This window comes from Demequina sp. NBRC 110053 (assembly GCF_002090095.1).
GTDB lineage: Bacteria > Actinomycetota > Actinomycetes > Actinomycetales > Demequinaceae > Demequina.
Genome location: NZ_BBRJ01000003.1, coordinates 113,029 through 339,823, shown reverse-complemented (window position 1 = coordinate 339,823; position 226,795 = coordinate 113,029). Strand labels below are relative to the sequence as shown.

Sequence of the window (226,795 nt, the reverse complement as noted above, 5' to 3'; positions counted from 1 at the left end):
CGGCTGCTCAAAGCCTTAAGTCTTCCGGGCTGCGTGTACTGCGAGAACACAGTGGAGGCTGTGCAAACGATGGTGGACGATGGGGTCACAGCGAGAGGAAGCAAACTGACGGCCGCGACCGGCGCGGCTCAAGGAGGCGAGCAGCCGGACGCGACTTGGCGAGTTGTGATGGACGTGGAGATCTCGGAGTCGGACATCTTCGACGACAACGAGCGACTCATCGACACTCGCGCTCCGCAGCAAGCGACACTGACAGTTGTCCTAGAGTTGCAGGGCTCCGGCTGGCGAGTAGTAGACGTCGCGTCACAGCAGGCATGACATTCAACCGGCTCGGGCGTATCGGACACCGGTCTAGCAGTCTGACCACGATCGGTTCCTGGCTTCTGGCGCTCGTGATTGCGGAGAGCCCGCCCGACGAAACCGACTACTTGCCCGACATTGTCGGGCGAACCGACGGGAGCTCCGTGACATCGGGCGCCAACGTCAGCTCGGACGAGTGGCCTGACAGGAGCGGTAACGCCACTGCGAGCGAAACCGGCGCACCGCGCGACCGGTATCAGCGCCACGCTGTGTGCGACGAGTGGTTCATCGCCGGGCCAGGCATAGACCAGCCTTCGACTTCGTGGGATGGCGATATTCCAGACTGCATCACTGCTTGGGCGGGCCCAGAAGATCTCTGTCCTGAGGGCGCGACGCCCGCCTTGCCGCTCTGGGTCTCGCGGTACGACGAAACGAGCGGACAGTATGGTCCTTGGACGCAGGTGTCCGGCTATTCGTGCCCGGCCGACCCATTGCCGGCCGCGATCTTGGCGGAGTGGCGCCGCATGTCCATCGAACCCACCGAGATCGCGTACCTCCCAGAACTCGGGTGGGCGATCGCAAGGTTGGGCGTCACGCCCTCCATCGATGACTCGGCGCAGATGCGAAACCTCACCGTGCTCGGCACTCCGGTGACGCTCCGCGCCACGCCGGTGGAGTTCGCATGGTCGACGTCGGATGGCGCGTCCGTCGAGACGGGCTCCGCGCGGCTTGGCGAACCGCTCACGTTCGAACCGCGCGAGCATCGGGTGACCGTGGCCCTCACCACGACCTGGGAGGGCCACTACAGCCTCGACGGCGGCTCGACGTGGCTGTCGGCGCCCGGCACCGCGACCACGACGAGCGCGCCCAGCAGCCTCCACGTCTTCAATCCGAGCGTGCGGCTGGTGAACTGCGACACCGCCGGCGACTGTCAGGATGGCAAGCCCGCGCCCGCGCATGCGGCGACCATCACGGATCCTGACTCGGACGGCATCGACAACCACACCATCCCGGATGAGGACATCGCCGACTACCTGGACGCCCGAGCGAGCGGCCGCACGTGGCACGGCACAGCTCGCATCTATCCGCTTAGCGACTGACTACGCGTCGGGCTCGGGGATGTGCGGGTCCGGCGGACGGTGCGCCGCAGGTCCCGCGCGGTAGGTGTCGAGCTTCCGCGCCTCCTCGACGCTCGGCTCGCGCCCCTCGACGAGTGCGACGAGGGCCGCGAGATCTGCCGGCAGTGCGCGCTCGAGTGTCGCGCGCATCGTCATCTCGATGTCTCGAGCCTGTGGACCCTCGAGCCATGCGCGAATCTCGACCCGGCTGCCGTTCTCGAGGGGCCTTGCCTCGTGATTGACGGTCAGGGTCGTGGCATTGCCGTCGACGTCCTCGGCGACGACGGTGGTGTCGGCGTAGACGTGCGGCTCGACGAGTGCCGTGACCTCGAACGGCGCTGGCTCGCTGCCGCGCGCCTTGGACGTGCCGCGGGAGCCCAGCTCCACAGGAGTCTCGATCTCGAACCACTCCATGCTCGACGCCCACTCGGGGTGAGTGGGCAGGTCCACCCAGCGCTCGAAGAACGCCTCGGGAGGTGCGGTGGACGTGTGGATGACGCTGCCGACTTCGATCATGCGTCCACGCTAACCGGTGGCAGCGCACGGTGGTAGGCCGAGTGCCTTCTGGAAGTTTCACCCTGGATTGAAACGGAACCAGAACGACGCCCACACGGCAGTGGCTTGAGCCGCGGCGCTACCGGGCCGATACCTGAGGAGTGGAACTCCCTGTCGCGCGGCGGTACCGAAAGGCGGGCATCGACCGTCTCTACGTGGGCTATCCCGACGGCGACGCCTTGGGATGGTGCGAGCTGGACTCCGGCCTTGTGCACGCCCAGGTGCCCGGCGCGGAGGCGCGTATCGAGGCCGCCGCCGATGCCTGGGCGAAGTCCGCGCCGGATGACGACCTCGCGAACCACGAGCCGGGCCGCAACCTCCGGGCGCTTACCGCGACGTGGGACGCGGAGATCGCGGCACTCCAGGAGGAGCGCACCCAGATCGACGCGATGATCGACGCGGCATACGAGCGCCGTGGGCGCTTCATGCGCGGACTGGCGGGCGAGCAACGCGTAGGAGCGCAGCTCAACCACCTCTACGAGGCTGGCTGGGGCATCCTGCACTCCCTGCCGCTTCCCATGGGAGGCGATCTCGACCACCTGCTGATAGGCCCGGGAGGGATCTGGACGGTCAACTCGAAGGCACACGAGTCGCAGAGCGTGTTTGTGAACGGCGATTACATGCGCATCGGACGCGTTCGGGTGGACCACGTCGCTCAGGCGCGGCGCGAGGCTGTCAGCGCACAGCGGGTGCTCTCCGCGCATGGGGTCACTGTGGATGTCCGCCCGATGGTGGTGCTGATTTTGCCGCCTTCGAGCACCATGACGGTGCGCAACTGGCCGGTTGACGTCCGCGTGGTGCCTCTGGAGAGGGCCGTGCCATACCTGCTCGGTCGAGAAGCTGTGTGGAGTCAAGCGGACATCAACCAGGCTTTCGCCGTGGCCCGCGTCGCCGGACACTGGCAGCAGTAGGTCGCCTCGCGACCCTCCGCGGCGGGCTAACGCGGAGGCGGAGGGCGTCCCGAACTGTCGGCACTCGCGCTGGCGCCCCCGACGGTTCGCAAAACGCCGGAAGTTTCCTATTGCGCTTGTTCGGTGCACGGCACTAGCATCCAGTTGGCCGCACAATGCAATGTGTGCCGCGGGCCTTGTGGCCCGATCAAACTAGGGGGAAAATTGAAGATCAGGACTCGTTTTGCTGCAGCCGCTATCGCGTTGCTGACCATTACATCTGTCGCCGCACCCGCTTCCGCAGCATGGGACTCGCGGCGTGGCGATCTCCACGGCGTGACGCTCAATGCGTACGTCTTCGTGGACTCGTTCCCCTCCAGCGGCGGATGCCGTGACATCCGGACTCACGCGAAGACAACCAAGAACGTGTCCAGGCTTCAGAACACGATCTCCTTCAGCCACCTGAACGTGGGTGTCAGCGCAGCGATGAAGGGCGCGGGCCTGTCGGTGTCGTATAGCGGGAGCATCCCCGAGTACTCCTGGCCCGTGAAGCGCAACGCAAATGCGGTCGCCGGCAGTCTGCGCCTGTGCAACAGCGACCGTTGGTACTACGTCCACTCCACGGGAATCGCGACCATCAACGGGTCGCCCTTGATCGTCCAGGCCAAGGCGCTGGCGCTGTAGCGAGCGTGATGGCGCGCGCCCGCTTAGGGGTGGTCATCGCCCTCGGTGCGGCCTTGGTCAGCGCTGGCTGCTCGCAGGTCGGGCAGGAAGAGACCGCAGTTGCGGCCGCGCAGGATGACCTCCTCGCCTATCTCGAGTCTGCGACCGGTGAAGACGGGCTAGTGCTGGACGCGGCTCCCGCGTCTACCAGGACTCCTGACATCTTCGCCACAGCGTGGGTGTCACAGATGGCACGTGATCTCGGCGAGGAGGTCGGCTCGCTGGATGCTACCGAACTGATGTCTGATGATGAGGCGATGCGTGCGATGGCCGCGGTGCCCGCGGACTGGCGCGCGTGGGCCTGGTTTGTGCTTGCGGATGCCGAACAAGGTGCATCGACCGCGGTGCTCGAGGAGGCGGCAACCGCAATGGCGGAGGCGCGGTCGCAAGAGGTTCACGACACTGAGGAAGCAAGCGTACGACTGTGGGTCGAGAATCTTGCGATGAGGTCCGGTGCGGCCAGCATGACTGAGCCGGAGCTACGCGACGCCGTGCTGCGCGAACTCTCGACCGAGGGCATCAGCATCACCGCGGCGCAACGCCTCGTCGCCGTCTGTGACCAGAATGGATGGTCGTGCCCCGAGGTAGCAGTCAGCTGGGAGCAAGGCGCCGTCGAGGACATCGCGGGAGCTCTCGACCTCGCTGCAGCGGCAGAGCTCGCGTCCTCCGGGTGGTCCATGGGCGGGTTCGACTGTCGCGAGGCCGGCGACAACGCTCAACAGGTATTGGAGCAATTGGACACTTCCGACTACCTGCTCGCATCTCGCATGACGAAGGTGCTTGTCGCGTGTGATGGAGATTTGGAGGAAGCCTACGAATATCTTCAGGCGCGAGCAGAAGAATGGTCGGGCGACGCGCCCACGTTGATTCAATATGTGCCCGAGGTCGGCTCGTTGACCGCGACCTACGCTGCCCGGTCGGTCTTGCGTGAGAGGTTCGCTCAGTTCAGTGCTGAGAGCGGAGCGGCCGAGGTGGCTGCGGCCGCTCTCGAGAGCACTGATCTCGACCCCTACGCTCAATTGCTCGCCGTAGCGATCTTGACGCCCTATGAGGCGCAGCCGCGGGCTGACCACAGGGCACGTCTCGAGGCTGTCGCCGCGTCGATGGCGAACACCCGGGTCGCCGCTGAGGAGGTGGCACGAGTGGCCAATCAGCTCTTGGTGCTGAATGAGCTCGGTGTGGACGTACCCGGCGTCTCAATGGAGTTGCCGCCTGTCGAAGGGGACACGGAGCGCGATGCGCTGGAAGTGCTGCGTGTCGCCTCCCTAGGTCTCATCTCGAACGGTGACGAGGCACTCGCGGCGTATGCGGACTACCTCGGCAATCTGCCATCAGTGGTGCTCGAAGACGGCCCTGCATCACCCTTGTTCGCGCTGCGACTACGGGTCTTGGACAGCGCCGGTGAAGAGATGGACGACGAGTGGACGAGCCGTCTGCAAGACCGGATCGACGAGATGCCACGGTGCACAGACTCCGAGTACCTGGTGGGGGTCAGTGAGTCTGACTTCGAGGGTTGTGACATCGCCGGCACGGCCCTGATCCTCGAGTCAGAGCTCGGGCTCCGTGCGTTCGAGCATGAAGCGGGTCAGGGCGACGTCGGGTAGACGAACTCGTATGTCCGGCCGCTGGCGCACGAGAGTGGTGGCGTGCGGGAAGCCGTCTCGCGCTACGCTGGCCCCATGAGCACGAGCGAGCAGTCCGCAGGCATCACGCCGCGCGCCGCCGTGCGCCGGGAGTCGGTCGCGCCGGTGCGCACCGCACCTTCGCTGTTTATCTAGGCCCAGGGAGAACCCCTGGGCCGCCCCGCGCTGGGCACGCACCCCAGTGGTCGATTCTCGCTCACCTAGGCCCTTAGGCGAGCGAGTTGGGCCCAACTCGCGCACTAAGCGAGGGAGGGGAGCGGCCCCGCGACCGCGCCATCTGCGCCGGTAGACTTCCCTCCGACCCCGAACCCCCTGGATTGGCACTCATGACTGACCTGTCACCCCTCGACAGCGAGGCTGTCGAAGCGGCCGTGGCCGATGCCCTCGCAGACATCACCCTCGCCTCCACCCTGGATGAGCTCAAGGAGGCCCGCCTCGCCCACACCGGCGACAAGGCGCCGCTGACGCTCGCGAACAAGCGCATCGGCGGGCTGGACCCCGCGGACAAGGCTCAGGCCGGCAAGACCATGGGCAAGGCCCGCGGCCAGCTCAACCAGGCGATCGCCGCGCGCCAGGAGGTGCTGGAGCAGGAGCGCGACGCGCGCGTGCTCGTCGAGGAGACTGTCGACGTCACCCTCCCGGTGAACCGTCACCTCCAAGGCGCCCGCCACCCGCTGGAGACGATGCAGGAGCTCATGTGCGACAACTTCGTCGCCATGGGCTGGGAGGTGGCCGAGGGGCCGGAGATGGAGGCGGAGTGGTTCAACTTCGACGCCCTCAACTTCGACCCCGACCACCCGGCGCGCGAGATGCAGGACACGTTCTTTATCCAGCCGCCCAACGCGGGCATCGTGCTGCGCACCCACACGTCGCCCGTCCAGGTCCGCGCCGCCCTTGAGCGCCGCGAGGCCCTCGAGACTGAGGGTCGCGGCATCTACGTGGTGTGCCCCGGCAAGACCTTCCGCACCGACGAGCTCGACGCTACGCACACGCCTGTGTTCCACCAGATCGAGGGTCTCGCGGTCGACAAGGGCCTCACGATGGCCCACCTCAAGGGCACGCTCGATGCCTTCGCGCGCAGCCTGTTCGGCCCGGACGCCGTCACCCGCCTGCGTCCCAGCTTCTTCCCCTTCACCGAGCCGAGCGCGGAGATGGACCTGCGCTGCTTCGTGTGCAACGGCGAGGACAGCGGCTGCCGCACGTGCTCGGGCACCGGCTGGATCGAGTGGGGCGGGTGCGGCATGACGCATCCGAACGTCCTCAAGGCCGCCGGGATCGACCCGGAGAAGTACACGGCGTTCGCGTTCGGCATGGGCATCGAGCGGACCCTGATGTTCCGCCACGGTGTGAAGGACATGCGTGACATGGTCGAGGGAGACGTGCACTTCTCCCAGCAGTTCGGGATGGAGTTGTAATGCCCAAGATTCCGCTTCAGTGGCTCGCGGAGTCCGTGGACCTGGTCGACGGCCACACCGCCGTCGACGTCGCCGCCGCGCTCGCGAAGGTCGGCCTGGAAGAAGAAGGCATCGAGGGCGGCGGCGTCACCGGTCCGCTCGTCATCGGCCGGGTCATCAGCCTCGTCAAGGAGACCGCGTCCAACGGCAAGACGGTCAACTACTGCCGCGTCGACGTGGGCGAGCACAACGACGCTGCTGAGTCTGACGGCATGGTCCGCGGCCACAAGCCCGACAACAACGAGACCTTCCCACCCTCCAAGGGCATCGTCTGCGGCGCGCACAACTTCCACGAGGGCGACTGGGTGGTGTGCATCCTGCCCGGCGGCGTGCTGCCCGGGAACTTCGCCATCGGCGGCCGCAAGACGTACGGCCACTGGTCGGACGGCATGATCTGCTCGGCGAAGGAGCTCGCCCTGGGCGAGGACCACGACGGCATCATCGTGCTCGCCTCCCCGTCAGGCGCGTCTGACGTGACCTTCCCCGGCCTGGTGAGCGAGAGCGACCTGGTGCCCGGCGCATCGGCGATCCCCCTGCTGGGACTCGACGAGGAGACGCTGGAGATCAACGTCACCCCCGACCGGGGCTACAGCTTCTCGGTGCGCGGCGTCGCGCGCGAGTACAGCCACAGCACGGGGCAGCCGTTCCGCGACCCCGCCGCCATCCGGGTGACGGGCGCACGGACGGCCGATGCGCTGGCTGAGGGCGTCTTCGAGGTCGCCATCGAGGACGACGCACCCATTCGCGGGAACGGCGGCTGCGACCGGTTCGCGGCCAGGGTTCTTCGCGGCTTCAACCCGGCCGCCGAGTCGCCGGCCTGGATGAAGCGTCGGCTTGACCAGGCGGGCATGCGCCCCATCTCGCTCGCGGTGGACGTCACCAACTACGTGATGCTCGAACTGGGCCACCCGCTGCACGCGTACGACCTGGACAAGGTCGTCGAGCCCATCGTCGTGCGCCGCGCCGTCAAGGGCGAGGTGCTCAAGACCCTCGACGACGTCGACCGGATCCTGAGCACCGAGGACCTGATGGTGACGGACTCGGCTGGAGGGCGCGGTGCGCGGCCCATCGGCATGGGCGGCGTCATGGGCGGCGCCGAGACCGAGGTCTCCGCGTCGACCGTCGACGTGCTGCTCGAGGCGGCACACTGGGACCCGATCACGATCGCGCGCACGTCGCGCCGTCACCGTCTGGGCTCGGAGGCCTCGCGGCGGTATGAGCGCGGCGTGGACACGCAGCTCGCGCCCGTGGCGATCGAGCGCGCGCTGACGCTGATGCAGGAGTTCGGCGGGGGAGAGATCGACGATCTCTGGCTCGACATCGACAACACCGTCGCGCCCACGGCCATCGCGATGGACGTGGCGTACCCGAGCCAGATCGTGGGCGTCGAGTACACCCCCGACGAGGTCGTGGCGGCGCTCGAGCTGGTCGGCTGCACTGTTAATAGGGATGCCGAGTCGCTGCTCGTCACCCCGCCCACGTGGCGCCCCGACCTGGTCGACGCCATCAACCTGGTCGAGGAGGTTGCGCGCCTCGAGGGCTACGACGACCTCCCTTCGGTGCTGCCGGTGGCGCCTCCCGGGCGCGGCCTGACGCACTCGCAGAAGGTGCGCCGGTCCATCGCGCGCACGCTCGCCGAGTCCGGACTCACTGAGGTGCTGACCTATCCGTTCATGTCGGAGACCAGGCTCGACGAGCTGGGCGTTCCGGAGGTGGACGCGCGCCGCGACGTGGTGCGCCTGGCGAACCCGCTCAGCGCGGAGCAGCCGTTCATGCGCACGACCATGCTGGCGACGCTCGTGGACGCGGTGAAGGTCAACCTGGGCCGCGGCGAGCAGGACGTTGCGGTGTACGAGCTGGGCCGGGCGTACCAGGCCAAGCACATCGGCGTGCTGCCGACGGTGGACAGCACCGACGGCGGCATCCGGCCCGACGAGGTCGAGGCGCTCAACGAGGCCCTGCCGGGTCAGCCGCGCCGCGTCGCCGGCATCATGGCGGGCAACCGGGTGAGAGCTGGCTGGAACGGCCACGCGACGGCCTGGGATTGGGCCGATGCGCTCGCGGCCGTGGACCGCGTCGTCGCCGCCGCGGGTGGTTCCGTGGTCATCACGCAGGGTTCGCGGATGCCGTGGCACCCCGGGCGTGCGGCGACGTGTTGGCTTGAGTCGGGCGAGTTCGTGGCCCACGCGGGCGAGCTGCACCCCAAGGTGTGCGAGCGGTTCGGTCTGCCGGCGCGCTCGGTGGCGTTCGAGATCGTGCTCGATGATTTGATCGCGTCGACCGAGGGTGCGATTCGGGCGGCCGAGCCGGTGTCGCAGCAGGTGCTCGCGAAGGAGGACTTCGCGTTCGTCGTGTCTGACGATGTCGCTGCCGGTGACCTGGTGCGCGTGATCCGCAACGCGGGTGGCGACGTGGTCCAGGACGCACGGGTGTTCGACGTCTACACGGGCGAGCAGGTGGGCGAGGGCAACAAGTCGCTGGCCGTGAACGTCGTGATGCGCGCCGCCGACCACACGCTGTCCGCGGACGAGGTGCTCAATGTGCGCGAGGCGATCATCGCGGCTGCGGAGACGGATTTCGGGGCAGTACTGAGGTAGGTGATCCCAATGTCAGCACCAGGCTTGATTGAGCGCTATTGGACCGGTGTCGCGACCCAGCTCCAACTTGAGGTAAACAGTTTCTCGCGGCTCATCGAGCACCAAGGCGAGAAGGGCCGTGCGAATGAACTGGCGATGGCCCAGATGGTTGGCAGACTCTTGCCGTCCTCGCTGGCCGTCGGGTCGGGTGTGATCTTTGACCAATACGGGAAACAATCTCGGCAGATCGACCTGATCGTCTTCGACATGGCGTCTCGCCCGCAACTTCTAGCGCAGTCTTCTCAGATTCTGTTCCCAGTGGAGACCGTCCTCGCTGCGGTCGAAGTCAAGACGACCCTCGACGCTCAAGAGGCTCGTGACATCGGAGAGAAAGTCGAGTCGGTGAGGACTCTCGAGAGTTCTAGCGCGCTCCCTCCCGCGATTGGCGCCTTCGCCTATAGCGCTGCGGTGTCGCCAGCGACGGCGGCCGAACACCTGGCATCTCTGGAGGACAGTCGGCGCCCGGAATTCGCGTGCGTGCTTGACCCAGGAGTTGTCGGGGGCGTTGCTGCGGGAGACGCGCTCGCCGGACTGGTCCCTCTGCATGAGCTTGACGCCGAGGGCGAGCGCGTTCCCTACGCTTGGCAGCTGCCCGAGGCGCCTGCATTGACCAGGTTCAGTCGGAGTGGTGTCGACTACCCGGTGTCGCGACTCGACAAAGCATCAGCGGCTTTCACAGTCTTTGAGCCAGGACGGGCGCTGTTGCTCTTCGCCGACGCGTTGCTCTCCGAACTTGCTTCGCGCTCGGACACGCGGGTCGAATGGTTATCGGGCTACATCCCCTCGCGCGCGAGAGAAGTAGTCGCCGTCGCGCCTCGGACAGCGGACTCAGATCGTGACTAGGGCGGTCGCGAACTCGTCGGGACTGATGTGGTGGACACCTGCGGCTACGCACGCCGTCTCGAGCGAGCATCTTCCCGGAGGGTCGGTGTTTTCGCCGGTCACGACGATCACCGCGTTGCCTTCGGCGATGCGTTGAAGCGCTAGCGCGAGGACATGGACCTGCGGGTTCGGATCGAGGTCATTGGGATCCAGAAGCGCGCTGCAGGACCGGAGCACCTCGTCGATGAAGGTGTACGGGCTCCCGCCGCGAACCACGGAACTCCTCGAAGCGCGGAGCCAGGCCGTGACGTGGTGCTGTGGCAGGTGTTCCTGGAGTTGGGTCAGAGTGTCGCCCGTGATCTCAAGGTTCCCCGCCTCGGCCAAATCTGTGAGCAGGTTTTGGGTTTCAGCGCTCGACAGACGGGCAAGGGGAGTTGTACTTGTGAGTTCTGCGAGTGCGTACGCGTCGAGGATGTACAAGGTCACGCGGAAGCGCCTCTCGCGTGGTTGACGAGTTCCTTGTACTGGCTGTCGGTGACTCGTAGGCGGCGAAGTGCTTCAAGCTTCGAGATGCGCTTCGACTCAGCGAGGCTCTCGACTGCTTGCGTGACTGTAGCCCCAAACTCGTCGTACCTGCGCTGCTTCATCGGATAGCCGTTCGGGGAGAAGCCCGACTGCTCAGCGAGTTCACCATTGAACACGGCGTCTACTGCGGACTGGTCGGCGAGGCCGAGCTCGCGCAGCCTCAGCACCGTAACGTGCCAGCTCACATTGAAGTGGTTCGCCGTAAGGCGGACGGGGTCGAGATCGTCGGAAGAAATCCCGGACCACGTCTTAGTCGCCAGGTACTGTCTAAGACTCGACACAGGCAGCAGGAACGAGGTCGCCACTGAGTCGCACCACCGCTCGAGCGCGTTCGAAGGGGCCTCGCATAGCTGCTCGTCGTCGCGCATGAGGTGAGCTAGTTCGTGGATGAGCGTGAAGGATCTACCTGAAGAATGCTCGTAGTCCTTGTTAATGAATACGAGGGGCGCCACCGGATCGGGGAGTGAGAAGCCGCGGCAGTTCTCGGTACCCACGCTTCGCAAGAGCACCGTGATGCCACTCGCTTCGACGCTCCCGCGTAGGGCGCGGAACATTGCGGACTTGCTGGTTGCGCCGGTCTGTTCGCGTACAGTCCACCCGAGGTAGGAACGCAGGGCCTGAGCGGCTGTGTCTGCCGAAGGGTCGGGAACGGGCAGGTCGACAGCGTTCCCTGAAGACTCGCTCCACATTCGGACCAGACCCTGTACCGATCGTGCGCCACGAACTGCCGTTAACTCAAGGGCGAGGTCCTCGTCGCTACCCGCAGTCGCTGGTCGTCGGAAGCTGGCTGGAACCGGGTCTTCAGGCGGCGGCTCGGGCAGGAAGAAGAACATCCACGAGCGACCGGCGGCCTTTGCGATCTGTTGCAGTTGCCCCTTCGATGGTGCGTCCGACCCTAGCGTCCAGTCCAAGACCTGACTGGACTCAAGGCCGGCCCGAGCAGCGAACGCTGAAACGTTGAGGCCAGTATCCCGGATCACCCAGGACAGTACGTCGGGATTGACAGCCATCTTCGCCATGGTTCGATGCTAGTCGTGCGTTCTGACTCGGTCACTGGGGGACCGCGGCGTGCCCGCGTACTACACCGACACCTGGGTAGTTCAGTTGTAGCCGGCGGGGTCTGGCTCATTGAGTTGTGATGTCTGATCGGGCTCGAGCGAACTCTTCGCCGGTCGCATCTGCTGCGCTGACTCTTGGAGCTGATCTTGGATTGCCCGCCGGTCGTGGCGACAAGGGAAACTCCTTGAATGGGGACCCCGCCAGAAATTCCCGCAGGTTTCGTTGGGCCGTAGCCGCGGTTAGGACAATTGCGAGCCACGCACTTCTCGGTAGTTGGCGGCGCAGTCGTCAATTACCGCGGCCGTTGACGAGTTGGTGGACTCTCGAGCCCGGTGAATGCGGCTACGTGGCGACCCGGCGCGAGAGCCCAGTGCTTGGCCCGTAGGGTACATTCACGGCATCAGTGGAACTCCGGCGAGGAGCGGACGTGACGGCCAAGCGGTACTTCATTTCACATGCGACGCCTGACAAAGGCCTGGCAGAGTCGCTTCGAACGGCTCTTCATGGCGATGCTTGGGTCGACCTTCACGAACTCGATGTGGGCGACATGTTGCTTGAAGAGATCGTCGATGGCATCCAGGCGGCCAGTGACTTCGTATTGCTTTGGAGCGCGGCAGCCTCAGATTCGCGGTGGGTGCAGTACGAGTTCAACACCGCCTTCGCCAAGTACATTAACGACAACTCAGTTGCAATACGTATCTACCGGCTCGATGACACGGAGGTCCCGCTCAAGTTCCAGGCGTTCTTGTACGGAGACGGTACGAGTGGCGCGGATGCGATCGCAGCTTCACTCGGTGGCCACGAGGCGCGTGCACGGTCAAGACGGGCTTTCTTTGACCGCGCGGAGTCTGTCGGCGAAATCGAAGCTGCGGTCTACTCGCCTAATGTCAAGGTCATTGTCCTGGCGGGCGTAGCCGGAGTTGGCAAGCGGAGCCTCGCACGAGAGGCACTCACAAGATTGACCGCGGGGTCCGGCGCGGCGCTGGCGATCTCGGCCGGTCCGGGTGTGCGTGAGGTCGAGCTGGACTTGCTTCTCTCTCGTTCGCTACGAGTGCCCGCAGTGGACGAGGGTGCGAGTCCGGAGGCAGTGAACGAGCATCTCTTGGGCCTCGTGCGTGCTCATACTGGTAGTGGTGGCTTCTTGGTGTTGGAGGAGATTCAACACTGGTTACTCGAGTCGGGAGAGCCCGGTCCGCTTCTGACTACGCTTCTCGATGCGATCGCGATATCGGCCATGCCAGAGAACGCCGTCCTGATGACCTCGCGGCGCAGACCCCGTCTCGGCTCCGGGTATCCGCACGTGCGCGTCTCCTTCATCGATGGCCTACCGGCTCTGTTTGGGGTCCCACTGCTTCGGCATGCAGGCGCGCGCGGCGGAGACGAAGAGCTCGCGGAGGTTGTCGAGGCTCTACAGGGCCACCCATTGGCGCTCGAAGTCGTCGCCCCGAAACTCCCACTCGAAGCTTCGGCCCTTGTCGAACAACGCATCAAGATCGCTACCGACCTTGTGGATCCGGCTGCCCTGACGGTGGGTACCTGGCGTGCACTCGAAGCACTTGCACCGATTGACGGTCCTGTTCGTGCCGAAGTCCTCGCGGAGTGTGTGGGTGTGGCTAGTCAGGAAATGCAGCGCATCGTCGACGAAGCGATAGGACATGCACTTCTGACTTGGGGATCCGGGGGAACTCTTGCGCTACATCCCCTCATGCGGGACTACTTCTTGCGATCGATGAGGAAGGACCCGGCGCATCGACGCCGTCTTGACCACATGGCAAGCGTGGTCTACACGGAGTTCGAGCGGCTGGGGCCGGACAACGCGCTATACGTAACAACGATGGTTTCTTGCGTAAAGCTCCTCGGATTGGCTGGGCGTTTCGAAGAAGCAGTCGCTATCCGACGCGATCTTCGTGGAGTCCTCCTCGAGACTGCGACCGAGCTCTATCACGAGAAGCGCTACGGCGAGCTCCTGCCATATTTGGAAGAAGCGGTCACGGATCGCGACGAACTCGATTTGGAGGTGCTGCGCCTAAAGGCAAAGACGCTCGCGCATCTCAATCGCATCGACGACGCTCGGGCCTTGATCGCCAGCCTCATTCGGCGTTGGCCAACCCACGCGGGCGTGCTTCGGGACGCGGGTCGAGTTGAGCTCATCGCGCGAAACTGGGACGCAGCGATCTCGTACTTTCAGCGTGCGATCCCGTTTCGCCGCGATCCGGCCCAGCTCTGGTCTGACATCGCGCAAGCCCGGTCGCGCAAACAGGATTGGGCCGGTGCGGCCGAAGCCGCGCGCACGTCAATCGACCTTGGTGGGGACACACCCTGGACCCTGGCGACTTACTCTCAGGCTCTCGAGAACCAGGGGGAGTTCATGGAAGCCGAGGCGATGATTCAGAAGGCCGTCACTCGGGAACCGCTCAACCCTGGCTACCGTCATCGACTAGGCCGTATTGCGTTGCAGCTAGGCAAGTTCGACCGAGCAATTGCTGAGTTCCGACGAAGCACCGAGATCGACCCTAGTTTCCACGAGTCGTGGCTCTCGCTAGCAAGCGCGCTCGCAGACACCAGCGACCTCGATGGCGCCGAGGCTGCGGTGGAGAGGGCGCGTAGTCTGCCCGGGACCCCTCGCGCGATCGTCGGCAACCTCCGCGCAAAGGTCGCCCTCCAACGTGATCGCTTCGATGACGCAACTCGGTACATCGACGAGGCACTAAGTGACAGGCGAGACGTTCACAACCTGACGCTGGCAATCCGGATCGCCGTTGCACGAGGGGACCAAGGTTTGATCTCTGCGGGTCAGGCGGCGGCTCGCGTGCGCACCTTGGCACAAGAACTCGACACGATGGGGGAACTCGCAGCAGTGCTCGATCTCGCGGAATCCCATCCGGAGTACTTCGAGCACTAGCTGCCACATCGATCGGAACTCACGCACCGAATGCTGCCCGGCGAATTGCCCCGGGAACGAGCAGCCTTTCACCGACCCAGACTCAAACTGCGCTTGCAGGGCTCGTCCACGAATGGGTGGCGCCCGCTCTCATGCGGGGCATTGAGCCGTCCGAGGGGCGCGGGCACGGGAGTGCTGCCGAAACGCCTGCTATCCTGGAACTTATGCCCAGCCAGAACATCGGCTGGCACGCGTCGCAGATTGCTTCTCCTTCTCGCCAGCGCAACAGTCCACACACAGGGACGCCACAGCGCCAGGCTCGTAGAAATCCTCTCTTCGGCGAACGGACGCGGACACCTTCGCGCTTCGCCACCATCGCCGGTGCCCTGGTTGCCAAGACACCCCAGGGAGACTCACGCGCACAGACAGAGAAAGCGCGCGCATCGGCCCGTAGCCCGAAAGGCTCACCCACAAGCATGACGAACACCTTCGCCGAACTCGGCGTGCCCGCCAAGCTCACCGATGTCCTCGAGCGCGACGGCAAGATCGCTCCGTTCCCCATCCAGGCCGACACCCTGCCCGACACGCTCGCCGGCCGCGATGTGCTGGGCCGCGGCAAGACCGGCTCCGGCAAGACGCTCGCGCTCTCCCTGCCCGTCGCCGCACGCCCGGCCAACCGCAAGGGCCGCGCCTAGCTCGGCCACCCGCGCGCCCTCATCCTGGCGCCTACGCGCGAACTCGCGACGCGGATCGACGCCGTCATCTCGCCCGGCGCGGATTCCTAGCGCGAAGGACTCCACCCCGTCGCAAGCAGCGCGGCGACTGGCCCGAACAGAGGCTCGGGGAGCGCGTCCCGGTCGAACCAGCCCCACTCCGCGATCTTGTGAGGCTCGCGCGCCTCAGGTTCACCCTCGGCCTCGACGGCGACGTGCAGCGTCACGAAGTGCAGACCCGCGTCGGCGAAGACGTCGTCCGTCCAGGTGGTCGGCTCGACGGAGGTGGCCACCAGCCCGGTCTCCTCCTCGAGCTCGCGCGCCGCCGCATCGGCCGCCGCCTCGCCCGCGCGTCGACCTTACCGCCGGGGAAGGACCACTCGCCGTCGCCGTGAGCGCCGCGCCGCCGGCCCAGCAGCACCTTGCCGTCGCGCACAACGATCGCGCTGACGCCCACTAGCGGGCCGCGCGGCGGCAGGTCCAGCTCGCGCGATGCGGCCTCCGGGCCGTCCCGGTCGATCCACTTGTCCATCGCTAATGGTTCCCACGCGGCGAGCCGCTCCAGCAACACGGTGGCGGAGGTCTCGTGCAGCATCAGCCCGCGGTGCTCGGGCCGGATGAACCGCTCGCGTGTCGCGTGATCCGCCAGGCGGTTCAGGTCGTCGTAGAGGCTGGCGGCGGACAGCAGGCCCGCGGGCTTCTTGTGGAAGTCCAGCTGCGTCCACGTGGTGACCTCCAGCACCTCCTCGAAGGTGCCCAGGCCGCCAGGCAGCGCGATGAACGCATCGGACAGCTCCGCCATCATCGCCTTGCGCTCGTGCATGGTGGTCACCACGTGCAGCTCGGTGACTCCGCGGTGGCTGACCTCGCGGCGGTCCAGCGCATCCGGGATCACGCCGATCACCTCACCGCCGGCCTCCAATGCCGCGTCCGCGACCGCTCCCATGAGACCCACGCTGGCGCCGCCGAACACCACTCCAACACCTCGCGACGCCAGCAACGTTCCCAAGTCGCGGGCGGCCTACACGTAACGCGGGTCGGTGCCAGGGCTCGAGCCCGCGAACACGCACACACGGTGGAGGTCCATGCGGGTCATCCTTGCAATTGTCGCGTTCAGGTCCACTACCGCCGCCGCCCTGCCGCGACGCCCGAGAACGCAGGCGCCACGGTCGCGCCGCGATGCGGCACACTGATCCTCGAACATGCGTGCGACCCACGCCAGGACTAGGGAATGACCATGGATGCTGAGGCGAGAGAACAGATCGTCATCAGAGCGTTCGTCGCGGCGGCGAACACGCTGACCACCGAGTACGACGAGGTCGAGCTGCTCGACACGCTCCTCCACGATTGCGTGGGCATTCTTGGCATGAAGGCGGGCGGCCTGCTGCTCGCCGACGCCGACGGCACGCTCCAGTACATCGCATCCACGGATCGTGCTGCGGCGTTTGTCGAGGTGATGCAGCTGGACGCAGGCTCCGGTCCGTGCATCGACTCCTACCGCAGCGGCGAAAGGGTCTCGGTGGCCGACATCGCCGAGGAGCGTGCGCGGTGGCCCGAATTCAGCAGCGCGGCAAAGGCTCTGGGTATCCGCTCCGCGCTGGCCATCCCCATGAAGCTGCGTGGAAAGGTCATCGGCTCGATGAACCTGTTCGGTGAGCACACCGGCCGTGTCAGCGAACGGGACGCGGAGCTGGCGCAGGCGCTCGCGGACGTCGCCACCATCGGTCTGCTGCAAGAGCGCCTGGTGCGGGAGGGCAAGGTGGTCGAGGAGCAGCTCCAGCGCGCGTTGGACAGCCGGGTGCTGATCGAGCAGGCCAAGGGAGTGATCTCCGGCTCGTTGTCGATCTCCATGGACGAGGCCTTCCGAGTGATGCGAGCCTACGCACGCCAGCGCAACCTCACGCTTCACGGAGTCGCTCAGACCCTGAGCTCCGGTGAACTCAGGGCTGACGACCTTGGTGTCACGGCGGAGCTGCACAGCATGTAGCGGTAGCGCTCGGCAACCGGCGGCTGTGCTTCCGGCGTGTTAGTGTCCGGAGGAGTTGCTCCAGACCTCGGCAACGCACCTGTCCGTGCCTTCCCGAGGAGCCCCTTGACTGACCTGTCTGCCGGCGACAGCGCCGCAACCAACTCCGAGGCCGAGCACCGCGTCACTCTCGAAGACGTGCTCGAACGCCTCGAACGCATCAAGCAGATTCAAGAGTTCGATCGCCGCGTCGCGGCCGCAGCCTGTGCGCAGGCAACGGCCCCACGGGACCGGAACGTCGCCGAGCCCCGCACGGCGGTGATCTTCTCTGACGAGCCGTGCGGCACGTGCGGCGAGGTGCACGTGCCCGCCTAGCCACCGATCTCGACCACACGCTGCGGGAATGTACGAGGAACGATGCGGGTTGATGACGGCGACCGAAGCACAACGGCCCCACAGAAGGGGCCGCACAAGAGAGGAACTGCTGTGATCATCCTTGGTCTGATTCTCTTCCTGATCGGCGTCCTGGCCTCGATCCCGATTCTGACGACCATCGGCATCGTGCTCCTCGTCGTCGGCCTGGTTCTCATGCTTCTGGGCCGTTCCGGCCGGAGCATCGGCGGGCGCAAGCATTGGTTCTGACCTGACAGCGGTTCTGAGCCGGACGCGAACGCCGTAGCGGGGCGATGACGTCCCGCTGACCGAGAGGCGAGTGCGTGGGGAACCACCCCGATGCGCTCGCCTCTCGTCGCGTTCGGAGGAGGGCGAGCCGCAGGGGAGCCCCTCAAGCAGAACGCCTGGTATCCTTGAACCTGTGCCCGGCCCCTGGTCAGGCATGCGTCGCAGATTGCTTCCACTTCTCGCCAGCGCCCGGTCCCAGACACGGACCACTCGCCAGGCTCGTAGAAATCCTCTCTTCGGCGAACGGACGCGCGGACCCGCGCGATTCGCCACCATCGCCGGTGCCCTGACACCAGGGATCTCACGCGCGCTGCGACTAGCCAGCCCGCGCATCGGCCGCAAGCCTGAAAGGCTCCGCAACCCGTATGACTACGACCTTCGCCGACCTCGGCGTGCCCACCCCGCTCACCGACGTCCTCGAGCGCGACGGCAAGACTGCCGCGTTCCCCATCCAGGCCGACACCCTTCCTGACACGCTCGCCGGGCGTGACGTGCTGGGCCGCGGCAAGACCGGCTCCGGCAAGACGCTGGCATTCTCGCTGCCCATCGCCGCACGCCTGGGCGCCAAGGGGGGCCGCGCCAAGCCCGGCCGCCCCCGCGCGCTCATCCTTGCCCCCACGCGCGAGCTCGCGACGCAGATCGACGCCGTTATCGCGCCGCTCGCCGCAGCCTACGGCCTCACGACCACCACGATCTTCGGCGGCGTGAGCCAGCACCGCCAGGAGGTCGCCATGCGCCGCGGCGTCGACATCGCCGTGGCGTGCCCGGGTCGCCTCGAGGACCTCATGGGTCAGCGGATCGTGAGCCTCGACGACGTCGAGATCACCGTCCTCGACGAGGCCGACCACATGGCCGACCTGGGCTTCCTGCCCGGTGTGACGCGCATCATGAACGCGACGCCCACGTCCGGCCAGCGCCTGCTGTTCTCCGCGACGCTCGACAACGGCGTGGACAAGCTCGTCAAGCGCTTCCTCGACAACCCCCGAACGCACTCGGTGGACTCCGCCGAGAGCCCCGTCGAGGCCATGACGCACCACGTCTTCCACCTCGGCAGCGCCGATGCGAAGAAGGACGTGGTGCGCGCCCTCGCCTCCGGCACGGGTCGCCGAGTCCTGTTCATGCGCACCAAGCACCACGCCAAGCGCCTCGCGCAGCAGCTCACCAAGGACGGCATCCCCGCCGTCGACCTGCACGGCAACCTGTCGCAGAACGCGCGCGACCGCAACCTCGCGGCCTTCGCGTCCGGCGAGGCCAAGGTGCTCGTGGCGACCGACGTCGCCGCGCGCGGCGTGCACGTCGACGGTGTCGAGCTCGTGGTCCACGTGGACCCGCCCGCCGAGCACAAGGCATACCTGCACCGCTCGGGCCGCACGGCTCGCGCTGGTTCGTCGGGCGATGTCGTCACGCTCGTGCTGCCCGAGCAGAAGCGCGATACCGCGCAGCTGCTGCGCCAGGCCAAGATCACTGTGACGCCCGTGCAGGTCAACGCGACCTCGCCCGCCGTCCTGTCGCTCGTGGGCGAGGTCGCGGCGTGGGTCGACCCGGCCATCGCCGCCAAGAAGGCAGCGGCGCAGCCGCAGCGACAGGGTGGCGGCCGAGGCCGTGGCCAGGGTGGTCGTGGCCAGGCTGGCCGCGGCGGAGCGGGTGCTGGCTCGACCGGCGGCGGTCGTCGCCGTCGCGGGCGCGGCAACGGCTCGGCCGGCGGCCAGGGCCAGGGTGCCGGTCGTGCTGCGGGTACGGGCGCATCGGCCGGTTCGAACGGCCACCGCAACGATGCCGGTCACCAGTCGGCGAAGCCGGCGCAGGCTGGCGGTCGCTCCGGTGGCGGGCGCAGCCGTGGCGGCTCATCGCAGGGCGGCGGCTACCGTTCGGCTGCTGACTTCTCCTCGGGTCGCGGCGGGCGTCGCTCGCGCTGATCCCCACGTGCCTTGACGCTGCCCGGGTGCCACATGGCACCCGGGCAGCGTCGTCTCGTGGCGGCGCACGGCTCGCCTGGCGCTGCGGTGCCGGCAGCGCGGGACCCGGCACCCGCATCGGCCTGCACCCACCAGCGCCAGCCGCACCCTGACGCGCCACGCGACCCGTCGCTAATGTGAGCCGCATGGCACCTGGACCCACGCGCTCGCTGCGACCGCATCGGCTCATCCCCATGTCGGGCAGGGACCCGGGGGATGCGCACCGTTCGGCGACGCCGCTTGAGCTGCTGTACGACCTGACGCTCGTGGTCGCGTTCTCGATCGCCGGGTCGCAGTTCGCCCACAGCCTCGCGGCGGACCACGTGTGGTCCGGGCTGCTCGCGTTCCTGTTCTGCATGTTCGCGATCATCTGGGCGTGGATGACGTACGCGTGGTTCGCGTCCGCCTACGACACCGACGACTGGGGCTTCCGCATCGCGACCCTGGTGCAGATGCTCGGCGTCACGATCCTCGCGCTCGGGATCGGCGACCTGTTCGCCGGCTTCGACGAGGGAGTGCTCGACAACGACGTGATCGTCGTGGGCTACGTCATCATGCGGCTGTCGATGATCAGCCTGTGGCTGCGCGCCGCGCGTGACGATCCCGAGCATCGCTCGGTTCTGCTCGGGTACGTCAAGGTCATCGGAGCGGCGCAGCTGGGCTGGATCGTCACCGCGTTCGTGCCGCTGCCCATGCCGGCGCTGATCGTCCTCATGGCGGCGCTGTACGCGACGGAGGTGGGCGGATCCGCGTTCCTCGAGTCCCGTGAGGGGCGGCTGCCGATCCACGCGCACCACATCGCCGAGCGGTTCGGGCTGCTCGCCATCATCACCTTCGGCGAGGTCGTGCTCGGCACCACCACCGCGGTCGAGGCCGTCACGACGGAGGCCGGGTGGACCGCCGAGGCCGGCGTCCTCGCCTTCTCCGGCATCACCATGGTCGTGGGCATGTGGTGGGTGTACTTCTCCATCCCTTACGGGGAGATCCTGAGCCGGCGCCGCGACCTCGGGGTGCGGTGGGCGTACGCGCACCTCGCGATCTACTCGGCCATCGCCGCCGTTGGCGCGGGTCTGCACGCCGTCGCGTACTACCTGGAGCATCACAGCGAGCTCGGCGCGATCGGATCCACGCTGACGGTCGCGATCCCGCTGTGCGCGTACGTGATCGCGGTGTACATGCTGTTCCACCTGCTGCTGCCTGGTCGCGATCCGCTCCATGTGTGGCTCATCGTGGGCACCGTCGCGTGCATTGCCCTGGCAGTGGTCCTCGCCCTCACGGGAGCGTCGATCGCGTGGCCCGTGCTGGTGCTGACCGTGGCGCCGTGGATCAGCGTGGTGGGGTACGAGGTCCACGGCGACGGCCACATCCGTCGGGCGCTCGAGCGGCTATGACAGTGCTGAGTGCCCTCGCCGCGGGATGAGCAGCGCGACGCCCAGCGCCACGGCGACCACCAGGACGGTGGTCTGAGCGATCGCATCGGACCGCGACATGTGGTCGAGGTGCGTGACGTGGTACGCAAAGTGCAGGACACCGAACACCGTCCACGCGATGCCGAGCAGGCGATAGCCGATGCGCGAGCGCCACACCAGTCCGGCGACGCTCGCCGCTCCTAGAGCGAGGTACATGGCTCCGTGGTCACGCACCAGGTGCTCGTTGTATGGGCCGTCCTGGGAGACCCACTCGCCCAACACGCTGGGGAAGTGGTCGAAGAACTCCTGGGGGAGCGCGTAGGACCACAACCCCACCACCGCGGCGATCACGACGCTCGCGGCCAGCGCGGCGGTCTGCCACCAGGCCACCCCGCTATCGGCGAGGCCCGTCTCCTGGCTCAGGCGTGCTGATGATGTGCTCATGTCTCCTCCTCAGGCCGCGATGGGCGCGGCATCCTGGGTCGTATCGCTGGAGTCCTCCGGCGACGGCGGTACGGGCTCGCCGCCGGTGACGAAGGCGCGCCGAGGATCGGTGCGCTGGGGCAGCGCCACGATGTCGCGACCGAACACGGCCGCGACGAGCCACACGGCGAGCACGTGCGCCTTGCGCTCCCACGACGGGATCGCGAGTACGTGATAACCGCGGTGGATGAACCACGCGGGCAGCCCCTTGATCACCAGGCGGCGGAACTGGAAGATGCCGTCGCCCAGCCCGAGGGTCGCGACCACGCCGATGCTGCGGTGACGGTAGGGCCGGGGCTCGCGCCCGCGCAGGACGGCGACGATGTTGCGAGCCAACAGCTCGGCCTGACGCACGGCGTGCTGCGCATTCGGCACCGTGGTGATCGCGGCGTCGCGGGACAGCGCCAGGTCGGGAACCGCGGCGTCGTCGCCGGCAGCCCACGCGTCGGGGACCACCTTGACGCCGTCGCGCACCCGCAGGTCCGCGCCCACGGTCACCCGGCCGCGCGCGTCGAGCGGCAGGTCGCTGTGGCGAGCGACCACTGGGTTCGTGGCGTTTCCCGCCGTCCACACCAGCAGGCCCGTGTCGTAGGTGACGCCGTCGGACAACTCGACGTGCCCGTTGACGGCCGAGACCAGGCTGGTGCTGAGGTGCACGCGCGCGCCCTTGTGCTCGAGCCGGGACACGACCCATCGGCCGGGCCGGTCGCTGACCTCGGGCAGGATCCTGGGCGCGGCCTCGACCAGGTGGAAGGCCACGTCCTCGCGGTTGAGGGTGGGGAAGCGCCTGACCAGCGAGCGCGCGAGGCCCATCATCTCGCCCAGCACCTCGACGCCCGAGAAGCCACCGCCCACCACCGTGACGGTCAGCAGTCGATCGCGCTCGGGACCGGCGGGCAGCTCCGCAGCTTGCTCGAACGCGAGCACCAGGCGATCGCGGATGGCCGCGGCCTCCTCGACGGTCTTCAGGCCGATGCCCGTGTCGAGCAGTCCTGGGATGGGCAGGGTGCGCGTCACTGCGCCGGCGGTGGTCACCACGGTGTCGTAGGGCAGGTCGTAGGGCTCGCCGTCGAGCGGCGCGATGGTCGCCGTGCGGGCCGCGTGCCGCAGCTCTACCACGGAGCCCGCGATCACACGCGTGCGCCGCAGGTGACGTCTCAGCGAGACGGCCGCATGGCGGGGCTCGATCGATCCCGCCACCACCTCGGGGAGGAACGGCTGGTAGGTCATGTGCTGACGCGGGTCGACGAGCACCACCTCCGCCTCGCCGCGGCGCAGGCGCCGCTCGAGGCCCCACGCCGTGTACAGCCCTGCGTAGCCGCCGCCGATGATCAGAATCCGGCGCATCGTCCTCACCTCTCCGGTTGTGCTCCTGTGTGCCGTCACTGACTCGACGACGCAGGGGACCGGAATGTGAGGGTCAGCGCCAGCTGGTGAGCTTGTCGGGGTTCCGCATCAGCCAGACGTCGGACACCCGCTCGCCTCGCACGCCCAGGACCATCACGGTATCGACCACGCCGTCCTCGCTCACCACGAATCCCAGTCCGTCCGCCGTGGTGATCGGGTCGACGGTGACCTGCGGACGCTGGGTGAGCACTCCCAGGATGAACCTCGCGACGTTCGCGGCTCCATGCACGGGGCGGCGCGCGGCGCTGACCTTGCCGCCGCCGTCCGAGGTGAGCGTCACCTCGGGGTCCAGCAGCGCGACGAGGGCCTCGAAGTCGCCCGTACCGGTGGAGGCCGCGAAGGCGGCCGCCACGGCGTCGTGGCGCTCGCGGGGAGCGGCGTCACGGGTGCGGGCACGCACCTTGCGCCGCGCCGAGGACGCGAGCTGCCGGCTCGCCGCGACCGAGCGCCCCACGGTGTCCGCGACCTGCGCGAACGGCAGCTCGAAGACGTCGTGCAGCACGAACGCCACACGCTCGGCCGGCGTCAGCGTGTCGAGCACCACCTGCAGCGCCATGCTCACCGAGTCGTCGAGCGTGACGCGCTCCTGCGGGTCGACGGTGCTCGTCGCACTCGCCACGGTCGGCAGCGGCTCGGGCAGCCACGGGCCCACGTAGGTCTCACGGCGAGCCCGAGCCGAGCCCAGCATGTCGAGGCAGATCCGTGACGTCACCCGCATCATCCACGCGCCGGGGTTATCGACCTCGCCGCGCTGCGCGTCGGTGAGCCGCACCCACCGCACGAAGGCCTCCTGCACGGCGTCCTCGGCGTCGCTGACGCTGCCGAGCATGCGGTAGGCGAGCCCGCGCAGCGCAGGCCGCTCGGCGTCGAGGGCGGCGGTCACCGCGTCATCGTGCATCTGGATCCCGCTTCCGTGAGACGCCTGTCTCGTTCATCGATCGGTGCCGGTGGGCGCGTCGATCCCGTCGCGAGAGCCCACGATCTCCGAGGCCGGCAGCGCGCTCCTCAGAGCCTCGCGCACGTCCTCGCTCAGCGCAACGTCCACCGCTGCGGCGTTCTCCCGGACCCGTGAGCGCCGCCGTGTGCCAGGGATCGGCACCACGCCCTCCGCCATGACCCACGCGAGCGCCACCTGAGCGACCGTGACCCCCAGGTCCGCGGCGATGGCCTCGACCCGAGCGACGAGCGCGCGGTTCGCGTCGAAGGCATCCGGCGCGAATCGCGGCAGTCCCCGTCGCGCATCGTCAGGGGCGAGGTCGTCGAGGCTGCGGACGCCATCGGTGAGCACGCCGCGCCCGAGCGGGGAGAACGCGACGAAGCCGATGCCGAGCTCGTCGGCCGTGTCCTTCTCGCCGTTGTGCAGGATGTCGCGCGCGAAGAGGGAGAGCTCGGACTGGATGGCCGCGATGGGATGCACCGCGTGTGCCCGGCGCATGGTCGTCGCCGAGACCTCGGACAGGCCGAGGTGGCGGACCTTGCCCTCGCTCACCAGCTCGGCCATCGCGCCCACGCTGTCCTCGATGGGCACGGCCGGATCCGCCCGGTGAAGGTAGTACAGGTCGATGACGTCGACGCCCAGGTGCCGGAGCGAGCGCTCGCAGGCTCGCCTGATGTACTCGGGCGTCCCGTTGCGGCCATGCACCGTGCCGTCGTCGTCGGTCTCCGCGGATGCCTTGGTCGCGAGCGTGATGTCCTCGCGGCGGTCCTTGAGCGCGCGACCGCTGAGCTGCTCGTTCGTGAACGGTCCATAGGCCTCGGCGGTGTCGATGAACGTCACGCCCAGGTCCACCGCATGGCGCAGGGTCGCGATCGACTCCTGCTCGTCGCTCGCGCCGTAGAAGGCGCTCATGCCCATCGCGCCCAGGCCCATGGCGGAGACGGTGAGTCCGTCGCCCAGCGTGTGCTGTCTCATGAATCCTCCTCGTCCTCTCGTGTCTCAGTGGTGGCCGAGCAGGGCCTGCGACAGCGTCCACAGGCGGTCGGCTCCGTCGGGGTCGAGCGCATAGCGCGCGACCGAGCGGCCGATCTCCTCCGGACCGTCCGGACGCGCCTCGACCACGTGTGCTGGAGCGTTGTCGCTCAGGTACTGGGCCTCTCCCGCGGCGAGCAGGGGAGAGACCGCGGCGAGGACGGTGGTCGACGCTCCCTGCTCGACGGTCTTCTGCAGGTGTGCGGGCGTCGCGAGCGTCCCGCCCACGTGGCGCTGGAGCCTGGTGGCGATCGCCCCGGGGTTGACGGCGTGAGCGACGATGCCGTCGTCGGCCCAGCGGTGCGCGATTCCCACGGCGAGGAGCACCTCGGCAGTCTTCGCCTGGCCATACGCCGTGAGCGGGTCGTACGGGCGGAACCGGATGTCGACGTCCTCGAAGACGACGGGGCTGAAGAGATGCCCGGAGGAGCTGACCATGATGACCCGCGCGCCGTCGCCTGCCGCAGCGAGCGCGCCGCGCAGGCGCAGAGTGAGGTCGGCGTGACCGAGGTAGTTGGTCGAGAGCTGCATCTCGTGACCCTGGCCGTCCCTCGTCAGCTCGGGGATGCGCATCACGCCGGCGTTGTTGATCAGCAGGTCGAGCGGACCCGTCCAATCCTCGGCGAACCGAACGACGGACGCACGGTCGGTGTGCTCGAGCTGCTTGACCTGAACGGCGCGGCCATCGGTCCGCGACGAGATCTCCTCCGCGACGCGTGCGGCGTCCTCCAGGTCGCGCGCCGCGATCGTCACCTCTGCCCCTCGAGCCGCGAGCACACGCACTGTCTCGACGCCGATGCCCGACGCACCACCGGTGACGACCGCGCGCTTGCCGCTGAGGTCGGCGCCCTGGCTGACGCCCTCTGCGGTGTGGTGGGCGGTAAACGGACTGTCGATGATCCGATGCATGCTGTGTCTCCTCTCGCCCCTCACGACGACGCAGGCCGCTCGAATGTGAGGCTCACACTCTGGACAGCTGCGTCGTCGTGAGTTCAAGCGCTCACCGCGAGCGCCGCACACAGTGAGGAGCAGACATGAGGATCGCAGTCGCAGGAGTCACGGGGCTGTTGGGCTCCATGGTCGCCGAGCAGGCCCGCAGCCGGGGCCACGAGGTCGTGCCGATGGCGCGTTCGCTGGGCGTCGACGTCGTGACGGGCGAGGGGCTCGAGGATGCCCTCGTCGGCGTCACCGCCGTGGTCGACGTCACCAACGTGGGCACCATGAAGGCCGATGCGTCGGTCGCCTTCTTCGAGCAGGCCACCCGGACGCTGCTGGCGGCCGAGCAGCGAGCAGGCGTCGAGCGGCACGTCGCCCTGTCGATCGTGGGCGTGGAGCGCGCGCCCTACGACTACTACGCCGGCAAGCGCGCTCAGGAGCAGGCGATCGAGGCAGGGGGCGTGCCGTGGACCATCCTGCGGGCCACGCAGTTCCACGAGTTCGCGGCGCAGGTGTACGCCATGGCCAAGGCCGGTCCGCTCCACCTCGCTCCCAAGATGCGCACCCAGCCCATTGCCGGGCGCGAGGTGGCGTCGCGGCTGGTCGACCTCGCCGAGTCCCCCGCGCTCGGCGGATATGTCGAGCTCGCCGGCCCCCGCGAGGAGTCCCTGAACGACATGGTGCGAGCATGGGCGCGGGCCTCGGGCCACCGCGGCTGGATGCCGAGCGTGGGCCTGCCGGGTCCGCTCGGCAAGGCGCAGCGTGACGGCGCACTGCTGCCCGACGCCGGCGCGGAGATCGGCTCGGAGACCTTCGCCGAGTGGCTCGACAGGACCACGGGAACGGCGTAGGTCGGCCCGCGCAAGCGACCCTCGCTGACGCGGCATCGGTGCGTGTCGCTTACCCTGGAGGCGTGAGCATTCAGGAGGTGGTCGGCGCCCGGTGCGCCGGCATCAGGTTCTAGCGCCCCGGCCGTGCCCCCCCCGGGCACGGCTGACGTCGCTGACCCCTGGCAACCTCCGCCCGCGCGCCGCGATCGCCGCGCGCGGGCGTCACCGAAAGTGACATCTCATGCTTCCCCTGACCGAGTCGACGCTGCGCGCGTCCTTCATCAACGCCTCGCGCCGCGAGGTGAACGACCTGACCCTGCCCGCCGGCCTCGACGCCATCGACTGGGCATCGCTCGAGTACCTCGGGTGGCGCGATCTCAGGTTCGAGCGCCGCGCCTACGTGGTGATCCCTCTGCTCGACGGCGGCCACTGCGGACTCGTGCTGCGCCACCCGGGATCCTCGCCGCGCACCCGCACGCAGTGCTCGTGGTGCCAGGACGTCACGCTGCCGAACGACGTGGTGCTCTACACCGCCAAGCGCTCCGGCAAAGCGGGTCGCAACGGCGACACCGTCGGCACGCTCGTGTGCGAGGACTTCCAGTGCTCGCGCAACGCGCGGCGGCCACCGCGCGCGTTCTACGAGGGCTTCGACGCGGAGGCCGCGCGACAGGAGCAGATCGAGAGCCTGCAACTGCGCGTGATGGCCTTCGCGGCCGAGGTCTAGTCCGCATGCCAGTGCCCGGGCGCCGAGAGGCGTCCGGGCACTGGCACGTGCGGGGTGTCGCTCAGGCCCCAACAGACTCGGTGGCGGGACCGCGAGAGGCCGCGAGCGCATCGGCCGTCGCTCCGTCCGGCTCCGCCGCGAGCGCGCGCCACCTCTCGGGCCGCACGCCTTTGACGATCAGCCACACCGCGAACGACAGCTCGGCGGGGATGGCGAGCACCATCACGAGCGCCTCGGCGACGCCGGCCGCGCCGGGCAGCACCATCGGGGCGAGCGAGTCAAGGAAGTAGCCGGCAGAGGCGGCGATCAGCAGCCAGCCGATCGCCGCGGGCACGAGTCGCGACCGCACGACGAGGAGCCCGAGGAACAGCACGTGCAGCGCGAAGGGGAGGCCCCACACGAGGATGCCGAACTCGTACGCCTCCATCGACGCGAGGACGACGGTCTCGCGGCTCGCGAGAGCCATCTCCGCGTACACGCCCGTGCCGGTCGCGGCGGACAGGGCGATGAAGCTCGGCACGAGGTTCACGGCCTGGATGACGGCCTCGGCGGCGCGGGTGAGCGCCGCGCCCAGCGCGAGCGAGCGGCTCACCGGGCGGAACAGCGCGAACAGCAGCGCAGCGAGAATCAGCTCGATGGCGACCACGCCCACCTCGGCGAGCATGCCGAGCCGGAACAGCTGCTCGTTCTGCGCGATGGCGAAGGTGGCGGACTCGCCCTCGCCCAGGCTCGTGACGGGCGACTTGCCGATCAGGAAGCCGAGGGGAGCGAGAAGGAAGATCGCGGCGTAGAGCTCGCCAGCGGCGCGGCTCGTGCGCTTGATGGAGCGGTTGGTGGCAGTGGCATGCATGGGTTCTCTCCTGCGGTGTTGTGCTCAGTCGTGGGGCGTCAGCCGTCGACGACGATGACGGACTTGCCTTGGGTGTGACGGCTGCCGATGTGCTCCATGGCGTCCGCGAACCGCGACAGCGGGAAGGTGCGGTCGATGACCGGGATGACAGCGCCGGAGGCGACCATGTCACGCACCGCGGCGAGGCCGGCCTGGGACGAGCCCGCCACCAGCATCGTCAGCCTCTGCTTCACGAACGGGTTGAGCAGCATCGCGCGAATGGTGCGCGAGAAGCCCATGGTGACGCGCCCGCCGTTGCCGCCGACGATCACGGCGGTGCCGCGAGCCGTGAGCAGGCGGCGCAGCGAGCGCACGGGCCGGTTGCCGGCGAGGTCGATGACGGCGTCCCAGCTCTGACCCATGTCCTCGATATCCTGGGCGGCGTAGTCGACCACCTGGTCGGCGCCGAGTCGGGCGACGAGGTCAGCGTTCCGCGCCGATGCCACGGCGGTCACGTGCATGCCGTGCGCCTTCGCGATCTGGACGGCGAAGGTGCCGACCGCACCTGAGGCGCCCAGCACGAGCACCCTCTCGCCGGCCTTGGCGCCGCTCTCCTCGACCACGGCCCGGTAGGCGGTGAGGCCCGAGACCGGGATCGCAGCGGCGTCGACGGTTCCTAGGGCGTCTGGGGTGCGGACCAGGTGAGCGGCCTCCGTGACCGCGTACTGCGCGAAGGCGCCCTGCGCGAAGCCGAGCACACGATCGCCAGGAACGAACGCATCGGCGCCGCTGGAGACCTGGTCGCCGACGGCGACCACTGTGCCAGCGACCTCGTTGCCGAGGACCGGCAGCTTGGGTCGAGCGAGACCATACGCCGGGCGGGCGATGTACGGCAGGCCCTGCATGGTCAGCCAGTCGCCGATGGCGATGCCCGCGGCCTCGACCTTCACCAGCACCTGCGTGGGGCCGGGGGAGGGGATGGGGGCCGATGCGATCTCGACTGACGAGCGCGCGTCACCGAAGGACCGGTGAAGCGCGGCGGTCATGGTGACGGGGTACGACGCGGTGATCTGCGGGGTGTTCTCGGTGGTGGCGGTGCGGGCGGTGGCGGTCATGGCCGTTCTCCTTGGTGTCGTGGTGGGTGGTGGCCCGGGGCGGATCACTCCGGGTCGATCTGCCGGAAGAGGGTGAGCTGAAGGCCAGCCGGTCCCTCGAGACGCGCGTTGAGCGAGCCCCAGGGGGTGCGGGTGGGAGGCGCGACCTGCTCGGCGCCGGCGGAGAGGGCGCGGTCGGTGGCGGCGTGCGCATCGGCGACCTCGAGTCCCACGCGGATGTCCCGGGAGACGTCGCGACCCACCTCGAGCGAGTCGATGAGGTGGCGCTGGCGACTGTCGATGAGCTCGAGGGTCGCTCGGCCGGCATCGAGGACGACCACGCGGGCGGGGCCGTCGTCGGTGTCGGTGGTGAGGTCGAGCTCGGGGGTCAGACCCAGTGCGTCTCGGTAGACGTCGAGGGCGGCGACGATGTCCTCGGCGTGGACCACCAGGCGGAGCTGCGTCGCGCCGGTGGGGTCCTGCTGTGACTTCGCGGTCATGGTGGTGATCCTCCATGTGCGTCGCAGTTTTGCGTACTTAGTACGCCTGATAGGCTCGAGAGTAGGCGTACTAAGTACTCACTGTCAACAGATCCGGGAGAAGTCGTGGCGAAGAGGGAACAGAGCGAGGCGCCAAAGCAGCGCCCTAGCAAGGCAAAGCTGTCCACGGTGGTCGTTCTCGCGACGGGCGTCGAGCTGGCTGACCGCGATGGGCTCGAGTCCTTGACCATCCGGTCGCTGGCTGCGGAGCTTGGGGCCAAGCCCATGTCGCTCTACCGCCACGTCGAGAGCAAGGACGCGCTGCTCGACGGAATGGTGGACAGGGTGATCGCTGAGATGGAGCCGGCGAGCGCGGAACTCGAGTGGCGCGAGGCGATCCGGCGGCGCTGCGAGTCGGCGAGGCAAGCGCTGGTCCGTCATCCGTGGGCGATCCCGCTGCTTGAGTCGCGCTCGAATCCGGGACCTGAGCTCCTGCGCCATCACGAAGCGACGCTCGCCGCGCTCACGCGCGGCGGGCTGCCGCTGTGGTGCATCGCTCATGCGTATGCGCTGCTGGACTCGTTCGTCTACGGCTTCGCGATGCAGGAGGCTTACCTGGGCGCGGCGCAGTCCATTGGCGACTCGGCCGAATCGTACGGCAACTCGCACGCCGAGGACGTTGCTGGCTCCCTCGAGGACGTGCTCGACGGGCAGGAGTTCCCGCACCTGCTGCGCTTCGCATCCGAACATGCGATGCAGCCGGGGTACAGCTTCGGCGCGTCGTTCGAGGTGGGGATCGACCTCATCCTCGACGGTGTGACGCGGCTCGCCGAGGGCTGATCGTTCGGCCAGCGGTCGCAGACCGAGCGCCCTGCCAGCGCCCTTGCATGGAAGCACCATCCGCGTTCGAATCGAAGGGCACGCACGCGCCGGCGCGTCTGCGCCGGCTCGCCACGCCAGTAGCGAGAGGAGCGATGCCATGCGACACACCCACCTGGCCGCCGTGACCGCGGCGGGAACCCTCTTGGTCACCGGGTGCGCTTCCGAGGACGCGGAGCCGCCGGTCTCGACCACCACCGACACCGCCACCGACACGGTCACGGAGGAGGCGACCGTCACGCCGTCGCCAGACGTCTCGGTCACGACGGCCACGCCTCGGCCCTCCGAGACCATCGTCACCACGCGCGAGCCCACGGACGAGGAGCCGCCCGAGGACGAGGCTCCCTTCCCGGCGGACCGCGCGGATGACACCGCTGACGCAAGCGCAGACGCGCGCCTGAGTCCCACCAACCTCAGGTTCGGCTACCACGAGGACTACGACCGGATCGTGCTCGATCTCGCCGGACCCGGTGAGCCCGGGTGGAGGGCCGGCTACGTCGACGAGCCCGCCCTTGCTGGCTCGGGTCAGCCGGTGGACCTGGACGGGGACGCCTTCCTGCGCATCGCGGTCGACGGCGTGGTCCACCCGACGGAGGACGGAGCGCAGGAGTACCAGGGCCCCGACCGGATCGATCCCGATCCCGCCGGGATCGTCGAGGAGGTCGTCTACGGCTCCGTGTTCGAAGGCGAGACGGAGGTCTTCGTGGGGCTGTCCTCCGACCAGCCCTTCCGAGTCTTCCGGCTCGAGGATCCCACCCGGGTCGTGATCGATGTTCAGCATCCCTGAGCTGCCCGCAGGAACGGTGCTTGGGTGACGCACGACCGCCCGTCCGGCGTTAGTGTCGAAGCATGAGCGATCTGGACAACGACCGATTCATCGCCGCCAAGCAGAAGCTGTCCGCGGAGCAGATCACCGCCATCGTCGCCGAGCGCAAGACCTTCCTCCCGCCGGAGGTGGGCAGCGAGCTCGCGGTGCACGGCGCGGCGACCGAGGAGGACATCACCGGCGAGCCCGGGCCCACGTGGGTGGTCGCGCCAGAGTTCCGCGACTTCCTCAAGCGCAGCCTCTAGTCAGGCGCCGCGATCGTCGAGCGCGGCACGCACGCGCGTAGAGAGTTCATCGAGCGCCGCCGACGTCCTCACGGGCGGCGGCACGGCACCGCCCTCGAGTGAGCGAAGCTGTTCGGGCAGCGAGGCGAGGCCACGCTCGCAGCGTTCTCGCGCATCGGCCATCGACGGCGCCTGACCCATGCGCCTCCCTCCCGACATCGCGTGCTCGAGCAGAGGGCGTCCGGGCAGCTCCTCGCCGTCCAGCCCGATCACGTCGTGATCGAGAAGTCCGTCGCGCTCGACGCGCCACACCTGCTTGCGCCCCGGCAGCGAGTCCTTGCCGGTCGAGAGCTTGAGCACGGGCCGCCCGTCCGCCTCGGCGAGCTTGTAGACGGCGCTCAGCGCGGGCGCATCGGCGCTGACGCCCATCTGCGTGCCCACGCCGAACGAGTCGATGGGCGCCCCCGCGGCGATCAGCTCGGCAATGCGATGCTCGTCCAGGTCGCCGCTGACGACGATGCGCACGTCGCCGCACCCGCCCTCGTCGAGCACGGTCCGCACCGCGCGCGACAGGTTCGCGAGATCGCCCGAGTCCAGGCGAACGCCGCGCAGGCGCACGCCCTCGTCAGCGAGCTCGCGCGCCACCTCGACGGCGTGGCGGGCGCCCTGGACGGTGTCGTAGGTGTCGATCAGCAGCACCGCGGAGGTGGGGAAGTCGCGCGCGAACGTGCGGAACGCCTCGCGCTCGTCCTCGAACGCCATCACGTACGAGTGCGCCATGGTGCCGCTGAGAGGGATCCCGTACAGCTTCCCGGCCAACACATTGCTGGTAGCCGATGCGCCCGCCAGGTATGCGGACCTCGCCCCCTTCACAGCGGCCTCGGGCCCGTGGGCGCGCCGGGAGGCGAAGTCCACGAAGCTGCGCTCGCCTGCGGCGATCGCGACGCGCGCCGCCTTCGACGCGATGGCGGTCTGGTGGGCGACGGTCGACAGCAGCGCCGTCTCGACTATCTGCGCCTCGATGAGCGGCGCCTCGACCCGCACGAGCGGCTCCTCGGGAAAGCACACCTCGCCCTCGGCCACCGCCCACACTTCTCCGGTGAAGCGGAATCCCGCGAGGTAGTTCAGAAAGGCCTCGTCGAACGTCCCGAGCGACCTCAGGTACTCGACGTCCGCCTTGCTGAAGCGCACCTGCTCGAGGTAGGCGACCGCATCGGCGATCCCTGCGGCTACCAGGTACCGCCGCGACTCGGGAAGCGACCGCACGAAGAGGTCGAAGACCGCCGGCCCGTTCATGCCCTGCGCGTGGTAGCTCGCTGCCATCGTGAGCTCGTATTGATCGGTGGCGAGCGCGCTCGCGGCCGCGCCGCTGTCCGGAGGCGTCATGCCTGCCATCGTGTCACGGCTCGACTCACGGGCGCGGGCTCGTGCCGGCTCGGCCGCCGCACATGCCCCGCCGCGGGTAGCCGGGTCTCTGCCGCGCTGTTGTTCTACGGGAGCCCGCTGAGGAGCGCCGCCGCCACCGCATCGGGCCGCTCGAGAGGGACCAGGTGCCCGGTGTTGGGAACGCTCGTCAGGGCGGGTTTTCCTGGCAGGGCCTCCCGCAGTCGGTGCGCCTGCTCGATCGGGATCCACGGGTCCTGCTCGCCCCAGCCCAGCGTGACACGACAGCGCACCTCGCCCAGGCTCGCCGCGAGAGGGCGGGTGTGCTCGGGCGCCAGCGCCGCCATCTGCCGATACAGCGCCGCCTGCCCCCGGTCCGTGGTCCACGGAGCCGCGAGCATGTCGAGCTCGAACTCCGGGAGGCGGCCATGAGCGGCACCGGCGATGTACTCGCGCACGAGCGCGCGGTGCAGGCGCGGCGGCAGGCGGCAGAAGACCTCGGCGTTCTCGGCGACGAGTGAGAAGAACGGAGAGCCCCACGGCTCGAGCGTGACGATGTCCCACAGGTGCAGGCTGGCGTAATCCGCGTGGTGAAGCAGGTGGGCGCCCAGCGCGACCGCGCCGCCGATGTCGTGAGCGACCACGTGCGGACGGTCCAGGTTCCAGTGATCGAGGAGTGCGCGGAAGCGGGACATCTGGGAGCAGAGGTCGACCGGGACCTCCGGGTCCATGGTCGAGTGGCCGTAGCCCGGCATGTCCCACAGCAGGACGCGGTAGCGCTGCGCGAGCGCGTGCGCGACCGGTGCCCACACCTGCGCCTGCCATGGGGTGCCGTGGCACATCACCACCGTCCCGGCGGCGCCGCGGTCCGCAGCCAGCTCGTAGGTCGCGACCTCGATGCCGTCGACCTGGACCATCGCACGTTCGCCCAGAGAGCTCGCGGGCGTCGAGGCAGGTACGGAAGGCGAGGCCGGCATGCCTCCACCGTAGGGTGCACAGGTGACAGCCGCATCGGCCCGTATTTGCGCTCTCGCCGCGATGAGCGTCATGCTCGTGATGACACAGGAGGTCTCATGAACTCGCCCGCATTGGACACCGAGGTCGCGCGCTACGTCGCCCGCGGCTACGGCATCGAGTCGCGCACGCCGTCGCAGGTGGTCCTTGCCAGGCAGCGGCGCATCGGCTGGTTCTGGAACACCATCTTCGTGATCCTCACCGGCGGGCTGTGGCTGATCTACGTGATCTACCGCCTCGCCAACCGCAAGTACGACCGCGTAGTGCTGACCGCATCGGGCGACGGGGTGCGGCGGTCGTAGCCCACGTCACGCCCCGAACGCGTGCCGGTTCGCGTCCACGACCCAGTCGTCGTGCGTGACCCGCGTGTCGAGGATGGCCGCGCCGTCCTCGACCAGTAGATAGTCGTGGCGCAGGATGGGCTCCGGAGCGATCGGATCGTTCCAGGTGGTGTCGACCAGCAGCCACTCGTCGCCGATCAGCACCTTGTTCCACGCGTGCGCGCCGCCGGTCTCGCCCGCGCCATCGGAGCCGGTCACGACCACCGCGTCCACGCCGGCCTGCTCCGCCATCGCAGCGAACGCCATCGCGTAGCCGTTGCACACCGCGGTGCCGAGCGCGAAGATCGCGTACGCCTCCTGGGACTGGGCCACGCGGTCGGAGAGCTCGCTGCCGGTGATCTCCTCGAAGGCGGTCATGTCGTAGGTGGCGTGGTCCACGATCCAGTCGTGGATGAGCGTCACCCGCTCCTCGGGGTCGGACGCCTGCAGCGCGCCGGAGGTGGCGAGCGCGTCCGTCACCGCCTGAAGGGTGGTGGCCCGGCGACGGTCGGCCTCCTCTTTCGCGTACACGTACTCGGGCTCAATGACGGTTCGGGCGCCCCACTGCGAGGCCGCCCAACCCTTCACGTAGAGGTAGGGGTTCTGCGCTGCGGCCTCGAGCAAGGCATCCGAGATGCCGTCGATGCCCACGTCGTTGGCCCAGTAGGTGACGTCGATCGCGCCCTCCTGCGCGACCATGCCCGCCTCGAGGTAGTTCACCAGCTCGGTCGAGCCGTAGGTGGGATAGCCGGTGTCCGGCACCGCCGGTACGCTGAGCACCGCGGCCACCGCGGACGACTCGGCCCATGTCGGGAGCTGCTCGCTCTCGTGCAGCCATTGGTAGCCGTAGTAGGCGCCGGCGCCGACCACGGCGATGAACGCGAGCGCCTTGAGTCCCGCGAGGCGCCGCCGCGGCGGCCGTGGCAGCTCTCGGTCCCACGTGCGCGGGCTGTATGTCAGGAGCTCGGGCGGCGGGAACTCCATGCGCGTGTGCCGGTCGCGCACGCGTCCCGTCCACCGGGTGCCATCCCAGAACCGCTCGAGCCCTGTCTCGGAGGGGTCGGGGAGCCAGCCGCGAGCGGGCAGCCCTGGCGTTCGGGGTTCGCCGGGACGCATCCCCTCGTGCGTGCCCTCGTGTGTCATGCGGCCCCTCGGTGTCGATCTCGTTCGCCTGCGCCGAATCTACTGTCTACCAGGCCTTCGGCGGCACCACGGTGTGGCACAGACAACACCCCTCGGGCAGCGTGGCGCTCCGAGAGCTGGTGACAGCGCCGCGGGGCCGGGCCCGCGCATCGGCGATGCGCGAGAGGCGACTGCACGTGCCCGCTACCGTGCTTCCATGACGACTCTCCACGTCCTCACCGGCCTGCCGGGTTCGGGCAAGACCGCGCTCGCGGCGCGGCTGCTCGAGGCCGAGCCTGGCGTGCACGTCGCGATGGACGATGCGGTTCTCGCGCGGGGCCTCAGCCTGGTCGACTACGAGGCGCGCTTCGCTCTGCAGCCCGAGGTCAAGGCGACCATCCCGCCGCTGCTCGCGTCCGGCACGACGGTGGTCGCGGAGTTCGGCTCCTGGGCGCGCGACGAGCGCGACAGGCTGCGGTCGCTCGCCGACGGCACTGGCGCGCGCACCGTGCTGCACTGGGTCGACGTGCCGGTGGACGTGTGCATCGCGCGCGTGCTCGAGCGCGGAGGTGAGGATGCTCGGGCCCTCGCCGACGGGGTCCTGCGCGACTCGGCGCATCTGTACGAGGCGCCCACGGCCGAGGAGGGCGCCGCGTACGACGGCTTCGAGATCGTGCGGTGAGCTGTGCTGCGCCGCCCAAGTCGCGTGCACGGTGTGGGTGAGAGATAGTCGGAGGTGACCGCCGCATCCGCCCCGTCGACCGTGGAGGAGCACATGACTGACCAGCACATCCCCGAGCCAGTGGCGTCCTTCATCGCCGCCGTCAACGCGCACGACGAGTCTGCCTTTCTCGAGGCCTTCGTCGAGTCCGGCTACGTCGACGACTGGGGCCGGATCTTCCGCGGCCGCGACGAGATCAAGGCGTGGAGCGACAAGGAGTTCCTGGGCGCTCGCGGGACCCTCACCGTGCGCGAGGTGGAGGTCGAGGGCCGCGTGGTCACCGTGGTGGGGGACTGGCGCTCGACGCATGCGAACGGCCTGTCGAGCTTCGAGATCGTGCCGGAGGAGGGGCAGATCGCGTCGATGACGATCCGCGAAGGGTGATGCGCTCGGTGGCTATCGTGCCTGGTATGTGAGCCTTCTCGGCGATGTCAGACCCCCGTGGTGTGATGTCTCCATGGACACGTCGCGCCGTGCTGGAGTCCTCTGGATAGGGCCGATGCGCTTGCAGGCTGTGGACTGCGCGGTTGCGGTGTCAGTGGCTGGTGGTGGGGTGGGGTCATGACGTTCTCGGACGCGGAGTGGGTGCAGCTGCACGAGCTGCTGGGTGCTGCCGCGGGTGAGGACATCTCTGGTCTGTCGAAGCCGGAGCTGCTTGAGGCGTTGGAGCATGTGGGCAGGGTGTCGCGCACGGTGGGGGCGCTGGAGGCGCGGTTCGCGGGCGAGGTGGCTCGGCGCACGGCTGATGATCTGCCCGGTGGGGGGCTCGCGCGCATCGAGGGCCATGGCGACGCGCCGGCGATGTTCGCGAAGGTTCAGGGTGGGTCGGTTCCGCGTGCGAAGCGGTCGGTGGAGGCCGGAGATGCGTTTACGCCCATCGAGGACGACAGCCCGGTTCCCGATGGGAGCGAGGAGCCTGCTCTGATCCCTGCCCCTGACGGTTCGTCTGCGCCGGGGCGCAAGCGTATGCGTGCGAAGTATCCGCTCGTGGCCGGGGCGCAGCTGGTCGGCGACATCTCGGTGGAGGCCGCCGCCGCGATCGTGAACGGTTTGAATGCTGTGGCTGGACGGGTGTCGGCACAGGTGCTGGCCGAGCTTGAGACGCGGCTGGTGAACAAGGCGCGCACGCTCGACGTGAACGGCGTCAAGCGGGCGGTGGCGCGGGCGGTCGCGAGGATCGACCTCGACGAGCACGAGCGTCGTGAGAAGGTCGCATACGACAAGCGGTATCTGTGGTGGAAGCAGGACCACTCAGGCAAAGTGGTGATTCACGGTGAGCTCGACGCCGTCACGGCCGCGCCGATCTTGACGGTGCTGGAGCAGATGACGACCCTGCAGGTCCGTCAGCAGGCGCGGCCCGCCAAGCCAGGCGCCATCGATCCCGTCACGGGTGCGATCACCGAGCCGTGTGGCTGCCAGGTGTCGCACATCTCGCACGACTGCGCCGGACCGGGTGCATGCCTGAGCGGTCACCGTGACGGCTGCACCGGTGAGGCTCTCGAGCGGCGCACGATCGGGCAGATCCGCGCCGACGTGCTGCACGACCTGGCCCGCCACATCCTGGGTTGCACCAAGCGTGGCGAGTCGGGGGTGCGGACCACCGTGATCGTGCGGATGACCCTGGAGAGCCTGCTGCGCGGCCAAGGACTAGCGTCCATCGACGGGATCACCACACCGGTGTCGGCGCGCGAGGCACGCCGCCTGGCAGGGGATGCCGGCTTCATCCCCGAGGTGCTTGCCGGTGACGGCACCGTGATGGACTTCGGGCGCACCAGACGCCTGTTCACTGCCAGCCAGCGGACCGCGATGATCGGCCGCGATGGTGGCTGCGCGAAATGCCACGCCCCTCCCGAGTACTGCGAAGCCCACCACATCGAGTTCTGGGAACGCGGCGGGATGACCGACCTCGCCAACGGCGTGATGCTGTGCACGAGATGTCATCACGATGTCCACAACCTCGGCTGGCAGATCGACGTGCACGGCAGCCGCGTGTCCTTCGTGCCACCACCGCACATTGATCCGAGCCGCACACCGCATCTTGGCGGCGACGCGGTGTTCGACATCGACATGTCCGGCATTCACACCCTCGAACAGGTTCCGCCCCTGCCCGCCATCACGCCAGAGGACGAGGCTTTCATCCGCGACCTTGAGCAACAGGTCTGGAACGAGGAGGACGCCTGGTTCCGGCTCGGCGTCCACGGCATGCACGGTGCCGACGAGGCCTTGTTTGAGCACGAGCCGCTCGAAGACGACGCTCTGGCCCACTGAGGGACAGCTCCGCTTTCTGCCAGCCCGCGCATCGGCGCTGGTACCGGGCTAGCGTAGGAAGCGAAGCAGCACGCGGTGCCGTCCGATCATGCCGAGCGCAGGCGGCACAGCGTCGACGGATGTGACTCGAACGCAGGGCTCCTCCTGCTGGGGCCGTGATGTTCCTCGCTCGGATCTGATGCCGTCGGGTCCGAGAGCCAGCGGATCACTAGTCGAGTGGAGTGAGCATGGCGGACAGCGACGCATCCCCGGCGGTGCCGGCGCCTCGGGGCGCACCTGCCGAGAAGCGCGAGCACTGGTCCGGCCAGACCGCCTTCATCCTGGCGGCGATCGGCTCCGCGGTGGGGCTCGGCAATATCTGGCGCTTTCCCGGCCAGGCGTATGAGAACGGCGGCGGCGCGTTCATGATCCCGTACCTGATCGCGCTCGTCGTGGCGGGTATCCCCATCCTGTTCCTCGAGAACGCGATCGGTCACCGCTTCCGAGGCTCGGCGCCACTCGCCATGAAGCGCGCCGGCCCGGGCGGCGAGTCCGTGGGGTGGTTCCACGTCGCGATCTGCTTCGTCATCGGCCTGTACTACACGGTGATCATCGCGTGGGCGTTGAGCTACTTCGTCTTCAGCTTCGACCTGCGCTACGCGGAGAACCCCGCGGACTTCTTCAACGAGGAGTACCTGCACGTCGGCGAGCCCGGCGCGTTCAGCCTCGACTTCGTCCCAGGAGTTCTGATCCCGTTGGTGGTGCTGTGGGCGATCGCGATCCTCGTGCTCGCCCTCGGCGTCGCGCACGGCGTTGAGAAGCTCAACGTCATCGGCATCCCGCTGCTCGTCGTGACCTTCGGCGCCCTCGTGGTCCGTGCGCTGTTCCTCGACGGCGCCGCCGAGGGCATCGACGCGCTGTTCACACCCGACTTCGAGGCGCTTGCGGACCCGGCTGTGTGGATCGCGGCCTTCGGTCAGGTGTTCTTCTCGCTGTCGCTCGCGTACGGCGTGATGATCACGTACTCGTCCTACCGGCGGCGGCGCTCCAACCTCACGACGCCAGCGCTCGTCGTCGCATTCGGCAACTCGTCCTTCTCCCTACTGGCCGGACTGGGCGTCTTCGCGACGCTCGGCTTCCTGGCCGCGCAGCAGGGCGTCGCGGTCGCCGACCTCGAAGGGCTCGCTGGCGTCCAGCTGTCGTTCGTGACGTTCCCCGCGGTGATCGCGCAGATGCCTGGCGGCGAGCTGTTCGGGGCGCTGTTCTTCGCGTCGCTCGTGATCGCCGGACTCACGTCGCTGATGTCGGTGCTGCAGGCCATCTCCGCGGCGCTTCAGGACAAGTTCTCGCTCACGCCGCGGACCGCCGCCCTCGCGGTCGGGGGAGTGTCGGCGATCCTGTCGATCCTGGGGTTCTCGACGGCGACGGGGATCTACCTGCTCGATGTCGTCGACGCGTTCTCCAACCAGCTCGGGATCGTCGCCGGTGCCGTGGGGATGATCGTCGTCGCGCTCTGGCTGGGCCGGCGCACGCTCGAGCTCGACCGGCACCTCAGTGTGCTGTCGACCTACCGGCCCGGCGTGGTCTGGCGCGTCCTCGTCAACCTGGTCGCGCTGGTGCTGATCTTCATGCTGATCCAGAAGGCCGTCGAGTTCCTCGGGGATGGCTACGGCGACTACCCCGGTGGATACCTGCTCCTCGCCGGGTGGGGAACGGTCGCGTTCCTGCTCCTGGCCGCCCTCCTGGTGCCGATGCTCGGGTGGCGGCGCGACGTGTCGCGATTCTCCGTGTGGCCCACGCGGGAGCAGCTCGGCCTGCCCGGAGTCGACGGTCGGGTATTGGGCGGACCGACGGCCACACCCGGGGCGGCATCAGCGCCCCTCGGGCCGCGCAACTCGACTTCCGCGCCGGGCGAGCCCGAGCCTCCTGGCTGGCCCCAAACGCCGGGCGAGTCCGAGGCACCCGGCCAGCCCGAACCGCGCCCCGACCAGAGGAGGACCTCGTGAGCCCGGAAGCCGTCGCCCTCATGGCAGTGTCGATGCTCATCATCTGGGGCGGCCTGGTGGGGTCGATCGTGCTGCTCGCGCGCCGCCCCGAGCCGACGGACCTCCCCGACGGCGGAGAGGACACGCCCGCCCAGCCCACCGAAGCGACTTAGTGGGTCCGCGCTCGACGGGGTACGACGCCGCACGCCATTGCACCACCAGGCGTCGGTGCTCCGCGCCGTCTGAGCGCGGCAATGGTGGCCCGACGTCGCTTCTCGCCGATCCGCGAGCGGCTATGGTGCACCAGCGTCGGCCCGAGCCAGCGCCCCTGCACATGCGAGCGCCGCTGCAACCCGGCGCACGACCTCAGACGTCCGCGTCGACCGCCTGGCCTGCGTCAACGACCTCGCCCACGAGCCGCTCGATGACGTCCTCGAGCATCGCCGCGCCGATGACCGTGCCGCCCTTGCGCACGAGCGCGATGTGGGTGCCCCGCGCCTGCATGGCGGTGAGGGCAGACTCGAGCGACGCATCGGCGCTGATGAACGTGAGCGGACGCACGCTCTCCTGAGGAACCGGCTTGGTCGCCGCTCCACGCTGCACCTCGACGAAGTCCTTGAGGTGCAGGTAACCGACGTACTCGCCGTCGTCGTCCACGATCGGGAACCTCGAGAACCCGGTCCGCAGGGACGCCTTCTGCGCCTGCTGCGGGGTGACGTCGACCGGCAGCGTCTCGAGCTCGCCGCACGGCGTCAGCACGGTCTCGACCGTCTCGAAGGCGAGCGTGATCGACCCCGACAGCACCTGGTGCTCCTCGTCGCCCAGCAGGCCCTCGTCTCGCGACTCGGCGACGAAGGCCGCCACCTGATCCGCGTCGAACGCGCTGGCGACCTCCTCCCGCGGCTCGACGCGCAGCGCCTTGAGCACGCAGTTCGCGATCCAGTTGAGCATCCAGATCACCGGCTTCAGGATCCACACGATGCCGTAAAGCACCGGACCCAGCAGGATCGCGGACCGCTCGGGCCCGGCGAGCGCGATGTTCTTGGGCACCATCTCGCCCAGCACCATGTGCAGGAACACGACGATGGCGAGCGCGACTCCGAACGCGATGCCGTGCAGCCACGCGCCCTCGACGCCGATCGCCGCGAGCGGCTTCTCGAGCTGATGCGCAACGGCCGGCTCGCCGATGGCGCCCAGGCCCAGCGAGCACATGGTGATGCCCAGTTGAGCGCCGGCCATCATCAGCGACACCCTCTCCATGGCTCGCACCGTGATGCGGGCGGAGAAGGAGCCCTCCGCGGCGCGAGGCTCGATCTGCGTGCGACGCGCGGAGACGAGCGCGAACTCGGCGCCCACGAAGAAGGCGTTGCCGAGCAGCAGCGCGATGGCGATGACAATGGCGACCCAGTCAGCCACGGCTCACCTCCCCGCGGTCGTCGCGTCGGTCGTTGCCTCGGTCGTCGCGCGCGTTCGCACGCGAGTCGCTGCGCGCGCCGGACCTAGCGCCTGCCTCGCCCTCGCGCCGATCGCCCGAGCCGGAGGAGGCGTTGTCACCGCCGCGCTCGTCAGCGTCGACCTCGCGCGGCATCAGCTCGACCATCACGCGGTCGACACGGTGGCCGTCGAGCCTGGTGACGGTGATGCGCACCTCGACGGGCGTGGGGATGTCGTCCTCGTCGCGGTGGCGCTCATCACGCGCCTCGACGGTGATCTGGTCGCCGAGCTTCGGGAAGCGCTCGAGGTGCTCGGTGAGCAGCCCGCCGATGGTGTCGGACTCGCGAGCCTCGGGCAGGTCGAGGCCCATGATCTCCCCGGCCTCGTCGGGCCGCAGCAGGCCGGACAGCGACCACTTGTCCTCGCCGATGCTGCGGTGGCGCGCGACGGGCCGGTCCTGCTCGTCCTCGATCTCGCCGACGATCTCCTCGACCAGGTCCTCGAGCGTGACCACCCCGTCGGTGCCGCCGTACTCGTCGACGACGATCGCGATCTGGGAGCCACGGCGCAGCGCGTCCAGGACGGAGCTCAGCGGCATGGTCGACGGCACGGACTCGACCGGCAGGCAGACCTCGCTGACGGGAGTGGTCTTGCGCTGGCGAGCGGGCACGGCGAGCGCGCGCTTGAAGTGCGCGACCCCGACGATGTCGTCGACGCTCTCGCCCATCACGGGGAAGCGCGCGTGACCCGTGCGCGAGGCGAGCGCGAGCACCTCGGCCACGGACGCATCGGCCTCGACGAAGGTGACGCGCGTGCGTGGCGTCATCGCGTCCGACGCGGTCCGCTCGCGCAGCTCTGCGGCCCGGGCGAGGCGCGTCGCGACGCGCGGCTCGAGGGTCCCCTGGGCGGCGGAGCGAACCGCGAGGGACTCGAGCTCCTGGGCGGACCGCGCGGACGCGAGCTCCTCGACGGGCTCGATGCCGAGGCGACGCACCAGCCAGTTCGCGGAGTTGTTGAGGAAGCGGATGAGCGGCCCCGCGAACCACGTGAAGCCGCGGTGGGGGACCGTGATGGCGCGGCCCACGCGGAGCGGCTCGGCGATCGCCCAGTTCTTGGGCACAAGCTCGCCGAAGATCATCTGGGTCGCCGTCGCGATGATGAACGCGGCCGTGAACGACACCGCGAGCGCCGTGCCCTCCGGCATGCCGGCCGCGTCGAGGGGGGCGCGCAGCAGGGTCGCGATCGACGGCTCGGCGATGAAGCCGACCAGCAGGCTCGTCACGGTGATGCCCAGCTGCGCGCTCGACAGCTCGGTCGACAGCTGCGCGAGCCCGGACTTGAGGCTCGCGGCGCGCTTGTCGCCGGACTTGGCGGCCTTGTCGACACTCGGGCGGTCGACGGTCACGAAGGCGAACTCGGCGGCGACGAACAGTGCGTTGGCCGCGATGAGCAGGACCGCAAGGCCCAGCAGAAGCCATGCCTGGGTCATGGCAGCGGGCCGATGCGGGTGCTGGCCGCGCCGGGCACGCTCGGGTGGCGGTACGGCTCGGCAGGGAGGGGGGTGAGGGCTGGCGCCGGGCCGTGCACGCTCGCTCGAGGCGAGGCGGCGGGCCGGCGCTTGGGACTATGGCCGTCGGGCATGGGGAAATGTTACGTGACGCGCGCGCGTGGCGGGAGTCGTCCGCTGGGAGGACAGGCGCCCGGCGGCGATAGCGGCCTACCCTGGTGTCATGGCCGACGACTCCATGCGTCCCACGGACGAGCCCGTCGACGAGCTGTTGCGCTCGGACGATTTCGACGGGACCCTCGCGGCCATCGACCGCACCATCACCGACGCGCTGCCGGGGATCTCCCGCACGCTGTGGCGGGGGGTGTTCTGGGGCGGCACCGAGCAGGCGATCATCGGCTACGGCCGCATCGAGCAGCCGCGGCCGCGGGGAGCGAGCGTCGAGTGGTTCCTGCTGGGCCTCGCGCGTCAGAAGCGGCACGTGAGCCTGTATGTCAACGCCGCCGACGGCCGCGAGTACCTGACGAAGTCCTATGCGCCGAGGCTCGGCACGGCGCCCGGCTCGGTGAAGGCGGGCGCGGCGGCGCTGACCTTCGGTTCCGCCGCCGATGTCGACTTCGCCGTGCTCGCCGAGCTCGCCGCCCACACTGGCAGGGTGCAGCCGTACGACTGAAGGACCGTCATCCCAGGCAGGACAGGATGCCGACCTTGACCTGAGTGTTCTTGACGGAGACGTTGCCCGCGTGGTCGGTCGCCGTCACCCGGACGGACACCGTCCGGTTGAGCAGGCCGAGGTCGAGCGATGTGATGGGGGAGAGCAGGCCAGACCACGACGATCCGCCGCCGCTGAGCCCCACGGTCTGCGTGTGCCCCGCGGCCGTGGTGACGCGATAGGTGACGGCCTTGACGCCCCCGGCATCGGTGACCGTCGCACCCACGGGCGCCGACTGGCCGCACAGGAGCGAGTCGACCACCCACGAGGCGAGCCCGTTCACGTTGATCGCCTCGATGACGGGAGCGATGGTGTCGGCGAGCGGTCCGTCCGGAACGACGGCGTCGACGGCGTCCTCGACGAGGTCGTCGACGCCACCGACGTCGACCTCGCCCTCAAGCGCGGGCCCGCCGTCGGCGCCGGGCCCCCGGCCCGCACCGTCCGAGCCTGATCCGCCCTGACCTGAGCCCTCGGCGCTGCCGGACCCACCGCTGCGCTCGCCCGATGCGCCGTCGCCCTCGGCACTCGAGCGCGCATCGGAGTCGCGACCGTCGCCGTCGTCGGTGCCGCCCTGTTCGTCCGCGTTGGGCAGCACCACCTCGATCGCGGGCGGGGCCACGGAGTCGGACGATGCGGCCTCTTCGAGCGCCACGGCGGTGATGTCAGGCAAGCGGTCAGCGGGCAGGCCGTCGTGGTCGGCGCGGACGTCCACGATGATGGGCCCCTCGACATCCGTGGGCACCGGGTCGGGCCTCGCCTCGTCGATCGCCCAGATGCCGGCAGCTGCGGCGGCCACGGAGCCCGCGGCGATGGCGAGCCAGCCTCCGACCCCGATGCCGGCAGCCCGCCCTGCGGCGCGGCGGCCGGGCTTGCGGGAGAAGATGTCGATGACGGGCGCGGTCGCCGCAGCGTCCGGCGCGGGCGGGCCATCGGCTCGGTCGGCAGCGGAGCCGACGGCCGATGCTCCCGCCTCGCTGGTCGCCACTCGCGCGTCGATGCGCGCGGTGAGGCTCTCCAGCAGCGCATCCCGGCCCTCGCTGGACAGCGTGGGCTCGGTCGAGCGCAGTGCCTGCGCGATCTCGCGATCGAGGGCATCCATCCTCACACCGCCTCCCTGTCGAGCATCGCGCCCAGCGCGGCACGGCCGCGGCTGAGCTGCGTCTTCACGGTGCCCTCGCTCACCTCGAGCAGCCGAGCCGTCTCCGCGACGCTGAGGCCTTCGAGATAGTGCAGCACCATCGCCGCGCGCTGACGCTCGGGCAGCTCGGCCAGCGCATCGTGCACAGCGATCGTGTCGACCGTGCGCTGCGACTCGTCGTCGCCGGGGTCGTCCCACGTGACGACCCTGAGGTACGCGCGGCGCTGGGCCTTGCCGCGGCGCCACTGCTGGCGGATCGAGTTGATCGCGACCACGGTGATCCAGCCCGCGAGATTCTCAGGCTCGGCGTCCCCGGACAGCGTCGTGACGATCGCATCCTGCACCGCGTCCTCGGCGCGCTGCCGGTCTCCCGTGGCAAGCGCGACCGCTCCGACCGCCCTCGCGTAGTCGGAGTCCAGGAAGGCGGCCACGCGTTCCCGCGTGGCCGCCGTCGCCGTCATCTGGAATCAGCCTCCCTCGCCTGACTCTTCCTTCGACTCTACGCCCTGGTCTGTCAGTCGTGGTGACCCAGCAGGCCGGTGACGTCGAGCTCGATCAGCGCGGGCGAGTCGTCGGGAGCGTGGCCCACGACGGCGCCGACGTCGCCCTTGAGCACGTGGTCGACGTCCGTGAGGATGTCCGCGTCCAGCAGGTTGCGGTGGTGGCCGGACTTCGAGTTGCCCACGCGGACATCGGCGTCGGCATCAACGAGGTGACCCTTGTCGCCGGCGACGTCGAGGTCGACGTCCGCGTCGATCAGGGGGCCAGACGAGCCGGAGTCGCCATGGCCGTTCCCGTCACCGTTGCCGTTGCCGTTGCCGTCGCCGGAACCGTTTCCGTTGCCGTTGCCGTCGCCGTTGCCGTCGCCGGAACCGTTTCCGTTGCCGTTGCCGTCGCCGGAACCGTTTCCGTTGCCGTTGCCGTTCCCGTTTCCGTTGCCGTTGCCGTCGCCGTTGCCGTTGCCGTCGCCGGAACCGTGCCCGTCGCCGTCACCGACATCGACCGTGATGCCTGCGCCGAGCACGCCGTCGAACGTGTCGTCGCCGTTGCCGTTGCCGTCGTCGCCGTCGTCAGGCGCGTCGACCGGCGGGTAGACGCACTGGGGGGTGTGCGCCTTCCCACCGGTCGTGGCTGCGCTGATAGCGGCCGAGGCGTCGGCGCCGACGGTGACGGCCCTCGCGCCGTCGATCGTCGCGTCCTGACCCTCGTCAGCGGCAGCCGTGCCGAGCCCCCAGGTCGCGCTGAGAGCGACCAGGGCTCCGGCGCCCGCGGCGAGCATTCCGACCGCGGTCATTCGAACCGTGCTGTCCTGCGGAGCATTGCGTGGAGTGGACATCGTCGTCACCTTCCTCTTTCCTTTGGGTTCCTCTGTTGTGGTGAGTTGCCATCGGTGGAGCGGCTCCACAGAGAAGATGCGCGAGAGGCGCAGAAGGTTGACAGCGATTTTCTCGAGCCCTCACTCGTGCTCCGACTACGCTCCGAGTCATGGCCGACCAGACCGAGCTCGCCGCCCTCGTCCGCGCGATGGAGCCCGATCTCGATCCCGCCACGTACGTGTGGGCGAGCGTCGATGGACTCGCCGCCGCAGGGGCGCTGGTGGACGCCGTCGCGACCGTGCGGGAGGCCGAGGGGCTCACGCTCGTGCTCCCGATCGATGCGGCCGCGCGTCACGGCCTCGACGCCGCGTTCCCGAGCCGGCGCATCACGCTCACCGTTCACTCGTCGTTGGAGGCGGTAGGCCTCACGGCCGCGTTCTCGCGAGCGCTCGCGGAGGCGGGGATCAGCGCCAACGTGGTCGCGGGCGCGCACCACGACCACATCTTCGTTCCGGCTGGACGCGCGTCTGACGCGATGACAGCCCTCCGTGCCCTGTCGGGACGGCACCGATGATGCTCCAGCACGTGGGGCGCTAGACCTCGAGGTCCAGCCACAGCACGAGCACGCGGTCGTCGGTGAGCGCGTCGCGCAGCTGCAGGCCGTACCGGGCGTAGAAGCGCATCGCGTCGGCGTCAGGCTCGTCCACCTGCACCTCGAGCGCCCCGGCATCCATCTGGTCGAGCCGGTCGAGCAGCGCCTCCATCATCGCTGCGCCCACCCTCCGATTGCGCATCTCGGGGCGCACGAAGAAGTCCTCGAGCAACGCGACGTCGCCCGCACTGTAGACCGAGGGACGCATGGCGACCGTCGCGAAGCCCACGGCGGGATCGCCCGCGATGACCGCCCAGAAGTCGGGGCCCGCCAGCAGGCGTTCGTATCTCGGTGCGAGGATGGCGACGTCGGGGCCGGGGGAGTCGAACTCGACATTGAAGTCCGCGAGCATCGACGCCAGCAGGGCAGCGTCGGCGGGATCCGCGGCACGCACGTCGACGGGGGAGCCGTCCACGCTCCCCAGGCTACGCCGCGCCTCGGCCGCGTCGCTTGACTGAGGTTCGAACGTATGTTCGACTGGCCGCATGCGGTGGGAAGGGCAGGCGATCGCCAAGGAGAACGATGAGGCTCTGCCGGGCCTTGCGCGTCTCAACAACCTGGTCCGATCGGTGCGCACGCCCGAGTTCGACGGGATGGTCTTCCACGAGGTGCTCGCCAAGAGCGCGCTGAACAAGGTGGGCCAGGGCAGCGCGGTGCCGTTCACGTGGACCATCAACCCGTACCGCGGCTGCTCCCACGCCTGCGTGTACTGCTTCGCGCGGCCCTCGCACCAGTACCTCGAGCTCGACGCGGGTCGCGACTTCGACAGTCAGCTCATCGTCAAGGTGAACGTCGTCGACGCCCTGCGCAAGGACCTCAGCAAGCGCTCGTGGCGGCGCGAGCACGTCGCGCTCGGCACGAACACCGACCCGTACCAGCGCGCCGAGGGTCGCTACCGGCTCATGCCCGGCATCATCGACGCGCTCGCGGAGTCGGGCACCCCCTTCTCGATCCTCACCAAGGGCTCGCTGCTGCGACGCGACCTGCCTCGCCTCGCCCAGGCCCGTGAGAGCGTCCCGGTGGACCTCGCGCTGTCCATCGCGATCCTCGACGACGATCTTCAGCAGTCCATGGAACCGGGCACTCCCACCGCTCAGGCGCGCCTCGCGACGGTCACGGCCGCCGCCGAGGCAGGCTTCGACGTCGCGGTCTTCATGATGCCGATCCTGCCGTTCCTCACCGACTCGGAGGAGCATCTGGACCGGGCGCTTGGCCGGATCAAGGCCGCGGGAGCGCACTCGGTCACGTACACCGCGCTCCACCTGCGTCCCGGCGTCAAGGAGTGGTACGCGCGCTGGCTCAACACCCATCGCCCCGATCTCACCCCGCGCTACCGCGAGCTCTACGGTGACGGCGCCTACGCCCCCAAGGACTATCGCAGGCGACTCGCGGCGCGCATCAAGCCACTCATCCGCGCCCACGGGCTCGAGCGCGCGCCGGAGGATCCGAACACGGGCTCGATGGGCAGCACGACGGGCACCTCGGCGGCCGCCGGAGCCGGCGAGGCAGGGGGACCCCACGGAGGCGGCGCGTCAGAAGCTCAAGGCGCTCGCGCCGGCGACGGTGCCGTCTCGCGCGCGGACGCGCGTGACAGCAACGGCGAGTGGCGTTCTACGGGCTCGCGCGCGAATCTCGTCGAGCTCGAGCACGGCCAGCCCCAGTCGACGCTCTTCTGACAGGTCGCCGGGAACTCCCAGCGGCTCTCGGCGGGCGCGTGGCCCGGTCGGCTCACCAGGGAGCGACGTTGAGCTCCGAGCCCGCGATCACGATGGTGCCGTCGACGTGCACGTCGAGCGCGCGGATGCCAAGGGAGAGCGCCTGCTCGACCGCGTGGCGCGAGCGCTCGTCGATGATCCACACCGCCGCGCCCTCGCCGTCGCTGACCATCACGCCCCGCTGCGTCAGTCCCGTGACCCACATGCGCAGTGGCGCCTGCTCCCTTCCCGTGGCGGACCGGAAGGTCGGCACGGGGGCGCTCACGAACGATCGCGGTCGCGCGGTGGCGCGCAGGTCGACGGTGTCGGACGCGGCGTTCACGGGCTCTCCTCTCCGGCTCAGCGAGTGATGTGGCACTGACGGTAACAGCCGATGCGCGCGCACGGCGACCGACCAAGGTCCCGCTGGATACGATGTCAGCGAGCGCCAATGGCAGGGGAGTGAGCGGTGGAGTACCTGGTCATCGGGGTGGTCGCCCTCATCGCGATCGCCTTCGCGACAGTGGTCAGCCCGCGCGTGGGCATCGCCTCGCCGCTGATCCTGGTCGCGATCGGCATCGGCGCGAGCGCCCTGCCAGGCGTGGGTCCCGTCGCGGTCGACCCGGAGGTGATCCTTGCGGGGGTTCTGCCGCCGCTCCTGTATGCGGCGGGGGTCTCGATCCCCGCGACCGACTTCCGGCGCGAGTTCAAGTCCATCGGGGCGCTGTCGGTGGTGCTGACCATCATCTCGACCCTCCTGCTGGGGGTGCTGTTCCACGCGGTGCTTCCTGATCTCGCCTGGCCGTGGGCCTTCGCCCTCGGCGCGATCGTGAGCCCCTCGGACCCGGTGGCGACGTCGATCATCAAGCGCCTGGGCGTCGCACCGCGCATGGTGTCGCTGCTCGAGGGAGAGTCGCTGCTCAACGACGCGACCGCGCTCGTCCTGCTGCGCGGCGCCGTCGCGGCCGCCGCATCGGCCGTCACGATCTGGGGCGTCGCGTGGGAGTTCATCCTGGCCATGACGGTCGCCGTGATCATCGGCTGGCTGGTCGGCCATCTCAACCTCATCATCAGCGCCCGCATCACGGACACCACGGCGAACACGGTGTTCACCTTCACGGTGCCGTTTCTCGCCTCGATCCCCGCAGAGCTCATGGGCGCCTCCGGCCTGGTCGCCGCGGTGGTCGCCGGCCTCGTGACGGGCAACGGCGCCGCCCGGGCGCTGCCGCCCCAGGTGCGAGCCTCCGACCACCAGACGTGGCGCGCGATCGAGCTCATGCTCGAGGGCGTGGTGTACCTGATCCTCGGCCTCGAGCTCTTCACCACGGTCGAGGCCGTCCATCGCGACCACCAGGGGGCCGGCTTCGCCGTCGGCGTCGCCGCCGTCGCGCTGCTCGCGGTGCTCGTCGTGCGCGCCGCCTTCATCGCGCCACTGCTGTGGTTCCAGGCGCGACGGGCCGCGCGGGCCGTCGCGGCCAGGCCGCGCATAGCCGATGCGCGGGCGGCCTTGAACGACGACGGCACCCATACCGGGGCGATCAGGCGGCTGGCCAAGAGGCGGCCCTGGCACCGCCGCCTGCGCCCCTCCCAGCACCCCACGGCGGAGGCAGTCGAGCGCTACCTCACCCGTGCCGAGGCGGACATCTCGTACCTCGAGCGGGCGCCGCTGGGGCCGCGCGAGGGCGGACTGATGGTGTGGGCGGGGATGCGGGGCGTGGTCACCGTGGCTGCGGCGCAGACCCTGCCCCTCGACGCCCCCGACCGCGACCTCCTCGTGCTCATCGCGTACATCGTGGCGATCGGCTCGCTGGTCGTCCAGGGCGGCACCATCGCCTGGGCCGTACGGGTGCTCAAGCCGTCGATGGGGGCGACCGAGGCGGAGCAGGCGGAGGAGCGCGCCCGACTGCGCGAGCTTCTCGACGACGTCGGCGCCGAGGCGCGCGAGGAGTTTCACGGCGCCGGCCGCGACGGCCACCATCACGCCCAGCATCTGCACGTGATCGAGGCGAAGAGAGACGCGCTGCTCGATGTGCGCTCGCTCGGCACGTTCAGCTCGCCCGCGCTGTCGGCCATGCTCGCCGAGCTCGACGCCGAGCAGATCCGGCTGGAGCTGTGACTCGGGCCAGCCGGCCGGTCCTGGTGCGCGGCACGAGCCGCAGTGCGCGGGCCGCCCGCGGCGTCGCGGGGGTTGCCGCTGTCCTGCTCGCGGCTGTCCTGCTCGCGGCGGTCGTGCTCGCCCTCGCCGCGTGCGCGGCACAGGCACCGAGCCCTCCGCGCGTGACCGTGACGGCCTCCCCGGGCGCGACCCCCGCGCAGCCGAGCGCACCGCAGACCCCTACGGGCGCATCGGCCCCCGGCGAGGTCATCGACGTCGATGCCGAGGTGATCGACCACGCCCAGGGCTCCTACGCCGTCGTGACGCTGCCGCTCGAGCGCTGGGACGTGCGCGTCGGGTGGGATCCTCAGGCAGGCGGGGTGATGCTCGCTGACGTCATCGCCGAGGATCCAACCGTCGCCGTGGCGACGAACGCCGGCATCTTCACGCCGGAGATGGTGCCTGGCGGGCTGCTGGTGAGCGACGGCGACGAGCTGGTGCCGCTCAACCTCGCCGACGGCGGCGGCAACTTTCACCTCAAGCCCAATGCGGTGTTCGCGGTGCACGACGACGGCACCGCGACCGTCGTCGACAGCGTCGACTACGAGCCCGAGGGCGTCGCCCAGGCCACGCAGTCGGGACCCGCGCTCGTGCTCGACGGGGAGGTCCATCCCGAGTTTCGCGAGGGGTCGACCAACCTCGCGCTCCGCAATGGAGTGGGGGTGAGTCCCGACGGCTCCACCGTCTACCTCGCCATGTCCGTCGGCCTCACCAACCTGTGGGACTTCGCGACGCTGTTCAGGGACGAGCTCGGCGTCGAGGACGCGCTGTATCTCGATGGTCAGGTCTCGGACCTGTGGGTCAGCGGCATGGGCGAGCCGGGCGCGCTGTCCGGGCCGTACGCGGGCGTCATCACCGCGCACGAGCGCTGACGCGAGCACTGAGGCGAGATGTCGGGGCCGCGGGACGATCCGGCCCGCGCCGGGCCCCTGACCGTGCGCGCAACTCGATCCTGAGTGAGACTGTGGCCATGACCCACCTGCGCGCGACCCGGGACGACATCACCAACCTGGACGTGGACGCCATCGTCAACGCGGCGAACGAGACCCTTCTGGGAGGCGCCGGCGTCGACGGGGCGATCCACGCGGCCGCCGGCCGGGGGCTCTACGAGGAGTGCCGAGAGCTGGGCGGATGCGAGCCAGGAGAGGCGAAGATGACGGGCGGCTACCGGCTTCCTGCGACGCACGTCATCCACACCGTGGGTCCCATCTGGCGCGGTGGAGGGCACGGCGAGCGCGAGGTGCTCGCCGACTGCTACCGCCACTCGATCGCGCTCGCGGCGGGGCACGGCCTCGCGACGGTGGCGTTCCCGTGCATCTCCACGGGAACGTACGGCTTTCCTCAGGACTGGGCGGCGGACGTCGCCATCGAGGCCACCCGCGCGGCCGTCGAGGAGCACCCGTCCATTCGCGAGGTCATCTTCTGCTGCTACTCGGACTACGACTTGGAACTGTACGAGGAGCGACTGGCGGCCGAGTGAACCCCGGCCGGCCGCGGTCGCGGCCTCGGTAGAGTGACCGGCGTGACGACCCTGCGCATCATCGCCCTGTTCGCGCTGGCCGCCCTCGCGGAGATCGGCGGCGCATGGCTCGTGTGGCAGGGCATCAGGGAGCAGCGCGGCGCGATCTTCGTCGGGCTCGGGGTGGTCGCCCTCGGGCTGTACGGCGTCATCGCGACCTTTCAGCCCGACCCGCACTTCGGGCGCATCCTCGCGGCATACGGCGGCATCTTCGTGGCAGGATCGCTCGCGTGGGGCATCCTCGTCGATCGGTTCCGGCCCGATGCGTGGGACTGGGCGGGAGCGTCGCTGTGCCTGATCGGCGCTGGAGTCATGATGCTCGCCCCCAGGTGAGAGCGAGAGCGCTTGGGGAACACCCCGACCGCGCGCCAGGTTGACCATCGCAGGAGGTGGCCGATGTCCGATTCCGACCGCGACACGAGGGGCGACGACGCCCGCATCGATCCTCAGACCGCGCTGTCCAACGAGCGCACCTTCCTGTCGTGGATCCGCACCTCGCTCGCGCTGGTCGCGACCGGCGTCGCCCTCGTCGCCTTCAACCTGCCGCTGCCGCTCGGCTGGCGGGTGGCGTCAGGAGCCGTGTTCGCCGCGCTGGGCGTCGTGTGCGCCGTGCAGGCATGGCTCGGGTGGCGTCACACCGATCGCGAGCTCTCTCGCGGCGCGCCGGTGCCCCAGTTGCGCATGGGCGTCTACATCTCCGCCGGCGTCGTGCTCGCGGTGGTGATCCTCGGCATCGGGGCGCTGCTGGCGTGAGCGGCGCCTACCGCGACCTCGAGGACGTGCCGAGCGAGAACTTCCTCGCCGCGACGCAGACCGTGCTCGCGTGGCGACGCACGGCACTCCAGGTGGCGGTGGGCGCGGTCCTCGCGGCGCGGCTGCTGTCCGAGGCGTTCGGGCCGTGGGTCTTCGTGGCCGCCCTCGGCGGCGTGGGACTCGCCGTCGCGGTGCATGCGAGCGCCTCGGCCGCCTACGCCGAGGGAACCAAGGCGCGCGGTGGGCACGTCAGCAGGAGCGGCAAGGCGCGGATCGCCGATGCGAAGGTCCGGCTGACGATGCTGGCGGCCTTCACGGCGGCGGTGGCGCTCGCAGGGTTGCTCTGGATCCTCATTCAGCTGTGAGCTGCCTGCGGTGCGTGAGGGTGCCCGGACCCGCCTGCGCCCCTCACGCGCCCGCGCGGCGCGCCGCCCGACCTGCCGGTGGGCGGCGCACCGCGCGCGCCGAGTGTCGACTCCGGGTCAGGGCACCGGCAGCCCGCCGTTGACGTTGATGGTCTCGCCCACGACGTAGCTCGACTCGGGCGAGGCGAGGAACACGTACGCGGGCGCCATCTCGACGGGCTGTCCCATCCGGCCCAGCGCGGTGTTCTCGCCGAAGGACTCGACCTTCTCGGGCGGCTGGCCCTCCGTCACCTGCAGCACGGTCCACACCGGCCCGGGAGCGACCGCGTTGACACGGATCCCCTGGGGTGCGAGCTGCATCGCCAGGCCCTTGGTGAAGCCGTTGATCCCGAACTTGGTGGTCGCGTAGTCGATGAGGATGGGCGAGGGCTTGTAGGCCTGCACCGACGACGTGTTGATGATGGTCGAGCCCGGACCCATGTGCGGGAGCGCGTCCTTGGTGATCCAGAACATCGCGTAGAGGTTGGTCTTCAGGGTGCGGTCGAGGTGCTCCTCGTCGAACTCCGCGAAGTCCTCCTGGTACACCTGGTGGCCGGCGTTGTTGACGAGGATGTCGAGGCCGCCGAGCGCGTCGACCGCCTTCGCCACCAGCTCGCGGCAGAACTCCCGCTGCCGGATGTCTCCTGCGATGAGGATGGCCTTGCCTCCCTCATGCTCGATGAGCCCACCCACGCGCTCCGCGTCCTCGCGCTCGGACTCCAGGTAGTTGAGGACTACGTCGGCTCCCTCGCGAGCGAACGCGATCGCGACCGCGGAGCCGATGCCGGAGTCGCCGCCGGTGATGAGCGCCTTGCGGCCCTGGAGCCGGCCCGTGCCTCGGTAGGTCTCCTCCCCGCGGTCCGGCTTCGGCTCGAGGTCTCTGTCGAGGCCCGGCGGCTCCTGATGCTGCGCCTGGGGCTTGATGTGCGCGTGGCGCTCGACGGGGTTGTCGAAGGTCAGCTGGTCGGGGGACATGGGATCTCCTCACATCACGCTGGTGTGGCGGCGTCGGTCTCACGCCACCCCTGTCCTGAGGGACAACCGATCCTGCGCCCGGAGATTCCCGTGTGGGCGCATGTGATCTCCCTGACGCCTGCGGCGCGCCGATGCGCATGTCAGGGTGGAGCCCATGGTCGCCTACCGCTCCCGCCAGTACGCCTTCGAGAACCGACTCGCCGCGACGGTCCTGCTGGGATCGATCGCGCTGCTGGCGGTGCTCTTCACGGTGGCCGGAGCGTGGTCGCAGGCGCCCTGGCTGTGCGGAGGCACCATCGTCCTGCTCGCCGGCCTGCTGTTCGTGACGCTGACCGTCACGGTCGACGAGGAGGCCGTGCGTGTCTCGCTCGCGCGCATCATGCGCCGCGACGTGGCGCTCACGGACATCAGGAGCGTCGAGCGTCGCGACTACCACCCCGTGCGCGAGTTCGGCGGGTGGGGCCTGCGGTGGGCGTTCGACAGGCGCGCGACGGCCTACACGACGAGCGGCACGAGCGCCGTGGTGCTCGCCCTCGCGGACGGCTCGGAGCTGTACCTGGGCGTCGACGACGAGCCGGGGCTCATCGACGCGGTGCGGTCGCGCATCGAGGCCTGACCGCCGACCCCTCGACCGCGGCGATCGCTACTCGCCCGTGGGCTTCTCCTGGTGGCCGCCGAACCCCTTGCGCATCGCGGACAGCACCTTCTCCGCGTAGATGTCGAGGTCGCGCGACGCGAAGCGTGAGTACAGCGCCGTGGTGAGCACGGGCGTCGGCACGCCCTCGTCGATCGCCGCGATCGATGTCCAGCGGCCCTCGCCCGAGTCGGACACGTGGCCCGAGAACTCGGAGAGGTCGGCGTCCTGGTGGAGCGCCTCCGCCGTCAGGTCGAGCAGCCACGACCCGATCACCGAGCCCCGCCGCCACACCTCGGCGACCGCCGCGGTGTCGATGTCGTAGCGGTAGAACTCCGGCGTCGCGAGGGGTGCGGTCTCGGCGTCGGCCTGACGCTCGGCGGCGCCCACGTTGGCGTTGCGCAGGATGTTCAGCCCTTCGGCGTACGCCGCCATGAGGCCGTACTCGATGCCGTTGTGCACCATCTTCACGAAGTGCCCGGCGCCGTTCGGGCCGCAGTGCAGCCAGCCGCGCTCGGCCTGTGCGGGCTCACCCTCGCGACCGGGGGTGCGCTCGACGGCGTCGACGCCGGGGGCGATCGTGTCCCAGATGGGCTCGAGCCGCTCCACCGCCTCCGTCTCGCCGCCGATCATCAGGCAGAAGCCTCGAGCGAGCCCGTGCACGCCGCCCGACGTCCCGCAGTCGACCAGGTGGATGCCCCGGTCGCGCAGCATCGCAGCGTGGGCGAGGTCGTCGCGGTAGTAGCTGTTGCCGCCGTCGATGATCGTGTCACCCGGCTCGAGCACCGCCGCGAGCGACTCGATCACGGACTGCGTGATCTGCCCGGCCGGCACCATCACCCACACGGCGCGCGGGGCCTCGAGGGCGTCGACGAACCCGGCGACGTCCTGCACCGGCACGGCGCCCTCGGCGGCGAGGGCGTCGATCGCGTCCGGTGACACGTCGTGGACCGCGACCGTGTGTCCGTCGCGCATGAGGCGGCGGGACAGCCCCGCCCCCATGCGTCCCAGCCCGATCATCCCCAACTGCAGGGGTGTGTCAGTAGCCATGTGTCCTCCTCGTCGAGTGCTGCCGTTGCGTCAGGGTCGGGGGTTGTGCCACGGCCCGTCCTCCCCGATGAGGCGACCGGCCGCCTCCTCGGGACCCCACGTGCCCGGCTGGTACGGGATGGCGGCGGGCCGGTCCTCGAGGATGCCGTCGACCACTCGCCAGGCGGCCTCGACGGAGTCCTCGTGGGTGAACAGCGCGCTGTCCCCGTTGAGTGCATCGGTCAGCAGGCGCTCGTACGGCGAGCGCTCGAGGGGGCTCTCCGTGGGCAGCAGCAGCTCCTGCTCGTGCCCCACGAACTCCTCGCCAGGGCGCTTCACGCGCACGCCGAGTCCGATCTCTCCCTCCGGCTGCAGGCGGAACCGCAGCCGGTTGGGATGCTGATCGGGATCGAGCGCGTCCCCGAACAGCGCCTGCGGGGGTCGCTTGAAGTCGACCACGACCTCGCCTGCGGAGACGGCGAGGCACTTGCCGGTGCGCAGGTAGAAGGGCACGCCTGCCCAGCGCCACGAGTCGATGTGCAGGCGCACCGCGGCGAAGGTCTCGACGTCCGAGTGCGGCGCCACGCCCTCCTCGTCCCGGTAGCCCACGAACTGGCCGCGCACGTAGTCCTGGCGGGTGAGCGGCCGCATAGCCTTGAACACGTTGGCCTTGGCCGACTGGACGGCGCCGTAGCCGCGATACGTGGGCGCCTCCATGGTCAGCAGCGCCACGATCTGGAACAGGTGGTTCTCGACCACGTCCCGGAGCGCGCCGGCGGACTCGTAGAAGGATCCGCGGCCGCGGACTCCGAAGTCCTCCGCGAAGGTGATCTGCACCGTCTCGATGTAGTTGCGGTTCCAGATGGGCTCGAACATCGCGTTCGCGAACCGGAAGTAGAGGAGATTCATGATCTCCTCCTTGCCCAGGAAGTGGTCGATGCGGAAGATCGCGGGCTCGTCGAACGCGCTCGCGATCACCGCGTTTAGCTCGCGGGCACTGGCGAGGTCGCGGCCGAACGGCTTCTCGACCACCACGCGGGCGTTCTCGTTCAGTCCCACGCCCCGCAGCCCGCTCACCACGGTGCCGAACAGCGCGGGAGGGATCGCGAGGTAGTGGGTGGGCGAGGAGCACTCGGCGAGCGCCTCGCGCAGGTGCGTGAAGGTCGCGGGGTCGTTGTAGTCGCCGTCGACGTAGCGCAGCAGGCTCAGGAGCCGGTCGAGCACCTGCTCGTCCACGTCGCCCGCGGCCTCGACAGCCTCGCGCGCACGCTGGCGCAGGTCGTCGAGCGTCCACTGCGAGAAGGCCACGCCCACGACCGGGACCCTCAGGCCGCCGGCGGCCACCATGCGGTACAGCGACGGGAAGATCGACTTCCGCGCGAGGTCGCCGCTCGCCCCGAAGAACACGAGGGCGTCGGACGGTGTTCCTGGCTGGGCTCCTGGCATCGGTTTCCTCCACTCATCAGGGATGTCGCGGCGGGTCTCCTGGTCTCTCCACAGAACACCCTAGGGGTGTGCACGGCCCAGCGCATCAGGTCGCGCCGGCAGGGCCGCCTCGATGTCCATGGGCACCCCCGTGAGGTCCTCCGACACCCGCCACAGGACGTCGATCGAGGTCGCGAGGCCGATGCGCCGGTACAGCGGTCGCCGCACGGCGTCGCCCGCGTTCACCCAGCGAGGCGCGTACAACTGTCCGCCCCGCGCGGCGGGATCGGTCGCGGCCCGCAGCTGGGGGAGCGCGCCGCGCCACGCTGGCATGCCGGTCGACGCTGACAGTCGCTCGAAGAGGGGGCCGTGGCGTCCGCCGCCGCCCTCGCGCACGGTGCGGCTCTGCAGGTCGGTGTCCGACAGGCCCGGGTGCGCCGCCAACGACTGTGCTCGCGCACCTGCCGCGCGCAGCTCTCGCTCGAGGCCGTAGGCGAAGTGCAGGTTCGCCAGCTTGGCCTGACCGTAGGCCTTCCATTCGGAGTATTCGCCGGCGAGATTCGGGTTGTCGGGATCGATGCGCCTGCCCATCAGGCGAGCCGTGCTGGTGACCGTCACGACGCGCGCCGCCTCGGCGGCGAGCAGCGGGCCCAGCAGCCCGGCCGTGAAGGTCCAATGACCCAGGTGGTCGATGCCGAGCTGAGTCTCGAACCCGTCCTCGGTGCGGCCCTCCGGCATCGCCATGACGCCGGCGTTGTTGATGAGGATGTCGATGCGCGAGTGCGTGGTCGCGATCTGCGCGGCGGCGGCCCTCGTCCCGGCCTGCGAGCCGAGGTCGAGCGCCACCGTCTCGATCGACGCGTCCTGGACGGCAGCGACGATCGCCGCCCGCGCATCGGCCGTCTTGTCGGGCGACCGTGCGGCCATGACGACGTGCGCGCCGGCACCGGCGAGCGCCTTCGCCGTCTCGAGCCCAAGCCCGCCATTGGCCCCCGTGACGACGGCGACGCGTCCGTTCAGATCCGGAATGTCGGCGGCGGTCCAGGCCATGGGTTCTCCTCCAGCGTCGCGGTGTGTTCACCCCCAACCCGGTCACGGACAGCGTTGTTCCCCGGGCGCCGCCACAGCCATGCGACACGAGGCTCGGTGCCTGCCGAGGGTGGCGCCTCCGCCGCCCTCGCGTACGGGCGGCAACGATGGAATGCTGGACGAAGTGCCGGGGTTGCCCCGGCGAGATCTCCACCTCGAACCGCGAAGGAGCACCCCATGTCAGCCCCCACGTCCGTCCGCCCTCTCGAGGCGCTGTCCGCGGCCGGCGTCGCCGTCTGGCTCGACGACCTGTCGCGCGAGCGGCTGCGCAACGGCTCGCTCGAGCAGGACATCCATGACAAGTCCATCGTCGGCGTGACGACCAACCCGTCGATCTTCGCCGCCGCCGTCGCCGGCTCGGATCAGTACGACGCGCAGATCGGCGATCTCGCGGCGCGTCGGGTCGAGGTCGACGAGGCCGTGCGCATGATCACGACTGCGGATGTGCGCGAGGCGTGCGACGTGCTCCGTCCCGTCTACGACGCGACGGACGGCGTCGACGGACGCGTGTCGATCGAGGTCGACCCGCGATTCGCCCGCGACACGGAGGCCACCCTCGCGGAGGCGCGCCAGCTGTGGTGGCTCGTGGACCGGCCCAACGCGATGATCAAGATCCCCGGCACCGTCGAAGGGCTGTCGGCGATCACCCAGGCGCTCGGCCAGGGCATCTCCGTGAACGTCACGCTGATCTTCTCCCTCGAGCGCTACGAGCAGGTCGTGGACGCGTTCCTCGCCGGCCTCGAGGCGGCCCACGCCGCCGGACTCGACCTCTCGCGCATCGGCTCGGTCGCCTCGTTCTTCGTGTCGCGCGTCGACTCCGAGGTCGACAAGCGCCTCGCGTCGGGCGGCGCGGGCGAGGACCTGCGCGGGACGGCCGCGATCGCGAACGCCCGCCTCGCCTTCGAGCACCACGAGAAGGTGCTGGCGTCCGAGCGCTGGAAGGCGCTGGCCGCCGCCGGTGCCCACCCGCAGCGGCCGCTGTGGGCCTCCACCTCGGTCAAGGACGACGCCTATCCCGACACGATGTACGTCGACGAGCTCGTGACGGCCGGGACCGTCAACACCATGCCGGAGAGCACGATCGACGCCTTCGCCGACCACGGCGAGGCTCCCTCCGACGCCGAGGGCTGGGACACCGTGCGGGGCACCTATGACGACGCGCGCCGCACCTTCGAGCGCCTCGAGGAGGCAGGCGTCGACCTTGCCGACGTCACCCGCCAGCTCGAGGATGAGGGCATCGCCAAGTTCGCCGATGCGTGGGAGGAGCTCCTCGCGCGCGTCGAGGAGCAGATGGGCGACTGAGGCACGCGGCTGCGCTGCCACGGCGGGCGCCTCAGCCGAGGGCGTCGATCTCCCCGCAGCGCAGCCCCGTGTAGCCCAGGAGCGTGCCGAGCGCCTCGCCTCCCGCTGCAGCCGCATCGATGACGTCGGGGGCGCCGAGCAGCGCCAGCGTCGCCTGGTCGTACTGGGCGATCGAGCTCGACTCGGCGGCGATGCGCGCCTCTGGGACGACCCACGCCTCCATGTACGACTCGTATTCGTCGAGGGCAGCCTCGACCTCGGCGGTGGTGAGCGGCGCCGAGGACTCGACCCAACCGGGTGCGTCCAGCAGACCGCGCGCCTCGGCCCACTCGGCCTGCGCATCGGCGGCATGCGCGAGCATATCCTCTCCCGCTGCGTTCATGAGGGCGACGTCGCCGCCGTCGTCCTCGATGCCCGTCTGCTCGCTCTTGCGGTCCGTCGCGTCGAGCAGCTCCTTGGTCGACGTGATGCCCGCCTGGGCGGGGGCGCAGAACAGGTCCGAGCCCGCTGCGACGTCGCTGCCGCCTCCCATGTCGGCGGCGTCGCCCGTGCTGGCGTGGGCGCCGGGGGAGGGGACGGCGATCTCTCCGGCCGCGGCCCCTTCGGTCGCGCCCCCCAGAGGGGTGGCAGGCATCGAGGAGCCGGGGCCGTCCGCGGGCGCGGCGGAGCACCCGGCGACCACGGCGAGGGCGACAAGAGCAGGCACGACGGGTCTGAGCATGGGCCCGAGTGTGCCAGACGCGCGCTCAGCGGTGCACGACCACCTTGCCGATGACGGACTGCGACTCGACGAGCCGGTGGGCCTCGCGCAGGCCCGCCGCGGAGAAGTCTGCAATGCGCTCGGTGGCCGTGGACACGATGTCGCCGCGGTCGACCAGCCCGGCGACCTCGTCGAGGATTCGTGCCTGCTCGCCGATGTCCCAGGTGTCGTAGCGCGACCGCGCGAACATGTACTCCCAATGCATGGAGGCTGACTTCGCGAACAGCGGCAGCAGCGACTCGTCGGTGCCGTCGATCGACACGACCGCGCCGAAGGGCCTGATCAGGCGCGCGAAGGTGCCCACATTGCCGGGCGTGTAGGCGCTGAAGATCGAGTCGACTCCGGCCGGCGCGAGCTTCTCGACCGAGGCGACCAGGTCGTGGCGGTCCGCCACCGCGTCGGCGCCCATGCGCAGGCACCACGCCTCGGACTCCTCGCGCCCGGCCGTGGCGATGATCCGCAGCGCCGTGAGTCGCTTCGCCAGCTGCGTGAGCAGCGAGCCCACGCCGCCCGCGCCACCCACGACCAGCATGGTGCCCGAGTCCTCGCGGTTGATGCGGAGATGATCGAACATGCCCTCCCACGCGGTGAGGGCGGCGAGGGGCATCGCCGCCGCGTCCGCGAAGGACACGGACTCCGGCTTGCGCGCGACGATCCGGTGGTCGACCGCCTGGAGGTCGGCGTTCGCGCCCTGGCGGCCGGCGTCTCCTGCCCACCACACCTCGTCGCCCTCGTCGAGCCCCTCGACCTCGTCTCCCACGGCCACGACGGTGCCGGCGCCGTCGTAGCCGAGCACACGCGGCTCGTCGCCCACGGCGCCCCGGCCATAGCCGCCTGCGCGCTTCTTGACGTCGACCGGATTCACGGAGACCGCCTCGACGCGGATGAGCACGTCGAGCGGTCCTGGCTCGGGCTCCGGGACCTCGACGTCGCGCAGGGATGCCGGGTCGTCGACGGGGAGGGGGTCGAAGGCCGCGATCGCGTGCATGGTGGTTCTCCTCGTCGTTCGGGTCAGGGGCCCTGGAAGTCTGCCTCAGTCAACAGACGCGGGCCTGCCCGCCATTCCGCGCGACCCGCGACCGCTGGACGCCCGCCTTGCATCACGCGATCCGCGCCTCGACGCCGTCGGTGACGGCGGCGGCCGAGTCCCACGGGAGGCCGGCGGCGGCGAGCGCGTGCGTCATCGCGAGCCGCCGTCCGGAGGCGTCGTCGACGGAACCATCGGCGACGCCCGCGAGGCACGCCAGCACGGCGTGCTCGACCAGCCAGGCCACCGTGGTCTCCGGCACGTCCGCGCGCAGCCCTCCCGGGCCTGCGCCCCTGGCCACCGCATCGGCGATCAGCACGCGCACGGGCTCGAGCGCCTTCTCGACCTCGCCGCGCAGCTCGGATCGCATCCACAGCGCCGTGAAGGCCGCGACCGGCGCCTGGTCGTCCCAGATTCGCGCGACCAGCAGCGCGATCTGCTCGGCCGGCGTGCCGTCCTCCACCACGGCGGCGCCGGCGATGCGGCGCGCGCCACGCATGATCGTCGCGGCGACGAGGGCATCGCGTGAGGGAAACAGCGCGCGCACCTGGCGTGGGTCGAGCCCCGCTCGCGCGGCAACGGCGTCGAGCGGCGCGTGCGGGTCGCGCGCGAGCACTGCGACGGCGGCATCGAGCACCGCCTGCTCGGCGGCCGGAGCGCCCGCATCGCCTGGCCGACCGCGTCGCCCGCGCCATCGGTGCCACGGCGCGCTCACCGCAGGAAGATCCCGTCCACCGCGCTCGTGTAGTCGCGGGCGATGCGGTCCCACAGCGCGTTGGCCTGCGCGTCGATGCCGCGCCGAGCCTCGTCCGCCTCGAACCACGCGACCGACTCATGGATGGAGTCGCGGAACCAGTGCCGGGTCGAGAAGTCCGGCACGACCGCGCGCAGCTTGGAGGTGTCGAAGATCGCGGCGTTCGTCTTGTCGCCCTTGAGGGGCCCCTCGAACGCCTCGCGGTCGAAGCGGATCAGCGTGTCCGTCGGGATCCGCACCGTCTGCTCCTCGAGCGCATCGCGCGACACCCCGAGAGCGTCAGCGACGTAGCCGTGGATCTGGTTCCACGACAGCACGTCGTCGCCAGTGATGTGGAAGTCCTCGCCCACCGCGGCCTCGTTGCCGAGCAGTCCCACGAGGCCCACCGCGAAGTCCCGGTGGTCGGTCACGGTCCACAGCGACGTGCCGTCTCCGTGCACCAGCACGGGCGCGCCGCGTCGCAGCCGGTCGGCGATGGTCCATGGCTGCCCCCACGAGGTGATGCCGAACAGGATGTCCGAGTACCCGTAGGTGTGGGACGGGCGCACGATCGTGAACGGGAAGTCGCGCTCGGCGCCGGCCTCCCGCAGCAGCGCCTCGCACGCCGCCTTGTCCCGGCTGTACTGCCAGAACGGGTTGTGAAGCGGCGTGTCCTCGGTCACCACGGCGCGCGTGGGCGGCGTCTCGTACGCGCTCGCGGAGGAGATGAACACGTACTGCCGGGTGAGGCCGGCGAACGTCTCGATGTCCTGGGCGACGTGCTCGGGTGCGAAGCCGATCCACTGCACCACGGCGTCATACTCGCCATGAGCGGCCACGTCCTCCCTCACGGCGGCGCGCAGGGCCGGGACGTCGTGGACGTCGGCATGGATCACCCGCGCGCCGTCCGGAGCGGCGCCGCGGACCGAGGCGCCGCGGTTGACGAGGGTCAGGTCCATCCCGCGCTCGACGGCGAGGGGAGAGCAGGCCGACGAGATCAGGCCGGTGCCACCGATGAACAGCACGCGCACGAGGGGCCTCCTTTGGCTCGGGGGAGATCAGCGGGTAGGTCGGTGTTCACCCTACGCCCGGTGCGAGGCCCACGTGCCGCCCCGTCACAGCGCGCAGAGCTCGCCCGCGATCCCGCTCGACAGGCCCGTGCCCCACGTGAGCTCCGCGACCACTCCGTCGACGATGTCGAACACGTAGTGGTGCGAGCCTGGCTGCTCGGCCACGACCTGTTGCCGGACTCCGCGGGCGGGGTCGTCCTGGGTGATCTCCTTCGCGGTGGGGTACGCATCCGCGACGTCGGCCCTGGGTGATCCGGGCGCGACGCCCTCGCGCGTCGAGGGCAGGTCGTGCGGCGAGGCGGTCGCGAGGTCGCCACGGTAGACGAGGCGGAAGAACCGGATGGGCCCGTCCGGCTCGACGGGAGACGTGACGGCGACGATCTCCAGTGGGCCGTCGCCGGTGACGGGCGCGACCCACGGGCACTCCGTCCGCCCCGCGATGGCGTGACCCGGCACGCGGTCGCCGGCCTCCTCGAAGGTCATCCCCACGCACACGGGGCCGAACCGGTGGCCCTCGATGGCGACAGAGCTCCAGTCGAGGCCGTCGTCATACGTGGGGCATGCGAGCGCGAAGGGGCTGGGTTCGGGCGCAGGCTCCCCGGTGCCATCAGCGCTGGGCTGAGCGTCCGGGCGAGCGTTCGACGTCGTGGGGGCCGATGCGCGGTCCGGCGCCGCGGCGCTCGCCCCGGGGGACAGCGGGCTCACCTCGCCCGCCGTGACGATCTCGGGCTCCTCGGACTCGTTCGGTCCGGACGGGACGCAGGCACCGAGGAGTGCGGCGACGCCGATGGCGATGCCGGCACCTCGCACGACCATCCTGGACACCGCCACCCCCGAGGCTTGACCATCCGTCCCTGCGTGGCGCAGGAGCGTCACCTCTCACGCTAGCGCCGGGTGTCCGTTTCGTCACCCTTTCCGCAGCCCCTCATAGCCCGGCGCCGCGCCAGCGACATCGCGCGGGTGGCGGTCCACCGATCGTCCGTCGGCGTCGTTCAGGCTCCGGCCGCGCGCAGCGCCTCGCGGTAGATTCTGGCCACCCGGTCGAGCATCCCGTCGGCATCCTCGTCGACCTGCTGCCGCGAGGGGTCGGCCTCGAACCATGCGACCGCCTCGCGCATGCCGTCGGCGAAGGCGATCCGTGCCTCCCACCCCGGCACGAGCTCCTTGATGAGCGACGTGTCGTAGACCGCGGGATGCATCTTGTCGCCGTAGATCGAGCCGGCCTGCGACGGTGCGGCCGCGACGAGGGCGTCCGACGGCACGCACACCCGCTGCCGCTCGAACGCTTCCGGGTCGAGGCCGGCGGCGTCCGCGATGGTCGCATAGATGGCGTTCCAGGTGAGCGCCTCGTCCGACGTGATGTGGACGGCGCGCCCCAGCGCCGCCTCGGCCCCGAGCAGGCCGTGGATGCCGGCGGCGACGTCGCGAGCGTGAGTCAGCGTCCACAGCGAGGTGCCGTCGCCGGGGACCACCAGGTCCGCGCCTCGCCGCATCCTGTCGACGAGCGTCCACGGCATCCGTGAGTTGGCGGTGAACGCGGGGATCTTCGAGGGGCCGTACGTGTGCGCCGGCCGGACGATGACGTACGGCAGCCCCACGCGCTCGGCTTCCTCGTGCAGCGCGGCCTCCGCGGCCTGCTTGAGCCGCGCGTACTCCCAGTGGAGGTTCTCCTGCGGGGTGTCCTCGGTGGTGGGGATCAGCCGATCCATGGTGCGGTACGACGCGCTCGTCGCGATGAGCACGTAGCGGTCCGTGAGCGGCGCGAAGGTCTCGACGTCCTGCGCGACATGCTCGGCGTCGAACGCGACGAACTGCACGACGGCGTCGAAGCGCTCGCCTCGCAGCCGCATCCCCTGCAGAGCCCCGCGCAGAGCCTGGGCGTCCTTGGCGTCAGCGTGGATCACCCGCGCGCCGGCAGGCGTCGCCGCCGCCGTGGTCCGCCCGCGATTGACGAGCGTCACGTCGTCGCCGGCCTGCGCCGCGATGATCGCGAGCTCCGAGGAGATCAGTCCGGTTCCGCCGACGATGAGGATGCGCATGGACCGAGCCTACGGTCACGGCGTGGCCCCGTCGTGAGCTGGCGCCGAGAACGCCCGAAGGTCAGCTCGCGGGATCCCACATGAACACACGCACCTCCTGCGCGCAGCGGCACGCCCTCGCGATGCGGGCGGCCCACTCGAGCGCCTCGTCGCGCGTGCGCGTGCGCAGCACCGTGAAGCCGCCGTTCAGCTGCGTGGTGCCGGCGTAGGAGTCCTCGACCGAGGCGCCGTCCCCGTCGACCAGCACCGTGGGCACGCTCTGGTCGATCCCGCCGCCGAACACCCACACCCCAGCGGCCTTGGCCTCGTCGACCACGGCGTGGGAGTCGACGGAGGCCTGGTGGAGCTCGTCCTCGTCGAGGTCCATCGCGGAGGCGGGGAACGACACGAGGTAGTGGTTCATGGCGCGATCCCGTCGACGGGTCGCGCAAGCAGCGCGACGCGCACCGCTCCGTCCTTCGTCTCCTGCTCGGCGAGCTGGCGGAAGCCCAGATGCTCGTGGAAGGCGATGGAGCGCGGGTTCGCCGGCCGCACGTTGACCTCCGCCGTCACCTCGGTCGCGCCGCGCTCGCGGGCCCGTTCGAAGACGGACTCGTACATGGCGCGGCCCACGCCGGTGCCGCGGGCGCCTTCGCCCACGACGATGCGGTCGATGTACTGGTGGCGCACGCCGCGCGTCTCGAACCACCGGTAGTTCTCGGACTCGTAGGGCTGGCCGGACCCCAGGCTCAGCAGGAAGGCGATGACGGCGCCGTCGCGTCCGAGGGCCACCAGCGCGACGTCGCACCAGCCGACGAGCGCGCGCATCTGGTCCTCGGTGAGGGTGGTGACCGCAGGGTGGGCGGCCGTGTTGAGCGCGAGCACCTGATCCAGGTCGCCCTCGCGCATCACACGCATCCGCAGGTTCTGCATGGCGCCATTGTGCCGCGCCCATGTCACGGATGCGTGTCGGGCGTGCGACGTCGACATGTCGGCGTGCGGCCGCGTTCGCGCGACCCCGCCCCCGCGCACACCGCTCCTGGCCTGTCGCGGCGCGTCGCGCGCCAGCGCGCTCGGTGCCCGGGAACGCGCCGTCAGGGGAGCAGCAGCACCTTGCCCGTCGTGCGTCGGGACTCGAGCGCCTCGTGCGCGGCGGCAGCGTCCGCGAGGGGGTGCGTCGCGCCCACGCGGATGTCCAGCGTGCCGGCGGCGACGGCTTCGAACAGCTCGCCCGCTCGCCAGGCGCGCTCCTCAGGGGTCCTGAGGAAGTGACCCATCGACGGCCGGCCGAGCGTGATGGAACCCGCGCGGTTGAGGCGCTGGAGGTCGAACGGCGGCACCTGCCCCGATGCGCCCCCGAACACGATCAGCGAGCCGCGCACCGCCACGGACGCCAGCGACGCCTCGAACGTCGACGCGCCCACGCCGTCGTACACCACGTCGACCCCCCGTCCCTCGGTGAGGCCCCTGACGGCGGCGGGAAGCTCGGCGCCCATGTCGCCGAACCGGTCGTAGCGGATCACCTCGGCGGCGCCGGCGCCGCGCGACAGCGCCTCCTTGGCGTCAGTCGACACGGTGGTGATGACCCGCGCACCGCGGGCGACGGCGAGCTGCGTCAGCAGCAGGCCGACGCCACCGGCGCCCGCGTGGATCAGCGCGGTGTGGCCCGGCTCCAGCGGGAAGGACGAGGCGCTGAGGTAGTGCGCCGTGAGGCCCTGCAGCATGAGCGCCGCCGCGACCTCGAGGTCGACCTCGTCTGGCACGCGGTAGCAGTCCTTGGCGCGTACCCGCACGCGTTCGGCGTAGGAGCCGGGAGAGGAGGCCCAGGCGACGCGCTCACCCACGCGTGTCCAGTCGACCTCGGCTCCCGCCTCGGCGACGACGCCGGCGCCCTCGAGGCCCGGCGTGAACGGCATGTCGACCGCGTAGACGCCGCTGCGCTGGTAGGTGTCGATGAAGTTGACGCCCGCGGCCGCGACGTCTACCAGCACCTCGTGGGGACCGATGCGCGGGTCGGGGACGTCCGCGACCTCCATCACCTGCGGCTCACCGGGAGACTCGATCACGATCGCTCTCATCTCGCCATGGTGTCATGGTTGCTTCGAGTCTCGGCGCCGATGCGCACGCACGACCCGCCGCATGGTCGCATGCAAATCTGTGTATAGTTATGCACATGACGATCTCTGTGGCTGTCTCTGGAGCGTCCGGCTACGTGGGCGGCGAGGTGCTGCGGGTGTTCAGCGAGCACCCCGACGTCGAGTTCGGCGCCCTCACCGCGCACTCATCGGCGGGTGACCTCGTGGGGGTGCACCAGCCGCACCTGCGATCGCTCGCCGACCGCACCATCGTGGAGACGAGCGCCGAGACGCTCGCCGGGCACGACGTCGTCGTGCTGGCCCTCCCGCACGGAGCGAGCGGCGAGATCGCCGCTCAGCTGCCTCCCGAGACGCTCGTGATCGACTGCGGCGCCGACCACCGCCTCGCGAGCGCGGAGGCATGGGCGGAGTACTACGGCGGCGAGCACGCCGGGACGTGGCCGTACGGCATGCCCGAGCTCATCACGCCAGGCGGCCACCAACGGGACAACCTGCCAGGATCGCGTCGCATCGCCGTTCCTGGCTGCAACGTCACGGCCGTCACCCTCGCCCTCCAGCCCGGCGTCGCGGCCGGCGTCGTCGACCCGACAGACATCGTCGCGGTGCTCGCCAACGGATACTCCGGAGCGGGCAAGAAGCTCGCCACCCATCTGCTCGCCTCCGAGGGTCTGGGCGCGGCGAGCCCGTACGGCGTCGGGGGAGTGCACCGCCACATCCCGGAGATCGTGCAGAACCTCACCAGCGCGGGCGGCGAGGACGTGACCATCAGCTTCACGCCCACCCTCGTGCCGATGGCACGCGGCATCCTCGCGACCGTGACGGCACCCCTCGCCTCGGGTGCCGATGCCGCGCAGGTGCGTGCCGCGTGGGAGGCCGCCTACGAGAACGAGCCCTTCGTCCACCTGCTGCCGGAGGGCCAGTGGCCGACGACCGCGGCGACGCTTGGCGCGAACACCTGCCTCGTGCAGGTCGCCGTCGACCAGAAGGCCGGCCGCGTGGTCGTCATCAGCGCCATCGACAACCTCGTCAAGGGCACCGCCGGGGCGGCCCTGCAGTCGATGAACCTCGCGCTCGGGGTCGAGGAGACCACGGGCCTGCAGACGCTGGGAGTCGCGCCGTGAGCGTCACCGCCGCACAGGGCTTCGTCGCCGCCGGGGTCGCCGCCGGCATCAAGAGCACCGGCGCCAAGGACGTCACCGTCGTCGTGAACGACGGCCCGTCCAAAGTCGCCGCCGGCGTCTTCACCACCAACCGCATCGAGGCGGCGCCCGTCACGTGGTCGCGCGAGGTCGCCTCTGACGGCCGGGTAGACGCCGTGATCCTCAACTCGGGCGGCGCGAACGCGTGCACGGGGCCAGAGGGCTTCACGGACACGCATCGCACCGCCGAGCACCTTGCGGGCGCGCTCCAGGCCACCGGCCGCGACGTCGGCGCGGGAGACGTCGCCGTGTGCTCGACGGGACTCATCGGCATTCGCCTGCCCATGGACACGCTGCTCGCCGGCGCGGAAGCTGCGGTGGGCACGCTGAGCGCGGACGGCGGCCAGGACGCCGCCGAGGGCATCATGACCACCGACTCCGTCGCGAAGACCGCCGTCGCGGGCCGCGACGGCTGGACCGTCGGCGGCATGGCGAAGGGTGCAGGCATGCTCGCCCCTGGCATGGCGACCATGCTGTGCGTCGTGACGACCGACGCCCAGATCGACGCCGCCACGGCCAAGGCGGCCCTCGCATCAGCCGTGTCCCGGACCCTCAACCGGGTCGACTCCGACGGCTGCATGTCGACCAACGACACGGTCCTGCTGATGGCCTCGGGCGCCAGCGGCGCCTCTCCCGAGGCGAGCGCCTTCGAGGCCGAGCTGACCGATGTCCTGGCGAGCCTGTCCCGCCAGCTGGTCGCGGACGCGGAGGGAGCGGCGCACGACATCGCCGTGACCGTCGAGCACGCGACCACCGAGGCCGCCGCGGAGGCGGTCGCGAGGGCCATCACCCGCTCCAACCTCTTCAAGACGGCGATCTTCGGCAACGACCCCAACTGGGGCCGCATCATCTCCGCCGCCGGCACCGTGCCGGAGTCGGTGGCGCCCTTCGACCCCCGCACCATCGACGTCTCCGTCAACGGCGTCCAGGTGTGCCGCGACGCCGGCGTGGGGGACGATCGCGACCTCGTCGACCTGAGCGGCCGCGAGGTGCACGTGGTGGTCGACCTCAAGGCGGGCGTCGCGTCCGCCACGGTCTGGACCAACGACCTCACCCACGACTACGTCCACGAGAACAGCGCGTACTCCTCATGACTCATGACTTCGACTATCCCGACCTGACGCCCTCCCAGAAGGTGGGCGTCCTCATCGACGCGATGCCGTGGATCGAGTCCTTCAAGGGCGCGACCGTCGTGATCAAGTACGGCGGCAACGCCATGATCGACGACACCCTGAAGGCGGCCTTCGCCCAGGACATCGTGCACCTGCGGCTGCTGGGCCTGTTCCCCGTCGTCGTGCACGGCGGCGGCCCCCAGATCTCCGAGATGCTGAACAAGCTGGGCATCGAGTCCGAGTTCAGGGGCGGCCTGCGCGTGACCACGCCCGAGGCGATGGACGTGGTGCGCATGGTCCTCACCGGCTCGGTGTCGCGCGAGCTCGTCGGCCTCATCAACGACCACGGCCCGCTCGCGGTGGGCCTGTCGGGCGAGGACGCGGGCCTGCTGCAGGCCAAGCGTCGCCACGCCGAGATCGACGGCAAGCTCGTCGACGTCGGCCAGGTCGGCGACGTCATCAAGGTCAACCCCGCGGCCGTCGAGGACATCATCGCCGCCGGTCGCATCCCCGTGGTCAGCACCGTCGCGCCCGACATGGACGACCCGACGACGGTGCTCAACGTCAACGCGGACACCGCCGCGGCGGCGATCGCCGTCGCCCTGCGCGCACGCAAGCTCATCATGCTCACCGACGTCGAGGGTCTATACGCGAACTGGCCCGACCGCGACTCGCTCGTGCGACGCATCCATGCGACCGACGTCGAGAAGCTGCTGCCGTCCCTCGCCTCCGGCATGGTGCCCAAGATGGAGGCCTGCCTGCGGGCCGTGCGCGGCGGCGTGCCCCAGGCGCACATCGTCGACGGGCGCGAGCAGCACTCGCTGCTGTCCGAGATCTTCACCACCTCCGGAATCGGCACCATGGTCCGGCCGGACGACGTGGACCTGTGGGGCTGACATGACCGATCTGTCGAATCACGGGGAGGCGGGCCTCGAGAAGGGTGCGGTCGACCTCCAGCGCTACAGTCACGCGATCATGGGCACCTTCGGGGTGCCGATGCGCGTGCTCACCAGGGGAGAGGGCTCGTACGTCTGGGACGCCGACGGCAATCGCTACCTCGACCTGCTGGGCGGCATCGCGGTCAACGCGCTCGGCCACGGCCACCCCGCCTGGGTCGAGGCGATCGCCTCGCAGGCGGCCACGCTGTCGCACACCTCGAACTTCTTCGCCACGGAGCCGCAGATCGCGCTCGCCGAGAGGCTGCTCGACCTCGCCCATGCGCCGTCCGGCTCGCGGGTGTTCTTCGCGAACTCCGGCACGGAGGCCAACGAGGCCGCCATCAAGATGGCCCGCAAGACCGGCAAGGGCACCATCATCGCGCTCGAGGGCGGCTTCCATGGCCGCTCGACGGGTGCGCTGGCGCTGACGCACAAGGAGGCGTACCGCGCTCCGTTCGCGCCCCTCATCGGCGACGTCGTGTTCGTGCCGCCGAACGACGAGGAGGCGCTGCGGGCCGCCGTCACGGAGCACGCGGCCGACCTGTCGGCGATCGTCGTCGAGCCCATCCAGGGCGAGGCCGGCGTGATCCCCCTCTCGCACGCCTACCTGGCGCTCGCGCGGACGCTCACCCGGCGCCATGATGCGCTGCTGATCCTCGACGAGGTCCAGACCGGCGTGGCCCGCACGGGCGCGTGGTTCGCCCACCAGCTGCACGGCATCCAGCCGGACGTCATGACGCTCGCGAAGGGCCTGGGCGGCGGGTTCCCCATCGGCGCGCTCGTCGCCTTCGGCGACGGGCCAGGCGCGATGCTCGGCAAGGGGGAGCACGGCACGACCTTCGGCGGCAATGCGCTCGCGGCAGCGGCGGCGCTCGCGACGCTGCGGGTCATCGAGGACGAGGACCTCATCGCCAACGTCAAGGCGGTGGGCGCTCACCTCCGCGAGCGCCTCGAGGCGATGGACGGCGTGGTCGAGGTGCGCGGCGAGGGGCTCATGCTCGGCGTGGGCCTGGCGGCGCCCCAGTCCGCTGAGATCGCCCAGGCGGCGGTCGCGGCGGGCTTCATCGTCAACCCGCCGTCGCCCGACACGCTGCGACTCATCCCGGCGCTCACGCTCACGACCGCCGAGGCCGACACCTTCCTGACGTGGCTCGAGGGCCATTTTGAGGCGCATCCCCTGGCCGCGGAGTCGGCGAGCGACGGAGGCACGCCATGACCCGGCATCTGCTGCGCGACGACGACCTCAGCCCCACCGAGCAGCGCGAGGTGCTCGAGCTCGCCCTCGAGCTGAGGGCCGATCGCTACAAGGTCCAGCCCTTCGTCGGCCCTAAGGCCGTCGCGATCATCTTCGACAAGCACTCGACCCGCACGAGGGTGTCGTTCTCGGCGGGAGTCGCGGAGCTCGGGGGCTACCCGCTCGTGCTCGACACCGGCACCTCGCAGATGGGCCGCGGCGAGTCCGTCGCTGACACCGCGCGTGTGCTCGAGCGGCAGGTCAGCGCGATCGTGTGGCGCACGTACGGCCAGCGCCTGATCGAGGAGATGGCGGCGCACTCGTCGGTGCCGGTCATCAACGCGCTCACCGACTCCTTCCACCCGTGCCAGATCCTCGCGGATCTCGCCGCGGTCGCCGATGCGCGGGGCGGCGTGGGCGCCCTTGCCGGGCTCGACCTCGCGTACGTGGGGGACGGGGCCAACAACATGGCGCAGAGCTATCTGCTGGGCGGGGCGACCGCCGGCCTGCACGTGCGCATCGGCACCCCGGACGGCTACCTGCCCGACGCCGAGGTGGTCGCCAAGGCCGAGCAGATCGCCGAGTCCACCGGCGGCTCGGTCACCGTGACCCACAGCGCCGATGACGCCGTCAGCGGCGCGGACATCATCGCCACGGACACGTGGGTGTCCATGGGAGACGAGGCCCAGAAGGCCGAGCGCGAGGCGGCGTTCTCGCCCTACCAGGTGAACGCGCGCTCGCTCGAGCTCGCCGCCCCTGGCGCCCACGTGCTGCACTGCCTGCCCGCCTACCGCGGCAAGGAGATCACCGCATCGGTCCTCGACGGCGAGCAGTCGCTCGTGTGGCTTGAGGCCGAGTACCGCCTGCACGCCCAGAAGGCGGTGCTGAGCTGGCTGGTGGAGCGGTGATGACCCAGACGATCCCCGCGACCAAGGCAGCGCGCCAGGCGCTCATCCGGCGCCTGATCGAGGCCGAGCCCATCCACTCGCAGGGCGAGCTCGCCGTGCGCCTGGAGGCGCAGGGGATTACCGTCACCCAGGCGACGCTGTCGCGCGACCTGGTCGATATCGGCGCGGTGAAGGTGCGCGGCGTGCACGGCGGTCACGTGTACGCGACCAGCGAGACGATGTCCGCCGGCGAGGACACCGAGCAGCGCCTCACCCGGCTGTGCGGCGAGCTGCTGTTCAGCGCCGACGGCTCCGCGAACCTGACGGTCATCCGCACTCCGTCTGGCGCCGCGCAGTACCTCGCGAGCGCGATCGACAGCCACGACGACGGGGACATCGTCGGCACCGTCGCCGGCGACGACACGCTCATGATCATCACCCGCGAGCCGGATGGGGGCCTGCGGCTCGCCCAGAAGTTCCTCGACCGAGCGGCGCGCGCTGCGCACCACTGACACCTCTTCGACACCAGAAGTGACCACAAGGCAGAAGGAAGCAACACACATGACAGACAGGGTTGTGCTCGCGTATTCGGGCGGGCTGGACACGTCCGTGGCGATCGGCTGGATCGCCGATGCGACGGGAGCCGAGGTCATCGCCGTGGCGGTGGACGTCGGCCAGGGCGGCGAGGATCTCGAGGTGATCCGCCAGCGCGCGCTCGACTGCGGCGCTGTCGAGGCCTACGTCGCGGACGCCCGCGACGAGTTCGCCGAGGAGTACTGCATGCCCGCGCTGCAGGCCAACGGCCTGTATCAGGACAAGTACCCGCTGGTGTCGGGCCTGTCGCGGCCCGTCATCGTCAAGCACCTGGTGGCCGCCGCGCGCGAGTTCGGCGCGACCACGGTCTCGCACGGTTGCACGGGCAAGGGCAACGACCAGGTGCGCTTCGAGGTGGGCATCACCTCGATCGCCCCGGACCTGAAGTGCATCGCGCCCGTGCGCGACCTGGCGCTGACGCGCGACAAGGCCATCGAGTATGCCGGCCGCCACGAGCTGCCCATCGAGACCACCAAGTCCAACCCGTTCTCGATCGACCAGAACGTGTGGGGCCGCGCGATCGAGACCGGCTTCCTCGAGGACATCTGGAACGCGCCCACCAAGGACGTCTACAACTACACGGACGACCCCGCCTTCCCGCCGGTGCCCGACGAGGTCATCATCACGTTCGAGCGCGGCATCCCGGTCGCGATCGACGGCTCGGCTGTCACTCCCTTGCAGGCCATCGAGCAGCTCAACAAGCGCGCGGGCACCCACGGCGTGGGCCGCATCGACATCGTCGAGGACCGCCTCGTCGGCATCAAGTCGCGCGAGGTGTACGAGGCGCCCGGCGCGATCGCGCTCATCGAGGCTCACCGCGAGCTCGAGAACGTCACCCTCGAGCGCGAGCAGGCCCGCTTCAAGCGCGGCGTCGAGCAGAAGTGGGGCGAACTGGTCTACGACGGCATGTGGTCCTCGCCGCTCAAGAAGTCGCTCGACACGTTCATCCTCGACACGCAGGAGTACGTCTCGGGTGACGTGCGGATGGTGCTGCACGGCGGGCGCGCGACGGTCACGGGCCGCCGTTCCGAGACCGGCCTCTACGACTTCAACCTCGCGACCTACGATGAGGGGGACGCGTTCGACCAGACGGCCGCGCGCGGGTTCATCGAGATCTACGGCCTCGCCGCGAAGCAGGCCGCCGCGCGCGAGGCGCGCCTGAAGGGATAGGCATGTCCGAGCAGTCCGGCACGGGTCAGGGTTCCACCGTCGAAGGGGCCCTGTGGGGCGGCCGGTTCGCCGGCGGCCCGGCCGATGCGCTCGCGGCGCTGTCCAAGTCGACCCAGTTCGACTGGCGGTACGCCGACGACGACCTGCGCGGTTCGATCGCGCATGCGCACGCGCTGCAGCGTGCCGGACTGCTGACCGACGATGAGGCGTCCACCATGGTGGACGCGCTTCAGCGGATGCGCGAGGACAACGCCGCTGGCCGCTTGGGCCCGTCGGAGTCCGACGAGGACGTCCACGGCGCGCTCGAGCGGATACTCATCGAGCGCATCGGCGCCGACGTGGGCGGCAAGCTGCGCGCCGGCCGCTCGCGCAACGACCAGATCGCGACCCTGTCGCGCATGTACCTGCGCCGGCACGCACGCCTGATCGCCTCCCAGCTGCTGGATGTCGTGGACGCGCTGCTCGCGCAGGCCGACCGCCACATCGGCGATCCCATGCCGGGGCGCACGCACTTCCAGCACGCGCAGCCGGTGACCATCGGCCACCACCTGCTCGCGCACGCGTGGCCGCTGCTGAGGGACGTCGAGCGGCTCACCGACTGGGACGCCCGCGCGGCCTTCAGCCCGTATGGGGCGGGTGCGCTCGCCGGCTCGACCCTGGGGCTGGACCCGCAGGGCGTCGCGGACGAGCTCGGCTTCGTCGGACCCATGGAGAACTCGATCGACGCGACCGCCTCGCGCGACGTTGTCGCCGAGTTCCTGTGGGTCGCCGCGATGATCGGCGTGGACCTGTCGCGGATCTCCGAGGAGGTCATCGCGTGGGCCACCGTGGAGTTCGGCTTCGCCGGGCTCGACGACGCCTACTCGACCGGGTCGAGCATCATGCCGCAGAAGAAGAACCCCGACATCGCGGAGCTCGCGCGCGGCAAGGCGGGCCGGCTCATCGGCGACCTCACCGGCCTGCTCGCGACTCTCAAGGGTCTGCCGCTCGCGTACAACCGTGACATCCAGGAGGTCCACGAGCCCGGCTTCGACGCCGTCGAGACCCTCGAGGTGCTGCTCCCGGCCTTCGCCGGCATGGTGCGCACGCTGGTCATCAGGGCCGACCGGATGGCCGAGCTCGCACCGGCGGGGTTCTCGCTCGCGACCGACATCGCCGAGTGGCTCGTCAAGAAGGGCGTGCCGTTCCGCGAGGCGCACGAGGTGGCTGGCGCCTGCGTGCGGCTGTGCGAGAAGCGCGACAAGGAGCTCCACGAGCTCACCGACGACGAGCTGGCGGAGATTCACCCGCGGCTCGACGGGTCGGTGCGCGACGTGCTCACAGTCGAGGGCTCGCTCGCCGCGCGCGACGGGCTCGGCGGCACGGCGCCCGCGCGGGTGATCGAGCAGGGCAAGGCGGCGCGGGCACGCGTCCGGCACTTCCGCCCCTGGTCCCTCGCCGCGTCCTAGCCCCCCACCACACCCTCCTGCCTGAGCGCCCTATGAGGCAGTGAGTGTCGTTCTCGGCCCACCGGCGCGCCGCATGAGGAGATTCTCGGCGCAGCAAGCCCGCTTGGCGCCCGGCCCCGTCGCCCCCCGGCGTCCAGATGGCTGGCCGTCGCCTTCAGGTGTGCTCCGTCACCTGATGGTGGCTGAGCGCCGCGGCCGTGAAACACGTCGGACACGGAGCATCTGACACGATGGCACGGTGACCCTGCTCGACGACTGCCAGGCTCGACTGCCAGCGATGCTCGAGGACGTGCGCCGCCTGATCGAGTGCGAGTCGCCGTCCGAGGACGCCGAGGCGAACGCCCGCAGCGCCGATGTCACGGCCGAGGTCCTCGGCGCTCGCCTCGCGGAGGCGGGCCTGCCAGCAGACCCGCAGCGCATCACCGTGGATGGCGCGACCACCCTGCGCTGGGGCGGCGGCCCCACGCGCGTGCTGCTGCTCGGCCACCACGACACGGTCTGGCCGCTCGGATCCCTGGAGCGCCTGCCGTTCTCGATGGAGGACGGAGTCCTGCGCGGCCCCGGGTGCTTCGACATGGCGATCGGCCTCGTGCAGGCGACCCACGCCCTCGCCGCGCTCGCCCACCGCCATGGCGCCGATGCGGTGGCCGGCGTGACGCTGCTCGTCACCGGCGACGAGGAGACGGGGTCCACGCGCTCGCGCGACCTGCTCGAGGACGAGGCGCGCCACGCGGATGCGGTGCTGGTGCTCGAGGCGTCCGGACCGGGCGGCGCGCTCAAGACCGAGCGCAAGGGCACCTCGATGTACACCGTCACCGCGGTGGGCCGTGCGGCCCATGCGGGCCTCGAGCCCGAGCGCGGCATCAACGCGGGCGTCGAGATCGCGCATCAGATCCACGCGATCGCGGCGCTGTCCAAGGCCGCCATCGGCACCACCGTGACGCCCACCTCGGGACGGATCGGCACCACGCTCAACACGGTGCCGGCCACGGCATCCGTCGATGTGGACGTGCGCGCACGCACGGCCGCCGAGCTCGAGCGCGTCGACACGGCGATGCGGGCGCTCGACCCCGGCGCCGATGGCGCTCGGATCGCGGTGGAGGGCGGGATCAACCGCCCGCCGCTCGAGCACGCGATGGCGGCCGCGCTGTACGAGCGCGCGCAGCGCGTGGCGCCCGCGGCGGACATCGAGGACCTCGCCGAGTGCGCCGTGGGCGGCGCATCCGACGGCAACTTCACCGCTGGGCTGGGAGTCGCGACGCTCGACGGTCTGGGCGGCGTGGGCGGCGGCGCCCACGCGGACGACGAGCACGTGATCATCGAGCATGTCGCGCAGCGGACGGCGCTGGTCGCGCTCCTGGTCGAGGACCTGCTGGGCCTGCCTGCATCGGGGGCGGGAGGATGATGGCCGTCGAGCACGCCGCACGAGCGCGCAGCGACGCCGATTCCGCAGCCCGCCGCGCCGCGGTCGAGGTGCGCGCCCTGCGTGCCGGCGAGGTCGCGCAGGCCGCGCGACTGCTCACGGCGATCTGGGGCAACCCGACGATCGAGCCGCCGCTGATGGTCGCTCTCGAGCACAGCGGCGCCTACGTCGCCGGTGCCTTCGCCGCCGGAGAGCCCGATCGGATGGTGGGCGCGTGCGTCGGCTACTTCGCCCAGCCGCTGGGCCAGGCGCTCCACTCCCATGTCGCCGGAGTCGCGCCGGGCACCGAGCGGCGCGGCGTCGGCATGGCGATGAAGCTTCACCAGCGTGCCTGGGCTCTCGAGCGCGGGCTCACCCGCATCACCTGGACCTTCGACCCGCTCGTGTCCCGCAACGCGGCGTTCAACATCGAGCGACTCGGCGTCGACATCGACGAGTACCTCGTCGACTTCTATGGCGAGATGAGCGACGGCGTGAATGCGGGGCAGGGGAGCGATCGGCTGCTCGCCGCGTGGCGGCTCGACAAGCCACTCCCGACCCGCCCACCAGCAGCGAGCACCGAAGCCGCCCGGCCCGACGCTGTCGCGCGCGATCAGACACCGCCCCACCGCGAGCGGCACTCGGCCAGCGCATCGGCCCTCGAGCCGGGCTCCAGCGGCGACCCCCGCGTCCGCGTGCCGGACCCGAGCGCACCGGAGATCGCCATCGCCGTCCCGCCCGACATCGAGGCGCTGCGGCGTGAGCGCCCTGAGAGCGCCGCCCGTTGGCGCGGCGCCGTGCGCGGCGCGATGGTGCCCCTGCTCGATCGCGGCTGGCGCGTGACCGGCTTCCACGACCACCACTACCTCTTGGGACGACCATGATCCAGATCGACCACGTCACGCTGCGCGAGCTGCGCATCCCGCTCGTCTCCCCCTTCACCACGTCCTTCTCGACTCAGACGGCGCGCACCCTCGTCGCGGTCGAGGTGGCGGCGCGCGTGAACGGCGCCGAGGTCACCGGGTGGGGCGAGTGCGGGGCGCTCGCTGAGCCGGTGTACTCCGAGGAGTATGCGGCCGGCGCGATGGACGTCACCGAGCGCTTCCTGCTGCCGCGCCTCGCGGCCGCCCAGCGGGACGGCGCCCTCACGGCGGAGACGGTGGGCGCCCACCTCGAGGCCGTCGTCGGCCACCGCATGGCCAAGGCTGCGCTCGAGGCCGCCGTGCTCGACGCGCAGCTGAAGGCGGCAGGGACGAGCTTCGCCACCTACCTGGGGGCGACGCGCGACCGCGTCCCCTCGGGCGTGTCCGTGGGCATCCAGGACTCGATCCCGGCGCTGCTCGACGTCGTGCGGCGCTACGTCGACGAGGGCTACCAGCGCGTCAAGCTCAAGATCCAGCCCGGCTGGGACATCGAGCCCGTGCGCGCCGTGCGCGAGGCCCACCCCGACGTCCCACTCCAGGTCGACGCGAACGCCGCCTACACGCTGGTGGACGCCGCACTGCTGCGCCGCCTCGACGCCTTCGACCTGCTGCTGATCGAGCAGCCCCTCGCGGAGGATGACATCCGCCAGCACGCCGAGCTCGCGCGCCTCATGTCCACGCCCATGTGCCTCGACGAGTCAGTGGTGTCTGCCGCCTCCGCCGCGGACGCCATAGCGCTGGGCGCCGCGGCCGTCATCAACATCAAGCCCTCGCGGGTGGGCGGCTACCTCGAGTCCGTGCGCATCCACGATCTCGCGCGCGCGCACGGCACTGCCGTGTGGTGCGGCGGCATGCTCGAGACGGGACTGGCGCGCGGCGCGAACGCGGCCCTGGCCGCGCTCCCAGGCTTCACGCTGCCAGGCGACATCTCGGGGTCTGCGCGGTTCTACGAGCGGGACCTCACCACGCCGTTCGCGATCGAGGACGGGCACATCGCCGTGCCGACCTTCCCTGGGCTGTGCGAACAGCCCAACGCCGATGCGCTCGTCGAGTTCGAGGTCGGGTCGCGCGTGGTGCGGCTCGCCTAGGCGGCACGGACGTCAGGCGACCGTCACCTCGGTCGCGCCCGTCAGGTCGCGCAGGTCCTCGTACGAGATCTCGAACACCGAGGCGGGGATCCCCGCCGCCGCCCACAGCTCGCCGTGCTCCGTGAGCTCGACGTCGATGTAGGTGGGCAGGGGAGAGGGGTGGCCCACGGGCGCGACGCCACCGATGGGCTGACCCGTGGCGGCCCTCACCTCCTCGGCCGTGGCTCGCGTGACGGCCTCGACGCCGATCGCGCGAGCCAGCAGGTCGGTGTCGACGCGGTGCGCGCCCGACGCGAGCACGAGGATGGGGCCCTTCTCCGTCATGAAGATGAGGGAGTTGGCGATCGCCCCGATCTCGCAGCCCAGGAAGGCGGCGGCCTCGGCTGCCGTGTGCGTGCCGGTGGACAGCTCGCGCACGCGGCCGTGAAGGCCCGCCGCGTCGAGGACCGCCGTGACCTTCTGGACGTTCGCATGCATCTGGCTACCGTAGCCTGACCTCGTGCCTGGTGTCCCTGCGTCGCGAGACCCTGCGGGCGCCCCTGCTGCGCCGAATGCGACGGTCACCGACATCGCGAACCGAGCACGCGCATCGGCCCCACGCCTGGGCGACACCCGTCTGATCCTCATCGACGGGCCCGCGGGAGCAGGCAAGACCACGCTGGCCCAGCGCGTGGTCGCCGCGCTGGGCGGCGAGCCCACCGGCGGCGCTGGCGCGTTCGACCCGTACCGGCCTCCCGCGCCGGGCGCGCCGGCCCAGCTCCTGCACGCCGACGACATGTACGAGGGATGGGACGGCCTCGAGACCCTGGACGCGGTCCTCGTGGACCAGGTCATCGAGCCGCTCGCGGCAGGTCGCGGCGCGGACTTCCGAATGTGGGACTGGCACCAGTCCCGACGGACCCACCGCATCCCGGTCGACCCGCGCGCGTTCCTGGTGGTGGAGGGCGTCGGCGTCGGCCAGCGCTCGGCGCGTCGGTGCGCAGCGCTGCTGCTGTGGGTCGACGCGCCGGAGGCGGAGCGCCTCGCACGGGGCGTGGCGCGCGACGGCGAGGGCATGCGGGCGGAGTGGCTGCGCTGGCAGCCGCGCGAGGCGGCCCACTTCGCGCGCGAGGGCACCCGGGCCGCCGCGGACCTGGTCATCGACGGAACTTCTCCCATCCCCGACTGAGCCGCCGTGAACCTTCTGAGAGGCCTCTCAGAGTGAGCCACCTAGCGTCGTAAGTGTCGCTGGGCATGCGACATCTCGAGTCGGTTGGACCCCTCGCAAGAAGTCCACCCCTCAGCGCCGATTCGTGCTTCCGCTCCGCGTGCCCAGCGACTCTCTCCCTCCCGAGGCGCCTGATCCTGTGGTTGTGCCTCGCTGCAACGGCGCAGCGGGGACGCTCGTCCCGTGCTGGCACAATGGCACGCATCATGACTGAGCACATCCTCGACGACCTCGCCTGGCGCGGCCTCATCTCCCAGACCACGGGGGACGACGAGCTGCGCGCTCACCTCGACGCCGGCCCCGTCACGCTGTACTGCGGGTTCGACCCGACGGCGCCAAGCCTGCACATCGGCAACCTCGTCCAGATCCTGACGGTGCGCCGCCTGCAGGAAGCGGGGCACGTGCCGCTCCTGCTCGTCGGCGGGGCGACGGGACTGATCGGCGATCCCAAGATGAGTGGCGAGCGCACGCTGAACCCCGTCGACACCGTGCACGAATGGGTCGAGCGCATCCGCGGGCAGATCGAACCGCTCATGAGCTTCGAGGGCGCCAACGCCGCGCGGATGGTCAACAACTACGACTGGACCAAGGACCTCAGCGCGATCGAGCTGCTCCGCGACGTGGGGCGCCACTTCCGGCTGGGCACGATGATCGCCAAGGACACCGTCGCGCGCCGACTGAACTCCGACGAGGGCATCTCCTACACCGAGTTCTCGTACCAGGTGCTCCAGGGCATGGACTTCCTCGAGCTGCACCGGCGCTACGGGTGCACGCTTCAGACGGGGGGCTCCGACCAGTGGGGAAACCTCACGGCCGGCACTGAGCTCACGCGCAAGGCGGCTGGCGCGAGCGTGCACGCGCTGGCGACGCCGCTGATCACCAAGGCTGACGGCACCAAGTTCGGCAAGACCGAGTCCGGCACGGTATGGCTCGACCCGACGATGACGAGCCCATACGCCTTCTACCAGTTCTGGGTGAATGCGGCTGATGCGGACGTGATCGGTTACCTCAAGGTCTTCACCTTCCTTGGTCGCGAGGACATCGCGCGCCTGGAGCTCTCCGTGGCCGAGGAGCCATTCAAGAGGGAGGCGCAGCGCACGCTGGCATGGGAGGTGACGGCGCTGGTGCACGGCCCTGCTGCTGCCGATGCGGTCGTCGCCGCCTCGCAATCCCTGTTCGGCCGGGGAGATCTCTCGGCGCTCGACCAGGCGACGCTCGCCGGCTGTGCCGTCGAGCTCGGCGGTGGTTCCGTGGCGCCGGGCACGTCGGTGGTCGATGCGCTGGTCGAGGCGGGCATCGTCTCCTCCAAGTCGGAGGCCAGGCGGGCCGTGCAGGATGGCGGTGCCTACGTCAACAACGTGAAGGCCGACTCCATCGATGCCGTGGTCGACGCCGTCCAGCCGCTCGCGGGGGGATGGTTCGTGCTCAGGCGAGGGAAGAAGTCCGTGGGTCTGGTGCAAGTCGAGCACTGAGGCCTGGGCCGGAGGCGCCCGCCAATGTGGCGGATAGCAGGAACGTCGCCGCACCAGCACGTCGCGACACGCCCGGGGGACGCCGATTTGACTTGCGGGTTCACGGAACCGTAATCTCTACCTCGCTGCCAACGACGGAAGCGCTTCGCGGAGGACTGAACAAGGCCACGCGAAGCCCCACTGGACAGCTCCCCAACGATGATCGAACTCGGGTCGCAAGCGTGCCCCGAGTGATGTACGATGGAGAGCCCCCCGCGGAGAAGGTGTTGCTCGACACGCCAAGCATGGCGAGTTGACAGGGCCTGACGAAGCGGGTAAGTTGGTGGAGTTGCCCGGATGACTCCGGCCGCACGTTCGAGTCGCACATGAGCGATTTGACAGGCCGAGAGCGACCGAGTAGCTTCAGCAAGTTGCCAGAACGGCTTCGACATTAAAAAAGCGCCAATACGGCGATTTGACAAGTCGAGAACGTAAAAGTAACTTAGTCGGGTTGCCACACGGGAACAGCTCAACAAATCAGCCACTAGCGCGATTTGACAGGCTGCGACCAGGTGAGTAACTTCGACGAGTTGCCCGAATGGGGCCGGTAAAGATCGCCATGAGCGCGATTTGACAAGCCGGAAACATGCGAGTAACTTAGAAGGGTTGCCCCGAATCCCAACTCAAACGAGTTGAGAGCGGTGCGCGTCCGAACCTTGAGAACTCAACAGTGTGCCACATAGTCGATGCCAAAACCTCCGGCATCACGGTGATCGAGCGTCAGCTCGAGCAGCGGGATGCAGGATTCCTTTGGTAGACAACGAAATGTCAGTGACATTTTGTTCGAAGCTAGAGATTGAACGGTTCCTCGGAACCACTTCGTATTGTATGTGAACCGACCTCGGTCGGATTGCTATCAAACATTCACGGAGAGTTTGATCCTGGCTCAGGACGAACGCTGGCGGCGTGCTTAACACATGCAAGTCGAACGGTGAAGCGAGAGCTTGCTCTCGTGGATCAGTGGCGAACGGGTGAGTAACACGTGAGTAACCTGCCCCAGACTCTGGGATAAGCCTTGGAAACGAGGTCTAATACCGGATACGAGACGAGACCGCATGGTCATCGTCTGGAAAGAACTTCGGTCTGGGATGGACTCGCGGCCTATCAGCTTGTTGGTGAGGTAATGGCTCACCAAGGCGACGACGGGTAGCCGGCCTGAGAGGGCGACCGGCCACACTGGAACTGAGACACGGTCCAGACTCCTACGGGAGGCAGCAGTGGGGAATATTGCACAATGGGCGCAAGCCTGATGCAGCGACGCCGCGTGGGGGATGAAGGCCTTCGGGTTGTAAACCCCTTTCAGCAGGGAAGAAGCGAAAGTGACGGTACCTGCAGAAGAAGCGCCGGCTAACTACGTGCCAGCAGCCGCGGTAATACGTAGGGCGCAAGCGTTGTCCGGAATTATTGGGCGTAAAGAGCTCGTAGGCGGTCTGTCGCGTCTGCTGTGAAAACCCGAGGCTCAACCTCGGGCCTGCAGTGGGTACGGGCAGACTAGAGTGTGGTAGGGGAGACTGGAATTCCTGGTGTAGCGGTGGAATGCGCAGATATCAGGAGGAACACCAATGGCGAAGGCAGGTCTCTGGGCCACTACTGACGCTGAGGAGCGAAAGCGTGGGGAGCGAACAGGATTAGATACCCTGGTAGTCCACGCCGTAAACGGTGGGCACTAGATGTGGGGCTCTTTCCATGAGTTCCGCGTCGCAGCTAACGCATTAAGTGCCCCGCCTGGGGAGTACGGCCGCAAGGCTAAAACTCAAAGGAATTGACGGGGGCCCGCACAAGCGGCGGAGCATGCGGATTAATTCGATGCAACGCGAAGAACCTTACCAAGGCTTGACATATACCCTTTATCCCTAGAGATAGGGAGTCCTTCGGGGGGGTATACAGGTGGTGCATGGTTGTCGTCAGCTCGTGTCGTGAGATGTTGGGTTAAGTCCCGCAACGAGCGCAACCCTCGTCCTATGTTGCCAGCACGTAATGGTGGGGACTCATAGGAGACTGCCGGGGTCAACTCGGAGGAAGGTGGGGATGACGTCAAATCATCATGCCCCTTATGTCTTGGGCTTCACGCATGCTACAATGGCCGGTACAAAGGGCTGCGATACCGTAAGGTGGAGCGAATCCCAAAAAGCCGGTCTCAGTTCGGATTGAGGTCTGCAACTCGACCTCATGAAGTTGGAGTCGCTAGTAATCGCAGATCAGCAACGCTGCGGTGAATACGTTCCCGGGCCTTGTACACACCGCCCGTCAAGTCACGAAAGTCGGTAACACCCGAAGCCGTCGGCCCAACCCTTTGGGAGGGAGACGTCTAAGGTGGGATTGGCGATTGGGACTAAGTCGTAACAAGGTAGCCGTACCGGAAGGTGCGGCTGGATCACCTCCTTTCTAAGGAGCACTTGGCAGCTCTTGAGCTGTCCAGGACTCGCTTCGGCCTCAAACGCAGGCCGGCGAGAGCTCACGGATGGAACATCGACATGGCATGGACGCAGCAAGCGTCTCGTCAGTACGCCCTTCGGGGTTGGAACCACGAGCACCACGCTGACCATGCAAGGCACACTGTTGGGTCCTGAGGGATCGGGCGTCAAGCTCAACCTCAGGTCGGTCGATACGACTGACTGGACGGATCACTGGACCTGGATGAACCACCTTGCGCAGCAAGGCAGGCGCCAGACGAAGGTGAGCCCGCCCGTACCTTGAGAACTGCATAGTGGACGCGAGCATCTTTGATATCTGTGGTCAAGTTTTTAAGAGCACATGGTGGATGCCTTGGCAGTAGGAGCCGATGAAGGACGTTGTAGCCTGCGATAAGCCTCGGGGAGCTGGCAAACAAGCTTTGATCCGAGGATGTCCGAATGGGGAAACCCCGCTGGAGTCATGTCCAGTGACCCTCGCCTGAACACATAGGGCGAGCGGAGGGAACGTCGGGAAGTGAAACATCTCAGTACCGACAGGAAGAGATATTCCGTGAGTAGTGGCGAGCGAAAGCGGATCAGGCCAAACCGTCAGCGTGTGATAGCCGGCAGGCGTTGCGTTGGCGGGGTTGTGGGACCTTTCTGGGAGAACTGCCGTTCTCCCAAGGAGTCAGAAATCCGCGTGATAGTCGAAGGGCATTGAAAGGCCCGGCACAGAGGGTGTAACCCCCGTAGACGAAATTGCGCGGACTCCTGAGAGTCATCCCAAGTAGCACGGGGCCCGAGAAATCCCGTGTGAATCTGTAGAGACCACTCTATAAGCCTAAATACTACCTACTGACCGATAGCGGAACAGTACCGTGAGGGAAAGGTGAAAAGTACCCCGAGAGGGGAGTGAAATAGTACCTGAAACCGTGTGCTTACAATCCGTCGGAGCCTCCCTAGCAGGGGTGACGGCGTGCCTTTTGAAGAATGAGCCTGCGAGTTAGTGCTCAGTGGCAAGGTTAACCCGTGAGGGGCAGCCGTAGCGAAAGCGAGTCCGAATAGGGCGATTGAGTCGCTGGGTCTAGACCCGAAGCGAAGTGATCTATCCATGGCCAGGTTGAAGCGCGGGTAAGACCGCGTGGAGGACCGAACCCACTTGGGTTGAAAACCGAGGGGATGAGCTGTGGATAGGGGTGAAAGGCCAATCAAACTTCGTGATAGCTGGTTCTCCCCGAAATGCATTTAGGTGCAGCGTTGCGTGTTTCTTACCGGAGGTAGAGCTACTGGATGGCCGATGGGCCCCACCAGGTTACTGACGTCAGCCAAACTCCGAATGCCGGTAAGTGAGAGCGCAGCAGTGAGACTGCGGGGGATAAGCTTCGTAGTCGAGAGGGAAACAGCCCAGAACACCAACTAAGGCCCCTAAGCGTGTGCTAAGTGGGAAAGGATGTGGAGTTGCATAGACAACCAGGAGGTTGGCTTAGAAGCAGCCACCCTTGAAAGAGTGCGTAATAGCTCACTGGTCAAGTGATTCCGCGCCGACAATGTAGCGGGGCTCAAGTACACCGCCGAAGTTGTGTCATTCACACACTGCCTGGTCTTCGGATCCAAGCGTGTGGATGGGTAGGGGAGCGTCGTGTGGCGAGTGAAGTCGCGGGGTAACCCAGCGGTGGACGCCACACGAGTGAGAATGCAGGCATGAGTAGCGAAAGACGGGTGAGAAACCCGTCCGCCGAATGACCAAGGGTTCCAGGGCCAGGTTAATCCGCCCTGGGTAAGTCGGGACCTAAGGCGAGGCCGACAGGCGTAGTCGATGGACAACGGGTTGATATTCCCGTACCGGCGAAGAACCGCCCATGCTGAACGGATAATGCTAAGCGCCCGATGCCACTCAACCCTTCGGGGAGCGGTGGAGTAGCGCGCGACCCAAGTCCTTAGTAGGCAAGCGTATTAACAGGGGTGACGCAGGAAGGTAGCCAGGCGTGGCGATGGTAGTCCACGTCCAAGGCCGTAGGGCGAGCTGTAGGCAAATCCGCAGCTCATATGCCTGAGAACTGATGGTGACCACTCAAGTGGGAAACTGGTGATCCTATGCTGCCAAGAAAAACCTCGGCGCGAGGTTCTAGCCGCCCGTACCCCAAACCGACTCAGGTGGTCAGGTAGAGAATACTAAGGCGATCGAGTGAATCGTGGTTAAGGAACTCGGCAAAATGCCCCCGTAACTTCGGGAGAAGGGGGGCCTGAGGCGTGATCGGCACTTGCTGCCGGGAGCGTTTGAGGGCCGCAGAGACCAGGGAGAAGCGACTGTTTACTAAAAACACAGGTCCGTGCGAAGTCGCAAGACGATGTATACGGACTGACGCCTGCCCGGTGCTGGAAGGTTAAGAGGAAGGGTTAGTCGTAAGGCGAAGCTCTGAATTTAAGCCCCAGTAAACGGCGGTGGTAACTATAACCATCCTAAGGTAGCGAAATTCCTTGTCGGGTAAGTTCCGACCTGCACGAATGGCGTAACGACTTCTCCGCTGTCTCAACCGCGAACTCGGCGAAATTGCACTACGAGTAAAGATGCTCGTTACGCGCAGCAGGACGGAAAGACCCCGGGACCTTTACTATAGCTTGGTATTGGTATTCGGTGTGGTTTGTGTAGGATAGGTGGGAGACTTTGAAGCCGATACGCCAGTATTGGTGGAGTCATTGTTGAAATACCACTCTGATCACTCTGGATATCTAACCTCGGTCCGTAATCCGGATCAGGGACAGTGCCTGGTGGGTAGTTTAACTGGGGCGGTTGCCTCCCAAAGAGTAACGGAGGCGCCCAAAGGTTCCCTCAGCCTGGTTGGCAATCAGGTGGCGAGTGCAAGTGTACAAGGGAGCTTGACTGTGAGACTGACAGGTCGAGCAGGGACGAAAGTCGGGACTAGTGACCCGCTGGTGGCATGTGGAAGCGCCAGCGCTCAACGGATAAAAGGTACCCCGGGGATAACAGGCTGATCCTGCCCAAGAGTCCATATCGACGGCATGGTTTGGCACCTCGATGTCGGCTCGTCGCATCCTGGGGCTGGAGTTGGTCCCAAGGGTTGGGCTGTTCGCCCATTAAAGCGGTACGCGAGCTGGGTTTAGAACGTCGTGAGACAGTTCGGTCCCTATCCGCTGCGCGCGCAGGAAATTTGAGAGAATCTGTCCCTAGTACGAGAGGACCGGGATGGACGAACCTCTGGTGTGCCAGTTGTTCCGCCAGGAGCACGGCTGGTTGGCTACGTTCGGAACGGATAACCGCTGAAAGCATCTAAGCGGGAAGCCGGTCTCAAGATGAGATTTCCATGGGATTCGTCCCGAGAGGCCCCCTACAGACCATGGGGTTGATAGGCCGGATGTGGAAGAGAGGACTAACGACTCTTGAAGCTGACCGGTACTAATAGGCCGATAACTTGACTTTTATCAATATTGCTACGCGTCCACTGTGCGGTTCCCGAGATACGGTCGGGTACTGATATCTCCATAGAGTTTCCGCTGCCATAGCGAGAGGGAAACGCCCGGCTCCATTCCGAACCCGGAAGCTAAGCCTCTCAGCGCCGATGGTACTGCACTCGCCAGGGTGTGGGAGAGTAGGTCGCAGCGGGACATTCTTTCAACGAAGGGCCGCCCAAAGCTGGGCGGCCCTTCGTCGTTTCCGTAAGAATTGTCCCTAGGCGCGCACCAGGCGCGCACCCGATCGGAGCATCATGGCTGGCACAGACGACCGCGAACACGGCGAGGAGCGCGGATCCCGCTCGGACTCCGACCGTTCCGGTGCAGGGAGCGGGCCGCGCGGATCGGGCGGTCCCGAGCGCTCGAACAGATCGGGGCGCGGCGACGAGAACCGCCGTGGTGGCTACCAGCCCCGGCAGGGCGGTGATCGACGAGCATCCGGCTCCTCCGGTTCCGGCTCGGGCGGCCGCCGGTATGAGGGCTCGGACGGCGGCTCGGGGCGCAGCTACCGCCGGCCCGATGGCGCCGACCGACGCTCGGGAGGCTCGCGTCCCCCGCGCGAGGGTGACGAGCGCGGCATCTACCGCGGCCCACGCCGCGACGGCGATGAGCGGCGCGGTCGTTCCGGTCCCGGCGATCGGGCGCCGTACCGCGGTGACCGCGGTGACTCTCGAGGCAGGGGCGACCGTTCGTCCTACCGGGGTGACCGTGGTGACTCTCGGGGCCGCGGCGACCGTCCGTCCTATGGAGCGGGCCGCAGCTCCGGCGCCTACCGCGGCGGGGACGACCGCCGTCGCGATGGCGGTCAGCAGGCTGGCCGCGACTCGGACCGGGTGCGACGGGACGACAGGCGAACGACCAGAGACGACGGTTCACGCCGCGGCGACCGTACCTCGGCCCGGCCGGCTCCTGACGCCCCTCAGATTCCCGACGAGGTGGAGTACGGCCAACTAGACCGCACCGTCCGTGCGCGCCTGCGCACACTGAGCAAGGACAACGCCGAGGACGTGGGCCGGCACCTGATCATGGTGGGCTCGCTGCTCGACCTCGACCCGGAGCTGGCCTACCAGCACGCGCAGGTGGCCGTCGCCCGTGGCGGTCGCGTCGACGTGGTCCGCGAGGCCAACGCCCTCGCCGCCTACGCGACCGGTCGCTACGCAGAGGCGCTGCGTGAGTTCCGCACCGTGCGCCGGCTCAACGGCTCGCACGAGCACCTGCCGCTGATGGCCGACTGCGAACGCGGCCTGGGCCGCCCCGAACGCGCGATCGACCTCGCGCGGTCCGAGGAGGCGCGTTCGCTTCCCCCGCGTGCGCGCATCGAGCTCGACATCGTCTTGGCCGGCGCGCGTCTCGACATGGGCGACGCCGGGGCCGCGCTCGTCATCCTGCGTCAGCTCGACGGCTCGGACGACGAGCTGCGCGAGCGCATCGGCGCCGCCACCGTCCCGGTGCTGCGCGCGATGGGCAAGGATGACGAGGCCGACGAGCTCGAGGCGACCCTGTCGGGCGGCGCCGTGGAGCCCGACCTCGACTTCGACATCACCGTCTATGACGTCGCAGAGCTGCCGGAGCCCGACGAGAGCACCCGCAGCGACGGTGACGCTCACGACGGTGAGCCCGTGGAAGACGAGTCCCGCGACGGCGCCGAGGAGGACCGCTGATGAGCGCATCGGCCCTGCTGGGCAGCGACCAGCCGCTCCAGACCGCGTTCGACGCGGCGCTCGTCGACCTCGACGGCGTCGCCTACCGCGGCCCCCACGCGATCCCCTCCGCACCGCCGGCCCTCGAGGCGGCGCGTGCTGCGGGCATGCGCGTGGTGTTCGTGACGAACAACGCGTCCCGCGAGCCGGTCACGGTCGCCGAGCACCTCACCGAGCTGGGGATGCCGACCACCGAGGACGAGGTCATGACGGCCGCGCAGGCGGTCGCGGCGCTGATGCTCGAGTCGCTCGAGGCGGGCTCGAGCGTGTACGTCGTGGGCGGTCAAGGCCTGCGCACCGCGGTGACGGGCGCCGGGTATCGGATCGTCGACAGCGCCGCCGACGGCCCGGATGCGGTCGTGCAGGGCTTCTCGCCTGACGTGTCCTGGAAGGAGCTGGCCGAGGCGTCCTACGCCATCAGCGCCGGCGCCCGCTTCTTCGCCTCGAACAAGGACCTCACCATCCCCAACGACCGCGGCACCGCGCCGGGCAACGGCTCGCTCGTGAACGTGGTCGTGACCGCCACCGGGGTGGAGCCGCCGGGGGCGGGCAAGCCCGAGCCCGCGATGTTCCGGCTCGCGGCGGACAAGGCACACGCGCAGCGTCCGCTGGTGATCGGGGACCGGCTCGACACTGACCTCAAGGGCGCCCGCGCCGCCGGCTTCCCCGGCCTGCAGGTGCTCACGGGCGTCGATGGCGTTCGAGAGGCGATCCTGGCCTCGCCGGTCGAGCGACCTTCCTTCCTGGGCCGGGACCTCACGGCGCTGGCCATGGCCCACCCCGCGCCCGAGCGTCACGGCGACCGCTGGACCGTGGGCGCCGCGACCGCGTGGGTCGCGGGCGGCCGCCTGCACCTTGAGGTCGACGGCCCCGGCACGGACGACGGGCTCGACCCGGCCCGCGCCGCCTGCGCTGCCGCGTGGGCCACCGCCGACTACGGACGCGAGGTCGATGTTGAGACCCTGCCCGACCTGGAGGTACCCTCGGCCCATGAGTGAGATCAAGGAGCAGCGCGAGCCGCTGGGCGAGGTCAAGTACCCCGCGGAGGTCCGCGAGGCGCTCAACGCGGTCACCGAGCTTCCGGACGACCTGGACAAGCAGGCCGAGTTCTTCGACAAGATCCAGGACTCCCTCTCGTCCCGCATGCGCGACGAGCAGTAGCCACCCGTGCGTCTTGACCGCGCGCTCCACGCGCGCGGCCTGGCACGGTCGCGCTCGCATGCCCAGGAGCTGATCGCCCGGGGCTACGTCACCGTCGACGGCGTCGTCGTCGAGCGCAGCTCCGCCCCCGTGTCCGAGGACGCGCGGATCGTGGTGGCGGCCGGATCGCACTATGTCTCGCGTGCCGCTCACAAGCTCGTCGGAGCGCTGGACGCGTGCGAGCCGCTCGGCCTGTCCGTGGCGGGCTCGCACGCGCTCGATGCCGGCGCCTCGACGGGAGGCTTCACGCAGGTGCTGCTCGAGCGCGGCGCGGCGCACGTGGACGCGGTCGACGTGGGCCACGGCCAGATCGCCGCGCCGCTGCGCACGGACTCGCGAGTGACCGTCAGCGAGGGTCTCAACGTCCGCGACCTCGTGCCAGGCGGGCCTGGCACGGGCGCGACCCTGGTGGTGGCGGACCTGTCCTTCATCTCGCTCACCCTGGTGGTCAATGCCTTGGCGACGGTCGCCGATGCGCTGGCCGACCACGTGCTCATGGTCAAGCCGCAGTTCGAGGTAGGCAAGCGCTGGCTGAGCGGGCGCGGCGTCGTCACCGACGCGCGGGCGCGCCGGCGCGCCGTGGCGACCGTCGCATCGTCGATGCAGGAGGCAGGACTCACCATCCATCACGTCGCGCGCAGCGCCCTGCCCGGTCCACAGGGCAACGTCGAGTTCTTCGTCTGGGCCTCGGGGGCATGGCAGGCTAGTGGCGAGCGCGCCGGTCGCCCCGTGCTGGCAGGCGACGCTCTTGACCAGGCCATCGACAGGGAGGTGGGGACACGCCCATGACGCGCAGAATCCTGATCGTCGCGAACCCCCACCGGCCCGGCACCCTCGAGGCCGGCGACGAAGCCGCGCGCGTGCTGGCCGCGGCCGGCATCGAGACCTGCACATCCTTCACTCCTGGGGTGTCCGATCCCATCGAGGCCGCGATCGTCCTGGGCGGCGACGGCACCATGCTGCATGCGGCGCAGCTCACGCACGGCACCGGCATCCCGCTGCTCGGCGTCAACCTGGGGCGCGTGGGGTTCCTCGCCGAGCTCGAGCGCGAGGACGTGGCCACGGCGGCAGGGCGGCTCGCGGAGGGCGACTACACGGTCGAGGAGCGCGGCACCCTGCAGGTTCACGTGAGCCGCGGAGACGGCACGGTGGAATCGGGCTGGGCCCTCAACGAGGCCACCGTGGAGCGCGCCAACCGGCTACGGACGCTCGAGGTGACGCTCGGGGTCGACGGGCTGCCGCTGTCGAGCTTTGGCTGCGACGGCCTGGTGGTGTCGACGGCGACCGGATCCACGGCGCACGCCTTCTCCGCCGGGGGACCGGTGATGTGGCCCAATGTCGACGCACTGCTATGCGTCCCGCTCGCCGCGCACGCGCTGTTCGCGCGGCCGCTCGTGGTGGGCCCGGACTCATCGTTCCAGATCGAGGTGGTGCGCACGTCGGAGTCGCACGCGCAGATCGTGCTCGACGGCGCCCGCAGCATCGATGCCGGCGGTGGCTGCGTGGTGGAGATCCGTCGCGGCGAGCACGGCGTGCGCCTCGCGCGCATGTCCGATGCGCCCTTCACCGAGCGACTGGTCAAGAAGTTCTCCCTGCCCACCGACGGCTGGCGGGGCGAGCGCGCCCATGACACTCCCATCGGCCGCGAGATCCACGCGCCCTCGCCCACTGGCGCCGCCGGGGCCGCGCCGGCCGGAGCCGCTCCCGACGAGGACGGGTGAGCGTGCTCCACGAACTGTCCATCACGGATCTCGGCGTCATCGAGTCCGCGCGCATCGAGCTCGGCCCGGGGCTCACGTGCGTCACCGGGGAGACGGGCGCCGGAAAGACGATGGTGCTGACCGGCATCGGGCTCATCCTGGGGGACAAGGCGGTGCCGGCGACGGTGCGCTCCGGTGCGGACGCTGCGCTGGCCGAGGCCGTGCTCGATGCGCCGGTCTCCGGCGACCTCGCGGAACGACTGGCCGATGCGGGGGTCGAGGCGGACGACGACGGCGCGGTCATCGTGTCGCGCACCGTGGGCGCGAGCAGGCGTTCTCGTACCGTCATCGGGGGGCGCACGGTGCCGCAGTCGCTGCTCGCTGATCTCGCCGCCGAGCTGGTCACCGTCCACGGCCAGCACGATCAGGCGCGCCTGCGCACGCCGGCGCGCCAGCGCGACACCCTCGACGCCTATGCCGGAGCCCGTCACGGCGAGGCGCTCGCTGCGTACCGGAACGCGTGGGCAGCGTGGACGGAGGCGGTCGCCGCGCTGGAGCGCATGGAGGACGGCGCTGGTGCGGCCCGTGCCGAGGTCGCGCGCCTGCGCGACGACCTCGCTGCCATCGACGAGATCGCGCCGCAGGAGGGCGAGGACGAGGAGCTGGCGGCGCAGGCCCGCGTGCTCGAGAACGCCGAGGACGTCCGGCTCGGAGCGGCGGCCGCGCACGCCGCGCTCGGCGGCGATCAGGCCGGGGATGGAGAGCTGTCCGCCGTCGCCGCGCTCGAGACCGCGCGGCGCGCGCTCGCGGATGCGGCCCGCCACGATCCGGCGCTCGCGGAGCTCGACGAACGGCTCGCTGGCCTGAGCTACGCGGCAGCGGACCTGGTCACCGAGCTCGCGTCCTATCTCGACGGACTCGACGCCGACCCGGCTCGGCTCGACGAGATCCATGCCAGGCGCAGCGACCTCGCGACCCTCGCCCGGCGCATCGGCGTTCCCGATGTCGCAGGCGTGCTCGCGTATGCCGAGAGCGCTCGCCCGCGCGTGGACGACGACGACGCGTGGGACGAGACGTTGGCCGCGCGCCGCGAGGCCGTGACCGCCGCGCGCACCGCCCTCGAGACGGCGGCGCTCGTCGTGCGCGAGGGACGCGCCGCGGCGGCACGAGACCTCGCCGAGGCCGTGCGCGAGGAGCTCGGCCTGCTCGCCATGCCCGACGCCGACTTCGCCGTGAGGCTCGAGCCCGCGGAGCCGGCGGCCCATGGCGCGGACCAGGTCGCCATGACCCTCGCCTCGCATCCAGGTGCCCCCCACCGACCCATCGCCGAGGCGGCGAGCGGGGGAGAGCTGTCGCGTATCATGCTCGCGCTCGAGGTCGCCCTCGCCGCACGGGCGCACGAAGGGCCGAGGACGTTCGTGTTCGACGAGGTCGACGCCGGGGTGGGCGGGCGCGCCGCCGTGGCGGTCGGTGAACGCCTCGCCGCCCTCGCCCGCACCCATCAGGTGATCGTCGTCACGCACCTCGCGCAGGTCGCCGCGTTCGCCGATGCGCACGTGGTGGTCGCCAAGGCGACCGACGGCGCCGTGACCCGTGCGCAGGTCGCGCCCGTGACGGATCAGGCCCGCGTCGAGGAGATCGCACGGCTGCTGTCGGGCCAGGAGGACTCGGACACGGCACGCGCCCATGCCCTTGAGCTGCTGGAGGCCTCCGGCGTGCGACGATGAGCGCATGACCCGCTCCGACCACCTCGTGAGCGCCGACGCGACCATCACCGGACCCCTGCGCATCGAGCCCAGCGTCCGCGTGCTCGCGCGCCGGCTGCGTCCAGGAGACATCGCCGTGATCGATGTGCTCGACCTCGACCAGAAGGCCGCGGAGGCGCTCGTCGCGTGCCGGCCAGCGGCCGTGGTCAACGTCCGCACCTCGATGTCCGGACGCTTCCCGACGGGAGGCCCGCGCGTGCTGCTCGATGCCGGGATCGCACTCATCGACAACGCCGGCACCGGCATCCTGGGCAGCCGTGATGGCGCGATGGCGACCGTGGTCGGCGGCACCGTGCGGGTCGATGAGGACGTGGTGGCCGACGGCACGCTCATCGACGCATCGGCGCTCGCCGACCTCACCCACGCCGCCGCCGACGGCATGCGCATCCAGCTCACGACGTTCACCGCGAACGCGCTCGACCACATCGAGCGAGAGGCGGACATGATCCTCGACGGCACCGGGGTGCCGGACGCGGGCCTGGACCTCACCGGCAGGCACGTGGTCGTCATCGCCTCGGGCTACCGTCACCGCGAGCAGCTCAAGGAGATCCGCCGCTACCTGAGGGATCGCCGTCCCGTGCTGATCGCGGTCGGCGACGCCGCCGACGCGACCTACGACCTCGCGTCCGCACCCGACCTCATCATCGGCGAGGTCGAGGCGCTGCGCGAGGAGACGCTGCGCTCCGCGAGCCACGTCCTGCTGCACGAGCCGCATGGGGGCGACGCCGGACGCGCGCGGGTCGACGCCCTGGGGCTGAGCCACGGCGAGGTGAGCTCCTCGATGCCGTCCGCCGCGCTCGCGATCCTCGTGGCCCACGCCGGCGGTGCGAAGGTGATCGTCACGGTGGGCGTCGAGGGCAGCCTGCAGGACTACCTCGAGTCCTCGCACACCGACGCGTCGGGCATGTTCCTCGCACGCCTCCAGGCGGGCCGCGCCATCGTGGATGCGCCCGCGCTCGCCCAGGTCTACCGGCACCGCTACTCGCCGTGGGCGCTCGCGGCGCTCGTCGCGAGCGGCTTCGTCGCTCTGGGCGTCGCCTTCTGGGCGACGCCTGGCGGGCGCGAGTGGCTCGAGTCCGTGTGGTCCGCGGCGACCGGCTGGTTCGGCGGGGCGTGATGAAGGACTTCCGCTACCACGTCGTCTCCCTCGTCGCCGTGTTCCTGGCCCTCGCCGTGGGCGTCGTGCTCGGGTCAGGTCCCATGCGCGACGCCTTCACGGGTTCCCTCACCGAGCAGGTGGATGCGCTCGAGGACGACCTCGCGCAGGCCCAGGCCGATGTCGCCGCCGCGGAGGCGCAGACCGGGACCGCGCGCCAATACGCGGACGAGTCAGCCCCCACCATGCTCGCTGGCGCGCTGCTGGGCACACCCGTCGCCACCATCGGCGTCGCCGGCCCGAGTGACAGCGCGCAGGCCGGCGTGCGCGATCGGCTCGTGCAGGCGGGAGCGACGGTGAACGCCGAGCTCACGATCGAGCCCGTGTGGACCGACCCCTCGCAATCGGCGTTCCGATCGTCGCTCGCGTCCACCATCGCGCCCAACGTGGTGGGGGTTGACGACGCGACCTCCACTCCCACGGTGCTCGCTCACGCTCTTGCGCAGGCGCTCATGCCGGGCGTCTACCCGACCGGCTTCGACGAGTCCGCCCTGTCCGACACGGACTTCCCCGACGCGGAGAACGCGCCTGACAGGTCGGCGCTGCTCATGGATCTGCTCACCGAGGCCGGGCTCGTCAGCGGCGTCGCGACGGGTCCGGTCCAGGCGTACGCGCTCGTGTCAGGCACGGGGTCCGAGGACGAGGCGACCCGCGCGGAGGACGCGGGCGTCTACGCCGCCCTCGCGACCACCTTCGCCGAGTACACCGGCGGCGTGGTCGTGGCCTCCGGCGTGGACGCGACCGGAGACCTGCCGAGTGCCGTGCTCAACTCTCCTGACGCATCGGCCGCCGTGGCTACCGTGGTCGAGGGCACCGAGTTCTACGGGCAGATCTCGGTTCCGCTGGCGCTCGCCGATGCGCTGGCCGGGTCGGTCGGGCACTACGGACCGGGGGAGGGGCGCACCCTCGTGCCGCCGCGCGCGGGCTGATTCTCGCCCCGTCCTCCGTCGTGTCCGTGTCCGCGCGGCCGATTCGCTGTTAGAGTTGAAGCCCGTGGAGCGAACGCGATTCTCGTCCGGCACGGACCATGTCACCCGTCACATCTTCGTCACGGGGGGCGTCGTCTCCTCCCTGGGCAAGGGGCTCACCGCATCCTCGCTGGGGCGCCTGCTGCGCTCGCGCGGACTGCGCGTGACCATGCAGAAGCTCGATCCCTACCTGAACGTGGATCCGGGCACGATGAATCCGTTCCAGCACGGCGAGGTGTTCGTCACGGACGACGGCGCGGAGACCGACCTGGACATCGGCCATTACGAGCGCTTCCTCGATGTCAAGCTGTCGGCCAGCTCGAACGTCACCACGGGCCAGGTGTACTCGCAGGTGATCGCCAAGGAACGTCGCGGCGAGTACCTGGGCGACACCGTGCAGGTGATCCCGCACATCACTGACGAGATCAAGCGGCGCATGCGCGATCAGGCCGGACCCGAGTGCGACGTCATCATCACCGAGGTCGGAGGCACGGTCGGCGACATCGAGTCGCAGCCGTTCCTCGAGGCCGCGCGCCAGGTCCGCCACGACGTGGGTCGCGACCACGTGTTCTTCCTGCACGTGTCGCTGGTGCCGTTCATCGGCCCCTCGGGCGAGCAGAAGACCAAGCCCACCCAGCACTCCGTGGCGGCGCTGCGGAGCATCGGCATCCAGCCCGATGCGCTCGTGCTGCGCTCGGACCGGCCCGTCCAGCCGTCGGTCAAGAACAAGGTCGCGCTGATGTGCGACGTCGAGCCCGACGCCGTCGTCAACGCGATCGACGCGCCCAGCATCTACGACATCCCGCGCGTGCTGCACTCGGAGGGCCTCGACGCCTACGTGGTGCGCCGCCTGAACCTCCCGTTCCACGATGTCGAGTGGGGCGCGTGGAACGACGTGCTGAACCGCGTCCACCGTCCCTCGCACGAGGTCGAGGTCGCGCTGGTCGGCAAGTACATCGACCTGCCCGACGCCTACCTGTCGGTGAGCGAGGCGCTGCGCGCCGGCGGCTTCCACCACAGTGCGAAGGTCAACCTGCGCTGGGTCGCGTCGGACACGTGCCAGACTCCCGAGGGCGCCGAGCGGGCGCTGGGCGGCGTGGACGCCGTGCTCGTGCCCGGCGGCTTCGGGGTGCGCGGCGTGGACGGCAAGATCGGCGCGCTGCGCTGGGCCCGCGAGAACAAGGTGCCCACGCTCGGCATCTGCCTGGGTCTCCAGACCATGGTCATGGAGTACGCCCGCAACGTCGTGGGCCTGGAGGGCGCGTCGAGCTCGGAGTTCGACCCCGACACGCCGCACCCCGTGGTCGCGACCATGGAGGAGCAGCTCGAGATCGTCGACGGCAAGGGCGACCTGGGCGGCACGATGCGCCTGGGCGAGTACCAGGCGGTCCTCAAGGCCGGCTCGGTCGCCGCGGACACCTACGGAGCGGCCTCGGTGGGGGAGCGCCACCGTCACCGCTACGAGGTGAACAACAAGTACCGCGCCCAGCTCGAGGAGGCAGGCCTGGTGGTCTCGGGCGAGTCGCCCGACCGCGAGCTCGTCGAGTTCGTCGAGCTGCCGCGCGACACGCACCCGTACTACATCTCCACGCAGGCGCACCCGGAGTTCCTGTCGCGGCCCACGAAGGCGCACCCGCTGTTCGCCGGTCTCATCGGTGCTGCCCTCGCCGTGCGCGAGGCGGCGAGCGCCGAGGCCAGCGCGGCGCCGGCGAGCGCCTGAGTCGTGACGGACTCGTCGGTGCCGACGTCGCTCGAGGACGTCCCCTCGTCGCGGCCGGTGCTCGAGACGCTCGAGCGCTTCCACGGCAAGGTGTGGGACGTCGCGAGCGACCGCGTGGACCTGGGCGACGCCGGCGTGGTCACTCGGGACTACGTGCGGCACACGGGCGCGGTCGTGATCGTCGCGCTCGACCCTGACGAGCGCGTCTACCTGGTGCGTCAGTACCGCCACCCCGTCCAAGCGGAGTGCTGGGAGCCCCCGGCCGGCCTGCTCGACCTCGCGGGCGAGGATCCGCTCGAGGCCGCACGGCGCGAGCTGCACGAGGAGGCCGACCTCGCCGCCTCGACGTGGCACACCTTGGTGGACTACTACCCGTCCGGCGGCGGCGTGTCGGAGGCCGTGCGGGTGTTCCTCGCGCGCGACCTCGCCCCCGTGCCCGAGTCCGAGCGCCACGAGCGCGAAGACGAGGAGGCGGACATGATCGGCGCCTGGGTCCCCCTCGACGACGCCGTCGTCGCGATCCTGGAGGGGCGCATTCACGCATCCTCCGCCGTCGCCGGCCTGCTCGCGGCCGACCGCGCGCGCCGCGACGGCTTCGCGGGACTGCGCGACCCCCGGGCGCCGTGGCTGCGCCCGGAGGCGACGCGCCTCACGCGCTGACGTCCGCGCACGCGCCCGTCGACGTCCGCGTGCCTCAACCTCCGTGCCCGTCAAGCTCCCTGCGCGTCAATCTCCCTGGGCGTCGGCGACCTGCGGCTCGAAGCCGGCGTCTCGCAGCGCGCTCACGACCTCGGCCTGATGGTTTTGCCCGCGGGTCTCGACGCTGATCTGGAGCACCACGTCGCCGACGGTGAGGCCCAGGTCGTGCCGGGTGTGCAGCACCTCGATGACGTTCGCGCCCACGCTGGCGAGGATCTCGGACACGCGCGCCAGTTGGCCCGGGCGGTCGGGCAGTGGGATGCGCATGGTCATGTAGCGGCCCGATGCCACGAGACCCAGCGCGATGATGCGCTGCATGAGAAGCGGGTCGATGTTGCCGCCGGACAGGAGCACGGTGGTGGGGCCGGTGGGCTCGATCAGACCGCCGAGGATCGCTGCGACGCCTGCCGCGCCGGCGGGCTCGACCACGAGCTTGGTGCGCTCGAGGACCTCGAGCACCGCGCGCGCAAGATCGTCCTCCTCGACCGTGACGACCTGGTCGACGAGGTCGCGCACGAGGGGGAAGGTGACGTCGCCCGGACGTGCGACGGCGATGCCATCGGCGATGCTCGTGCCGCGCTCGACGGTGGTGGGCTCGCCCTCGGCGAGCGAGGCGGGATAGGACGCAGCGGTCGCCGCCTGCACGCCCACCACTCGCACCGCACGCCCCTCCCGGGCCGCGAGCTCCTTGACGGCGACGGCGATGCCGGCGATGAGCCCGCCGCCGCCCACCGGCACCACGACCGTCTCGACGTCGGGCACGTCCTGCCAGATCTCCAGGCCGATGGTGCCCTGGCCGGCGATGACGTCCGGGTGGTCGAACGGGTGGACCATGACGGCTCCGGTGCGTGCGGCGTGCTCGTGCGCGAGCGCAAGGCACTCCTCGACGGTCGCGCCGTCCGTGAAGACGGTCGCGCCGTAGCCCTTGGTGGCGAGCAGCTTGGGGACGGGGGCGCCCAGCGGCATGAAGATGGTCGCGTCGATCGCGAGCTGCTGCGCCGCGAAGGCGACGCCCTGAGCGTGGTTGCCCGCGGAGGCCGCGACCACGCCGCGCGAGCGCTCGTCCGGCGACAGTCGCGACAGCCGATACGTCGCGCCGCGCAGCTTGAACGAGCCCGTCCGCTGCAGGTTCTCGAGCTTCATCGTGACGGGCACGCCGAGCACGTCGCTCAGGTGCGTCGCGTGGTCGACGGGGGTGCGCTGCGCGATGCCGGCGAGGGCGGCAGCCGCCTGCTCGACGTGGGCGAGCGTCACCTCGTGCGGGCTCATGCGCGCCAGCCTACGCGCGCGTGACGGCGAGGCCGCGGCCGGTGGCCGCGAGCAGATAGTTCAGGGCCGATGCGGCGGCGGTGAAGGCGCCGATCCCCACCAGGTGCAGCGCGACGACGGCCTCGGGCAGGCCGGTGAAGTACTGGACGTAGCCGATGAGCCCCTGCGCGAGCGTGACCGCCACGAGCGCGACCCACGCCTTGCGCACCTCGTCCCGTGCTCCCTCGGAGCGATCGCGGCGCACGCGCCAGACGAGCGCCGCAAGCACGACGATGAAGCCCCACACCGCTGCGGCGTGCGCGCGGGCGATGAGTGCAGGGTCGAGCGCGAGCCGCTCGGTCGCGTCGATGTCGCCTGAGTGGGGCCCCGCGCCGGTCGTGAGCGCGCCGAGCACGAGGATCGTGGCGACCAGCACGACGAGCAGCGCGCGGTGGGCGACCATGGGCGCGCCCTCGCGGCGCGGAGCGCGGCGGTGCGCGAGCGTCAGCCACACCGAGTACCAGACCAGCGCGGTCGACAGCAGCAGGTGCGGCGCAACCACGAGAGGGTGGAGCTCGACCAGCACGGTGATGCCGCCCACGATGGCCTGGAGGATCACGCCGACGCCAGGGACCAGGCCGTACCAGCGCAGGTCGCGGCGGGTGCGCCACACGGAGATCGCGACGCCCAGCGCGACGATCACGAGGACGAATGTCAGCAGCCGATTGCCGAACTCGACGGCGGGGTGGAGCCAGTTCTCCGCGTGGAATACCGGCGTGAAGCTGCCGGGCTCGCACTGCGGCCACGTCGAGCAGCCCAGTCCCGACCCCGTGAGTCGCACCACGCCGCCGGTGACGATGATGCCGGCCTGCGCGACCACGTTGGCCAGCAGGAAGAACCGGGCGCGGCGAGCGATCAGGTCGAGCAGGCGGGTGAGCACCCCACAATCCTAGGTGCCGCGTGTGCGCCACCCGACCCGCGCATCGGCCCGTCCTACGCGACGACGTCGCCCCAGCCGGACCGCCGACAGTCCCGAACAATTGCCGGCCGACGCGCGGCGTTGTCCGCGCAACGGGCGACCATCGCCCGCGTGTCGCGAACCGAGTGTTCGGAACTGTCGCTGGGAACTGTCGGGGAGGAGTCGGAGGGCCGATGCGCGGGTGCCTGTGCGGCGAATTACGCAACGCGCTAGTAAGGCTTCCCTTGCTTGCGAGGGAGTATTTTCGGCACGACAATCGTTCCTAGAAGGACACCCCTCCAGACCTATCTGCGCGACAGACGCTGGACAGCCGTGCGTGAGGAGCGAACCGTGGGAACCGACACCACCCGGGATCGCGTGCTGGGGCTCATCGCCTCTGCCGGTCCCATCACCGCCGCGACCCTCGCGGCGGAGCTCGGCGTGACGCCAGCGGGTGTGCGCCGCCACCTCTCCGCGCTGGCCGACGACTCGCTCATCACCGAGCACGAGCAGCCCGGCACCCACGTTCGCGGGCGCGGGCGTCCGGCGAAGTCGTATGTGGCCACCACGGAGGGCCAGCGCTCGCTGACCACCGCATACTCCTCGGTCGCCGTCGATGCCGTGAGCTTCATGCGCGAGCACGGCAACCTCACCGAGTTCGTGGACGCCAAGCTCGCCGAACTCGAGGCTCGGCTGCGCGCGGCCATGCCCGAGGATGCGACAATGGAGGAGCGCGTCGAGGCGCTGTCCCGCGCTCTGGCCGACCAGGGCTACGCCACCTCCGTGCGACCCGGACCCGGCGGCTACACCGTTCAGCTGTGTCAGGGGCACTGCCCCGTCCAGTCCATCGCCGAGGAGGCACCTGAGTGGTGCGAGGCGGAGACCCGCGCGTTCTCCCGCATCCTCGACGTCCATGTCCAGCGCCTGTCGACCCTGGCAGGCGGAGCCCACGTGTGCACCACCACCATCCCGGTCACTGCGGTGGCCGCCAAGGAAGGATGACCATGAGCACCCCCACCGACAACGCCCCGGTTCAGCAGACCGATGAGGAGATCATCGCGTCGATCGGCGGCTACGAGTACGGCTGGCACGACTCCGATGAGGCCGGCGCGATCGCCGCGCGTGGCCTCAGCGAGGACGTGGTCCGCAACATCTCGGCCCTGAAGAGCGAGCCCGAGTGGATGCTGAACCAGCGCCTCAAGGGCCTCAAGCTGTTCGGCAAGAAGCCCATGCCTCACTGGGGCTCGGACCTGTCGGGCATCGACTTCGACAACATCAAGTACTTCGTGCGCTCCACGGAGAAGCAGGCCACCAGCTGGGAGGACCTGCCCGAGGACATCAAGGCGACCTACGACAAGCTCGGCATCCCCGAGGCGGAGAAGCAGCGCCTGGTCGCCGGCGTCGCCGCGCAGTACGAGTCCGAGGTGGTCTACCACCAGATCCGCGAGGACCTCGAGGAGCAGGGCGTCATCTTCCTCGACACGGACACGGCGCTCAAGGAGCACCCCGAGCTGTTCGAGCAGTACTTCGGCACCGTCATCCCCGCCGGCGACAACAAGTTCGCGGCGCTCAACACTGCCGTGTGGTCGGGCGGATCGTTCGTCTATGTCCCGCCGGGCGTCCACGTCGAGATCCCGCTGCAGGCCTACTTCCGCATCAACACGGAGAACATGGGCCAGTTCGAGCGCACGCTGATCATCGCGGACGAGGGCTCGTACGTGCACTACGTCGAGGGCTGCACCGCGCCCATCTACTCGTCGGACTCGCTGCACTCCGCGGTGGTCGAGATCATCGTGAAGAAGAACGCCCGCGTGCGCTACACGACCATCCAGAACTGGTCGAACAACGTGTACAACCTCGTCACCAAGCGCGCCACGGCCGCCGAGGGCGCCACCATGGAGTGGGTCGACGGCAACATCGGCTCGAAGGTCACCATGAAGTACCCGGCGATCTTCATGCTCGGCGAGCACGCGCGCGGCGAGACGCTGTCCATCGCGTTCGCGGGCGAGGGCCAACACCAGGACGCGGGCGCCAAGATGGTGCACGCCGCCCCCAACACGTCGAGCTCGATCATCTCCAAGTCGGTCGCTCGCGGCGGCGGACGCACGTCCTACCGCGGCCTCGTGCAGGTCCTCGAGGGCGCCAAGAACTCGAAGTCGAACGTGCTGTGCGATGCGCTGCTCGTCGACCAGATCAGCCGGTCCGACACCTACCCGTACGTCGACGTCCGCGAGGACGACGTCCACATGGGCCACGAGGCGACCGTCTCGAAGGTGTCCGAGGACCAGCTGTTCTACCTCATGTCCCGAGGCATGGAGGAAACCGAGGCCATGGCCATGATCGTGCGCGGGTTCGTCGAGCCCATCGCGCGCGAGCTGCCCATGGAGTACGCCCTCGAGCTCAACCGCCTCATCGAGCTGCAGATGGAAGGAAGTGTCGGTTGACCACCACCGATCACTCGCAGGCCACCGCCGACGCCGCGCACAGCCACGGCGACGTCATCCCCGAGGGCTCGCGCGGCGAGCGCTTCACGTCCTTCGACGTGGACGCGTTCGAGATGCCGAGCCCGCGTGACGAGGAGTACCGCTTCTCCGCGCTGCGCGACCTCGCGCCGGTGCTCGACCAGGCGGCCGCTCCCGCTGACGGCGCCGACTACGACGTCACCGCCCCCGAGGGCGTGACGCTCGGCGAGCTCGCCCCCGGGGAGGGGCCTCGCGGCACCGTGCTGGTGCCGGAGGACCGCATCGCCGCCATCGCATCGGCCGGAACCGAGCGTGCGCTGCACGTCAAGGTTCCCGCCAACACGCAGGTCACCGAGCCCATCCGCATCGCGGTGACGGGCAAGGCCACGTCGCGCTCGCACATCGTCCTCGAGGCCGGCCAGTTCGCTGAGGCGACCGTCATCCTCGAGCACCGCGGCACCGGCGCGCACGCCGGCAACGTCGAGGTCGTGACGGGCGACGGGGCGCACCTCAAGGTCGTCTCCATCCAGCAGTGGGACGACGACGCGGTGCACGCCGGCACGCACCACGCCCGCGTGGGCCGCGACGCGACCTACAAGCACGTGGCCGTGTCGCTGGGCGGCAAGGTCGTGCGCCTGGGCGTCACCGCCGAGTACGAGGGCTCGGGCGGCTCCGCGGAGCTGCTGGGCCTGTACTACTCGGACTCGGGCCAGCACCTCGAGCACCGCACGTTCATCGACCACAACGCCCCCAAGTGCCACTCGAACGTGGCCTACAAGGGCGCGCTCGCCGGCAAGACGGCGCGTGCCGTGTGGATCGGCGATGTGCTGATCCGCGCCGCCGCCGAGGGCACGGACACCTACGAGCTCAACCGCAACCTGGTCCTCACGGACGGCGCGCGCGCGGACTCGGTGCCGAACCTCGAGATCGAGACCGGCGAGATCGAGGGTGCGGGACACGCCTCGGCCACGGGCCGCTTCGACGACGAGCAGATGTTCTACCTGCGCTCGCGCGGCATCCCCGAGGACAAGGCTCGCAAGCTCGTGGTCCGCGGCTTCTTCGCCGACCTCATCCACCAGATCGGCGTGCCGGAGGTCGAGGAGGGTCTCATGCGCGAGATCGATCTCGAGCTCGAGCACTACGAGGAGGACTACGCGGAGGAGCAGGCGTGAGCGAGCAGCTCGCCTGCGAGGTGGCCGACCTGGCGCCGGGCTCCGCGCTCCAGGCGGACCTCACGCTCGCCGACGGCTCCGACACCCCCGTCGCGATCGTGCGCTCCGACGACGGCGAGTTCTTCGCCATCGGCGGCATGTGCACGCACGGCGAGGTGCCGCTGGCCGAGGGCGACGTCGAGGGCTGCTACATCGAGTGCTGGGCCCACGGGTCGCGTTTCGACGTGCGCACCGGCCAGCCGGACGAGCTGCCTGCCATGACCCCCGTGGCGACCTACCCGGTCCGCATCGACGGCGAGCGCGTGCTCGTCGACATCGACAACCCCAAGACTTCCTGACAGAACCTGAGAGAGGTACCAACCATGAGCACCCTTGAGATCAAGAACCTCCACGCCTCCGTGGAGACCCCCGAGGGCACCAAGCAGATCCTGAAGGGCGTCGACCTCACCATCAAGTCCGGCGAGACGCACGCCATCATGGGCCCCAACGGCTCCGGCAAGTCCACGCTCGCCTACGCGATCGCGGGCCACCCCAAGTACGAGATCACCGACGGCGAGGTGCTGCTCGACGGCGAGAACGTGCTGGACATGTCCGTCGACGAGCGCGCCAAGGCGGGCCTGTTCCTCGCCATGCAGTACCCGGTCGAGGTTCCCGGCGTGTCCGTGTCGAACTTCCTGCGCACCGCGAAGACCTCGCTCGACGGGGAGGCACCCAAGCTGCGCCACTGGGTCAAAGACGTCAAGCAGTCCATGGAGAACCTGCGCATGGACCCGTCGTTCGCCGAGCGCAACGTCAACGAGGGCTTCTCCGGCGGTGAGAAGAAGCGCCACGAGATCCTCCAGATGGAGCTCCTCCAGCCCAAGATCGCGATCCTCGACGAGACCGACTCCGGCCTCGACGTCGACGCGCTGCGCATCGTCTCCGAGGGCGTCAACCGCGTCACCGAGAACACGGGCCTGGGCGTCATGCTCATCACCCACTACACGCGCATCCTGCGCTACATCAAGCCCGACTACGTCCACGTGTTCGTCAACGGCCGCGTCGCCGAGCAGGGCGGCCCCGAGCTCGCCGAGAGCCTCGAGGCCGAGGGCTACGACCGCTTCCTCGCAAGCGCGTAACCGGAGCAGCTCCATGACCCTCGCCGACGTTCGCGACGACTTCCCGCTCCTGGCCCGCACGGTCAGGGACGGGAAGCCGCTCGTGTACCTCGACTCGGGGGCCACGGCGCAGAAGCCGCGCGCGGTGCTTGACGCCGAGCGCGAGTTCAACGAGCGCCACAACGCGGCCGTGGCGCGGGGCGCGCACTTCCTCGCCGAGGAGGCCACCGGACTGTTCGAGGCAGCGCGCTCCGAGGTCGCGGCCTTCGTCGGCGCTGGCGCCGGCGAGATCGTGTGGGCCGAGAACGCGACGGCGGCGATCAACATCGTGGCCGCCGCGATCGGCAACGCGTCCGCGGGCGTGGGCGGCGAGGAGTCCGCGCGCTTCCGCATCGGTCCAGGCGACGAGATCTGCGTCACCGAGGCCGAGCACCACGCGAACCTGGTCCCGTGGCAGCAGCTCGCCGTCCGCACCGGCGCGACCCTGCGGTGGATCCCCGTGGACGACGACGGCCGCCTGGACCTCGACCACCTCGACTCCGTGGTGACTGAGCGGACCAAGGTGCTCGCGTTCACGCACGCGTCGAACATCACCGGCGTCATCAGCCCGGTCGCGACCCTCGTGGCGCGCGCCAAGGCCGTGGGCGCGCTGACCGTGCTCGACGCGTGCCAGTCCGTGCCGCACCTCGGAGTGGATCTCGCAGGGCTGGACGTGGACTTCGCGGCCTTCAGCGGCCACAAGATGCTCGGTCCCACGGGCATCGGCGCGCTGTACGGGCGCAAGGAACTGCTCGACGCGCTGCCGCCTGCCGTCTTTGGCGGGGGAGCGGTGAAGACTGTCACCATGGAGTCCACGACCTGGCAGGAGGCGCCGATGCGCCACGAGCCGGGCACGCAACCCGTCGCCCAGGCGGTGGGCATGGCGGCAGCGGCCAGGTACCTGACCGCGCTCGGCATGGACGACGTGGCTGCGCACGAGCGTGAGATCGCGGCCATCCTGCGCGAGGGCGTCGCCGAGATTCCCGGCGCTCGCCTGCTGGGCCCGGCGTGGGATGCGGAAGCGACCGACGTCATCGGCCTCGCGGCCGTCTCCATCGACGGCGTGCACCCCCACGATGTGGGCCAGGTGCTCGACGACCGCGGCATCGCGGTGCGCGTGGGCCACCACTGCGGCCAGCCGCTGCACAGGCGCCTGGGCGTCACGGGCTCGACCCGCGCATCGGCGCACGTGTATACGACCACTGACGACGCGCGCGCCTTCGTCGAGGCGCTCGCCACCGTCCCGAGCTTCTTCGGAGTGAGCGCATGAGCAGCCTCGAGCAGATGTACCAGCAGGTCATCATGGACCACGCCCGCGAGGCGCACGGCCGCGGGCTCGCCGATCCTGGATTGATCCAGGTGGGGGAGTCGCATCAGGTCAACACGACGTGCGGCGACGAGGTCACCCTGCGCGTGGGCCTCGACGGCGACCGCGTCGCCTCGCTCACGTGGGAGGGCCAGGGCTGCTCGATCTCGCAGGCCTCCGTCTCCGTGCTGCACGACCTGGTCGAGGACCACACCCTCGCCGAGGCCGAGCAGGCGATGGACGCGTTCCGCGACCTCATGCAGGCCAAGGGCGAGGGCCCGGACGACGACAAGGAGGACCTGCTGGGCGACGCGACGGCGTTCGTCGGAGTGGGCAAGTACCCGGCGCGCATCAAGTGCGCCATGCTGGGATGGATGGCATTCAAGGATGCGTTGATCCAGGCACGAAAGGATGAGTCATGACTGACACGAGTACCAAGACCCCGGCCAACGCCGCGGATGTCGAGGAGGCCATGCGCGACGTCATCGACCCCGAGCTCGGGATCAACGTCGTCGACCTGGGCCTCGTGTACGGCGTCGCGCTCGACGAGAACCAGCACGCCGTGATCGACATGACGCTGACCTCGGCGGCCTGCCCGCTGACCGACGTCATCGAGGACCAGACCGGCCAGGCGCTCGACGGGATCGTCGACGGGTTCCGCATCAACTGGGTGTGGATGCCGCCGTGGGGCCCGGACAAGATCACCGACGACGGCCGCGAGCAGCTGCGCGCGCTGGGCTTCAACGTCTGAGCCTGGTGTAGCCGCCGCGGCCGCGACGCACGTCGCGCTGATCCGCGGCATCAACGTGGGAGGGTGCAATGCCGTGCCCATGGCGGGGTTGCGCGCTTCTCTGGATGCTGTAGCCGGCGTGTCCGAGGTGCAGACGTACATCCAATCGGGGAACGTGGTGCTCTTCGCGCCCGGGCTCGACGAGGCTGGTGTGGTGTCGCTGGTGGAGCGGGTGCTGCTCGACGAGTTCGGCGTCGAGACCGTCGTCGTGGCGATTTCCGCGGCGACGATGCGCGCTGCCGTGGACGATGCGCCCGCTGGCTTCGGCACGGAGCCGGACGAGTATCACTACGACGTCGCCTTCCTGCGCCCTCACGTACGCGAGACCGATGCGGCAGCCGCCTTCGCGCTGCGCGAGGGCGTCGACACGCTGTGGGAGGGGAGTGGCGCGATCTACTTTTGCCGCCTCAGCGCGCAGCGTACGAAGAGCCGCATGAACCGTGTGATGTCCACGCCGTTCTACAAGGACATGACGATCCGCAACTGGCGGACTGCCACCACACTGGCCGAGATGGTCGGCGCGCGGGGTCACGCGGGAACGGCAGTTTCTCGCTGACGGGCTCTCTGCCTGCAAGTGGACGAGCACTCTACGCGTTCTGACGAAACTGCTCAGGAGGGTCACTCGTGGGTGTGCCCGGACGAGAAGTCGCGGTCTGGCGAGCGAAGTGAGAATGATCCACCGGGAAGGCCGGTAGCGAAAGCACAGTGGACGCTCGGTGGCTGTGCGGAGCATTGCAGGTTGACCGCCACAGGCTCTACAGTGCCGCACGGAGGCCAACCATGTACGAGATCAATCTCTATAGCAGCCCGTTTGATGCGGTTGCGGTCGACGCAGAGTCCGTCTCGGTGGCAGATGTGCCTCGCCTTGTCCGCTACGACGAGGACTTCGTCAAGCCGGCGCTGCTGCTAGCCGATCGCACGGTCCTGAAGACGACAAGAGTTGACGCCTATCTCGAAGAGTTTCGTGACTCTTCCGCGGCTACCATGTTGATTCCCGCGCGAGGGTTTGCTTTCTGGATTTCGGAGAGTCGCGATCGGGAGGTCATGGACCTCTTGGGAATACGGGACGAAGACCTGCTCAGTCCCGCGGAAATCGATCACTGGACCAAGTGGTTCAAGCGCGAGGAAGGCGCTCTCAGCGGCAGCGGCGACTCCGTTGACGAATCCGTCGAGTCGTTCAACTTCGCGGAGGCGTTCCGCGAAATGCGACGTCGTGGAGAATCCGACGGACGAGACTTCCTTGATCGCGTCGCGCCACTGTCCTACGCGCGTGCCGCGCACCACCGACAGCTGGCAGATCTGTTTCAGAGCCCGGTGCTGAACGCGCTACCGACGACGACCTTGCGCCAAGACCCGTGGGATCCGACGGTGCGCACACGCTTCCAGGAGCTGCTCGACGAGCGTTCGGGCGAGGACACGGCCCATGCTCGCATGGTTTCTAGCCTCGTTGACTCTGTGGCGTCGTCCCGCGCAGGTGTCATGCTCGATCCTGCAGTGTCTATTGGCCTAGCTACGCGTGGAGTCTCTGGCGAAGACGTGCAGTCCGCACGAAGGCTGGCCGGCGCAGTCGAATTGATGCGAATGGTCGACGGAATTTCGGATCTTCCGGTCGATGAGGTGGTTGACGTCCGTGAGGATCTGGCACCGTACCTGGCCCCATTTCGAGGATTCTTGCTTGATATGAGCGGGAATGTAGACCTCTCTCCCAGCGACGCAGCAGAGAACGCGCGGCGTCTCCAAATATTCTGGGAGGCCGAAGTCTCGACGGCGATCGACGACATGCGAGTGCACGTCGAGCATGCGTCTTTCCGCCGAAACTTACTGGATCTGTTTTCTACCTCCGGTGACACGACCAGGACGGTCGGTACGTCCCTGGGACTGCTAGTTGCATCTGGCTTCGCTGGACTGGAGGTGGTCGGGGCCGCTGCGGCACTCGCCCAGCCAGCGCTTACAGCGCTCATTGGCTCGGTACGTGCCAAGCAACGGGTCGCGAACGATCGCGCCTATTTTGTCCATGCGCTCGGCGTGCGGGACCGACGTCGGCGTTCCTCCTGACGAGCGCTGGGTGCATCTATCAGGCATTCTTCTGTCAGGATGTGACCACCGGTCGCGTACCGGCGTCGGTACTGCGTAGATCGTGTCCTTCGACTCGCGTGTTGCACCGGTGTTGGGCGCTCGGCGTCACGGTATCGGTGAATGGCGTAGCAAGTGCAGATGCATAGCTCCCGAACGGCTATTGCCTATCTCGCCGCGTCGAGTAGGCGTGCGCATCGGCCGTTGACTACAACGTGACCCACCCGCCTGCGAGCGCGATGACACCCACCACGGCGCCTGCAGTCGCCAGCGCGCACAGCACTGCTTCAGGCAAGGTGAAGGCGCGCTTGCCGCGCTCGCGGCGCGCGTAGGCATAGATCGCCGACGCCGGCGCGTAGATGATGAGCGCGAGCAGCACGTACGTGGCCCCCATCGCATACACCAGATAGAGCGCGTAGACAGTTGCGACCAGCGCGGCAGCGAGCGGCCCGGCGATCCGCCGGTCGCCGAGCGCGACTTTGAGCCCGAAGTCGGCGGTCAGCAGGTAGGGCAGGATTGCCAGCGCGCTGGTGAGCTCGAGTGAGAAGTCGAAGGCGCTCTCCGCGGTCATGGCGATCAACAGAAACAATTGCGTGACCAGCGACGTCGCGAGCAGCGCGCGCGTGGGTACGCCGCGGGTGCTCACGTGGTCGAGGAAGCGCGGCGCGTCGCCGCTGCGCGCCGTCATGTAGAGCGACTCGACCGCGAGCAGCGACCACGCGAGGTAGGCGCCGAGCACGGAAACAACGAGTCCGATGCTGATGGCCCACGCGCCCCACGTTCCCACAGCCGCCTCAAGGACCGCCGCGGCGGACGGCTGCCGGAGCTCGGCGAGCTCGGCGCGGGGGAGCACGCCGTAGGACAGCATGGTGACGGACACGAAGATCGCGAGCACCGACAGGAAGCCCAGCACCGTCGCGCGCCCCACGTCCTTGCGGCGCTTGGACCAGCGCGAGTAGACGCTCGCGCCCTCGATGCCGATGAACACGAACACCGTCACGAGCATGGTCGCCCGTACCTGGTCGCCCAGCGACCCGAGGCTCGGGTCGCCCGCGAGGTTGTCGGTGAAGGTGTTCCACGAGAAGCCGCTGAACGCGATGACGACGATGAACAGCGCGAGCGGGACCAGCTTGGCGACGGTCGCGAGGCCATTGATGAGCGTCGCCCGCCGGACCCCGCGCTGGATGATGAGGTGGAACACCCAGATACCCACCGTGCCGAGCGCGAACGCGGCCACGGTGTCGCCCTCGCCGAAGACCGGCGCGATGGTGCCGACCGTCGAGGCGATCAGCACCCAGTAGGTCACGTTGGCGACGCACGCGCTGGTCCAGTATCCGAAGCCCGACAGGAAGCCCACATAGTCGCCGAACCCGGCCTTGGCGTACGCGAAGATGCCCGAGTCGAGATCAGGCCTCACTGTGGCGAGGCGCTGGAACACGAGCGCGAGCGCGAGCATGCCGCCGCCCGCCACGGCCCATGCGACCAGCGCGCCGTAGACGCCGGTGGATCCCGCGAACGACGACGGCAGCGAGTACACGCCCGCGCCGATCATGGTGCCGACCACCATCGCCGTCAGCACGGGGGCGGTGAGCGTGCCGACGCGGGGGTCCGGGGGAGCTTGTTCCGTGCTCGGCTGCGTCATGTGCGCCCCTCGGAGGGATCGTGTGGCGGCCTGGTGCCGTGCGATTCAGCGTATCCCCGTCACCGGAGACTGTCCTGGTAGCAGCGCCCTGGCTCTAGTGCTCCAGCAGCTCAGGTGGCAGCGTGCGCGGCGCGGCCGCGTCAGGGCTCTGCGCGCCGCGGGACGAGCCGCGCATCAGAAGGTCGAAGGCCTCGTCGCGGGTCAGCGCATGGTCGTCGCCCCGTGCCCGAGTCGGTGCGCTCGTCGGCACGGTAGCGCCCTCTGTTGCGGCAGCCGCCTCGGCGGACCGCCGCGGGCGCCGGCCTCGCCTCCGCGCGCCGCGCGAGGTCTCGGCCTGGCCAGCTGCACCGGCCGTCGAGTCCGAACCGGCTCCACCGTGCGCCGCCGCGTCACCGCTCGAGCCAGCCGGCGCATCGGCCGCATCCACGCTGCCACCTCCGTCAAGTCCTCGTGCGGCGGCGGCCTCGCGCTGCGCCTCGGCGCGCTCGGCGCGGCGGTCGGACCGCGACATGCGCGCCTCCTCGGCGATGCCGCGCGCGTGCAGCGCCTGGCCCAGCTGCAGCGCGAAGCCCACGGTGCGCGTGGTGGTGGGAAACACCACGGCGCGCACGGAACGGTCCAGGCCCCGAGCGCGCGCCGCGATCCGCGACTCGAGATAGAGCCGCGCGACCTCGGGCAGGGCGCGCAGCATCAGTGCGAACATCAGGCCCAGCGTCTCGGGCGGCAGGATGAACCGGATGGGCCGCGCTGCGGCGGAGACGAAGTCGAGCATCGCGGCCATCGACGTCGAGCAGGTCACCGCCAGAGCAAGGGCGACCACGGCGATGAGGTCGGCCGCGATGTCGATCGCGCGCGCGTAGTCGCCGCGCCACATGTGCAGGGAGCCCGACAGCGCGGCCACCACGACGGTGCCCATCATCGCGTAGAGCGTGGCCTTGGGCGGCGGCTCGGTCGAGATCAGCAGCAGCAGGCACGCGCCCATGATGCCCAGGGACGTCACCGGATCCTCGATCATCACGGTGGTGACCGAGAGCGCGATCAGCCCGAGCACCTTGAGCCACGTCGGAGCCGCATGGAGCGGGGTCTGACGCGGGCGGTACAGCCCGAGCATCGAGATCACGGGCGATCCCGCCGCGACACCCGCCCGAACATCAGGTCGCGGTAGTACGCGACGGCCTCGGAGGGGGCACCGTCGAAGGCCACGGAGCCCTCGTCGATGACGATGGTCCGCTCGGCGCGCGACGCGGAGTCGAGGTCGTGGGTGACCTCGATGAGCTGCACCGGCAGCGACCGCAGCAAGGCGCCCACGTGCGCGCGCCAGCGCAGATCCAGCAGCGTGGTGGGCTCGTCGGCGATGAGGATGCTGGGAGTAACGGCGAGGACGCCGGCGAGGGCGAGCAGCTGGCGCTGTCCGCCGCTCAGGGCGTTGACGGACACCTCGGCGCGGTCGCCCAGTCCGATCTCGTCGAGGGCGGCGAGCGCCGCGGCCGCGCGCTCGTCCTTCTTGTCGATGGTGCGCCGCAGCGACAGCATCACGTCCTCGACGGCCGTGGGCATGATGAGCTGCGCCGACGGGTCGGTGAAGAGGAAGCCCACCATCCGGCGTACGCGCGGGCCGTGCTTGACCACGTCGAGCCCCTCGACCTCGACCGTGCCCTCCGTGGGCGGGATGAGGCCGTTGATCATCCTCACGAGCGTGGACTTGCCGCCGCCGTTGGCGCCGATGATGGAGACGTGGCGCTCGGTGATCGTCAGCGTGGTCGGCTCGAGGATCGTCACCCCGGAATCAGGCGCGACGACGCTGGCCCCCGTGAACTCGATCATGCGTCAAGGTTAGGCGGTCGAGGACTCCTTGGCGTCCACGGTCTCCGCGACCGGGACACGGCGTCCCGGCAGCAGCTGCGGGTAGGCGCGGTGGATGATGTTCGCCACCACGGCGGCGAGCACCACCTTGATGAGGTCGCCCGGCAGGAACGGGATCACGCCCACGCTGAGCGCGGTCACGCACGTGTCCGAGGTGTCGAGGATGCTCGAGCAGCCTTCGGCCGACTGCCACACCGGCAGGCCCGTGCGCATCGCAAGCCAGGGCACCCCCACCGCGTAGATCACGGGGATCGATGCGAGCCCTGACAGGATGAGCGTCCCCAGGTTGAGCGTCCCGCGACGACGGTTCCACACGGCGAGAGCGCCCACCACGATGGCCGCGAAGGCCATGCCGATGAGGTAGCCGCCGGTCGCGCCGGCGAGCACGCCGATCCCTCCCAGGTTGTTCGCGAAGATGGGCGCGCCCGCGAGCCCCACGACCAGGTAGAGCAGGAAGGCGGCGAAGCCGCGCCACGGCCCGAGCACCAGACCCGCCAGCACCACGGCGAACGTCTGCAGCGTCAGCGGCACGCCGAACGCGAGCGTGATCTCCGGCACCGCCGTCGACGCCGCGATGAACGCGGCGAAGACCGCGATCAGGGCGACGTTGGGTCCGTTGACGTGACGGCGCATCGGCCTCTCCTCCTGATGGGACAATGGGTGTGGCGCACACGCTACCCAGCCGCGCCCGCGCATCGGCCCTGATCCGGCGCCTGTGCGCCAAAGTTGTCGAGACTGCACAAGAACCACGTCGTCACCCGAGGGGGAATTCGTTGATCGCCGCCCAGGAACTGGAGATGCGCATCGGCGCTCGAGTGCTGCTCGAGGCCACGTCCTTCCATGTGAACGCCGGCGACCGCATCGGCCTGGTCGGGCGCAACGGAGCCGGCAAGACCACCCTCACCAAGATCCTGGCGGGTGAGGGACTGCCGTCCGCCGGCAAGGCGATCCAGAAGGGGCGCATCGGCTACCTGCCCCAGGACCCGCGCACCGGCGACCTCGAGCAGCTCGCGATCGACCGCGTGCTCGAGGTGCGCGACCTCGCTGGGCTCGCTGGCAAGATGCGCGAGGCCGAGGAGGCCATGGCGGGTTCGGATGAGGCCGCTCGCGACAGGGCCATGGAGCGCTACCCGCGCCTCGAGGAGCGCTTCCGGGCCGCTGGCGGCTACGCCGCGGAGTCCGAGGCGCAGCGCATCGCCTCCAACCTCGGACTCACCGAGCGCATCCTGAGCCAGCCCCTCGGCACCCTGTCGGGCGGCCAGCGCCGCCGCGTCGAGCTCGCGCGCATCCTCTTCTCCGACGCGGAGACGCTGCTGCTCGACGAGCCCACCAACCACCTCGACGCTGACTCCATCATCTGGCTGCGCACCTTCCTGTCGCAGTACAGCGGCGGACTCATCGTCATCTCGCACGACGTCGACCTGATTCGCACCGTGGTCAACAAGGTCTTCCACCTCGACGCCAACCGCGGCGCGATCGACCAGTACGCGATGGGCTGGAACCTCTATCTCAAGCAGCGCGAGGACGACGAGCGGCGCCGCCACCGCGAGCGCGCCAACGCGGAGAAGAAGGCGTCCGCGCTCATGACGCAGGCCAACAAGATGCGCGCCTCCGCGACCAAGGCCGTCGCCGCGCAGCAGATGATCAAGCGCGCCGAGCGCATGCTCGCCGAGACCGAGGGGGAGCGCCAGTCCGACCGCGTGGCCGCGCTGCGGTTCCCCACGCCGGCGCCGTGCGGCAAGACGCCGCTCACTGCGCAGGGCCTGTCCAAGAACTACGGCTCGCTCGAGGTGTTCACGGACGTGGACCTCGCGATCGACCGCGGCTCCAAGGTGGTGGTGCTGGGCCTCAACGGCGCCGGCAAGACCACCCTGCTGCGGCTGCTGGGCGGCGTCGAGGAGGCCGACACGGGCACCGTCGACGCCGGGCACGGGCTCAAGCTGGGCTATTACGCCCAGGAGCACGACACGCTCGACCTGGACGCCACGGTGCAGGAGAACATGCGCCACGCCGCTCCCGACCTCGACGACGCGGGGGTGCGCGGCGTGCTGGGCTCGTTCCTGTTCAGCGGCGACGACGCCGACAAGCCCGCGCGGGTGCTGTCCGGCGGCGAGAAGACCAGGCTCGCGCTCGCGACGCTGGTGGTGTCCCAGGCCAACGTGCTGCTGCTCGACGAGCCCACGAACAACCTGGACCCCGCTTCGCGCGCCGAGATCCTCAATGCTCTCAACTCTTACGAGGGTGCCGTCGTGCTCGTGACGCACGATGAGGGCGCCGTGGATGCGCTCGAGCCCGAGCGGGTGCTGCTGCTTCCGGACGCGGTCGAGGACCTCTGGAACAGCTCCTATCGCGACCTGATCTCGCTGGCGTGACCCCGCCTCTTGGCGCGCGAGTTGGGCCCAACTCGCTCATCTAAGCGCTTAGGCGCGCGAGTTGGGCCCAATTCGCGCACCTGACGGAGGGCTAGAGAGCGTCCTCGATCTCCTCGTCGCTGAGCCGCCTCCGGCGCGGCTTGGTCTGCTTCGACTTGACTGCGGCCGATGCGCGGGCCGGCTCGGCGCCGCCGTCACCTTCGGCGTGGAGCCGCGCGTCGCGCCGCAGCAGCAGCACGCCGCCGACGGGCGCCATGGCCGCGAACAGCCACCACTGCCACGCGTACGCGAGATGCGGGCCGAGCGTCAGCGCAGGCAGCGGCACCGGCTCGCCCACGGCGGCGGGGGAGCACGTGCCGGCCTCGCACAGCTCGCGCAGCATCACGTAGCCCGGCACGGGCTCGTGCGCAGGCTCCGGCAGCTGCTCGGGCGCGATGCGCGTCACCGACCGCGCCGTGGGCTCCTTGCCGTCGTCGGGCTCCCATGCGCGCAGGACCCCCGTCACGGTCACGGGTGTCGCGGAATCGAGCGTGGGCACCGCGGGATCCTCGTTCGGCCCCGGCCGAGGGATCCAGCCCAGGCTCACCTGCAGGGAGCGTCCATCGTCGGTGTCGAGCCACGCGAGATACTGCCACGCCGGCGTGCCGTCGACGGGCCGCGACCGCAGGACCACCAGGGAGTCGGGAGCGAACGTGCCCATGGCGGTGACGGTGCGCCACTCGGCGCCGTCCGGAAGCTCGTCGGCTCCCGCAGGCACCACCTGCGCCACGGACGCCGGCGCCTCCTGGACGGCCGCGTCGAAGGCGGCCCGCGCATCGGCGCGTTCGACATGCCTGCCGTGCTGCCAGAAGCCCAGCATCACCGCGACCGCGCTCACCGCGAGGCACACCGCCATGGTCGCGATGATCCGCAGGACGGAAGGGTGGTGGCTGGACACCCCCCGATGCTAGTCGCGACACGTGCGCCCTCCGCCCGTGGACTACCGTTGCCACCATGTCTCGACACGTCCTCGTCACCGGAGCCAACCGCGGCATCGGCCGCTCGATCGCCGAGCGGTTCGTCGCCGCCGGCTACACCGTCTCGTCCCTCCACCGCAGCGGCACGCTGCCTGACGGCGTCGATGGCGAGATCGCGGACATCACGGACTCGGAGGCCGTCAACGCCGCCTTCGATGCGCTCGAGGAGCGCCACGGCCGCGTCGAGGTCCTGGTCGCCAACGCCGGCATCACCCGTGACGGCCTCCTTATGCGCATGACGGACGAGGACTTCTCCGACGTGCTCGACACCAACCTCACCGGCACGTTCCGGTGCGTGCGCCGCGCCTCGCAGTCGATGATCCGGCAGCGGTTCGGGCGCATCGTGCTCGTGGGATCGGTCGTGGGTCTCATGGGCAACCCCGGCCAGGTCAACTACTCGTCGTCCAAGTCCGCGCTCGTGGGCTTGGCGCGGTCCATCACGCGCGAGCTGGGCGCCCGAGGCATCACCGCCAACGTCATCGCGCCGGGCTTCATCACCACCGACATGACGGCGGAGCTGGCCGAGGACACGGTCAAGCAGTACGAGGCGACCATCCCCGCGAAGCGGTTCGGCAGCGCCGACGAGGTCGCCGCCGCGGCGCTGTTCCTGGCGTCAGAGGACGCCGGCTACGTCTCCGGTGCCGTCATCCCGGTCGACGGCGGCCTTGGGATGGGGCATTAGCGCCGATGCGCGTGCCGGGTTCCCGGGGCACGCCCGGCATGCGGTGAGGGTCGCCGCCCGACCCCGCTAGGCTTCGAGCCATGGGAATCCTTGATGGCAAGAATGTCCTCGTCACCGGCGTCCTCACTGAAGGCTCGATCGCGTTCGAAGTCGCGCGCCTGAGCCAGGAGCAGGGCGCGACCGTGGTCCTCACCGGAGTGGGCCGCACCCTCAAGATCACGCAGGCCATGGGCCGCCGGCTCCCCGTCGCGGCACCCGTGGTCGAGCTCGACGTGACCAACCCCGAGCACCTCGGAGCCCTGGCGGACCAGGTCAAGGAGCACGTGCCGCACCTCGACGGCGTGGTCCACTCGATCGGCTTCGCCCCCCAGAGCGTGATGGGCGGCAACTTCATGTCCGGCGAGTGGGAGGACGTGGCCACGGCCATGCAGATCTCCGCGTACTCGCTCAAGGCCCTCGCTCAGGCCGCCGCGCCGCTGATGAGCAACGGCGGGTCGATCGTGGGGCTCACCTTCGACGGCCGCTATGCGTGGCCTGTCTATGACTGGATGGGCGTGGCCAAGGCCGCGTTCGAGGCCGTGAACCGCTACGTCGCGCGCGACCTCGGGCCGCAGGGCATCCGCTGCAACGTTGTGTCGGCCGGTCCCATCAAGACCACGGCAGCGCGCAACATCCCCGGCTTCGACCAGATGGAGGGCGTGTGGTCGCAGCGCGCGCCCCTGGGCTGGGACTCCGAGGCCACCGAGCCCACCGCGAAGGCCGTCACCGCGCTGCTGAGCGACTGGTTCCCCGCGACCACCGGCGAGATGATCCATGTGGACGGTGGCGTCCACGCGATGGGACAGTGAAGCCATGCCGACGTTGATCATCGCCCGTCACGCCAAGGCCGAGGCGCCCGCACCTGGCCTCCAGGACATGGAACGCACGCTCGCCCTCATCGGACGGAAGGCGTCCACCAAGCTTGGGCAGGAGCTCGCCGCCGCGAGCCTCGCGCCGCAGGTCGCGCTGGTGTCTCCGGCGACCCGCACGCAGCAGACCTGGAAGCTGATGTCCGCAGCCCTCGAGGGAGTCGACACCCGCACGGTGGACGGGCTCTACGAGACGGACGTCGAGGGCCTCCTGAGCGTGGCGCGCGAGCTCGAGGACGTCGAGGTGGCCGTGATGGTCGGGCACGAGCCCACGTCCTCGGCCGCTGCGGCCTACGTCGCGGGCCCGGGCTCGAGCACCGACGCGCTCAAGAGCATCGCCCAAGGACTGTCCACCGGCACGGCCGCCGTGCTCGAGTTCGACGGCCCGTGGGACTCGCTGGGCTCGCGCACCGCGCGCCTCACCGCCGTCATCTCCGGCCGCGACGTCGAGTAGCAGCCGCAGGCGCGGCGCGACCTTCGAGAGGGGCCCATGGCGACGGAGCACGACTCGCTCGACGGCTTCATCGGCGACTTCATCCGGCGCCAGCCGATGTTCTTCGTCGCGACCGCAGCGGCCGATGGCCTGGTCAACGTGTCTCCCAAGGGAGGCGCGGGCACCCTCGTGGTGCTGGACGACCGCCGCGTCGCCTACCTCGACCTCACCGGCTCGGGCTCCGAGACCATCGCCCACGTGCGGGCGTTGAACCGCATCACGCTCATGTGGTGCGCGTTCGACGGCCCGCCGATGATCGCCCGCATCCACGGCACGGCAGAGGTGATCACGCGCGACAGCGACGCGTGGGGCGAGATGGCGGCACTCTTCCCCGACCTGCCCGGCGCGCGCGCCATCGTGGTCGTCACCGCCGACCGCATCAGCGACTCCTGCGGGATGTCCGTGCCCGAGATGACCTACGAGCGCGACCGCGAGCAGCTCAACCGCTGGGCACGAGGGAAGGGCCCCGACGGCCTCCGCGACTACTGGCAGCGCAAGAACGCGACAAGCCTCGACGGGCTGCCTGCGCTCGCGCCGCACGAGCGCGTCTGAGGGACCTCAGCGCTCGATGACGTCGAGCACGTCCGCGAGGGACGGGGAGTTCACCGCCACGTCCGCCTGAGCCTGCACGATGGCCTTCGCATTGAACGCGACGCCCAGCCCCGCAGCCGCGAGCATGTCCAGGTCGTTGGCGCCGTCGCCCACGGCCACCGCATCGGCCGTGTGGATGCCCAGCTCGTCGCAGTACTCGCGCAGCGCCGTCGCCTTGGCGGCGCGATCGATGACGGGTCCCGTCGTGCGGCCCGTGAGCTGCCCGTCGGCCACTTCGAGCCGGTTCGCGCGGAAGCGGGTGATGCCCAGTCGCCCGGCGAGCGGCTCGACCACCTCGGCGAATCCGCCGGACACCAGCGCGGCGGTCCATCCCTCGGCCTGCAGGGTGCCGATCAGCTCTTCCGCCCCGGTCGTGAAGCGCACCTCGTCCAGGACGTCCGCGAACACGGTGTCGGGAACGCCCGCGAGCGTCGCGACCCGCTGACGCAGGGACTCGGCGAAGTCGATCGAGCCGCGCATCGCGGCCTCCGTGACGGCCGCGACCTGCTCCTCGGTGCCTGCGCGCGCGGCGATCATCTCGATGACCTCGGACGTGATGAGGGTGGAGTCCACGTCGAGGACGATGAGCCGTCCGCTCATGCGGTGACGATGGTGCCCTTGGGCACGACGGTGATGCCGGACTCCGTCACGGTGTAGCCGCGCTCGATGTCGGACTGACGATCGATGCCGATGCGCGCGCCCTCCTCGACCACGACGTTCTTGTCGAGGATCGCGCGGTGCACCTGGGCATGACGGTTGACGATCACGTGGTCCAGCAGCACGGAGTCGGACACGGTCGACCACGAGTGCAAGCGCACACCCGGGGACAGCACGGAGCCCGTGACGGTCGCGCCCGAGACGATCACGCCCGGCGACACGATCGAGTCCGCCGCGTGGCCGAGGCGGCCCTCCTCGGAGTGGATGAACTTCGCGGGAGGCTCAGTGATGAGGCCCTGGTGCAGCGGCCACTCGTGGTTGTAGACGTTGAACACCGGCTGCACGGCGATGAGGTCCAGGTGGGCCTCGTAGTAGGAGTCGATGGTCCCCACGTCGCGCCAGTAGTCGCGATCCCTGTCGGTCGAGCCGGGGACGTCGTTCTCCACGAAGTCGTAGAAGCCGCACGTGCCCTTGTCGACGAAGTACGGGACGATGTCGCCGCCCATGTCGTGCTTGGAGGACTCGTTCTCCGCGTCCGCCTTGAGCGCCTCGAGCAGCGGCTCGACGGACGCGACGTAGTTGCCCATCGACGCGAGCACCTCGCTGGGCGAGTCCGGCAGGCCCTCCGGGTCCTTGGGCTTCTCGAGGAAGGCCTTGATCATGCCGGGGTTGTCCTTGTCCACGTCGATCACGCCGAACTGGTCGGCGAGGCCGATGGGCTGGCGGATGCCGGCGACGGAGAACTCCGCGCCGGTCTCGATGTGCTTGTCGACCATCTGCGAGAAGTCCATGCGGTACACGTGGTCCGCGCCCACGATCACGACGATGTCGGGGCTCTCGTCCTCGATGATGTTGACGGTCTGGTAGATCGCATCCGCGCTGCCCAGGTACCAGTGCTTGCCCCGGCGCTGCTGCGCGGGGACGGGCGCGACGTAGTTGCCGAGCAGGGGCGACATGCGCCAGGTCCGCGCGATGTGGCGGTCCATCGAATGCGACTTGTACTGCGTGAGCACCACGATGTGCAGGTAGCGCGAGTTGACGAGGTTCGACAACGCGAAGTCCACGAGCCGGTAGGTGCCGCCGAACGGGACGGCGGGCTTGGCGCGGGCGGCGGTGAGGGGCATCAGGCGCTTGCCCTCACCTCCGGCGAGGACGATGGCGAGGACTTTGGGCGCTGGCATGCGACCAGCATAGGCCGCGTATCCCAGGTGTGTCAGGACGCATCGCCCGAGCGCGGCCACTACCGTGGAGTCATGCGTGCAGACATCCTCACCCGCGAGTTCCCTCCGAACGTGTACGGCGGCGCCGGCGTCCACGTCACCGAGCTGGCCGCCGTGCTGCGGCGCGAGATCGACGTGCAGGTGCGCGCCTTCGACGGGCCGCGCGACGAGCCCGGCGTGATCGGGTACGACCCGCTCGGCGGCGGCGTGGGTGAGTCCTCGCTCGACGTGCTGGCCCACAACCTGCCGATGGCCAAGGACTGCGAGGGCGCCGACCTGGTGCACTCCCACACCTGGTACGCGAACATGGCCGGCCACCTCGCCAGCCGGCTCCACGGCATCCCTCACGTGCTGAGCGCGCACTCGCTCGAGCCCCTGCGCCCCTGGAAGGCCGAGCAGCTGGGCGGCGGGTACAGGGTCTCGTCGTGGATCGAGCAGGCCGCCTACGAGGGGGCGGACGCGATCATCGCGGTGAGCGGCGGGATGCGCGCGGACATCCTGCGGTCATACCCGACCATCGACCCCGCCAAGGTGGGCGTCATCCACAACGGCATCGACGTCGACGCCTGGGCCGCGCCGTCGACGGATGAGGAGCGGGAGAGCGCCGATGCGGTGGTCGAGCGCTATGGCATCGACCGGTCGCGTCCGGCGCTGGTCTTCGTGGGGCGCATCACGCGCCAGAAGGGGCTGCCGCACTTCCTGCGCGCTGTCGAGGACCTCCCCGCGGACGTGCAGGTCGTGCTGTGCGCCGGGGCGCCCGACACCAAGGAGATCGCCGCCGAGGTCTCCGGGCTCGTCAAGAGCCTGCAGGAGCGTCGCGACGGCGTGATCTGGATCGAGGAGCACCTGCCGCGTCCGGAGCTGGTCGCGGTGCTCGATGCGTGCACGGCGTTCGTGTGCCCGAGCGTCTACGAGCCGCTCGGCATCGTGAACCTCGAGGCCATGGCCGTGGGACTGCCGGTGGTGGCGACGGCGACGGGAGGCATCCCCGAGGTGGTCGTCGACGGCGAGACGGGCCTGCTCGTGCCCATCGACCAGGTCCAGGACGGCACCGGAACGCCCACGGATCCCGACGCCTTCGTCGCGGATCTGGCGGCCGCGCTGACCGACATGGTGTCCGACCAGGAGCGCGCCGCACGGATGGGTGAGGCGGGCCGCGAGCGGGCAGCCGAGCACTTCTCCTGGGAGACGATTGGGGAGCGGACCCTGCAGTTGTACCGCGCGCTGGTCGGATAGGCTCGGAGCCATGACTGAGGTGCTGCGACTCGAAGGCGTGAGTCTGCGCCGGAACGGCAATGCGATCCTGTCGGAGATCGACTGGAACGTGCAGGACAGCGACCGCTGGGTGATCCTCGGACCCAACGGAGCGGGAAAGACCTCCCTCATCACGATCGCGTCCGCGCGCATGCACCCCTCGGAAGGGACCGCCGTCATCCTCGGCGAGACGCTCGGCCACACCGACACGCAGGAGCTGCGCACCAGGGTGGGCCTGTCGAGCGCCGCGCTCGCGGATCGCATCCCCGACGACGAGTCCGTCCTCGACGTCGTCATGACCGCCGCGCACGGCGTCACGGGCCGCTGGCGCGAGGAGTACGACGACGTCGATCAGGACCGCGCACGGGCGCTGCTCGAGGCATTCGGGATGGGTGAGTTCGCGGACCGGGAGTTCTGGACCCTGTCGGAGGGCGAGCGCAAGCGCGTCCAGATCGGCCGTGCGCTCATGACGGACCCGGAGCTCCTGATCCTCGACGAGCCCGCCGCAGGGCTCGACCTCGGAGGTCGCGAGGAGCTGCTCGCGGCGCTGACGGAGCTGGCAGGCGACCGCCGCTCGCCGGCGATCGTGATGGTCACCCACCACGTCGAGGAGATCCCGCAGGGGTTCACGCACGCGCTGCTGCTGCGCGAGGGCGAGGTCGTGGCGGCAGGCCCGGTCCGCGACACCATCACCTCCGCGCTGCTCACCGAGACGTACGGCATGCCGGTCGAGCTGCACGCCGTCGGCGGTCGCTGGACCGCGCGCAAGGGCTGAGTCCAGGGCCGTGAGGATCTCCGCGCGCGCCGACTACGCGGTGCGCGCCGCGACCGAGCTCGCCGCTGCCGGCGCGGACGGCCACGCGCGCACCACGGAGGCGATCTCCCAGGCGCAGGGCATCTCCCGCAAGTTCCTCGAGGGCATCCTCGTCGACCTTCGCGAGGCGGGACTGGTCGTCGGGCAGCGCGGCGCGGGCGGCGGCTACCGCCTCGCCCGCGACGCCCACGAGATCTCCGTCGCCGACGTGGTGCGCGCCGTCGACGGACCGCTGGTGTTCGTGCGCGGGGAGCGGCCCTCCGATCTGAACTACGACGGCACGGCTCAGCCGCTGCTGGCCGTCTGGGTCGCCCTGCGCGCACGGGTGAGGGAGGCCCTCGAGGGGGTGAGCATCGCCCAGGTCGCGACGGGGGCGCTGCCGGACTCCGTCACGGCGATCGTCGACGATCCCGAGGTGTGGGAGAACCCACCCGAATAACCTATCGAAAAGATAGGTATTGATTCCTACTGAGTAAGTAGGTAATGTGCGTCGTGCGGCGTCGACCTCGCCGCCGGCGCCGACGCGCCGACGCTCCTCGGAGGTGGCCGTGCGCTCTCTCATCGTCCTCGCCCTCATCGGCTTCGGCGCCCAGCTCGTCGATGGCTCACTCGGCATGGCGTACGGCGTCACGTCCACCACCCTCCTCCTGGCGGCGGGCATCGCCCCGGCAGCCGCATCGGCCACCGTGCACCTCGCCGAGGTCGGCACCACCCTCGCGAGCGGCGCAGCGCATTGGAAGCTCGGCAACGTCGACTGGCGCGTGGTGAGGCGCGTGGGCATCCCCGGAGCGGCAGGAGCCTTCCTGGGCGCCACGGTGCTGTCGAACCTGTCCACGGAGGTCGCCGCGCCCGTGATGGCCGCGATCCTGCTCGCGCTGGGCGTCTACGTCCTGCTGCGATTCACCATCTGGGGGGTGCGGCACGCGCCCGACCGCCGGCCGCTCGGCAAGCGGTTCCTGGCGCCGCTCGGGCTCGTCGCCGGCTTCGTGGACGCCACGGGCGGCGGCGGGTGGGGACCCGTCGGCACGCCCGCCCTCCTCGCCTCGGGACGCATGGAGCCGCGCAAGGTCATCGGCTCGATCGACACGTCCGAGTTCCTGGTGGCGCTGGCCGCCTCGCTGGGCTTCCTGATCGGGATCGGCACGGCCGGCATCGACGCCGGCTGGGTGCTCGCGCTCCTCGCTGGCGGCCTCGTCGCCGCACCCATCGCGGCGTGGCTCGTGCGCGTGATCCCGCCGCGGCTGCTGGGCGCCGCGGTCGGTGGGCTCATCATCCTGACGAACACGCGATCGCTCGTCCGAGCCGAGTACCTCCCGGTGAGCGGCGCGGCCGCCACCGCGGTGTACGTCGCGATCGTGGCGCTGTGGGTCGGCGCGATCGCGTGGTCGTGGCGCGCGCATCGGGCTGACGCGCGCGCGACCGCTGCCGCGGCGCCCGGAACCGCGCCCGTCGCCGCCGACTGAGGCGACAGCCGGCCGCCGCTCAGCACCCGCATCGGCGCTCAGCGACAGCGGCCAGGGACGCGGGCGGTCCGCGAGGACGATGGCCGCGCCCGTGGTCATCCGCGCGGACGATGCCGCGCGGTCGTCGTCCCTGTTAGGTTGCCTGACAGGAGGTGAATCATGGATTCCCTATGGTGGTTCGTCGGTGCGATGGCCCTCGGCATCGTCGAAGTGTTCACTCTCGATCTGACGTTCGCGATGCTCGCCGGCGGCGCCATCGCAGGCGGCGTCGCCGCACTGCTGGGACTGCCGTGGTGGGTGTGCGTGATCATCGCGTGTGCCGTCGCCGCACTGCTGCTGTTCACGCTGCGGCCGTGGCTGCTGAAGTCGATCCGCGCGAAGGGCGAGGTCATCGAGACCAACACCGCCGCGCTCGTGGGAGCCGTCGCCCGCACGCTCGACCCCGTGTCGGAGATCGCGGGCCGCGTGAAGCTCAACGGCGAGGTGTGGTCCGCGAGGACGCGTGACGACGCCCCCGCCATCGAAGAGGGCACCGAGGTCACGGTGCTCGAGATCCGAGGCGCGACGGCCATCGTCGAGCCCGAGAAGGAGGACTGATCATGGATCCCGTCCAGATCGCGATCGCCGTCGCAGCCATCATCCTGGCGATCTTCGTCATCACGGCGATCGCCCGAGCCATCCAGATCGTGCCGCAGGCGGAGACCCGCGTGGTCGAGCGCCTGGGCCGGTACTCGCGCACCATGCAGGCCGGCATGCACCTGCTGGTCCCGTTCATCGACAAGGTCCGCCAGAGGGTCGACATGCGCGAGCAGGTCGTGTCCTTCCCACCGCAGTCGGTGATCACGTCGGACAACCTCGTCGTCGAGATCGACACCGTCATCTACTTCCAGGTCACCGATGCTCGCGCCGCGGTCTACGAGATCGCCAACTACATCGTCGGCATGCAGCAGCTCACGGTCACCACCATCCGTAACGTCATCGGAACGATGGACCTCGAGCAGACGCTCACCAGCCGTGACCAGATCAACGGTCAGCTGCGCACCGTCCTCGACGAGGCGACCGGCAAGTGGGGCATCCGCGTGGGCCGCGTCGAGCTGAAGGCCATCGACCCGCCCGTGTCCGTGAAGGACTCCATGGAGAAGCAGATGCGCGCCGAGCGTGACCGTCGCGCCGCGATCCTCACGGCCGAGGGCGTGAAGCAGTCGCAGATCCTCGAGGCCGAGGGCCAGAAGCAGTCCGCAATCCTCAAGGCGGAGGGTGACGCGCAGGCCGCGATCCTCACCGCCGAGGGTGAGGCGCGCGCGATCCTCCAGGTGTTCGACGCCATCCACGAGGGCGACGCCGACTCGAAGCTGCTCGCGTACCAGTACCTGCAGATGCTGCCCGAGATCGCGAAGAACGAGTCCAACAAGGTGTGGTTCGTGCCCACCGAGTTCACGGGCGCGCTCAAGTCGATCTCGGCCGCATTCGGCATGGAGGAGGGCGGCGAGCCGCTCGAGCGCGACCCTGAGCGCGGCACCGGCCGCAAGTCGCGCATCACGTCCGCGCTGACCGACCCCGCCGAGGCGCTGCGCCTGGCCAAGCAGGAGGTCGAGGACGCGACGTCTGACGCCACCGACGCCGGCACGCGCTCGGGCGCTCCGTTCGACCCGAACAAGGAGAAGGGCCAGCAGTAGCCGGCACCACCGTACGGCCCCGTCGCGCAAGCGGCGGGGCCGTCGCGCTCCCCGCCCCACCGCTCCCGGACGTGGCGCCCCATGAGGAAGTCGCTGTCGGTTCTGGCAGGTTGGCGGATCCTGTGAGGAGAATCGCGCCCGTCACCCCCTGCGAAGATGTCCCCATGCCGCTGATCCCCGTCGCCGACGCCGCCGACCCTCGCCTCGAGGACTACCGCGGTCTCACCGACGTGGCCCTGCGCCGGCGCCTCGAGCCCGAGCGCGGGCTGTACATGGCGGAGGGCGCGAAGGTGATCGAGCGCGCGCTCGCGGCGGGGCACGAGCCGCGGTCCGTGCTGCTGAGCGAGCGATGGGTCGACTCGGTGACGGTCCCGGCTGCGGTGCCGGTCTACGTCGCACCGGAGGAGGTCCTCGAGGCCGTCACTGGCTACCAGGTGCACCGCGGCGCGCTCGCCGCGATGGAGCGACCGGTGCTCCCGGCCCTCGCGGATCTGGTCCGCGACGCTCGCCGGGTGGTCGTGCTCGAGTCCATCGTCGACCACACCAACGTGGGCGCGATCTTCCGCTCTGCTGCGGGGCTGGGCGCGGACGCGATCGTGGTGGCCCCCACCTGCGCCGACCCGCTGTACCGGCGCAGCGTCAAGGTGTCGATGGGCACCGTGTTCCAGGTGCCGTGGACGCGCGCGGAGTCCTGGCCAGGGGCGCTGGACGAGCTGCGCGATCTGGGCTTCTCCGTGGGCGGGCTCGCGCTGACGGCCGATGCGGTGGCGCTGGACGAGTTCGCCGCGACGGTTGGCGAGCGGGTCGCCATCGTCATGGGGGCGGAGGGCGATGGGCTCACCAGGCAGGCGCTCGCGCACGTGGACACGGCTGTCGTGATCCCGATGGCGCGGGGAGTCGACTCGCTGAACGTCGCCGCCGCATCGGCCGTCGCGATGTGGGAGCTGCGCGTGCGCGACTGACGCCCTCCGGTGTTGCCCGATGTCAGACCTCGGGGTCATAATCGAACATATGTTCGAACGCGAGACGTGTCTCGCACCGACCGCGATGACTGACGGAGAGATGTGACCACCGAGACGACCCCCGGCGCCTCCCAGGCGGAGCGGCTGAGCCGCGCCCGGGCGGCGCTCGCGGGGGTCCAGGCGCGCATCGGCGTCGATGCCCACGCGGGCGAGCGGCCGGTGCTGCCACTCGACCAGCACCTCGCGAGCCTGCTGCCGGAGGGGCTGCGGCGCGGCCAGGTGGTGGCGGTGACGGGGGCGACGTCCCTCATGCTCGCGCTCGCCGCGCAGGCGTCCAGGGAGGGGTCGTGGACGGCGGCGATCGGCATGCCCACGGTCGGGGTCGTGGCGGCGGCGAGGCGGGGCATCGACCTGTCCAGGCTCGCGCTCATCCCGCATCCAGGGGCGCAGGCCGCCGAGGCGGCGGGCGCGTGCGTCGACGGCATGGACGTGGTGCTGCTGGGCGAGCGTCTCGCGCTGTCCGAGGCTGACCGCCGCCGCCTGGCCTCCCGTGCGCGGGAGCGCGGCGGGGTGATCATCGCCGCCGGCGAGTGGACCGGCGCGCACGTGCGGCTCGACGTCGAGCGCTCGGTCTGGAGCGGCCTGGGGGCGGGCGACGGGCGGCTGCGCGAGCGGGAGCTGACGGTCGCCGTGTCCGGGCGACGCCAGGGCGGGTCCCGGCGAGTGCGCGTGCTGCTCGACGTCGATCCCGGGCTGCGGTGGAGCCGTCCCGGCGCCCGCGTGGACGTGGACGAGGAGGTCGCATGAGCGAGATCGCACCCGCTCGCAGCGCGCACGGGCAAGGGCCCGTCGCGACCACGCGTCGCGCCGTGCTGTGGGTGCCGGACTGGCCGGTGGTCGCGGCCATGACGGAGGCGCACGTGCGGGCCGATGCGCCCGCGGCCGTCCTGCACGGGCGTGGCCTGGTGGCGGTGTCGGCGGCGGCGCGGGCGGCCGGAGTCAGGCGCGGCATGCGTCGCCGGCTCGCCCAGCGCGCGTGCCCCGACATCGCGATCCTCGCGCACGACGAGGGGCGGGACGCGCGCACCTTCGAGGCCGTGGCCGCCGCAGCCGAGGACGTCGTCTCGGGCGTCGAGGTGTCCCGGCCGGGGCTGCTGATGATCCCCGCGGACGGCGCCGCGCGCTTCCATGGCTCGGAGGAGGCGCTCGCGGAGGCGCTGGTCACCGCCGTCGCGGAGCTGGCGGGCTGCGAGTCCTCGGTGGGCATGGCGGACGGGCTGCTCGCGGCGGTGCTCGCGGCGCGCAGCTCCGCGCTCGTGCCGCCGGGGGAGTCTGCCGCGTTCCTTGCGGATGCGCCCGTGGACGTGCTGCCGCTGGCCGCGATGGAGCGCCGCCAGCGCGAGCAGGTCGAGGACCTCGTGAGCGTGCTGACCCGGCTGGGCCTGCACACCCTCGCGGACTACACCGCGCTGCCAGCGGGGGACGTGCTCGCGAGGTTCGGCCCCGTGGGGCGGTGGGCGCACCGGGTGAGCCGCGGCGAGGACGTCCGCCCGCCCGTGCTGCGCCGCTCCGAGGAGGACGTCGCGGTGGGCTACGCCTTCGAGGAGCCTGCCGAGCGCGTCGAGCAGCTCGCGCTCGTGGCAGCCCACGTCGCCGGACTGCTGGACGCCGCGCTGCTCGAGGCAGGCGTGCGGTGCGGGCGAGTGCGGATCGCCGCGACCACCGAGCGGGGCGACACCCTCGAGCGAGTGTGGCGCACGGACGTGGGGTCCCGCGCGGGTGCCTTCGCCCGGCACATGACGGACCGGGTGCGCTGGCAGCTCGAGGGCTGGCTGTCGGGCACCGCCGCCGGCCCCGAGCGGGCGCCGCTGACCTCGCTTGAGCTGACCGCGGAGGACGTGGTGCCGCTGGGCTCGGAGCAGGCCTACCTGTGGGGAGGGGTCTCGGGCGCGGACTCGCGCGCCCAGCGCACCCTCGAGCGGGTGCAGTCCCTGCTGGGAGCCGATGCGGTGCTCGCCGTGCGCGAGCAGGGCGGCCGGTCGCCCCGAGACAGGGTGCTCACCCTGCCGTGGGGCCAGGAGAGCACGCCGTCCCGGCGCATCGAGCATCCCTGGCCGGGGCAGATCCCCGACCCCGCTCCCGCGACCGTGCTGCCCGTGCCGGAGCCCATGGAGGTGCTCGACGCGGGAGGGGCGCCCGTGGTCATCGACCGCCGCCTGCGCATGAGCGCGCCGCCCACCTGGGTCCGTCTGCAGGCCGACCCCCAGGACGAGCGCGCCGCCGCAGCGCGCCGCCACCCGTCATCGGGGGGTGTGGGCCGCCGCGACGACGGCCCCGCCTGGGGTCTGCCTCAGCCCGTCGAGGCATGGGCGGGACCGTGGCCCGCTGTCGAGCGCTGGTGGTCGGAGGACGCGTCGCGGCGAGCGAGCCTGCAGGTCGCGCTGCGTCGCCCCGATGGCTCTCCAGGGCACGCGCTGCTGGCCTCCTTCACCGGCGGGCGCTGGGTGCTCGAGGCCATCTATGACTGAGCGGCCCGTCTACGCGGAGCTGCACGCCCACAGCGCCTTCAGCTTCCTCGACGGCGCGAGCCACCCGGAGGAGATGGCGGCTGAGGCCGGGCGGCTGGGGCTGTCCGCGCTCGCCATCACCGACCACGACGGGCTCTACGGGGCGGTGCGCTTCGCGAACGCGGCGCGCGCGATCGACCTGCCCGCCGTGTTCGGCGCTGAGCTCCACCTGGGCGCCCCCGAGACGCCGGGAGGACCTCCGGTGCTCGACCCGCCCACGGGCGTCCCCGACCCGCGCGGCAGCCACCTGCTGGTGCTCGCGCGCGGCACCGAAGGGTACGCCCGACTGTCCCACGCCATCGGCATGGCGCACCTCGCCACGGGGGAGAAGGGCCTCGCGCGCTACACCCTCGAGGACCTCGCCGCCGCAGGCGACGGCCACTTCCAGGTGCTCACCGGCTGCCGCAAGGGGTCGGTGCGTCGGGCGCTCGCCGGGGTCGGCGTGCCGGGCGCCCGCGCGCTGTCAGGCGCGGTGACGGCGCTGGGCTACAGCGCCGCGCGCCGCGAGCTGGACCGGCTGGTGGGGATCTTCGGACGCGACAGCGTCGCGGTCGAGATCTCGGACAGCGGCGATCCGTTCGACTCCGAGCGCAACGACGCGTTGGCCGACCTCGCCTTCGACGCGTCCCTGCCGCTGGTCGCGACCACGGGGGCCCACTACGCGACCCCGCGCGACGCCGAGCTCGCTGGCGCGCTCGCCGCCGTGCGCGCCCGCTCGTCGCTGGACGACATGGACGGCTGGCTCCCCGGCGGCGCGGGCAACCACCTGCGCTCTCCCGCGGAGATGGCGCTCCGTCACCGACGCCACCCCCACGCTGTCGTCGAGACGGCGCGCATCGCCGCCGAGTGCGCCTTCGACCTGCAGCTCGTCGCCCCCAACCTGCCGCCGTACCCCGTGCCAGAGGGGCACACCGAGGCGTCCTGGCTGCGCGAGCTCGTGAAGCGTGGTGCCTACGCGCGCTACGGCCCCCCGCACGATGAGAGGGTGCCGGGCGCGTGGAAGCAGCTCGAGCATGAGCTGAACGTCATCGAGGCGCTGGACTTCCCCGGCTACTTCCTCATCGTCCACGACATCGTGAGCTTCTGTCGCGATCAGGACATCCTGTGCCAGGGACGCGGGTCCGCCGCGAACTCAGCCGTCTGCTTCGCGCTGGGCGTGACCGCCGTCGACGCCGTCACCCACGGGCTGCTGTTCGAGCGCTTCCTCGCGCCCGAGCGTGACGGTCCGCCGGACATCGACGTGGACATCGAGTCCGACCGCCGCGAGGAGGTCATCCAGTACGTGTTCCAGCGCTTCGGGCGCATCAACGCCGCGATGGTCGCCAACGTCATCCAGTACCGGCCGCGCTCCGCGGTGCGGGACGCCGCCAAGGCGCTGGGCTACGACGTGGGCCAGCAGGACGCGTGGTCCAAGAGCATCGACCGCTGGGGATCGCTGCGCGTGCCACAGGAGAAGCAGGAGGAGTGGGCCGCGCAGCAGCGCGACGCGATGTGGCCGGAGCCGCCGCCCACGCAGGACCTCGAGCACATCCCCGAGCCCGTGCTGGACCTCGCCGACCGCTTCATGCGCCTGCCGCGTCACCTGGGCATCCACCCCGGCGGCATGGTGCTGTGCGACCGGCCCGTCATCGACGTGTGCCCCGTGGAGTGGGCCCGCATGCCCGGCCGCACCGTGCTGCAGTGGGACAAGGATGACTGCGCCGATGCGGGACTCGTGAAGTTCGACCTGCTCGGGCTGGGGATGCTGTCCGCTCTCAAGTACGCGTTCGGCTACATTCACGACACCGAGGGGACGGAGCTGGGACTGCATGCCCTCCCACAGGAGGATCCCGCGGTCTATGACCTGCTGTGCGCCGCGGACACCGTGGGGCTGTTCCAGGTGGAGTCGCGCGCGCAGATGGCGACGCTGCCGCGCCTGAGGCCCCGCCGCTTCTACGACATCGTCATCGAGGTCGCGCTCATCCGGCCCGGCCCCATCCAGGGCGGCTCCGTGCATCCGTACATCAACCGCGCGCGCGGCAGGGAGGAGGTCACCTACCTGCATCCGCTGCTCGAGAGGTCGCTGGGCAAGACCCTGGGCGTGCCGCTGTTCCAGGAGCAGCTCATGCAGATGGCGATGGACTGCGCAGGCTTCGACGGCTCGCTCGCGGATCAGCTGCGCCGCGCGATGGGCTCGAAGCGATCACCGGAGCGCATGGAGGCGCTGCGGGCGCGCTTCATGGTGGGCGCCAACGAGCGCGGCATCACCGCCGAGGTCGCCGAGCAGATCTTCGACAAGCTCAAGGCCTTCAGCGACTTCGGGTTCCCCGAGTCCCACTCGTTCTCCTTCGCGTACCTCGTGTACGCCTCGGGCTGGCTCAAGGTCAACAGGCCGGCCGCCTTCTATGCGGGGCTGCTGGCCGCGCAGCCCATGGGCTTCTACAGCCCGCAGTCGCTCGCCGCCGATGCGCGCCGCCACGGGCAGGTGGTGCTGCGGCCGTGCGTGGCACGCTCGGAGGCGCTCGCCACGGTCGAGCGTCTCGACCAGCCGTTCGAGGTGCCAGAGGAGACGCGCCCGGACATGGCGGGGTTGGTCCAGGTGGATCGCACCCTCGCGGTGCGGATGGGGCTGGCCGCCGTGCGGGGGCTGGGGGTCGAGGCGGCGCAGGCCATCGTGGACGCACGCGCCGATGGGCCGTTCGCCTCGCTCACGGACATGGCTCGGCGCGTGCGGGTGCGCCCCGCAGGGGTGAAGGGGCAGTCAGGTCTCGCGCCGGAGAAGGGCCTCACCGTCGCGCAGTGGGAGGCGCTCGCCACCGCGGGCGCGCTCGAATCGCTGGGCGTGACCAGGCGCGAGGGACTGTGGGCGTCAGGAGCGCTCGCGCGCGAGGGTCCGGACACTCTTTCGGGCGTCGAGACGGGCGTCGAGGCGCCCATGCTTCCCGGCATGAGCGCCGTCGAGGAGGCGGTCGCGGACGTGTGGGCCTCCGGGGTCTCCGCGGACAGCTATCCGACGGTCTTCGTGCGCGAGGGCCTCGACGCGCAGGGTGTGCTGACCGTGGCGGGGGTGCTCGGGCACGAGGCGGAGCGGCGCGTCACCGTCGCGGGCGTCGTCACCCACCGGCAGCGCCCCGGCACCGCCAGGGGAGTGACGTTCATCTCGCTCGAGGACGAGACCGGCTTCCTCAACGTCGTCTGCTCGGTGGGCGTGTGGCGGCGCTTCCAGGCGGTCGCGAGGCGGTCCGCGGCGCTCGTGATCCGCGGCCGCATCGAGCGTGCCGACGGCGCCACCAACCTGGTCGCCGAGCACCTGTCGCCACTGAGCCTCAAGGTGCCCGCCAAGAGCCGCGACTTCCGCTGACATGACCGCTCTCGCGCGCATCGGCCGGTTGAAGAGTCGTTGTCGAATCGTGCTACGATTGCCGTCGCGCTGAGGCGCTCAGGACCTGGTCCAGAGCCTCTCAGATCACCCCGTCCGGGTGGCGGAAATGGCAGACGCGCTAGCTTGAGGTGCTAGTGCCCTTTATCGGGCGTGGGGGTTCAAGTCCCCCCTCGGACACCAGAGCAACCAGCAGAGCCGGGAGTCACAGACTCCCGGCTCTGCTGCATTCCACGGGCGTTCCGTGCGGCGCCGGCGTAGCCTGAAGGGCGAGCCGAAGGCGAGCGCGAGGGAGCCGAGATGAACTACGTGGCGGTGGTGTCCTCCGGCAGCATGCGCGACGACGATGCGACCGTGAAGCTCCCGCATCGCTGGACCTCCGCGGGGGTGACGGTCACGACCGAGTTCACCGGCGGCCACCTCCTGAGCCTCGCCGTCGCCGGGTGCGTGCTCAATGACGTCCACCGCGAGGCCCAGGCGCTCGGCATCGCGATCGCCGGTGTGCGCGTGAGCGCGGGAGGCGACTTCGACGGACCGCCCACGCGGTCGACGGGCATCACGTACGTGGTCGACATCGACGGACCGCAAGGACACGATCTCGCCGCGCTGCTGGACCGGGTCGACGCCGTCGCCGAGGTCCCCGAGGCGATCCGGGCAGGGGCCGCGGTCACCCGCGTGTCGCGTTGAGCACCGGCAGCCCTCAGTCCCGAGGGTCGTTCCGCTGCCGGCCACACGATTGCGGTCGGCGCTCCGAGCGCGCACGCTGAGGGGATGAGCGCCACCACCACCCGGACGGTCGAGGGGCACCGCATCCGTCTCACCAGCCTCGATCGCGAGGTCTACCCCGACACGGGCGTCACGAAGGCCGACGTGCTCGACTACGTCGAGGCCGTCGCGCCGTGCCTCACCTGGTACACGCGCGACCGGCCCGCCACGCGCAAGCGTTGGATGAAGGGGGTGGGCACCGCGGAGGATCCCGGCGACTCCTTCTTCCACAAGAACCTCGAGGACGACGCGCCGTCGTGGATCCGCAGCTATGCGATCCGGCACGAGGACCACACCAACCGCTATCCGGTCCTGGACGATGCGGCCACGCTGGTGTGGTTCGCTCAACGCGGCACCCTCGAGTTCCACGTGCCGCAATGGAGGTTCCGGACGGGTGGCCGTCATGAGCCGCCTGACCGGCTGGTGCTCGACCTTGACCCAGGGGAAGGCGCGGGCCTCGCCGAGTGCGTGCGCGTGGCCCGGCTCGCGCGCGACCTGCTCGACGCCGAGGGCCTGCCGAGCGCGCCCGTCACGAGCGGATCCAAGGGCATCCACCTCTATGCGCCGCTCAACGGCAGCATCGACGTCGACGGCGCCAACGATCTCGCGCATCGTCTCGCCTCCCGGCTCGAGGACGATCGCGCCGACCTGGTGACGGCGAACCTGCGCAGGGAGCGGCGGCGCGGCCACGTGCTGGTGGACTGGAGCCAGAACAACGGCGCCAAGACCACCGTCGCGCCGTTCTCGCCGCGAGGCCGGCCAGGCGCCACGGCGGCGGTGCCACGCCACTGGGACGAGCTGGATGACAGCCTCGAGCAGCTCACCCTCGCCGAGGCTCGCGAGCGCTGCGAGCGCGGCGACGATCCTCTCCGGGCCCTCCTCGATGGGTGACTCGGCGGTCCGACACGAGGGCCGCGAAGGTGACGGTTCCGTAACGATGGCGGAATACGCAGGGCCGATGCGCGGTTGTGGCGGATGACCGAAGCACCACTCACGTAGCAGCAAGGGAGCTAGTCATGCTCGGCACCATTCTGTGGATCATCGCCGTCGTCCTCGTGATTCTCGGCATCGTTCGCCTCATCCAGAAGGACATCCTGTGGGGCATCGTCCTCATCGTCGTAGGACTGCTGATCGGCCCCGGAGGCGTGAGCATCTTCACATGACCGAGCGCGCACGCGCCCTCGACGCCCGCCCGTCCGTCTCCCCTCGGACCGGTGGGCGTCGCCGTGTTCCAGGGCCGTTAGCCTGATCACATGAGCACTCCCGTCGACGTCGTCCAGATCTGCCAGGACCTCATCCGCATCGACACGTCGAACTACGGTGACGAGCCGGGCCCCGGCGAGCGCGAGGCCGCCGAGTACGTGGCGGCGTTCCTGTCAGACCTCGGCCTCGAGCCCGTGATCAGGGAGGCCGAGCCCGGACGCGCCTCCGTGACGTGCCGCTGGGAGGGCACCGATCCCGAACGCGAGGCGCTCGTGGTGCATGGCCACCTCGACGTGGTGCCGGCCTTCGCCGAGGACTGGTCCGTCGACCCCTTCGCAGCCGAGATCATCGACGGGATGATCTACGGCCGGGGCGCCGTCGACATGAAGAACATGGACGCGATGATCCTCGCGACCGTCGCGCAGATGATCGGCGCCGGCGTGAAGCCGCCGCGCGACATCGTCCTCGCCTTCTTCGCGGACGAGGAGCACGGGGGAGCGCGCGGTGCGAAGTGGATGGTCGAGAACCATCCCGACGACTTCCGCGGTGCGACGGAGGCCATCAGCGAGGTGGGCGGCTTCTCCGCGACCATCAACGGACGGCGCGCCTACCTCATCCAGACGGCCGAGAAGGGCATCCAGTGGCTGCGCCTGATCGCTCACGGCAAGCAGGGTCACGGCTCGCTGGTGCACCGCGACAACGCGGTCGCGCACCTCGCGGACGCCCTCAGCCGCATCGCCGCGCACCCGTGGCCCCTCGACATCACTCCGACGGCCGAGCACCTGCTGCGGGGCGTCGCCGAGCTGGAGGGCATCGACTACGAGCCCACCCCCGAGGTTGTCGACCGCCTGGTCTCCGGGCTGGGGGCGATGGCGCCCATGATCGAGGCCTCCGTGCGCAACACGTCGAACCCCACCATGCTGGACGCCGGCTACAAGACCAACGTCGTGCCGGACACCGCGACCGGGTTCGTCGACACGCGCTTCCTGCACGGTCAGCAGGCAGAGGTCCTGCGCACCATCGAGGAGCTGGCCGGCACGCACGTCAAGGTCGAGCCGTACATCACCGAGCGCAGCCTCGAGGTGCCGTTCGACACTCCGCTGGTCGACAGGATGATCGCGGCGCTCGGCGCGGAGGATCCCGGAGCGCCCGTGCTGCCGTACTCGCTCATGGGCGGCACCGACAACAAGCACCTCGCGACGCTCGGCATCACCGGCTACGGGTTCGCACCCCTGCAGCTGCCGCCCGACCTGGACTTCCCATCGCTCTTCCACGGCATCGACGAGCGCATCCCGGTCGACAGCCTGCACTTTGGCGTGCGCGTGCTGGAGCGATTCCTCACCGACTGCTGAGGGTGTCGCGGCGCAGTCGCGGAGCGATCAGGCGGCGTCCGTGCGCACCACGCGCATCACTCGCCGGCGCAGCCACACCCGGCGTGCGCCGCCCACGAGGATCTGCGATCGCTTGAGCTCCCAGCGGCCGTACTCGACCTGCTCGTTGACCATCGCATGGACCTCGGAGCGCGTCACGTCCCGAGGAATGTCGACCACCCGCCACTCGAAGCGGCTGGGCGCGCTCGACCGCCCGCGCGACGGCGAGATGACGTGCGAAGCGTGCGTGCCGATTTCTCTCATGACCCCTCCCATTCAACTGCATCCGCAGGTACCTTCATAACCATGAGCACTGACGCGCACGAGGCGCTCCGCCGACTGGTGGCGACGCTCGAGGAGCACCTCGATGCCGTCTCCACACGCCGCAGTCCGGCCGATGCGGCAGTCGACGATGCGTACGACGCCGTGGCCTCCGCGTTCGAGCAGTACGAGGACGCGCTCGACACCGAGTATGCGGAGACGCTGCCGCTCGTCGTCGACGACGACTTCGAGGACGACGAAGACGAAGACGAAGACGACGACGACGACGACGAGGACGACGAGGACGACGACGCCCCGCAGGACGATCCCCTCGACGCGCACGCCGCGGAGGACGAGGACGACATGGACGACGACCTGGAGGACTTCGACCTGCGATAGGCGATCTCCGGCATCGTCATGGTCGCTACCGCCGCTCCGGGTAGCCGATGGGCGGCGCTGAGACGTCGTCGAGCGCGTCCGCGATCGACGCGGGCAGCTCGAGGTCGAGAGAGGCGAGCGACGGCCGGAGCTGGGCCGCGGTCCTCGCGCCCACGATCGCCGACGCGATGCCGGGCCGGGCCATGGTCCATGCCAGCGCCACCTCGAGCGGCTCGCGATCGAGCCCCTGCGCGGCGGTCACGACGGCGTCCACGATCGCCGCCGCGCGGTCGTCCAGGTACGGCGCGATGAACCCGGCCAGGTGATCGGAGGCCGCCCGGGAGTCCGCCGGTATGGCCTCCCGGTACTTGCTGGTGAGGACGCCGCGGCCGAGTGGCGACCAGGCGAGCACGCCGAGCCCGAGCGCGGCGCTCGCCGGGACGACCTCGCGCTCGATGCCGCGCTGGACGAGGGAGTACTCCGCCTGGACCGCGCTGATCGCGGGCCGGCTGGCGAGCGTGGCGATCCTGGCGGTCGCCCAGCCGGGGTGGTTGGACACGCCCACGTAGCGCGCACGCCCGGAGTTGACGGCGATCTCGAGGGCGTGAAGCGTCTCCTCGATGGGGGCGACGGGGTCGTAGGCGTGCACGAGCCACAGGTCGACGTGGTCCGTCCCCAGCCGCTCGAGCGACGCATCGAGAGTGCCGAGCAGCGTGTCGCGCGAGGCGTCGATCACGCCGCCGCCGTCCGTGCGCCGAATCCCCGCCTTGGTGCAGATCTGAATGTCGTCTCGCGCGATCGTGCCGCCGAGCATGGTGCCGATGAGAGCCTCCGAGCCGCCGTCGGCATACGAGGCGGCGGTGTCGACGAGGGTGCCGCCTGCGTCGAGGAAGGCATCCAGCTGAGCGCCGGCCTCGTCGGCGCCGGTGTCGCGACTCCACGTCATCGTTCCCAGGGCGAGCGCGGAGACCGTCAATCCGCTCGTGCCGACCCGCCTGCGCTGCATGAACGCGACGCTACCGCCACGCGCGGCCCGTGCATCGGCGCGACTCGCGGGGGGTTAGCCTTGCCGTCATGAACTGGTGGGAAGCGGTCGTCCTCGGCATCGTGCAGGGGCTCACCGAGTTCCTTCCCATCTCCTCCAGCGCGCACATTCGCGTGATCGGCCCCCTGCTGCCCAGCGGCGGCGACCCCGGCGCCGCCTTCACGGCGATCATCCAGATCGGCACCGAGGCAGCGGTGCTGCTGTACTTCCGCAAGGACATCGCGCGCATCGTCTCCGCATGGCTGGCCGCGCTCGCCGGCCGCAACGGCACGGACAGGGCTGCCCGTCTGGGAAAGGGCAGCCCCGACGCGCGACTGGGCTGGTGGGTGATCCTCGGCTCGATCCCGATCGTGGCGCTCGGACTGCTGTTCCAGGACTTCATCGAGCATCACCTCCGCAACCTGTACCTGACGGCGGCGGTGCTGGCCATCTTCGCGCTGGTGCTGGGCCTTGCCGACAGGATCGGCCGCAAGGAGCGCGAGCTCACCGAGCTCACGGCCAAGGACGCGTGGCTGCTGGGCCTGGCGCAGGCGATGGCGCTCATTCCAGGCGTGTCGCGCTCCGGCGGCACCATCTCGATGGGCCTGTTCCTCGGGCTCACGCGTGAGGCGGCCGCGCGCTACTCGTTCCTGCTCGCCATCCCCGCCGTGCTGGGCTCAGGCCTGTTCGAGCTCGTCGCGAACTCGGGCGAGCTGACGGCGCCGGGAGGCCCGGGCATCGCGAACACCATCCTCGCGGCGACCGTCGCCTTCGGCGTGGGCTACGTCGTGATCGTGTGGTTCCTGAGGATCATCACGCGCCACTCGTTCTGGCCGTTCGTCTGGTACCGGATCGGCCTCGCCGCACTCATCTTCGTCCTGCTCGGCGCGGGCGTGCTCACGGCCATCGACTGATCGCCCCGGCTCGTCACTCCGGCGCGGTTGCGAATCGACGCGCTGGAGATCGGTCCGTCAGTCCGTGCGCTTGGGCCCGCCCTCGCCGCGCCTGCGCAGGAACTGCTCGAACTCGGCGGCGATCGCGTCGCCGGAGGCCTCGGGGAGGCTGGTCTCGTCCATCACGGACTCGAGCTGCTCGACGTGGGCGGCGATCTCCTCGTCCTCCTCGGTGAGCTCGTCCGCGCCGCGCTGCCACGCCTCGGCCTCGTCGGGCAGCTCGCCCAGGTCGATCGAGACGCCGAGCAGGCGTTCGAGCTGACCCAGCAGCGTCGCCGTCGCCTTGGGGCTGGGTGGGTGCGCGATGTAGTGCGGAACGCCCACCCAGACGCTGAGCACCGTGATGCCGCGCAGCTGCGCCTCGTGGCCGAGCACGCCGACGATCCCCGTCGCGCCTTCGTAGTCCGACGGCTCGAGCCCGTAGCGCTCGCGTGCGTCGACATCGTCGCTGGTCACGAAGGTCGGCAGGGGACGGGTGTGCGGCACGTCCAGCAGCAGGGCGCCGCAGGTCACCAGCGTGGTGACGCCCAGCTCCTCGGCCGCGTCCAGCACCTCGGCGCTGAACGAGCGCCAGCGCATCGACGGCTCGATGCCGCGCGTGAGCGCGAGCGTGCGCTCGCCGTGCCACGGCCCGGGGGTCGTGGACACCACGGTTCCTGGCCACGAGATCACCCGATCACCAGAGGGCAGGCGGGTGATCGAGGGCCGGCTCACCTGGAAGTCGTGATAGTCCTCGGGATCGATGGCCACGTGCTGCTGCGAACCCCAGACCTCCGCGATATGGTCCAGGGCCGCTGACGCGGCGCCGCCCGCATCGTTCCAGCCCTCGAACGCGGCGATCATCACGGTCTCCTCCGCGCCGATGGCGCTCTCGCGTTCGTCCGTGCTCATTCACCCAGCCTAGACTCATGACTCGTGACCGAACAGCACCCTCGTCCGGCCGCCGTGCTGTGGGACATGGACGGCACGTTGATCGACTCCGAGCCCTACTGGATCGCGGCGGAGATGGAGCTCGCGCGACAGTTCGACGCCCCGTGGACTCACGAGGACGGGCTGTCGCTGGTGGGCAACCCGCTCACCGTGTCGGGGCAGATCCTCAAGGACCGCGGCGTCGACCTCGAGGTCGAGCAGATCGTCGAGCACCTGCTCGCCCGTGTCACCGAGAGCGTGCGGAACCACGTGCCCTGGCAGCCGGACGCACGGGCGCTGCTGGAGCGCGTGGTCGCGGCCGGGATCCCGTGCGCTCTGGTGACGATGTCGTACACGCGGCTGGCGAACGCTCTCGTGGCGCAGGCGCCGGACGCGTTCGCCGTCGTGGTGACGGGCGACCGGGTCCAGCGCGGCAAGCCCGACCCCGAGGCGTTCCTCACGGCGGCGCGCGAGCTGGGCGTCGACATCGAGAGGTGCGTGGCGATCGAGGACTCGCCGGCGGGGGTCGCCTCGGCGCTCGCGTCCGGCGCGCGCACCATCGGCGTGCGACGCCTCACCCCCATTCCGGCGCGCCCCGAGCTGTCGCGCGTGGCGTCGCTCGCACGCCTGACGCCGGATGTCCTCGGTGAGGTCGCCGGTGGGCGCCGCATCGACGAGCTCGGCGACGAGGAGTGAGCGCATGACTCCGTCCGGACATGATTCGCGCGTGGGCGCGGTGATGAACCGCCTGACCTCCTCGTGGCGCGCGAAGGATCGGGACACTCGCGGGGCGAGCGTGCTGTTCGGCAGCGGCCGCAGCGGAACCACCTGGCTGCTCCAGGAGCTGGTTCGACTCACGGCCGCGCGGCCCATCTTCGAGCCCTTCCACCCCATCGAGGTGCAGCGCTCCGGCGAGGTCGTCCCGCGCGGCTACCTCCCACCTGGCACGCGCGACGAGACCCTCCGTCAGCACGTGGGCGACGTGCTCGCCGGGCGCTTCGACGCGCCCTGGCTCCACCAATGCGTGCCGCTCGATGGTCACAGCAGGACCGATGCGCGGGTGATCAAGGAGATCCACTCCCACCTGTGGGGCGGCTGGCTGCAGGCGGAGTTCCCTCAGGTGCCCATGGCCGTCGTGGTGCGCCACCCTCTGGCCCAGGTGGGAAGCCGGTCCGCGCTGGCGTGGACGGACGCGAAGCTCGATCGCATCCTGGCCGACGAACGCTTGATCGAGGAGCACGCCCCGAACCTCCCCGCACTCGCCGCGAGCGCCGCCTCGCCGCTGGAGCGAGGCGTGCTGCTGTGGGCGATCGACAACCGCGTCCTGCTGCGCACGCTGGCGCCGCGGTCCGTGTTCCTCTTCGGCTACGAGGAGGCGGTCGCGGAACCGCAGGTGGTCGGCGACCTCGTGGTGCACCTGGGTCACCAGCGGCCCGCTGACGACGCTCTCGCCAGCCATGACCGCGAGCGTGCCTCGGTGATGTCTCAGCCGGGCTCGCCGGCTCGCAGCGCGGGCGACGAGAACGCCAAGTGGCTCGCCGCCGCGCGCGCCGACGAGGTGGGACGTGCGCTCGGGCTGCTCGAGGAGCTCGGCCTCGGCGGCGTGTTCGGCGCGGGTGGAGACTCGGACATGGACGCGTTCCGTCAGCTGTACCGGGCGGGACTGCACTAGCGGCGTCCGTCGGGCACGGCGCCGTTCCGGCCGCGGTGCCGTCGCGCCCCTGTGATGCGTCGCGGGCCGGTGCCTACGCGGCGCCGACGCCGAGCGCCCGCTCGACAGCGACCGGATCGATGACCGGCGGCGTGCCCCCGAACTCCGGGCAGTGCGCCTGGAAGGTGCACCAGTCGCACAGCTTCGACCGCCGCGGGCGGAAGCTGAGGTTCCGCGCCGCGGCCGTGATGTCCGCCCACAGCTCGCGGATCTCGTGCTCGATGAGGTCCATGTCCTGATCCGTGGGATGGAGGACGACCGTGCCTCCGTCGCGGAGGTACAGCAGCTGCAGCAGCGCCGGCCGGCGCCCGCGCAGCCGCTCGACGAGCAGCGCGTAGAACCGCATCTGGAACTTCGCCTGCTGGCCGTAGCGCGGATGCGGGGTCTTCCCGGTCTTGTAGTCGGTGATGCGGATCGACCCATCCGGTGCGACCTCGACGCGGTCGATCACTCCGCGTAGGCGCGGCCCGTCGTCGAGCTGGTACTCGACGAACTCCTCCCGGCCCGTGGGCTCGAGACGCTGGGGGTTCTCGAGCGTGAAGTACGTGCTCAGGCGCTCGCGCGCATCGGTGAAGAAGCGATCCCGCTCCGCAGGATCCTGCACGAGCTCGGCCAGCTGGGGATCCTTCGCGATCATCGCGTGCCACTCGGGCTCGAGCATGGCGTGCGCGGTCTCCACCGTGCGCTCGCCCGGTGGTCGGTCGTAGAGGTGCTCGAGCACGCCGTGGACGAGGGTGCCGAGGTTCGGAACCAGCGACGGAGGCTCGGGAAGGCGGTCGATCGTGCGCAGGCGGAACAGCAGCGGGCACTGGCGGAAGTCGCCGGCTCGCGAGGGTGACAGGGCGGGGGCTCTGCTCATGCCTCCACCCTAGGGTCGGCGACTGACACGGCGAGCCCAGCCCGCGCATCGGCGCTCCCGGTCCCCACCCGAGGGCACGCGTCGAGGCGTGGCCGCGAGGAACTACCGTGGTGCCATGACCGACGCCCCTCAGCGCACGCGCGGATTCCAGCTGGGCCGCGCATTCGGCGGCCGCATCATCGTGCAGCCGTCGACCCTGCTCATGCTCGTGCTGCTCGCATTCCTGTTCAGCACCGGGGGAGGAGCAGAGCTCACGCGCCGAGGCTTCACCATCGGGCTGATCCTCGCCGTGCTGCTGTTCGTGTCCGTCTTCCTGCACGAGCTCAGCCACGCTGCCACCGCGAAGGCGCTCGGCCGCGAGGTGCACGAGGTGGTGATCACCCTGTGGGGCGGCCACACCAGCTTCGACGCGCGCGGGCTCACGCCGCGCGACAACGGACTCACCGCCGCCGCTGGTCCGGTGACCAACCTCGTGATCTCGGGCATCGCCTACGCCCTGCTCGCGACCGGACTGTTCGATGTGACGCTCATCGACCTCGTGGGCGGGGACATCACCGGCTACCTGATCATCCAGTACATCGCCATCGCGAACCTCATCCTCGCGGTCTTCAACGCGCTGCCCGGCATCCCGATGGACGGCGGGCGGGTGCTCGAGTCGATCGTGTGGGCCGTGACGAAGGACCGGTGGAAGGGCGTCATCATCGCGGCCTGGGGCGGCCGCTCGATCGCCGTGGGAGTGGTGCTCTTCGCGCTCGGAGCACCGCTCGCTCAAGGGCGCACCCCGCAGCTGTTCGACGTGATGTGGGCCGGCCTGATCGCGCTGATCCTGTGGCCGGCCGCATCTCAGGCGCTCCGCGCGGCGCAGCATCTCAGCAAGCGCGAGGTGGTGACGGCGGGATCGGTCATGGTGCCGGCGATCGCGGTGCCCTACACCTCCAGCGTCGACGATGCGCTCGCGGCTGCGACGCGCTCGGGAGCGCGCGAGGTGGTGGTCACGGGCGCCGACGGCGCCGTCGCCGGGCACTTTCCCGTGGCCGTGGGCCAGGCGGTGCCCGCCGAGTCGCGTGGCGCGACGACCCTGACGTCAGTGCTGATGCCCACGCCCCGCGGGTGCGAGGTCTCGCCTACGCTGGGCGGCGAGGAGCTGGTGGGCGCGTTGCGCGAATGGTGGGGCAGGACCGACGGCTGGGTCGTCGTCGAGCACGGGCGCCCCGTGGGCGTCGCGCGGCTGTCGGACGTCACGGAGGCGCTGCAGTAGGCAGCCTGGCAGGGGCCAGCGCCCGCTCGGGAGGCCCTCTCGCCCGCCCCTAGACTGGAGCGCATGACCGTCCCCACCCCTCCGACGGGCGCCGCCGCGCGCCGCGGGCCCCTGCGTGCCGGCGACCGCATCCAGCTCACCGACGCCAAGGGCCGCCACCACACCATCGTGCTCGAGGCGGGCAAGACGTTTCACACCCACCGCGGGCAGTTCACGCACGACGAGATCATCGGCCAGCCCGAGGGCACCGTCGTCACCAACACCGCAGGCTACGAGTACCTGGTGCTGCGGCCGCTGCTGAGCGACTTCGTGATGTCGATGCCGCGCGGCGCCGCGGTGATCTACCCGAAGGACTCCGGCCAGATCATCCAGATGGCGGACATCTACCCCGGCGCCCGCGTGGTCGAGGCGGGCGTGGGCTCCGGCGCTCTCACCATGTCGCTGCTGCGCGCCGTGGGCGACGGCGGCGAGCTCATCTCCATCGAGCGCCGCGAGGACTTCGCCGACATCGCGCGCGCCAACGTCGAGAGCCACTTCGACGGGCCACACCCGGCGTGGCGGCTCGAGATCGGCGACTTCGCGGACCGCGTGGGCGACGTCGCCGAGCCCGGCACCGTCGATCGCATCGTCCTGGACATGCTCGCGCCATGGGAGAACCTCGACGCGGCGGCCGATGCGCTGGGCCCCGGCGGCGTCCTGCTCGCCTACGTCGCGACCACCACTCAGCTGTCGCGGCTCGCCGAGGACCTGCGCGAGCACGGTGGCTTCACCGAGCCGCAGGCGTGGGAGTCGATGGTCCGCACCTGGCACCTCGAGGGCCTCGCGGTGCGACCCGATCACCGGATGATCGGCCACACCGGCTTCCTGCTCACCACGCGGCGCCTGGCGCCGGGCGTGGACGCGCCGCTGCGCAAGCGCCGCCCGGCCAAGGGCGCCTACCCCACGGACGCCGACTGGTCGCCGGAGGACCTGGGCGAGCGTGCCGTCAGCGACAAGAAGGTCCGTCGCGTGCGCCGCGATGCGCAGCACATCCGCGAGGTCGAGCAGCACGGGCACGACGAGGCCGCGCAGGGCGTGGCGACGAACGAGGAGGACAGCTGATGGTCGCCGACGGACAGGACCGCGTCGCCGCGCTGCAGGCGCGCAACGCGGAGCTGCAGCGCCTGCTCGAGTCCGCTCGCTCGTCGCTGGGCGAGATGCGCGACAAGCTCGCGCAGGCCCAGGAGCCGCCGCAAACCTTCGCGACCTTCGTCCAGCGGGTGGGCGCGCACGCCGACGTGGTGAGCAACGGCCGCCGCATGCGCGTCGCGATGCTGCCGAACGTCGAGGGCGACCTCGTGCCCGGCGCCGAGGTGCTGCTCAACCCCATGAGCGTCGTCGTGGGCGTCGCCCAGCCCGAGCGTGCAGGCCAGGGCGCGATCGTGCGCGAGGTCATCGACGACGAGCGCCTGCTGGTGGTCGCCCGCGGCGAGGACGAGCGCGTGGTGATCCTCACCGGCGGCGACGCCCGCGCGCGGCTGTCGGAGGGCGACACCGTCATCATCGACCCGCGCACCGGGTTCGCGACGGAGCGCATCGAGCGCACGGGCGTCGAGGCGCTGCTGCTCGAGGAGGTGCCGGACGTCGACTACGACCGGATCGGCGGCCTCGCCCCGCAGATCGAGCGCATCCGCGACGCGATCGAGCTGCCGCTGCGCCACCCCGACCTGTACCGCGAGCACGCGCTGACCCCGCCGCGCGGCCTCCTGCTCTACGGCCCTCCTGGCTGCGGCAAGACGCTCATCGCCAAGGCGGTCGCGCACAGCCTCGCCGATGCGGTGGGCGCCGACCGCTCGTACTTCCTGTCGGTCAAGGGGCCGGAGCTGCTCAACAAGTACGTGGGTGAGACGGAGCGCTACATCCGCACCATCTTCGAGCGCGCACGGGCCAAGGCCTCCGAGGGATCGCCCGTCGTGGTGTTCTTCGACGAGATGGAGGCGCTGTTCCGTTCGCGCGGCTCGGGCGTCAGCTCGGACATGGAGACGACGATCGTTCCGCAGCTGCTCACGGAGCTCGACGGCGTCGAGCAGCTGGGCAACGTCATCGTGATCGGCGCCTCGAACCGCGAGGACATGCTCGACCCGGCGATCCTGCGGCCGGGCCGCCTCGACGTCAAGATCGAGATCTCCCGCCCGGACGCGGCCTCCGCGCGCGACATCTTCTCGAAGTACCTCACGCCTGACCTGCCGCTCGCCGCGTCCGCGGTCGAGGCCGCCGGCGGCGACCGCGTGCGGGTGGCGAAGGACCTCGCCGAGCGCGGCGTCGACCGCCTCTACGCCGACCCGAACAACAAGTCCCTGATGTCCGGCGCGCTGATCCGCAACGCCGTCGACCGCGCCAAGACGCGGGCCATCAAGGCGGTCATCGCCGGAGGAGAGCGTGGCCTCACCGCCGCGCATGTCGATGCCGCCTGCGACCAGGAGCTCGCCGAGGCGAGGGCCGTGGCGTCGAGCTCGCTGCGCGAGGGCTGAGCATGCGCGTCGCCGGCATCGAGACCGAGTACGGGATCGTCGACCCCGACGCGCCTCAGGCCAACCCGATCCTGCTGTCGTCGCGCCTGGTGAGCGCGTGCCGCCTGTGGGCCGACGGGCAGACCGCGCCCTGGGACTACGGGGGCGAGGACCCGCTGCAGGACCAGCGGGGCATGCGCCGCGATCGGGCGACCGCGGGCGCCGACATGCTCACCGACGTCCACGAGTGGGATCCCGCGCACGGCCGCATCTCGCTGCGCCGCCGGCGCGGCTCCTGGGAGGACCCCGCCCACCTCAACGCGGTGCTCGCGAACGGCTCGCGCTTCTACGTGGACCACGCGCACCCCGAGTACTCGGGTCCGGAGGTGGCGAGCGCCCGCGAGGCCGTGATCTGGGACCGCGCAGGCGACGCCATCGCGCTCGCGGCCGCCGAGCGCTACGCCGCCGAGGAGGGGTCGCGGGTCGAGCTGTACAAGAACAACGTCGACGGCAAGGGCGCGAGCTATGGCACGCACGAGAACTTCCTCGTGCGCCGCGACGTGGACTTCGACGCGCTGGCGCGGCTGATCACCGCGCACCTGGTGACCCGCCAGGTGGTCGTGGGCGCGGGCCGCGTGGGGATCGGCCAGCGCGGCGAGCGCGCAGGCTTCCAGATCTCGCAGCGGGCCGACTACATGGAGACCGAGATCGGGCTCGAGACCACCCTGCGCCGCCCCATCGTCAACACCAGGGACGAGCCCCATGCGGATCGCACGCTGTGGCGGCGCCTGCACGTCATCATCGGCGACGCCAACGCGATGGACGTGCCGACCTACCTCAAGATCGGTGCGACGGCGCTGGTGCTGAGCGCGATCGAGGCCGAGGACGAGCGCCTCGAGACGCTCGTCCTCGCCGACCCCGTCGGAGCTGTGACTCGCGTGTCACGCGACCTCGACCTGCGCGCCGAGCTGCCGTTGGCGTCGGGGGAGAGGGCGACCGCGCTCGACGTGCAGCGCGCGCTGCTGGAGATCGCGCGGGACTACGCCGACAGCGCGGACGACCTGCAGGTGCTCGCGCGCTGGGAGGGCGTGCTCGACGCGCTCGGGCGGGACATCTTCGCCGCCGCGAAGGACGTGGAGTGGGTCGCGAAGCTGCAGCTGCTCGGGCGGCTGCGCGACAAGAACTCCGTGGCAGGGGACGACGGCGTCGCGATGCCGCTCGCATGGGACGACCCGCGCCTCGCGGCACTCGACCTGCAGTGGAGCCGGCTCGGCGACGGGTGGGCGACCCGCCTCGGCGCCGCAGGAGCGGTCACGCGCATCGCGAGCGATGACGAGGTCGCCACCGCCGTCCACACGGCACCGCAGTCGACCCGCGCGGCCGTGCGCGGCGCCTTCGTGAGTCGCCACCCCGAGCTGGTCGACGCAGCCGGCTGGTCCACCGTGGTCCTGGACCGCGAGACCCGCCACGGCCGGCTCGAGGTGCTGCACCTCGACGATCCCCTCCAGACCTCGCACCCGCTTCTCGACGAGCTGGGCTGACCCAGCCCGCGCATCGGCGCTGCTCCCGCAGTCTCTCGACGGGTGACCGACACTCGCCCCGACACTTCTGACCCCCGCGCCCCGCCACTTCCGAACATCCTCGTGCCGACACGCCCGCGCCTGGAGGCCGGACGGCCGCGCAGGCGGGGTGTCGCGTCCCGTGGTGTTCGTGACTGTCGGGAGTCGAGAGCGGGGCGCCAGCCCGCAGGGGTGTGGCCCAGGGCCGCGGGGCTAGACTCGAGACATGCCTCAGACTCACGCCTCCGGACAGCCGTACGAGGACGACGCGCCCGAGCCCGCTCCCACCCCCGGCGGCGCCAAGGCCGAGAGCACCGATGCGCTCGACAGCCTGCTCGACGAGATCGACGACTCGCTGCAGACCAACGCCGAGCAGTTCGTGCGCTCATTCGTCCAGAAGGGCGGGCAGTAGCCGCGTCCGTGCTCCCGGGCGGCATCTCCGCCGACGTCCCTCCGCCGCTCGACGTCCCGGCTGAGCGTCGCATCTTCGGGCTCGAGACCGAGTTCGGGCTGCACCTCGATGCGCCCAACGCGCGCGCCGTCACGCCCGAGGAGGTCGCCGGACACCTGTTCCACTCGGTGGTGCAGTGGGGGCGTTCATCGAACGTCTTCCTCCCCAACGCCTCCCGCCTCTACATCGACGTGGGTGCGCATCCCGAGTACGCGACCGCCGAGTGCGACACCCTCACGGACCTCATCGCCTCCGACAAGGCGGGGGAGCGGATCGTCCACGACCTGGTCGAGCAGGGCGAGCGACGCCTCGCCGACGCCGGGGTCGCCGGGCAGATCCACCTGTACAAGAACAACGTGGACTCGGCGGGCAACAGCTACGGCTGCCACGAGAACTACCTGGTGCGTCGCCGCGCCGACTTCCGGGCCTTCGCCTCGGCGCTCCTGCCGTTCCTCGTGACTCGTCAGATCGTCACGGGTGCGGGGACGGTGACGCGCACCCCGACGGGTTCCCACTTCAGCTTCTCGTCGCGGGCTGATCACATGTGGGAGGGGATGAGCTCAGCCACCACGCGATCGCGACCCATGATCAACACTCGGGACGAGCCCCACGCCAACGCCGAGCTGTACCGGCGCATGCATGTGATCGTGGGCGACTCGTCGATGTCCGAGACCACCACGCTGCTCAAGGTCGGGGCGACCGACCTCATCCTGCGCCTCATGGAGGCGAGGATCCCGTTGCCGGACCTCACGCTCGCCAAGGAGATGCAGGCGATCCGAGCCGTGGCGCACGACCTCACCGGCGCCGCGACCGTCGAGCTGGCGGACGGCCGTCGCCTGACCGCGGTCGAGGTCCAGCAGACCTACCTCGACGCCGTGCGCTCGCGCGTGGGCGACGCGATCGAGCGCACACCCGAGGTGGAGCGGATCGTCGACCTGTGGCAGCGAGGGATCGACGCGGTGCGCACGCAGGACTTCTCCGGCGTCGACACGGAGCTCGACTGGGCGATCAAGCTGCGGCTCCTCGAGCGGTACCAGTCGCGCCTCGACTGCACCCTCGACGATCCGCGCCTCGCACGACTCGAGCTCGCGTATCACGACATCTCGCCCACGCGTGGCCTGTTCCATCGCTTGGTGCGCGACGGTCTCGCCGCCACCGTGGTGACCGAGGCGCAGATCGATCACGCCCGCTCCCATGCCCCCGCCACCACCCGCGCCGCGCTGAGGGGCCGCTTCGTGGCGGCGGCGCTCGACGCCGGGCAGGACTTCACCGTCGACTGGGTCCACCTCAAGCTCGCGGGCGGATCCAAGCGGACGATCCTGCTGAAGGACCCGTTCCGGGCGACGGATGAGCGCGTCGACAGCCTGCTGGCCGCGCTCGACGAGCCTGGCCCGGCAGTAGACTGAGCACACCTCCTCCCGTCTCGAAAGGGGCAACCATGCGTGGTCTCGCCGTGCTCGCGTGCGCCTGCGCCGGCGCGCTGGCGCTCGCGGCGTGCTCGAGCGATGGCGACTCCCCGGGCACCAGCGTGACCCCGTCGGGCGGCGTCGAAGCCATCACGGTCACGCAGTCAGAGACCCTGGCACCCGACATCGAGTTCTTGCCGGGCGTCGACTACAGCAACGAGGAGACGCAAGTGCTGTGGGAGGGCGACGGCGAGCCGCTGGTCGACGGCCAGGCGCTGCTGCTCGACACCTACGGCGAGTCGCTGGTCGACGGCACGGTCATCATCAACACCTACGACGGGACCCCGGACTCCTTCGTGCTCGCGCCCGAGATCATCGGCGAGGCCATGTACGAGGCGCTGAGCGAGGTCAACGTGGGCGCTCGCGTGCTCGTCGTCACGCCCCCCGGTGAGGGCGTCGCCGAGAGCGAGCCCATCGCCATGGTGGTGGACGTGCTCCCGATCGAGCCCGCCGGCGAGGCGGTCGACCCCCCGGACGGCATGCCCACGGTGACCACGGGCGCCGATGGCGCTCCGGTGGTCACCATCCCCGAGGACGCCGCGCCGCCGGCCGATCTCCAGGTCGCGACGCTGGTCGCCGGCCAGGGCAGGCAGATCACCAGCAACTCCCAGGTGCTCGCCAACTATGCGATCTACTACTACGCGGACAGTCCTGCCGATGAGGAGGCGGGGACCGAGGCCGGCGAGCTCTGGCACGCCGGCGACGTGTTCGAGTCGTCCTGGCCCGTCGACACCGCGCCGCTGCTCGTGAACATGGACGAGGTCTCGGCCGTCCCTGGACTGCAGCAGGGCCTGCTCGACCAGACCGAGGGCTCGCGGGTGCTGCTGGTGGTGCCGCCGGTGCTCGGTTACCCGGTGCAGGGGACGACCGTGTTCGTCGTCGACGTCCTCGACGTGTGGAATCCGGAGGCGTGATGGGTGCCGCCGTGAGAGTGATCCCCTGCCTGGATGTGGACGCCGGCCGCGTGGTCAAGGGCGTCAACTTCAAGGATCTCCGCGACGCCGGCGACCCGGTCGAGCTCGCCCGCGCGTACGGCGACGCCGGCGCCGACGAGGTCACCTTCCTCGACGTCACCGCCTCGAGCGACGGCCGCGACACCACGTACGAGATGGTGGGACGGACGGCCGACACGGTGTTCGTGCCGCTGACCGTCGGCGGCGGCGTGCGCAGCCCCGAGGACGTCGACCGACTGCTGCGTGCGGGAGCGGACAAGGTGGGCGTGAACACCGCCGCCATCGAGCGGCCGGAGCTGATCGCCGAGATCGCACAGCGGTTCGGCTCGCAGGTGCTCGTGCTGTCCGTCGACGCTCGCCGCTGCGGTCCGGACACCGTGACGGAGTCCGGCTACGAGGTGACCACGCACGGTGGCAAGACGGGGACGGGCATCGACGCGGTCGAGTGGGCGCGTCGCGGGGCCGAGCTGGGCGCGGGGGAGATCCTGCTCAACTCGATGGACGCTGACGGCACCACCGGCGGCTTCGACCTCGCGATGATCCGGGACGTCCGAGCCGTGGTGTCCATCCCGCTCATCGCCTCCGGCGGTGCCGGCACCGCCCAGCACTTCGTCGAGGCGGCCCGTGCGGGCGCCGACGCGGTGCTCGCGGCGAGCGTCTTCCACTTCGGCACTCTCAGCATCAAGGAGGTCAAGGCAGCGATGCGCGACGCAGGGATCGAGGTCCGATGAGCGGCTCCCAGCGGGCCGACGACTACCGCCTCAGCGGATCCTTCAACCGCAAGTCGTTCCAGCTTGTCCGCCACGCGATGCGCACCGAGCGCTGGCGGTTCATGTTCGCCATCGCGGCCGCGGCCGTGTTCTCGATCCTCACCGTGATGTTCGGCACCCTGCTGGGCGAGATCACCGACGATGTCGTGATCCCCGGCGTCGAGGGAGAGCCGATCCAGGGCGTGTGGGGCGAGATCACCCAGGACCCGTTCGAGGCGATCCTCCTGGCCGGCGGCGCCTTCCTGGGCATCGGCATCCTCAATGCCGTGCTGGTGGGACTGCGCCGCGGGGTCCAGGGCATCGCGGTGGCGGGAGTGGGCTCGCGCCACCGACGCGTGGTGGCCGATGCGCTCGCGAGCCTTCCGCTCGGGTGGCACCGGGCGAACCCGTCGGGTCGCATCCTGTCGGCCATGTCGTCGGACTCGGAGAGCGCGACCAACACGCTGCACCCCTTCGCCTTCACCGTCGGGTCCTTCGTGATGATGTTCGCCGCTGGCTGGTCGATGTGGCGGATGGATCCGTGGCTCGCCGTGACCGGGCTGGCCGTCGTGCCGATCATCTTCGCGATCAACCTCTTGTACGAGAAGGTCATCACGCCGCGCTGGGACCTCGGCCAGGAGCTGCGCGCCGACGTCTCGACCATCGCGCACGAGAGCTTCGAGGGCGGGACCGTCGTCAAGGCTCTGGGTGCCGAGCGCCGCGAGACCGCCCGATTCTCGACGGCCGTGAACGGGCTGCGCGACGCGGACATCAAGGTGGGCCGCACCAGTGCCTGGTTCGAGCCCCTCATGGACCTCGTGGTGCCGCTCGGATCGGTCGCGCTGATGATCGTGGGCGCCTACCGCGCGCAGGCGGGAGCGGTCACCGTGGGCGACGTGGTCGCCGCGATCTACCTGGTCACCCTGCTCGCCGTGCCGATCCGCGGGCTGGGCTGGGTGCTCGGCCAGATGCCTCAGGCGCTCGTCGCGTTCCGGCGCGTGGGCGAGATCGCCCAGGCCGCGACCGAGGTGGACGAGCCAGGGCACCGCGAGGTCGCGCGCGACGGCGCGGGCGCGATCCGCTTCGACGGCGCCGACATCGGCGCCGACGACGGAGACGGCGGGCTCGCGGTCATCCTCCGCGACGTCTCGCTCGAGCTCGAGCCGGGCACCGTCACGGCGCTCGTCGGCGCGACCGGATCCGGCAAGACCACGGTGGCTCTCGCCGCCTCACGGCTCGCTCGCCCGGTGCAGGGCGCGATCTCTCTCGACGACATCGACATGGAGACCATCGCGAAGCTCGGCGACCATGTCGCGCTCGTGCCGCAGACGGCGTTCGTGTTCGCCGGAACGGTGAGGGACAACGTCACCTTGGGCGAGGACTACGACGACGACGCGGTGTGGCGAGCACTCGACCAGGCCAACATCACCGACGTCGTGCAGGGCTTGGGCCGCGACGGCGCCTCCGCGCTGGACGCGGTGCTCGCCGAGCGCGGCATGAACCTCTCCGGCGGCCAGCGCCAGCGGCTCGCGCTCGCGCGGGCGCTGGTCCGCCAGCCGCGCGTGCTCGTCCTGGACGACGCCACCAGTGCCGTCGACCCCAGGGTCGAGCAGGAGATCCTGAGGGGCCTCAGCGCCGACGGTCAAGGTCCGACGGTGCTGATCATCGCGTATCGACTCGCCTCCATCCTGCTCGCTGACCACGTCGTGCACGTCGACTCGGGCAGCGTCGTCGATGCGGGAAAGCACGCGCAGCTGCTCGAGCGCGACCGCGGTTACCGCGAGCTGGTGCTCGCCTACGAGGAGGACTCGCGCCGCCAGGCCGAGGAGGAAGCGGGGTACGTCGGATGACGGCCGCACAGCAGTCGAACGCAGACCAGAGGCGCTCGGCCGACCACGAGTCCATGACCGTTCGCCAGATGTTCCGTCGCGGCCTGCAGGTGAGCCCCGAGTTCCGGGCGGGCCTCGTGGTGACGCTGATCCTCGCGGCGCTCGCCGCGTGCGGTCGCGCGGCGGTGCCGTTCCTCACGCAGCGCGTCACTGACCTGGGGCTGCTCGCCCCCGGCGGGGTCGACGTCGAGGTCGTGCTGCGCTATGCCATGGCCGGCGCCGGCGTGCTGATCATCGCGGCCACCCTCGCGTGGCGCGTGCGCGTGCGCATGGTGTCCGCCGCGGAGGCGGGCCTCGCGACGCTGCGCATCCGTGCGTTCGGCAAGGTTCACGAGCTGTCCGTGCTCACGCAGAACGAGGAGCAGCGCGGCCGCTACGTGTCGCGTGTCACGGGCGACGTCGAGACCATCCGCGACCTCATGCAGTGGACCGGCGCGGCGATGATCATCTCCGCCCTCGAGTCCGCCGCGGTCTTCCTGGTCATGCTCGCCTACTCGTGGCAGCTGTCCCTGCTGGTCCTCGTGGCGTTCGCGCCCATGGTCGTCTCGCTGCTGTGGATCCAGCCGCGGGTGCGGCGCGCCTTCCAGGGCGTGCGCTCGAAGATGGCCGACCTGCTGGGGCGGACGTCGGAGCAGCTCGAGGGCGTCGCGACCATTCGCTCGTATGGCGTGCAGCAGCGCATGCGCGATCAGCTCAACGACGACATCGACGACATCCTCGCCGCCGAGCGCAAGGCGTCCATCCTCGCCTCGCTCAACTTCTCATCGACAGTGCTGGGCCAGTCGCTCGCGACGGGCCTGGCCCTCATCGGAGGCACGGCGCTCGCGCTGCGCGGCGACCTGACCGTGGGCACCGTCGTCGCATTCGCGTTCCTCGTGTACATGTTCGCCGGCCCGCTCATGTGGATCATCGAGATGCTCGCGGAGATGCAGCGCGCCGTGGTCGGCTGGCGGCGGGTGCTCGAGCTGGTCGACGAGGAGGTCACCATCGCGGACCCCGGACCCGACGGCACCCCCATCCCGCACGGCCACGGCGAGCTCGAGATGGAGGGCATCCGTCTCACCTATCCCGGTGGACCCGAGGTGCTCAAGGGCGTCGACCTGTCCGTGCCGGCAGGCAAGCGCATCGCGCTCGTGGGCCAGACAGGCTCGGGCAAGACGTCGCTCGCGCGCCTCATGTCGCGGTTCTTCGACCCGACCGAGGGCGCCGTGCGCGTGGGCGGGGTCGACCTGCGCGAGGTGCCCATGGACTCGCTGCGCCGGTCGATCGCCGTGGTGCCGCAGGAGGGCTTCCTTTTCGACGGCACGCTGCGGACCAACCTCGCGTACGCGATCCCGGATGCGAGCCCCGATGACCTCGAGCACCGCGCTCTCGCGGCCTTCGAGTCGCTGGGTCTGGACGCCTGGATCGAGGCCCTGCCCCATGGCCTCGACACCCATGTCGGCCCGCGCGGTGAGCTGCTGAGCGCCGGCGAGCGTCAGCTCGTGTCGATCGCCAGGGCGTATCTGCGCGATCCTGACCTGCTGGTGCTCGATGAGGCCACGAGCGCGGTGGACCCGGCGACCGAGGTGCGCATCTCGCGCGCGCTCGAGGGCCTCATGCAGGGCCGCACGTCCGTGGTGATCGCGCACCGGCTGTCGACGGCTGAGCGCGCGGACCTGGTCGCTGTCATGGAGCAGGGCGAGCTCATCGAGGTCGGTCCCCATCGCGAGCTCGTCGCGGCCGGCGGCACCTATGCCTCGCTGTATGCGGCGTGGGTCTCCCAGACGCGCGATTGACACGTCTCCCGGCCGGCGCATCGTCTCTCCCCCTGCCCGCGAAAGGGATCCCTTTCGCTGCTCCGGGGCCCGAGACCAGCGACGTGGATCCACTTCGCGCGGAGGGCGAGGGGGACTCACGCGGCGGCGGAGTGCGCGGTGGTCGTGATCTGGAAGGATGAGCCCATGCCGCTGGATGAGAACGTCGCCGAGCGCCTCAAGCGCACCGAGGACGGACTGGTGTGCGCCGTGGTGCAGGACCGCGACTCGCGCGACGTCCTCATGGTCGCCTGGATGAACCATGAGGCGCTCCACGAGACCCTCACCACGGGCCGCGCCGTCTACTGGAGCCGGTCGCGCGGCGAGCTGTGGCGCAAGGGCGACACCTCGGGACACGTCCAGCACGTCCACGCGGTCGAGATCGACTGCGACGGCGACGCCCTCCTCGTCACCGTGACGCAGGTGGGACCGGCCTGCCACACGGGAGCGCGCACCTGCTTCCATGCGGGGGGCGACCTGGGAGCCCGTGACGCCGATGCGGGGGGTGGCCCCGCGTGAGCGTCACCGTGGAGTGGGGTCAGACGTGGCCCAGCTACGAGCAGTTCGTGGAGTACGGACGGACGCGGCGCGTGGTGCCGGTGGTCAGAAGGGTCCTCGCCGATGCGCTCACGCCCGTCGCGGTCTACCGCGCCCTGGCGGGGGAGCGGCCGGGCACGTTCATCCTCGAGTCCGCCGAGCCGGACGGCTCGCGGGGTCGGTACTCGTTCGTGGGGGTGCGCTCGCGCGCGGCGCTGACGATCGACGGCGACGACGCGCGGTGGTCGGGCGACGTGCCGGTCGGACTCGCGGACGGCGCGCCGCTCGAGACGATTCGGCGCGCGCTGCGCGAACTGCAGTCCGAGCCCATTCCTGGACTGCCGCCGCTCACCGGCGGCCTCGTCGGAGTGATGGGCTGGGACATCGTCCGCCAGTGGGAGCCCACGCTGCCGCAGAAGGCGCCGCGCGAGATCGACGTGCCCGATGCGCACCTGCTGCTCGCGACGGACATCGCCGCGATCGACCACCAGGACGGCTCGGTGTGGCTCATCGCCAACGCGGTCAACGCGGACGCTCAGGCGACCGGCATCGAGGGCGCCTACGGGGATGCCGTGGCGCGCGTCGAGGCGATGGAGCGGGCGCTGCTCGCGGCCGAGCCGGGCGAGGTGTCGGCGCTCGACGCCGCCGCCGTCGCGCCTGAGGTGCGCCAGCGCTCGGCGCCGGGCGAGTACGAGGACATGGTGACGTTCGCGAAGGGCGCGATCCGCGATGGCGAGGTGTTCCAGATGGTGCCCGCGCAGCGGTTCGACCTCGATTGCGAGGCGTCGCCGCTCGACGTCTACCGGGTGCTCAGGACCCTCAACCCCAGTCCGTACATGTACTGCTTCCACCTCGAGGACGACCTGGGTCGCGCCTTCGCCGTCGTCGGTGCGAGCCCGGAGTCGCTCGCGGCCGTGCATCGTGGACGGGTGTCGACGTTCCCGATCGCCGGGTCGCGTCCCCGGGGCGCGACGCCCGAGGAGGACAAGGCGCTCGAGGAGGATCTGCTCGCTGATCCCAAGGAGCTCGCCGAGCACGTCATGCTCGTCGACCTCGCGCGCAACGACCTGGTGAAGGTGTGCGAGCCCACCTCCGTCGAGGTGCTCGAGTTCATGAGGGTGAACCGCTACTCGCACATCATGCACATCTGCTCGACGGTGGTGGGCGAGCTCGAGCCGGCCTACGGGCCGGTCGACGTCTTCGCTGCCACGTTCCCGGCCGGCACGCTGTCCGGCGCTCCCAAGCCGCGCGCGATCGCGCTCATCGACGAGATCGAGCCCACCCGCCGCGCGTTCTACGGCGGCGCGGTGGGGTACTTCGACTTCGCCGGCGACATGGACATGGCGATCGCGATCCGCACCTCCCTCATCGAGAACGGCGTCGCCCACGTCCAGGCGGGCGCCGGCATCGTCGCGGACTCGGTGCCCGCCAGCGAGGACCAGGAGACCAAGGACAAGGCCGCGGCGATGATCCGCGCGATCAGCCTCGCCTCCCGCCTGCGACCCATCGGTCCTGGCTAGACTGACCACCACGACACGCAAGGAGCAACAATGTCGAGCATCGAGATCGCTCCGGAGGACCTTCCGGACATGGCCCACACCAACCACGGCAAGACCACCGCTGCGTGGGTGGCCAACATCGGCCTCACCATCGCCGCGCTGATCGCGTCGGTGGGGCTCGCCATCCCCGTCTGGCCCGTCGTGTGGGTGGGCGTCGGTCTCGCGGTCGTTGCGCTCGCCGCTGGAGCGGCGCTCCGCGCGCTGGGCCACGGCCAGCCACTGCAGTAGCGCTCGGGACTTCCCGGTCGCTCGTCCACATCAAAGGAGACAAGCATGAGTGACATCACCCCGCCCCCACCGCCGCCGCCAGCCGCAGGCCCGCCGCCCGTCGGAGGCAATGGCCAGCCGCCGAACAACAACCTCGTCCTGGCGATCATCACCACGGTGCTGTGCTGCCTTCCGCTCGGCATCTGGGCGATCGTCAAGGCCGCCGAGGTGAACGGCAAGTGGGAGCGCGGCGACCACGCCGGGGCGCAGGAGTCCGCTGACACCGCGAAGAAGGTCTCGTTCTGGGGCATCGGGATCGGCCTGGTCGTGGGCATCGGCTACCTCGCGCTGCTGCTGGGTGGCGCGCTCTCGTTCTCGGCAGCCGGCAGCTGACGCGACGTGAGCCTCGATGAGCGGGTGGAGGCGGCGCGGCAGCAGCTGACGTCGCGCCTCCACCCGCTCGTCGCTCCCATCCTCGTGGCGACGGGCGCCATCGCGGCCGTCGCCTACGTCGGCAGCGTGGATCCCCATGAGGGCGGCCACTACCCGACCTGCCCCAGCCTCCTCGTCACGGGGCTCTACTGCCCCGGATGCGGGTCGCTCCGAGCCATTCACGACGCGGCCAACGGCGATCTGGCGGGCGCGTGGGACATGAACCCTTTCGCCGTGATCGTCGCGCCGTGGCTCGTGTGGCGCTGGGTGGCGTGGGTGCTCGCCGCGAGCGGGCGCCCCGTGCGCCGGCGCCCTGCGCCGGCGTGGGCGCTGTACGTGCTCGCCGGTGCCGTGGTCCTGTACTGGATCGCACGCAACATCCCCGCGCTCGAGCCCTACCTCGCCCCCTGACTCGACCCGCGCATCGGCCTGGTGGCGCGTTCTCGCTCATCAACCGCGTGAGGTGAGCGAGTGGGGCCCCACTCGCTCACGGAGGGCGGCAACGCGAGCGCGCATCCACCACCACGCCGGCGGTACTGCGGCCTCGGCTCCGGCGGTAGCATGGTCGCCATGGACGGGGGCAGGGAATGAGCGTTCTGGAGAGCATCGTCGCCGGCGTGCGCGAGGATTTGGCGACCCGTCAGGCGGATACCTCGATGGACGCCCTCAAGGAGCGCGCGGCACGTCTGCCGGGGGCGCTCGACGCGCGGGCCATGCTGGCCTCGGACGAGGTCTCCGTGATCGCCGAGGTCAAGCGCTCGAGCCCCTCGAAGGGCGACCTCGCACCGATCACCGATCCCGCCTCGCTCGCGACCGAGTACGAGGCCGGAGGCGCGACGGTGATCTCTGTGCTCACGGAGGAGCGCCGGTTCGGCGGCTCGCTCGCCGACCTCGACGCGGTGCGCGCGAAGGTCGACATCCCGATACTGCGCAAGGACTTCATCGTCACGCCGTACCAGGTGTGGGAGGCGCGTGCCCATGGCGCGGACGTGGTGCTGCTCATCGTCGCCGCGCTCGACCAGATGGCCCTCGAGAGCCTCACCGAGCGCGTGCACTCGCTGGGCATGACCGCCCTCGTCGAGGTGCACGACGAGGAGGAGGTCAAGCGCGCCGCTGACGCGGGCGCGCGCGTCATCGGCGTCAACGCCCGCAACCTCAAGACGCTCGAGGTCGACCGCCACACCTTCGCTCGCGTCGCCCCCACGATCCCTGCGGGGATCGTGCGCGTCGCCGAGTCGGGCATACGCGACGGCCACGACGTGGTCGAGTACGCGCGCATGGGCGCCGATGCGGTGCTCGTGGGCGAGGCGCTCGTCAAGGACAAGGACCCCCGCACGGCTGTGGCGGAGATGGTCGCCGCTGGCGCCCACCCCGCGCTCCGGGCGGTGCGTCCGTGACGGAGTCTCTCCAGCGCGCCCCCGGGCCGTTCTTCGGCGCGTTCGGAGGCCGGTTCGTTCCCGAGGCGCTCATGGCGGCGCTCGACGAGCTCACGGACGCCTATGACAAGGCTCGCGTCGATCCCACCTTCGGTGAGGAGCTCGACCGGCTCGCTCGCGACTACACCGGCCGGCCCAGCATCATCACGGAGGTGCCGCGCTTCGCGCGCCACGCCGGGGGAGCGACGGTCTACCTCAAGCGCGAGGACCTCAACCACACGGGTTCCCACAAGATCAACAACGTGCTGGGTCAGGCGCTGCTGACCAAGCGCATCGGCAAGACCAGGGTGATCGCGGAGACCGGCGCCGGCCAGCACGGCGTGGCCACGGCCACGGCGGCCGCGCTCATGGACCTCGAGTGCGTGATCTACATGGGCGAGGAGGACACCGAGCGTCAGGCCCTCAACGTGGCGCGCATGCGACTGCTGGGCGCCGAGGTCATCCCCGTGAGGACCGGCACCCGCACCCTGCGCGACGCGATCAACGAGGCCTTCCGCGACTGGGTCACCAACGTCGGCACCACCAACTACGTGTTCGGCACCGCGGCCGGGCCGCACCCCTTCCCGGCGATGGTGCGCGACCTGCAGCGGGTCATCTCGGTCGAGGCCCGCGAGCAGATGCTCGCGCTCGGCACGCTGCCAGACGCCGTGCTCGCCTGCGTGGGCGGCGGCTCCAACGCGATCGGCTCCTTCGACGCGTTCCTCGACGACGAGGGCGTGCGCCTGATCGGCTGCGAGGCGGCTGGCGACGGCGTCGACACGGGACGCCACGCCGCGACGCTCACCGGCGGCCACGCGGGGGTGCTGCACGGCTCCCGGTCGTACATCCTGCAGGACGACGAAGGCCAGACGCAGCCGTCCCACTCCATCTCCGCGGGCCTCGACTACCCGGGGGTCGGGCCCCAGCACGCGTATCTGTCCGAGATCGGGCGCGCCGAGTACTGGCCCGTCACCGACGCCGAGGCCATGGACGCCTTCCGGCTGCTCAGCCGCACCGAGGGGATCCTGCCGGCGATCGAGTCGAGCCACGCCCTCGCGGGTGCGCTGAAGCTGGGCCGGGAGTTCGGCCCGGGCGCGACGCTGCTCGTGACGCTCTCAGGCCGCGGCGACAAGGACGTCGAGCAGGCGGCGCGGTGGTTCGACATGCTGCCTGGTAGCCGCGATGTCGAGGGCGAGGGCGAGTGAGCGCGCTGTCCGATCGCCTCGACGCGATCAACGCTGAGGGGCGCGCAGCGCTGGTGTGCTACCTGCCCGTGGGTTTTCCTGACGTCGACACGTCCATCCGCGCGATGGTCGCGATGGTCGAGGCGGGCGCCGACGTCGTCGAGATCGGCCCGCCATACTCGGACCCTGTGCTGGATGGCCCCGTCATCCAGCTGGCCGTCGCCCAGGCGCTCGAGCGCGGCGTGCGTCTCAAGGACGCCTTCGCCGCCGTGCGCGCGGTCCGCGAGGCCGGCGGCGAGCCGGTAGTGATGTCCTACTTCAACCCGATGCTGCAGTACGGGCTGGACCGGTTCGCGGCGGACATGGTCGCGGCGGGCGGATCAGGAGTCATCACCCCGGATCTGACGCCGGACGCCGGCGAGGACTGGATCGCCGCCGCGCGCGCCGTCGACCTGGACACGATCTTCCTGGTGGCGCCCTCGACCACCACCGAGCGGATGCACCTCACCGCAGCGGCGTCCCGCGGATTCGTGTACGCCACGCCGCTCATGGGAGTGACCGGCGAGCGGGCGGCGGTGGGCGACGCGGCGGAGCGCGTGGTCAGCGAGGCCCGGGAGGCCGGCGCACCCAAGGTGTGCGTGGGCGTGGGTGTGTCGACGCGCGAGCACGCGGCGGAGATCGGCCGCTACGCGGACGGCGTCATCGTCGGCACGGCTCTGGTGCGCATCCTCGCGGAGGCGGACACGCCCGACGAGGGCATCGAGACGCTGCGCGAGCGCGTCGCGCAGCTCGCCGCCGGAGTGAGGGAGGCACGCCAGTGACGACGTCGATACCGAGCCCACCGGCCGCGTGGCAGTCGTTCGACATCGGCCCCCTGACGATCCACGCGTACGCACTGTTCATCCTCGCTGGCATCTTCTTCGCGCTGTGGCTGACCACGCGTCGCTGGGTCGAGCGCGGCGGCGAGGCCGAGACGGTGGGTGAGATCGCGCTGTGGGCGATCCCGTTCGGGATCATCGGCGGTCGGATCTATCACGTCATCTCGACCCCGGGACCATATTTTGGCGAGGGCGGCGACCCGTGGGCCGCGTTCGAGATCTGGAACGGCGGGCTGGGCATCTGGGGCGCGGTCGCGCTCGGTGCGCTCGGCGCGTACATCGGCGCTCGCCGCCACGGAGCGTCGTTCACCGCCTTCGCTGACGCTGCTGCGCCCGCGGTCCTGATCGCCCAGGCCATCGGGCGCCTGGGCAACTGGTTCAACCAGGAGCTGTTCGGCCGACCCACCGATGTGCCGTGGGCGCTCGAGATCGATCCAGCGTTCCGGCCGGAGGGCTACGAGCAGTACGCCACCTTCCAGCCGACGTTCCTGTACGAGCTGCTGTGGAACGTCGCCGGCGCCGTGCTCATCATCTGGCTCGACAAGCGCTACGACCTGCGCGGCGGACGGGTGTTCTGGCTCTACGTGATCGTCTACGTGTCCGGCCGGCTGTGGATCGAGACCGTGCGCATCGACACCGCGGTCACCGTGGGCGGCCTGCGCATCAACGTGTGGGTCTCGATCGCGGTGCTCGCGCTCGGCGTCGCGATGTTCGTGCTCCTCGGTGTCCGTCAACGGTCGATCGTCGACCCCGTTCCGCGCCATCTGCTCGCCGCCCGGGTCGGCGCGGACGGAGCGAGGGGCGCGAGTGACGTCCGCAGCGCCGATGCGCCGGCGGGCTCGAGCGGGGTTGCCGCCGAGTACGGCGACGGTGACGAGCAGCCCGGCGCCGCCACTATGCTGGACGACGGCGAAGGCGAGGGCACGGTGGTGCCCGAACCCGCATCGGCCCGACCGGCCCCAGAGACCGAGGACGACGACCAGGCCACAAGCCAGGGGAAGTCATAGGCGATTCTTTACCTCGTGCCTAGACGCGGTACTCTGAACTCCCGTGTGTACCCGGGTCGACGGCGCCCCGAAACCAACGAGTCCTCGGCATGCCCCGAGGACGGCTAAGGACGGTGTGATGGCCGCGCAGTTCCGCGTTCACCAGCCCCAGAAGGGGCTGTACGACCCCGCGTTCGAGCACGACGCGTGCGGTGTCGCCTTCGTGGCGACCCTGCGCGGCACGCCGGGCCGGGACATCGTCGACAACGGACTGACGGCCCTCAAGAACCTCGAGCACCGCGGCGCCGTGGGCGCCGAGACCGAGACCGGCGACGGCGCAGGAATCCTCACGCAGGTCCCGGACCGGTTCCTGCGCTCGGTGGTCGACTTCGAGCTGCCCGAGGTGGGCGCCTACGCCGTCGGCATCGCCTTCCTCACGCCAGGCGCGGAGGACGCGGAGGTGCGCGTCTTCGAGGACGCCGCCACGGCGGAGGGCGCACGCGTGCTCGGTTGGCGCGACGTGCCGGTCAACCCCGAGCCGCTGGGCCCGTCGGCGCGCGCGGCGATGCCGACGTTCCGCCAGGTGTTCCTCGTGGCCGACGACCTGCGCGGGATCGACCTCGACCGCCGCATCTACCGCGTGCGCAAGCGCGCGGAGAAGGCCGGCGGCCCGTTCTTCGCCTCGCTGTCGAGTCGCACCCTGACCTACAAGGGCATGCTCACGACCTACCAGCTCGAGCAGGTCTTCCCCGACGTGACGCACGAGCTCTTCGAGTCCGAGCTCGCGCTCGTGCACTCGCGCTTCTCGACCAACACCTTCCCCTCCTGGCCCCTCGCGCAGCCCCTGCGAGGCATCGCGCACAATGGCGAGATCAACACGGTGCAGGGCAACCGCAACTGGATCACCGCGCGCGAGGGCACCATGTCCTCCGAGCTGCTGGGGGACATGGCGGACCTGATGCCCATCTGCACGCCCTCGGCGTCGGACACCGCGTCCTTCGACGAGGTGCTCGAGCTGCTCCACCTGGGCGGTCGCTCGCTGCCGCACGCCGTGCTGATGATGATGCCCGAGGCATGGCAGAACAACGACGAGATGGATCCCGCCAGGCGCGCGTTCTACGAGTACCACTCGGCGCTCATGGAGGCCTGGGACGGTCCCGCCGCGCTGCACTTCACCGACGGCACGGTGATCGGCGCCACGCTCGACCGCAACGGGCTGCGTCCGGGCCGGTTCTGGCTCACCGACGACGGCCTGGTGATCGCGGGCTCCGAGGCCGGGCTGCTCGACATCGACCCCGCGAAGGTGGTGCGTAAGGGTCGCCTGCAGCCAGGTCGCATGCTGCTGGTCGACACCAAGGCAGGACGCATCGTCGAGGACGAGGAGATCAAGTCCAAGCTCGCCGCCGAGCACCCGTACGAGGACTGGGTGCGGGACAACGCCGTGCGCCTCGCGGACGTGCCCGACCGCGAGCACGTGGTCCACTCGCGCGCCTCCGTCAAGCGCCGTCAGCGCGCGTTCGGATACACGGAGGAGGAGCTCAAGAAGCTGCTCGGCCCCATGGCTCGCGAGGGCCTCGAGCCGCTGGGAGCCATGGGCTCCGACACCCCCATCGCGGTGCTGTCGAGCCGCCCCCGCCTGCTGTTCGACTACTTCACGCAGATGTTCGCGCAGGTCACCAACCCGCCCCTGGACTCGATCCGCGAGGAGATCGTCACGGCGATCGGCGGCGCGATCGGGCCCGAGCCCAACCTGCTCGAGGCCACGCCGGAGCACGCCCGCAAGATCCTGCTCGACTTCCCCGTGATCGACAACGACGAGCTCGCCAAGATCCTCCACATCGACGCCGATCCGAGCCTGCGTGGCGTGTTCTCGGCTCGCAAGATCCGCGGCCTGTATCGGGTGCGCGACGGTCACGAGGGGCTCGAGCGCCGGCTGTCGGACATCTTCGACGAGGTCGATCAGGCCATCAAGGAGGGCGTGTCCTTCATCGTCCTGTCCGACCGCGACTCGAACCAGGACTTCGCGCCCATCCCGTCGCTGCTCATGACATCGGCCGTGCATCACCACCTGGTCCGCAACCACTCGCGGACCCGTGCCTCGCTCATCGTCGAGGCGGGGGACGTGCGCGAGGTGCACCACGTCGCGCTGCTGATCGGCTACGGCTGCGCCGCAGTCAACCCCTACCTGGCCATGGAGACCGTCGAGGAGATGGCCCAGCGCGGCTACCTCGGAGACGTCACTGGTCACCAGGCGGTGCGCAACCTCATCAAGGCGCTCGGCAAGGGCGTGCTGAAGATCATGTCCAAGATGGGCATCTCGACCATCGCCTCCTACCGTGGGGCGCAGGTGTTCGAGGCCATCGGGCTGTCGCGCGAGTTCGTGGGCCGCCACTTCGTGGGGACCCCCAGCCAGATCGACGGCGTGGGTATCGACGTGATCGCGCAGGAGGTCGCGCTGCGCCACGCCGATGCGTACCCGCCCTCGGGCGAGCTGCCGCCTCACCAGCGCCTCAAGTCCGGCGGTGAGTACCAGTGGCGCCGCGACGGCGAGGAGCACCTGTTCGACCCGCACACGGTCTTCACCCTCCAGCACGCGACGCGTTCGCGCCGCTACGACGTGTTCCGCGAGTACACGGATCGCGTCGACGGCCAGGCCAAGCGCCTGATGACGCTGCGCGGGCTGCTCGAGTTCGCGTCCGACCGCGAGCCCATCTCGATCGACGAGGTCGAGCCCGTGAGCGAGATCGTCAAGCGCTTCAACACGGGCGCCATGTCGTATGGCTCGATCTCCGCCGAGGCTCACGAGACCCTCGCCATCGCGATGAATCGGTTGGGCGGACGGTCCAACACCGGCGAGGGCGGCGAGTCGCCCGAGCGCCTCTACGACCCGGAGCGCCGCAGCTCGATCAAGCAGGTCGCCTCGGGCCGCTTCGGCGTGACCAGCGAGTACCTGGTGAACGCGGACGACATCCAGATCAAGCTCGCGCAGGGCGCCAAGCCGGGCGAGGGCGGCCAGCTGCCCGGCAACAAGGTGTACCCCTGGGTCGCGGAGACACGGCACTCGACCCCTGGCGTGGGCCTCATCTCGCCCCCGCCGCACCACGACATCTACTCGATCGAGGACCTCAAGCAGCTCATCCACGACCTCAAGAACGCGAACCCGCAGGCTCGCATCCACACCAAGCTGGTGTCGGAGGTGGGCGTCGGCACCATCGCGGCGGGCGTGGCGAAGTGCAAGTCCGACGTGGTGCTGATCTCGGGACAGGACGGCGGCACCGGCGCAAGCCCTCTCAACTCGCTCAAGCATGCAGGCGCGCCCTGGGAGATCGGCCTCGCTGACACGCAGCAGACCCTGGTGCTCAACGACCTGCGCGACCGCATCGTGGTCCAGGTCGACGGCCAGATGAAGACCGGCCGCGACGTCGTCATCGCGGCGCTGCTGGGTGCCGAGGAGTTCGGCTTCGCGACCGCCCCGCTGGTGGTCGAGGGCTGCATCATGATGCGCGTGTGCCACCTCGACACCTGCCCGGTGGGGGTGGCGACGCAGAACCCCGAGCTGCGTTCGCGCTTCACCGGCCAGGTGGACTTCGTCGTGACGTTCTTCGAGTTCATCGCCGAGCAGGTGCGCGAGCACCTCGCCGCCCTGGGCTTCCGCACCATCGCCGAGGCCGTGGGCCATGTCGAGGCGCTGGATGCGCGCCAGGCCATCGAGCACTGGAAGGCGTCTGGCCTCGATCTCGCGCCCATCCTCGCGCGTCCCGAGCCCGGCCGGGCGCTCATCAGCGCCACCACTCAGGATCACGGCCTCGAGGTCGCGCTCGACCAGGAGCTGATCAAGCGCTGCGAGCCCGCCCTCGAGAGCAGGGAGCCCGTCGCGTTCGACGTGCCGATCCGCAACGTCAACCGCACCGTCGGCACCATGCTCGGGCACGAGGTGACCAAGCGCTACCGCGGCGAGGGACTGCCGGACGGCACCATCGACATCACCTTCACCGGCTCCGCCGGGCAGTCCTTCGGTGCCTTCGTGCCCAAGGGGATCACGCTGCGACTCGTGGGCGACGGCAACGACTACGTTGCCAAGGGGCTGTCGGGCGGCCGCGTGATCGTGCGCCCGCACCGCGAGTCGATGATGGATGACTCGAAGGACGTGATCGCGGGCAACGTCATCGGCTATGGCGCGACCGACGGGGAGATCTTCCTGCGCGGGCAGGTGGGCGAGCGATTCCTCGTCCGCAACTCCGGGGCGGTCGCGGTGGTCGCGGGCGTGGGCGATCACGCTCTCGAGTACATGACCGGCGGCACCGCGGTGATCCTGGGCCGCACGGGACGCAACCTGGGCGCCGGCATGTCGGGCGGCACGGCGTACGTGCTCGACCTGCGCACCGAGCGCGTGAACGCGATGGCGCTGGCGGCGGGCGAGCTGACGCTCGGCCCGCTCGACGCGGAGGACGAGACCATCGTGCGGACGCTGCTCGAGCGCCATCACGGCTACACCGAGTCCCCTCGCGCCAAGGAGCTGCTGACGCATTGGGACGAGGCTCGTACGCGCTTCACCCGCGTGCTGCCGGCCCAGTATGCCCGTGTCCGTGACGCCCTCGCCGAGCTCGAGGCGACCGGCGGAGACCTGCGCGCCCCCGGCGCGTGGGCCGAGTTCCTGGAGGTGACCCGTGGCTGATCCGCGCGGCTTCCTCAAGCATCGCGAGCGCGAGACGCCCGCGTACCGCCCTGTGCCCGTGCGCCTCCTCGACTGGAAGGAGGTGCGCGACGACCTCACCCGCGACGAGCCCACGCTGCGCCGCCAGGCGAGCCGCTGCATGGACTGCGGCATCCCGTTCTGCCATCAGGGCTGCCCGCTCGGCAACATCATCCCCGAGTGGAACGACCTGGTGCGGGAGGGGCAGTGGGACGACGCCATCGAGCGCCTCCACGCCACCAACAACTTCCCCGAGTTCACCGGCCGCATCTGCCCGGCTCCGTGCGAGACCTCGTGCGTCCTCGGCATCAATCAGCCGCCCGTGACGATCAAGAACATCGAGGTCGAGATCATCGATCACGCCTTCGAGCGCGGCACGGTGATCCCGCACATCCCGCAGCGCCAGACCGGCAAGACCATCGCGGTGGTGGGCTCGGGGCCGGCGGGCCTGGCGGCGGCGCAGCAGCTGACCCGCGCGGGCCACACGGTGCGCGTCTACGAGAAGGACGACCGCCTGGGCGGCCTGCTGCGCTACGGCGTGCCGGACTTCAAGCTCGACAAGCTGCACATCGAGCGCCGCATCGAGCAGATGGATGCCGAGGGCACCCGGTTCCGCACGGGCGTGGAGATCGGCAAGGACATCACGTGGGACGAGCTGAGGGCGCGCTACGACGCCGTCCTGGTCGCGACCGGCGCTCCGGCGCCGCGCGACCTCCCCGTCCCCGGCCGCGACCTCGACGGCATCCATTATGCGATGCCGTACCTGCACCAGGGCAACCAGGCCGTGGCAGGGGACGAGGTCCCCGACCAGGTCCACGCGCGCGGCAAGCATGTGATCGTGATCGGCGGCGGCGACACCGGCTCCGACTGCATCGGCACGGCGCTGCGCCAGGGCGCCGCGTCCGTCACGACGCTCGCGATCGGCAAGCAGCTGCCCATGGAGCGGCCCGACGGCCAGCCGTGGCCCACGGATCCGCGCGTCCACGACATCTCGTCGAGCCACGAGGAGGGCGGCACCCGGGAGTTCCTCGCGTCGACCGTCGAGTTCGTCGGCGACGAGCACGGCCACGTGCGCTCGCTCAAGGTCGCGACCACGCAGTACAACCCCGACGGCTCGCGCACGCCGACTCCCGGCACCGAGCGCGAGGTGCCGGCGGACCTGGTGCTCATCGCCATGGGATTCACCGGTCCCGAGACCGAGGAGATCCAGTCGCAGTCCGGCGTGGCGATCACCGACCGCGGCCAGTTCCAGCGCGGCGCCGACTACGCCACCAACGTCGACGGCGTGTTCGTCGCCGGGGACGCGGGGCGCGGCGCCTCGCTCGTGGTGTGGGCCATCGCGGAGGGCCGCGCGGCCGCCGCGGCGATCGACGAGTACCTGCTGGGCAGCACGGAGCTGCCCTCTCCGGTCACCGCTCACACGCAGGCGATCCGGGCCTAGATTCCGAGGCGCGTCTGCGCCACACCCACTAAGTTGGAGAACATGCGAAACGCAAAGATCGTCTGCACCATCGGCCCTGCCACGGCCTCCATCGAGAACATGCGCCTGCTCGTCGCGGCAGGCATGGATGTGGCCCGCATCAACCGCTCGCACGGCTCGACGGAGGAGCACGAGCGGGTCTACGCCAACGTTCGCCAGGCTGCCGACGAGGCCGGCCGCAACGTCGCCGTGCTGGTCGACCTGCAGGGGCCAAAGATCAGGCTCGAGAAGTTCGCCGACGGCCCCCACGAGCTCGCGGTCGGCGACGTGTTCACCATCACGACGCGTGACGTCGAAGGCACCAAGGACATCTGCGGCACCACGTTCAAGGGGCTGCCGGGCGACTGCTCGCCCGGCGACACGCTCCTCATCGACGATGGCAAGGTTCGCCTCGAGGTCACGGAGATCGTCGACGGCACCGACGTCGTCACCAAGGTCATCGTGCCGGGCCCGGTGTCCAACAACAAGGGCATCAACCTTCCCGGGGTCGCGGTCTCCGTGCCCGCGCTGTCGGAGAAGGACGAGGACGACCTGCGCTGGGGCCTGGGCATCGGCGCCGACTTCATCGCGCTGTCCTTCGTGCGCTCCGCGAAGGACTACGAGGACGTCGCACGCATCATGGCCGAGGAGGGCATCACGATCCCCGTGGTCGCCAAGGTCGAGAAGCCTCAGGCCGTCGACAACCTCGAGGAGATCGTGGACGCGTTCGACGGCATCATGGTCGCGCGCGGCGACCTCGGCGTCGAGCTGCCCCTCGAGGAGGTGCCGCTGGTCCAGAAGCGCGCCATCGAGCTGTGCCGCGCCAACGCCAAGCCCGTGATCGTCGCGACCCAGGTGCTGGAGTCGATGACGCACTCACCGGTGCCCACGCGCGCCGAGACGTCGGACTGCGCGAACGCGATCCTCGACGGCACGGACGCCGTGATGCTCTCCGGCGAGACCTCCGTGGGCGATTTCCCGATCGTGACCGTGGAGACCATGGCGCGCATCGTGCGCAACACGGAGGAGAAGGGCTTCACCCGCATCGCGCCGTTCCTCACGACGCCGAAGACGCGCGGCGGCGCCGTGACTCACGCGGCCGCGGAGATCGCGGAGGTCCTGGACATCAAGTACATCATCACGTTCACGCAGTCGGGTGACTCGGCGCTGCGCATGGCGCGCCTGCGCCCAAGCGTGCCCATGCTGGCCTTCACGCCGGACGCGAAGACCCAGAAGCGGCTGGCGCTCAGCTGGGGCGTGCGTGCGGCGCTCGTGGATCGCGTCGACTCGACGGACGACATGGTCAACCTGGTGGACTCGTACCTCAAGAAGAACGAGATGGCGTCCGACGGCGAGTACGTCGTGGTGGTCTCGGGCACCCCGGTGGGCGTGCCCGGCACCACGAACTCCATCTTCGTCCACAAGGTCGGACAGGTGCGCGGCTGACAGCAGCCTCGATCGGCTCACGCGACGGCGGCCCGTGACCTGCTCTTGCAGGTGGCGGGCCGCAGCCGTCTGTCAGGACGTGGCTCCCGGACGGCCGAACTGGTCGGGATCGCGCGGGGGCAGCTGCGGCGCCGCGCGCTCGTACTCCGCGCGGAACAGGGGAGAGGCGATGATGTAGTCCGCGGTCGCGAGGTTGGTGGCCATGGGGATGTTCCACACGGTTCCCAGTCTCAGCAGCGCCTTCACGTCCGGATCGTGCGGCTGGGCCTCGAGCGGGTCCCACAGGAAGATGAGCAGGTCGATGCCGCCCTCGGCGATACGAGCGCCGATCTGCTGATCGCCGCCGATGGGGCCGGACAGGAACCGGTGGATCGGCAGCTTGAGGGCGTTCGCGAGCATGGCGCCGGTGGTGCCCGTCGCATAGAGGGAGTGCTCCGACAGCGAGCCGCGGTTGAAGGTCGCCCACGCGAGCAGGTCGTCCTTCTTGTGATCGTGCGCGACGAGCGCGATGTGGCGCGTGACATGTGAAGCCATGGGTGCCCTCCGTTCTCGCGCCGTGGTGACGGTCGTGACCACGGTGATGAGCGCATCGGCGCTGATGCGCTCCGTGCCCCGAGTGGGATTCGAACCCACACTGGAACGGGTTTGAGCCGTTTGCCTCTGCCAGTTGGGCTATCGGGGCGGCGAACCAAGGCTAGCGGCTGCGCGCTCGCCGCGGTGACACCGCGGCGCCGATGCGCCGGTTGGGTCAAGTCGCCTGATGTTCAGTAGGCTGGGGGTGTGACTGACACGAACGACACCCCTCCCGTCGCCGAGCCCGCCGTAGCCAAGAAGCGCCGCGCGGTGGTGGCGGAGGACGAGGCCCTCATCCGCATGGACATCGTCGAGACCCTCACCGAGGCCGGCTACGACGTCGTGGGCGAGGGGGCCAATGGCGAGGAGGGCGTGGCGCTCGCCATCGAGCACGAGCCCGACGTCGTCGTCATGGATATCAAGATGCCCGTCATGGACGGCATCACCGCTGCCGAGAAGATCGCGGCGGAGCGTGTGGCGCCGGTGGTCCTGCTCACCGCCTTCAGCCAGACCGAGCTCGTCGAGCGCGCCCGCGACGCCGGCGCGATGGCCTACGTCGTCAAGCCCTTCACGCCGGCCGATCTGCTACCGGCCGTGGAGATCGCCGCGTCGCGGTTCGCGGAGATCCGCGCGCTCGAGTCGGAGATCGCCGACATCACCGAGCGCATGGAGACCCGCAAGAAGGTGGAGCGCGCCAAGGGCCTGCTGATGGAGAACATGCGGCTCAACGAGCCCGAGGCCTTCCGCTGGATCCAGAAGACGTCGATGGACCGCCGCCTCACCATGCGCGAGGTCGCCGAGGCCGTCATCGACCAGATGGGCAGCGCGAAGAAGTAGCCCTGCCGCGCACGTTTCGCGCGTTGCACGGGGGTGCGGAATGCTCAAACTGGCCGAAACGGCGGCGCCAGGTCACAAAATCGTGATGCTTGAGACGCACAGAAGAAATGTGCTTTCGCTACGGTGATCCCTAAGGCCACCGGGGACCGTCCCCGGGGCCTCTTGACTGGCGGAGAACCCGCCGGTGTGGAGGGAACAACCATGGCACGATGGAACACCATCGCGCGCGGCGCGGCTTTCGCGGCCGCCGCCTCGCTCGCCCTCGCTGCCTGCTCGTCTGACGACGGCAGCGAAGGCGATCCGACCGACGGGACGGGGAACGAGACAGGCGCGACGGGCGACCCGTTGAAGATCGGCAGCTTCCTGCCGATCACCGGAACCCTCGCGTTCCTGGGCCCGCCTGAGATCGCCGGTGTGGACGTGGCTATCGACGAGATCAACGAGGCCGGCGGCGTCTTCGGCTCCGACGTCGAGATCCTCCACACGGACTCGCACGACGCGAACAACCCCTCGATCGGTGACCAGTCGATCACGGAGCTCGTGAACGCGGAGGTCTCCGCGATCATCGGTGCCGCGTCGTCGGCATCGACGCTGCTCGTCATCGACGACGTCGACGCGGCCGGGATCGTGATGGTCTCGCCCGCCAACACGTCGACGTCGCTCAGCGGCTACTCCGACTACTACTTCAGGACCGCTCCGCCGGACACCGCCCAGGGCGCCGCCGTCGCCGACCTGATGATGCAGGATGGCGCGCAGAACATCGCGATCCTCGTCCAGGGCGACGACTACGGCGTGTCGTTCAGGGACGTGGTCCAGGAGCGTGTCGAGGGCGCCGGCGGAACGATCACCTACGGCACGTCCGGCGAGGAGATCGACCCTGCTGGCGGCAACTTCGCCGCGAACGTCGAGGGCGCTCTGGCGACCAACCCCGACGCGATCCTGATGATCGCGTTCGACGTGACCGCCCAGATCATCCCTCAGATCGACAGCGCCGGCTACGACATGTCCAAGGTCTACATGTCCGACGGCAACACGTCGGACTGGTCGGAGTCGTTCGAGCCCGGCACCCTCGAGGGCGGCAAGGGCACGATCCCCGGCTCCGCTCCCACCGACGAGTTCAAGGCTCGCCTCGACGAGGCCGCCGGCGAGACGCTGACGGACGTGTCGTACGCGAACGAGTCCTACGACGCGGTCATGCTGGTCGCCCTCGCGGCGCTGCAGGGTGGCTCGTCCGACCCGGACGTCATCAAGGACAACATGGCCTCGGTGTCGGGTGCTGACGGTGGCACGGAGTGCACCGGTTGGTCCGAGTGCGCCGACCTCATCGAGTCCGGCGAGACCATCGCCTACCAGGCGCTGTCGGCCTCGGGTCCGTTCGACGAGAACAACGACCCGACCTCGGCGCTCATCGGCGTGTGGCAGTACGACGAGAACAACGTGCCGTCACGCATCGACGAGGTCGCCTGGGAGGCGGACTCGGAGTAGAGCCTGAGCCGTCACCGACGGTCAGACTCGTCAGACAGCGGGCCCCCGGTTCATCGACCGGGGGCCCGCTGTCGCGTGCGCGCGCTGCTCACGCCCTGCGCGCGACTGCGAAACCGCCCTCCTGCACCCGCATCGGCCGCTGACCTTGAGCTGCGATCCAGAACTCTCAGCGACACCGCTCGGACAGCGCGCACGGGCGGGGACGCGCGATTGCCCCCGGACGCCGCACGTGACGGCCGGGGGCGTGGGAGGTGCGTCGACCGCTAGGCGCCCAGCGTTCCCAGGTAGAGTTCGATGACCTTGGGATCCTTGAGCAGCGCGCGGCCCTCGGCGGAGTAGGCGGCCGTGCCCTGGTCCAGCACATAGCCGCGGTCGCAGATCTGCAGGCAGCGTCGCGCGTTCTGCTCGACCATGATGACGGTGACGCCCGTCCTGTTGATCTCGCGGGTGCGCACGAAGGTCTCGTCCTGACGTGCGGGCGACAGGCCGGCGCTCGGCTCGTCGAGCAGCAGCACCTTGGGGTCCATCATCAGCGCACGCGCCATCGCGAGCATCTGCCGCTCGCCGCCGGACAGCGATCCTGCACGCTGGCTCTTGCGCTCGATGAGCACCGGGAACAGGTCGCCCACGACCTCCATGCGCTCCCTGAAGGCCTTGGGACGCTGGTACGCGCCCATCTCGAGGTTCTCCTCGATCGACAGGGTGGGAAACACGTTGTTGGTCTGCGGGACGAAGCCGATGCCCTGCTTCACGAGCTGGTCGGCTCGCATGTTCGTGATGTCCTCGCCGGCGAGGGTGAAGGTGCCCTCGGACACGGGCACCAGCCCGAACAGTGCTTTCAGCAGCGTCGACTTGCCGGCGCCATTGGGCCCGATGATGCCCACGAGCTCGCCCTGGTGGACCTCGAGCGAGCAGCCGTTGAGGATGGTGACGCCGGGGATGTAGCCCGCGTACACATCGTCCGCGACGATCAGCGGGTCGCCGTTGTCCGTCATGACTGATCCTCCGAGAGGTCGGTGTCGTGGTGCTCGCCCAGGTAGGCGTCCTGGACCGCGGGGTTCTGCATCACCGTCGAGGCGGGTCCCTCGGCGATGATCGACCCTTGAGCCATGACGGCCACCCAGTCCGAGATGCGGCGCACCATGTGCATGTCGTGTTCGACGAAGAGCACCGTCATGCCTTCGTCCTTGAGCTCGACGATGTGCTCGAGGAGCGACTCCGTCAGAGCGGGGTTCACGCCCGCCATGGGCTCGTCGAGCATCACCATCGTGGGGCTGGCCATCAGGGCACGGGCCATCTCCAGGAGCTTGCGCTGGCCACCCGAGAGCACGCCAGCCGACTCGTCGCGCTTCTCGTACAGCTTGAACCGCTGCAGCAGGTCCTCGGCTCGCTCGGTCACCTCCGCCTCGCGCTTCTTCCACATCGGGGGAGCGAAGGCGGTGAGCAGGCTCTCGCCTGGCTGGTGCTGGGCGCCGAGCCGCATGTTCTCCATGACGCTCATGCCCTCGAGGGCCTTGGTGAGCTGGAACGTGCGCACCATGCCGGCACGCGCCACCTTGTGCGGCGGCATGCGTCGCAGCGCGGTGCCGTCGAAGGTGCCGGCGCCCTCCTGGGCCTGATCGAAGCCGGTCAGGAGGTTGAAGAACGTGGACTTGCCAGCGCCGTTCGGTCCGATGAGCGCGGTGATGGTGTGACGCTGGACCTCGAAGTGGCTCACGTCGACGGCGGTGAGTCCGCCGAACCTCCGCACCACGCCGTCGGCCACGAGGATCGGGTCCGGCTTCGCCACACCGGGCTCGTGAGCGACATCGGCGAAGACTGTCGTGTCAGGCATGGAACGCCAACTCCCTCTTGTTGCCCAGGATTCCTTGCGGTCTGAACACCACGATCAGGATGAGCGCGGTGCCGACCAGCATGAGTCCGAAAGGCTCGATGGCCGTGGACGGCAGGATGGACTCGGGGATGAAGGCCTTCGACACGGCTCGCACGAGCGACAGCGCCGACCAGAAGAGCACCGAGCCGAGCACCGGGCCGAACACCGTCGCGGCCCCGCCCATCAGCAGGATCGTCCAGATCCAGAAGGTCGTGGGGCGGCCCATCGAGTCGGCGACGACAGCGCTGCCGTGCGCCCAGATGATGCCGCCCAGCGCGCCGATCACGCCGCCGATGATGAGCGCCTGCATCTTGTACCAGTAGACGCTCTTGCCGAGCGCGCGGACGGCGTCCTCGTCCTCGCGGATGCCCTTGAGCACTCGTCCCCAGGGGGAGTTCGACAGGCGCCAGAAGATCACCAGGAGAGCCGCGACGAGCGTCCACGCGACCACCCGGAGCCACCACGAGTCCGACGCCGAGCCGTGGTAGGTCAGCGGGCCGATCGTGATGCGTTCGTCGGGGAACGGCGACAGCGACTCGAGTGGATCCTTGTAGTCGTTGCCCTTGATGCCCAGCGAGCCGCCGGTGATGTCGATGAGCGAGTTGGAGCGGCCGACGTACCGCACGATCTCGGCCGCCGCGATCGTCACGATCGCCAGGTAGTCCCCGCGCAGCTTCAGCGTGGGCCAGCCCAGCAGCAGGCCGAACACCATGGCGACGCCGATGGCGACGAGGATGCCGGCCCACATTGGCAGGCCCTCGCGAATGGAGATCGCGTAGCCGTACATGCCCAGCAGCATGAAGCCTGCCTGACCCATGTTCAGCAGGCCCGTGAGCCCGAAGTGGAAGTTGAGGCCGATGGCGGCTATCGCGAACGCCGCCGTCGCAGGAGCGAGCATCTGGTCGAGCGCATTGATGAGGATGTCCATGTCAGCCCACCCGTTCCTTCCTGCCAAGGATGCCTTGTGGTCTGACCAGCAGCACGAGGATGAGGATGCCCAGTGCTGACGCGTACCGCATGTCGGGCGCGATGATGACCGTCGAGACCTCCGCGACGACGCCGACCACGAGCGCACCCACGAGCGCGCCGAAGGCCTGGCCGAGCCCGCCGAGCGTGACCGCCGCGAACATCAGCAGCAGGATGCGTGCGCCAGAGTCGAAGCCGACGCCCTGGTCGAAGAGCGCGAGCAGGATGCCTCCGAGCCCCGCGAGAGCGGCGGCCATCACCCACACCAGGCGGATGATGCCATCGACCCTGATCCCCGACGCGGCTGCCAGGGCGGGATTGTCGGAGATCGCGCGGGTCGCGCGGCCACGGCGGGTCTTCAGCAGGAACAGCGCGACCGCGAGCAGGGCGATCGCGGCGATGACGACCGACATCAGCGTCTGCGTGCCGATGTAGAAGTTGCCGAACGTGATGCGGTCACCCGACGACGCCGTCAGGCGCACGCGCCGAGCGCCCATCCACCACTGGAGCAAGTTGAGCAGCGCGAGCGACAGGCCGATGCTCACGATCATCTGCTGGAGCACCGCGACGCGCCGCCGTCGGAGAGGGTTCCAGAGGAACCGGTCCTGCAGCCACCCGGTGCCACCCGCGATGATGACGGCGAGGATCGCGCCGAGCCACAGCGGCAGGCCGATGGTGAACGTCCCGGGCACCAGCGGTATGGACACCGGCTGGTCCGTGGTCAGGAAGAACGCCAGCAGCGCGCCGAACGTGACCTGCTCGCCGTGGGCGAAGTTGCTCAGCCCTGTGGTGCCGTAGATCAGCGACAGCCCCACGGATGCGAGGGCGAGAAGCACGCCGAACGCGAGGCCGTTGATGACGTTCTGGACGAGCAGGGTGGACGTCGACGTGCCAGGCGGCACGGGCTCGACGGTCCCGGCCGCAGCGGACCCCGACCCGAAGATGAAGGTGGCCCCGATGAAGGCGGCCGCAGCGATGAGCAGCAGGGCGGCCGCCCTGAGGAATCGCTTGTCTAGCTCTATTCTCACGTGTTTCCCCTCCGTGTAGGCCACACGATAGCGCCGCTGTGTTACCGGCTTGTTTTGAGCAGGCACGTCAGTCGCGCCGTTGCGACCGCCTTGCCCGATTCGTCCGTGATGGTGATGGCGTAGGTCGCGACCCTGCGACCGAGGTGAAGCGCGGTCGCCTCGCCCCAGACCGTGCCCTCGCTCACGGCTCGATGGTGGGTGATGGACAGGTCCACGCCGACGGCCTGCCCATCGGGCCGCGCGTGAGCCATGGCCGCGAACGAGCCGAGCGTCTCCGCCAGGACGGCCGATGCGCCGCCGTGGAGCAGTCCATATGGCTGCGTGTTGCCCGCGACGGGCATCGAGCCCGTCGCTCGCTCGGCCCCGACGGAGTCGACCGTGATGCCCATGCGCTCCATGAGGGTGCCCGCCAGCGTCGAGGCGAGCGACACATCGTTGATGTCGGCCATAGAGGATAGGTTGGCACAGTGAGCGAGCAAGAAAGACCAACCCTGCTGCTGATCGACGGATTGTCGATGGCGTTCCGCGCGTTCTTCGGGCTTCCCGTCGAGAACTTCGCGACCTCGACAGGCGTGCCCACCAACGCTGTCTACGGGTTCACCACGATGCTCGCGACCCTCATGCGCGAGCATCAGCCCACGCATGTCGCGGTCGCGTTCGACCTGCCGGGCGGCACCTTCCGCACCGAGCGTCTTCCCTCCTACAAGGGCACGCGCGACGTCACGCCGCCCGAGTTCGAGCCCCAGGTGCCGCTCATCAGGGAGATGCTCGACGCGATGGGCATCGCCGCGGTCGACAAGGAGCGCTTCGAGGCGGACGATCTGCTCGCGACCTATGCGCGGCTCGGGCGCGAGGCCGGGATGGACGTGCTCGTCGTGTCGGGCGACCGCGACACCATCCAGCTGGTGACCGGCGAGGTGACCCTGCTCTACCCGCGCAAGGGCGTGTCCGACCTCGTGCGCTTCACTCCCGAGGCGGTGCACGAGAAGTATGGCGTCGAGCCGGGCCAGTACCCCGACCTGGCCGCACTGGTCGGCGAGACCAGCGACAATCTGCCTGGCGTGCCGGGCGTGGGGCCCAAGACGGCCGCGAAGTGGATCGGGGTCTACGGGGGACTGACGGGGGTCCTCGACGCCGCCGACGACGTGCCAGGCAAGGCGGGGGAGAGCCTGCGCGGCCACCTCGACCAGGTGCGCCTCAATCGCGAGCTCAACCATCTGCTGACGGACCTCGAGGTGCCGCTGGACCTGGACGCGCTGCGGTACGGGGGAGCGGACGCCGCCGCTATCCGCCAGGTCTGCGACGCGCTGCAGTTCCGCACCCTCCGCGATCGGCTGCTGCCGCTCGCCACGGGCGACTCGACCACTGGAGCGCCGGACGAGCCTGACGAGATCGACGTCGTCGTCGACGGAGCGGCCGATGCGGTGGTCGCCCTCGCAGGTCCGGTGACCGTGCACGTGGAGGGCAGGACGGGAGCGGACGCCGACGCGTGGGCGCTCGGGGTGGCACAGGGCGAGCGGGCGTGGGGAATCGACCTGGCCTCCCTGGATCCCGCGCGGGAGGCCGCGCTCAAGGCGTGGCTCGAGGATGCCGCGGTCGCGAAGACGCTGCACGCGGCCAAGGACGCGTGGCACGCGCTCGCGGCGCGCGGGATCGGACTGGCCGGCGTGGTCGGCGACACCCAGATCGCCGCATTCCTCGTGAACGCGGATCAACGCGGGTTCGATCTCGACTCCGTGCTCCAGCGGTACCTCGGCGTGAGCCTCGCGGCGGGAGCCGGCGGGAACGAGCTCGACCTGGGTCTCGACGCGAGCGCCGCGCAGTCCGCCGGTTCGACGGCCGCGCACGTCCTCCGCCTCGCCGCCGAGCTCGACGCCGAGGTGGAGCGGCGCGGCATGGGCGACCTGTACCGGGATGTCGAGATCCCGCTCGTGGCGGTCCTGTCCGCCATGGAGCATGCGGGGATCGCGATCGACCGCGACGCCCTCGACGAGCGAGCAGCGGCGGCCCGTTCGCGCGCGGACACGGCCGCGGAGGCCGCCTACGCCGCCATCGACGGCGAGCAGGTCAACCTGGGATCGCCCAAGCAGCTGCAGGAGGTGCTGTTCGAGCGCCTGGGCATGCCCAAGACCAAGAAGATCAAGACCGGGTACTCGACGGACGCATCGTCCCTGGCCGACCTCCAGGCCAAGAGCCCCCACCCCTTCCTGGAGGCTCTCCTCGCTCACAGGGACGCCAGCAAGCTCGCGCAGATCATCGAGACGCTCGCCAAGGAGGTGCGTGCCGACGGTCGCATCCACACCACCTTCTCCCAGGTGGTCGCGTCGACCGGGCGCCTGAGCTCGAAGGACCCGAACCTGCAGAACATCCCGATCCGCACGGAGGAGGGTCACCGCATCCGCGAGGCGTTCGTCGTGGGCGCCGGCTACGAGACGCTGCTGACCGCGGACTACAGCCAGATCGAGATGCGCATCATGGCGCACCTCAGTGGGGACGACGGGCTGATCGAGGCATTCAAGGCGGGGGAGGACCTGCACAGGTTCGTGGGGGCGAGGGTCTTCGGAGTGGAACCTGAGGACGTCTCCCCCGAGATGCGCTCCAAGGTCAAGGCCATGAGCTACGGGCTCGCGTACGGCCTGTCGTCCTTCGGGCTCGCGCGGCAGCTGTCGCTGCCCGTGGGCGAGGCGCAGGCGCTCATGGACGACTACTTCGCGCGCTTCGGGGGCGTGCGCGACTACCTGCGCACCGTCGTCGAGCGCGCGCGGGACGTGGGGTACACCGAGACCATCCTCGGGCGACGCCGGTACATCCCGGATCTCACGTCCACCAACCGCCAGCGCCGGGACATCGCGGAGAGGGTCGCGCTCAACGCGCCCATCCAGGGCAGCGCCGCCGACTTGATCAAGAAGGCGATGCTGGGCGTGGATCGCGCGCTGGCCGAGCAGGGTCTCGCATCGCGCCAGCTGCTGCAGGTGCACGACGAGCTCGTGGTCGAGGTCGCGCACGGGGAGCGCGATGCGGTCGAGGCGATCCTCGTGGAGCAGATGCACGGTGCCGGCGACCTGTCCGTGCCGCTCGACGTGCACGTCGGAGAGGGATCGAACTGGCGCACGGCCGGACACTAGGCTGGAGGCCATGCGCGTAGGAATCCTCACCGGCGGCGGGGACTGCCCCGGCCTGAATGCAGCCATCCGAGCCGTCGTGAAGCGCGGCACCGCCGAGCACGGCATGTCGATCGTGGGCTTCCGCAACGGCTGGGAGGGCGTCATCAACGGCGACGCCGTCCCGCTCACCAGGGACGATGTGAGCGGCATCCTCGTCCACGGCGGCACCATGCTCGGGACCGCTCGCTGCCACCCGCACAAGGAGGAGGGCGGCATCGAGGCCGTCCACCAGACCGTCGAGGACGAGAAGCTCGACGCCCTGATCTGCATCGGAGGGGATGGCACCCTGAAGGCCGCGTCGAAGGTGCACAAGTCAGGGGTGCCCGTGATCGGCATCCCCAAGACGATCGACAACGACGTGGTGGGCACGGACTCCTCGATCGGCTTCGACACCGCGGTGTCGATCGCGACCGAGGCGATCGACCGCCTCCACTCGACGGCCGAGTCGCACAATCGCGTGATGGTGGTCGAGCTCATGGGCCGCCACTGCGGCTGGATCGCGGTGACCGCCGGCATCGCGGGCGGCGCCGACATCATCCTCGCCCCGGAGTCCCCGTTCGACATTGACACCATCGGCAAGAAGATCCGCCACCGCCACCGCTACAAGGACTTCTCGATCGTGGCCGTCGCCGAGGGGGCGGTGCCCGCCGAGGGCAGCGCCTGGGACGCCTCGGACACCCTCGACGAGAAGGGCAACCCCATCGCGGGACAGGTCGGCGCCCAGGTCACGCGCGCCATCGAGCGCGTCACCGGCTTCCCGACGCGTCTCACGACCCTGGGCTACGTTCAGCGCGGCGGCGTTCCGACGGCGGCCGACCGTCTCCTGGCCACGCGCTTCGGCGTCGCAGCGATCGATGCCGCCGCCGCCGGCACCTTCGGCACGTTCACCGCACTGCGCGGCGAACAGGTGGAGATGCTCGACTTCTCGGTGATGGCAGGCAAGACCAAGTTCGTGCCGGAGGAGCTGCTGCAGACCGCCTGGGGGCTGTGAGCGCCCCGCGGGCCGGCACGCGCCGCGCGCGCGAGTTCCGCTCAGGCACGGTGTACCGCCGCGCGGCCAGGGACGGTCAGTGCTCGCGGGACTGGGTCGGCACGACCGGCATCTGCAGCTGATCGGTGTCCAACGGATCGTCACCGGCCTCGGCCTCGACCTCCGCTGGGCTCGCCTCGGTCACGAAGCGGGCCGACGACGGCCGTCCGAGCGGTTCGTGGTGCGGTTCGCGCGAGGGGTCCTCGGGCCACGTCACGCGGGGGTGCGTCGTCCAGCCTGCGGGGTGCTCAGCGGCGCAGACCTGGCGCGCGTACGGCTCCGCATCCTCGCCCAGCAGCGCCACGCGCACCACCGTCTCCGCTGCGCGTCCGTTCTCGAACGTCGCGAAGCGGTCGCGGAACGACGCCCGACGGCCCGCGAAGGACGGTGCCAGGAACTCGCCCGTGCGCATCGTCTCCGCGAGCGCCTCGGCATCGAACACCACCTGACCGGGAGCGTCGGCCGTGATGTCGAAGTACGCTCCCCGGCTCCAGCGGTAGTCGTCCCAGTCGTAGCAGAACAGGACGATGGGCCTGTCGAGCAGCGTGTAGTCGAACATCGCCGACGAGTAGTCCGTGATGAGCGCATCAGAGGCGAGGTACAGGTCCTCGACCTCCCAGCCCTTGGACACGTCGATGACCTGCGCAGGCACCACCTGGCGCCCACGCCTGTCGTGGTAGTAGTGATCGCGCACCAGCAGCCGCGTGCCCTCGGGCAGCGACTCGGCGAACGCCGTGAGATCGAACTCGTGCTCCTTGGGGCTTCGGCGGGTCCGCCATGTGGGCATGTAGAGCACCGCGCGCTCGTGTGGCGCGAGCCCCAGACGAGCGCGGACCGCCGCGCGGTCCTCGGCGGTCGACTCGAACAGCACGTCGTTGCGAGGGAAGCCCACCTCGAGCTGGACGCAGTCGTTGTTGTACGCGCGCTCCCACACCTCCGTGAGGTACGGGCTCGTGCTCAGGGAGTAGGTCCAGCGCTGCGAGCGCCGGTGCATCGTCACGATGGTGTCGTCGGACGGACGGACCCCGGAGTAATGACGATCGGCACCCATGTACTTGAGCGCGGTCCCGTGGTGGGTCTGCACGTAGATCTGGCCCTCGCGAGCGGCGAGGCTCCAGTGCGGGTTGGCGTCATCGACGAAGTAGGTCGCGGTCGCGATGAGCCTGAGATAGGCGAGCGTGCGGGGCGTCACGTACTCGATTCCCGCGGGCAGCTGGTCCAGGTCCTGCTTGCGCACGATCCACACGCCGCGCAGATGCGGGGCGAGCTCGAGCTGCTTGCGGTAGATGGCGAGGGGGTTTCCCCGTGGAGCCCGGTTCCACAGCGACGTGTACACCACGAGGTCGGGATCGATCGGCAGGCGTGCGTAGTACCAGTCGCCCAGCGTCCGATCCTGGAGCGCGCGGACGGCACGCGCGGCGAAGCCTCGCGCGCGGCGATACTGACGTCTCACGGTCCTCAGCACGCGGGAATCCTATCTCGCGGGGCGGGCACGAGCACGCACATCAGTACGCTGGGGCGATGACCCGCGTCCTGACCTTCGGCACGTTCGACCTGTTCCACATCGGCCACGTCAACGTGCTGCTGCGCGCGGCGGCGCTCGGTGACCACCTCACGGTCGGCGTCTCCTCCGACGCGCTGAACTTCTCGAAGAAGGGCCGCTATCCCGTGTACCGCGAGGAGCACCGGATGGCGATCGTCCACTCGCTCGCGTGCGTCGACGAGGTGTTCGTCGAGGAATCGCTCGAGCTCAAGGGCGACTACATCAAGGAGCATCGGGCGGACGTGCTCGTGATGGGAGACGACTGGGCCGGCAGGTTCGACCACTACAAGGAGCTCTGCGACGTGGTGTACCTGCCGCGGACCGCCGAGGTCTCCACCACCGACATCATCCAGGCGATCCGCGAGGACCTGGGCTGACGGCGTGCGCGGCCGCTTTGTGCTGAGCGCCCTGAGCAGGTAGGATGATCGTTGGTCTCGTGCGCCCGCGTGCGATTCCGATCCATCAGCACATCTTCATCCACCCATTCATCGGAGCCACTCCTTAATGTCCGTATCCACCCCCGAGTCCACCCCCATCGCAGTCAACGACATCGGCTCGAGTGAGGACTTCCTCGCCGCGATTGACGCGACCATCAAGAACTTCGACGACGGCGACCTCGTCGAGGGCACCATCGTCAAGGTCGACCGTGACGAGGTGCTCCTCGACATCGGCTACAAGACCGAGGGCGTCATCCCCGTCCGCGAGCTGTCGATCCGCCACGACGCCGACCCCGACGACGTCGTCACCGTCGGTGACACCGTCGAGGCCCTGGTCCTCCAGAAGGAGGACAAGGAGGGTCGTCTGATCCTGTCGAAGAAGCGCGCTCAGTACGAGCGTGCCTGGGGCTCGATCGAGAAGATCAAGGACGAGGACGGCGTCGTCACCGGCTCCGTGATCGAGGTCGTCAAGGGTGGCCTCATCGTGGACATCGGTCTGCGCGGCTTCCTTCCCGCCTCGCTCGTCGAGATGCGCCGCGTGCGCGACCTCGGCCCGTACATCGGCCAGCAGATCGAGGCGAAGATCATCGAGCTCGACAAGAACCGCAACAATGTGGTCCTGTCGCGCCGTGCCTTCCTCGAGCAGACCCAGTCCGAGGTGCGCTCGAGCTTCCTCACGGCGCTGCAGCCCGGCCAGGTCCGCAAGGGCACGGTCTCCTCGATCGTCAACTTCGGCGCGTTCGTCGACCTGGGCGGCGTGGACGGCCTCGTGCACGTCTCCGAGCTGTCGTGGAAGCACATCGACCACCCCAACGAGGTCGTGTCGGTGGGCCAGGAGGTCGAGGTCGAGGTGCTCGACATCGACATGGACCGCGAGCGCGTCTCGCTGTCGCTCAAGGCCACGCAGGAGGACCCCTGGGAGGTCTACGCCCGCACCCACGCGATCGGCCAGATCGTGCCGGGCAAGGTCACCAAGCTGGTTCCGTTCGGCGCGTTCGTGCGCGTGTTCGACGGCATCGAGGGCCTGGTGCACATCTCCGAGCTCGCCGTCCGCCACGTGGACCTGCCCGAGCAGGTCGTGCAGGCGGACGAGGAGGTCTTCGTCAAGATCATCGACATCGACCTCGAGCGTCGCCGCATCTCGCTGTCCATCAAGCAGGCGAACGAGGGCGTCGACCCGAACGGCGAGGACTTCGACCCCGCGCTGTACGGCATGACGGCGGAGTACGACGAGGCCGGCAACTACAAGTACCCCGAGGGCTTCGACCCGGAGACCCAGGAGTGGCGCGACGGCTTCGACGAGCAGCGCGAGGCCTGGGAGGCGGAGTACGCCAAGGCCCACGAGCGCTGGGAGGCTCACAAGAGCTTCGTCGCCAAGCAGGACGAGCAGGCCGCTGAGGCCGACGCCGCGGGTGCCGCCGCGCCGCGCAAGCGCGGCAAGGGCGATGCCGGCGCGTCGTACACGTCGCACGACGAGCCGACCGACGCGGGCACTCTCGCCTCGGACGAGCGCCTCGCCGCTCTGCGCGAGAAGCTCACGGGCAACTAAGCGCTCATCAGCTCACAGGGCCGCGATCCCCTCCGGGGGTCGCGGCCCTGTCGCATGCTCGGGCGGAGGCACGAGGCCGAGCCGTGTCCCGGCGACGCACGTCGACCAGCCCGCCAGCGCATCGGCCCGCCCCCGAACACTCCGATCCGCCACCCGGTGCCACACGCCGACACGCCCCACTGGGCGCCGCAGATGGGTCCGAACTGTCCGGAGGAGTCGGGGGGAGGCGCTGCGTCGTTGGGTGCCGCGTCGATGGGGACGGGGCCGATGCGCGGGCCGGGTCTCTGCCGGCGCTCGGGGGCGAAGGGGGAGAGGCGCGTGGCGGATTGGCGCGTCGTGCGGGCGCGGTGCGACACTTTGGCTCATGCTACGCATCGGCCTCACGGGCGGCATCGCCGCAGGCAAGTCCACGGCGTCCGCGCGCTTCGCGGAACTGGGCGCGGTGGTGGTCGACCACGACGTGCTTGCGCGGCGGGCAGTCGAACCGGGATCGGCGGCCCTGGTGGAGATCGCTCGCGCGTTCGGAGACCGCGCGGTGCCAGACGGCACGCTCGACCGTGCGGCCCTCGCCTCGATCGTGTTCCACGATCCGCTCGCTCGCGCCCAGCTCGACGGGATCGTGCACCCGTACGTGTTCGCCATGGCGCGCGCGGCCGACCGTCAGGCACGAGCGGACGGAGCGCGGGTGGTGCTGCACGACATCCCCTTGCTCGTGGAGGCCGGGGCCGACCACGACTACGACCTCGTGGTCGCTGTCGCGGCCGCCGCCGAGCTGCGCCTCGAGCGGATGATGGCGTCGCGGGGCATGTCGCGCGATGACGCTCAGGCGAGAATCGACGCCCAGGCCAGCGACGAGGAGAGGGCGGCGATCGCCGACGTCGTGCTCGACGGCTCGGGACCCGCGGAGGCGCTGCGCGCCCAGGTGGACGACTTCTGGGCGCTGCATGTCCCGGCATCGGCGTGAGAGTGTCGGTGGTGGCGCGTAGCGTGGAGCCATGACCGAGGACCTGCGTCGCAGTGACGCTCCCTTTCAGGTGGTATCCGAGTTCCAGCCGTCTGGAGACCAGCCCAAGGCGATCGACCAGCTCGCCGCGCGCGTCCAGGCGGGGGAGCAGGACGTGGTGCTGCTCGGGGCGACGGGAACCGGCAAGTCTGCGACCACCGCGTGGCTCGTGGAGCGCCTCCAGCGCCCCACGCTCGTGATGGCGCACAACAAGACGCTCGCCGCGCAACTCGCCACCGAGTTCAGGGAGCTGCTGCCGAACAACGCCGTCGAGTACTTCGTCAGCTACTACGACTACTACCAGCCAGAGGCCTACGTCCCGCAGACAGACACGTTCATCGAGAAGGACAGCTCGATCAACGAGGAGGTCGAGCGCCTGCGGTACTCCGCGACCAACTCCCTGCTGACGCGCCGCGACGTCGTCGTCGTGTCATCGGTGTCGTGCATCTACGGACTGGGCACTCCCGAGGAGTACATCCAGGGCATGGTGGTGCTGGGCGTCGGCGACGTCGTGGATCGGGATGGGCTGCTGCGCGAGTTCGTGCAGATGCAGTACTCCCGCAACGACCTGGCGTTCACGCGGGGAACCTTCCGGGTGCGCGGAGACACGGTGGAGATCATCCCGGTGTACGAGGAGCTCGCGATCCGCATCGAGATGTTCGGGGACGAGATCGAGGCGCTGTACACGCTCCACCCGCTCACGGGCGACGTCGTGGAGCGCCGCGAGCAGGTGCACATCTTCCCCGCGTCGCACTATGTCGCCTCCGAGGAGCGGATGAACCGTGCGATCAGCACCATCGAGCTCGAGCTCGAGGAGCGGCTGCAGGAGCTCAACAGGCAGAACAAGCTGCTCGAAGCGCAGCGGCTCAAGATGCGCACCACGTTCGACCTCGAGATGATGCGATCCGTCGGGACATGCAGCGGCATCGAGAACTACTCGCGACACATCGAGCAGCGCGCGGCGGGGACGCCCCCGCACACCCTGCTCGACTACTTCCCAGACGACTTCCTGCTGGTCATCGACGAGTCGCACGTGACCGTTCCCCAGATCGGCGCGATGTACGAGGGCGACACGTCGCGCAAGCGGACGCTGGTCGAGCACGGCTTCCGGCTGCCGTCCGCGCTGGACAACCGACCGCTCAAGTGGGGCGAGTTCCAGGAGCGCGTCGGCCAGACCGTCTACCTGTCGGCGACTCCGGGCAACTACGAGCTCGAGCGCTCGGACGGCGTGGTCGAGCAGATCATCCGCCCCACGGGCCTCGTGGACCCGAAGGTGGTCGTGAAGCCCACCGAGGGTCAGATCGACGACCTGCTCGAGCAGATCCGGCAGCGGGTCGAGCGGGATGAACGCGTGCTCGTGACGACGCTCACGAAGAAGATGGCCGAGGACCTGACCGAGTTTCTCGCCGAGCGCGACGTGCAGGTGGAGTACCTCCACTCGGACGTCGACACTCTGCGTCGCGTGGAGCTGCTGCGGGAGCTCCGGATGGGCCGCTACGACGTGCTGGTCGGGATCAACCTGCTGCGCGAGGGCCTGGACCTACCCGAGGTGTCACTGGTGTCCATCCTCGACGCCGACAAGGAGGGCTTCCTGCGCTCCGGGACGTCGCTCATCCAGACCATCGGTCGCGCGGCCCGCAACGTCTCGGGCGAGGTCCACATGTACGCGGACACGATCACGGACTCGATGGCCTCCGCGATCGACGAGACCAACCGCCGCCGCGAGAAGCAGGTGGCGTTCAACGAGGCGAACGGCATCGACCCCACGCCCCTGCGCAAGCGCATCGGCGACATCACGGAGATGCTCGCACGCGAGGAGGCTGACACCGCCTCCACCCTCGAACGGGCCGCACGCTCCGCCTCTGGCAAGAAGGATCGCGGTCCCTCGCCCATGGCGGGCAGGCCGGCCGAGGAGCTCAGCGAACTCATCGAGGACCTCTCAGCGCAGATGCGCGAGGCGGCGGCCGAGCTCAAGTTCGAGCTCGCGGCGCGGCTGCGCGACGAGGTCGGCGAGCTGAAGAAGGAGCTGCGGCAGATGCTGGACGCGGGCAGCGCCTAGGATTGCCGCGTGACTGATCCCCTCGTCTGGACCGCGACCATCGCGTTCATCGTCGCGCTGTTCGTCTTCGACTTCGCGGTGGTCATCCGCAAGCCCCACGAGCCGTCCTTCAAGGAGTCCGTGGCGTGGTCGGTGTTCTACATCGCGATCGCGCTGGCCTTCGGCGCAGTGCTGCACTTCTGGCACCAGGACTTCCCGACGACGGAGTATCTGGCGGGCTACATCACGGAGAAGTCGCTGTCGGTCGACAACCTGTTCGTGTTCCTGGTGATCATGACCCGCTTCGCCGTGCCACCCAAGTACCGGTCGCGTGTGCTGCTCGTGGGGATCGCGGTCGCGCTGATCCTCCGCGCCGTCTTCATCGCGGCGGGCGCAGCGGCGCTCGACGCGTTCGCCGCGCTGTTCTACGTGTTCGGCGCCTTCCTCATCTACACCGCATGGGGCCTGGCCAAGGAGTCCCAGGAGGACGCGTCGCAGGAGTACGAGGAGGGCCGCATGGTCCGCCTCGTGCGGCGCCTGTATCCCGTCACGGACGGGTACCGCGAGGGCAAGGTGATGGTGCGCGAGGCGGGCAGGCGCATGGTCACGCCCATGCTGCTGGTGATGGTGGCGATCGGCTCCACCGACGTGCTGTTCGCGCTCGACTCGATTCCCGCGATCTTCGGTCTCACGCAGGACCCGTTCATCGTGTTCACCGCGAACGCCTTTGCGCTCCTCGGCCTGCGCCAGCTGTACTTCCTCGTGCAGGGACTGCTCCAGCGACTCGTGTACCTCCACTACGGACTCGCCGCGATCCTCGCCTTCATCGGCGTCAAGCTCGTGCTCCACGCCCTCCACGAGAACAACGTGCCGTTCATCAACGGCGGTGAGCCGGTTCACGTCCCCGAGATCTCGACCGGCCTGTCGCTCACCGTGATCGTCGTGATCCTCGCCATCTCGACCGTCGCCAGCCTGATCGCGACGCGCCGCTCCTCCGATGACATCGAGGCGTCGCTCGACGACCAGCGTGGGGAGGCTCTCGAGGGCGATGGGAGCGATTCCCCCGCGGCCGAGGCCCAGCAGGGAAGAGCCGATGCGCGGGAGAGCACGGCGACCCCGACGGCCAGGACGGGCGACGACGAACAGAGCTGAGCGGGCGCGTGCGCGTCCGACCGCGCAGTGCACCGCTCATCGCACGGCGCTTCGGCGGCCATCAGCGGACGTCGCCTTGCGCACGCGGCGCGGCCGCCTCGGCGTCAGTCGGAGAGCCGGCCGGCGAGCGCAGGGCCCCACACGGCCGGCCACACGCGGATGCGGTGGTCGGGCACGAGTCCCGCCTGCACGAACGGGTCGCCGGCGATGAGCGACTCGACGTCGGCCACGGACTCGGCCTCGCACACGAGCAGCGCGCCGGGCGCGGCGTCGTCGTCGTAGCGGCCGTAGGCGAGCATGCAGCCCTCGGACGCCAGGCCGGCGAGGTAGGCGCGGTGAGCAGGGCGATGGGCGTCGCGCTCGGAGCCACGGTCGTCGTACGCGTATTCAATGGCGTAGGTCGTCATGGAGCCATCCTGCCAGGCGCTGCGGGCGGCGCCGGAGGCCGCGCCGCGACGACACGCCGGTTCGAACATGCGTTCGAATGGGATTCAACGTAGCATTGGCCTGTGAATGACAGACTGCTGATCCAGGGCGCCCGCGAGCACAATCTCAAGGGCGTCGATCTCGACCTCCCCCGCGAGGCGCTCATCGTGTTCTCGGGCCTGTCGGGATCGGGCAAGTCGTCGCTGGCCTTCGACACGATCTTCGCCGAGGGACAGCGCCGGTACGTCGAGTCCCTGTCGGCGTACGCGCGCCAGTTCCTCGGGCAGATGGACAAGCCCGACGTCGACTTCATCGAGGGGCTGTCGCCCGCAGTGTCGATCGACCAGAAGTCGACCAACCGCAACCCGCGCTCGACGGTCGGCACCATCACCGAGGTCTACGACTACCTCCGCCTGCTCTACGCGCGCGTCGGCACGCCTCACTGCCCGGTCTGCGGAGAGCGGATCCAGGCCCAGACCCCGCAGCAGATCGTCGACTCCGTTCTCGCGCTGCCGGAGGGCACCCGCTACCAGGTTCTCGCCCCCGTCGTGCGCGGTCGCAAGGGCGAGTACGCCGACGTCTTCGAGGAGCTGCAGCAGCAGGGCTTCGCGCGCGCCAGGGTCGACGGCGAGACCGTGCAGCTGACGGACCCGCCGCAGCTCGAGAAGAAGCTCAAGCACGACATCGAGGTGGTGGTCGACCGCCTGGTGGCACGCGACGGCGTGCGCCAGCGCCTCACCGACTCGGTCGAGACGGCCCTCCGCCTCGCCGACGGGCTGGTCCTCATCGACCCCGTTGACGGCGACATGCCGCCGCGCCGCTACAGCGAGAAGCGCGCATGCCCCAATGACCACGTGCTCGCCCTCGAGGAGATCGAGCCGCGCACCTTCTCGTTCAACGCACCGTACGGGGCATGCCCCGAGTGCACCGGCATCGGCGTGCGACTCGAGGTGGACCCGCAGCTCGTGATCCCCGACCCGAGCCTGAGCCTCGCGGAGGGCGCCGTGGCGCCCTGGTCGAACACCTCGACCTCGTCGGAGTACTTCTCGCGCATGCTCACGGGACTGTCCCAGGACCTCGGCTTCTCGATGGACACCGCGTGGGAGGACCTGCCCGACAGCGTCAAGGAGGCCGTGCTGGTCGGCCAGGACTATCAGGTGCACGTGAAGTTCAGGAACCGGTTCGGGCGCGAGCGCCAGTACACGACCGGCTTCGAGGGCGTGATCTCGTGGATCGAGCGCCTGCACTCGCAGACCGAGTCGGACTGGTCGCGCGAGAAGTACGAGTCGTACATGCGCGAGGTCCCGTGCCCGGTCTGCCACGGCGCTCGCCTCAAGCCCGAGGTCCTCGCGGTCACCATCGGAGGACGATCGATCGCGGAGGTCTGCGACCTGTCGATCGCCCACGCGCGCGACTTCCTGCTGACGGCCGAGCTCGACGAGCGCGGACGGCAGATCGCCGTGCAGGTCCTCAAGGAGATCGACGCGCGCCTGGGGTTCCTGCTGGACGTCGGCCTCGACTACCTGACGCTGTCGCGTGCGGCGGGGACCCTGTCGGGCGGCGAGGCCCAGCGCATCCGCCTCGCGACCCAGATCGGCTCCGGCCTGGTGGGCGTGCTGTACGTCCTCGACGAGCCCAGCATCGGACTGCATCAGCGGGACAACCGCCGCCTGATCGACACGCTGACCCGCCTGCGCGACCTCGGCAACACCCTGATCGTGGTCGAGCATGACGAGGACACCATCCGCACGGCCGACTGGGTGGTGGACATCGGCCCTGGCGCGGGCGAGCACGGGGGCGAGGTCGTGCATTCCGGCACCTACGAGGAGCTGCTCGTGAACGAGCGCTCGATCACCGGGGCCTACGTCGCCGGTCGCCGGTCGATCCCCATGCCGGACGAGCGTCGTCCCGTCGACCCCGACCGTCAGATCACGGTGGTCGGGGCTCGAGAGCACAATCTGCAAGACATCGACGTGAGCTTCCCGCTCGGGGTGCTGACGGCCGTGACGGGTGTGTCGGGCTCGGGCAAGTCGACCCTGGTCAACTCGATCCTCTACACGTCCCTCGCTAACACCCTCAACGGCGCGCGCCAGGTCGCCGGCAGGCACACGCGCATCACCGGCACCGATCAGCTCGACAAGATCGTCCACGTCGATCAGGGGCCTATCGGCCGCACGCCGCGCTCGAACCCCGCGACGTACACGGGCGTCTGGGACAAGGTGCGCAAGCTGTTCGCCGAGACCACCGAGGCGAAGGTGCGCGGCTACGGCCCTGGCCGCTTCTCGTTCAACGTCAAGGGCGGACGCTGCGAGTCGTGCTCGGGAGACGGCACCCTGAAGATCGAGATGAACTTCCTTCCCGACGTCTACGTCCCGTGCGAGGTATGCAAGGGCGACCGCTACAACCGCGAGACGCTCGAGGTGCACTTCAAGGGCAAGACCGTGGCTGACGTCCTCGATATGCCCATCGAGCAGGCCGCGGACTTCTTCGAGGCCATTCCCGGCATCTCACGCCACCTGCGCACCCTCGTCGACGTCGGGCTCGGGTACGTGCGCCTGGGCCAGCCGGCACCCACGCTGTCAGGGGGCGAGGCTCAGCGCGTGAAGCTCGCGTCCGAGCTCCAGCGCCGGTCGACGGGCCGCACCATCTACGTGCTCGACGAGCCCACCACCGGGCTGCACTTCGAGGATGTCCGCAAGCTCCTGGGCGTCCTGCAGGGTCTGGTCGACAAGGGCAACACCGTGATCGTCATCGAGCACAACCTCGACGTCATCAAGTCTGCGGACTGGGTGATCGACATGGGTCCCGAGGGCGGGTCCGGCGGTGGCGTGGTGGTCGCCGAGGGCAGCCCGGAGGCCGTGGCCGAGGTCGAGGCGAGCCACACGGGTGCGTTCCTCAAGGAGATCCTGGGCGCACCCGCGCGCGCGTAGGCTGGCGCAGTGAGCGATCCCGCGGACTACCGGCCCGCACCTGGCACGATTCCCACCGAGCCGGGCGTGTACCGCTTCCGCGACCCGCACGGGCGGGTGGTGTACGTCGGCAAGGCCAAGAACCTCCGGGCGCGCCTGTCGAACTACTTCCAGGACGTCGGCGGCCTGCACCCGCGCACGCGCATGATGGTGACCACCGCGGCCTCGGTCGAGTGGACGGTGGTGCGCAACGAGGTCGAGGCGCTCATCCTCGAGCACACCTGGATCAAGCAGTACGACCCGCGCTTCAACGTGGTGTTCAAGGACGACAAGTCCTACCCGTACCTCGCCGTCACCATGAACGAGAAGTTCCCGCGCATCCAGGTCATGCGGGGCGAGCGGCGCAAGGGAGTGCGGTACTTCGGGCCCTACGCGAGGGCGTGGCAGATACGCGACACGGTCGACACCCTCCTCACGGCTCTCCCCGTGCGAACCTGCGCGCCCGGCGTCTTCCGCAAGGCCGAGCGGCAGGGTCGGCCGTGCCTGCTGGGCTACATCGACAAGTGCTCCGCACCGTGCGTCGGCCGCATCTCGCCTGAGGACCACCGCGCGCTGGCCGAGCGCGTGTGCGCGGTCCTGGGGGGCGACGCGAAGGGGATGATCCGCGACCTGACCCAGGCTATGGCCGACGCCGCCGAGCGCGAGGACTTCGAAGCGGCCGCCCGTGCCCGCGATCGCCTGCACGCGCTGCGCGACGTCCTCGACCGCAACGCGATCGTGCTGGCGGCGGGCACCGATGCGGACATCTTCAGCCTCGTCGACGACGAGATGGAGGCTGCGGCTCACGTCTTCCATGTGCGCGACGGCCGCATCACCGGCGAGCGTGGCTGGGTGGTGGACAAGCCCGAGCCGCTGGACGAGCCCGGCATGGTGGCGCAGCTGATCCAGGAGGCGTACGGCGAGGCGGAGGCAGAGGCGATTCCGGCCGAGGTCCTCGTCCCCGTGGCGCCGGAGGGCGCCGATGCGGTCAGGACTTGGCTGCGCGGCATCAGGGGGGCCGGTGTCGCGATCAAGGTGCCGGCGCGAGGCAAGAAGGCCGAGCTGGCTGGGACGGGTCGCCAGAACGCCGTCCAGGTGCTCGAGCAGCATCGGCTCAAACGAGCATCCGACCTCACCACCAGGTCCGCGGCGCTCCAGGAGCTGCAGTCGGCGATCGGCATGACGGAGGCGCCGCTGCGCGTCGAGTGCTACGACATCTCGCACACCGGGGGCACCAACCAGGTGGGGTCGATGGTCGTCTTCGAGGACGCGTTGCCCCGCAAGGCCGAGTACCGACAGTTCTCGATCGCCGATGGCACGGATGACGTGGCCGCCATGCGGGAGGTCCTCACCCGACGGTTCCGGCGCTATCTCGCGGAGTCGCAGCTGCCGCCGGAGGAGCGGGAGACGGCTCGCTTCGCCTACCCGCCGCAGCTCGTGGTCGTGGACGGGGCGCTGCCGCAGGCCATGGTGGCACGGCAGGCGCTCGACGAGCTGGGCCTGGACGGCATCGCCGTGGTCGGTCTCGCGAAGCGACTGGAGGAGGTGTGGGTCCCTGGAGATCCCTTCCCCGTGATCCTGCCGCGCGGCTCGGAGGCGCTGTTCCTGCTCCAGCGCGTGCGAGACGAGGCGCACAGATTCGCGATCACGCGGCATCGCGGCAAGCGCGGCAAGGCCATGAAGGCGTCCGCCCTGGACGACGTGCCGGGGATCGGCTCCGAGCGTGCCAAGGCCCTCGTGAGGCACTTCGGCTCGCTCGCGAAGGTCAAGGACGCGTCCGTCGATCAGCTCATGCTCGTGCCGGGCATCGGCGCATCGACGGCACGGACGATCCTCCAGGCCTTGCGCGGCGACGATGGCATGCTGGATCCATGACCGACGAGCCTGCCGCTGTCACCTACCCCTCGGGCATTCCGAGACCCGCCTTCGCCGCGGCGCCCCAGACGCCTGAGCTGCTGGTCCTCACAGGCATGTCGGGAGCCGGCCGGACCAAGGCGGCCGCCGTGCTGTCGGATCTGGGCTGGTACGTGGTGGACAACCTGCCCCCGCACCTGCTCGGCGGCCTCGTCTCCGCGCACATCGGCGGGCAGGCGCAGCGCCACCTGGCCGCGGTGGTCGACGTGAGAGGCGGCCGGTTCTTCCAGGATCTCGATCCCGTCATCGACGACCTCGAGAACAAGGGCGTGCCCGTGCGCATGATCTTCCTCGACGCCTCCGACGCCGCCCTCGTCAAGCGCTTCGAGGAAGCTCGGCGGCCCCACCCGCTGCAGGAGGACGGCACGATCCTCGAAGGCATCGCCCGGGAGCGAGCGATCGTGGCGGATGCCCGCGACCGCGCCGACAGGCTGATCGACACGTCGAACCTCAACGTGCATCAGCTGCGCGAGGTGATGACGGGGGAGGCGGCCGAGGAGGACCCCGCCCTTCAGGTGAACGTGCAGTCGTTCGGGTACAAGAACGGAGTGCCGGCCGATGCCGACTTCGTGGCCGACGTGCGCTTCCTCGACAACCCGCACTGGGTGCCGGAGCTTCGCCCCCTGACGGGCCTCGATGAGCCCGTGCGCCAGCACGTGCTGGGCTCGGAGGGAGCGCAGCGCTTCCTCGCCGGGTACGCCGACGTCATCGACGGGGCCCTGCAACTCTACCGGGCGCACGACAAGCACGCCGTCACGATCGGCGTGGGATGCACGGGTGGCAGGCACCGGTCGGTGGCGATCGCGGAGGCGCTCGGGACCGCGCTGCGCGAGCGCGGGTACAACGTCCGTACCACCCACCGCGACCGCGGGTCGTCGTGAGCGCGCCGGCGCGCATCGTCGCGCTCGGCGGCGGGCACGGCCTCTACACCACCCTGATCGCGCTGCGGGGGCTCACGACCGACCTCACCGCCATCGTCACGGTCGCTGATGATGGGGGTTCCTCCGGACGCCTGCGACGGGAGATGGGCATCGTCCCTCCTGGGGACCTGCGCATGGCGCTCAGCGCTCTGTGCGCCGACAACGAATGGGGCAGGACCTGGCGGGACGTGCTGCAGTGGCGCTTCGCAACGGACGGCCCGCTCGATGGCCACGCCGTGGGCAACCTGCTCATCGCGGCGCTGTGGGACCGCGACGGCGACGTCGTGGACGGGCTCGACTGGGTGAGCCGGCTGCTGCAGGCCGAGGGCCGCGTGCTGCCGCTGTCGACGGTGCCGCTCGAGGTGTCCGCGCTGGTGCGCCACGAGTCGCAGGTGAAGGAGGTCGTGGGGCAGGTCGCCGTCGCGACCGCCGAGGGCACCATCGAGGAGCTTCGCCTGAGGCCGGCCGAGCCCCCCGTGCCGGCCGAGACGCTGCGCGCGCTCGACGAGGCCGACCTCGTGGTGCTCGGGCCGGGAAGCTGGTACACGTCCGTCCTGACGCACTTCAAGGTGGCGCCCGTCGCCGCGGCGCTGGCGGGCGCATCGGCGCGATCCGTGCTCGTGCTCAATGTGGGCGACGACGACGAGGAGACAGCAGGCACGTCGCGCGCTGACGACGTCAGGGCTCTGCGCATGGCAGCCCCGGCCTTCGCGCCCGCCGTCGTGCTGGTCGACGCGACGCACGCCGACGAACCGGCTCTCGAGAGCGAGGTCGCGGGCTGGGGGGCACGGCTGGAGGTCGCTGCGCTGCGAGCGCCCGGCGGCGCGGCGGCGCATGACCCTGCCGCGCTGCGCGCAGCGCTCGCGCGGATCGCATCGGAGCGGTCTCTCGCGGTCACCGCCGGGCCCGGGTCAGTGGCAGGATAAGGCGCATGGCTCTGACGGCGCAGGTGAAGGACGAACTGGCTCGCGTGGCCGTCGACAAGACGTCGGCGCGCAAGGCCGAGGTCGCGACCACTCTCAGGTTCGCCGGCGGGCTGCACATCGTGTCGGGCCGGATCGTCATCGAGGCGGAGCTCGACACGGCCGCCGGCGCCCGCAGGCTGCGTGCCTTCATCCACGAGGTCTTCGGCCTGATGAGCGAGATCATCGTGGTGTCGGGCGGCGCCCTCAAGAAGGGCAACCGCTACGTGGTCCGTGTCGTCAAGGAGGGCGAGTCCCTCGCGCGCCAGACTGGGCTGCTCGACCACAGGGGCCGGCCCGTGCGAGGGCTCCCGCCGCAGGTCGTCTCCGGGTCGATCGACGACACGGTCGCCGCCTGGCGTGGTGCGTTCCTCGCGCACGGTTCGCTCACGGAGCCCGGTCGGTCCTCCTCGCTCGAGGTCACCTCCCCCGGGCCGGAGGCGGCGTTGGCGCTCGTCGGCGCTGCGCGCCGGCTGGGCATCAGCGCGAAGTCGCGCGAGGTGCGCGGTGTCGACCGCGTCGTGATCCGCGATGGCGACGCGATCGCCGCGCTGCTGACTCGCCTGGGCGCGCACGACTCGGTGCTCGAGTGGGAGAACAAGCGCACGCGCCGCGAGGTGCGCGGGACCGCGAACCGTCTCGCCAACTTCGACGACGCCAACCTGCGCCGCAGCGCGCAGGCCGCCGTGGCTGCCGGAGCACGCGTCCAGCGCGCCTTCGAGATCCTCGGGGACGAGGTTCCCGAGCACCTCGTCGAGGCCGGCAGACTGCGACTGCAGAACAAGGACGCGTCGCTGGAGGAGCTGGGCAAGCTCGCCGATCCGCAGCTCACCAAGGATGCCGTGGCGGGCCGCATCCGCCGTCTGCTGGCGACCGCGGACAAGCGCGCCGAGGAGCTGGGCATCCCCGACACCGAGGCCGGGATCACCCCCGAGATGCTGGACCTGGACTGACGCGCATCAGGACTTTCGTTCTGCACGCACGGTCTGGCGATAGTAGTAGGCTGGCAGAAGTGGCCCGTCCTGAACGCGGCCCCACGGCGCACGTCGAGGTGCGCGCAAGCATCCAACAACAATCGCGCCGGTGACGTCCGGCGCAAGTCGAGGAGATCCACTGTGACCATCAAGGTCGGCATCAACGGCTTCGGCCGTATCGGACGCAACTTCTTCCGCGCGGCGCTCGCATCGGGCGCCGACATCGAGATCGTGGGCATCAACGACCTCACCGACAACGCGACGCTCGCGCACCTCCTGAAGTACGACTCCATCCTCGGCCGCCTGGGCGAGGAGGTCTCGCACACCGAGGACAGCATCACCGTGGGCGGCAAGACCTTCGCCGCGTCGGCCGAGCGCGACCCTGCCAACCTGAAGTGGGCGGACCTCGGCGCGGACATCGTCATCGAGTCGACCGGATTCTTCACCGACGCGACCAAGGCGCAGGCGCACATCGACGCCGGCGCCAAGAAGGTCATCATCTCCGCGCCCGCCAAGAACGAGGACGCGACCTTCGTCATGGGCGTGAACCACGAGTCCTACGACCCCGCTTCGCACCACATCATCTCGAACGCCTCGTGCACCACGAACTGCCTCGCGCCGCTCGCGAAGGCGCTGAACGACGGCATCGGCATCGAGAAGGGCCTGATGACGACGATCCACGCCTACACCGCGGACCAGAACCTGCAGGACGCGCCGCACAAGGACCTGCGCCGCGCCCGCGCCGCCGCGCTGAACATCGTCCCCACCTCGACCGGCGCGGCGAAGGCCGTCTCGCTCGTGCTGCCCGAGCTCAAGGGCAAGCTGGACGGCTACGCGCTGCGCGTCCCCACGCCCACCGGCTCGGCGACCGACCTGACCTTCACCGCCTCGCGCGAGACCTCCGTCGAGGAGATCAACGAGATCGTGAAGAAGGCCTCGGAGGGCGCGATGAAGGGCTTCCTCACCTACACCGAGGACCCGATCGTCTCGAAGGACATCGAGACCGACCCCGCCTCCTCGATCTTCGACGCTGGCCTCACCAAGGTGATCGGCGACCAGGTCAAGGTCGTGTCGTGGTACGACAACGAGTGGGGCTACTCGAACCGCCTCGTCGACCTCACGGTCTTCGTGGGCGACAAGCTCTGACCTGCACAGGTGTCATCGTGACGACGCCCGCGCACGCGCTGCGTGCGCGGGCGTCGTCATGTCACGGAAACGAGGACTGAAGACATGAAGACCATCGACGCCCTGGGCGACCTCACCGGCAAGAAGGTGCTGGTGCGCTCCGACCTCAACGTCCCACTCGACGGAACCACCATCACGGACGACGGGCGCGTGCGCGCCTCGGTGCCCACCATCCAGCGCCTGCTGGACGCCGGCGCAGCCGTCATCGTGACGGCGCACCTGGGCCGTCCCGGCGGCGAGCCCAAGCCCGAGTACTCGCTCGCGCCGGCCGCCGCGCGCCTGGCCGAGCTGCTGGGCCGCCCCGTGACGCTCGCCGAGGACCTGGTGGGCGAGTCCGCCCAGGAGACCGTCGCGGCTCTCGAGCCCGGCCAGGTCGCCATGCTCGAGAACGTGCGCTACGACGCCCGCGAGACGTCGAAGGCCGACGAGGAGCGCGAGGCGCTGGCCGCACAGCTGGCCTCGTTCGCCGACGCCTTCGTGTCGGACGGCTTCGGCGTCGTCCACCGCAAGCAGGCCTCCGTCTACGACGTCGCGAAGCTGCTGCCTGCGGCGGCGGGGCTGCTCGTCCAGAAGGAGGTCGAGTCGCTGTCGCGCGCCACGACGGACCCGGAGCGTCCGTATGCGGTGGTGCTGGGCGGCTCGAAGGTGTCCGACAAGCTGCTCGTCATCGAGAACCTGCTCGGCAAGGCCGATCGCCTGCTGATCGGCGGCGGCATGGTCTTCACCTTCCTCGCGGCGAAGGGCCACGACGTCGGCTCGTCGCTGCTCGAGGCGGACCAGATCGACAAGGTCAAGGGCTACTTGCAGACCGCCGAGGACAACGGCGTCGAGATCGTCCTTCCCGAGGACATCGAGGTGGCGTCGGCGTTCGCCGCCGACGCCGAGCACCGCACCGTCGCGGCGAGCGAGATCCCGGACGGCTGGATGGGACTCGACATCGGCCCCGAGGCCGGCAAGGCCTTCGCGGCGAAGATCGCCGACGCCAAGACCATCGTCTGGAACGGCCCCATGGGAGTCTTCGAGTTCGATGCGTTCGCCGCGGGCACCAAGGCCGTCGCTCAGGCCATGATCGACGCCGACGGGTTCTCGGTCGTGGGCGGAGGTGACTCGGCCGCCGCCGTCCGCCGGCTCGGCTTCGACGAGGCAGGCTTCTCACACATATCCACGGGCGGCGGCGCGTCGCTCGAACTGCTCGAGGGCAAGGTCCTGCCGGGCCTGTCCGTACTGGAGGACTGACACATGGCACGCACGCCGCTCATCGCCGGCAACTGGAAGCTCAACCTCGACCACCTCGAGGCCACCCACACCGTGCAGAAGCTCGCCTGGCTGCTGCGCGACGGCAAGCACGACTTCGATGACGTCGAGGTCGCGGTGCTCGCATCGTTCACCTCCATCCGCTCGGTGCAGACGCTCGTCGACGCTGACAAGCTCGAGATCAAGTACGGCGCCCAGGACATCTCGCAGCACGCCTCCGGCGCCTACACCGGCGAGGTGTCGGGCGCACAGCTCGCCAAGCTCGGCGTCAGCTACGTCGCCGTGGGCCACTCGGAGCGGCGCGAGTATCACGGCGAGACCGACGAGGTCGTGGCGGCGAAGACCGCCGCGGCCTTCGCCAGCGGCATCGTGCCGATCGTCTGCGTGGGCGAGGGCCTGGAGGTCCGCAAGGCCGGCAACCACGTCGAGCACACCCTCGCGCAGCTCGACGGCGCGCTCAAGGACCTTCCTGCCGACAAGGCCAAGGACGTCGTCATCGCGTACGAGCCCGTGTGGGCCATCGGCACGGGCGAGGTCGCGACCCCGGAGGACGCCCAGGAGGTCTGCTCCGCCATCCGGAGCCGGCTCGCGGAGCTGTACGACGCCGAGCTCGCGGACGGCGTTCGCGTGCTGTACGGCGGCTCCGTCAAGTCGGGGTCGATCGCCCAGCTCATGGGACAGCCCGACGTGGACGGCGGTCTGGTGGGCGGCGCGAGCCTCGATCCCGAGGAGTTTGCGAAGATCGTCCGCTTCCGCGCGCACCAGGTGGGAATCTAGTCGCAAGGTGCGCGCCGCGTCGCGTATCCTTATAGCCGTTCGACCGCGATCTAAGGAGAGCTGTGGCGATTCTCGAGACCACACTGTGGGTGCTGCTGGTGCTCACCAGTTTCATCCTCATCGGCCTCGTGCTGATTCACCGGGGCCGCGGCGGCGGCATCACCGACATGTTCGGTGGTGGCTTCGCCTCGGGGGTGCAGTCCTCTGCGGTGGGTGAGCGCAACCTGACCCGCATCACCTGGATCGTGGCGATCGTGTGGGTGATGGTGATCGTGCTGCTCGGTCTCATCAGCCGCTTCGCTCTCTAGAGAGACGACGAGGGGAATCATGGCCGCTGGAAACGCCATCAGGGGGTCGCGTGTAGGCGCGGGCCCGATGGGCGAGGACGAACGCGGCGAGTCCGCGCCTCGCCAGACCGTCAACTACTACTGCGCTCGTGGCCACATCACGTCGCCCAGCTTCGCGCTGGGGGATGAGACGGACACGCCCGAGATCCCGCTCGAGTGGGACTGCCCCAAGTGCGGCTTCCCTGCCGGACTGGACCAGGAGAACCCGCCTGAGCCCATCCGCAACGAGCCGTACAAGACGCACCTCGCCTACGTGAAGGAGCGTCGGTCGGACGAGGAGGGTCAGGCCCTGCTCGACGAGGCGCTGTCCGTGCTGCGCGCGCGCCGAGAGTCCGTGGCCGTCGCCGACTGACGTCGACCGAGCCACCGCTGTCGCACCGAGGCCGCCCGTCCGCCAAGGACGGGCGGCCTCGATGCGTTCCCCGGCCGGCGCATCGGCCCTCCGGCGCAGCTGCGTCCGACAGTCACGAACGCTCCCGGTCCGACGTGCGAGCGTGTCGTGGCCTGTCTCGGCGTGTCGGCCGGCGCGGCGCCACGCCCATGTTCGGCACTGTCGGAGGCGAGGCGAGGCGAGGCGAGGCGAGGCGAGCGCGGGTGTCCGGGGAATCACCGGACGGGCGATAGTGTCGTTCTCAAGGGTGGGGAGGTGCCCGCCCAGAAGAGGAGAGACATGCAGATCGAGATCGAGTACTGCGTTCCCTGCGGCTACCTTGACCGCGCGCTCGACGCGCAGCGCACGCTGCTGAGCACCTTCGGTCAGGGCCTCGCCGGCGTGACCTTGAAGCCGGGGGACAAGGGCGTCTTCACGTTCCGCGCGGACGGCGACGTCATCTACTCGAAGCCCGACGAGTACGACATCACCACCATCGTGGAGACGGTGAAGGAACGGCTCTAGCGGTCGTCAGATGCGCGTCGCGGCCGCGGCGTCGATCAGCCACAGCGTTCGCTCGAGGCCGCTGACCGCAGCGCCGGGGAGCTCGAGGTCGTGCCTCAGGCAGCGCGCCACGACCTCGGCCTTGGGCTCGCCCGCCGCGACCACCCAGACCTCGCGAGCGCGATTGATCGCTGCCAGCGACAGCGAGACGCGCGTGGGCGGCGGCTTGGGGGAGTCGTGGACCGCGAGGGCCGATGCGTCGGCAGGGCCGGACTCGACGTAGACCTGGTGGCCGGGGAAGAGGCTCGCGACGTGCCCGTCGGGGCCGAGGCCGAGCATCAGCACGTCCCATGCGGGCGCGCCGGCGGCGTCGATCTCCGCGGCGTACGCCCCGGCGGCGTCCTCGGCGGATGCGTAGGCGTCGGACGCGCCCATGCGGTGGATGTTCTGCTCGGGCAGCGGCAGGCCCGCGAGCAGGGCCTCCTGAGCCTGCCCCTCGTTGCGCTCCGCGTCACCGGCGGGGACGAACCGCTCGTCGCCCCACCACACGTGCACGGACGTCCAGTCGATGGCGCGCGCCAGGGGAGAGGCCGCCGCGGCTGCGAGCGTCGAGATGCCGACGGTTCCTCCCGTGAGCACCACATCGGCTCGCTCGCGGTGGGCGAGGACATCGCCGATGCGCACGAGCAGCCGCGCTGCCGTGGCGTCCGCGAGCGACTCGGCATCGCCGTAGACGATCACCTCGGGCATCAGGTCACCTCTCCATTGCGCGACGCCGCGTAGCGGGCCAGCGCCTCGCCATAGACCGGATCGTCGTCCAGTCGGCGCAGCTCCTCCGCGAGGCAGTCGCCGAGCGTGCGGGGCGGCAGCGCGATGGTGTGGTCGGGCTGGTGGGGCTGGGTGAGGGTCGCGTTGGTGCCGTCAGGACGGAAGATGCCGATCTCGCCCGAAGGTGTCTCGAGGGTGATCGACTGCAGGCCGGTCACCGTGTCGTCGTAGGAGTCCTCGATCTCGCAGCCGAGCGTGTTCTGCAGCCACGCGCCGAGGAGCAGGATCGACGGGCTGCCGGTGTCGCCGTGGAGGCGCGCGCGCGTGACGCGTCTGTCCTCGACCTGCTCGAGCGCCGCCGCGAGCAGGGCGCGCCAGCGGGTGACCCGCGTCCACGCGAGATCCGTGTCGCCGGGTGCGTAGTCGGCCGCCAGGCGCGCGAGCACCTCTCCCGGCTCGGCCTCGCCCTTCGAGTCGACGATCCTGCGCACGGCCATGGTCCCGATCCCCGTGCCGGCGGCGTTCGTGGGGACCACCGCCGGCCACCACGCCACGATCGGTGCATCGGGCAGCAGCAGCGGCGTCACCAGGGTGTCCGAGTGCGCGGTCTGAGCGCCCGAGGGCCGCAGCACCACCACCTCGGAGGCGCCCGCGTCACCGCCCACGCGCAGCTCGGCGTCGAGGCAGTCGTCGCCCTGCTCCACAGGGGAGATGACGATGATGCGGCAGGGGTGCTCGCGAGACGCGACATTGGCGGTCTCGATCGCGTCCTCGGGGTCGGCGTCGGTCGCGTCGATCACGAGCGTCATGACGCGGCTGAGCGACAGCACGCCGCCCTCCTTGCGCGCGTTGACGAGGGCCTTGTTGATCTCGGAGACGGTGGTCTTGGGCAGCGTGATGATCATGGGCGCCTCCAGACGCGGCCATCCTTGGCGAGCATGGCGTCGGCCGATGGCGGCCCCCAGGTGCCCGAGCGGTACGCCTCCGGCTGGCCCTGCTCGGCCCAGTGAGCGGTGATCGGGTCGAGCAGCTTCCACGACAGCGCGACCTCCTCGTGCCGCGGGAACAGCGGCGGGTCGCCCAGCAGGACGTCGAGGATCAGCCGTTCGTACGCCTCCGGCGACGACTCCGTGAAGGCGTTGCCGTACGCGAAGTCCATGGTGACATCGCGGACCTCCATGCCCGTGCCAGGCACCTTCGAGCCGAACTTGAGCGTCACACCCTCGTCGGGCTGCACGCGGATCACGAGCGCGTTGTTGCCCACCTCGACGCCGTCGATCTGCTGGAAGTAGGGGCTGGGGGCCTTCTTGAACACGAGCGCGATCTCGGTGACGCGCCGGCCCAGGCGCTTGCCGGCGCGCAGATAGAACGGCGTGCCGGCCCACCGTCGGTTGGGCACGTCGAGGCGGATCGCCGCATAGGTCTCGGTGATCGAGTCGGGGTCGATGCCGTCCTCGTCGAGGAAGCCGCCCACCTGCTCGCCGCCCCGCCACCCTGCCGCGTACTGACCGCGCGCGGTGTTCGCGTCGAGGTCGGCCGGGAGCTTGGCCGCGCGCAGCACCTTCTCCTTCTCGTCGCGCAGGTCGTCGGCGTCGAACGTCGCCGGCTCCTCCATCGCCGTGAGCGCGAAGAGCTGCAGGAGGTGGTTCTGGATGACGTCGCGCGCCTGACCGATGCCGTCGTAGTAGCCGGCGCGCGAGCCGATGCCGATGTCCTCGGCCATCGTGATCTGCACGTGGTCGACGTACTGGCTGTTCCAGATGGGCTCGAACAGCTGGTTCGCGAACCTCAGCGCGAGCAGGTTCTGAACCGTCTCCTTGCCGAGGTAGTGGTCGATGCGGAACACCGAGTCCGAGGGAAACACCTCCGACACCACGTCATCGAGGGCGTTCGCGGACTCGAGGTCGTGGCCGAACGGCTTCTCGATCACCACGCGCCGCCAGGCGCCGTCCTTCTGATCGGACAGACCCGAGTCGCGCAGCTGCGTCAGCACCTGGGGGAAGGACGACGGCGGAATCGAGAGGTAGAACGCGTGATTGCCACCGGTGCCGCGGCGCTCGTCGAGCTCCTCGACGGTCTCGCGCAGGCGCTGGAAGGCATCGGCGTCGTCGAAGGTTCCCTGGACGAAGCGGATCCCCTCCGCGAGCTGCTTCCACGTCTCCTCGCGGAACGGCGTGCGCGCGTGCTTCTTGACCGACTCGTAGACGACCTGCTCGAAGTCCTCGCGGTCCCAGTCGCGCCGAGCGAACCCCGTGAGCGCGAAGGCGGGCGGGAGCAGTCCGCGGTTCGCGAGGTCGTAGACGGCTGGCATGAGCTTCTTGCGAGCGAGGTCGCCGGTCACGCCGAACATCACGAGTCCGCAGGATCCGGCGATGCGGGGAAGCCGGCGATCCCGGGGATCGCGCAACGGGTTGTTCACTGCTGGGGCCCTCCGGGGGGTGCGGGCGGGGCGAGCGCGGCTCGCCCCGCCGATGTCACTGGGCTGCGGCGATCGACTCGCGGGCGTGCGCGGCCACGTTGTCCGCCGTGAAGCCGAACTTCTCGAACAGCAGGTCAGCATCGGCCGATGCACCGTAGTGCTCGATCGACACGATCCGCCCAGCGTCGCCGGCGAGGTCGTGCCAGCACTGCGCGATGCCGGCCTCGACCACGACGCGGGCGGTGACCGACGAGGGGATGACGGACTCGCGATAGGCCTCGTCCTGCTCGTCGAACCACTCGCGACACGGCATGGAGACCACGCGCGCCTGAATGCCGTCCGCGGCGAGCTGCTCGCGCGCTCCCATGGCGTGCTGCACCTCGGAGCCCGTGCCGATGAGGATCACGTCAGGGGTGCCGTCCGCGTCAGCCAGGACGTAGGCGCCCTTGAGGACGCCCTCCGCCGAGCCGAGCTCTGCGCGCTCGAAGGTGGGCACGTTCTGACGCGTGAGGATCAGGCCGGCGGGGCCCTCGACTCGCTCCAGGATGCCGCGCCAGGCGTACGCGGTCTCGTTGGCGTCCGCCGGGCGCACCACGGCGAGCCCGGGGATGGCGCGCAGCGCCGCCAGGTGCTCGATGGGCTGGTGGGTGGGACCGTCCTCGCCCAGGCCGATGCTGTCATGCGTCCAGACGAAGATGCTGGGTGCCTCCATGAGCGCACCCAGACGCACCGCCGGCCTCATGTAGTCCGAGAACGTCAGGAAGGTGCCGCCGTACGCCCGGGTGGGGCCGTGCAGCGCGATGCCGTTGAGGATCGCGCCCATGGCGTGCTCGCGGATGCCGAAGTGCAGCGTGCGGCCGTAGATGTTGCCGGAGAACTTCTCCGTCGAGCGGCGCTCGGGAAGGAAGGAGGGCTCGCCGTCCATCGTGGTGTTGTTGGACCCGGCGAGGTCGGCCGAGCCGCCCCACAGCTCCGGGAGGACCGGCGCGAGAGCGCTGAGCACCTTGCCCGATGCTGCGCGAGTCGCGACGGAGCCGCCCTCCTCGAACGTGGGCAGCGCGTCCGTCCAGCCCTCGGGCAGCTTCTCCGACTGGAACCGCGCCAGGAGCTCGGCGCGCTCGGGGTTCTCCGCCTCCCAGCGGGCGAGGTCGGCGTTCCAATCCGAGTGCGCGGTCTGGCCGCGGTCGCGCACCTTCAGCATGTGCTCCATGATCTCCGGCTCCACGGCGAAGGTCGCGTCAGGGTCGAAGCCCAGCACCTCCTTGAGGCCGCGCACCTCCTCCGTGCCCAGCTTGGAGCCGTGGATGCCGCCCGTGTCCTGCTTGGTGGGCGACGGCCAGCCGATGATCGTGCTGAGCGCGATGAACGAGGGTCGGGAGGTGTCAGCCTTGGCTGCCTCGAGCGCGTCGTGCAGCGCGTCGATGTCCTCGTGGTACTCCTGGCCCTCCTTCTTCCACTCGACGTGGTGGGTGTCCCAGCCATACGCGGCGTAGCGCGCGATGACGTCCTCGGTGAACGCGACGTCGGTGTCGTCCTCGATCGAGATGTTGTTGTCGTCCCAGATCACGATGAGGCTGCCGAGCTCCTGCGTGCCGGCGAGCGAGGACGCCTCCGCTGACACTCCCTCCTGGAGGTCGCCGTCGGAGGCGATCACGAAGATGTGGTGGTCGAAGGGGCTCTCGCCGGGTGCGGCGTCAGGATCGAGGAGGCCCCGCTCGCGGCGGGCGGCCATGGCCATGCCCACGGCCGTCGCGAGCCCCTGCCCCAGGGGACCGGTCGTGGTCTCGACTCCGTCGGTGTGGTGGTACTCGGGGTGGCCCGGAGTGCGCGAGCCCCACGTGCGCAGCGCCTTGATGTCATCGATGTTCACGTCGTAGCCAGACGCGAACAGCTGCAGGTACTGCGTGAGTGACGAGTGACCGGCCGACAGCACGAAGCGGTCGCGGCCCAGCCAGCGCGAGTCCGACGGGTCGTGGCGCATCACATTCTGGTACAGCAGGTACGCGGCGGGTGCGAGCGAGATCGCCGTTCCCGGGTGGCCGTTGCCCACCTTCTCGACGGCGTCGGCGGCGAGCACGCGAAGGGTGTCGATGGCGCGGCGATCCGCGTCACTCCAGTTGACGGTCACAGAATTCTCCCAAGGACTCGTGTGGTGATTCCTCGCCAGCCTAGCGGCACCCGAGGAGGGGACGACACCTCGGCGGGCATCTCACGGCCGCCCGCGAGCGGGAGTGAAGCAGCGGACACGTCATGTTCATCGCGCGTGCCGCCATCGCGCCGCGCGTCGCGTCGAGGACCCGGCGTCACCGGTAGGATGGAGCCATGTCCCAGACCCTCCCTGCGCGCGAGGACGTGGCCGCTCCGGAGGTTCCCCGCTGGCTCAAGGCGACACGGTCCGTGAAGGCGTACGTCGCGCTGACCAAGCCGCGGATCATCGAGCTGCTGCTCGTGACGACCATTCCGACCATGGTCCTGGCCGCCGACGGGTGGCCGTCATGGTCGCTGCTGCTCGCGACGCTCGTGGGTGGCGCGCTGTCCGCCGGCAGCGCGAACGCGTTCAACATGTACATCGACCGCGACATCGACGCGGTCATGAAGCGCACGAGCAACCGGCCGCTGGTCACCGGCGCCGTGAGCGAGCGGGGCGCGCTCACCTTCGCGTGGACCCTCGGGATCGTGTCCACCGCCTGGTTCTGGTGGGTGGTCGACTCTCCGCTCGCGGCCACGCTCTCGGTCGCCGCGATCCTGGGCTACGTGGTGGGCTACACGCTGATCCTCAAGCGCCGCACCTCGCAGAACATCGTGTGGGGCGGCGCCGCGGGCTGCATGCCGGTGCTGATCGGCTGGGCGGCTGTCACCCAGTCCCTGTCGTGGACACCGGTGCTGCTGTTCCTCATCATCTTCCTGTGGACGCCGCCGCACTACTGGCCGCTGTCGATGCGTTTCAAGCGCGACTACGCGCACGCCGAGGTGCCGATGCTGCCCGTCGTGGCGTCGAGCCGCAAGGTGGCGCTCGAGATGGTGCTGTACGCCGTCGGCATGGTGTTCGTCACGGTGCTGCTCGCCCCGGTGGCGGGCATGACGTGGGTCTACGCGGCGGTCGCGACGGCTGCCGGCGCGTGGTTCGTCGCCGGATGCTTCCGCCTGTATCGGCGCTCGCAGCGAGGCGAGGACAAGCTGCGGGAGATGCGCCTGTTCCGCGACTCGATCACGTACCTCACGGTCGTCTTCGCCGCCATCCTGGTCGACCCCTTCCTGCCGGACGCGCTCTCCGTCGTCGCCTCCTGACATGCTCGCCCACGAGCGGGACGCCTACCTCGCCCATGTCACGGTGGAGAAGGGGCTCAGCTCGAACACGGTGGCCGCCTATCGACGTGACCTGAGCCGCTACGCGGCGTTCCTCTCCACGCGCGGCCGCGAGCGCCTGGCGGACGTGACGCGCGGCGATGTCTCCGACTTCTCCCAGGCCATCGGCACCGGGGGCGACGGAGGTCGCCCCCTCGCCCCCGCATCGGCGTCGCGAACCGTCGTCGCGGTGCGGGGCTGGCACCGCTTCGCCGTGGCGGAGGGCTGGACCGCGCATGACGTCTCCCTCGAGGTCAAGCCACGCGCGATCCCCAAGCGGCTGCCGAAGGCGATCTCGACGGATGACGTCGCCCGCATCCTCGCGGAGGCGAGTCGCGAGGGCGAGGCGGGCCTGCGCGATCGCGCGCTGCTCGAGCTCGTGTACGCCTCGGGGGCGCGCATCTCGGAGGCGACCGGGCTCGACGTCGACGATGTCACGCTGGTGCCCGGCGAGTCAGCGGTGCTGCTGCGCGGCAAGGGTCGCAAGGAACGGGTGGTGCCCATCGGGGGGTACGCAGCCGATGCCCTCGACGCCTACCTGGTGAGGGCTCGCGCGGCGCTCGCCCAGGGAGGCCGAGGCACCCCGGCGCTGTTCCTCAACACCAGGGGGACGCGCCTGTCCCGCCAGAGCGCATGGGCGATCCTCAAGGCCGCGGCGGAGCGCGCGCAGGTCCCCGACGTGTCGCCGCACACGCTGCGGCACTCGTTCGCCACGCACCTGCTGGCCGGCGGGGCCGACGTACGCGTCGTGCAGGAGCTGCTCGGGCACGCCTCGGTCACGACCACGCAGATCTACACCGCCGTGACGCAGGATGCGCTGCGCGAGGTGTACGTCGCGGCGCATCCGCGCGCCCGCTGAGCGTCGCCCCTGGGTCGCGGTACTGTGAGCGCGTGAGTGATTTCCCCGTCCCGTCGCCTCTGAACGGTCACGGCCCCGCCCGCGTGGTCGCGCTGTGCAACCAGAAAGGCGGGGTGGGCAAGACCACCACCACGGTGAACGTCGCGGCGGCTCTCGCCGAGTACGGACGGCGCGTGCTGGTGGTCGACTTCGACCCCCAGGGCGCCGCTTCGGCGGGTCTCGGCGTGAACGCCAACGAGCTCGACACCACCATCTACGACCTGCTGATGCGGGGTGGCGTGAGGGCGCAGGACGTGATCCTCGAGACCGGGGTTCCGGGGCTCGACCTGATCCCGGCGAACATCGACCTGTCGGCAGCCGAGGTGCAGCTGGTGGGCGAGGTCGCCCGCGAGTCCACCCTCGCGCGTGGCCTGCGCGCCGTCACCGACGACTACGACGTGATCCTCATCGACTGTCAGCCGTCGCTCGGCCTGCTGACGGTCAACGCGCTGGTCGCCGCTCACGGCGTGGTGATCCCGCTCGCATGCGAGTACTTCGCCATGCGCGGCGTGGCCCTCCTGGTGGAGACCATCGACAAGGTCCAGGACCGTCTCAATCCGCGCCTCACGATCGACGCGATCATCCCCACCATGTATGACGGCCGCACGCTTCACGCGCAGGAGGTCGTGGAGCGGGTCCAGCAGAAGTTCGGCGACCGGGTGACCGAGACGATGATCCACCGCACCGTGAAGTTCCCCGACGCCACGGTGGCCGCCGAGCCCATCACGACGTTCGCGCCCAAGCACGCCGGCGCCGAGGCGTACCGCTCGCTCGCGCGAGAGCTCGTGGCGCGCGGCGTCGCCGCCTGAGTGACGTGAGCGCCGCCTCCGAGGCCTCCGCGACCGAGACCGCAGTCGAGGCCAAGCGGGCGTTCGAGGTCCACCTCGACAACTTCGAGGGACCGTTCGACCTGCTGCTGTCGCTGATCTCGAAGCACGAGATGGAGATCACCGAGGTCGCTCTCGCCCGCGTGACCGACGAGTTCCTCGCGACCATCGCCCGCCACGAGAGCGACTGGGACCTCTCCCAGGCAAGCGAGTTCCTCGTGGTCGCCGCCACCCTGCTGGACCTCAAGGCCGCGCGGCTGCTGCCGCAGGGGGCGGTCGAGGACGCCGAGGATCTCGAGCTGCTCGAGGCGCGCGACCTGCTGTTCGCCCGCCTGCTCCAGTACCGGGCGTTCAAGCAGGTGGCCGCCACCTTCGAGCAGATGCTCGACGCGCCGCGCCGCGTGCCGCGCGATGTGCCCCTCGAGGCGCACTTCGCGATGCTGCTGCCCGAGCTCGTGTGGTCGGTGACGCCCGAGCAGCTCGCGCGCCTGGCGGCCCACGCGCTGCAGCCCAAGGCGATGGACACCGGCGTGAGCATCGCCCACCTCCATGCGCCTGCCGTCAGCGTCAGGGAGCAGGCCATGGTGGTGTCGTCGCGCCTGCAGCGCGACCGGGTGGTGACGTTCCGGTCGCTCATCGCCGACGCCGACCACGTCAACGTGGTCGTCGCGAGGTTCCTGGCCCTGCTTGAATTGTTCAAGGAGGCGGTGGTCGCATTCGACCAGATGCGCTCGCTCGGAGAGCTCACGATCCGGTGGACAGGCGGCGAGGACGCGGAGGTCGAGGTGTCGGCGGAGTTCGACGAGGGAGCGGCGCCCGCCGAGGGCTCGCAGGAGAGCGATGGAGATGACTGAGGTGCACACCAGGGGAGCGATCGAGGCGATCCTGATGGTGGTCGACGAGCCCGTCGCGGCGGCGGACATCGCCGCGGCGCTCGATGCGACCGTCGAGACCGTCACCGACGCGCTCGTGGCGCTGCGCGACGAGTACGCGGACCCTGACGCGCCGCGCGGCTTCGAGCTGCGCGAGGTCGACGGCAGGTGGCGCGTCTACTCCTCGCGCCTGTACGCCGATGCGGTGGGCGCGTTCGTGGTCGAGGGTCAGTCGGCACGGCTGTCGCAGGCGGCGCTCGAGACCCTCGCGGTGGTCGCCTACCGCCAGCCGGTGACCCGTGGTCAGGTCTCCCAGGTCCGAGGCGTCAACGTCGACTCCGTGATGAAGACCCTGAGCGCGCGCGGGCTCGTCACCGAGGTGGGCGAGGTCGGCGGCGCGCTCCAGTACGGCACGACCACCGAGTTCCTCGAGCGCATGGGGCTGGCGTCCCTCGACGACCTCCCCGAGCTCGCGCCCTACCTGCCCGACCTGGCCGACGTGGACGGGGAGGGACGCTGATGGGCGATCTCGAGGTCCACCGCCCCGAGGGCGTGCGCCTGCAGAAGGTGCTCGCCGCGGCTGGCGTCGGCTCGCGGCGCAAGTGCGAGGTTCTCATCGAGCGCGGCCTCGTCAAGGTCGATGGCGAGGTCGTCAGCCAGCTGGGCGTCCGCGTGAATCCTGACGAGGTGCGGATCGAGGTCAAGGGCAAGCGCATCGTCGTGGACGATCACACCGTGACCGTGGTTCTCAACAAGCCCAAGGGCGTGGTGTCGACCATGTCCGATCCTCAGGGCCGTCCCGCCCTGGACCAGTTCGTCGACGACTATGCGGAGCGGCTGTTCCACGTGGGCAGGCTCGACGCCGAGACCACCGGGGTGCTGCTGCTGACCAACGACGGCGAGCTCGCGAACCGGCTGGCTCACCCCACGCACGGCGTGCCCAAGGTGTACGTCGCCAAGGTGGAGGGAGAGGTGGCGAAGTCGCTGTGCACCACGCTGCGCGCGGGCGTCGACCTCGAGGATGGCCCGGTGCGCGTGACCGACTGCGCTGTCCTGGACGTCTCGAAGGGCCATTCGCTGGTGCGCGTCGAGCTGCACGAGGGCCGCAACCGCATCGTCCGTCGCATGCTCGACAAGGTCGGGCACCCCGTGGTGGACCTCGTGCGCACGGACTTCGGCCCCATCGCCCTCGGCACGCTGATGCCGGGCGAGGTGCGCCGTCTGACCCGCGAGGAGGTCGGCGCGCTCATGGAGGCAGCGGGACTGTAGGCACGCGCTCCACCGATACGATGGTGCGCATGTCAGTCCGAGCCATCCGCGGTGCCGTCACGCTCGACGTCGACGAGACGCAGCACCTCCATCACCGGACGCAGGAGCTCGTCGAGGCCCTCATGGTCGCCAACGGACTGACGCCAGACGACGTGATCTCCGTGCTGTTCACCTGCACCCCTGACATCGTCAGCGACTTCCCCGCCGCGGCGGCCCGCGCGCTGGGCTTCGGCGCCGTGCCGCTGATGTGCGCCCAGGAGATGGCCGTGCCGGGCGCGCTGCCGCGCGTGGTGCGCGTGCTGATGCACGTCGAGACCGCGCGGCCGCGACCCGAGGTGACCCACGTGTACCTCCACGAGGCGGTCTCGCTCCGGCAAGACCTGGCGCAATGACCGCGGCACCCGTCTCTCGCACCCACATCATCGGTGCGGGCCTCATCGGCGCGAGCATCGGCATCGGCCTCACCTCGGAGGGCTGGGACGTCACCATCGAGGACGCCGACGCGGCGGCCCAGACGCTCGCCCACTCGATCGGTGCGGGAGGCGATCGTGGCCGCAGCGCCGATGCGCCGGCTCCCGAGCTCGTGATCGTCGCGGTGCCGCCGTCGGCGACGGCGGCGGCCGTCGCCGCCGCGCTCGACGCCTGGCCCCTCGCCGTGGTGACCGACGTGGCGAGCGTCAAGGCGCCGATCGCGGCCGCCGCGGACGCGACCGGTCACGGCGACCGCTACGTGGGCTCGCACCCCATGGCCGGTCGGGAGCTGTCGGGAGGGCTCGCGGCTCAGGGCGACCTGTTCAAGGCGCGCCCGTGGGTGATCTGCGCCAACGGCGCATCGCGCGAGGCCGTCGAGCGGGTGCGAGCGCTGGCGCACGCGTTGCAGTGCGACGTCGTCGAGATGGAGGCGCCTGCCCACGATGCCGCCGTCGCGCGGGTGTCCCACGCTCCTCAGGTCGCGGCGTCGGCCGTCGCGGCGGCGCTGGGGCCGTTGCGTGCAGACGACGTCGCGCTCGCCGGCCAGGGACTGCGCGACGTCACGCGCATCGCGCGCTCGGATCCGCGCATGTGGGCGGACATCGCGCGGCTCAACCGCTCGGCGCTCGTCGCGACCATCGATCACATCATCGCCGACCTCGAGGACATTCGTGACGCGGACGACGTGGGCGAGGCGGTCACGGACCTCATCGAGCGTGGCCGCCTCGAGGTGGCGCGGATCCCCGGAAAGCACGGCGGCGCGCAGCGCGAGTGGACGCCCGTGACGGTCATCGTCCCCGACATCGCCGGGCAGCTGCTGCGGCTGCTGTCCGACGTTGCCCTGGTGGGTGTCAACGTCGAGGACATCACCATCGAGCACTCGCCCCGCCAGCCGGTGGGACTGACCACTCTGCACGTGCTTCCGGCGCGCGCCCAGGAGCTCACCCGGGCGCTGTCCGACAACGGTTGGGAGATCGCCGCACCATGAGCGGAATCGTCATCGCCATCGATGGTCCGGCAGGCACGGGCAAGTCCACCGTGTCACGGGAGGTCGCGACGCGGCTGGGACTCGCGTACTTCGACACGGGCGCGACGTACCGGGTGGCGACTCTCGCGTGCCTGCGCGACGGCGTCGACCTGGCGCGCGCATCGGACGTCGCGGCCATGGTGGCCACCATGAACGTCGAGCTGATCCTCGACCCGCGTGCGCCCCGGGTGCTGCTGGACGGCGAGGACGTGTCAGCGCAGATCCGCACGGACACGGTTGCGCTGACGGTGTCGAAGGTCGCGACCAACCTCGAGGCCCGGCCCATTCTCCAGCAGCTGCAGCGCGAGGTCCTGCGACTCGAGACGGGCGGCGGGTTCTCTGACGGACGAGGGATCGTCGCCGAGGGGCGCGACATCACCACGGTCATCGCCCCCGAGGCCGAGGTCAGGGTGCTGATGACGGCCGACGACGAGGTTCGTGTGGCGCGCCGGGCGGGCGAGGGCGCGGACGTCGCGACGGTTCGCGAGGCCGTGCTCGGGCGCGACCGCAAGGACGCCACGGTCGTGAGCTTCCACGAGGCCGCGGACGGCGTCCACACGCTCGACACCACCGAGCTCACGATCGACGAGGCCGTGCGCGCGGTGATCTCCCTCGCTCACGAGGTGCAGCTGTGACACCATCCGAGCGCGCCGGATCGACCTCGGCGCCAAGCCGCTGGGGTCCGCGCTGGTCACGGTGGGTGGGCAGGTTCCTCGCGCGCGTGCTGTGGGCGACCGAGGTTCGCGGCCGAGACCGCGTGCCCGGCACCGGCCCCGGCATCGTGGTCGCGAATCACGTGGGCTTCATCGACGGGCCCGTGCTGCATGGGGTGATCCCGCGTGGCTCCCACTTCCTCATTGGCGATCACATGTTCCGCGGCGTGCTGGGTCCCATCCTGCGTGCCGCCGGCCAGATCGAGGTCGAGGGCGCCGGCCGCACCGCGCTGCAGCGCGGCCGCGAGGTGCTGAGACGGGGCGACGTCGTCGGCATGTTCCCGGAGGGCACGCGGGGGGCGGGGCGAGCCGATGCGGTGCACGGGGGAGCGGCGTGGCTCGCCCTCAACACTGGCGCACCGATCGTCCCGACCACCATGGTCGGCACGCGCCACAGCGGCGAGCCGGTGAGCGTGTGGCCCCCACCGCGACGGCGCATCGTCGTGGACTTCGGCGAACCCGTCACCCTCGAGCCGCCACAGGAGCTGCGCGGTCGCGCCCGCCAGGAGTGGGCCGCCCAAGCGGTCGCGGCGGCGCTGCGAGCGCAGGTCGACGCCACGCTCGCCACGACAGATCTCGAGCTCCCCGTGGATGATGGCGGGAGAGCCACCCAGGAGGAGAGCCGCGCATGAGCGACGATCAGGAGTACTTTGGCGTCGAAGGCGTCCCCGCGCCGCTCGAGGTGTCCTCGGACCCGGAGGAGAGCCTCGACGAGATTCGCGAGGCGGCGCTGCGCGCCGGGCTCGAGGAGTACGACCTCACGCCTGAGGACCTCGCGGCGCTCGCCGGGGAGGAGCCGATCGAGACCGAGCGCGCGCTTCCTACGCTCGCCGTGGTCGGACGGCCCAACGTCGGCAAGTCCACGCTGGTCAACCGCATCATCGGCAAGCGCCTCGCGGTGGTCGAGGACACGCCGGGGGTGACGCGCGACCGGGTGTCCTATCCCGCCGAGTGGGCGGGCACCGACTTCATGCTCATGGACACCGGCGGGTGGGAGGCCAAGGTCCAGGGCCTGGACCTGTCCGTCGCGCAGCAGGCTGAGATCGCGATCGACATGGCCGACGCCATCCTGTTCGTGGTCGACGCGACGGTGGGGGCGACCGCCTCCGACGAGAAGGTCGTCAAGCTCCTTCGCCGTTCGGGCAAGCCGGTCGTCCTCGCGGCCAACAAGGTGGACGGTCCGCAGGGCGAGCTCGAGGCCGCCGCGCTGTGGAACCTCGGGCTCGGCGAGCCCTATCCCGTGAGCGCGCTGCACGGTCGCGGGACGGGCGACCTGCTGGACGCCGCCGTCGCGATCCTGCCGACGGAGCTGCCCGAGGTCGAGATCGACCCCGATGCACCGCGGCGCATCGCCCTCGTGGGCCGCCCCAACGTGGGCAAGAGCTCGCTGCTCAATCAGCTGGCGGGCGAGAGGCGGGTGGTGGTCGACGAGACCGCCGGCACCACGCGCGACCCCGTCGACGAGAAGGTGGAGATCGCGGGACGGTCGTGGACGCTGGTCGACACGGCAGGCATCCGACGCCGCGTCCACATGACCAAGGGCGCGGACTTCTACGCGTCCCTGCGCACCGGAGCGGCGATCGAGCGCGCCGAGGTCGCGCTCGTGCTGCTCGACGCCTCCGGGCCCCTCACCGACCAGGACACTCGAGTGATCTCGCAGGTCGTCGAGGCCGGCCGCGCGCTCGTTCTCGTGTTCAACAAGTGGGACCTGGTGGGCGAGGACGAGCGCTTCCTGCTCGAGCGGTCGATCGACAAGGATCTGGTGCAGCTCCCGTGGGCGCCACGCGTGAACCTCTCAGCACGCACCGGCTGGCACACCAACCGCCTGGTGCCAGCCATCGACCTCGCGCTCGGCAGCTGGGATCAGCGCATCTCCACGGGACGCCTCAACTCGTTCCTGGGAGAGCTGGTCGCGGAGCACCCCCATCCGGTGCGATCGGGCAGGCAGCCCAAGATCCTGTTCGCGACGCAGGCGTCCACGCGGCCGCCCCGGTTCGTGATCTTCGCGAGCGGGTTCCTCGACCCGACCTACCGGCGCTTCATCGAGCGCAGGCTCCGGGAGAGCTTCGGGTTCGAGGGCACGCCCATCCAGATCTCGGTGCGCGTGCGCGAGAAGCGCAAGCGCCGCTGACCCAGGGCTGGTCCTAGGCGGCTGGCGCCGCCGGGACGGCCAGGTGGACGAGCTCGTAGGTGGTCCCAGCATCGCCGCGTGGGAGTCCGCGACGCAGGTCCGCGCCGAACGTCGCGCCTGTCGCTGCATCGACGCACCGCAGGGCGGCGTGGACGTCCCTGCTGCGGACGGCGGTGGCGGCGGACGCGCGAGCGTCGGCCGCGATGGTCGACAGGGCGGAGTCCCGCCGGGCCGGCGTCGTGGTCACCTCGACGTGGTCGGCGTCGGCGATCCGGTCCCGATCGATCTGCAGGCCGGCGACCGACGACAGCGCGACGTCGACGCGGCCGTACTGTGCCCGCACCCGCTCGAATCCGCCCTGGTCCCACAGGTAGGCGCCCATCCTCGACGTGTTGGACCACACCGACACCTGCAGGTAGCGCTGGAGGGTCGCGCCATCGCGCGCTTCGCGCACGGCGTGGGCGAACCACACCAGGCCAGCGGCCTCGCGGAGGGACGGGCCCTCGGCTGCGATGCGCTCGCGCACGCGCGCGAGCGAGTAGTCGCGGGGCAGGTCGACGGAGCACTGGAGCGCGATCATGCGCTCAGCCTAGGCCGTCTGATCGATGTCCCCGTGCTGGTATCCGAGGTCGACGAGGTCGCGCAGGACCTCCTCGTCGATGGCGTCGAGGCGCTTGACGTACACGCAGCTCGCGCCCGTGGTGTGCGGCCCGAGCCGCTCGAGCAGCGCCTTCTGAGCCGGATCCTCATTGATGCCATACAGAGACAGCTGGGCCTTGCGCGGGGAGAACCCGACCCTGAACATGTCGCCCTCGCGGCCGCTGGCGTAGCGGTAGTGATAGGTGCCGAAGCCCACCATCGTGGGACCCCACATCACGCCCTCGTCGCCGGTCACCTCCGCCATGAGCGCGAGCAGCCGCTCGCCCTCCTCGCGGCGCCGCTCGGGCGTGACTCCGGCCAGGAACTCCTGAGGCGACTGCTGCGTGGGCTGGGTCGTGTTCGCCATCTCATCACTGTACGCGCGGTGGGCGAGGGCCATGCAGTGGCGATCGACCTCAGCCTGCGGCGTCCGGCAGCGAGCGCGACTCCTCGAGCTCGCGAAGCCCGCGCCGGAGCACCTTGCCCACGTTGGTCTTGGGCAGCTCGCCGATGAACTCGATGTGGCGCGGACGCTTGTAGCCCGTGAGGCGCTCCTTGAGGAACGCCGCGAGCTCGGCCTCGGTGAGGGACTCGTCGCGCTTGACGACGAAGAGCTTGGGAACCTCGCCAGCGTGCTCGTCCGGCACGGGGATCGCTCCAGCCTCGGACACCTTGGGGTGGAGCATCGCGGCGTCCTCGAGGTCGCCGGGGTACACGTTGAACCCCGAGACGACGATGATCTCCTTCTTGCGGTCGACGATGCGCAGGTATCCGTCGTCGTCCATGGTCGCGACGTCTCCCGTGAGGAGCCAGCCGTCGTCGGTGATGACGGCGGCGGTCTCCTCGGGCTTGTTCCAGTACCCCGCCATCACCTGGGGTCCCTTGACCGCGAGCTCGCCGGGCTCGCCCTGCGCGACCTCCGCGCCATCCTCCCTGAGGATGCGGACGTCCGTGCTGGGCAGCGGCACCCCGATGGTGCCGACGCGAGGCGGCAGGTGGGTCGGGTTCACGCTGACGACGGGTGACGCCTCGGTGAGGCCGTAGCCTTCGATGATGTCCGAGTCGGTGAGCTCTCGCCAGCGCTTGCCCACGGCCGAGCGCAGAGCCATGCCGCCGGCGACGGAGACCTTCACGTTGGACAGGTCGAGCTTCGCGAACCCCTCGTTGTCCATGAGCGCCGCGGCGAGGGTGCTGACGAGCACGAGCGCGTCCGGCTTGGTCTGGTCGAGCGTCGTGATGAAGGCGGGGATGTCGCGCGGGTTCGTGATCAGCACGTTGTGGCTGCCATAGCGGAACAGGCCGATGCAGTTCACGGTCAGCGCGAACACGTGATAGAGCGGCAGGGCGGCGATGACGGTCGTGTTCGCCTCGTCGAGCACCACGCGGATGTTGCCGATGAACTGCTCCTGGTTGTTGAGGAGGTTCCAGTGCGTGAGGACGGCGGCCTTGGTGCCTCCTGTCGTGCCGCCGGTGTACTGCAGGAAGGCGACGTCGGCGTGGGTGAGGCGGGGGTCGTCGAACGCGTCGGGGGAGCCGGTCAGCAGGTCGCGGAACGGGATCGCACCGGGCAGGGAGTACGCGGGCACCATCTTCTTGACGCGCTTGGCCACGAGGTTGACGATCGCGCGCTTGGGCTGGTGGAGCATGTCGCCGGCCTGGGTGACGATCACGTGGTCGATCGGGTGCTCGCGCACCACCTGCTCGAGCTTGTCCGCGAAGTTGGCGAGCACCACGATCGCCCGGGGCTGCGCGTCGGCGACGACCTTGGCGAGCTCGTCGGCCGTGTAGAGCGGGTTCGCGTTCACGACGATGAGCCCGGCGCGCAGCGCGCCGAACAGGGCGACGGGATATTGCATCAGGTTGGGCATCTGCAGCACGATCCGGTCGCCCTTGGCGAGTCCGAGCTGGTTCTGGAGGTAGGACGCGACGCGCGTGGCCAGGGCGTCGACCTCCGCGAAGGACAGGGAGCCTCCGAGGTTCGAGAACGCGGTGCGGTCGCCGTAGCGCTGCGCGGCATTCGCCACCATCTCGGACAGGGACTGCTCGGCAGGAACCCCGACGGCGCGCGGAACGCCAGGGGGATAGTGGGCGAACCACGGGCGCTCGGCCCCCGCGACGGGATCGTGGCCAGGGAGCGCTCCAGCGGAGGCGGGGGAGTCAGCGGTCGTCATCGGGTTCATCTCCATTGATGTCGCAGTGGCCCGTTCGAGCCGTTCGTTGATGGAACTGTAGTCGCCGTCAGTGGGCTCCGGTGGCAGGGTGACGGGTGTGGTGCGTCCAGTCGCTCATCCAGGGCTCGACGCGCAGGTGATCCGGGAAGCCGCCCACGGTCTCCTCGAGCTCATGCAGGTTCACCGACCCGCCCGCACGCCTGACGAACATCCCGCGCACGACGGCGTGCGCGTGGACGGTCTCGCCCACCATGAACCGGTGCTCCAGGTAGATCCAGCGGTCGTCGATGCCCACGACACGCGTGTGCAGGTCGAACCTCTGCCCCAGGCGCAGCTCGCGCCGGTACGTGATCGTCTGGCCGGCCACGACTGCCGCCCAGCCCCGGCGTCCGAACTCGTCCCACCATCCCGAGCGCTTGAGGAGCTCGTAGCGCCCCAGGTCCATGAGCGTGAGGTAGCGCCCGTTGTTCATGTGGCCGAGCACGTCGAGATCCGTCGGCGCGACCCTGAACGACGTCACCACGTCCTCCCACAAGGTGGCCGGTCGAGGTCGACGCAGCCGCATCCACCGTGCGGCCAGACGCCACCAGAGGTTCACGAACGGCCCTCGACTCGCATCCTGAGGTGAGGCTTCGCGCCGTCCCTGCTGACCACGTCGGCCGTGATCGCGCCATCAGCCTCGCTGGTGACGAATCCCACGGTGCTGGGAAGCGCGATGGGCTTCACGAAGTCCACGTGCGCCGAGTACGAAGGAGGCAGACGGCTCTCGAGTGCGGCGAGCGCGCGGGCGTGGCTCCACATGCCGTGGATGATCGGCCGTGGGAAGCCGAAGGCCCGGGCGGCGAGCCTGCTGGTATGGATGGGGTTCGGGTCGCCGGAGACGCGACGGTACTGGCGTCCGAGGTCACCCGGCAGACGCCAACGGGCGTGTGGGGTGCGCGGCTCGAACGGCTCGCGCTCCGCCCGCTGCGGCTCTCCGTCTGCCCGGGCGCCGGACGCCAGGTACGTGGTCACCCCGTCCCACGCGACCTCGCCGTCGACGCGGATCACGCCGACCAGATCGACGAGCGCGCCGCGACGGTGGGGTCGCGGGCCTTCGAGATGGACGGACAGCTCGAGGACGTCCGCCGCGGTCACGGGCCGATGCAGCGTCATGGTGTTGGAGGTGTGCACGGCACCGGCGAGCTTGACGGTCGACTCGGAGGAGCCGAGCAGGTGGATGTGCAGGGGGAAGGTGAGCACGTGCAGCCACGTGGGAGGCACGTCGTCACGCAGCGTGAACCCGCACACGCGCGCGTACTCGGCGAGGCGATCGGCATCCTGACGAACACCGCCCACGGTGACAGCGCGCTCCGGCAGGAGCACCCGCTTCGAACGCGACGGCACCATCGCCCGTGCGAAGGCACCTCCCATGCCCGGCACGCGCTCGAGCCGTTCGACCTCGCGTTCCCTGACGTCGCCCACGGTCATGCTCCGACGAGGTTCTGGCCGCACACGCGGATGACCTGCCCGGTGAGTCCCTGCGAACGGGGATCGAGCAGGTAGCCGATCGTCTCCGCGACGTCGACGGGCAGGCCGCCCTGGCTGAGCGAGTTGGAGCGCAGGAAGATCTCACGCTGCACGAACGGGATCTTCTGCGTCATCTCGGTCTGGATGAAGCCGGGTGCGACGGCATTGGCGGTGATCGACCGCGAGGCGAGGTCGGGCGCCATGGCCATGACCAGGCCCGCCACGCCTGCCTTCGACGCCGCGTAGTTGGTCTGACCCTTGTTGCCTGCGAGCCCCGACGTCGAGGCGACGCCGATCACGCGCCCGCCGTCGGCGATGCCGCCAGGCGTGTCGGCCGCGAGAAGGGTGTCGTTGATGCGCATCTGCGCCGCGAGGTTGACGTCGAGCACGGCGGCCCACCGCGCCGCGTCCGTGTTGACGAGCATCTTGTCGCGGGTGATGCCGGCATTGTGGACGACGCCGTAGATCGACTCGCCCCGCTGGGCCACGTGCTCGGCGATGCGGCGCCCCGCGTCGTCGGCGGTGATGTCGAGCTGCAGCGCGGTGCCACCGACCTCGTTCGCGACCGCGGCGAGCGCCTCGCCGGCCGGCGGGATGTCCACCGCCACGACGCTCGCGCCGTCCCGTGCCAGGATCTTCGCGATCTGGGCGCCGATGCCTCGCGCGGCGCCGGTCACCACGACGACCTTGCCGTCCAGAGGGCGCTCCTCGAGCGCCGCGGCGGGCTGGCTCGCGCCCGCGACCGTCCAGGCCTGGCCGTCGACGAACGCCGAGCGGCCCTGGAGGACGAACCCGAGGGTGGACACCAGGTCGCCGGGCTCGGCCGCGGGGTCGACGTAGAGGAGCGTGGCAGTGGCACCGCCCCGCAGCTCCTTGCCGACGGTGCGGTTGATGCCGTCCAGGGCGCGGGCCACGGCCTGGGACTCCCAGTCGCCCGCTGCCGGACGGGCGAGGACGACGATGCGCCCGGAGCGCTCGATCGAGCGTACGGCCGGGCGCAGCAGTGCGCGCAGCTCCTCGAGCTGGTCGATCTGCGCCATCGCGGTCGCATCGACCACGAGGGCGCCGATGCGCGACCCGTATCCCGGCGCCTCCGAGCCCTCGTCCACCACGGGCGCCTCCGTCGACCGACCCAGCAGCCGCATGGTCTCTGCCGCGAGGCTGCCGCCGCCGATGGAGGCGAGCACGATGGGACCCTGCGGCCACTCACGACCGCGACGGAGCCGAGGCGGTTCCTTGAGCCCTGCCTTGCCGGCGATGGCCCTGCCGGCGGGGGAGTAGTAGAGCTTCTCGAGAGCGCCCATCACACGGCCTCCAGGATCGCGACGACGCCCTGTCCGCCGGCGGCGCACATGGAGATCAGCCCGCGGGAGCCGGGGCCTCGCTGGTGCAGGAGCTTGGCGAGCGTGGGGACGATGCGGGCGCCGGTGGCCGCGAACGGGTGGCCGACCGCGAGCGACGAGCCGGTGACGTTGAGCCGCGCCCTGTCGATCGTGCCCAGCTTGCCATCGAGGCCCAGCGCGCGGCAGAAGTCCTCGTCGTCCCAGGCCTTGAGGGTCGCGAGGACGGTCGAGGCGAAGGCCTCGTGGATCTCGACCAGGTCGAAGTCGGCGACTGACAGGCCCTGGCGGCCGAGCATGCGGCCGGTGGCGGCCACCGGGCCCAGCAGCAGGTCGTCACCACCCGGGTGGTCGACCGCGGCCACCTCGGCATCCACGACCTTCGCGAGCGCCGGCAGGTGGTGCGCCGCCGCCCACTCCTCTGAGGCGAGCAGCGCCGTCGCGGCGCCGTCCGACAGTGCCGTGGAGTTGCCCGCCGTCATGGATCCCTGGGGTCCTCCGAAGGCTGGGCGGAGCGCCGCGAGCTTCTCGACCGAGGTGTCGGGGCGCAGGATCGCGTCGCGCGCCACGCCGAGGTACGGCGTGACGAGGTCGTCGAAGAAGCCGTCCTCCCATGCGGCGGCGAGCTTGTGGTGCGAGGCGGCGGCGAGCTCGTCCTGCGACGCGCGGTCGATGCCCCAGCGCTCCGTGGTGAGCGCCTGGTGCTCGCCCATGGACTGGCCAGTGCGAGGCTCGTTGACGGACGGCGCCTGCGGCTTCAGGTGGGACGGGCGGATGCGCGACAGCGCCTTGATGCGGTCGGCAGCGCTGCGGGCGGCGTTCGCCTTGAGCAGCGTGCGGCGCAGCGGATCCGACACCACGATGGGCGCGTCGGACGTCGAGTCGACGCCTGCCGAGATGCCCGAGTCGATCTGGCCCAGGCGGATCTTGTTCGCGATGTAGACGGTGGTCTCGAGGCCGGTGCCGCACGCCTGCTGGAGGTCGCACGCGGGCGTGGTGGGCGCGAGCGCGGAGCTCAGCACTGCCTCGCGCGTGAGATTGAAGTCCTTGGAGTGCTTGAGGACGGCGCCACCGGCGACTTCGCCGATGCGCTCCCCGGCGAGGCCGAACCGAGCGATCAGGCCATCGAGAGCGGCAGTCAGCAGATCGTGGTTCGAGGCTTGTGCGTACGGGCCTCCGGCCTTCGCGAAGGGGGTGCGATTGCCCCCGATCACCACGGCGTTGTGGGTCATGCGGTGCCTCCATCGTTGAGAGAAACTAGCCGATACTGACAGTAGCAGATACCGCGAGTGTCGGGTACTCTGGCGCTCATGACCGTTGACGGCAGAGACGCCCGATGGACCCAGCACCGCGCTGACAGGCGCCGGGAGCTGGTCTCGCACGCCCTGCGCGCCATCCGCGTGCACGGAGCGGGCGTGGGGATGGACGCCATCGCCGCCAGGGCGGGGACGTCGAAGACGGTCATCTATCGTCACTTCGGAGATCGGGAGGGACTGTACGACGCGGTCGTGGAGTCCGTCCACGGCTACATCGAGTCCGGCCTCTCAGCCGCCTTCCGCCTGTCGGACCCCACGGACCTGGGCACGCTCACGGCCGACCTCGCCGACGCCTATCTCGGGCTGGTCGAGCGCGATCCCGAGATCTACCGGTTCGTCATGACGCCGCCACCGCAGGGCGCAGACGCCGTGGCGGACCCGGTGCGCGGGCTGCCTGGTCTCATCGGCGAGCAGATCGCCGATGAGATCGAGCGCCACCTTGTCGAGCGCGGGCTCAAGCCGCACGCGGCGCGCACGTGGGGCCATGGACTCGTCGGCTTCGTCAAGGCCACCGCCGATCACTGGATGGCCTCCTCGCCCCGCCCTCCACGCGCCGAGGTGGTCGGCCACATCGCCCAGTTCTTCGCCCCCGCCCGCATGGACGCGCACGCGCCCATTCCCGTCCCTCAGGAGGTCACACGATGACGTTGACGCACCCCGAGCACGCCTTCCTCGAGCACACCCCGCTCAGCGAGGAGCGACTCACGACCCTGGGCGCGGCGCTGCGCACCGCGCTCGACGGCCCCTACGCGACGGAGCGCGCCGTCCGCCGCGCGACCTTCCCAGCCGACGACATGCTGCGCGACCCCGAGCTCGACGTGGAGGCCTCGCGCGAGTGGACCCTGCAGCGACTGCTCGACCTCGACGCGCACGGGTTCGGCCACGTGGGGGTTCCTGAGGGAGCGAACACGGTGTCCGACCCCCTCACCGCGGTCCTCGCCTTCGAGATGCTCTCCCACGGCGATCTGTCCGTGACCATCAAGTCGGGAGTGCAGTTCGGCCTGTTCGGCGGCGCCGTGACCAACCTGGGGACCGACTGGCACCACGAGACGTTCCTTCCGGACATCACCTCGATGAAGCTGCTCGGCGGCTTCGCGATGACCGAGCTCGGCCACGGCAGCGACGTCGCGAGCCTCGACACGACCATCACGTACGTGCCAGACGCCGACGAGTACGAGGTCGACTCGCCGACCCCAGGCGCCACCAAGGCGTACATCGGCAACGCCGCCAAGCACGGCACCATGGCCGCCGTGTTCGGCCAGCTGATCGTCGATGGCGTGCGACATGGCGTGCACGTGATCCTCGTGCCGATCAGGGACGATGCGGGGCAGGACCTCCCCGGCATCACGACCGGCGATCAGGGGCACAAGGGTGGGCTGCTCGGAGTCGACAACGGCACCATCCGGTTCGACCACGTGCGCGTGCCGCGGCGCATGCTGCTCGACCGCTACGGCGGCGTCACCGAGGACGGCGTGTACTCGTCTCCCATCGACAACGCCAACCGGCGCTTCTTCACCATGCTCGGCACCCTCGTGCGGGGCCGCGTGTGCGTGGGCGGCGGCGGCGGCATCACGGCGCGCCGCGCGCTGTCGATCGCCACGCGGTACGCGCTGGGTCGCCGGCAGTTCCCGGCGCCCGGCCGGCCTGATGGCGTGCTGCTGCTCGACTACCTCGTGCATCAGAAGCGGCTGCTCCCCAGGATCGCGCGTGCCTACGCGCTGGGCTTCGCGCAGAACGAGCTGATCGCCGACCTGGTCCATGTCCAGGGCCCCGAAGACTCCACCGAGGAGGAGCAGCGGAGCCTCGAGACCCACGCCGCGGGGCTCAAGGCCGTGACCACCTGGTTCGCGAACCAGACCGTGCAGGAGGCGCGCGAGGCGTGCGGCGGCGCGGGATACCTGAGCGAGAACCAGCTGGTCGAGATGCGCCGCGACGTCGACATCTTCGCGACCTTCGAGGGCGACAACACGGTGCTCATGCAGCTGGTCACCAAGGCGCTGCTCACGGATTTCAAGAAGGAGTGGAGCGAGCTCGACCGCACGGGCCTCGTCCAGGCGACCGCCAGGGTCGCGGGCGACGCCGTCGCGGAGGCGACCTCGGCTGGACTCGTGCTCGGCGCTCTCGCGGACGCCGTGCGGCGCCGACCGGAGGAGACCACGCTGGTCGACCGCCGGTGGCACGCGCTCATGTTCGAGGAGCGCGCGCGCCACTCCCTCGAGTCCCTCGCGCGCCGCATGCGCGCCGCAGGCAAGGCCGGGGGCGACCAGTTCGAGGCGTTCAACGCGCTCGGCGACCACGTGCAGTTCGTCGCGGGCGCCTACATGGAGCAGCGGATCCTGACCGCGTTCGTCGACGCTCTCGAGGCCCAGCCTCAGGGCGAGGCTCGCGACGTGCTCGAGAAGGTGTGCAGCCTCTACGCGCTCCAGTCCATCCACGAGGATCGCGCCTGGTTCATGGAGCACAACCGCATCAGCTCGGGACGGTCGAAGGCCATCGGGGCCCAGGTGAG

At 70.0% G+C, this 226,795-nt stretch carries 217 protein-coding genes, 2 tRNA genes, 3 rRNA genes and 1 pseudogene (2 of these 223 running past the window's edge); 152 read left to right on the top strand and 71 right to left on the bottom strand.

The window, feature by feature from the left end; all coding sequences use genetic code 11:
* A protein-coding gene (locus B7K22_RS10755; RefSeq protein ID WP_144276398.1) for a DUF6318 family protein crosses the window boundary here: on the top strand, positions 1–318 show its 3' portion. 294 nt of this gene lie to the left of the window's left edge; 318 of the gene's 612 nt are visible here — the last part of the coding sequence; the start codon falls outside the window, past its left edge; its stop codon occupies positions 316–318.
* A complete protein-coding gene (locus B7K22_RS11970; RefSeq protein WP_144276397.1) occupies positions 315–1,400 on the top strand; it encodes a hypothetical protein in 1,086 nt (361 codons plus the stop codon). Before B7K22_RS10755 ends, B7K22_RS11970 begins: the two co-directional genes overlap by 4 nt.
* On the opposite strand, the gene B7K22_RS10745 is transcribed toward B7K22_RS11970, so the two are convergent.
* The gene (locus B7K22_RS10745; protein ID WP_084040237.1) at positions 1,401–1,934 is read right to left on the bottom strand and encodes a hypothetical protein; all 534 of its coding nucleotides are present in this window, start codon (positions 1,932–1,934) and stop codon (positions 1,401–1,403) included.
* Positions 1,935–2,074: 140 nt separating this feature from the next.
* Here B7K22_RS10745 and B7K22_RS10740 point away from each other — a divergent pair, with 140 nt between their 5' ends.
* The 6 genes from B7K22_RS10740 to B7K22_RS10715 all read left to right on the top strand — a co-directional run bounded on the left by B7K22_RS10740 (position 2,075) and on the right by B7K22_RS10715 (position 10,162).
* Positions 2,075–2,884: a nuclease-related domain-containing protein gene (locus B7K22_RS10740; protein WP_084040236.1), complete on the top strand. Its 810-nt coding sequence runs from the start codon at positions 2,075–2,077 to the stop codon at positions 2,882–2,884.
* 405 nt (positions 2,885–3,289) lie between these two features.
* Positions 3,290–3,547: a hypothetical protein gene (locus tag B7K22_RS10735; protein WP_144276396.1), complete on the top strand. Its 258-nt coding sequence runs from the start codon at positions 3,290–3,292 to the stop codon at positions 3,545–3,547.
* A 29-nt stretch (positions 3,548–3,576) separates the two neighbouring features.
* Complete coding sequence (locus B7K22_RS10730) at positions 3,577–5,190, top strand: hypothetical protein (RefSeq protein ID WP_159448851.1); 1,614 nt, start codon at positions 3,577–3,579, stop codon at positions 5,188–5,190.
* A gap of 365 nt (positions 5,191–5,555) precedes the next feature.
* Positions 5,556–6,644: a phenylalanine--tRNA ligase subunit alpha gene (gene pheS / locus B7K22_RS10725; protein ID WP_084040233.1), complete on the top strand. Its 1,089-nt coding sequence runs from the start codon at positions 5,556–5,558 to the stop codon at positions 6,642–6,644.
* Positions 6,644–9,280, top strand: a complete 2,637-nt coding sequence (pheT, locus tag B7K22_RS10720) for a phenylalanine--tRNA ligase subunit beta (RefSeq protein WP_084040232.1) — start codon at positions 6,644–6,646, stop codon at positions 9,278–9,280. Before pheS ends, pheT begins: the two co-directional genes overlap by 1 nt.
* A 9-nt stretch (positions 9,281–9,289) precedes the next feature.
* Complete coding sequence (locus tag B7K22_RS10715; protein ID WP_144276395.1) at positions 9,290–10,162, top strand: DUF6602 domain-containing protein; 873 nt, start codon at positions 9,290–9,292, stop codon at positions 10,160–10,162.
* On the opposite strand, the gene B7K22_RS10710 is transcribed toward B7K22_RS10715, so the two are convergent.
* A complete protein-coding gene (locus tag B7K22_RS10710) occupies positions 10,148–10,627 on the bottom strand; it encodes a hypothetical protein (RefSeq protein WP_084040230.1) in 480 nt (159 codons plus the stop codon). The two genes, B7K22_RS10715 and B7K22_RS10710, sit on opposite strands and share 15 nt — an antisense overlap.
* Positions 10,624–11,745 (bottom strand): ImmA/IrrE family metallo-endopeptidase, encoded by a 1,122-nt coding sequence (locus B7K22_RS10705; RefSeq protein WP_084040229.1) that lies wholly within the window; start codon positions 11,743–11,745, stop codon positions 10,624–10,626. Before B7K22_RS10705 ends, B7K22_RS10710 begins: the two co-directional genes overlap by 4 nt.
* A 467-nt stretch (positions 11,746–12,212) precedes the next feature.
* Here B7K22_RS10705 and B7K22_RS10700 point away from each other — a divergent pair, with 467 nt between their 5' ends.
* A complete protein-coding gene (locus B7K22_RS10700) occupies positions 12,213–14,687 on the top strand; it encodes a toll/interleukin-1 receptor domain-containing protein (protein ID WP_159448850.1) in 2,475 nt (824 codons plus the stop codon).
* Between the two features lie 455 nt (positions 14,688–15,142).
* Positions 15,143–15,436 (top strand): annotated as a pseudogene (locus B7K22_RS10695) (DEAD/DEAH box helicase); the annotation flags it as partial.
* 11 nt (positions 15,437–15,447) lie between these two features.
* Here the strand turns inward: B7K22_RS10695 and B7K22_RS12420 are convergent.
* A complete protein-coding gene (locus B7K22_RS12420) occupies positions 15,448–15,672 on the bottom strand; it encodes a hypothetical protein (protein ID WP_159448849.1) in 225 nt (74 codons plus the stop codon).
* The gene (locus B7K22_RS12375; protein WP_255372183.1) at positions 15,603–16,388 is read right to left on the bottom strand and encodes a TIGR00730 family Rossman fold protein; all 786 of its coding nucleotides are present in this window, start codon (positions 16,386–16,388) and stop codon (positions 15,603–15,605) included. The genes B7K22_RS12420 and B7K22_RS12375 overlap by 70 nt, the downstream gene beginning before the upstream one ends.
* Before the next feature lie 228 nt (positions 16,389–16,616).
* Between B7K22_RS12375 and B7K22_RS10680 the strand changes: the two genes are divergently transcribed.
* The 5 genes from B7K22_RS10680 to B7K22_RS10665 all read left to right on the top strand — a co-directional run bounded on the left by B7K22_RS10680 (position 16,617) and on the right by B7K22_RS10665 (position 21,372).
* Positions 16,617–17,366, top strand: a complete 750-nt coding sequence (locus B7K22_RS10680; RefSeq protein WP_084040501.1) for a GAF and ANTAR domain-containing protein — start codon at positions 16,617–16,619, stop codon at positions 17,364–17,366.
* A gap of 105 nt (positions 17,367–17,471) precedes the next feature.
* The gene (locus B7K22_RS10675; RefSeq protein ID WP_084040226.1) at positions 17,472–17,720 is read left to right on the top strand and encodes a hypothetical protein; all 249 of its coding nucleotides are present in this window, start codon (positions 17,472–17,474) and stop codon (positions 17,718–17,720) included.
* A gap of 111 nt (positions 17,721–17,831) precedes the next feature.
* A complete protein-coding gene (locus tag B7K22_RS12255) occupies positions 17,832–17,987 on the top strand; it encodes a DUF6131 family protein (RefSeq protein ID WP_200807432.1) in 156 nt (51 codons plus the stop codon).
* 404 nt (positions 17,988–18,391) lie between these two features.
* Positions 18,392–19,942: a DEAD/DEAH box helicase gene (locus B7K22_RS10670; RefSeq protein ID WP_084040225.1), complete on the top strand. Its 1,551-nt coding sequence runs from the start codon at positions 18,392–18,394 to the stop codon at positions 19,940–19,942.
* Positions 19,943–20,127: 185 nt separating this feature from the next.
* Positions 20,128–21,372 carry a low temperature requirement protein A gene (locus B7K22_RS10665; RefSeq protein WP_200807431.1) on the top strand — a complete coding sequence of 415 codons (1,245 nt, stop codon included), beginning with the start codon at positions 20,128–20,130 and terminating at the stop codon, positions 21,370–21,372.
* Here the strand turns inward: B7K22_RS10665 and B7K22_RS10660 are convergent.
* The 5 genes from B7K22_RS10660 to B7K22_RS10640 form a co-directional block, all read right to left on the bottom strand.
* Complete coding sequence (locus B7K22_RS10660; protein ID WP_084040224.1) at positions 21,367–21,834, bottom strand: hypothetical protein; 468 nt, start codon at positions 21,832–21,834, stop codon at positions 21,367–21,369. The two genes, B7K22_RS10665 and B7K22_RS10660, sit on opposite strands and share 6 nt — an antisense overlap.
* Positions 21,835–21,843: 9 nt before the next feature.
* Positions 21,844–23,220 (bottom strand): NAD(P)/FAD-dependent oxidoreductase, encoded by a 1,377-nt coding sequence (locus B7K22_RS10655; protein ID WP_084040223.1) that lies wholly within the window; start codon positions 23,218–23,220, stop codon positions 21,844–21,846.
* 73 nt (positions 23,221–23,293) lie between these two features.
* Positions 23,294–24,163, bottom strand: coding sequence for an RNA polymerase sigma factor SigJ (gene sigJ / locus B7K22_RS10650; protein WP_234983464.1), 870 nt, complete (start codon positions 24,161–24,163; stop codon positions 23,294–23,296).
* Between the two features lie 48 nt (positions 24,164–24,211).
* A complete protein-coding gene (locus B7K22_RS10645; protein ID WP_084040221.1) occupies positions 24,212–25,192 on the bottom strand; it encodes an aldo/keto reductase in 981 nt (326 codons plus the stop codon).
* A gap of 24 nt (positions 25,193–25,216) precedes the next feature.
* Entirely contained in the window at positions 25,217–26,158 is a 942-nt protein-coding gene (locus B7K22_RS10640; protein ID WP_084040220.1) for an SDR family NAD(P)-dependent oxidoreductase, read from the bottom strand.
* 125 nt (positions 26,159–26,283) lie between these two features.
* On the opposite strand from B7K22_RS10640, the gene B7K22_RS10635 reads away from it, so the two are divergent.
* Together B7K22_RS10635 and B7K22_RS10630 are read left to right on the top strand one after the other, a co-directional pair.
* Positions 26,284–27,036, top strand: coding sequence for an SDR family oxidoreductase (locus B7K22_RS10635; RefSeq protein WP_084040219.1), 753 nt, complete (start codon positions 26,284–26,286; stop codon positions 27,034–27,036).
* 220 nt (positions 27,037–27,256) lie between these two features.
* Entirely contained in the window at positions 27,257–27,739 is a 483-nt protein-coding gene (locus tag B7K22_RS10630; protein WP_084040218.1) for an FBP domain-containing protein, read from the top strand.
* A 61-nt stretch (positions 27,740–27,800) separates the two neighbouring features.
* Here the strand turns inward: B7K22_RS10630 and B7K22_RS10625 are convergent, their stop codons facing one another.
* From B7K22_RS10625 to B7K22_RS10615, 3 genes are read right to left on the bottom strand one after another with little or no spacing between them, the layout of a single operon-like run.
* Complete coding sequence (locus tag B7K22_RS10625) at positions 27,801–28,589, bottom strand: DUF4386 domain-containing protein (protein ID WP_084040217.1); 789 nt, start codon at positions 28,587–28,589, stop codon at positions 27,801–27,803.
* Positions 28,590–28,627: 38 nt separating this feature from the next.
* On the bottom strand, positions 28,628–29,683 hold the full coding sequence (locus B7K22_RS10620) for an NAD(P)-dependent alcohol dehydrogenase (protein ID WP_084040216.1): 1,056 nt from the start codon (positions 29,681–29,683) through the stop codon (positions 28,628–28,630).
* A gap of 44 nt (positions 29,684–29,727) precedes the next feature.
* Complete coding sequence (locus B7K22_RS10615) at positions 29,728–30,162, bottom strand: glyoxalase/bleomycin resistance/extradiol dioxygenase family protein (protein ID WP_084040215.1); 435 nt, start codon at positions 30,160–30,162, stop codon at positions 29,728–29,730.
* A gap of 168 nt (positions 30,163–30,330) precedes the next feature.
* Here B7K22_RS10615 and B7K22_RS10610 point away from each other — a divergent pair, with 168 nt between their 5' ends.
* The 3 genes from B7K22_RS10610 (at position 30,331) to B7K22_RS10595 (ending at position 32,091) form a co-directional block, all read left to right on the top strand.
* Positions 30,331–30,981, top strand: coding sequence for a TetR/AcrR family transcriptional regulator (locus B7K22_RS10610; protein WP_234983463.1), 651 nt, complete (start codon positions 30,331–30,333; stop codon positions 30,979–30,981).
* 139 nt (positions 30,982–31,120) lie between these two features.
* The gene (locus tag B7K22_RS11965) at positions 31,121–31,807 is read left to right on the top strand and encodes a hypothetical protein (protein ID WP_144276394.1); all 687 of its coding nucleotides are present in this window, start codon (positions 31,121–31,123) and stop codon (positions 31,805–31,807) included.
* 62 nt (positions 31,808–31,869) lie between these two features.
* Complete coding sequence (locus tag B7K22_RS10595) at positions 31,870–32,091, top strand: hypothetical protein (RefSeq protein ID WP_084040211.1); 222 nt, start codon at positions 31,870–31,872, stop codon at positions 32,089–32,091.
* On the opposite strand, the gene B7K22_RS10590 is transcribed toward B7K22_RS10595, so the two are convergent.
* Positions 32,092–33,456, bottom strand: a complete 1,365-nt coding sequence (locus B7K22_RS10590) for a nicotinate phosphoribosyltransferase (RefSeq protein ID WP_084040499.1) — start codon at positions 33,454–33,456, stop codon at positions 32,092–32,094.
* Positions 33,457–33,560: 104 nt separating this feature from the next.
* A complete protein-coding gene (locus B7K22_RS10585; protein ID WP_084040210.1) occupies positions 33,561–34,430 on the bottom strand; it encodes an alpha/beta fold hydrolase in 870 nt (289 codons plus the stop codon).
* A 96-nt stretch (positions 34,431–34,526) separates the two neighbouring features.
* On the opposite strand from B7K22_RS10585, the gene B7K22_RS10580 reads away from it, so the two are divergent.
* Entirely contained in the window at positions 34,527–34,769 is a 243-nt protein-coding gene (locus B7K22_RS10580) for a hypothetical protein (protein ID WP_084040209.1), read from the top strand.
* 6 nt (positions 34,770–34,775) lie between these two features.
* Here B7K22_RS10580 and B7K22_RS10575 read toward each other — a convergent pair whose 3' ends face one another.
* Positions 34,776–35,930: a transglutaminase domain-containing protein gene (locus B7K22_RS10575; RefSeq protein WP_084040208.1), complete on the bottom strand. Its 1,155-nt coding sequence runs from the start codon at positions 35,928–35,930 to the stop codon at positions 34,776–34,778.
* A 196-nt stretch (positions 35,931–36,126) separates the two neighbouring features.
* Here B7K22_RS10575 and B7K22_RS12160 point away from each other — a divergent pair, with 196 nt between their 5' ends.
* The 5 genes from B7K22_RS12160 to B7K22_RS11960 all read left to right on the top strand — a co-directional run bounded on the left by B7K22_RS12160 (position 36,127) and on the right by B7K22_RS11960 (position 41,035).
* A complete protein-coding gene (locus B7K22_RS12160) occupies positions 36,127–36,591 on the top strand; it encodes an ATP-binding protein (protein ID WP_159448848.1) in 465 nt (154 codons plus the stop codon).
* Between the two features lie 93 nt (positions 36,592–36,684).
* A complete protein-coding gene (locus tag B7K22_RS10565) occupies positions 36,685–37,014 on the top strand; it encodes a nuclear transport factor 2 family protein (RefSeq protein ID WP_084040497.1) in 330 nt (109 codons plus the stop codon).
* A 177-nt stretch (positions 37,015–37,191) separates the two neighbouring features.
* On the top strand, positions 37,192–38,898 hold the full coding sequence (locus B7K22_RS10560; RefSeq protein WP_084040207.1) for an HNH endonuclease signature motif containing protein: 1,707 nt from the start codon (positions 37,192–37,194) through the stop codon (positions 38,896–38,898).
* A gap of 227 nt (positions 38,899–39,125) precedes the next feature.
* Entirely contained in the window at positions 39,126–40,883 is a 1,758-nt protein-coding gene (locus B7K22_RS10555) for a sodium-dependent transporter (protein ID WP_084040206.1), read from the top strand.
* Positions 40,880–41,035, top strand: a complete 156-nt coding sequence (locus B7K22_RS11960) for a methionine/alanine import family NSS transporter small subunit (RefSeq protein WP_144276393.1) — start codon at positions 40,880–40,882, stop codon at positions 41,033–41,035. Before B7K22_RS10555 ends, B7K22_RS11960 begins: the two co-directional genes overlap by 4 nt.
* Positions 41,036–41,228: 193 nt before the next feature.
* On the opposite strand, the gene B7K22_RS10550 is transcribed toward B7K22_RS11960, so the two are convergent.
* The 3 genes from B7K22_RS10550 to B7K22_RS12155 are packed head-to-tail and all read right to left on the bottom strand — an operon-like array spanning position 41,229 to position 43,937.
* Positions 41,229–42,278 carry a hemolysin family protein gene (locus B7K22_RS10550; RefSeq protein WP_084040205.1) on the bottom strand — a complete coding sequence of 350 codons (1,050 nt, stop codon included), beginning with the start codon at positions 42,276–42,278 and terminating at the stop codon, positions 41,229–41,231.
* Positions 42,271–43,785: a hemolysin family protein gene (locus tag B7K22_RS10545; protein WP_084040204.1), complete on the bottom strand. Its 1,515-nt coding sequence runs from the start codon at positions 43,783–43,785 to the stop codon at positions 42,271–42,273. Before B7K22_RS10545 ends, B7K22_RS10550 begins: the two co-directional genes overlap by 8 nt.
* Positions 43,782–43,937: a hypothetical protein gene (locus B7K22_RS12155; RefSeq protein ID WP_159448846.1), complete on the bottom strand. Its 156-nt coding sequence runs from the start codon at positions 43,935–43,937 to the stop codon at positions 43,782–43,784. Before B7K22_RS12155 ends, B7K22_RS10545 begins: the two co-directional genes overlap by 4 nt.
* An 89-nt stretch (positions 43,938–44,026) precedes the next feature.
* Here B7K22_RS12155 and B7K22_RS10540 point away from each other — a divergent pair, with 89 nt between their 5' ends.
* The gene (locus B7K22_RS10540; protein ID WP_084040203.1) at positions 44,027–44,476 is read left to right on the top strand and encodes a DUF1801 domain-containing protein; all 450 of its coding nucleotides are present in this window, start codon (positions 44,027–44,029) and stop codon (positions 44,474–44,476) included.
* A gap of 7 nt (positions 44,477–44,483) precedes the next feature.
* On the opposite strand, the gene B7K22_RS12150 is transcribed toward B7K22_RS10540, so the two are convergent.
* Genes B7K22_RS12150 through B7K22_RS12145 form a run of 3 tightly spaced genes read right to left on the bottom strand, consistent with a single transcriptional unit; the run spans position 44,484 to position 46,989 of the window.
* Positions 44,484–45,614: a hypothetical protein gene (locus B7K22_RS12150; protein WP_084040202.1), complete on the bottom strand. Its 1,131-nt coding sequence runs from the start codon at positions 45,612–45,614 to the stop codon at positions 44,484–44,486.
* Between the two features lie 2 nt (positions 45,615–45,616).
* Complete coding sequence (locus tag B7K22_RS10530; protein ID WP_084040201.1) at positions 45,617–46,114, bottom strand: RNA polymerase sigma factor; 498 nt, start codon at positions 46,112–46,114, stop codon at positions 45,617–45,619.
* 53 nt (positions 46,115–46,167) lie between these two features.
* Positions 46,168–46,989, bottom strand: coding sequence for a hypothetical protein (locus B7K22_RS12145; RefSeq protein WP_159448845.1), 822 nt, complete (start codon positions 46,987–46,989; stop codon positions 46,168–46,170).
* Between the two features lie 149 nt (positions 46,990–47,138).
* On the opposite strand from B7K22_RS12145, the gene B7K22_RS10520 reads away from it, so the two are divergent.
* Complete coding sequence (locus B7K22_RS10520) at positions 47,139–47,543, top strand: ACT domain-containing protein (protein WP_084040199.1); 405 nt, start codon at positions 47,139–47,141, stop codon at positions 47,541–47,543.
* A gap of 19 nt (positions 47,544–47,562) precedes the next feature.
* Here B7K22_RS10520 and B7K22_RS10515 read toward each other — a convergent pair whose 3' ends face one another.
* Complete coding sequence (locus B7K22_RS10515) at positions 47,563–48,036, bottom strand: GNAT family N-acetyltransferase (protein WP_159448844.1); 474 nt, start codon at positions 48,034–48,036, stop codon at positions 47,563–47,565.
* A 70-nt stretch (positions 48,037–48,106) separates the two neighbouring features.
* On the opposite strand from B7K22_RS10515, the gene B7K22_RS10510 reads away from it, so the two are divergent.
* On the top strand, positions 48,107–49,297 hold the full coding sequence (locus tag B7K22_RS10510) for an Rv2578c family radical SAM protein (protein WP_084040197.1): 1,191 nt from the start codon (positions 48,107–48,109) through the stop codon (positions 49,295–49,297).
* Positions 49,298–49,349: 52 nt separating this feature from the next.
* Here the strand turns inward: B7K22_RS10510 and B7K22_RS10505 are convergent, their stop codons facing one another.
* Positions 49,350–49,658, bottom strand: coding sequence for a hypothetical protein (locus B7K22_RS10505; RefSeq protein ID WP_084040196.1), 309 nt, complete (start codon positions 49,656–49,658; stop codon positions 49,350–49,352).
* A gap of 126 nt (positions 49,659–49,784) precedes the next feature.
* Between B7K22_RS10505 and B7K22_RS10500 the strand changes: the two genes are divergently transcribed.
* The 6 genes from B7K22_RS10500 (at position 49,785) to B7K22_RS10475 (ending at position 54,107) form a co-directional block, all read left to right on the top strand.
* On the top strand, positions 49,785–51,431 hold the full coding sequence (locus tag B7K22_RS10500) for a sodium:proton antiporter (RefSeq protein WP_084040195.1): 1,647 nt from the start codon (positions 49,785–49,787) through the stop codon (positions 51,429–51,431).
* The gene (locus B7K22_RS10495) at positions 51,428–52,342 is read left to right on the top strand and encodes a phosphodiester glycosidase family protein (RefSeq protein WP_144276392.1); all 915 of its coding nucleotides are present in this window, start codon (positions 51,428–51,430) and stop codon (positions 52,340–52,342) included. The genes B7K22_RS10500 and B7K22_RS10495 overlap by 4 nt, the downstream gene beginning before the upstream one ends.
* A gap of 98 nt (positions 52,343–52,440) precedes the next feature.
* Complete coding sequence (locus B7K22_RS10490) at positions 52,441–52,950, top strand: O-acetyl-ADP-ribose deacetylase (protein WP_084040193.1); 510 nt, start codon at positions 52,441–52,443, stop codon at positions 52,948–52,950.
* Positions 52,951–52,992: 42 nt separating this feature from the next.
* Entirely contained in the window at positions 52,993–53,322 is a 330-nt protein-coding gene (locus tag B7K22_RS10485) for a YnfA family protein (RefSeq protein ID WP_084040496.1), read from the top strand.
* Positions 53,323–53,385: 63 nt separating this feature from the next.
* Positions 53,386–53,742 (top strand): YidH family protein, encoded by a 357-nt coding sequence (locus B7K22_RS10480; RefSeq protein WP_084040192.1) that lies wholly within the window; start codon positions 53,386–53,388, stop codon positions 53,740–53,742.
* On the top strand, positions 53,739–54,107 hold the full coding sequence (locus B7K22_RS10475; RefSeq protein ID WP_084040191.1) for a hypothetical protein: 369 nt from the start codon (positions 53,739–53,741) through the stop codon (positions 54,105–54,107). Before B7K22_RS10480 ends, B7K22_RS10475 begins: the two co-directional genes overlap by 4 nt.
* Positions 54,108–54,224: 117 nt before the next feature.
* On the opposite strand, the gene B7K22_RS10470 is transcribed toward B7K22_RS10475, so the two are convergent.
* A complete protein-coding gene (locus B7K22_RS10470) occupies positions 54,225–55,121 on the bottom strand; it encodes a glucose 1-dehydrogenase (protein ID WP_084040190.1) in 897 nt (298 codons plus the stop codon).
* 154 nt (positions 55,122–55,275) lie between these two features.
* Here B7K22_RS10470 and B7K22_RS10465 point away from each other — a divergent pair, with 154 nt between their 5' ends.
* A complete protein-coding gene (locus tag B7K22_RS10465; protein ID WP_084040189.1) occupies positions 55,276–55,737 on the top strand; it encodes a hypothetical protein in 462 nt (153 codons plus the stop codon).
* A 27-nt stretch (positions 55,738–55,764) separates the two neighbouring features.
* On the opposite strand, the gene gnd is transcribed toward B7K22_RS10465, so the two are convergent.
* The 3 genes from gnd to B7K22_RS10450 are packed head-to-tail and all read right to left on the bottom strand — an operon-like array spanning position 55,765 to position 59,259.
* Positions 55,765–56,805 (bottom strand): phosphogluconate dehydrogenase (NAD(+)-dependent, decarboxylating), encoded by a 1,041-nt coding sequence (gene gnd, locus B7K22_RS10460; RefSeq protein WP_371327672.1) that lies wholly within the window; start codon positions 56,803–56,805, stop codon positions 55,765–55,767.
* 30 nt (positions 56,806–56,835) lie between these two features.
* A complete protein-coding gene (gene zwf / locus B7K22_RS10455; RefSeq protein WP_084040188.1) occupies positions 56,836–58,230 on the bottom strand; it encodes a glucose-6-phosphate dehydrogenase in 1,395 nt (464 codons plus the stop codon).
* A 60-nt stretch (positions 58,231–58,290) separates the two neighbouring features.
* Entirely contained in the window at positions 58,291–59,259 is a 969-nt protein-coding gene (locus tag B7K22_RS10450) for an oxidoreductase (protein WP_084040187.1), read from the bottom strand.
* A 216-nt stretch (positions 59,260–59,475) separates the two neighbouring features.
* On the opposite strand from B7K22_RS10450, the gene tal reads away from it, so the two are divergent.
* A complete protein-coding gene (gene tal / locus B7K22_RS10445; RefSeq protein WP_084040186.1) occupies positions 59,476–60,600 on the top strand; it encodes a transaldolase in 1,125 nt (374 codons plus the stop codon).
* Positions 60,601–60,631: 31 nt separating this feature from the next.
* Here the strand turns inward: tal and B7K22_RS10440 are convergent, their stop codons facing one another.
* From B7K22_RS10440 to B7K22_RS10400, 9 genes are all read right to left on the bottom strand, one after another.
* Positions 60,632–61,321 carry a hypothetical protein gene (locus tag B7K22_RS10440; RefSeq protein ID WP_084040185.1) on the bottom strand — a complete coding sequence of 230 codons (690 nt, stop codon included), beginning with the start codon at positions 61,319–61,321 and terminating at the stop codon, positions 60,632–60,634.
* 25 nt (positions 61,322–61,346) lie between these two features.
* Positions 61,347–62,348 (bottom strand): zinc-binding alcohol dehydrogenase family protein, encoded by a 1,002-nt coding sequence (locus tag B7K22_RS10435; protein ID WP_084040184.1) that lies wholly within the window; start codon positions 62,346–62,348, stop codon positions 61,347–61,349.
* A gap of 112 nt (positions 62,349–62,460) precedes the next feature.
* The gene (locus B7K22_RS10430) at positions 62,461–63,102 is read right to left on the bottom strand and encodes a TetR/AcrR family transcriptional regulator (protein ID WP_084040183.1); all 642 of its coding nucleotides are present in this window, start codon (positions 63,100–63,102) and stop codon (positions 62,461–62,463) included.
* On the bottom strand, positions 63,099–64,151 hold the full coding sequence (locus B7K22_RS10425) for an NAD-dependent epimerase/dehydratase family protein (protein ID WP_084040182.1): 1,053 nt from the start codon (positions 64,149–64,151) through the stop codon (positions 63,099–63,101). The genes B7K22_RS10430 and B7K22_RS10425 overlap by 4 nt, the downstream gene beginning before the upstream one ends.
* Before the next feature lie 84 nt (positions 64,152–64,235).
* Positions 64,236–65,021, bottom strand: coding sequence for a hypothetical protein (locus B7K22_RS10420; RefSeq protein WP_084040181.1), 786 nt, complete (start codon positions 65,019–65,021; stop codon positions 64,236–64,238).
* 161 nt (positions 65,022–65,182) lie between these two features.
* Positions 65,183–66,229 (bottom strand): NAD-dependent epimerase/dehydratase family protein, encoded by a 1,047-nt coding sequence (locus tag B7K22_RS10415; protein WP_084040180.1) that lies wholly within the window; start codon positions 66,227–66,229, stop codon positions 65,183–65,185.
* Between the two features lie 61 nt (positions 66,230–66,290).
* The gene (locus B7K22_RS10410; RefSeq protein ID WP_084040179.1) at positions 66,291–66,632 is read right to left on the bottom strand and encodes a YciI family protein; all 342 of its coding nucleotides are present in this window, start codon (positions 66,630–66,632) and stop codon (positions 66,291–66,293) included.
* Positions 66,629–67,141 carry a GNAT family N-acetyltransferase gene (locus tag B7K22_RS10405; RefSeq protein WP_159448843.1) on the bottom strand — a complete coding sequence of 171 codons (513 nt, stop codon included), beginning with the start codon at positions 67,139–67,141 and terminating at the stop codon, positions 66,629–66,631. Before B7K22_RS10405 ends, B7K22_RS10410 begins: the two co-directional genes overlap by 4 nt.
* Positions 67,142–67,302: 161 nt before the next feature.
* Entirely contained in the window at positions 67,303–68,286 is a 984-nt protein-coding gene (locus B7K22_RS10400) for a quinone oxidoreductase (RefSeq protein ID WP_084040177.1), read from the bottom strand.
* Between the two features lie 89 nt (positions 68,287–68,375).
* On the opposite strand from B7K22_RS10400, the gene argC reads away from it, so the two are divergent.
* The 11 genes from argC (at position 68,376) to menC (ending at position 80,299) form a co-directional block, all read left to right on the top strand.
* Positions 68,376–69,425, top strand: a complete 1,050-nt coding sequence (argC, locus tag B7K22_RS10395) for an N-acetyl-gamma-glutamyl-phosphate reductase (protein WP_084040176.1) — start codon at positions 68,376–68,378, stop codon at positions 69,423–69,425.
* A complete protein-coding gene (gene argJ, locus B7K22_RS10390; protein WP_084040175.1) occupies positions 69,422–70,597 on the top strand; it encodes a bifunctional glutamate N-acetyltransferase/amino-acid acetyltransferase ArgJ in 1,176 nt (391 codons plus the stop codon). Before argC ends, argJ begins: the two co-directional genes overlap by 4 nt.
* Complete coding sequence (gene argB / locus B7K22_RS10385) at positions 70,594–71,511, top strand: acetylglutamate kinase (protein ID WP_084040174.1); 918 nt, start codon at positions 70,594–70,596, stop codon at positions 71,509–71,511. Before argJ ends, argB begins: the two co-directional genes overlap by 4 nt.
* A 1-nt stretch (position 71,512) precedes the next feature.
* Positions 71,513–72,769: an acetylornithine transaminase gene (locus tag B7K22_RS10380; protein WP_084040173.1), complete on the top strand. Its 1,257-nt coding sequence runs from the start codon at positions 71,513–71,515 to the stop codon at positions 72,767–72,769.
* Positions 72,766–73,695, top strand: coding sequence for an ornithine carbamoyltransferase (argF, locus tag B7K22_RS10375; protein ID WP_084040172.1), 930 nt, complete (start codon positions 72,766–72,768; stop codon positions 73,693–73,695). The genes B7K22_RS10380 and argF overlap by 4 nt, the downstream gene beginning before the upstream one ends.
* On the top strand, positions 73,695–74,186 hold the full coding sequence (argR, locus tag B7K22_RS10370) for an arginine repressor (protein WP_084040171.1): 492 nt from the start codon (positions 73,695–73,697) through the stop codon (positions 74,184–74,186). The genes argF and argR overlap by 1 nt, the downstream gene beginning before the upstream one ends.
* Positions 74,187–74,235: 49 nt before the next feature.
* Positions 74,236–75,438: an argininosuccinate synthase gene (locus tag B7K22_RS10365; RefSeq protein WP_084040170.1), complete on the top strand. Its 1,203-nt coding sequence runs from the start codon at positions 74,236–74,238 to the stop codon at positions 75,436–75,438.
* Between the two features lie 2 nt (positions 75,439–75,440).
* Positions 75,441–76,886 carry an argininosuccinate lyase gene (argH, locus tag B7K22_RS10360; protein ID WP_084040169.1) on the top strand — a complete coding sequence of 482 codons (1,446 nt, stop codon included), beginning with the start codon at positions 75,441–75,443 and terminating at the stop codon, positions 76,884–76,886.
* 238 nt (positions 76,887–77,124) lie between these two features.
* Positions 77,125–78,291 (top strand): M20/M25/M40 family metallo-hydrolase, encoded by a 1,167-nt coding sequence (locus B7K22_RS10355; protein WP_234983462.1) that lies wholly within the window; start codon positions 77,125–77,127, stop codon positions 78,289–78,291.
* Positions 78,291–79,172: a hypothetical protein gene (locus B7K22_RS10350; protein WP_084040168.1), complete on the top strand. Its 882-nt coding sequence runs from the start codon at positions 78,291–78,293 to the stop codon at positions 79,170–79,172. Before B7K22_RS10355 ends, B7K22_RS10350 begins: the two co-directional genes overlap by 1 nt.
* Positions 79,169–80,299 carry an o-succinylbenzoate synthase gene (gene menC / locus B7K22_RS10345; RefSeq protein WP_234983461.1) on the top strand — a complete coding sequence of 377 codons (1,131 nt, stop codon included), beginning with the start codon at positions 79,169–79,171 and terminating at the stop codon, positions 80,297–80,299. Before B7K22_RS10350 ends, menC begins: the two co-directional genes overlap by 4 nt.
* Before the next feature lie 12 nt (positions 80,300–80,311).
* Here menC and B7K22_RS10340 read toward each other — a convergent pair whose 3' ends face one another.
* Positions 80,312–80,776, bottom strand: coding sequence for a YbaK/EbsC family protein (locus B7K22_RS10340; protein ID WP_084040167.1), 465 nt, complete (start codon positions 80,774–80,776; stop codon positions 80,312–80,314).
* 22 nt (positions 80,777–80,798) lie between these two features.
* Between B7K22_RS10340 and B7K22_RS10335 the strand changes: the two genes are divergently transcribed.
* From B7K22_RS10335 to B7K22_RS10270, 15 genes are all read left to right on the top strand, one after another.
* Positions 80,799–81,467, top strand: coding sequence for a uridine kinase (locus B7K22_RS10335; protein ID WP_084040166.1), 669 nt, complete (start codon positions 80,799–80,801; stop codon positions 81,465–81,467).
* 245 nt (positions 81,468–81,712) lie between these two features.
* A complete protein-coding gene (gene tyrS / locus B7K22_RS10330) occupies positions 81,713–82,978 on the top strand; it encodes a tyrosine--tRNA ligase (protein ID WP_084040492.1) in 1,266 nt (421 codons plus the stop codon).
* 902 nt (positions 82,979–83,880) lie between these two features.
* Positions 83,881–85,402, top strand: a 16S ribosomal RNA gene (locus tag B7K22_RS10325).
* A gap of 349 nt (positions 85,403–85,751) precedes the next feature.
* Positions 85,752–88,849 (top strand): 23S ribosomal RNA (locus B7K22_RS10320).
* 69 nt (positions 88,850–88,918) lie between these two features.
* A 5S ribosomal RNA gene (rrf, locus tag B7K22_RS10315) occupies positions 88,919–89,035 on the top strand.
* The 16S, 23S and 5S rRNA genes sit together here, the layout of an rRNA operon.
* An 853-nt stretch (positions 89,036–89,888) precedes the next feature.
* Positions 89,889–90,542, top strand: coding sequence for a hypothetical protein (locus tag B7K22_RS10310; protein ID WP_144276390.1), 654 nt, complete (start codon positions 89,889–89,891; stop codon positions 90,540–90,542).
* Positions 90,542–91,579: an HAD-IIA family hydrolase gene (locus tag B7K22_RS10305; protein ID WP_084040164.1), complete on the top strand. Its 1,038-nt coding sequence runs from the start codon at positions 90,542–90,544 to the stop codon at positions 91,577–91,579. The genes B7K22_RS10310 and B7K22_RS10305 overlap by 1 nt, the downstream gene beginning before the upstream one ends.
* Positions 91,572–91,742 carry a hypothetical protein gene (locus tag B7K22_RS12140; protein ID WP_159448842.1) on the top strand — a complete coding sequence of 57 codons (171 nt, stop codon included), beginning with the start codon at positions 91,572–91,574 and terminating at the stop codon, positions 91,740–91,742. The genes B7K22_RS10305 and B7K22_RS12140 overlap by 8 nt, the downstream gene beginning before the upstream one ends.
* A 6-nt stretch (positions 91,743–91,748) precedes the next feature.
* Positions 91,749–92,570 carry a TlyA family RNA methyltransferase gene (locus B7K22_RS10300; RefSeq protein ID WP_084040163.1) on the top strand — a complete coding sequence of 274 codons (822 nt, stop codon included), beginning with the start codon at positions 91,749–91,751 and terminating at the stop codon, positions 92,568–92,570.
* Positions 92,567–93,502, top strand: coding sequence for an NAD kinase (locus B7K22_RS10295; RefSeq protein ID WP_084040162.1), 936 nt, complete (start codon positions 92,567–92,569; stop codon positions 93,500–93,502). Before B7K22_RS10300 ends, B7K22_RS10295 begins: the two co-directional genes overlap by 4 nt.
* Positions 93,499–95,208, top strand: coding sequence for a DNA repair protein RecN (gene recN / locus B7K22_RS10290; protein ID WP_371327671.1), 1,710 nt, complete (start codon positions 93,499–93,501; stop codon positions 95,206–95,208). The genes B7K22_RS10295 and recN overlap by 4 nt, the downstream gene beginning before the upstream one ends.
* Positions 95,209–95,212: 4 nt before the next feature.
* Positions 95,213–96,364 (top strand): putative cytokinetic ring protein SteA, encoded by a 1,152-nt coding sequence (steA, locus tag B7K22_RS10285; RefSeq protein ID WP_144276389.1) that lies wholly within the window; start codon positions 95,213–95,215, stop codon positions 96,362–96,364.
* Entirely contained in the window at positions 96,364–97,332 is a 969-nt protein-coding gene (locus B7K22_RS10280) for a copper transporter (RefSeq protein WP_084040490.1), read from the top strand. Before steA ends, B7K22_RS10280 begins: the two co-directional genes overlap by 1 nt.
* Positions 97,333–97,396: 64 nt before the next feature.
* Entirely contained in the window at positions 97,397–99,091 is a 1,695-nt protein-coding gene (locus tag B7K22_RS10275; protein WP_234983460.1) for a CTP synthase, read from the top strand.
* A gap of 3 nt (positions 99,092–99,094) precedes the next feature.
* Positions 99,095–99,751, top strand: coding sequence for an NUDIX hydrolase (locus tag B7K22_RS10270; RefSeq protein ID WP_084040159.1), 657 nt, complete (start codon positions 99,095–99,097; stop codon positions 99,749–99,751).
* Positions 99,752–99,817: 66 nt separating this feature from the next.
* Here B7K22_RS10270 and ilvA read toward each other — a convergent pair whose 3' ends face one another.
* Positions 99,818–101,059 (bottom strand): threonine ammonia-lyase, encoded by a 1,242-nt coding sequence (ilvA, locus tag B7K22_RS10265; RefSeq protein WP_084040158.1) that lies wholly within the window; start codon positions 101,057–101,059, stop codon positions 99,818–99,820.
* A gap of 10 nt (positions 101,060–101,069) precedes the next feature.
* Positions 101,070–101,978 (bottom strand): heme A synthase, encoded by a 909-nt coding sequence (locus tag B7K22_RS10260; protein ID WP_084040157.1) that lies wholly within the window; start codon positions 101,976–101,978, stop codon positions 101,070–101,072.
* A gap of 369 nt (positions 101,979–102,347) precedes the next feature.
* On the opposite strand from B7K22_RS10260, the gene B7K22_RS10255 reads away from it, so the two are divergent.
* From B7K22_RS10255 to B7K22_RS10210, 10 genes are all read left to right on the top strand, one after another.
* Positions 102,348–102,998 carry a metalloregulator ArsR/SmtB family transcription factor gene (locus tag B7K22_RS10255; protein WP_084040156.1) on the top strand — a complete coding sequence of 217 codons (651 nt, stop codon included), beginning with the start codon at positions 102,348–102,350 and terminating at the stop codon, positions 102,996–102,998.
* Between the two features lie 2 nt (positions 102,999–103,000).
* Positions 103,001–104,440: a Fe-S cluster assembly protein SufB gene (gene sufB, locus B7K22_RS10250; protein WP_084040489.1), complete on the top strand. Its 1,440-nt coding sequence runs from the start codon at positions 103,001–103,003 to the stop codon at positions 104,438–104,440.
* On the top strand, positions 104,437–105,630 hold the full coding sequence (sufD, locus tag B7K22_RS10245) for a Fe-S cluster assembly protein SufD (protein WP_234983459.1): 1,194 nt from the start codon (positions 104,437–104,439) through the stop codon (positions 105,628–105,630). Before sufB ends, sufD begins: the two co-directional genes overlap by 4 nt.
* Positions 105,627–105,968: a non-heme iron oxygenase ferredoxin subunit gene (locus B7K22_RS10240; RefSeq protein ID WP_084040155.1), complete on the top strand. Its 342-nt coding sequence runs from the start codon at positions 105,627–105,629 to the stop codon at positions 105,966–105,968. The genes sufD and B7K22_RS10240 overlap by 4 nt, the downstream gene beginning before the upstream one ends.
* A 24-nt stretch (positions 105,969–105,992) precedes the next feature.
* Positions 105,993–106,748 (top strand): Fe-S cluster assembly ATPase SufC, encoded by a 756-nt coding sequence (sufC, locus tag B7K22_RS10235; RefSeq protein WP_084040154.1) that lies wholly within the window; start codon positions 105,993–105,995, stop codon positions 106,746–106,748.
* Positions 106,749–106,761: 13 nt separating this feature from the next.
* Positions 106,762–108,036 carry a SufS family cysteine desulfurase gene (locus tag B7K22_RS10230; protein WP_084040153.1) on the top strand — a complete coding sequence of 425 codons (1,275 nt, stop codon included), beginning with the start codon at positions 106,762–106,764 and terminating at the stop codon, positions 108,034–108,036.
* The gene (gene sufU, locus B7K22_RS10225; RefSeq protein ID WP_084040152.1) at positions 108,033–108,494 is read left to right on the top strand and encodes a Fe-S cluster assembly sulfur transfer protein SufU; all 462 of its coding nucleotides are present in this window, start codon (positions 108,033–108,035) and stop codon (positions 108,492–108,494) included. The genes B7K22_RS10230 and sufU overlap by 4 nt, the downstream gene beginning before the upstream one ends.
* Complete coding sequence (locus B7K22_RS10220) at positions 108,491–108,823, top strand: metal-sulfur cluster assembly factor (RefSeq protein WP_084040151.1); 333 nt, start codon at positions 108,491–108,493, stop codon at positions 108,821–108,823. The genes sufU and B7K22_RS10220 overlap by 4 nt, the downstream gene beginning before the upstream one ends.
* Before the next feature lie 37 nt (positions 108,824–108,860).
* Positions 108,861–109,418, top strand: coding sequence for a DUF1697 domain-containing protein (locus tag B7K22_RS10215; protein ID WP_084040150.1), 558 nt, complete (start codon positions 108,861–108,863; stop codon positions 109,416–109,418).
* Positions 109,419–109,642: 224 nt separating this feature from the next.
* Positions 109,643–110,917 (top strand): hypothetical protein, encoded by a 1,275-nt coding sequence (locus B7K22_RS10210; RefSeq protein WP_084040149.1) that lies wholly within the window; start codon positions 109,643–109,645, stop codon positions 110,915–110,917.
* A gap of 226 nt (positions 110,918–111,143) precedes the next feature.
* Here B7K22_RS10210 and B7K22_RS10205 read toward each other — a convergent pair whose 3' ends face one another.
* The 4 genes from B7K22_RS10205 to B7K22_RS10190 form a co-directional block, all read right to left on the bottom strand.
* Positions 111,144–112,577, bottom strand: a complete 1,434-nt coding sequence (locus B7K22_RS10205) for a basic amino acid/polyamine antiporter (RefSeq protein WP_084040148.1) — start codon at positions 112,575–112,577, stop codon at positions 111,144–111,146.
* A gap of 94 nt (positions 112,578–112,671) precedes the next feature.
* Positions 112,672–113,697, bottom strand: a complete 1,026-nt coding sequence (locus B7K22_RS10200) for an energy-coupling factor transporter transmembrane protein EcfT (protein ID WP_084040147.1) — start codon at positions 113,695–113,697, stop codon at positions 112,672–112,674.
* Positions 113,694–114,401, bottom strand: a complete 708-nt coding sequence (locus tag B7K22_RS10195) for an energy-coupling factor ABC transporter ATP-binding protein (protein WP_084040146.1) — start codon at positions 114,399–114,401, stop codon at positions 113,694–113,696. Before B7K22_RS10195 ends, B7K22_RS10200 begins: the two co-directional genes overlap by 4 nt.
* 9 nt (positions 114,402–114,410) lie before the next feature.
* Positions 114,411–115,073 carry a biotin transporter BioY gene (locus B7K22_RS10190; protein WP_159448840.1) on the bottom strand — a complete coding sequence of 221 codons (663 nt, stop codon included), beginning with the start codon at positions 115,071–115,073 and terminating at the stop codon, positions 114,411–114,413.
* A 140-nt stretch (positions 115,074–115,213) separates the two neighbouring features.
* Between B7K22_RS10190 and B7K22_RS10185 the strand changes: the two genes are divergently transcribed.
* Positions 115,214–116,812 (top strand): ABC-F family ATP-binding cassette domain-containing protein, encoded by a 1,599-nt coding sequence (locus tag B7K22_RS10185; RefSeq protein WP_084040144.1) that lies wholly within the window; start codon positions 115,214–115,216, stop codon positions 116,810–116,812.
* Positions 116,813–116,903: 91 nt separating this feature from the next.
* Here the strand turns inward: B7K22_RS10185 and B7K22_RS10180 are convergent, their stop codons facing one another.
* A complete protein-coding gene (locus B7K22_RS10180) occupies positions 116,904–117,749 on the bottom strand; it encodes an SURF1 family protein (RefSeq protein WP_084040143.1) in 846 nt (281 codons plus the stop codon).
* Positions 117,750–117,805: 56 nt separating this feature from the next.
* On the opposite strand from B7K22_RS10180, the gene fabG reads away from it, so the two are divergent.
* From fabG to B7K22_RS10160, 4 genes are all read left to right on the top strand, one after another.
* A complete protein-coding gene (gene fabG, locus B7K22_RS10175) occupies positions 117,806–118,510 on the top strand; it encodes a 3-oxoacyl-ACP reductase FabG (RefSeq protein WP_084040142.1) in 705 nt (234 codons plus the stop codon).
* 80 nt (positions 118,511–118,590) lie between these two features.
* Positions 118,591–119,358 (top strand): enoyl-ACP reductase FabI, encoded by a 768-nt coding sequence (gene fabI, locus B7K22_RS10170; RefSeq protein ID WP_084040141.1) that lies wholly within the window; start codon positions 118,591–118,593, stop codon positions 119,356–119,358.
* Between the two features lie 4 nt (positions 119,359–119,362).
* Positions 119,363–119,872 carry a histidine phosphatase family protein gene (locus tag B7K22_RS10165; RefSeq protein WP_159448839.1) on the top strand — a complete coding sequence of 170 codons (510 nt, stop codon included), beginning with the start codon at positions 119,363–119,365 and terminating at the stop codon, positions 119,870–119,872.
* Between the two features lie 36 nt (positions 119,873–119,908).
* Positions 119,909–120,463, top strand: coding sequence for a pyridoxamine 5'-phosphate oxidase family protein (locus tag B7K22_RS10160; protein WP_084040139.1), 555 nt, complete (start codon positions 119,909–119,911; stop codon positions 120,461–120,463).
* A gap of 6 nt (positions 120,464–120,469) precedes the next feature.
* Here the strand turns inward: B7K22_RS10160 and serB are convergent, their stop codons facing one another.
* Positions 120,470–121,102, bottom strand: a complete 633-nt coding sequence (gene serB, locus B7K22_RS10155; RefSeq protein ID WP_084040138.1) for a phosphoserine phosphatase SerB — start codon at positions 121,100–121,102, stop codon at positions 120,470–120,472.
* A complete protein-coding gene (gene glgC / locus B7K22_RS10150; protein WP_084040487.1) occupies positions 121,099–122,340 on the bottom strand; it encodes a glucose-1-phosphate adenylyltransferase in 1,242 nt (413 codons plus the stop codon). Before glgC ends, serB begins: the two co-directional genes overlap by 4 nt.
* A gap of 72 nt (positions 122,341–122,412) precedes the next feature.
* On the opposite strand from glgC, the gene glgA reads away from it, so the two are divergent.
* From glgA to B7K22_RS10080, 15 genes are all read left to right on the top strand, one after another.
* A complete protein-coding gene (glgA, locus tag B7K22_RS10145; RefSeq protein ID WP_084040137.1) occupies positions 122,413–123,615 on the top strand; it encodes a glycogen synthase in 1,203 nt (400 codons plus the stop codon).
* Positions 123,616–123,625: 10 nt separating this feature from the next.
* Complete coding sequence (locus tag B7K22_RS10140; RefSeq protein ID WP_084040136.1) at positions 123,626–124,408, top strand: ABC transporter ATP-binding protein; 783 nt, start codon at positions 123,626–123,628, stop codon at positions 124,406–124,408.
* A 10-nt stretch (positions 124,409–124,418) separates the two neighbouring features.
* Positions 124,419–124,886: an Rrf2 family transcriptional regulator gene (locus B7K22_RS10135; protein ID WP_084040135.1), complete on the top strand. Its 468-nt coding sequence runs from the start codon at positions 124,419–124,421 to the stop codon at positions 124,884–124,886.
* Positions 124,887–124,995: 109 nt separating this feature from the next.
* Positions 124,996–125,910: a sulfite exporter TauE/SafE family protein gene (locus B7K22_RS10130; RefSeq protein WP_084040486.1), complete on the top strand. Its 915-nt coding sequence runs from the start codon at positions 124,996–124,998 to the stop codon at positions 125,908–125,910.
* 159 nt (positions 125,911–126,069) lie between these two features.
* A complete protein-coding gene (locus B7K22_RS10125) occupies positions 126,070–126,507 on the top strand; it encodes an NfeD family protein (protein ID WP_084040134.1) in 438 nt (145 codons plus the stop codon).
* Between the two features lie 2 nt (positions 126,508–126,509).
* Positions 126,510–127,586: an SPFH domain-containing protein gene (locus B7K22_RS10120; RefSeq protein ID WP_084040133.1), complete on the top strand. Its 1,077-nt coding sequence runs from the start codon at positions 126,510–126,512 to the stop codon at positions 127,584–127,586.
* Between the two features lie 164 nt (positions 127,587–127,750).
* Entirely contained in the window at positions 127,751–128,548 is a 798-nt protein-coding gene (locus B7K22_RS10115) for an RNA methyltransferase (RefSeq protein WP_084040132.1), read from the top strand.
* Positions 128,549–128,650: 102 nt separating this feature from the next.
* Entirely contained in the window at positions 128,651–129,355 is a 705-nt protein-coding gene (locus tag B7K22_RS10110) for a hypothetical protein (protein ID WP_084040131.1), read from the top strand.
* Positions 129,352–131,076: a hypothetical protein gene (locus B7K22_RS10105; protein ID WP_084040130.1), complete on the top strand. Its 1,725-nt coding sequence runs from the start codon at positions 129,352–129,354 to the stop codon at positions 131,074–131,076. The genes B7K22_RS10110 and B7K22_RS10105 overlap by 4 nt, the downstream gene beginning before the upstream one ends.
* Positions 131,069–134,455, top strand: coding sequence for an error-prone DNA polymerase (locus B7K22_RS10100; RefSeq protein WP_200807429.1), 3,387 nt, complete (start codon positions 131,069–131,071; stop codon positions 134,453–134,455). The genes B7K22_RS10105 and B7K22_RS10100 overlap by 8 nt, the downstream gene beginning before the upstream one ends.
* Positions 134,456–134,567: 112 nt before the next feature.
* A tRNA-Leu gene (locus tag B7K22_RS10095) sits at positions 134,568–134,656 on the top strand.
* A 117-nt stretch (positions 134,657–134,773) separates the two neighbouring features.
* The gene (locus B7K22_RS10090) at positions 134,774–135,160 is read left to right on the top strand and encodes an OsmC family protein (RefSeq protein ID WP_084040128.1); all 387 of its coding nucleotides are present in this window, start codon (positions 134,774–134,776) and stop codon (positions 135,158–135,160) included.
* Positions 135,161–135,244: 84 nt separating this feature from the next.
* Positions 135,245–136,129, top strand: coding sequence for a non-homologous end-joining DNA ligase (ligD, locus tag B7K22_RS10085; protein ID WP_084040127.1), 885 nt, complete (start codon positions 135,245–135,247; stop codon positions 136,127–136,129).
* A 125-nt stretch (positions 136,130–136,254) separates the two neighbouring features.
* Positions 136,255–136,401 (top strand): GPGG-motif small membrane protein, encoded by a 147-nt coding sequence (locus B7K22_RS12250; protein WP_200807428.1) that lies wholly within the window; start codon positions 136,255–136,257, stop codon positions 136,399–136,401.
* 90 nt (positions 136,402–136,491) lie between these two features.
* Positions 136,492–137,793 (top strand): M20/M25/M40 family metallo-hydrolase, encoded by a 1,302-nt coding sequence (locus tag B7K22_RS10080; protein ID WP_084040126.1) that lies wholly within the window; start codon positions 136,492–136,494, stop codon positions 137,791–137,793.
* 27 nt (positions 137,794–137,820) lie between these two features.
* Here B7K22_RS10080 and B7K22_RS10075 read toward each other — a convergent pair whose 3' ends face one another.
* Positions 137,821–138,075, bottom strand: coding sequence for a DUF5703 family protein (locus B7K22_RS10075; protein ID WP_234983457.1), 255 nt, complete (start codon positions 138,073–138,075; stop codon positions 137,821–137,823).
* 42 nt (positions 138,076–138,117) lie between these two features.
* Here B7K22_RS10075 and B7K22_RS10070 point away from each other — a divergent pair, with 42 nt between their 5' ends.
* Positions 138,118–138,471: a hypothetical protein gene (locus B7K22_RS10070; RefSeq protein WP_084040125.1), complete on the top strand. Its 354-nt coding sequence runs from the start codon at positions 138,118–138,120 to the stop codon at positions 138,469–138,471.
* Positions 138,472–138,496: 25 nt separating this feature from the next.
* Here the strand turns inward: B7K22_RS10070 and B7K22_RS10065 are convergent, their stop codons facing one another.
* Positions 138,497–139,456: an aldo/keto reductase gene (locus tag B7K22_RS10065; protein WP_084040124.1), complete on the bottom strand. Its 960-nt coding sequence runs from the start codon at positions 139,454–139,456 to the stop codon at positions 138,497–138,499.
* A 68-nt stretch (positions 139,457–139,524) separates the two neighbouring features.
* Here B7K22_RS10065 and B7K22_RS10060 point away from each other — a divergent pair, with 68 nt between their 5' ends.
* On the top strand, positions 139,525–140,388 hold the full coding sequence (locus tag B7K22_RS10060; RefSeq protein ID WP_084040123.1) for an undecaprenyl-diphosphate phosphatase: 864 nt from the start codon (positions 139,525–139,527) through the stop codon (positions 140,386–140,388).
* Positions 140,389–140,445: 57 nt separating this feature from the next.
* Here the strand turns inward: B7K22_RS10060 and B7K22_RS10055 are convergent, their stop codons facing one another.
* Positions 140,446–141,318, bottom strand: a complete 873-nt coding sequence (locus tag B7K22_RS10055) for a PAC2 family protein (RefSeq protein WP_084040122.1) — start codon at positions 141,316–141,318, stop codon at positions 140,446–140,448.
* Positions 141,319–141,342: 24 nt separating this feature from the next.
* Between B7K22_RS10055 and B7K22_RS10050 the strand changes: the two genes are divergently transcribed.
* Positions 141,343–142,032 (top strand): HAD family phosphatase, encoded by a 690-nt coding sequence (locus B7K22_RS10050; protein WP_234983456.1) that lies wholly within the window; start codon positions 141,343–141,345, stop codon positions 142,030–142,032.
* A 4-nt stretch (positions 142,033–142,036) separates the two neighbouring features.
* On the top strand, positions 142,037–143,008 hold the full coding sequence (locus B7K22_RS10045; RefSeq protein ID WP_084040121.1) for a hypothetical protein: 972 nt from the start codon (positions 142,037–142,039) through the stop codon (positions 143,006–143,008).
* Between the two features lie 73 nt (positions 143,009–143,081).
* On the opposite strand, the gene B7K22_RS10040 is transcribed toward B7K22_RS10045, so the two are convergent.
* Positions 143,082–143,906 (bottom strand): PD-(D/E)XK nuclease family protein, encoded by an 825-nt coding sequence (locus tag B7K22_RS10040; RefSeq protein WP_084040120.1) that lies wholly within the window; start codon positions 143,904–143,906, stop codon positions 143,082–143,084.
* A gap of 115 nt (positions 143,907–144,021) precedes the next feature.
* On the opposite strand from B7K22_RS10040, the gene B7K22_RS10035 reads away from it, so the two are divergent.
* From B7K22_RS10035 to pyk, 22 genes are all read left to right on the top strand, one after another.
* The gene (locus tag B7K22_RS10035; protein WP_084040119.1) at positions 144,022–145,164 is read left to right on the top strand and encodes a site-2 protease family protein; all 1,143 of its coding nucleotides are present in this window, start codon (positions 144,022–144,024) and stop codon (positions 145,162–145,164) included.
* Positions 145,165–145,227: 63 nt separating this feature from the next.
* Positions 145,228–146,265, top strand: coding sequence for a tRNA (adenine-N1)-methyltransferase (locus tag B7K22_RS10030; RefSeq protein ID WP_084040118.1), 1,038 nt, complete (start codon positions 145,228–145,230; stop codon positions 146,263–146,265).
* Positions 146,265–147,674, top strand: a complete 1,410-nt coding sequence (gene arc, locus B7K22_RS10025) for a proteasome ATPase (RefSeq protein ID WP_084040117.1) — start codon at positions 146,265–146,267, stop codon at positions 147,672–147,674. Before B7K22_RS10030 ends, arc begins: the two co-directional genes overlap by 1 nt.
* A 2-nt stretch (positions 147,675–147,676) precedes the next feature.
* Positions 147,677–149,194, top strand: a complete 1,518-nt coding sequence (gene dop, locus B7K22_RS10020; RefSeq protein ID WP_084040116.1) for a depupylase/deamidase Dop — start codon at positions 147,677–147,679, stop codon at positions 149,192–149,194.
* Between the two features lie 244 nt (positions 149,195–149,438).
* Positions 149,439–149,624, top strand: a complete 186-nt coding sequence (locus B7K22_RS10015; protein ID WP_084040115.1) for a ubiquitin-like protein Pup — start codon at positions 149,439–149,441, stop codon at positions 149,622–149,624.
* Positions 149,625–149,632: 8 nt separating this feature from the next.
* Positions 149,633–151,069 (top strand): Pup--protein ligase, encoded by a 1,437-nt coding sequence (gene pafA, locus B7K22_RS10010; protein WP_234983455.1) that lies wholly within the window; start codon positions 149,633–149,635, stop codon positions 151,067–151,069.
* 32 nt (positions 151,070–151,101) lie between these two features.
* Complete coding sequence (locus tag B7K22_RS10005) at positions 151,102–152,043, top strand: FKBP-type peptidyl-prolyl cis-trans isomerase (RefSeq protein ID WP_084040114.1); 942 nt, start codon at positions 151,102–151,104, stop codon at positions 152,041–152,043.
* Positions 152,043–152,813: an imidazole glycerol phosphate synthase subunit HisF gene (gene hisF, locus B7K22_RS10000; RefSeq protein WP_084040113.1), complete on the top strand. Its 771-nt coding sequence runs from the start codon at positions 152,043–152,045 to the stop codon at positions 152,811–152,813. Before B7K22_RS10005 ends, hisF begins: the two co-directional genes overlap by 1 nt.
* On the top strand, positions 152,810–154,681 hold the full coding sequence (locus B7K22_RS09995; RefSeq protein ID WP_084040112.1) for an ABC transporter ATP-binding protein: 1,872 nt from the start codon (positions 152,810–152,812) through the stop codon (positions 154,679–154,681). The genes hisF and B7K22_RS09995 overlap by 4 nt, the downstream gene beginning before the upstream one ends.
* Before the next feature lie 53 nt (positions 154,682–154,734).
* Entirely contained in the window at positions 154,735–156,498 is a 1,764-nt protein-coding gene (locus tag B7K22_RS09990) for an ABC transporter ATP-binding protein (protein ID WP_144276388.1), read from the top strand.
* A 165-nt stretch (positions 156,499–156,663) separates the two neighbouring features.
* Positions 156,664–157,035 (top strand): phosphoribosyl-AMP cyclohydrolase, encoded by a 372-nt coding sequence (hisI, locus tag B7K22_RS09985; protein ID WP_084040482.1) that lies wholly within the window; start codon positions 156,664–156,666, stop codon positions 157,033–157,035.
* Positions 157,032–158,573: an anthranilate synthase component I gene (locus B7K22_RS09980; RefSeq protein WP_084040110.1), complete on the top strand. Its 1,542-nt coding sequence runs from the start codon at positions 157,032–157,034 to the stop codon at positions 158,571–158,573. Before hisI ends, B7K22_RS09980 begins: the two co-directional genes overlap by 4 nt.
* A gap of 30 nt (positions 158,574–158,603) precedes the next feature.
* Positions 158,604–158,840 carry an HGxxPAAW family protein gene (locus B7K22_RS09975; RefSeq protein ID WP_084040109.1) on the top strand — a complete coding sequence of 79 codons (237 nt, stop codon included), beginning with the start codon at positions 158,604–158,606 and terminating at the stop codon, positions 158,838–158,840.
* Positions 158,841–158,885: 45 nt separating this feature from the next.
* Entirely contained in the window at positions 158,886–159,212 is a 327-nt protein-coding gene (locus B7K22_RS09970; protein ID WP_200807427.1) for a CD225/dispanin family protein, read from the top strand.
* Between the two features lie 6 nt (positions 159,213–159,218).
* Complete coding sequence (locus B7K22_RS09965; RefSeq protein ID WP_234983454.1) at positions 159,219–159,662, top strand: DUF2752 domain-containing protein; 444 nt, start codon at positions 159,219–159,221, stop codon at positions 159,660–159,662.
* Between the two features lie 176 nt (positions 159,663–159,838).
* Complete coding sequence (gene trpC / locus B7K22_RS09960) at positions 159,839–160,648, top strand: indole-3-glycerol phosphate synthase TrpC (protein ID WP_084040107.1); 810 nt, start codon at positions 159,839–159,841, stop codon at positions 160,646–160,648.
* Positions 160,645–161,871: a tryptophan synthase subunit beta gene (trpB, locus tag B7K22_RS09955; protein WP_084040106.1), complete on the top strand. Its 1,227-nt coding sequence runs from the start codon at positions 160,645–160,647 to the stop codon at positions 161,869–161,871. Before trpC ends, trpB begins: the two co-directional genes overlap by 4 nt.
* Entirely contained in the window at positions 161,868–162,671 is an 804-nt protein-coding gene (gene trpA, locus B7K22_RS09950; protein ID WP_084040105.1) for a tryptophan synthase subunit alpha, read from the top strand. The genes trpB and trpA overlap by 4 nt, the downstream gene beginning before the upstream one ends.
* Complete coding sequence (lgt, locus tag B7K22_RS09945) at positions 162,668–163,735, top strand: prolipoprotein diacylglyceryl transferase (RefSeq protein WP_084040104.1); 1,068 nt, start codon at positions 162,668–162,670, stop codon at positions 163,733–163,735. Before trpA ends, lgt begins: the two co-directional genes overlap by 4 nt.
* 118 nt (positions 163,736–163,853) lie before the next feature.
* Positions 163,854–168,389, top strand: coding sequence for a glutamate synthase large subunit (gltB, locus tag B7K22_RS09940; RefSeq protein ID WP_084040103.1), 4,536 nt, complete (start codon positions 163,854–163,856; stop codon positions 168,387–168,389).
* A complete protein-coding gene (locus B7K22_RS09935) occupies positions 168,382–169,848 on the top strand; it encodes a glutamate synthase subunit beta (RefSeq protein WP_084040102.1) in 1,467 nt (488 codons plus the stop codon). Before gltB ends, B7K22_RS09935 begins: the two co-directional genes overlap by 8 nt.
* Before the next feature lie 42 nt (positions 169,849–169,890).
* Positions 169,891–171,312 carry a pyruvate kinase gene (pyk, locus tag B7K22_RS09930; RefSeq protein ID WP_084040101.1) on the top strand — a complete coding sequence of 474 codons (1,422 nt, stop codon included), beginning with the start codon at positions 169,891–169,893 and terminating at the stop codon, positions 171,310–171,312.
* Between the two features lie 72 nt (positions 171,313–171,384).
* Here the strand turns inward: pyk and B7K22_RS09925 are convergent, their stop codons facing one another.
* Both B7K22_RS09925 and B7K22_RS09920 read right to left on the bottom strand, forming a co-directional pair.
* Positions 171,385–171,846 (bottom strand): methylglyoxal synthase, encoded by a 462-nt coding sequence (locus tag B7K22_RS09925; protein ID WP_084040480.1) that lies wholly within the window; start codon positions 171,844–171,846, stop codon positions 171,385–171,387.
* 74 nt (positions 171,847–171,920) lie between these two features.
* A tRNA-Leu gene (locus B7K22_RS09920) sits at positions 171,921–171,994 on the bottom strand.
* 98 nt (positions 171,995–172,092) lie between these two features.
* Here B7K22_RS09920 and B7K22_RS09915 point away from each other — a divergent pair.
* Both B7K22_RS09915 and B7K22_RS09910 read left to right on the top strand, forming a co-directional pair.
* Positions 172,093–172,722: an ANTAR domain-containing response regulator gene (locus B7K22_RS09915; RefSeq protein WP_084040100.1), complete on the top strand. Its 630-nt coding sequence runs from the start codon at positions 172,093–172,095 to the stop codon at positions 172,720–172,722.
* 201 nt (positions 172,723–172,923) lie between these two features.
* Positions 172,924–174,207, top strand: a complete 1,284-nt coding sequence (locus B7K22_RS09910) for an ABC transporter substrate-binding protein (protein ID WP_084040099.1) — start codon at positions 172,924–172,926, stop codon at positions 174,205–174,207.
* Positions 174,208–174,470: 263 nt separating this feature from the next.
* On the opposite strand, the gene B7K22_RS09905 is transcribed toward B7K22_RS09910, so the two are convergent.
* From B7K22_RS09905 to B7K22_RS12135, 5 genes are read right to left on the bottom strand one after another with little or no spacing between them, the layout of a single operon-like run.
* The gene (locus B7K22_RS09905; RefSeq protein ID WP_084040098.1) at positions 174,471–175,202 is read right to left on the bottom strand and encodes an ABC transporter ATP-binding protein; all 732 of its coding nucleotides are present in this window, start codon (positions 175,200–175,202) and stop codon (positions 174,471–174,473) included.
* Positions 175,199–176,041: an ABC transporter ATP-binding protein gene (locus B7K22_RS09900; RefSeq protein ID WP_084040097.1), complete on the bottom strand. Its 843-nt coding sequence runs from the start codon at positions 176,039–176,041 to the stop codon at positions 175,199–175,201. Before B7K22_RS09900 ends, B7K22_RS09905 begins: the two co-directional genes overlap by 4 nt.
* A complete protein-coding gene (locus B7K22_RS09895; protein WP_084040096.1) occupies positions 176,034–177,008 on the bottom strand; it encodes a branched-chain amino acid ABC transporter permease in 975 nt (324 codons plus the stop codon). The genes B7K22_RS09900 and B7K22_RS09895 overlap by 8 nt, the downstream gene beginning before the upstream one ends.
* A 1-nt stretch (position 177,009) precedes the next feature.
* Positions 177,010–178,074 carry a branched-chain amino acid ABC transporter permease gene (locus B7K22_RS09890; RefSeq protein WP_159448838.1) on the bottom strand — a complete coding sequence of 355 codons (1,065 nt, stop codon included), beginning with the start codon at positions 178,072–178,074 and terminating at the stop codon, positions 177,010–177,012.
* A 41-nt stretch (positions 178,075–178,115) separates the two neighbouring features.
* The gene (locus tag B7K22_RS12135; RefSeq protein WP_159448837.1) at positions 178,116–178,523 is read right to left on the bottom strand and encodes a PaaI family thioesterase; all 408 of its coding nucleotides are present in this window, start codon (positions 178,521–178,523) and stop codon (positions 178,116–178,118) included.
* An 18-nt stretch (positions 178,524–178,541) separates the two neighbouring features.
* On the opposite strand from B7K22_RS12135, the gene polA reads away from it, so the two are divergent.
* Together polA and B7K22_RS09880 are read left to right on the top strand one after the other, a co-directional pair.
* Complete coding sequence (gene polA, locus B7K22_RS09885; RefSeq protein ID WP_255372182.1) at positions 178,542–181,199, top strand: DNA polymerase I; 2,658 nt, start codon at positions 178,542–178,544, stop codon at positions 181,197–181,199.
* Between the two features lie 10 nt (positions 181,200–181,209).
* Positions 181,210–182,229 (top strand): 6-phosphofructokinase, encoded by a 1,020-nt coding sequence (locus tag B7K22_RS09880; protein ID WP_084040093.1) that lies wholly within the window; start codon positions 181,210–181,212, stop codon positions 182,227–182,229.
* A gap of 76 nt (positions 182,230–182,305) precedes the next feature.
* Here B7K22_RS09880 and B7K22_RS09875 read toward each other — a convergent pair whose 3' ends face one another.
* Positions 182,306–183,733, bottom strand: coding sequence for a CDP-glycerol glycerophosphotransferase family protein (locus B7K22_RS09875; RefSeq protein ID WP_084040092.1), 1,428 nt, complete (start codon positions 183,731–183,733; stop codon positions 182,306–182,308).
* A gap of 56 nt (positions 183,734–183,789) precedes the next feature.
* Between B7K22_RS09875 and B7K22_RS09870 the strand changes: the two genes are divergently transcribed.
* The 5 genes from B7K22_RS09870 to B7K22_RS09850 all read left to right on the top strand — a co-directional run bounded on the left by B7K22_RS09870 (position 183,790) and on the right by B7K22_RS09850 (position 189,990).
* Entirely contained in the window at positions 183,790–184,188 is a 399-nt protein-coding gene (locus B7K22_RS09870) for an adenylyltransferase/cytidyltransferase family protein (protein WP_084040091.1), read from the top strand.
* Positions 184,189–184,315: 127 nt separating this feature from the next.
* On the top strand, positions 184,316–185,797 hold the full coding sequence (gene rpsA, locus B7K22_RS09865) for a 30S ribosomal protein S1 (protein ID WP_084040090.1): 1,482 nt from the start codon (positions 184,316–184,318) through the stop codon (positions 185,795–185,797).
* Positions 185,798–186,161: 364 nt separating this feature from the next.
* Positions 186,162–186,761 (top strand): dephospho-CoA kinase, encoded by a 600-nt coding sequence (gene coaE / locus B7K22_RS09860; protein ID WP_084040089.1) that lies wholly within the window; start codon positions 186,162–186,164, stop codon positions 186,759–186,761.
* A 31-nt stretch (positions 186,762–186,792) separates the two neighbouring features.
* Positions 186,793–188,859 carry an excinuclease ABC subunit UvrB gene (gene uvrB / locus B7K22_RS09855; RefSeq protein WP_084040088.1) on the top strand — a complete coding sequence of 689 codons (2,067 nt, stop codon included), beginning with the start codon at positions 186,793–186,795 and terminating at the stop codon, positions 188,857–188,859.
* A 9-nt stretch (positions 188,860–188,868) separates the two neighbouring features.
* Positions 188,869–189,990 (top strand): TerC family protein, encoded by a 1,122-nt coding sequence (locus tag B7K22_RS09850; protein WP_084040087.1) that lies wholly within the window; start codon positions 188,869–188,871, stop codon positions 189,988–189,990.
* Positions 189,991–190,094: 104 nt separating this feature from the next.
* Here the strand turns inward: B7K22_RS09850 and B7K22_RS09845 are convergent, their stop codons facing one another.
* Positions 190,095–190,397, bottom strand: a complete 303-nt coding sequence (locus B7K22_RS09845) for a YciI family protein (RefSeq protein WP_084040086.1) — start codon at positions 190,395–190,397, stop codon at positions 190,095–190,097.
* A gap of 102 nt (positions 190,398–190,499) precedes the next feature.
* Between B7K22_RS09845 and uvrA the strand changes: the two genes are divergently transcribed.
* From uvrA to B7K22_RS09790, 11 genes are all read left to right on the top strand, one after another.
* Positions 190,500–193,346 carry an excinuclease ABC subunit UvrA gene (gene uvrA, locus B7K22_RS09840; protein ID WP_084040085.1) on the top strand — a complete coding sequence of 949 codons (2,847 nt, stop codon included), beginning with the start codon at positions 190,500–190,502 and terminating at the stop codon, positions 193,344–193,346.
* Between the two features lie 9 nt (positions 193,347–193,355).
* Positions 193,356–195,239 carry an excinuclease ABC subunit UvrC gene (gene uvrC, locus B7K22_RS09835; RefSeq protein WP_084040084.1) on the top strand — a complete coding sequence of 628 codons (1,884 nt, stop codon included), beginning with the start codon at positions 193,356–193,358 and terminating at the stop codon, positions 195,237–195,239.
* Positions 195,236–196,159: an RNase adapter RapZ gene (gene rapZ, locus B7K22_RS09830; protein ID WP_084040083.1), complete on the top strand. Its 924-nt coding sequence runs from the start codon at positions 195,236–195,238 to the stop codon at positions 196,157–196,159. The genes uvrC and rapZ overlap by 4 nt, the downstream gene beginning before the upstream one ends.
* A complete protein-coding gene (yvcK, locus tag B7K22_RS09825) occupies positions 196,156–197,124 on the top strand; it encodes a uridine diphosphate-N-acetylglucosamine-binding protein YvcK (protein WP_234983453.1) in 969 nt (322 codons plus the stop codon). The genes rapZ and yvcK overlap by 4 nt, the downstream gene beginning before the upstream one ends.
* A 5-nt stretch (positions 197,125–197,129) precedes the next feature.
* The gene (gene whiA, locus B7K22_RS09820; RefSeq protein ID WP_084040081.1) at positions 197,130–198,113 is read left to right on the top strand and encodes a DNA-binding protein WhiA; all 984 of its coding nucleotides are present in this window, start codon (positions 197,130–197,132) and stop codon (positions 198,111–198,113) included.
* Between the two features lie 162 nt (positions 198,114–198,275).
* On the top strand, positions 198,276–199,280 hold the full coding sequence (gap, locus tag B7K22_RS09815) for a type I glyceraldehyde-3-phosphate dehydrogenase (RefSeq protein ID WP_084040080.1): 1,005 nt from the start codon (positions 198,276–198,278) through the stop codon (positions 199,278–199,280).
* An 84-nt stretch (positions 199,281–199,364) separates the two neighbouring features.
* A complete protein-coding gene (gene pgk / locus B7K22_RS09810) occupies positions 199,365–200,555 on the top strand; it encodes a phosphoglycerate kinase (protein ID WP_084040079.1) in 1,191 nt (396 codons plus the stop codon).
* Between the two features lie 3 nt (positions 200,556–200,558).
* On the top strand, positions 200,559–201,350 hold the full coding sequence (gene tpiA / locus B7K22_RS09805) for a triose-phosphate isomerase (protein ID WP_084040078.1): 792 nt from the start codon (positions 200,559–200,561) through the stop codon (positions 201,348–201,350).
* 62 nt (positions 201,351–201,412) lie between these two features.
* A complete protein-coding gene (gene secG, locus B7K22_RS09800; RefSeq protein WP_084040077.1) occupies positions 201,413–201,658 on the top strand; it encodes a preprotein translocase subunit SecG in 246 nt (81 codons plus the stop codon).
* Between the two features lie 19 nt (positions 201,659–201,677).
* Positions 201,678–202,049: an RNA polymerase-binding protein RbpA gene (locus B7K22_RS09795; RefSeq protein ID WP_084040076.1), complete on the top strand. Its 372-nt coding sequence runs from the start codon at positions 201,678–201,680 to the stop codon at positions 202,047–202,049.
* Between the two features lie 318 nt (positions 202,050–202,367).
* On the top strand, positions 202,368–202,592 hold the full coding sequence (locus tag B7K22_RS09790; protein ID WP_084040075.1) for a SelT/SelW/SelH family protein: 225 nt from the start codon (positions 202,368–202,370) through the stop codon (positions 202,590–202,592).
* A gap of 6 nt (positions 202,593–202,598) precedes the next feature.
* Here B7K22_RS09790 and pgl read toward each other — a convergent pair whose 3' ends face one another.
* From pgl to tkt, 4 genes are all read right to left on the bottom strand, one after another.
* The gene (gene pgl, locus B7K22_RS09785) at positions 202,599–203,321 is read right to left on the bottom strand and encodes a 6-phosphogluconolactonase (protein WP_084040074.1); all 723 of its coding nucleotides are present in this window, start codon (positions 203,319–203,321) and stop codon (positions 202,599–202,601) included.
* A complete protein-coding gene (locus tag B7K22_RS09780; protein ID WP_084040073.1) occupies positions 203,321–204,244 on the bottom strand; it encodes a glucose-6-phosphate dehydrogenase assembly protein OpcA in 924 nt (307 codons plus the stop codon). The genes pgl and B7K22_RS09780 overlap by 1 nt, the downstream gene beginning before the upstream one ends.
* Positions 204,241–205,689: a glucose-6-phosphate dehydrogenase gene (gene zwf, locus B7K22_RS09775; RefSeq protein ID WP_234983481.1), complete on the bottom strand. Its 1,449-nt coding sequence runs from the start codon at positions 205,687–205,689 to the stop codon at positions 204,241–204,243. Before zwf (B7K22_RS09775) ends, B7K22_RS09780 begins: the two co-directional genes overlap by 4 nt.
* A gap of 124 nt (positions 205,690–205,813) precedes the next feature.
* Positions 205,814–207,886, bottom strand: a complete 2,073-nt coding sequence (gene tkt, locus B7K22_RS09770) for a transketolase (protein WP_144276387.1) — start codon at positions 207,884–207,886, stop codon at positions 205,814–205,816.
* A gap of 194 nt (positions 207,887–208,080) precedes the next feature.
* On the opposite strand from tkt, the gene B7K22_RS09765 reads away from it, so the two are divergent.
* Genes B7K22_RS09765 through der form a run of 11 tightly spaced genes read left to right on the top strand, consistent with a single transcriptional unit; the run spans position 208,081 to position 217,311 of the window.
* Entirely contained in the window at positions 208,081–209,046 is a 966-nt protein-coding gene (locus B7K22_RS09765) for a heme o synthase (protein WP_084040071.1), read from the top strand.
* 1 nt (position 209,047) lies between these two features.
* Entirely contained in the window at positions 209,048–209,962 is a 915-nt protein-coding gene (locus B7K22_RS09760) for a site-specific tyrosine recombinase XerD (protein WP_084040070.1), read from the top strand.
* Positions 209,959–210,810 (top strand): ParA family protein, encoded by an 852-nt coding sequence (locus tag B7K22_RS09755; RefSeq protein WP_234983480.1) that lies wholly within the window; start codon positions 209,959–209,961, stop codon positions 210,808–210,810. Before B7K22_RS09760 ends, B7K22_RS09755 begins: the two co-directional genes overlap by 4 nt.
* Before the next feature lie 5 nt (positions 210,811–210,815).
* Positions 210,816–211,682, top strand: a complete 867-nt coding sequence (locus B7K22_RS09750; protein WP_234983452.1) for a ScpA family protein — start codon at positions 210,816–210,818, stop codon at positions 211,680–211,682.
* Positions 211,675–212,220 (top strand): SMC-Scp complex subunit ScpB, encoded by a 546-nt coding sequence (gene scpB, locus B7K22_RS09745; RefSeq protein WP_084040478.1) that lies wholly within the window; start codon positions 211,675–211,677, stop codon positions 212,218–212,220. Before B7K22_RS09750 ends, scpB begins: the two co-directional genes overlap by 8 nt.
* Entirely contained in the window at positions 212,220–212,969 is a 750-nt protein-coding gene (locus tag B7K22_RS09740; RefSeq protein ID WP_084040067.1) for a pseudouridine synthase, read from the top strand. Before scpB ends, B7K22_RS09740 begins: the two co-directional genes overlap by 1 nt.
* A 29-nt stretch (positions 212,970–212,998) precedes the next feature.
* Positions 212,999–213,361, top strand: a complete 363-nt coding sequence (gene aroH, locus B7K22_RS09735; protein ID WP_084040066.1) for a chorismate mutase — start codon at positions 212,999–213,001, stop codon at positions 213,359–213,361.
* The gene (locus tag B7K22_RS09730) at positions 213,358–214,428 is read left to right on the top strand and encodes a prephenate dehydrogenase (protein ID WP_084040065.1); all 1,071 of its coding nucleotides are present in this window, start codon (positions 213,358–213,360) and stop codon (positions 214,426–214,428) included. Before aroH ends, B7K22_RS09730 begins: the two co-directional genes overlap by 4 nt.
* On the top strand, positions 214,425–215,102 hold the full coding sequence (cmk, locus tag B7K22_RS09725) for a (d)CMP kinase (RefSeq protein WP_084040064.1): 678 nt from the start codon (positions 214,425–214,427) through the stop codon (positions 215,100–215,102). The genes B7K22_RS09730 and cmk overlap by 4 nt, the downstream gene beginning before the upstream one ends.
* Complete coding sequence (locus B7K22_RS09720; protein WP_084040063.1) at positions 215,099–215,812, top strand: 1-acyl-sn-glycerol-3-phosphate acyltransferase; 714 nt, start codon at positions 215,099–215,101, stop codon at positions 215,810–215,812. Before cmk ends, B7K22_RS09720 begins: the two co-directional genes overlap by 4 nt.
* Positions 215,809–217,311: a ribosome biogenesis GTPase Der gene (gene der, locus B7K22_RS09715; RefSeq protein WP_084040062.1), complete on the top strand. Its 1,503-nt coding sequence runs from the start codon at positions 215,809–215,811 to the stop codon at positions 217,309–217,311. The genes B7K22_RS09720 and der overlap by 4 nt, the downstream gene beginning before the upstream one ends.
* A gap of 13 nt (positions 217,312–217,324) precedes the next feature.
* Here der and B7K22_RS09710 read toward each other — a convergent pair whose 3' ends face one another.
* From B7K22_RS09710 to B7K22_RS09680, 7 genes are all read right to left on the bottom strand, one after another.
* Positions 217,325–217,891, bottom strand: a complete 567-nt coding sequence (locus B7K22_RS09710; RefSeq protein WP_084040061.1) for a DUF4865 family protein — start codon at positions 217,889–217,891, stop codon at positions 217,325–217,327.
* Positions 217,892–217,900: 9 nt separating this feature from the next.
* Positions 217,901–218,317 carry a DUF1801 domain-containing protein gene (locus B7K22_RS09705; protein ID WP_084040477.1) on the bottom strand — a complete coding sequence of 139 codons (417 nt, stop codon included), beginning with the start codon at positions 218,315–218,317 and terminating at the stop codon, positions 217,901–217,903.
* Between the two features lie 49 nt (positions 218,318–218,366).
* Positions 218,367–220,121, bottom strand: coding sequence for an AMP-binding protein (locus tag B7K22_RS09700; protein WP_084040476.1), 1,755 nt, complete (start codon positions 220,119–220,121; stop codon positions 218,367–218,369).
* 67 nt (positions 220,122–220,188) lie between these two features.
* A complete protein-coding gene (locus tag B7K22_RS09695; protein ID WP_234983451.1) occupies positions 220,189–220,641 on the bottom strand; it encodes a thioesterase family protein in 453 nt (150 codons plus the stop codon).
* Between the two features lie 74 nt (positions 220,642–220,715).
* Positions 220,716–221,585 (bottom strand): MaoC/PaaZ C-terminal domain-containing protein, encoded by an 870-nt coding sequence (locus B7K22_RS09690; RefSeq protein WP_234983449.1) that lies wholly within the window; start codon positions 221,583–221,585, stop codon positions 220,716–220,718.
* Between the two features lie 2 nt (positions 221,586–221,587).
* The gene (locus B7K22_RS09685) at positions 221,588–222,934 is read right to left on the bottom strand and encodes a 3-oxoacyl-ACP reductase (protein WP_084040058.1); all 1,347 of its coding nucleotides are present in this window, start codon (positions 222,932–222,934) and stop codon (positions 221,588–221,590) included.
* Positions 222,934–224,202, bottom strand: a complete 1,269-nt coding sequence (locus B7K22_RS09680) for an acetyl-CoA C-acetyltransferase (protein ID WP_084040057.1) — start codon at positions 224,200–224,202, stop codon at positions 222,934–222,936. Before B7K22_RS09680 ends, B7K22_RS09685 begins: the two co-directional genes overlap by 1 nt.
* A 78-nt stretch (positions 224,203–224,280) precedes the next feature.
* Between B7K22_RS09680 and B7K22_RS09675 the strand changes: the two genes are divergently transcribed.
* Both B7K22_RS09675 and B7K22_RS09670 read left to right on the top strand, forming a co-directional pair.
* Positions 224,281–224,931, top strand: coding sequence for a TetR/AcrR family transcriptional regulator (locus tag B7K22_RS09675; protein WP_084040056.1), 651 nt, complete (start codon positions 224,281–224,283; stop codon positions 224,929–224,931).
* Positions 224,928–226,795: the 5' portion of an acyl-CoA dehydrogenase gene (locus B7K22_RS09670; RefSeq protein WP_084040055.1), read on the top strand. The gene runs 97 nt beyond the window's last position; 1,868 of the gene's 1,965 nt are visible here — the first part of the coding sequence; the start codon lies at positions 224,928–224,930; its stop codon lies off the right edge, out of view. Before B7K22_RS09675 ends, B7K22_RS09670 begins: the two co-directional genes overlap by 4 nt.

Excerpts from the sequence above, each read along its gene's own strand:
- B7K22_RS11970 (WP_144276397.1), top strand. The coding sequence starts at position 315 with ATGACATTCAACCGGCTCGGGCGTATCGGACACCGGTCTAGCAGTCTG.
- B7K22_RS10745 (WP_084040237.1), bottom strand. The coding sequence starts at position 1,934 with ATGATCGAAGTCGGCAGCGTCATCCACACGTCCACCGCACCTCCCGAG.
- pheS (WP_084040233.1), top strand. The coding sequence starts at position 5,556 with ATGACTGACCTGTCACCCCTCGACAGCGAGGCTGTCGAAGCGGCCGTG.
- pheT (WP_084040232.1), top strand. The coding sequence starts at position 6,644 with ATGCCCAAGATTCCGCTTCAGTGGCTCGCGGAGTCCGTGGACCTGGTC.
- B7K22_RS10715 (WP_144276395.1), top strand. The coding sequence starts at position 9,290 with ATGTCAGCACCAGGCTTGATTGAGCGCTATTGGACCGGTGTCGCGACC.
- B7K22_RS10705 (WP_084040229.1), bottom strand. The coding sequence starts at position 11,745 with ATGGCGAAGATGGCTGTCAATCCCGACGTACTGTCCTGGGTGATCCGG.
- B7K22_RS10680 (WP_084040501.1), top strand. The coding sequence starts at position 16,617 with ATGGATGCTGAGGCGAGAGAACAGATCGTCATCAGAGCGTTCGTCGCG.
- B7K22_RS10670 (WP_084040225.1), top strand. The coding sequence starts at position 18,392 with ATGACTACGACCTTCGCCGACCTCGGCGTGCCCACCCCGCTCACCGAC.
- B7K22_RS10665 (WP_200807431.1), top strand. The coding sequence starts at position 20,128 with ATGGCACCTGGACCCACGCGCTCGCTGCGACCGCATCGGCTCATCCCC.
- B7K22_RS10660 (WP_084040224.1), bottom strand. The coding sequence starts at position 21,834 with ATGAGCACATCATCAGCACGCCTGAGCCAGGAGACGGGCCTCGCCGAT.
- B7K22_RS10655 (WP_084040223.1), bottom strand. The coding sequence starts at position 23,220 with ATGCGCCGGATTCTGATCATCGGCGGCGGCTACGCAGGGCTGTACACG.
- B7K22_RS10645 (WP_084040221.1), bottom strand. The coding sequence starts at position 25,192 with ATGAGACAGCACACGCTGGGCGACGGACTCACCGTCTCCGCCATGGGC.
- B7K22_RS10640 (WP_084040220.1), bottom strand. The coding sequence starts at position 26,158 with ATGCATCGGATCATCGACAGTCCGTTTACCGCCCACCACACCGCAGAG.
- B7K22_RS10635 (WP_084040219.1), top strand. The coding sequence starts at position 26,284 with ATGAGGATCGCAGTCGCAGGAGTCACGGGGCTGTTGGGCTCCATGGTC.
- B7K22_RS10630 (WP_084040218.1), top strand. The coding sequence starts at position 27,257 with ATGCTTCCCCTGACCGAGTCGACGCTGCGCGCGTCCTTCATCAACGCC.
- B7K22_RS10625 (WP_084040217.1), bottom strand. The coding sequence starts at position 28,589 with ATGCATGCCACTGCCACCAACCGCTCCATCAAGCGCACGAGCCGCGCC.
- B7K22_RS10620 (WP_084040216.1), bottom strand. The coding sequence starts at position 29,683 with ATGACCGCCACCGCCCGCACCGCCACCACCGAGAACACCCCGCAGATC.
- B7K22_RS10615 (WP_084040215.1), bottom strand. The coding sequence starts at position 30,162 with ATGACCGCGAAGTCACAGCAGGACCCCACCGGCGCGACGCAGCTCCGC.
- B7K22_RS11965 (WP_144276394.1), top strand. The coding sequence starts at position 31,121 with ATGCGACACACCCACCTGGCCGCCGTGACCGCGGCGGGAACCCTCTTG.
- B7K22_RS10595 (WP_084040211.1), top strand. The coding sequence starts at position 31,870 with ATGAGCGATCTGGACAACGACCGATTCATCGCCGCCAAGCAGAAGCTG.
- B7K22_RS10590 (WP_084040499.1), bottom strand. The coding sequence starts at position 33,456 with ATGACGCCTCCGGACAGCGGCGCGGCCGCGAGCGCGCTCGCCACCGAT.
- B7K22_RS10585 (WP_084040210.1), bottom strand. The coding sequence starts at position 34,430 with ATGCCGGCCTCGCCTTCCGTACCTGCCTCGACGCCCGCGAGCTCTCTG.
- B7K22_RS10580 (WP_084040209.1), top strand. The coding sequence starts at position 34,527 with ATGAACTCGCCCGCATTGGACACCGAGGTCGCGCGCTACGTCGCCCGC.
- B7K22_RS10575 (WP_084040208.1), bottom strand. The coding sequence starts at position 35,930 with ATGACACACGAGGGCACGCACGAGGGGATGCGTCCCGGCGAACCCCGA.
- B7K22_RS12160 (WP_159448848.1), top strand. The coding sequence starts at position 36,127 with ATGACGACTCTCCACGTCCTCACCGGCCTGCCGGGTTCGGGCAAGACC.
- B7K22_RS10565 (WP_084040497.1), top strand. The coding sequence starts at position 36,685 with ATGACTGACCAGCACATCCCCGAGCCAGTGGCGTCCTTCATCGCCGCC.
- B7K22_RS10560 (WP_084040207.1), top strand. The coding sequence starts at position 37,192 with ATGACGTTCTCGGACGCGGAGTGGGTGCAGCTGCACGAGCTGCTGGGT.
- B7K22_RS10555 (WP_084040206.1), top strand. The coding sequence starts at position 39,126 with ATGGCGGACAGCGACGCATCCCCGGCGGTGCCGGCGCCTCGGGGCGCA.
- B7K22_RS10545 (WP_084040204.1), bottom strand. The coding sequence starts at position 43,785 with ATGACCCAGGCATGGCTTCTGCTGGGCCTTGCGGTCCTGCTCATCGCG.
- B7K22_RS12155 (WP_159448846.1), bottom strand. The coding sequence starts at position 43,937 with ATGCCCGACGGCCATAGTCCCAAGCGCCGGCCCGCCGCCTCGCCTCGA.
- B7K22_RS10540 (WP_084040203.1), top strand. The coding sequence starts at position 44,027 with ATGGCCGACGACTCCATGCGTCCCACGGACGAGCCCGTCGACGAGCTG.
- B7K22_RS12150 (WP_084040202.1), bottom strand. The coding sequence starts at position 45,614 with ATGGATGCCCTCGATCGCGAGATCGCGCAGGCACTGCGCTCGACCGAG.
- B7K22_RS10530 (WP_084040201.1), bottom strand. The coding sequence starts at position 46,114 with ATGACGGCGACGGCGGCCACGCGGGAACGCGTGGCCGCCTTCCTGGAC.
- B7K22_RS12145 (WP_159448845.1), bottom strand. The coding sequence starts at position 46,989 with ATGTCCACTCCACGCAATGCTCCGCAGGACAGCACGGTTCGAATGACC.
- B7K22_RS10520 (WP_084040199.1), top strand. The coding sequence starts at position 47,139 with ATGGCCGACCAGACCGAGCTCGCCGCCCTCGTCCGCGCGATGGAGCCC.
- B7K22_RS10510 (WP_084040197.1), top strand. The coding sequence starts at position 48,107 with ATGCGGTGGGAAGGGCAGGCGATCGCCAAGGAGAACGATGAGGCTCTG.
- B7K22_RS10490 (WP_084040193.1), top strand. The coding sequence starts at position 52,441 with ATGACCCACCTGCGCGCGACCCGGGACGACATCACCAACCTGGACGTG.
- B7K22_RS10480 (WP_084040192.1), top strand. The coding sequence starts at position 53,386 with ATGTCCGATTCCGACCGCGACACGAGGGGCGACGACGCCCGCATCGAT.
- B7K22_RS10470 (WP_084040190.1), bottom strand. The coding sequence starts at position 55,121 with ATGTCCCCCGACCAGCTGACCTTCGACAACCCCGTCGAGCGCCACGCG.
- B7K22_RS10465 (WP_084040189.1), top strand. The coding sequence starts at position 55,276 with ATGGTCGCCTACCGCTCCCGCCAGTACGCCTTCGAGAACCGACTCGCC.
- gnd (WP_371327672.1), bottom strand. The coding sequence starts at position 56,805 with ATGGCTACTGACACACCCCTGCAGTTGGGGATGATCGGGCTGGGACGC.
- zwf (WP_084040188.1), bottom strand. The coding sequence starts at position 58,230 with ATGCCAGGAGCCCAGCCAGGAACACCGTCCGACGCCCTCGTGTTCTTC.
- B7K22_RS10450 (WP_084040187.1), bottom strand. The coding sequence starts at position 59,259 with ATGGCCTGGACCGCCGCCGACATTCCGGATCTGAACGGACGCGTCGCC.
- tal (WP_084040186.1), top strand. The coding sequence starts at position 59,476 with ATGTCAGCCCCCACGTCCGTCCGCCCTCTCGAGGCGCTGTCCGCGGCC.
- B7K22_RS10440 (WP_084040185.1), bottom strand. The coding sequence starts at position 61,321 with ATGCTCAGACCCGTCGTGCCTGCTCTTGTCGCCCTCGCCGTGGTCGCC.
- B7K22_RS10435 (WP_084040184.1), bottom strand. The coding sequence starts at position 62,348 with ATGCACGCGATCGCGGCCTTCGACCCCCTCCCCGTCGACGACCCGGCA.
- B7K22_RS10415 (WP_084040180.1), bottom strand. The coding sequence starts at position 66,229 with ATGCGCATCCTCATCGTCGGCGGAACCGGACTGATCTCCTCGGAGCTC.
- B7K22_RS10410 (WP_084040179.1), bottom strand. The coding sequence starts at position 66,632 with ATGAACCACTACCTCGTGTCGTTCCCCGCCTCCGCGATGGACCTCGAC.
- B7K22_RS10405 (WP_159448843.1), bottom strand. The coding sequence starts at position 67,141 with ATGCAGAACCTGCGGATGCGTGTGATGCGCGAGGGCGACCTGGATCAG.
- B7K22_RS10400 (WP_084040177.1), bottom strand. The coding sequence starts at position 68,286 with ATGAGAGCGATCGTGATCGAGTCTCCCGGTGAGCCGCAGGTGATGGAG.
- argC (WP_084040176.1), top strand. The coding sequence starts at position 68,376 with ATGCACATGACGATCTCTGTGGCTGTCTCTGGAGCGTCCGGCTACGTG.
- argB (WP_084040174.1), top strand. The coding sequence starts at position 70,594 with ATGACTCATGACTTCGACTATCCCGACCTGACGCCCTCCCAGAAGGTG.
- B7K22_RS10380 (WP_084040173.1), top strand. The coding sequence starts at position 71,513 with ATGACCGATCTGTCGAATCACGGGGAGGCGGGCCTCGAGAAGGGTGCG.
- argF (WP_084040172.1), top strand. The coding sequence starts at position 72,766 with ATGACCCGGCATCTGCTGCGCGACGACGACCTCAGCCCCACCGAGCAG.
- argR (WP_084040171.1), top strand. The coding sequence starts at position 73,695 with ATGACCCAGACGATCCCCGCGACCAAGGCAGCGCGCCAGGCGCTCATC.
- B7K22_RS10365 (WP_084040170.1), top strand. The coding sequence starts at position 74,236 with ATGACAGACAGGGTTGTGCTCGCGTATTCGGGCGGGCTGGACACGTCC.
- argH (WP_084040169.1), top strand. The coding sequence starts at position 75,441 with ATGTCCGAGCAGTCCGGCACGGGTCAGGGTTCCACCGTCGAAGGGGCC.
- B7K22_RS10350 (WP_084040168.1), top strand. The coding sequence starts at position 78,291 with ATGGCCGTCGAGCACGCCGCACGAGCGCGCAGCGACGCCGATTCCGCA.
- menC (WP_234983461.1), top strand. The coding sequence starts at position 79,169 with ATGATCCAGATCGACCACGTCACGCTGCGCGAGCTGCGCATCCCGCTC.
- B7K22_RS10340 (WP_084040167.1), bottom strand. The coding sequence starts at position 80,776 with ATGCATGCGAACGTCCAGAAGGTCACGGCGGTCCTCGACGCGGCGGGC.
- tyrS (WP_084040492.1), top strand. The coding sequence starts at position 81,713 with ATGACTGAGCACATCCTCGACGACCTCGCCTGGCGCGGCCTCATCTCC.
- B7K22_RS10305 (WP_084040164.1), top strand. The coding sequence starts at position 90,542 with ATGAGCGCATCGGCCCTGCTGGGCAGCGACCAGCCGCTCCAGACCGCG.
- B7K22_RS12140 (WP_159448842.1), top strand. The coding sequence starts at position 91,572 with ATGAGTGAGATCAAGGAGCAGCGCGAGCCGCTGGGCGAGGTCAAGTAC.
- B7K22_RS10295 (WP_084040162.1), top strand. The coding sequence starts at position 92,567 with ATGACGCGCAGAATCCTGATCGTCGCGAACCCCCACCGGCCCGGCACC.
- steA (WP_144276389.1), top strand. The coding sequence starts at position 95,213 with ATGACCCGCTCCGACCACCTCGTGAGCGCCGACGCGACCATCACCGGA.
- B7K22_RS10280 (WP_084040490.1), top strand. The coding sequence starts at position 96,364 with ATGAAGGACTTCCGCTACCACGTCGTCTCCCTCGTCGCCGTGTTCCTG.
- ilvA (WP_084040158.1), bottom strand. The coding sequence starts at position 101,059 with ATGAGCCCGCACGAGGTGACGCTCGCCCACGTCGAGCAGGCGGCTGCC.
- sufB (WP_084040489.1), top strand. The coding sequence starts at position 103,001 with ATGAGCACCCCCACCGACAACGCCCCGGTTCAGCAGACCGATGAGGAG.
- sufC (WP_084040154.1), top strand. The coding sequence starts at position 105,993 with ATGAGCACCCTTGAGATCAAGAACCTCCACGCCTCCGTGGAGACCCCC.
- B7K22_RS10230 (WP_084040153.1), top strand. The coding sequence starts at position 106,762 with ATGACCCTCGCCGACGTTCGCGACGACTTCCCGCTCCTGGCCCGCACG.
- sufU (WP_084040152.1), top strand. The coding sequence starts at position 108,033 with ATGAGCAGCCTCGAGCAGATGTACCAGCAGGTCATCATGGACCACGCC.
- B7K22_RS10220 (WP_084040151.1), top strand. The coding sequence starts at position 108,491 with ATGACTGACACGAGTACCAAGACCCCGGCCAACGCCGCGGATGTCGAG.
- B7K22_RS10210 (WP_084040149.1), top strand. The coding sequence starts at position 109,643 with ATGTACGAGATCAATCTCTATAGCAGCCCGTTTGATGCGGTTGCGGTC.
- B7K22_RS10205 (WP_084040148.1), bottom strand. The coding sequence starts at position 112,577 with ATGACGCAGCCGAGCACGGAACAAGCTCCCCCGGACCCCCGCGTCGGC.
- B7K22_RS10195 (WP_084040146.1), bottom strand. The coding sequence starts at position 114,401 with ATGATCGAGTTCACGGGGGCCAGCGTCGTCGCGCCTGATTCCGGGGTG.
- B7K22_RS10190 (WP_159448840.1), bottom strand. The coding sequence starts at position 115,073 with ATGCGCCGTCACGTCAACGGACCCAACGTCGCCCTGATCGCGGTCTTC.
- fabG (WP_084040142.1), top strand. The coding sequence starts at position 117,806 with ATGTCTCGACACGTCCTCGTCACCGGAGCCAACCGCGGCATCGGCCGC.
- fabI (WP_084040141.1), top strand. The coding sequence starts at position 118,591 with ATGGGAATCCTTGATGGCAAGAATGTCCTCGTCACCGGCGTCCTCACT.
- B7K22_RS10165 (WP_159448839.1), top strand. The coding sequence starts at position 119,363 with ATGCCGACGTTGATCATCGCCCGTCACGCCAAGGCCGAGGCGCCCGCA.
- B7K22_RS10160 (WP_084040139.1), top strand. The coding sequence starts at position 119,909 with ATGGCGACGGAGCACGACTCGCTCGACGGCTTCATCGGCGACTTCATC.
- serB (WP_084040138.1), bottom strand. The coding sequence starts at position 121,102 with ATGAGCGGACGGCTCATCGTCCTCGACGTGGACTCCACCCTCATCACG.
- glgC (WP_084040487.1), bottom strand. The coding sequence starts at position 122,340 with ATGCCAGCGCCCAAAGTCCTCGCCATCGTCCTCGCCGGAGGTGAGGGC.
- glgA (WP_084040137.1), top strand. The coding sequence starts at position 122,413 with ATGCGTGCAGACATCCTCACCCGCGAGTTCCCTCCGAACGTGTACGGC.
- B7K22_RS10140 (WP_084040136.1), top strand. The coding sequence starts at position 123,626 with ATGACTGAGGTGCTGCGACTCGAAGGCGTGAGTCTGCGCCGGAACGGC.
- B7K22_RS10125 (WP_084040134.1), top strand. The coding sequence starts at position 126,070 with ATGGATTCCCTATGGTGGTTCGTCGGTGCGATGGCCCTCGGCATCGTC.
- B7K22_RS10120 (WP_084040133.1), top strand. The coding sequence starts at position 126,510 with ATGGATCCCGTCCAGATCGCGATCGCCGTCGCAGCCATCATCCTGGCG.
- B7K22_RS10115 (WP_084040132.1), top strand. The coding sequence starts at position 127,751 with ATGCCGCTGATCCCCGTCGCCGACGCCGCCGACCCTCGCCTCGAGGAC.
- B7K22_RS10105 (WP_084040130.1), top strand. The coding sequence starts at position 129,352 with ATGAGCGAGATCGCACCCGCTCGCAGCGCGCACGGGCAAGGGCCCGTC.
- B7K22_RS10100 (WP_200807429.1), top strand. The coding sequence starts at position 131,069 with ATGACTGAGCGGCCCGTCTACGCGGAGCTGCACGCCCACAGCGCCTTC.
- B7K22_RS10090 (WP_084040128.1), top strand. The coding sequence starts at position 134,774 with ATGAACTACGTGGCGGTGGTGTCCTCCGGCAGCATGCGCGACGACGAT.
- ligD (WP_084040127.1), top strand. The coding sequence starts at position 135,245 with ATGAGCGCCACCACCACCCGGACGGTCGAGGGGCACCGCATCCGTCTC.
- B7K22_RS12250 (WP_200807428.1), top strand. The coding sequence starts at position 136,255 with ATGCTCGGCACCATTCTGTGGATCATCGCCGTCGTCCTCGTGATTCTC.
- B7K22_RS10080 (WP_084040126.1), top strand. The coding sequence starts at position 136,492 with ATGAGCACTCCCGTCGACGTCGTCCAGATCTGCCAGGACCTCATCCGC.
- B7K22_RS10075 (WP_234983457.1), bottom strand. The coding sequence starts at position 138,075 with ATGAGAGAAATCGGCACGCACGCTTCGCACGTCATCTCGCCGTCGCGC.
- B7K22_RS10070 (WP_084040125.1), top strand. The coding sequence starts at position 138,118 with ATGAGCACTGACGCGCACGAGGCGCTCCGCCGACTGGTGGCGACGCTC.
- B7K22_RS10065 (WP_084040124.1), bottom strand. The coding sequence starts at position 139,456 with ATGCAGCGCAGGCGGGTCGGCACGAGCGGATTGACGGTCTCCGCGCTC.
- B7K22_RS10060 (WP_084040123.1), top strand. The coding sequence starts at position 139,525 with ATGAACTGGTGGGAAGCGGTCGTCCTCGGCATCGTGCAGGGGCTCACC.
- B7K22_RS10055 (WP_084040122.1), bottom strand. The coding sequence starts at position 141,318 with ATGAGCACGGACGAACGCGAGAGCGCCATCGGCGCGGAGGAGACCGTG.
- B7K22_RS10045 (WP_084040121.1), top strand. The coding sequence starts at position 142,037 with ATGACTCCGTCCGGACATGATTCGCGCGTGGGCGCGGTGATGAACCGC.
- B7K22_RS10040 (WP_084040120.1), bottom strand. The coding sequence starts at position 143,906 with ATGAGCAGAGCCCCCGCCCTGTCACCCTCGCGAGCCGGCGACTTCCGC.
- B7K22_RS10035 (WP_084040119.1), top strand. The coding sequence starts at position 144,022 with ATGACCGACGCCCCTCAGCGCACGCGCGGATTCCAGCTGGGCCGCGCA.
- B7K22_RS10030 (WP_084040118.1), top strand. The coding sequence starts at position 145,228 with ATGACCGTCCCCACCCCTCCGACGGGCGCCGCCGCGCGCCGCGGGCCC.
- arc (WP_084040117.1), top strand. The coding sequence starts at position 146,265 with ATGGTCGCCGACGGACAGGACCGCGTCGCCGCGCTGCAGGCGCGCAAC.
- dop (WP_084040116.1), top strand. The coding sequence starts at position 147,677 with ATGCGCGTCGCCGGCATCGAGACCGAGTACGGGATCGTCGACCCCGAC.
- B7K22_RS10015 (WP_084040115.1), top strand. The coding sequence starts at position 149,439 with ATGCCTCAGACTCACGCCTCCGGACAGCCGTACGAGGACGACGCGCCC.
- B7K22_RS10005 (WP_084040114.1), top strand. The coding sequence starts at position 151,102 with ATGCGTGGTCTCGCCGTGCTCGCGTGCGCCTGCGCCGGCGCGCTGGCG.
- hisF (WP_084040113.1), top strand. The coding sequence starts at position 152,043 with ATGGGTGCCGCCGTGAGAGTGATCCCCTGCCTGGATGTGGACGCCGGC.
- B7K22_RS09995 (WP_084040112.1), top strand. The coding sequence starts at position 152,810 with ATGAGCGGCTCCCAGCGGGCCGACGACTACCGCCTCAGCGGATCCTTC.
- B7K22_RS09990 (WP_144276388.1), top strand. The coding sequence starts at position 154,735 with ATGACCGTTCGCCAGATGTTCCGTCGCGGCCTGCAGGTGAGCCCCGAG.
- hisI (WP_084040482.1), top strand. The coding sequence starts at position 156,664 with ATGCCGCTGGATGAGAACGTCGCCGAGCGCCTCAAGCGCACCGAGGAC.
- B7K22_RS09975 (WP_084040109.1), top strand. The coding sequence starts at position 158,604 with ATGTCGAGCATCGAGATCGCTCCGGAGGACCTTCCGGACATGGCCCAC.
- B7K22_RS09970 (WP_200807427.1), top strand. The coding sequence starts at position 158,886 with ATGAGTGACATCACCCCGCCCCCACCGCCGCCGCCAGCCGCAGGCCCG.
- trpC (WP_084040107.1), top strand. The coding sequence starts at position 159,839 with ATGAGCGTTCTGGAGAGCATCGTCGCCGGCGTGCGCGAGGATTTGGCG.
- gltB (WP_084040103.1), top strand. The coding sequence starts at position 163,854 with ATGGCCGCGCAGTTCCGCGTTCACCAGCCCCAGAAGGGGCTGTACGAC.
- pyk (WP_084040101.1), top strand. The coding sequence starts at position 169,891 with ATGCGAAACGCAAAGATCGTCTGCACCATCGGCCCTGCCACGGCCTCC.
- B7K22_RS09925 (WP_084040480.1), bottom strand. The coding sequence starts at position 171,846 with ATGGCTTCACATGTCACGCGCCACATCGCGCTCGTCGCGCACGATCAC.
- B7K22_RS09910 (WP_084040099.1), top strand. The coding sequence starts at position 172,924 with ATGGCACGATGGAACACCATCGCGCGCGGCGCGGCTTTCGCGGCCGCC.
- B7K22_RS09905 (WP_084040098.1), bottom strand. The coding sequence starts at position 175,202 with ATGACGGACAACGGCGACCCGCTGATCGTCGCGGACGATGTGTACGCG.
- B7K22_RS09900 (WP_084040097.1), bottom strand. The coding sequence starts at position 176,041 with ATGCCTGACACGACAGTCTTCGCCGATGTCGCTCACGAGCCCGGTGTG.
- B7K22_RS09895 (WP_084040096.1), bottom strand. The coding sequence starts at position 177,008 with ATGGACATCCTCATCAATGCGCTCGACCAGATGCTCGCTCCTGCGACG.
- B7K22_RS12135 (WP_159448837.1), bottom strand. The coding sequence starts at position 178,523 with ATGGCCGACATCAACGATGTGTCGCTCGCCTCGACGCTGGCGGGCACC.
- B7K22_RS09880 (WP_084040093.1), top strand. The coding sequence starts at position 181,210 with ATGCGCGTAGGAATCCTCACCGGCGGCGGGGACTGCCCCGGCCTGAAT.
- B7K22_RS09870 (WP_084040091.1), top strand. The coding sequence starts at position 183,790 with ATGACCCGCGTCCTGACCTTCGGCACGTTCGACCTGTTCCACATCGGC.
- rpsA (WP_084040090.1), top strand. The coding sequence starts at position 184,316 with ATGTCCGTATCCACCCCCGAGTCCACCCCCATCGCAGTCAACGACATC.
- coaE (WP_084040089.1), top strand. The coding sequence starts at position 186,162 with ATGCTACGCATCGGCCTCACGGGCGGCATCGCCGCAGGCAAGTCCACG.
- uvrB (WP_084040088.1), top strand. The coding sequence starts at position 186,793 with ATGACCGAGGACCTGCGTCGCAGTGACGCTCCCTTTCAGGTGGTATCC.
- B7K22_RS09845 (WP_084040086.1), bottom strand. The coding sequence starts at position 190,397 with ATGACGACCTACGCCATTGAATACGCGTACGACGACCGTGGCTCCGAG.
- rapZ (WP_084040083.1), top strand. The coding sequence starts at position 195,236 with ATGACCGACGAGCCTGCCGCTGTCACCTACCCCTCGGGCATTCCGAGA.
- whiA (WP_084040081.1), top strand. The coding sequence starts at position 197,130 with ATGGCTCTGACGGCGCAGGTGAAGGACGAACTGGCTCGCGTGGCCGTC.
- pgk (WP_084040079.1), top strand. The coding sequence starts at position 199,365 with ATGAAGACCATCGACGCCCTGGGCGACCTCACCGGCAAGAAGGTGCTG.
- tpiA (WP_084040078.1), top strand. The coding sequence starts at position 200,559 with ATGGCACGCACGCCGCTCATCGCCGGCAACTGGAAGCTCAACCTCGAC.
- B7K22_RS09795 (WP_084040076.1), top strand. The coding sequence starts at position 201,678 with ATGGCCGCTGGAAACGCCATCAGGGGGTCGCGTGTAGGCGCGGGCCCG.
- B7K22_RS09790 (WP_084040075.1), top strand. The coding sequence starts at position 202,368 with ATGCAGATCGAGATCGAGTACTGCGTTCCCTGCGGCTACCTTGACCGC.
- pgl (WP_084040074.1), bottom strand. The coding sequence starts at position 203,321 with ATGCCCGAGGTGATCGTCTACGGCGATGCCGAGTCGCTCGCGGACGCC.
- B7K22_RS09780 (WP_084040073.1), bottom strand. The coding sequence starts at position 204,244 with ATGATCATCACGCTGCCCAAGACCACCGTCTCCGAGATCAACAAGGCC.
- zwf (WP_234983481.1), bottom strand. The coding sequence starts at position 205,689 with ATGTTCGGCGTGACCGGCGACCTCGCTCGCAAGAAGCTCATGCCAGCC.
- B7K22_RS09765 (WP_084040071.1), top strand. The coding sequence starts at position 208,081 with ATGTCCCAGACCCTCCCTGCGCGCGAGGACGTGGCCGCTCCGGAGGTT.
- B7K22_RS09760 (WP_084040070.1), top strand. The coding sequence starts at position 209,048 with ATGCTCGCCCACGAGCGGGACGCCTACCTCGCCCATGTCACGGTGGAG.
- scpB (WP_084040478.1), top strand. The coding sequence starts at position 211,675 with ATGACTGAGGTGCACACCAGGGGAGCGATCGAGGCGATCCTGATGGTG.
- B7K22_RS09740 (WP_084040067.1), top strand. The coding sequence starts at position 212,220 with ATGGGCGATCTCGAGGTCCACCGCCCCGAGGGCGTGCGCCTGCAGAAG.
- aroH (WP_084040066.1), top strand. The coding sequence starts at position 212,999 with ATGTCAGTCCGAGCCATCCGCGGTGCCGTCACGCTCGACGTCGACGAG.
- B7K22_RS09730 (WP_084040065.1), top strand. The coding sequence starts at position 213,358 with ATGACCGCGGCACCCGTCTCTCGCACCCACATCATCGGTGCGGGCCTC.
- cmk (WP_084040064.1), top strand. The coding sequence starts at position 214,425 with ATGAGCGGAATCGTCATCGCCATCGATGGTCCGGCAGGCACGGGCAAG.
- der (WP_084040062.1), top strand. The coding sequence starts at position 215,809 with ATGAGCGACGATCAGGAGTACTTTGGCGTCGAAGGCGTCCCCGCGCCG.
- B7K22_RS09710 (WP_084040061.1), bottom strand. The coding sequence starts at position 217,891 with ATGATCGCGCTCCAGTGCTCCGTCGACCTGCCCCGCGACTACTCGCTC.
- B7K22_RS09705 (WP_084040477.1), bottom strand. The coding sequence starts at position 218,317 with ATGGCGAACACGACCCAGCCCACGCAGCAGTCGCCTCAGGAGTTCCTG.
- B7K22_RS09700 (WP_084040476.1), bottom strand. The coding sequence starts at position 220,121 with ATGACGACCGCTGACTCCCCCGCCTCCGCTGGAGCGCTCCCTGGCCAC.
- B7K22_RS09685 (WP_084040058.1), bottom strand. The coding sequence starts at position 222,934 with ATGGGCGCTCTCGAGAAGCTCTACTACTCCCCCGCCGGCAGGGCCATC.
- B7K22_RS09680 (WP_084040057.1), bottom strand. The coding sequence starts at position 224,202 with ATGACCCACAACGCCGTGGTGATCGGGGGCAATCGCACCCCCTTCGCG.
- B7K22_RS09675 (WP_084040056.1), top strand. The coding sequence starts at position 224,281 with ATGACCGTTGACGGCAGAGACGCCCGATGGACCCAGCACCGCGCTGAC.